Source organism: Sphingopyxis panaciterrae, from assembly GCF_011762125.1.
Lineage (GTDB): Bacteria > Pseudomonadota > Alphaproteobacteria > Sphingomonadales > Sphingomonadaceae > Sphingopyxis > Sphingopyxis panaciterrae.
On the sequence record NZ_JAASQN010000002.1, the window covers coordinates 342,428 to 570,246 of the forward strand.

Consider the following 227,819-nt stretch of genomic DNA (forward strand, 5'->3'; position numbering starts at 1 on the left):
GTGGCACCGGTTTCGAACGCCAACTCACCAACGTCGCCGCTGGCACGCAGGCGACCGATGCGATCAACAAGGCGCAGCTCGATGTTGTCGAAGCCAAGGCCGATGCCGCACAGGTGACCGCCAATTCGGCGCTGACCGCTGCGGGTGCGGCACAGGGCAGTGCCACCGCGGCGCAGGCGACCGCCGATGCTGCGGTTGCCAATGCCGCAGCGGCGCAAACCACCGCCAACACGGCACGCACAGAGGCAGCAGCGGCACAGGGCACGGCCAACACTGCGCGCACCGAAGCAGCTGCGGCGCAGACTACCGCCGACACCGCGCGCACCGAAGCGGCCTCGGCACAGACCACCGCCAACACCGCCATCGTGCGCGTCGATGCACTCGGCGCCAGCACGGCGTCGGCGCTGGGCGGCGGTTCGGCCTATGACAGCAGCACCGGCGCGGTTTCCGCCCCCAGCTATTCGATCGGGGGGCAAAGCTACAACAATGCCGGATCGGCCTTTGCCGCGGTCGACAACAGCCTCAATGCGCTCGACACGCGTATCGACACGCTCAGCGCCTCGTCCGATCGCCGTTTCCGCCAGGCCAATGGCGGGATCGCCACCGCGCTGGCGCTCGGCGGCACGATGATCGTCCCCGACAGCGATGTCTCGGTGAACTTCAACCTCGCGACCTACCGCGGCGAACAGGGCTTTTCGGGCGCGGTCGTCGTCCGCGCCGCCCCCCGCGTCTACCTCTCGGGCGGCTTTGCGGGATCGACGGTCAAGGGCTCGACCGGCGGCCGCGTCGGCGTGGCCTTCGGTTTCTAGGCGGGAGGGCGGAGCGGTCCGGCGTCGCCGGGCCGCTCCGCTTCCGGCTGATCGACGACTTTCGATAATCAAGGAGCAGGAAAATGCGCGTTTTACTCAAGGCTCTCACTTCGACCGCGCCGCTAGCGCTGATCGCAACAACCTCTATCTCGACGTCGGCGTGGGCCGATCCGACACCGGCGTGCAACAGCAACAACAATGCGCCAGCCTCTACCGAATGCGGCGCCAACTCCAGCGCGACGGGCGAGCGAAGCACTGCGATCGGCCAGGTCAGCATCGCCTCGGGCAGCAAAAGCACCGCAACCGGATCATTCAGCTTCGCGCTGGGCGATAACAGCACATCGACCGGGCAAACCAGCATCGCTGACGGGGGCAATAGCACTGCGGTCGGCCAAAACAGCCGAGCGCGGGGCTTCGACAGCACCGCTACCGGCCAGCGCAGCAGCGCGGTTGGCGAATCGAGTAGCGCGTACGGGACAGAGGCTCGGGCAGGCGGGGATGGCGGCTATGACGCGGCCGGCAATTTCACCGATACGACGTTCTTTAACTCCCGGACGACGGCGCTCGGCGCCTTCGCCCGCGCGGGTGCCGGTGCAAGTGGGCAACACAACGCAACCGCTGTTGGCTTCAATGCATGGGCAAACGCTCTCAGCGCCACTGCAATAGGCATGAACAGCAGGGCCGTCGCTGACTTCAGCACCGCCACTGGCGCTGAAAGTGAGGCCACGGGCTTTGCCGCAACGGCAACGGGGACCCGCAGTCGCGCAACGGGCTTTGGCAGCACGGCGACAGGAAATGACAGCCAGGCTACGGGTGACTTCAGCGTTGCGACCGGGGTCGGTAGCCGGGCTACAAATGTACGGAGCACGGCGACGGGGGCATCCAGCCAAGCCCTGGGAGAATATGGTACTGCGACGGGCGACAACAGTATGGCAAACGCCGAACGGAGCACCGCGACGGGCAGTGGCGCCGCCGCCGACGGCATCAACAGCACTGCCACCGGACAATTCGCCATCGCCAACCGGGATAACAGCACGGCAACGGGCGGGCGGAGCCGCGCCTTTGGCGACAACAGCACGGCAACAGGGGCGAACAGCACCGCGCTCGGCACATCGAGCAGCGCGTTCGGCAACCTCGCCCGCGCGGGCGGGCTCGGCGGCTTTGACAACCACGGCAACCAATCCCTCTATTTCTTCAACAACGCGCGCAGTACCGCATTGGGTGCTGCCGCCCAGGCCGGCGCAAGCGCGACCGGGCAAACCGACGCCACCGCCGCGGGCTATGACGCACAGGCCAACGCCCTGAACGCCGCTGCCTTCGGCGCCAACAGCCGCGCGAATTTCGAGAACGCCGTGGCGCTGGGTCAGGGGTCGGTCGCCGATCGCGCGAACTCGGTTTCGGTCGGCACCGCGGCCGCGCAGCGCCAGATCACCAATATCGCGGCGGGGACGCAGGCGACCGATGCGGTCAACAAGGCACAGCTCGACACGGTCGCCGCCACGGCGGGAACGGCTCTGGCCAACGCCGCCACGGCTCAGGCGGCGGCGGTAGCCGCACAGGGTACCGCGGACACCGCACTCGCCAACGCGGCGACTGCGCAGGCTGCGGCCGAAGGCGCGCAGGCGACGGCGGATATTGCGCTCGCCGGCAATGCCACCAATGCCGCAGCCGTGGCCGCGGCGCAGGGAACGGCCGACACCGCGCTGGCAAATGCTGCGGCCGCGCAGGGCACCGCCAATACCGCACTTGCCAACGCGGCTACCGCACAGACGACCGCGAATACGGCCCGGACCGAAGCGGCAGCGGCGCAGGGCACGGCGAACACGGCGCTCGCCAATGCCGCCACAGCGCAAGGCACAGCCGACACCGCGCTCGCCAAGGCGGCCACCGCGCAGACGACCGCGGACCGGGCACTCGCCAACGGGGCCGCCAATACCGCGGCGGTCGCGGCGGCCCAAGCCACGGCGGATACGGCGCGCGGCGAGGCGGCCACTGCGCAGGCGACCGCCAGCACCGCGCTCGCCAACGGTCAGTATTTCCGGGCGAATAGTGACGGTGCGGGGCCGCAAGCAAAGGGAACGGACTCGATTGCGGTCGGGCCGGGCAGCGTCGCCAGCGGCAATCAGTCGGTGGCTATGGGCGCCGGCGCCCGAGCGTCGGATGGCAAGGCGGTTTCGATTGGCGCGGGGAACATCGCCTCGGGCAATGGTGCGGTGGCGATCGGTGATCCCAACACCGCGACCGGCACGGGCGCCGTGGCGCTGGGCGCGGACAACAGCGCTACCGGCACCGGGGCCGTCGCCATCGGCAACGCCAGCATCGCCAGCGGCGACGGCGCGGTCGCGCTCGGCAATGGCGCGAGGGCAACGCGCGCCGGGCAGGTTGTGCTGGGCGGAACGGGCAGTTCGGTGACGGTCGGCGATATTGCCGCAAGCACGGCGGCACAGGCCGGCCCGGCTGATGTCATGACGGTCGATGCATCGGGAACGATCGGACGCGATACGAACATCCGGCCCGCCATTGCAGCATTGCAATCGGCGGGAACATTGATGGCGGCGCAAATCGGCACGCTGCAACAGGGACAGGCGCAATTGTTCGACCTGGTCGAACTCAACCAGCGCGAAGCGCGGCGGGGCATAGCGGCAGCGGTCGCGCTGGCGCCGGCGCCCTTCCCTTCGGCGCCCGGGCGCACGAGCTACACCGCCAACACCGCCGTATACCGCGGCGAGGTCGCGTTCAGCGGTTCGATCGCGCACCGGCTGAATGTCGATACGCCCTTTGCGGTGACCGGCGGTGTGTCGTACAGCGGCGGCCGCAACACGGCGGTCCGGGTCGGCGTGGCCGGAGAGTTTTGAAACCCTCGTCCGGAACCGGGCACCAGCGCGCCCGGTTCCCGCATATTCGAGACGGGAGGGACAAGGATAGCGATCCTCCGGGCAGTTCGCACGTGCGCCGGTACAAACCGGGTCTCGGATCGCGAATCACCAATGACGTTGAATGGCCCATACGAACCCGGCCCGACCGAGCAGCAAGGCCGATCGCCGGGATGACCGGAAAAAGGAGCCTGGCTCCATTCAAGCTCGATTTCGCGTTAGGATGCAGCTGACATGGCCTTGATCCCGTGCTTTCGGCCCGACCGCATGGTCATCGCAAGACAAACAGACGCGAGCAGCGCCAGCGGCACTCCGACGCCGGCCATGGCGCGGCCCAACATGGCGTCGCCCCCCAGAAATGCGCTCAGCGTCGCGATCGCGGGTGCGGACAGGCTGCCGCCTACCGCTGCGGAGATGACGTAAAGGCCGAATGTCCGGCCGCGAAGCTCATTGGGGATGCGAAAATTGATGGCGATCACGGGCACCACGATGGCGATGGCACCCGCCAGCTGAAAGATGATCATTCCGACCGCGAAGAGCGTAACGCTGGGCGCCATGGCCATGGTCGAGGCGGGCGCGCACGCCAGCGCACTGAGCGCCGCCGGTATCATGACCGCGGAATAGCCGCCGCCCCGCCGCGCCCAATCGACCAGCCGCCCCGACGCCGCCACGCCGACGGCGCCGCCGCCGAGGGTCACGGCGGCATACCATCCGGCGAAATCCCCCGGCTGCTGGCCGTAAAGGCGCATCAACGCGGGCGCCGCCCAAGTCGTGAAGCTGGTGGACAGACCGGTCAGGAAGACGACGCCGCCCAGCAGCGGGATGAGGAAATCCCGGTAGACCCAGAGCTCGCGCCATGTCCCGCCCCCCTCTTCGCGCGCCTCCATCCGTTCCGGTTCACGCATGAACAGGATCAGCCCGATGATCGGCAGCGCTGCGATCGCGGCGAGCGCGAAGACGGCACGCCACGGCGCCAGCCCGGCCAGCACCTGCGGATCGGCCGCATGGATTTCGCCGAGCGCGTCGAAACCCAGCCCGCCAATCAGAACGGCGGCAGCTCCGCCGAGGATAGAACCCAGCGGATAGGTCGCGGTCGCAGAGGCGCGCCGTTCGGGCGCAAAATAGTCGCCCAGAAGCGACAGTGCCGACGGGAGCAGCGCGGCCGTGGCGGTGCCCATGATCGCCTTCGCCAGCGCCAGCGTCCAGAAACCCGTCGCCGCTGCCGCCAGCCCGAGGGAGGCACACCAGAGCAACATGGCGAGAAACACCAGCCTGACCCGGTTCGTCCGGTCGACCAGCAGGCCCATCGGCAGGCTCAACAGGCCGTAGGCCGCGGCATAGCTGGTCGAATTCGCGATGCCTGCCTGCATGTCAGTGAGGCCCAGATCATGCTTGATCGGCTCTAGCAGCAAGGCGACGATCCCGGCGTCCATCGCCGAAAGCAGGGCGAGCGTGCCGAGAAGATATTGGGCAAAGCGCGCTCGCCCCGGGCTGGGATATTCCGTCGTCGCATTCATGGATTTCAGCCCTCAAAAACCGGCTTGACCAGACGCTCTGCCGACCGCGGCATCGAAGCGAATTTGCCGGGCGAAGCCGGGACAGGGATAGAAGAATATGGACAACTTCTAGTAGATAGGTAATGATCCCGGAATCAGTGGCGCATGACGCCTGCTTGGGAAGCTCCAACGATGACAGTGGATTATGCGCAAAGGATCGAAGCTCCGGTCCTTGAACTCCGGCTGGGTATCCTGCTGCTTCCCGACTTCACCCTGCTCGCGCTGACCGGCTTTCTGGAGGCGCTTCGCATCGCGGGGGACGAGTTCGATCTCAGTCGCAATCTCTATTGCCGGTGGGATATCATGGCGCCCGACAACCGGCAGATCCGGTCGAGCTGCGGCCTGACCGTCCTGCCGACAGCCAGGCTTCAGCCCCCCGAAAATTTCGATTATATCGTTGTGGTCGGCGGCAAGCTCCAAAGCCATGAGCGCACCGACGACGCGATCATCGACTATATCCGGGCCGCTGCCGCCGGGCCGGTACCGCTGATCGGCGCCTGCACGGGGAGCTTCATGCTGGCACGTGCCGGGGCGATGGAGGGGCGGCGTGCCTGCGTCCATCAGTTTCACGTCGCCGAGTTCCAGTCCGAATTTCCCGACATCATGGTGGAATCCGACCGGCTTTTCACGATCGACGGTCCGCGGCTCACCTGTCCGGGGGGCGCGAGCGCGTTCGATCTCGCCATCCATTTGATCCAGCGGCATTGCGGCCGCGACCGGGCGCTGAAAACGGTGTCACTGTTGTTATTTGACGAAGCAAGGGCGAGCAATCATCCGCAAGCACGCGTGGCGCTCGACCTGAGCGCGCCGGTTCGCGACCCGATGGTGCGACGGGCGCTGCTGATCATGCAGCAGAATATGGGCAACCCGCTGACGATCCACAGCATCGCCGAAACCATCGGTACGAACGTGCGGCAGCTCACGCGTGCTTTCCACGCGCAACTCACCATGTCGCCCGCCCAAACCTATCGGCAAATCCGGCTGGAGCGGGCGCTCTGGCTAATCGAACATACGATCAAGAGCATGTCCGAAATCGCTTATGAATGCGGCTTTGCCGACGCCTCCCATTTCTCCCGAACGTTCCGGGAGGTTTTTGATGCGTCGCCAAGTGACGTCCGCGCCGATTTGCGGTCGCGAACCGCCGAACCGCTCCCCGTCGCCGGTAGCTTCATGTCCCAGCATTCGCCGAATTGAGCTGGCGAACGACATATTCCGCGGCAACGATGTCCTGCGCGACGACGCCTAGGGACTTATAGACGGTAACTTCCCGGTCATGACCGCGCCCGGCAATCCGGCCGAGCAGAACGTCCCCGATTTCGCCGCGCACATGGCCGCGATCGATGGCGCCTTCCGCGATCGGGACGAGGATGTCGCCCCCCTCGGCAAACAGGGATTCCAAAGCATCGGTATAGACGCGCGCCGCCCGGATCAGCGCCGTGTCCGCCTCGCGAGCGGTCGGCGCATGCGCCCCCACCAGGTTGACATGCGTGCCGGGCCCGATCCACGCGCCGGACAATATGGGTTCATGGGCGCCGGTTATCGTGCAGACGATATCACAAGCGGCGGCGGCTTGCGGATCCGCGACCGCGACGACATCGATGCCGGTCCGCCGTCCATGCTTGCGCGCGAATTCCTGCGCCCGCTCCAGCGACCGCCCCCAGACCCGGACCTGCTCGATCGGACGCACGGCCCGAACCGCGTCGAGATGGGCCTCCGCCTGAACGCCATAGCCGAACAAGCCCAGGCTTTTCGCGTCAGGCCGTGCCAGCGTGCGGGTTGCGAGGCCGCTCGCGGCGGCGGTTCGCAGCGTCGTGATCTCCGCCCCGTCGACGATCGCGAACGGCGTCCCGGTATCATGGTCGAATAGCGCCACGAACCCCTGGATGGCGGGCCGGCCCGCTGCCGGATTGGCGGGGTGCAGGCTGACGATCTTCGCACCATATACGCGCGGACTGTCGAGCGAACCGGGCATGACACCGAAATAACCGCTGCCGTCGACCAAAGGCATGATGATGCGGCTTGGCATCGCCAATTCCCTCTGGCTCACGGCTTTCATCGCGGTCGCCATCGCGTCGATGCATTGCGGCATCGACAGATTCGCCCGCACCGTTTCGGCGTCGATAAAGTTCATCTTCCCGTCTTTCTGCTGCTGACTTAGCCTTGCGGCAACGGTGCTTCCAAGCGCACAGCCGCGGCGCGGCGCTTGGAAGCCCAACCGATCATCCCGGCCTAAACCCGCATCGCCAAGCCAGAAAAATGCGAAGCCATCTAGAATATCACAGACATTTTCTGGTGGATCTTGCCATTCCCACCGCGATCGGCGGTTCGCCCGCCAGTCACGACGGCGGCTGCAATCTTCTGATAATAACTACAAATAATTGTCCGTAATATTCTAGGAATTCGCCGCCGCTCTGCCCAGATTGCGCAACCAAGCCACCTTGCCGGACAGACCGCGCCGGACACGACCGCGATTTCCGGACCGAAAACCCTGCAGGCAGCAAGCATGAGAGATAGAGCGGCGTGACAAACCTTATTATCGGCGCGGGACTGATCGGCCTGACCACTGCGCTCGAACTCCTCCATCGCGGGCAGCAAGTCACGTTGATCGACTCCGGCCAAAGCGAGAGTATGGGCGCCAGTTTCGCCAACGGTGGGCTGTTGACGCCTTCCATGTCCGACCCATGGAATACGCCGGGCGTTCATCGCCATCTCGCCGATTATCTCTTCGGTTCCAATTCGGCCCTCAAGGTCAGGTGGGGCGCTATCCCGTCGCTGCTTTCATGGGGACCGCGTTTTCTGTGGAACTCCCGGCCCAGCCGCTACCATGCGGCAACAGTCGCAAATTATGAGCTCGGAATCTATTCGCTCGCCGTCCTTGACGAACTGCGCGACCGACTGGCGCTGTCGTTCGATGCCGCCGGCCAGGGGACGCTCAAATTCTTCCGTACGTCGTCCGCACTCGATGCCGCGATGCGTGTCTCGGGCCATCTGCGCGATTATGGGCTCGAAGCCAACCAACTGAGCCGTGATGAAACGGTTTCTCTCGAGCCATGCCTGACGCCAATCGCCGATCAACTGGTCGGCGCGATCCATTATCCGCAGGATCAGTCGGGGGACGCCCTCCGCTTCTGCCAGTCACTCGCCGACCGGATCAGGAAGCTGGGCGGCACATTTCATTTCGGACGCGACGTGCGCGCCGTGAAAGTGCGTGGTGGCCGGGCCATCGGCGTCGATCTCGGCGGCGATGTCCTGCGCGCGGACAATGTCGTCGTCGCGGCCGGGACGGCCAGCCCGGGGCTCGTCGGCAAGCTTGGTGTGCAGCTCGCGATCAAGCCGGTGAAAGGCTATTCGATAACCTACGCACCGACGCCGGGGCTACGCCTCCCTGCCATCCCGGTGATCGATGACGCTCATCACGCCGCGATCACGCCGCTTGGGACAAGGCTTCGCTCCGTCGGCACGGCCGAATTTGCCGGGCGGAACCTTCATCTCGACCGCGAACGGCTCGACAATCTGACCGCCTTCATCAAGGCGATCTATCCCGAGATCGCGACGCCCGAGACCCTCGCTACCGGCCAGCCCTGGGCGGGCCTGCGGCCAGTGGCGGCCGATGGCCGGCCCTATATCGGTGCGGCGGGAACCCCCGGATTATGGATCAACAGCGGCCATGGCCATCTTGGGTGGACATTGGCGGCGGGGTCGGCGCGATTGCTGGCCGACCTGATGGCCGGACGCCCGCCCGAGATTCCCGCCAAGCCCTACTCGATCGGCCGCTGAGGATCATCACGGTCCGCGACGATTGCCGTTCGCTGCTTGAAGATGTCCACGCTGCAGTCCAGCCCTCTTGCAGAATCGTGCCCATTGCTGCGGCAGCGATGATCCATAGCCTATTGCTCGACAAGGCTGTCCGGATCGATATCGTGCTCAGAAGGATGCCGTAACGCTCGCCACGACTGCGGCATCGGCGATGGAACCGATGCCATCCAGCCCCTTGCTGAAATTGGGCTGCAATGGAGCCGCGTCGGATCTGCTGATGTCGGTATCGACGTATGAAAGGTTGAGGGTCAGGTTGCGCCACACGGCATCCACACCGATCGACCAGTCCCAATAACGGCCGGTCGGCGCAATGCTCGTACCGTTGGGACCGAGACCGGGGTTGCCATCCGAATATCCGATATGCGCCTTGGCCGTCAGCGGGGTTCCACCGATCGCGACCGCGCCATCACCCCAAAGATAGAGATTATCCTCGCTCTGCCCGCGGCTGTTCGGTGCCGCCGATACATTCGCGAGCGCATATTGCTTGGGGGCATATGCAACCCCTGCCGTCAGCGTCGCCGGGCCCGTGGTTCCCGTCAGCTTGACATAGGGCTCGGCAAAGTCGGAGTCGTCGGCTCCGCCCGGATACATGTACCAGACCAACCCGGCATCGAGCGTCGCATTGTCCGCGATCGACGCCTTGTACCCGCCGATCAGATCGAGCTCCATATTGGCGCCGCCGAACGTGCCCCACCCGGCAAGGTTGGAGCCCCAAACGCCCGCATATAGGCCGCTCTCATGAGCCACGGTCATTTCGCCCTGGACCGCCATTTCCTTGTCGGATTGCGAGACGCCGCGGAAGCGATAATCGGAAGCGAGCGTTGCTGACCCCGATATGGTGATAGCCTGTTTTTCTTCTTCCTGGGCCCATGCGGCAACGGGCAAGAATCCTGCCATGAAGGCGATGATCATGACGATGCTTTTCATATCTTCCTCATGAAAGCGCTTCGGCCGCAAATGGCGAAGCTCGCGAGGACGCCCCACTAGATCGAAGCCGCGTTGAAAATCGAGAGCGGCGAACGTCCGATTGCATAGTATTTTCTCTATGCGTTCCGGCGGATTTTTACCCTGCGAACCATGGCTATAAATCGCGGTCGAGGCCGCCCTGCGATACGAAGGAAGACAGTGGCAAACGCCTCCAGCGCTCGGAAACCTCGACGGTTTCCCACAGACCGGGTCCGACGAAAAGAAGCGCGCTTCCGGCACTGCCGCACAGGAAGACAATCGCGCAAAGGAGCATCATGAAAAACGACGCGTCACGAGGGGGTGTGGCAAGCGCCAGCTGATGAAGCCGGACGGCGACCGTCCAGCCCAGAATCAGAAGTGCGATACCGCCGGCGCGCAGGCCCAGGTTGGCAGCAGGCGTTTCATGCCATTTCTTCATATCAGACCTCCAGACGGAGGCCGTTCAATTACGCATGCCCGCGTAGCAAATCGAGATCGAGAAACGCCGTCGGGCGTTGAGATTGCATATGATCCCCGCGGCGCGCGGGCACCGATGGCAAATCAATAGAGATTATGCCGCCATCGGGAGATGGCCGCGACCTTCTCAACCGGTTGCTGCCCCGCCTTCCTCGGCAAGGCTGTCGCCGCCGAGCCGCAGGCGATAGCCGATACCGGGCTCGTTGCAGATGATCTGTGGCTGCTGCGGATCGGCTTCGAGCTTCTGGCGCAAGGTCCGGACGAGGACCCGCAGATATTCGACATGATGCTCATACTCGTTCGGCCACACCTCGGCCATGATCTGGTTGTGCGTGATGACACGGCCGGGAAAGCGCGCAAGCTGGGCGAGCACGGCATATTCCTTGGGCGTAAGGTGCACCTCCTTGCCGCCCTTGATCACCGTCCGCGCGATCAGGTCCATCGTCACATCGCCCACCGAGAGGGTCAGGTTCCCGCCATCGCGCGTCAGCCGGTTGCGCAACGCGACGCGTACGCGCGCCAGCAGTTCGTCGGTGTCGAACGGCTTGGTCAGATAATCGTCGGCCCCCAGATCGAGCGCCGCGACCTTTTCCTCGGTCGCATCACGCGCCGAGACGACGATGAGGGTCGTATCGGACTGCTGCTTGAAGAGCGGGACAAGCTCGAGACCGTCGCGGTCGGGCAGGCCGAGATCGAGCAAGGTGATGTCGGGACGCTCCTCCCGGAGGCGTTCCGTCGCTTCGCGGGCATTTTCGGCTTCGACGATCGCATAGTCGGCGCGCGCCAGCGCCGCGTGGATCAGACGGCGGATGTGAAGCTCGTCGTCGACGACGAGAACCTTGTGACGCACTTTCATGGGATGTCCTTGTCGGTGAGATGCGTGATGATCAGCGTTTCAGGAATACGGATAGTGAAGCAGGCACCGTGGGGCTCGCTATTATTGCCCGCTTCGACGGAGAGGCCCATCGCCTCGGCAAAGCCCTTGACGATCGCGAGCCCGAGGCCGGTGCCGTGCTTCACCCGGTCACTCCCTTCCAATCTGGTGAAGGTTTCGAACACGCGCTTTTCGTTGCCCGGTGCAATGCCGGGTCCCTGATCGATGACCGACAGCAGGATCGCGTCGGCGGTGCGGCTGGCGCGGATCGTGATCGGCGTGTGGGGGTCGGCGTAGCGGCCCGCATTGTCGAGCAGGTTGATCAGGCAATGATGAAGCAGCACGGGATCGACGCGAACGAACGGGATGTTCGGGGCAATATCAATCTTGACTTCGTGCCCCAGGAGCGACGCACGCGTGTCGTGCGCCGCGCTCGCCGCCGCATCGAACAATTCGGTGGCTTCAGCCTTCATCGGCAGTGCGCCCGCCTCGACACGCACCATGTCGAGCAGGTTCGAAACAAAGCGATTGAGGCGCAGCGCTTCGGTCTCGACCGTCTCGGCCAGGGCCCGCGACGGATGGCGACGCATTTCCTGCGCCGCCGAAAGGATGGTGGTGAGCGGGGTCCGAAGGTCGTGACTGACCGAGGAGAGCAAGGCCGAGCGCAAGCGACCGCGTTCGTCGACCTGCCGCGCATGCAGCGATTCTTCCTCCAGCTTCATGCGATCGAGCGCGATCGATGCCTGGTCGAGCAGGCTCATCAAGAGCGGCGCCTGATCGGAACGGACAGGCTCGCGTGCATCGTCGCGGGTCAGCCCAAGCACACCGAGCACGCCGCGGGTCGTGCCTAGCGGATGGAACAGCCAGTCCGATGCCGTGAGCGTCGAAGAACCGCGTCCCGCAGGCTGCTCATTGTCCATCGCCCACTGCGCCGCGGCGCGCTCGATCTGCTCGAGGCGGTCTTCGGGCGGGACAGCGGCACGGAGCATCGGTCCGTCGGCGGAGGGCAAGAGAAGCACGGTGCGCACGTCGAGCAAACGGCCAACCTCGGCGCAGATCGCATGCATCAGCGCATCCTGGTCGGGCGCCGCGGTCAGTTGCCGCGAAAAACTCGCCAGCGCCGCATTCTGGCGCGCGCTCGTTTGTGCCAGATCGGCCTGCGCCCCGACGCGTGCCGCGAATTGGCTCGTAACCACCGCGACGCCCAACAACACCAATATGCTGACGACATTTTCGGGATTGTTGACCGTCAGCGTACCCGTCGGCGGCAGAAAGAAGAAATTATAAGCAAGGCTCGATGCCAGACCCGCGAACAGGCCGGCGCGCAGGCCGAAGGTCGCCGCGGCGAACATGACCGGCACAAGATAGAGCAACGAAATATTGCCGAGATCAATGACTTCGATGAGCAGTCGCCCAAGCACCGTCATCGCGACGACCATCGCCAGCGACCAGATATAATCGCTGGATTTGCCCCACCGCCCGGGAACCTCGATCGCACTCCGTTGCGCTGCCTTCGCATCAGGCTCACCGGGAAGGACATGCACCGCGACGTCGTCGATCGTCCGCACGAGCTGGTCGACCACCGACCCGTGACGCATCTCGAACCACCAGGGGCGAGCCGATTTTCCGATGACGATCTGCGTCGCGCGTGCATCTTGCGCAAAGGCGCGCAGACCGTCGACCACGCTTGCCGCCGGAACAGTCGCGGTCGAAGCGCCGAGCCGCGAGGCCAGCGCAAGCGTATCGGCAAGCTGCCGGCGATCATCGTCCGACATGGCCCGACTGCGCCGCGTTTCGATATAGACCGCTGTCCATGGCGCCTTCAGCGCGTCGGCGAGCCGCTTGCCTGCGCGGACCAGTTCGGCCGCAACCGGCAGTTCGCTGACCGCGACAATGATGCGCTCGCCGACCGCGAAGCTGCCCGCCAATGCCTGCGAACGCACATGCTCGAGCATCTGCGCGTCGACGGCCTGTGCGGCGCGGCGTAAGGCGAGCTCGCGGAGCGCCGTGAGGTTGGATTTCGAGAAAAAATGGGTGAGCGCGCGCGTCGCTTCCTGCGGGATATAGACCTTGCCGTCGCGCAGTCGCTCGATCAGTTCGTCGGGTGGAATATCGACCACCTCGATCTCGGCATTTTCGAGGATCGAGTCGGGGACGGTCTCGCGGACGCGGACGCGCGTGAACGACGCGACAACGTCGTTGAGGCTTTCGACGTGCTGGATATTGATTGTCGAATAGACGTCGATGCCAGCGCCCAGCAGTTCTTCGACATCCTGATACCGTTTGGGATGGCGGCTGCCGGTTGCGTTGCTATGGGCAAGTTCATCGACGAGAACGAGCTGGGGGCGGCGTTCGAGGATCGCGTCGATATCCATTTCGCCGAGACTGTGCCCCTGATGATCCACCTGACGGCGCGGGATGATCTCGTGCCCGTGGACGAGCGCCTCGGTTTCGCGCCGGCCGTGTGTCTCTACCACGCCCACCACGACATCAACCCCGGCCTCGCGCCGTTGCCGTCCGTCGGTGAGCATCTCCCACGTCTTGCCGACGCCGGGTGCGGCGCCGAGAAAGACTTTCAGACGGCCACGGCCTTCCTGCGCTGCCCGGCGCAGGAAGGTCTCGGGTGATGGTCGATCATTTCCTGTCACGTCGCGGGTTTAGCGCCAAACGCATCGAGTCGTCGATTGAGCTTGAACAGATTGACGCGCGGCTCGCCGAGAAAACCGAGGAGCGGCTTGTCGACGCTCTGTTCGACGAGCCCCCGGACGGCGGCGGGATCGAGGCCGCGCGCGCGCGCCACCCGATCGACCTGATAAAGCGCGGCCTCGGGCGTGATATCGGGATCGAGGCCCGAACCCGACGCGGTCACCATGTCGGACGGGATTGCCTTGCCCGGTTCGGGGGTCTTCAGTTTCTCGACATCACCCTTCACCCGGTCGATGAGCGCCTGCGACGTCGGCCCGAGGTTCGACCCGGACGAGGCAAGACCGTCGTAGCCATCGCCCGCCGCCGAGGGGCGCGTGTTGAAATAGCGCTCCGATGTGAAGGCCTGCCCGACGACATTGGAGCCGACGACCTTGCCATTCTCGCGAACGAGGCTGCCGTTAGCCTGCGACGGGAACAGTGCCTGACCGATGCCGGTGAGCGCCAGCGGATAGGCGAGCCCGAGCAGGGTCGCGAAAAGCAGCGTCATGACGAACGCCGGACGCAGCGCGCTGATGAGATCCTTGTCCATAATATTATCCTCAGACCAGACCGAGGCCGCCAACGGCCAGGTCGATGAGTTTGATTCCGATGAAGGGTGCCACAAGGCCGCCGAGACCGTAGACGGCAAGGTTACGCGCCAGCAGCGGCCCCGCCCCCATCGGACGATAGGTCACGCCCTTCAATGCGAGCGGCACGAGCAGCGGAATGATCAGCGCGTTGAAGATGATCGCCGACAGGATCGCGCTCTCTGGGCTGGTCAGCCCCATGATGTTGAGCACGCCCAATCCGGGATACAGCACGATGAACATCGCCGGGATGATCGCGAAATATTTGGCGACATCGTTGGCGACCGAAAAGGTCGTGAGCGCGCCGCGCGTCATGAGCAGTTGCTTGCCGAGTCCGACGACCTCGATCAGCTTCGTCGGGTCGCTGTCGAGGTCAACCATGTTGCCGGCTTCGCGAGCGGCTTGCGTTCCCGTATTCATCGCGACCCCGACGTCGGCCTGCGCCAGCGCCGGGGCGTCGTTGGTACCGTCGCCGCACATCGCGACGAGCCGGCCGCCCTGCTGTTCCTTGCGGATCAGTTCGAGCTTGTCCTCGGGTGTCGCCTGGGCGAGGAAATCGTCGACCCCGGCCTCGGCGGCGATCGCCGCGGCGGTAAGCGGATTGTCGCCGGTTATCATCACGGTGCGGATGCCCATCGCGCGCAGTTCGCCGAAGCGCTCGCGAATTCCCGCCTTGACGATGTCCTTGAGGAAGATCGCACCGAGCAGCTGGCCATCCTTCGCGACCGCGAGCGGGGTTCCGCCCGCCCGCGCGATCTCGTCGGTGATGCGGCGGAGTTCAGTCGCAGCGGCGGTGGTCTGGGCTTCGGGATTGGCCTTCAGGACCGAGTCCACTGCGCCCTTCTGGATCACGCTGCCTGCGATGTTGACCCCCGAGATGCGCGTCTGCGCGGTGAAGGGAATGATCTCGGCCCCGGCGGGCAATTCAGCCGTCGTCCGGGCGAACTTCTCGCGCGCCAGCGCGACGATCGAGCGGCCTTCCGGGGTTTCGTCGGCGAGGCTCGCCAGCAGCGCCGCTTCCGACAGCACCGGCATCGACTGGCCGCCGACCGGACGGAACTCGGTCGCCTGCCGGTCGCCCACCGTGATCGTACCGGTCTTGTCGAGCAGCAGGACGTCGACGTCGCCCGCCGCCTCGACCGCACGCCCCGACTTGGCGAGCACGTTGAAGCGAACAAGGCGGTCCATCCCCGCGATCCCGATGGCGGACAGCAAGGCCGCGATCGTGGTCGGAATGAGCGTGATCAGCAATGCCGCGAGGATTGCGACCGGGATGCCGCCGCCGGCATAGCTTGCAAAAGCCGGGATCGTGCCGACCGCGATCAGGAAGATGATCGTCAGACCGACGAGCAGCAGGGTCAGTGCGATTTCGTTCGGCGTCTTCTGTCGTTCGGCGCCCTCAACGAGTGCGATCATCCGGTCGAGGAAACCCTGCCCCGGGTTGACCGTCACCTGAACACGGATCTCGTCGGAGATGACGCGCGTCCCCGCGGTGACCGCCGAACGGTCGCCGCCCGCCTCGCGGATCACCGGCGCACTTTCACCGGTGATCGCCGCTTCGTTGACCGACGCGACGCCGGCGACAACCTCGCCGTCCGAAGGGATCAGGTCGCCCGTCTCGACGAGAACGACGTCGCCCACCCGAAGCGCGCTGGCGGGTACGGCTTCAAAGGCTTTATCGTCGCCCTTCAGCCGCTTTGCGGTCAGTTCGGCCTTGGTGGCGCGCAGCGAGGCCGCTTGCGCCTTGCCGCGCCCCTCGGCGAGCGCTTCGGCGAACGTGCCGAACAGCACCGTCAGCCAGAGCCAGATCACGAGCTGCAGCTTGAAGCCGGTGGCAAGGCCGTCTTGGCCGACGACAAGCAACATCGTCAGCAAGGTCGCCACGACCGCGGTGGTGAACATCACCGGATTGCGGATCAGTTCCCCGGGGTTGAGTTTGCGGAAAGCGTCACCGATCGCCGGAACGATCAGGTCTGCCGTGAACAATGATTTCTGTACGGACCGAGCCATGTGCAGGGTTCCTTAAAAGAGCTGGCCGTTGATCATCGCGAGATGATCGGCGATGGGACCGAGCGCGAGGCTGGGCAGGAAGGTCAGACCGCCGACAATCAGCACGATGCCGATCAGAAGGCCCGTCCACAACAGCCCAGCGGTCGGGAAGCTGCCCGCTGTCGCCGGTGTATATTTCTTCGCCGCCAGGCCGCCCGCGATCGCCAGCATCGGGACAATGATGAAGAAGCGGCCGATCCACATCGCGACCCCCAGCATCCCATTATAGAAGGGCGTGTTGGCGGTGAGGCCCGCAAAGGCCGAGCCGTTGTTCGCGACCGCACTGGTGAAGGCGTAGAGGATTTCCGAAAAGCCGTGCGGACCCTTGTTGAGCGGCCCGGCCAGCCCCGCCTCGGTCACCGACGCGATGGCGGTGAAGCCGAGGATGACGAGCGGCAGGACCGCGATCGCCAGCACCGCGAGTTTGACCTCGCGCGCCTCGATCTTCTTGCCGACATATTCGGGCGTGCGCCCGACCATCAGCCCCGCGACGAAGATCGCGAGGATGGCAAAGAGCAGGAAGCCGTAGATACCCGCACCGACGCCGCCGATGACGACTTCGCCAAGCTGCATGTTGAACAGCGGGATCAGGCCGCCGAGTGCGGTGAAGCTGTCGTGCATCGCATTGACCGCACCGCACGACGCCGCGGTGGTCACGACCGAGAAGAGCGACGAAGCCGCGATGCCGAAGCGGACTTCCTTGCCCTCCATATTGCCGCCCATGGCGCCAAGCTGGTGGAGGATCGGATTGCCGGCGGCTTCCTGCCAATAGACGATCGCGGTTCCGGCGAGGAACAGGGTCATCATCGCGGCGAGGATCGCCCAGCCCTGACGGGTGTTGCCGACCGCCCTGCCGAAGGTCCACGTCAGCCCGACGCCGATCAGGAAGATCGACAGCATCTGGACAAGGTTGGTGAGCGCGGTCGGATTTTCGAACGGATGCGCGCTGTTGGCGTTGAAGAAGCCGCCACCGTTGGTGCCGAGCATCTTGATCGCTTCCTGCGACGCGACCGGACCGAGTGCGAGCGTCTGCTTCACGCCTTCGAGCGTCGTCACGTCGACCGACCCCGCCAGCGTCTGCGGCACGCCGCTCGCGATATAGAAGATTGCGATGGCAACACAGAGCGGGAGGAGCAGGTAGAGGGTGATGCGCGTCATGTCGGCCCAGAAATTGCCGATCGTCGCCGCACTGCGCCGCGCAAAGCCGCGGAACAGAGCAAAAGCGAGCGCGATGCCCGTCGCCGCCGACAGGAAATTGTGGATGGTCAGCCCGAGCATCTGGCTGAGGTTCGACATCGTCGACTCGCCGCCATAGCTTTGCCAGTTGGTGTTGGCGGTGAAGCTGATCGCCGTGTTGAACGCGAGATGCTCGCTGACCCCGTCAAACCCGCGCGGATTGAGCGGCAGTGCGCCCTGCAAGCGCAGGATCGCATAGGTAAAGAGCAGCAGCGTCGCGTTGAAGATCAGCATGTGGACCGCGTAACGGCGCCATCCCTGCTCTTCCTTGGGGTCGATCCCCGACAGGCGGTAAAAGCCCGTTTCGACCGGCCCGAGCACCAGGTGCAGCGGCGTCCGTCGCCCTTCGTAGAGCGCGAACAGCCATTGACCCACCGGCTTGCAGAGCAAAAGCAGGATCGCGATGAACGCGATGATGAGAAACCATCCCTGAAAGGTCATGGGTTCGCCTCCCTCAGAAGCGTTCGGGCCGTGCGAGCACGGCGACGAGATAGATGAAAAGGCCGAGCGCGGTGGCGCCCGCTAACCAGAGGTCGGGTGTCATTGCATCAATCCTTATGCGTCGTCGCACAGCCGCGCGTAGCCAAGGCTTGCGGCGACCAGACCGAGGATGATGCCGATCCAGAGAAGATCCTGCATGGGGGTTGCTCCGGCATGGCGCTGGCCACGGGAGGTGGCACGAGTCGTCTGCGGACTCCCAAATAGGTGAGGCGCGCGTTTGAATGCGAGACAACGAAAGCTTGGCTCACATAGTATTCTCATATGATTTTGCCGTTTTTGGCACTGCGGCGCGCCGCAGCCTCGGTTCGCCGCGCGACCGGCGGCGCCCGGCGCCCGCCGCGCGCACGGCTTTGGTCCGCGCCTCGGCAGACTTCTGCATTTTTCCAGAGTGTTGTGAAAAGCTGGAGCGGTAGCGTGCGCCACATTGGCGTACAAAATAGCCCATAATCTGCCAGTAAGAATGGTGCCTATCTTTGAAAGGCCCCCAAAATGGCCCCCAAATGTCGCGGATGCAGGTGAATATCGGCGGACGGTTCACTCTATTAGCGGTAAACAGATCAAACCCGCTCTCAACCGACACGAACGGACGCTGGCTATAGCGCCCCCACCCACGGGGGGTGGTTGCGGTGCAGCACGTTATCGCGCAATCCGGTACCATGCAGTCTTGCTGGTGGAGATCAAAATTCCGGTTGGGAAGAAGGGGGGAGGCAGAGCGTGGTAATCGACTGTTCGGATGAATCGGCGTCGGAACGACATTGGCTTCCCGCACACGCGGCCTATAGCTTGGTTTGTACTCATAATGGTTCTGCTGACGCGGCCATTTCTATCGCGAAACGGGCTCACGCAGGGCTCCTGCGTACTCGCGCTGAACGTTATTCATTCGAAGCGCCTACCGGCCAAGGAGACACGGCAGAGCATAAATTTTCGAACGCTGCGCTTCCTAAAGAATTTTGGTGGGCCGAAGGAGGCGTTGGGTTGCAGCAGAATTGGCAAGCTGGCGATTTCAGCACGTTGAATGAAGGTAAATATGAGTGGAAGGCATTCGGCGTTTCTTTCGACTTGGCCGACATTCAATCGATGCTGGCTCCATACCAACCGAACAGCGGTTCGCCGACCACCGTCACCGATACAGCCCCTTCCGACGCCGCTCGGCGATTGCGGCCTCCTGCCGATGACGAGATACGCGATAAAATGCTGGAGTTGCATAGGCAGGGCATAGCGCGGGATCAGGCTGCGAAACTTATTGCCACGCTCCCAGGATTTGAGGGTGTAGGCAACGAACATGCTCGTCGAGTGGTCCAAGGTTACCTTCCACGCGGGCGCCCCAAAAAACAGGCAGGAAAATAGGCATCGAAAAGCGCACACGCTTATTTTGACGCGATTTTCCTGACCCATAATTGGTGACCTCCCATCGCTGGCGTGTGCCGGCGAGCCACACGGGAGGCTTCATTGACTCAGTATACAACTTCAATTTCGCAAGCCGCTAAGGCCCTCAGCCTTGGTCGCACTTCAATTTATGCGCTCATCAATGAGGGACGGCTGGACACGATCAAGATCGGCCGACGCCGCCTCATCAAGGTTGAATCAATCCGTGATCTACTGGAGGCCCGCTAATGGGCACCCGGTCGAACCAAACAGCGCGGATTGCGATCGCGGCCTTGGCCGTTCTCCCCGATCTTATCGCGCAATGGCTGCCAAGCGGCGAGCGGCAAGGCATCAGCTATATTGCGCGCAATCCTTTGCGGATGGACCATAATCTCGGCTCATTCCGTATCAATCTCGACGATGGCTCGTGGCGTGATCATTCTATCGGGCGGGGTGGTCGTGACGTAGTTTCTCTGTACGCATATCTTTTTACAGGCGGCGACTATCGCGAAGCGTGTAAAGCACTTGCCGCCGATGCCCTTATCACAGCCGCGATGGCAACCGGCGTAACGGGGCGCCCCACTAAACCCGCTAATTCCGCTAATTCCAGCCATCTCAAACTGGCATTGGTAAGGAGGCAATACCAGCAGGCGGTTGAATTGCATGGTACGTCGGCCGCGACCTATCTGTCTGGCAGGGGGTTGCAGCCCACCGACGCGTGGGGTCGTCTGAGAGCGTCGGTGCTGTACTACCCTATGCACGGGCCATGTCCGGTGCTTATTGCACCCATAGACGATCCTGAGGGGTCGCTGGTCGGTGTGCACCGAACCTACCTGCAACCTAGCGGCGCCAAATTGGACGTCGCAAACCCCCGGTTGACGCTTGGGTACCTTCGCGGCGGGGCTATCCGCTTGGGGGAAGTTACTGACCAGCTGATCATCTGCGAAGGGCTCGAAGACGGGCTGACGCTCTATCAGTTGATGGGCACGCCTGTTTGGGTCGCCGGTGGCGCTGGGTTCATGCGCCAGATGATCATACCGGAGACAATCCGATCCCTCACCATTGCCGCAGACAATGATGACGCAGGCGAACTCGCCGCCCAGCGCGCCGCCGATACTCACAACATTGGCGGAAGGGATGTCCACATCGTGCGCCCCGACCCCGCCTTCAAAGACTTCAACGACGAGCTTCAAGGGATCCGCAAATGAACAAATCCATCAAAAAGCGTTTCAAAGACGCAGAGAAAATCGAGCGGCCGGAGCCCCTTCCACTCCGCCGGGAAAGTGGGCCGGCCCAACCGTACCCGGTTAAAGCGCTCGGCAAGGTGCTGGCTGGGGCTGTCAATGCTATCGTCGATAAGGTCCAATGTCCCGATGCCATCGCCGCGCAGTCGGTCCTCGCCGTAGCGGCTTTGGCGGCACAGGCCCACGCGGACGTCGTGCATCCCGCGACTGGCGATAGGCGGCCCATCTCGCTGTTCCTTGTGACGGTCGCCGCTTCGGGCGAACGCAAGAGCGCGGCCGACAGGATCGCATTCGATCCCGTTCGGCTTCGGGAGGCGGACCTGCATGAGCAGTATGACCGCGATCTCCGCGTTTTCAACGATCTCCATGAGGTTCGCCAGCGGACGCGGGAAGCAATTTTGCGCAAATGCAAAGGCGACCCGACCGAAGCTCAAAAGCAATTGGCGGCCCTCGGGCCGATGCCGATCGCTCCCCTGACGCCGGTCCTGGCCGCTTCGGATACCACGATCGAGGGGCTCCACAAGCTAATGTCAGGTGGCGAACCATCGATCGGCATTTTCAGCGATGAGGGCGGAACGTTCATTGGTGGCTACAGCATGACCGACGAATCTCGCCTGCGGACCGGCGCGGGCCTTTCCAGCCTCTGGGACGGCACGCCGATCAAACGCGTCCGGGGCGGCGACGGGGTCTCAATGCTGAAGGGGCGGAGGCTTTCGATGCACCTTATGGCTCAACCGGGGATTGCCGAAGGCTTGCTGGCCGACCCCATGTTGCAACATCAGGGTTTGCCTTCCCGGCTTTTGGTGACGGCGCCGGCCAGCCTCGCCGGGAGGAGGATGCAAAAGCCCCTAAAGCCGTCCACGGAAGCCGCCTTGAAGAGGTACAACGGCGTATTGCTCAAACTCCTAAAAATGAAGCAGCGGCGCGCAAGCTCAGCCAATCCGGAATTGAATCCGCGGCCGATGCCGCTGTCCGCGGCGGCGCGGAAACTCTGGCTGGCATTTGCTAATGAATGCGAGAGCGAATTGGCTGCAGAACAGCGGCTTGAGCCCGTCAGGGCCTTTGCTAACAAACTAGCCGAACATGCGTTGCGCATCGCGGTCGTGTTGGAGCTTGTCGATAACCCAAGCGCCACGGAGATCAGCGCGGAAACATTTACGCGCGCAGCCATCCTGTCGCGATACTATGCCGGCGAAGCCCTGCGCCTTTTCGAGCAGGGAGCGTCAAGCATCGAAATTCAACGGGCCGAAAAAGTGCTGCACTGGCTACTTAAGAAGTGGGCCAAACCGATCGTAGGCCTCCAGCATATCTACCAGCTTGGACCTAACTCTGTTCGGGAGGCGAAGCTGGCGCGAGAAGCGATGGCTATCCTTGAGCAACATCATTGGGCGGTCCGAATCGAAGGGGGCACCAGAATCGATGGCAAGCGTCAGCACGAGGTTTGGGAGATAGTGAGCGCGTGACCACCACCTGCCGAACTAGGCTTGCCTCCTAGATTTTCGGGCGCTGGAACCGACGGCTGGCGTTACCTTAGCAACCAGACTAAGGGGCGGTGGCCGTCGACCATTTCACGCGGTCAGAAGCCTGCTGCAGGCTCGATTATGAGATGATATAGCGCTTGACAGTGAGTGCTTCGGAGTAGCTGTAACGTGTTAGAATCTGGGGTGAGACAAGGTGATAAGACGGGTGAAGAAAGCCCAGTCGAATTCACTTGTGGCGCTCTGTTTTCGGGTATCGGAGGATTCTGTCTAGGTTTTGAGCAAGCGCAATTCGCGACCCGGTGGGCTGTGGAGTTCGACGAACATGCTGCCCGCACCTATGGCGCGAACCTCGATCACGTCAGGCTCCTTGAAAAAAGCGTCGAAGCTGTAACGGTTGCTGGCGACGCGTTAGAGCCAGTCGACGTTCTCCACGCCGGATTTCCATGTCAAAGCTTTAGCCAAGCTGGCGAGAAGCGCGGCTTTGATGATCCGCGAGGCCAGCTCTTTTTCGAGATAATTCGGCTGATCGGAGAGTTCGGCAAGAATCGGCCGAAAGTGCTTGTACTCGAAAATGCGCCCTTCCTCCGTTATGGCGAGGGTGGCGCTTGGTTTCTCCAACTCGAACGTGCGATCCGAAAAGCAGGGTATTGGTTCGGTCCAGCCAACTGCGCCGAGTTGACCACCAACGAATTGACCGAGCTTCCGCAACAGCGCACGCGCCTCTACATGGTCGCGCTGTGCATGAGCACTTTTCGGAGCGGACGGTTCGATTTTCCAAGTGAACAAAACGCAACTCCAAAAGATATGCGCCGCTGGGTCGATTTTGACGGATCGGTGGACAAAGAATACTACCTGCCGGCCGAAAATCGGTACTTTGACATGATATCGAAGACAGTGACTGACCGTGAATGTCTTTATCAGCTTCGCAAATATGAAGTGCGCGCCAAGGAGCGCGGCGTTTGCCCGACGTTGACTGCCAATATGGGCCTTGGGGGCCACAATGTGCCGTTCATTATGAATTGCCAAGGCTTGCGCAAACTGACCGAATATGAATGTCTAAATCTGCAGGGTTTCCCCGAAGGCTTTCAATTTCCTCAAGACGTGCCCCGCGCAAAGCGCTACGTTCAAGTTGGCAATGCCGTGAGCGTACCTATGGCAAAGCTAATTGCCGATCGAGTTCGAAGTCGTTTGCTTGAGGAGGTGAAGTGAAAGATATCGGTTTTCAGTTCCCTGTCGATGATTCCGGTCAGTGGGACGGGTTCAATGATCCGGGTATCGAGCATTTCACCGGCAATCGGCTTCAACATCTGGGCCGAGAAGTGCCGCAAAACACCATCGATGCAAAAACGGGCAGTCCCGCACGCATTTCGATTGCATTAATCAAAGTTCCCGCAAAAACATTGCCGGGATATAAGGATCTCGTTGATGCGATCAGTCGCTGTACAACTGCGGCGGCGAAGGACAAGAGTGACAAGGCATCGAAATTCTTCGAAGCGGCTTCCAAACTCCTTTCAGCGAAGGACCTGAGCATCCTTCAGATTCGCGATGCCAATACCACTGGGCTAAGCGGGCCCTGCGAAAACGGCACGCCATTTTTTGCCATGCTGAAAGCCACAGGACAAAGTCAGAAGCCAGGAACATCAACCGGCTCTTATGGCATCGGAAAGTTCGCTCCGTTTGCAGTATCCGAACTTCGAACAGTTTTTGTTAGCACGATCTGGAGCGATGCCTCCGGCAAGCACCATCACTACGTTCAAGGCAAATCGGTGCTGATGTCTCATCTCGACGCAAAGGGGGCCACCCGTCGCGGTACTGGTTTCTGGGGGCGTCGAAAAGGCTGCCTTCCCATCACCGAATTGAATGATGCCGTGCCTGATTGGCTACGTATGAGTGATGCCAACGGCGACCTCACCGGCCAGTGCGGCACAATGCTTTCGATTATTGGCTTCTCGCCCGCCAAGGGCTGGCAGCAGGTGCTGGCGGCCAACATTGTTGAGAATTTTTTCGGTGCGATTTGGCGAGGTGAACTGGAGGTCGAGATAAAGGACGGCCCCAAGATTTCGGCGGAAACGATTGACGATGTGCTCGGTAATGACGCGGTCCGCTCTTCGATTGCCGATCAGCCCGGCGAGCCCGAACTTTTTAGCAATGTCGCCGACTATCTGAATACACTCAAAGGCGGAGCAGAAGTCGAACTAGCCAAAACAGAAAATCTTCACCTAGGGACGTGCGAACTACGTATCCTTGTCGGGGAGAACCTACCTAAAAGGGTTGCGGTTTTGCGCAACGGAATGCTCATTACTGAGGGGTTGCCCGGACTCAAGCGGTTCAGCGATTTTAAAGAATTCGCCGCTGTTCTGGAATGCACGGCGGAAAAGGGGCTGTCGCTTTTGCGCGCGATGGAACCTCCACGTCACGATGCCTTCGAGCCTGACCGCTTGCCACCAGATCGTCGCGCTGTGGGGCGTACGGCGCTCCGCGAGCTCGCGGAGTGGGTTCGCAAGATGCTGATCCGACACGCCAAAGACCCCGTTCAGGAGGAGACCAATCTTGACGAGCTGGCCGACTATTTTGGTGATGAAGAGGAGGAGGGCGAGGGTAGCCGCCGTGAGGAAAATCCGACCGGACGGATAATCCTTCGAGCGCGCGCAATCAAAGCGAAGCCCAACCGGGGTGGCGCGGCCGTGGGTGCTTCCGATCAGAATCCCGAAGACGAAGGAACAACAGGACTCGACGGCGGACCCGATTCCGGCGAGCAGGGTGGAACGTTGGACAATAAGGATGGCACTGCGCACAACGAGGCTGCGAAGGGTGATGACCCTCAAGCTGAGGGCGCGGGTGGCGGTCCGGCTAAAGGTTCAGCGTTGCCGCAACGAACCCTCTTTACTGGGCTCCCCCTTGCTGATGTCCGCGCCGTTCCACTTGCTCCCGCAAAACGGCGCGTAGCGTTTACACCTTCAACCAACGGACAACTGGTCATCGAATTGCAGGACTCAGGTACCGACACCAACTATGCGCTCGCAGCAGTGGGCACCGATGTTGGGCAGGTCGAGCATGGCCGGATTGTGAAAGTCGAAGCGGTGGCGGGAACCCGTATTGTTATGGAGGTCGAGCTTGCCGAACCATTCATCGGGACTTTGAGGGTGGTCGCCAATGCAATTTGATCCGCTTCGCGCTTTTCCCTACCCCGTGCTTCGGCCGGGATCGAGCGACTATATCGATAGCTCCATGCAAACGGTCGCCGAACTGATCCAGTCCGATGATCAGCTTGAAATCACTGCGGAGGCGACCATAGCAATCGCAGTCGAAGAGATCCGCGCACTCGTAGAAGCAGGGAAAGCGCGCTACGCCGCCGTAATCTCCTGCCGCGACACATACTTTCGCAAGGCGATGCTTAGTGAGGAGCCGCAACTCAGCGAACGCTTCCCGACCGGCGCACTTCGCGGCGAAGTCCTCATTTGCCCGTACGTCGTGGCCGTCGAAGATATTGACGGCTTTGTCTGCCCATGGATCAACTCAGAGTTCGGTAGCGGGCCTTTTTCATTTCCGAATGGCGCAGTTTTGGCAGTCGACGAACCTCAAATGATCTACGTCGATCGCGAGACCTTCAAACCCATCAGTTCCTGTTTTTATCTCGCACCGAACGAAAATGTACCTTCGAATGAATGGCAGGTTGATACATCGGAGGATCGCGTCCGGATTTCGGTAAGTCCTGCATTGAAGGAACGGATTGCAGACGCGCGGAATAGCAAAGAGAAGCGTTCTATTTTGCTCAATTCAATTTATTTTGGGGCGGTTGTTCAATGTCTCGCGATTCTCAAAAATACTGAGGAAGCTGAAGATCTTCGCTGGGCACGAATTTTTCGCCAGCGCCTTGCCGACCAGCATCTCGAACTCGATAGACACGCTGAAACTTGGCTTGCGCAACAATTGATGCGTCATCCCTTTTCTATCGTTGATCGATACTTCTTCGGGGAGGCCGTGGAATGAAGGCTCGGCTTCTTAAATCTACCGCTCTTGAGCAATTGCGCGCATCCATTGCAGTCAATCTGGAAACGTATCGCAACGGAAACTTCGAGTATCTCGAAGCGGACCCTTCCTTCTCATTCGACCATCATGTCGAGATCGAGTTAGATGCGCTTGGCTCGTTGAAGGCCCCGAGTGGAAACAGCTTTTACGAGGTTGAAAACTGCGAGATCGTTTATTCGGCCCTTCAGTCGCTCAGTCCCTACGATGCCCGCGACGAGCGGTTCTGGGCGTACCTTAGCCATACTATCCTTCTCGATCATGCCCGGCGACGCTGGCCTATTCCAGACGACACCGGCGCAGCCGTCACGCATATCGCCAAGCATTGGTTCGCTCGGGATAAGCGGCAGGTCGAACGCGACCAAGTCGGCTCGCGCCTATGGTGGATGGGACATTTGTGCGCACGCATAGACAATGTGGATCGTGATCTAGCGCTACGCGCCTTCCTCTTCCGTTCGGACGTTCGCGCCAATCTTGTTGAACGCCCCACGGTCTCACAATCCGTCAACCTTTTTGGCGCCATCATTAAGCGATTGATCAGTTCGTTCAACGGCAAGCAACAGCTTTTCGAGCGCAATGCGTTCCGGCAACTGATGATGGAAATAAACTCCGTTGGTGGTTATCGACTTCTCGATTGCTTAGGGCAACCTGAAATTGATCGCCTACTCGATCGGATTATTGCCGAACGCCTCCAACTCGCAGAACTTTAAGTGTGATCCGAGCGGTAGAGAACTAAGCGGCTGTGTATGAAACTGTAACCTTTGCTTCAACGATTGGCGTCCAGCTATCAGGCTCCAGCGCAAAGGTCTGTTGCATCCAAGAATCAATACCAAAAGATTCGCCCACGCTTTGGTAGGCTGCAAAGTCCAAACCGAGCTTCAAAGATGCGCCGGGACAGCGCGTGAGCTCAGCGTGCAACCATTCCATTTCACGGTGCGGCAACTTTAAGGTCCAGTAGATGGCTTCCTCACCTAGATCGGGATGATTGCTATCGGTAGGTAACGAATGCCACACGCTTCCGCCACCAATCTCGCTCGCGCTGATAGATAAGTGCATTTTTCCATCAAATGGCCGGCACCCACCTTCATCAATTATCTCCAGCGAGCGCGCCGGCTCCATTTGCAACATCGCCGACACCGTGATTTCGGCAGGTCTGCTGAACTGCATGGGCAACAACCACGTATCCTCGGACATTTCATACATGCTTGCCCTTCGGGGCCTGATCAAATCCCACGCGTTATTCTCGGCATAAACCTGCTCATCAGATTTTATCGCTACATGAAGCGTCCAATCGGGCACCTCAAATCTGAGGCAGCGCGGGAGGTCGATATACGTGTATGTCGGCTTGGCCCGCCCCTCCAAATAGAAGCCATCGTCCTTCTTTATAAGAGCGCTCATCCTATCCCTCTCATACGCATGCCCGTTGCCGCCGTGCGGAATGCGAACCGGCTCAGACAAGTCATCCGCATGACCGTGGCCCTCGAACTCTCGTGAATCTGCATCACCATACAAATGACACGTTTAGTATACAGACGTTACCGGAACGTTGCGGCCACATCAGCTTATGGATGTGGTCCAACTCCTTGGCGAAAATGTCCGGCGCTACCGGAAGCTCAAGGGCATGACCCAAGAGCAGCTTGCGCTGGAATCCGAGATGGAGCGCAGCTATGTCAGCGATTTGGAGCGAGGCACCCGCAACCCATCGGTGCGCGCGCTTGGTCGGCTTGCAGAGGCTTTGGAAATCGAGCCTCATTGCCTGCTCTCGCCAAGCCCCAAAGCTAAGTCCTAGCCCCTCGCTACGGCGCATCTTGCCCGAATGCGCGCGCCATCCAAGGCAACCGGCCATCAGCAATAGCCTTAGCAATTTAGCGGGTTTAGCATCGCGGGCCGCGCACAATTAGCGCACCACGCCCGCCTATCATTTACTCCCTATTTTGGACCACTTTTGGAACGCGCCCAATGGGTTATAAGCAATTGTATTTAAGATAATATCCATGCCATCAGCACCACTGCATGGGTGCACCGTAAATGCACTTTTGGCAGGTAAATAGCCTACCCTTGCGCTGGCTTCCTTTGGAAGGGCAGGATTTCGGCGCCGTCGCGAAGCATGTCGAGGTGATCACTCCACCACTGAGCCATATCCACCCGCTCATTCCAATGGGCGCCGCGATGATATGCAGCCCGTACCTTGTTGCTCTCGCCATGTGCCAAAGCCCGCTCGATCGCATCGGGCGACCATTTGCCTGACTCATTCAGGAGCGTGGAAGCCATCGCTCGGAAGCCGTGGGCGGTCATTTCGTCGCTGGCATATCCCAGCCGCCGCAATCCGGCGTTGAGCGTATTTTCGCTCATCGGGCGCAAGCGAGTCCGAAGCGAAGGAAAGACATAGCCTGATGGACCAGTGATAGCGTGTACTTGCTGGAGTAGCTCGACGGCTTGGCGCGACAATGGAACATGATGCACCCTCCGCATTTTCGTCCTGCTTGCTGGGATCGCCCAAACGGTCGCTTCAAAATCGATCTCGGCCCATTCGGCGTGCCGCAACTCGCCGGGACGCACGAACACATGCGGCGCAAGCTGCAAAGCGAATTTTGTGATGCCTTGACCTTCATAGCCATCGATTGCGCGCAACAGATCGCCAACCCCCTTGGGGTCGGTAATAGCGGCATAGTGGGTCACTTTGGGGGCAGTCAGAGCGCCACGCAGGTCACGCGTCGGGTCAGATGCCAGTCGCGCCGTCGCTACCGCGTGGCGAAAGACCGCGCTGGCAAGCTGCTGCATACGGCGCGCGCTCTCAAGGTTGCCCTTAGCTTCGACCTTCCGAATCGCGGCCAGCACGTCCGCAGGTTCTATTTCGCTAATGGGCATATGCCCAATCGACTTATTGAGCAGACCCACAAGATATTCGCTGCGAACGGCAGTTGCCGGCGCCCACGCTTTATGTCCGTCGCGTTTACGCTTCTCGCAATATTCTGCAGCGATCCCGGCGAACGTGTTCTCAGCCTGCAAACGGGCGCGAATCTTGTCTCGTTGTTTTTCGCGTGCCGGATCCTTGCCCATGGCCAGCGATTCGCGAGCTTCGTCGCGCCGTTTGCGGGCCTCGCTCAGGCCGATTTCGGGGTAGCTGCCTATCGCTAGCTTCCTTTCGCGGCCGCTAACTCTGAATTTCAGGCGCCATAGCTTGCCTCCTGGAGGCGTAATCAGGAGATACAGGCCGCCGCTGTCCGCCAATTTGTACTGCTTGTCGCGGGGCTTTGCGTTACGAATTGCGATGTCGGTCAGCGGCATTTTTGGGGGCCTTTTCTAACGACCCGAATCAAAAGGCCCCAATTAGGCCCCCAATCCGAGCTGATTGCCAACGAGCATTCGCGAACGCTGACGGCTACAACCCACTCAAATATGCCTGATTTCTGCGATTTGTAAAGTCTTGGCCGGATGGTGGCGGTCAAGAATTTGGAGCGGGTAGCGGGAATCGAACCCGCCTAGCTAGCTTGGAAGGCTAGAGCATTACCACTATGCTATACCCGCATCACCAAGGTCGGCGGCGATTGCCATTTTGACCGGCCGCCGTCAAGCGCGTCATTGAGAACATCTTGGCAACATGCTAAACATGGACCGTGGAAGACGGCGATGACCAGCCCCCTGACGAACCTGCGGACGTCCCGGTCCGCAAGATCATCCATGTCGACATGGACGCCTTTTACGCGTCGGTGGAGCAGCGCGACGACCCGGCGCTACGCGGCAAGCCTGTCGCGGTCGGCGGTTCTTCACGGCGCGGCGTCGTCGCCGCGGCAAGCTATGAAGCGCGCAAATTTGGCGTCCGCTCGGCGATGCCCAGCATCACCGCAAAGCGCCAGTGCCCCGACCTGATCTTCGTGCCGCCGCGCTTCGAGGTCTATCGTGAGGTTTCGCACCGGATTCGCGCGATCTTCCGCGACTATGCTGACGAGGTCGAGCCGCTCTCGCTCGACGAGGCCTATCTCGACGTCAGCGCCGACAAGGCCGGACTCGGCAGCGCGACCGCCGCCGCGAAGCTGATCCGCCAGCGCATCCGGGCCGAAACCGGCCTCACCGCCTCGGCGGGCGTGTCGTACAACAAATTCATCGCCAAGCTCGCGTCCGACCAGAACAAGCCCGACGGGATCACCATCATTCCGCCGGGCAAAGGCGCCGCCTTCGTCCAGACGCTGTCGATCCGGCGCTTTCATGGCATCGGGCCGGTCACCGCCGCGAAGATGGAAGGGCTCGGCATCTTTTCGGGCGCCGACCTCGCGGGCAAGGAACCGCTATGGCTCACCGAAAATTTCGGCAACAGCGCCGAATGGCTCTATAATCTCGCTCGCGGGATCGACCACCGCCGCGTCAGGTCGAACCGGCCGCTGAAGTCGCTCGGCGGCGAACGCACCTTCTTCAACGACCTGATCACCGACACCGAGATCCGCGAGGCGCTGGCGCATGTCTGCACCGTCGTCTGGGATCGCGCCGCCAAAAAGGGTGCGCGCGGGCGTACGGTGACGCTCAAGCTGCGCTACGCCGATTTCCGGACGATCACGCGCGCGAAGTCGGTCGCCGCGCCGATCCTCGACGGCAATTCGCTGCTCGCCGCTGGCGAGGCGATCCTCGCGCCTTTGCTCCCGACCGAACAGGGCATCCGCCTGCTCGGCGTGACGTTGAGCAAGTTCGAGGGCGAAGAGGATGACGACGACGAAGGCACCGCCGCGCCCGCCGACCTGCTCAGCCTTATTTGACCGGCAGCGCCGGGGCCGCGCGTCTGAGCGCCGTCTGCATCTTCGCCGACAGCACGCCCATGCCGCACCCGACCAGCGTATCGTCCATCACCTGAATGCCTTCGGGGCCCGGCGCACCGGTGCGCAGCATCATGCGGTCGGGGCCGAGCGACTTCACATAAAAATAGCCCACGCCGTCATAGCCGCCGAACTGCATATAGGTGAAACCGCCGGCGACGGGCCGCGTCTGCGTTATCGCTTCCAGTTCGATGGCAGGGCCCATGCTGCCGCCCGGACCATAGAAATAAACGGCCCCCCAGCGCGCGCCGTCAAAGGCGTAGCCGTTGGTCGCCGACGCGCATTGATCGGCTGCATTGATCCAGAACCCCCTGGCGATCGGCAGATCGTTCGCCTGTGCTGCCGCCGGCACGCTGCCCGCTATCGCGGCGAACGCCAAAATCCATCCGCGCATCGATACCCCCGCCTCTGCCGAAAAGTGACGTCATGGTGGCTTAGACGGGCGATGCGATCAACCCGCGTTCGCGAACACCCGCTCTTTGGTCGCCGTAAAGCGGATCGAAGGATTGCGCTGGGTCATATAACCGACCTCCCACGCATCCTTTGCCATGAACACCGGCGCGCCGTCGCGATCGGTCGCCGCCGCGCCGCGGTTATCGGCCTGGAATGATTTGAGCGCCGCCGCATCGTCACTCGCGATCCAGCGCGCCGTATCCCACGGCGACTGCTCCAGCTTCGCCTCGACCTTATATTCGGCATCGAGCCGGCTGATCAGCACGTCGAGCTGCAGTTGGCCGACGACGCCGACGATCATGTTCGACCCGATCTCGGGATAGAAGACCTGGATGATCCCCTCCTCGGCCATGTCGTCGAGCGCCTTGCGAAGCTGCTTGGTCTTGGTCGGATCGACCAGCGCGACGCGGCGCAGCAGTTCGGGTGCGAAGTTCGGCAGGCCGGTGATCGTGATGTCGCTGCGCTCGGACAGCGTATCGCCGACGCGCAGCGTGCCGTGGTTGGGGATGCCGATGATGTCGCCGGGAAACGCCTCTTCGGCCATTTCGCGGTCCTGCGCGAGGAACAGCATCGGGCGGCTGATCGCGATCGCCTTGCCCGTCCCGCCCTGCATCAGGCGCATGCCGCGTTCGAACTTTCCCGAACAGAGGCGCATGAAGGCGATGCGGTCGCGGTGCGCGGGGTTCATATTCGCCTGCACCTTGAACACAAAGCCGGTGACGGCATTGTCATCAGGTTGCACCGGCGCGGGCTCGGCGGGCTGCGGCTGCGGCCCCGGTGCGTGGGTCGCAAGCCCCGCGAGCAGGTCGACAATACCGAATTCCTTGAGCGCCGATCCGAAGAAGACCGGGGTCAGGTCACCACCCCGATAGGCAGCGCCATCGAAGGGCGCATAGCAGGCCGATGCGAGTTCGGTTTCTTCTTCGAGCAGCGCCAGTGCGCGCGGCGAAAGCCGTGCCGCAAGCGCCGGGTCGGCGAGCCCTTCAACCGCGATCCGCTCACCCTCGTACATGCGCGACGCGTCGCCGCCCGGCACCATCAGCGCCGGGTCCATCAGGTCGTAGATGCCCTCGAACTGCCCGCCCATGCCCGCCGGCCAGTTCATCGGACACACGTCGAGCGCCAGCCGGTCGGCGACCTCGTCGAGCAGTTCGAAAGGCGTCTGGCCTTCGCGGTCGACCTTGTTGATGAAGGTGATGATCGGCACCGAGCGCAGGCGGCAGACCTCGAACAGCTTCAACGTCTGCGGCTCGATGCCTTTTGCGGCGTCGATCACCATCACCGCGCTGTCGACCGCGGTCAGGGTGCGATAGGTATCCTCGCTGAAATCCTCGTGCCCCGGGGTGTCGAGCAGGTTGAAGACCAGCCCCTGATGCTCGAAGGTCATCACCGACGAGGTCACCGAAATCCCGCGCTGCTGTTCGATCTTCATCCAGTCGGACCGCGCGCGCCGCGCTTGCCCGCGCGCCTTCACTTCGCCGGCGATATGGATCGCGCCGCCGGCGACGAGCAATTTCTCGGTCAGCGTCGTCTTGCCCGCGTCGGGGTGCGAGATGATGGCGAAGGTGCGGCGATCAGGGTGCTTGGACATGGCGCGGGCGCCTAGCAGGTGGCGCGAGATGTGGAAAGGGCTGGCGCGGGCGCGGCAGCCGACGCATGATCACGACATGCGCATCCTTTTCCTCGCCGCCGCCCTGATCGCCGCCCCTGCCGCAGCGCAGGAAGCACAGGATTCGCCCTTCGTCGGCGAATATAGCCTCTCCGAAGGACCCGACGTCGGCGGCGGCTTGCTGATCCGGAACGACGGCCGCTTCCAGTATATGCTCGCCGCGGGGGCGCTCGACGAACGCGCCGAGGGGCGGTGGGAGATGCGCGGCGACACCATCTGCCTGACCACCGACCCCAAACCGGTGCCGCCCGCCTTCGAAAAGGCCGAACTGGTCGAAGTCGACGGTGCGATTCCGACGCTGTTCGTGAGCTGGCCCAACGGCCGCGGCATCGCGGGCGTCACCTTCACCATCGGGTTCGACAGCGGCGATCCGGTCGAGGATTATACGCAGAATTATGGCTGGAACCTGCCCGAGGACGACAAGCGCATCCCCCGCTGGATCGAGGTGCGCGAACCGATCTACGACGTCACCGCCCCGCGCTACGAACTCGCCGCGGCTGACGACGGCAAACTGCATGTGACGCTGATCCCCAACGACATCGGCGTCGTCGCCTTCGACGGCGCGTGTTTGGCAGCCGGCGAGGATGGACGCACGATCCTCCATCGGGCCGAGGGAGACATGCGCTTTCGGAAGCTGCAGAGCGAATAGCGCGCGTGAGGCTGGTGCTAACATGGCGCGATAAGTAGGCCAGCGTTTTTTTGGCGACCGATGGTGCCGCTATGGGTGGGGAGCGGACGTTGGCGGTTCCAATGTGCACCCCGGCGAAAGCCGGAGCCCTGTGTAAAAAGCGCAATGTTGGCGTTGGAACTCTGGGCCCCGGCTTTCGCCGGGGTACACATCTCTGTCGGCAACTAACGGTCGATATCGTCGCCGCGGAGCGGCTGTCCTGGCCGACAAACGTTGCGGTAACCGATCTTTGATGTGAACCGACTGGAGCGCCGCGCCTGACATGCTAAGGGCATCCTATGCTTCACATGCACGGCTGCGGCGGCACCGTCGAGATCGATGGTCTCAAATATGACTGGGAACTGCTGAGCGGGCCCCAACTGTCCTCTTCCGAAGGCTGGAAGGGCATGACGGTCTCCTTGCGCCAGAGAGATATGCCACGCGAAGCCGTGCTGGAATTTCCGACGCCAAAGCGCCTGTTGAAAGGATTGCCGAAAGGGCGTTCGCACATCAACGACGCGATAGCCTCGCGAGGGGTCCGGGCGGCATTGTCGGCAGGATGGAACCCGGCTTCACGCGGCAAGCCCACGGTCTTCATCGTTGATGCCAGCGGCGACTAAGCGCAATCGCCCAACCAATCGGCCCTGATCTCTCCCCTGTGCCCCTCCGGCGCCAGCGCGGCGCGCAGGGCTTCCAGCAGAGGCGGCAGCGCCTGCATGAAGGCGTAGGGCGGGTTGACGATGAAAAGGCCCGCGCCGTTATAAATGTCGGGCTGATCGCTGTCGTACAGCCAATGCTCGACCGCCAGAAACTTCGGGATTCCGAGTTTCCGCAGCTGCTGCTTCCACCGCACATGCGTGGCGCGGTCCTTCAGCGGATACCAGATCACCGTCACGCCATGCGCCCATTTGCGGTGGACGGCGGCGAGAGTAGCGGTGATACGGGCGCGTTCATCGGTCTGCTCGTAGGGCGGGTCGACCACCACCACGCCGCGTGCGGTGCGGGGCGGCAGCATCGCCAGCCACAGTTCGTAAGCGTCGCGCTGATGGACGGCGGCGGGTGTGTCGCGCATCGCGCCGCGCAGGGCATAGACGTCTTCGGGATGTTTCTCGTTCAGGATCAGAAAATCCTGCGGACGCAGAAGCTGCGCCAGAAATCGCGGCGATCCGGGATAGAGGCGCGGCTCGGCCCCGGCATTCACCGCCTGTACGGCGGCGCGGTAGTCGTCCAGCAAGGGGTTCGGGTTGGCAAAGGCCCGCAGCACGCCCTGTGTGGCCTCGCCGGTGCGCCCGGCCTCATCGCCGCCAAGGTCGTACAGCCCGCAGCCGGCATGGGTGTCGATCAGGGTCAGTGCGCCCGGTTTTTGCTGCAAGGCCCGCACGAGGGCGATCAACAGGCTGTGCTTCACGACATCGGCGCTGTTGCCAGCATGAAAGCTATGGCGATAATTCATCGTAATTCAAAATCCTGGCGATCCGCTTTCATGCGAACGGCTGGGCGCGGAAGCCGTGCGCGAGGCGATGGAAGCAAACAATCCGGTGCCCGTACAGAGTCGGGCGGAAACCTTCAAAGCATTCTGCGCAAGGCCTTAAGGCCGCGTTAGCGCCCGATCGCCCGATGTCGGCCGAACGTTCCTATAACACCGCACTAGCAGAACTGCGGCGCTCCGACGTTCACGTCTGTCAGTAGCAGACCTGCACCCGCTCGATATCGAATGACCTGGATCGGTCGAAACCGGCCCTCCCTCCCATCCCTCTTGCGCTCGTCCGTCAAATCGGTCACAACTTTACGTGAACGTAAAGGTAAAGACCGAAGCAGAGCCGAGAGGATTTCTTCCCCATGACCATCCCGACCTTCGAAACGATCAAGCTCGACATCGCCGACCATGTCGCGACGATCACGCTCAATCGCCCCGAACGCCTGAACTCGATGCCGCCCGCGATGGCCGACGAGATCCGCGACGCGCTCGACCACTTGCCCGGTCTCGGCGCGCGCGCGTTGCTGATCACCGGCGAAGGCCGTGGTTTCTGCTCGGGCGCGGATCTGGGCGGCGACCGCGCCGCGTCGGCGGTCAGCGGCGGCGCCAACAGCCGCAAGGCGCTGCGCAACCATTATAACCCGATGCTGCTCGCGCTCGCCAACCTCGACATCCCCGTCGTCACCGCGGTCAACGGCCCCGCCGCGGGTGTCGGGTGCAGCTTCGCGCTGTCGGGCGACTTCACCCTCGTCGGTAAAAGCGCCTATTTCCTGCAGGCCTTCGTCAACATCGGCCTCGTCCCCGACGGCGGGTCGTCGTGGTTGCTGCCGCGCCTGATCGGTGTGCCGCGCGCGCTGCAAATGATGATGCTGGGCGAGAAGATCGGCGGCGAACAGGCGGCCGACTGGGGCATGGTCTACAAATGCGTTGACGACGCCGACCTGCTGGCCGAAGCCCGCGCGCTTGCGACGCGCCTCGCCACGGGCCCCACGGTGTCGCTCGGCACGATGCGCAAAATCCTGCGCGCCGGCCTGTCGCAAAGCTTTTCGGAAACGCTCGACGCCGAGGCGACGGGCCAGTTCATCGCGGGCAACAGCGAGGACGCGGTCGAAGGCGTGCTGGCCTTCCAGGAAAAGCGCAAGACCGCGTTCAAGGGTAAGTAAAACGCGTCAGTCCCTCAAACCCGCTCGTGCTGAGGCCGTCGAAGCACCGCTTTTCCTTCTTCCGACATCGAAGAAAGAACAGCCCTTGGACGATCTCAGGGCAAGCAGAATTTAGGTAGGCTACTCCGCCGCCTCCTCGACCATCACCTTCTTGTAGATGCTCGCCTTGGGGTAGGAGCAGAGCCGCTTCACCATCGGTTCGAAAAACGCCAGCGGTTCGCTGTCATAGTCGGGGTCGAACGCCGGCGCGTCATATTTTTCGCAGAATTCGGCGCACGCCGCATAATGGGGACTGTCGCGGAACTGGTCGCGCATATCGCGGTCGAGCCCCAGATAATGGAAGAAATAATGGCCCTGGAAAACCCCGTGGTGCTGGACGATCCACAGATTCTCTTCTGACAGGAAGGGTTTCAGGATCGCCGCCGCGACGTCGGGATGATTGAACGCGCCCAGCGTATCGCCGATGTCGTGGAGCAGCGCCATCACGACATATTCCTCGTCGCGGCCGTCCCGGTGCGCGCGCGTCGCCGTCTGCAGGCAATGTTCGAGGCGGTCGACCGGAAAGCCGCCATAGTCGCCGCCGAGCAGCTTCAGATGCTCGAGAATGCGCGCGCCGTTGTTGGGTGCGAACTCCTTCTGCTCACGCGCGATGATGTCCCAATCATCCTTCGTCCCGTCGATCATCGAGCGAAATTTGGCGTGATCGTGCGTCATCTCGGTCATGGCAGCCTCTCCTGTTTTGGCTGCCAGCCTAGGCCATTCGTTGCTGAATGCAACCTTGTCCGCATGCGCCTCATTCGGGCGCGTAGGTCACGCCATATTTGAGCGCCTCGTCGAGAGTCAGGCAGCGGCGGGTCGACTTGTCCTCCTCGGTTGCCACCGCCTGCTGCTGATACATGATGTCGGTCAGCAATTTGCGCGACACGCCCATCTTGATCAGGAAGGCGTTGTCCTCGCTCGCCAGCAACGCCGAATCCTGTTCGATGCCGCCGATCAGTTCGCGCGTCGCTTCGGTTCCCATCGCGACGCTCATGTCGATCGTCGATCGGTCGCCGGTGCGGGTGAACATATGCACCATGAAAACCCCGCCCGGATCGATAACCCGCGGCAGGCCGCCCATGAACACGAAATTGCAGGCGCTGAAACAGGTCCAGCCGGTCGGCACCCGCGTCAATATGCCCGGATTGCCGCGGATGATGCGACCGGCCGCATTACCGGCGCGGGCGTCGCCGCCCGGCGACCGCAGCCAGATTTCCTCGACGTCGGGGTCGGCCTTCAGCGCGGCGGAAAGCCGGTCGGGCAATCCGGCATCGATGCGTCCCTCGGCGAGCATCACCTTCATGCGGCCGCGCTTTTCGACCTTCAGGGTCATGGTCGGGTTGCCCGACCAGTTCGGGGTGAGCGGACAGGTCGGGTTCGCAGGATCCATCCCGCTCGCAGCCGTAAAGCCCATAAGCGCGAAGGCCGACAGCGCCAGCCGGAAGAGTTTAGGCCGCAAGGACATAGCGTGTGTCGCCCGGCCCCTTGCACATCCGTTTGCTGACCTGCGTTTCTTCGCCGTCGACGATGATGAAATCATTGACGTTCATACATTTGCGCCCGCCGCTTTCGCTATTGATCGACGCCACCGTCGACGATCCGCTGACTTCGGGCCGCGTCTCGCTCGTCCAGTTGGCGGTTGCGCCGACCTTCTCGCCGCGCGTCACTTCCTCGGTCGCAGCGGCCGCCTGTACCTGCTCGCCGGGATCGAGCCGGCAGGCGATGGCATCGGTCAGCGTCCCGCTGACCTCGGCAATCGGTACATAGCTATAGACGCCGGCCTTGCTCGCGACGTCGCCGACGGCATCGTTCAGCACATTGCCCAGGATGTTGCGGCCGATGCTGCTGCCCTTCTTGCCCTTCGGGCAGCCGCCATTGCCGTCTTCGCTCGGTTTCGGCGCCGGTGTCGTCACTTTGCGCAGCAGACCGCCGAATTGCGCCTGCGCCGGTGCGGCCGCGAGCATGCATGCCGCCAGCACCGCCGGAACTCCCCATATCTTGCGTGTCATCCGCCTTACCCCAAATCGCCGTCCCGATCGGACATTGCGCGGCCCTGTTAGCGCGCGTTCATGCCACTCGCTGTGATTTTCATCAACTCCTGGCGAAATCTCATCCAGACAGGTTGAATTAAGGCTGAATATGTCACAGGACGTCGTCATGCTCTCGCAGAAGACCCGCTATACGATCCGTGCCTTTCAGCACCTTGCCGATCATTGGGGCAAGGGACAGGTGCAACTCGCGGACATTGCCGATGCGCAGAATATTCCGCCCAAATTCCTGACCGTGATCCTGTCGGAAATGGCGCGCGAAGGGTTGCTGCTGTCGCAGCGCGGGCGCGACGGCGGGTACCAGCTTGCGCTGCCGCCGGTCGACATCAGCTATGGTGACCTGGTCCGGCTGACGCGCGGCTCGCTCGCGCTCGTTCCGTGCGCCAGCCGCAACGCGCACGAACATTGCAAGAATTGCCTGCCGGAAAAGGACTGCCGGATGCGCAGCCTGATGCTGAAGGTGCGCGACGATACCGCCGCGATCCTCGATCGCATCACGCTGGCCGATCCGATCGCGTCCGAACCGATTTTCGAGACGGAAGAGGCGGCGCAATAACCGCCTTCCCGATAGCGGCGCACTCGCGCCGCGCCGCAAAACCCCCGGTGCCGATACAATGAAGGGCCGCCCTCGCGGACGACCCTTCCATTGTCTTGCTTGACGCGGACAGCTTAACCGAGCCGAACCCCCGCAAGGAAGGCCATGCTCAAATTTCCTGCTGCGCGCGGCATATGACAATGAGACATTCGACCACCTCCTTTCGCTTGTTGACGATAGGAACAATGTGGGCAGCAGGCGCGATTTGCGCAAGAGGGAATCGGAAGGCCGCTATATTCCCTGCAAACTAAGACGCCATTGACCGCTTCCGGCCGGGAGTTGCCGTTTCCTTTTTCGTCATCCCGGGCTTGATCCGGGATCCCGCTTTCTTGAGGGTAGCGCAGATTTCGACGTCCAGCGGGACCCCGGATCAAGTCCGGGGTGACGAAGGTGAGTGGAGCTCATGGCAGTTTCCCACCCCAAAGCCGCCATTCACCGCAACCCTTGGTTTTTCCGAACAAATCCCCATGTAAGAGAACCGACCGGCCGCCCGCCACGCCCCGCAAAGGTTCGGCTTAGGTTCATCTCGCCGGATTAGCATGACGGGCGGGGATGGTGTGAGGGAATGACGACGACGATGATCCAGCCTGCCCGCCTCCTGTTTCCCTTGCTCGCGGCCCTCGCCTTCGCCGCACCGGCGCATGCCGATCCGACGCTCGCCCAATCGGCCGAGCCGCCGGAAAAATTCTCCTTTCTCATCACCTATGGCGATGACCAGTGCCCTGAATCGACGGGCGAAGAGATCGTCGTCTGCGCGCAGCAACCCGAGTCCGAACGCTACCGCGTGCCCAAGGAACTCCGCGAGGAACTGAAGGACGACGCCCCCGTCGGCGGCGGCAGCTGGGCCTCGGCGGTCGAGGGTTATGACAATATCGCGCGCACTACCCGCCCCAACAGCTGCTCGCCCGTCGGGAGCTACGGCTTCACCGGCTGCGCGTCGGCGGCGCTCCGCCAATGGTTCGAGGAACGGCGCATGTATGCGGGGCAGAACAAGGACGATTGACGGCGGCGGGCTCGCCAGCATAGCCTGACGTTCCCCGAAACAGGAGTTCGTCATGCGCCTCCCCCTTCTCGCTCTCGCCGCTGCCATCGCGGTTCCCGTCATCGCGCAAAATGCACCGCAGATTCCCGGTCAGCCCGACCGGACGCGCGTCACCGCGGGCACCTATGCCGCCGACCCTGCGCACACGATGGTCGTCTGGGAAGTCGATCATCTGGGCTTCAGCAAATATAGCGGCATCTTCGGCGACGTCACCGGCACGCTCATCCTCGACCCCGCCAATCCCGTCGCGTCGAAGGTCGATGTGACGATTCCCGTCGCCAAGCTCACCACCGCCAACGCCGGCCTGACCGCGCATCTGCTGCGCGCGGGCAAGGATGGCGGCAAGCCCGATTTCTTCGGCGCCGCGCCCGCCGACGCCAAATTCGTCTCGACCGCCGTCGTCCTCGACGATGACGGCGACGAAGCGAAGGTCACCGGCAACCTGACGCTCAACGGCGTGACCAGGCCCGTCACCCTCGACGTCGATTTCCATGGCGCCGGCGCGGGCATGAACAAGAAGGAAACCGTCGGTTTCCAGGCCGAAACGACGATCAAACGCAGCGATTTCGGCATCGCCTACGGCATCCCGATGGTCAGCGACGCGGTCGAACTCGAGATCCATGCGGCGTTCGAGAAACAATAAGGCTTCGTGACGCGACGTAATATTTCATCGTCATCCCGGCGAAGGCCGGGATGACCGGTTATTGTGGAGGAACATCCGCTTCCCACGTCAAAGCCGAAATTCGCTGTCCATAAAATACCGCTGTCCTACATTATCGCGCCGTGCCAGCCTGGTGATCATTCTTTGAAATCGTCGGCTTCCGCACCCCCTCTTAAAGAGGCAAAGGAGACATTTTTCGCGTGCGCATGCGTATCTTTTGTCGGCTTAAGGCCACAAAGGACACAAAATCGATGCCCGCATACGGGGCCTTTGTGGCTTTAGAGCCGGACCGGGAAACGACTCGCGCACGCCTCTCCCCCCTTGCCCTCCCCCGCCCGCCGCGCCACGGTGGCGAGATCAGACAGGGGAGACTTCATGCGTAAATTGGGAATGGTAGCGGTCGCGGTCGCGGTCGCGGCACTCGCGCTTCTCGGCACGACGGCGCACGCGAAAACCACCATCGTCTATGCCGGCCGCATCATCACCGATGCCGACAAGCCGGCGCAAGGTCCCTCGACCATTACCATTACCGACGACCGCATCACGGCGATCACTCCCGGCCGCGCCGCCGCCCCGGCCGGCGCCGAGGTCATCGATCTGGGCGACAAGACATTGCTCCCCGGCCTCATCGACCTGCACGTCCACCTGACCGGCGATCCCGGCGGCGATTATCGCGCCGAGGCGGTCGAACCCGCCGAATGGGGCGTCATCGTCGGCGCAAAGAACGCCGCCATCACGCTGCGCGCGGGCTTCACCACGGTGCGCGAGGCGGGATCGGCCCAATATACCGCCTTTTCGCTGCGTCGCGGCACCGCGAACGGCTTCATCGAAGGACCGCGTATCGTCGCCGCGGGACCGCCGCTGTCGATCATCGGCGGGCATGGCGACGTGACCGGCTTTCGCGAAGATGTGCACGCCGTGCTCGACCAGGGTTACACCTGTACCGGCGCGCTCGAATGCGCCGAAAAGGTTCGCAAGGCCTCACGCGCGGGCGCCGACGTCATCAAGATCACCGCGACCGGCGGCGTGCTGTCGCAGCAGGGCCGCGGCCTCGAAGGACATTTCACCAGCAGCGAACTGCAAAGCATCTCCGACACCGCCCACTCGCTCGGCCTGAAGGTGATGGCGCATGCGCATGGCGCGCGCGGTATCGAATCGGCCGCGGCGGCGGGGATCGACAGCATCGAACATGGCACCTTCGCCGACGATGCGGCGCTCAAGGTCATGAAGGCAAAGGGCAGCTATCTGGTCCCGACGCTGATGGCGTTCGAGGGCGTTCGCGCCGGGCTCGGCAAGGGCATTTATACCCCGACCGTCGAGACGAAGATCCGCATGACGCTGGGCGAAGTCGGCAAGGCCGTCGGCCGCGCCAAGGCGCTGGGCGTCCCCATCGCGTTCGGCACCGATGCCGGTGTCTTCGAACATGGCCGCAACGGCGGCGAGTTTGCGCTGCTCGTGAAAGCCGGGCTCACCCCGCGCGAGGCGTTGGCCAGCGCGACGACCGTCGCGGCGCGGGTGCTATCGATGGAGGGCGAAATCGGCCGGATTGCGCCGGGCATGTCGGCCGACATGATCGCGGTCAGCGGCGACCCGCTGAGCGACGTCACGACGCTCGAAAAAGTCGATTGGGTGATGGTCCGCGGCCGGATCGCCGACTGACGATATCCGCGCGGAATCAGGCGACGCGCTGGATTCGCGGCCGCGTCGCCGATGCTGTGCGCGTCTGCACCGGGCTGATCACCGCTTCGATATCGACGGCTTCGGCGAACTGCACGCCGACGCGGTTTTCGGTCGACCAGCGCGCCTGCGCGTCGAGCCTGAATTCGGAACCGAATTCGAGGATCAGGTCGGTGCCCGCCGGAACATTCCACAATCCTTCGATCAGCGCGCCGCGCGACGACATGTTGCGGACGATCGCTTCATATTGATAGCCGCCGCTTGTGACCTGGATCGTGCGGAAGGTGGTGCGCCGCGGTTCGCGCGCACTTTTATACCCCTTCGCCTCGACGCGCCCGCCACCCGCGCGCAGCAGCGCCAGCACCTCGTCCAATTCCATCGGCTTGCCATAGATATAGCCTTGGACGTGGCTGCAACCGAGGCCGCGGATCAGCGCCAGATCGTCGTGCGTCTCCACCCCCTCGGCAGTGGTTTCCATGTCGAGCGCGGTCGCAAGACCGACGATCGACGAGATGATCGCGGCGTTCATGCTATTCGGGTCGGCGGCGCCGAGCACAAAGCTCTGATCGATCTTGATCTTGTCGAACGGCGCCTTTTTCAGATAGCCGAGCGCGGAATAGCCGGTTCCGAAATCGTCCAGCGCCAGGCGCACCCCGGTCCGCTTCAGCTTTTGGAACATCGCCAGATTTTCGGGGCTTTCGTCGAGGAAGACGCCCTCGGTAATCTCGAGCTCGAGCTGGTCGGGCATGATCGCCGCGGCCGAAACCGCGCTCATGATCGTCGCGGGCAGCTTTTCGTTGGCGAACTGCCGCGGCGAGACATTGACTGCGACGCGGTAACCGGGACCCAATCGCGCGATCGTCGCGCAGGCGGTGCGGATGATCCATTCGCCGATCGGGATGATCAGGTTCGATTCCTCGGCAATCGGAATGAATTTCGACGGGCTGATCACGCCCTCGGCCTCGCGGTGCCAGCGGATGAGTGCTTCGAACCCCGAAATCCGTTCGGTGCCGACGTCGACGATCGGCTGGTAAAGCAGCGTCAACTCATCCTTGGCGAGCGCGTCGCGCAGCGCGTCCTCGATCGCCTTGCGCTCGCTCGCCTGATTGTGCATCGCGTCGGCATAGAAACGATAGACGCCGCGCCCGGCATCCTTCGCGGCGTAGAGCGCCAGGTCGGAGTTGCGAACCAGCGCGGCGGCCGGCACCCCCTGGCCATGCGACACCGCTATGCCGATCGACGAGCCGATCCGCACCTGCTCGCCTTCGATCGCAAAGGGTTTGGCGAGGCTGAGGATGATCGCGTTGGCGATACCCGCGAGCTTTTCGGCCTGCGTGATCTGCGGCAGCACGATCTGGAATTCGTCGCCGCCGAGCCGCCCGACCTGCCCTTTATCGCCGACGATCTGGGTCAGCCGTCCAGCGACTTGTTGCAGCAGCTGGTCACCAACCGGATGTCCCAGCGTATCGTTCACCGCCTTGAAGCGGTCGAGGTCCATCAGCAGCAGCGCGCAGGGCTGCGCCTGCCCCGTGTGGCTGCGCAGCGCCCGGTCGAGCAGGTCGGTGATGTGAAGGCGATTCGCGAGCCCCGTCAGCGTGTCGTAGCGCACAAGCTGGTTGATCTCGCGCTCCGACCTCTTCTGTTCGGTAAGGTCGGTGCCGCTGCCGCGAAATCCCTGGAAATTGCCAAGCTCGTTGCTGATCGGGTTGCCCGAAATCGACCACCAGCGCTCCTCGCCGGGTACCGCCGCCTGAACGGTCAGTTCATTGAACGGGGTTCGCGACGACAGGCTGAAGCCCAGGGTGCGCTCCTCACTCTCGTCATTGCCGATGCGTTTTCGGATGATGTCGGTAAAAGGCCGGCCGAGGATATCCGACAGCGAAAACCCAAGCTTCGCCGCGACGGTCGGCGAGATATAGACGAGCTGGCCATAGCGGTCGGTTTCCCAGAACCAGCCGCGCCCCGCACGCTCGAAATCGCGGACGAGACCGAGCGCGCGCTGCTGATCACTGACCGCGAGCACAAGTGCGCGCGTCGCTCGGCGCTGGTGGCGGATATCCTCGCACATCATCACGATGAGCAGGCCCATGAAGACGAGCCCCGCGACCGCAAAGGGCCATGACGCGACCCCGATCGCGCCGCCAAATGCGGTCGCACCGGCAAAGGCGAAAAACGCCGGGCGCGCGATCGCCACCGCCGATGCCGCGACCAGAATCGACCCGACCTGGATCGCGGTGAAGGCATCGAAAAAGAAGCGCCCGTCGGGGACCGCGATCGCTGCAAACATTGCGGCGGCGTTGAACAATGTACCGAAGGCGATCAGCGCCATGCTCGCCGTGGTGACCCGCTTCAGGAGGTCCGGATGCGAGCCACGCGGTTTGCGCATCGCCTGCCCGATGACGGTGAGCGCCAGGTCGCACAGCAGACCCACCGCCATCACCAGCCATTGCGACGGATTGTGGAGGAACCCGGCGACACCGGGGACAAAGGCGAAGACGAAGAAGCTCAGCGCGCGGCCGATGAGCACATAATGCCACAGCTGCGCCACGCGCATCAGGCGCGTCACGAATTCAGGCGAATCGAACAGCGATTCGTCTGCGGACAGGTCGCTCACGACCGGCCGAACAATCTTGCGCTGAGCCCCCAATTCCATTCTTTCTCGGTCTCCAGAAGTTCGGAAACCTCTGTCGGAAAGGGATTGCCAAATCCTTATCGCAAAAGGCGAAATGCCCCATTATCGTGCCGAAATGGAAGATGTTCCGTTTCGCTTCGCAACTTGATATAGCGGACCCATGCCCGCCGTCCGCCTCCTGCCCCCCGACCGCTTCTTCGATCGCAGCCACTGGTCGGCGATCACAGCCGCATCGCGCTGGCGCGGAATGTGGCTTGTCGCGCATGCGTGGATCATCAGCATTGCGGTGGTCGGACTTGCCGCGTGGACCCAGAATCCCGCGGCATGGCTGCTCTCGATCCTGCTCGTCGGCGGACGCCAGCTGGGGCTGGCGATCCTGATGCACGACGCCGCGCACGGCCTGCTGCATCCGAACCGCAAGACGAACAATTTCCTCGGTCAATGGCTCACCGGCGCGGCGGTCGGATCGGATCTGATCGCCTACCGCACCTATCACCTTCAGCATCACAAATTCACCCAGCAGCCCGAAGACCCCGACCTGTCGCTGTCGAAGCCCTTTCCGACGACGCGCGCGAGCCTGGGGCGCAAGATATTGCGCGACCTGACAGGACAGACCTTTTTCAAGCAGCGCATGGCGCAATTCGGCTTCGCATTCGCCGGGCTGAAGGCGATGCTGCGCGGCGAAAAGGCCGAACAGGGCGCAAAGAGCACCAAGGCCGGAACCCCGTTCAACAAACAGTCCGACGACGGCGTGACGTCGCCGACGGTCGATGTCGCCGGCGCGATGGCGGTCGCCCGCGCGGTCGGGCGGTTCCTGGTCGTGCAGGCGGTGCTGCTCGCGGCGTCGCTGCTGCTCTATGGCTGGACGCCCTATCTGCTTTGGCTCGCGGGGCTGGCGACGACGTTCCAGCTGTACCTGCGTATCCGCAATATCGCCGAGCATGCGTGCACGACGACGGGGAGCCAGAATCCCTTCACCCATGCCCGCACGACGCATGCGGGCTGGATCGCACGCGCGACCGTCGCGCCCTATTGGGTCAATTATCACGCCGAACATCATCTGTTCATGGGCGTGCCCTGTTATCGCCTGCCCGCAGTCCACGCGATGCTCGGCGAACAGGGCAAGCATGAGGCGATGACGATCGCGCCCAATTACCGCGCCGTGCTGCGCCAGGTCATGGCCAAGGGCTGAGCGCCTATTCCTCGACGAAGCGCGCGCCCGCGCGGTCTTTCACGGTCTTTTCGGGGTCGAAGATCATCCCGTTCATCGCGACATAGACGCCGGGCGGCAGCGTCTGCACCGCCGCCAGCGCGAAGCCGACGTTGAATTCGGCATCGCTCGCACGCACCGACGCGGGCTGCATCGCCCCCGTCAGCACGATCGTCTTGCCCGCGATGCCAGCAAGCACGCGCCCGGTGACGACCATCGTGTCGGTGCCGTGGGTAACGAGGATATGCGCCGCCTCGCTCGCCGCCACCGCGACGCGGATCGCCGCGCGGTCGGCGTCGTCCAACTCCAGGCTGTCCTTGCGCATCAACTGAGTGACGCGATGCGGGACATGGACGTTGTTTTCGCGCAGCATGTCGGGGATCGCCGCGGGGCCGATCTGGAACTCCGACAGCGCGTCGAAATAGACTTTATCGATCGTCCCGCCGGTCGTGAAAATGTCGATCATGCCAAGGCCTCGGCAATCAGCCGCCGCGTGTTGTCGATCCCGAACAGCGCAATGAAGCTGCCCATGCGCGGCCCGGCGCTCGATCCAAGCAGGGTCTCGTAGAGTGCCTTGAACCAATCGCGCAGACTTTCAAAGCCATAGGCCTCGTTCTTGCCAATCTCATACACAATATTCTGGATATCGTCGGCAGACGCGTCGGCGGGCAGCGCCGCCAGCTTTTGGTCGAGGTCGCGCAGCGCCGCATCCTCGCCGCCCTGCGGCTTGCGGCGATTGAGCGTCGGCGCGACATAATCGCGGTTATACGCCATCGCATTGTCGATCAGCCGGTCGAGCTCGGGATAGGTTACGGCATTCGCGCCTTCGACATATTGGCCGAGATAGCGCCAGATCTGATCCTTCGACGCATCGGCGCCCATCACCCCGACAAGGTTGAGCAGCAGCCCGAAAGTCACCGGAAGCTCGGTCGCGGGCACCTGTTCGCCGCGCGCGACATGGACGTGATGCGCGGGGTTGCCGAGGCGCTTGTCGGGTTCCTGCGCCGGATAATTGCCGCGCATCTGCAGATATTCGTCGACCGCCTTCGGGATCACTCCGATATGGAGCTGCTTCGCCGCCTTCGGCTCACGATAGGCGAAGAAAGCGAGGCTTTCCTCGCTGCCATAGTCGAGCCATTGTTCGAGGCTGAGGCCATTGCCCTTCGACTTCGAAATCTTTTCGCCCTTTTCGTCGAGGAACATCTCGTAGATCAGCCCTTCGGGCTTTTGCCCGCCGAGCGCGCGGGCGATCTTGCCCGACTGGACGCCACTGTCGGTCAGATCCTTGCCGTACATTTCATAATCGACGCCGAGCGCGACCCAGCGCATCGCCCAGTCGACCTTCCATTGCAGCTTCGCGCCGCCGCCGAGGATCGAGTGGGTGATCGTCTCGCCCTCATCCTCGAACGAAACGAGGCCGGCGTCGGCATCGACAACGGTCACCGGAACCTGCAATACGATACCCGACTTCGGGCTTACCGGCAGGATCGGCGAATAGGTCGCGGCACGCTCGGCGCGCAGCGTCGGCAGCATGATGTCGAGGATGTCCTGATTGTGACGCAGGACATTCTTCAGCGCGTCGTCGAACGCGCCCGCCTGATAGCGTTCGGTCGAGCTGACGAATTCATAGTCGAAGTCAAACCGGTCGAGAAACTCGCGCAGCATCGCGTTGTTATGATGCGCAAAACTTTCATATTTTCCGAACGGATCGGGAATGCCGGTGAGCGGCTTGCCGAGATATTCGCGCAGCATGTCGCCGTTCGGCACATTGTCGGGCACCTTGCGGAGGCCGTCCATATCGTCGCTGAACGCAACGAGCCGCGTCGGCGCGCCGCCGGTCAGCGCCTCATAGGCGCGGCGAACCATCGTCGTGCGTAGCACTTCGTTGAAGGTGCCGATATGCGGCAGCCCCGACGGCCCATAGCCGGTCTCGAACAACACAGGGGACCCGCCGGGCTTGCCCGCGGGATAGCGTTTGACCAGCTTGCGCGCTTCCTCGAACGGCCAGGCCTTGGACGTTTGCGCGGGTTCGCGCAGCGACGGGTGAAGATGCAAGTCAGTCATGGCAGCGCCCATAGCGGGAAGAAGGCACAATGGGAAGAAGCACGGAATTCTGCGCAACTTCACTCGGGAATCGCATATTCGCCCTACTTTGGGAGGCGCTTAAAGCCTCAAAAGACCCGCGTGCGCGCGGTGTTTTTGCGTCCTTTGTGGCTTTAGCAGGATGAGTGAGGTGAAACATCGCACCGTCCAAGCACGGCCGGATAATATAGGAAAGCGCTATCGGGCGCGTGGATGGTGATGGCGGCTTTGGGGTGGGGAGTTGCCTTAGCCTTCCTTCGTCATCCCCGCGAAGGCGGGGATCCCGCTTGACGACGGTGCAGGGAAAAGCGGGATTCCCGCCTTCGCGGGAATGACGTGGTAAAGATGCGCAAACGTCCACTTCCAGCCGCTAACCGCCGCGCCCACTGCCCTGCCAATGACAAAGTCGCTCACCTCCACAACACATCCATCATGGTTACCCGAAATTTACCATCTCGCTCTAGCCTTGCCGCCATGACACATGCTCGCTCGCCCTCGGCCCGGCGCCATATTCGCACCAGCGTCGCCCTCGACGTCACCGTCAACGGTGTGCTCAACCATGTCGAGGGGCGCATCTGCGACCTGTCCGAAGGCGGGGCGCGCATCGATGGAGCGACGCTGCCCGAACGGACGCGCTGCGAAATCCACTATGCCGGGCAGACGGTCTACGCCGTCGTGATGTGGGCCGAATATGACCGCATGGGCGTGCGTTTCCCTTATGAACTGACGAGCGGCCCGCTGCACAAGGCGCTCGAACGCGCGCGCGGCGCCACGGCGATTGCCCCCGGGCAGATGTTCCTCGCCAATCGCCCCACGGGTTTCGGCCGCCGCGGCCTCAGCTGAGCATCAGAAGGGCGCGATGGCGACGCCGTCGCGCTCATTGTCCCAGATCATCGCCATGATCCGCCAGCCGCGATCGGGGTCCCTGAACAGCTGGATCGAATTGATCCCGCGCCGTTCGGGCTTTGCATCGTCCAGCGCGGCGCGCGCCTCATAGGCGCTCCATGCGTGCGCGATATTGCCGAGCACATCGATCCGCCGCGCGATCTCTATCTCGAAAAAATCATTCTCGGCAAAGAAGGGCGTCGTATCGCGGGCATAGTCGGCGAGCCCCATGCTGCGGAAGGTCGCGCGTCCGTCGGGGCCCGCCGACGTCCGGATCTGGCGCGCGTCGGGATGAAAGCAATTTGCCTGCCGCGACCAGTCACGCGGTCCCTTCGGTCCCGAGATCATCGCATACATCTCGTCGATCACCGCGCCGATCGCCGCTTCTTCGCTCATTTAAGTGTCCTTTCGCCCTGGTCCTGCAGAAAATCATCCTGCTTTTCCCATCCATCGCAAGAAGAAAGCGTCGCACTGCGCCCCACCTGCCTTGCCGCGTTCGCCTTTTGTCCCTAGTCTGGCGCGGTGCAGCCCGCTCCAGCTCCCCTCTCCCTTCCCGCCATCCATGCGAGCCATGTCGGCATCTGGATCGCCGATACGGCGGGACGCGTGCAGCGCGTCGGGCGCGGCGAAGCGATCGCGGCGGTCGCGGCAACGCCGCACCTGTTGCTCGGCGCGACGCTGACCGGTGACCGGCTCGGTTATCCCGAGCTTTCGGGGCTCGACCTGCTCGAACTGTTCGCCTTCCTCTATCCGGCACGCTTCGCGGTTCCGACCCCGGCCGGGATCGCCGCAGCGATCGGACTGGCGCCGCCGAAGGCCGAGGAAGACATCGCCGCTTTCCTGCCGCTCGCCACCGCGGCGATGCTGGCAAGCCTCGATAGCGATTGGCCCGAACGCGAAGGCGCGTGGCACGGCCTGCAATCGCTCGCGCGCCAGCGCTGGCCGTGGGCGCCGCTGATCCAGCCGCGCCTCGCGGCACCTGAAAAGGCCGATCGCTGGCTGTTCGCCCGCCTGCCCGAGTGGGAGGAACTGCCGCCGCGCGCGGCACCGCGCCAGGTGCGGATCGCCGAAGCCGACGTCGCCGCGCGGCTCGACCGGTTGACCGGCGACGGTGCCGAGCGGCGGCCGGGGCAGCAGGATTATGCGCGCGCCACCGCCGCGATCTTCGAACCGCGCGAGCGCAAGGATGCGCCGCAGATGCTGGTCGCGGAGGCAGGTACCGGAATCGGCAAGACGTTGGGCTATCTCGCCCCCGCCAAGCAGTGGATCGACCAGTCGGCGGGCAGCGTCTGTATTTCGACCTTCACCAAGGCGCTGCAACGCCAGTTGTCGCGCGAAACCGAACGGCTCTACCCCGACGCCGCGACGCACCGCGAAAAGGTCGTCGTGCGTAAGGGGCGCGAAAATTATCTCTGCCTGCTCAATCTGGAGGATGCGTTGCAGGGCGGTTTTTCGGGGCGCGCCGCAATCCTCGCGCAGCTGGTCGCGCGCTGGGCTGCCTATACGCGCGACGGCGATATGGTCGGCGGCGACCTGCCCGGCTGGCTGCCCGCGCTGTTCCGCCGCAACGGCACGACCGCGCTGACCGACCGCCGCGGCGAGTGCATCTATGCGGGTTGTCCGCATTTCCGCAAATGCTTCATCGAACGCTCGGCGCGCGCCGCGACGCAGGCCGATATCGTCATCGCCAACCATGCGCTGACGATGGTGCAGGCGGCGCGCCCGCGTGATGCCGGCGCGGCGGCGACACGGCTGATCTTCGACGAAGGCCATCATCTGTGGGATGCCGCCGACAGCATGTTCGCGTCGGCGCTGACGGGCCAGGAAGCGGTAGAAATCCGCCGCTGGGTGCTGGGACCCGAGGGCAAGTCGCGCGGGCGGCGGCGCGGGCTCGCGGCGCGGCTCGCCGATGTCGCGAGCTATGACGAAGCGGGTGACCGCGCGATCCAGGCGGCAATCGCCGCGGCGGGCGAACTGCCCGGCGACGGCTGGCTCGGCCGCTTGTCCGAAAATGACCCGTGGGGGGCGATCGAGCGGCTGCTCGTCGCGGTGCGCGGGCAGGTTTACGCGCGCGCTGTCGAGGCGAAAACCGCCGACAGCGGCTATGGCCTCGAAACCGAGCTGGCCGATCCCGATGCCGCGCTCGTTACGGCGGCGGCGAGCGCGAGCGATGCGATCGAGGCGCTGCTCCGCCCGTTGATGACGCTCGGCAAGCGGCTCGACGCGCTGGTCGACGATCCGCCCGACTGGCTCGACGGCCAGGCACGGGCGCGGGTCGATGGCGCGCGCCACAGCCTGGGCACGCGGATCGACACATTGGGCGGCTGGCTGTCGCTGCTCGGCCGCGTCGGCGGGCCTGCCGACCCCGATTTCGTCGATTGGCTGGCGGTCGACCGCTTCGACGGGCGCGAGTATGATTGCGGCCTCCACCGCCATTGGCTGGACCCCGCGCGGCCGGTCGCCGAGGCGGTCTATCGCCCGGCGCAGGGCGTACTCGTCACCTCGGCGACCTTGCGCGGGGGCAGCCATATCTCGGGCGGCTGGGCCGAAGCCGATATCCGCACCGGCGCGCGGCATATGGACGGCCCGGTCCATCATTTCGCGGTGCCGAGCCCGTTTGATTATGCCCGCCAGTCCGAAGTGCTGATCGTCACCGACATCGCGCGCGGCGACCTGCCCGCGCTCGCCGGCGCCTACAGCCGGCTGATCGAGGCGTCGGGCGGCGGCGCCCTGGGTCTGTTCAGCGCGATCCGGCGGCTGCGCATTGTCCACGCGCGCATCGCCGACCGGCTCGCCCGTGCCGGGCTGCCGCTCTATGCGCAACATGTCGACCCCCTCAACACCGGGACGCTCGTCGACATCTTCCGCGCCGACCCGCATGCCTCGCTGCTCGGCACCGATGCGTTGCGCGACGGCGTCGACGTGCCCGGCGATTCGCTGCGCCTCGTCGTGATGGAAGGGGTGCCCTGGCCGCGCCCGACGATCCTCCACGCCGCCCGCCGCGCCGCACAGGGCGGCGGCGTCTATGACGATATGGTGATCCGCGGCCGCATCGCGCAGGCGTTCGGGCGGCTGATCCGCCGCAGCGACGATTTCGGGCAGTTCGTGATGCTGTCGCCCAGCTTCCCCTCGCGGCTGCTCGCCGCCTTTCCCGACGGCACGCCGATCCGCCGCCTGCCGCTCGACGACGTCGTCAATCATGTCGCCGCGGCCAATGTCGAACGGCGAAAAAGCGCATATGCTGCCTTTTCACCGTCATGAGTTTGCGGCACAAGGCGGCGAATTCGAGAGCATGAAATGAAGCGGTGGGGAAGATTTTGAAGAGTTTGACGATATTGCGCCACGCCAAATCGGGCTGGGACGCCGCCGTGGAGCGCGATTTCGACCGTCCGATCAACGCCCGCGGCCAGCGCGGCGCCGAATTGATCGGGCAATGGCTGAAACGCCAGAAGCTGCCCGTCGACCGCATCATTGCCTCGCCTGCGGTGCGCGTGACGCAAACGCTCGACATCTTCCAGCCCGCGGCGGAGCTGGACGGGCTCGAACCGCATTGGGACCGGCGCATCTATCTCGCCTCGGCCGCAACGCTGATCGACACGCTTCGCGAGACCGGCCACGATGCGGAAAACTTGCTGATCTCCGGTCATAATCCGGGGCTTGAGGATCTGATCCTGATGCTCGTTCCCGACACGGCGGACGATGCGCTGCGCGCGCAAGTCGAACAGAAGCTGCCGACCTCGGCGCTCGCCCGGCTCGAACTCGACATCGACGACTGGCAGGCGCTCGATACCGGCATCGCGCGCCTCACCGCCTTCATCCGCCCGCGCGACCTCGATCCGTCGCTGTCGCCGGCGATGGACGACGACTGATCCGGAAACGGCAACGATCCAGATCGGCGCATGGTTCGAGCACCGCGACGAAACGCGCGCAGGATGCGCCCCTAACCCAGCGCCGCGACCAGCCGCTGGCGTAGCACGACGAGTGCCTCGACCGGCACGCCCGCATCGGGGCCGCGCCCACCCGCCGGAACGGATGCGGTCGCCGCCGCTTCGACGGCTACCGCCTTTCCATCGCCTTCCGACAAGGCTTTGCGCGCGCCATCGACGGTGAAGCCTTGCACATGGAGCAGGTGATGAATCCGCTCGGCCAGCGCGGCATCCTCGGCGCGGTAATAGCGGCGGCGGCCCGAACGCTGGAGCGGCTTCAGCTGCGGAAACCGCGTTTCCCAATATCGCAGCACATGCGTCGGCACGCCGATGCGCTCGGCAAGTTCGCCGATCGCGAGCATCGCACCGCTGGCTTTGCCGGTCGCAGCGGAGCCGGTCGCAGTGGGATCGTCAGGAGCAGCCATGGCCGAAGCCGGGCTTATTTGCCGGCGACGCGAGCACGCATCGTCTGGCTGGCCCGAAAGGTCATCACCCGCCGCGGCAGGATCGGCACCTCGATACCGGTCTTGGGATTGCGGCCGATACGCTGCGCCTTGTCGCGCAGGACGAAGGTGCCGAAGCCTGAAATCTTCACATTTTGCCCGTCGGCGAGCGCGTCCGACATATGATCGAGAATCGATTCGACGATGGTCGCCGATTCGTTGCGCGACAGCCCGATTTGCTGGTTGATCCGTGTCGCGATGTCGGCGCGAGTCAGTGTCCCTGCGGTCATGATCTTCCCTTCCCCCTCCTGAAGCGGATGAATTGCTGAATCCCTGACGGCCCCCACCGTCGCGAGTCTCGACCCATGTTGTAACAAAAGCGAATTAATCCGCCAAACTGAAACGGATGGAGCGAGAAGTTGACGCGGTGAGTTTCTTTTACCGCCGTGGGAGCGGCACCGGCCCGCTTCCCATCAAACTATACGCGCAAGACCGCGGCGCCCCAGGTGAAGCCCCCGCCCATTGCTTCGAGCACCACCAGATCGCCGCGCTTGATCCGCCCGTCGCGCATCGCGAGGTCCAGTGCCAATGGCACGGAAGCGGCGGATGTATTGGCATGCTGATCGACGGTCAGCACGACCCGCTCGGCGGGAAGCCCCAGCTTTTTGGCGGTCGCATCGATGATCCGCTTGTTCGCCTGATGCGGCACGATCCAGTCGATCTGGTCGGGCGACAGGCCGATTTCGGTCATCACTTCGCCCAGCACCGACGCGAGATTGGTGACGGCATGGCGGAACACTTCGCGTCCCTGCATGCGGACATGACCGACAGTGCCGGTGGTCGACGGGCCGCCATCGACATAGAGCATGTCGCCATATTTGCCCTCGGCGTGCAGCCGCGTCGCAAGGATACCCTGATCGTCGTCGACATGTTTCGCGGACAGCACGACCGCGCCGGCCCCGTCCCCGAACAGCACGCACGTCGTGCGGTCTTCCCAGTCGAGGATGCGGCTGAACGTCTCGCTGCCGATCACCAGCGCATGCCTGGCGGCGCCGGTGCGCAGCATGGAATCGGCGACCGACACGGCATAAAGGAAACCCGAACAGACCGCGGCAACATCGAACGCGATGCAATCGGGCGCGCCGATCAATGCCTGCACTTTCGTGGCGCTGGCGGGAAAGGTGTTGTCGGGGGTCGCTGTGGCGACGATGATCAGGCCGATATCCGCAGCTTCGAGCCCGGCCGCCGCCAGCGCTTCCTTTGCCGCCGCGGCGCCGAGCGTTGCGGTCGTCTCGTCGGGTTCGGCGATATGGCGGAAACGGATGCCGGTGCGTTCGACGATCCATTCGTCGCTGGTGTCGACGCGGTCAGCCAGTTCGGCGTTCGACACGCGGGTGCGCGGCAGCGCCGAGCCGGTGCCCGTGAGAATCGCGCGAAGCGTCACTTCGCCGACCCGTTTCCGAAATTCGCGAGATCTTCGGTCACCTGACGCGTAATGTCCTTTTCGATCAGCTCGGCGCAAAGATGCACGGCCTTCGCCACACCCTTCGCATCCGCGCTGCCATGGCTCTTGAGCACCACACCGTTGAGGCCGAGGAACACCGCGCCATTGTGGTTGTTGGGGTCGAGATGGTGGCGCAGCAATTCGGTCGCCGGGCGCGAGATCAGAAACCCGATCTTCGAACGCACCGAAGAGGTGAAGGCGCGGCGGAGAAGGTCGGTCACGAACCGTGCCGTCCCCTCGATCGTCTTCAGCGCGATATTGCCTGAAAAACCGTCATGGACGATGACATCGACGTCACCGCGCGACAATTTGTCGCCCTCGATGAAGCCGACGAACTCCATCGGCAGCCCCTGCGCCTCGCGCAGCAGCGCCGCGGCATCGCGAATTTCGTCGGTGCCCTTCAGTTCTTCGGTGCCGATATTGAGCAACGCGACGCGCGGGCGATCAAGCCCCATGGCGGTGCGCGCATAGGCGGCGCCCATCACCGCGAACTGGGTCAGGTTGGTCGCGTCGCACTCGGTGTTCGCGCCGAGGTCGAGCATGACGACGTCATTGTCGCCGAGCGTCGGCAGCAGCGCCGCGAGCGCCGGCCGGTCGATCCCCGGCATCGTGCGCAGCGCGATCTTTGCCATCGCCATCAGGGCGCCGGTATTGCCCGCCGAGACGGCACCGCCGGCGTCGCCGCGCTTCACGGCGTCGATCGCGAGCCCCATCGAGCTGCTTTTCGCCTTGCGGATCGCCTGGCTGGGCTTGTCTTCACCCGTCACCACGCCGTCGGTGTGGATGATATCCGACGCCGCGCGCAGATTGGGGTGGTTTTCGAGCGCCGCCTTGATCCGCACCTCGTCGCCGACGAGGAGGAAGCGGAGGCCGTCGTGCTGATGGCGCGCCATTGCGGCGCCGGCGCACATCACGCGCACGCCGACGTCACCGCCCATCGCATCGATTGCGATTCGCGGTGTCAGTGCCATTCAGCTGCCCTCCGGCTTAATGATTAAGCGCCGACCGACACCACTTCGCGGCCATTGTAATGGCCGCAGGCGTTGCAAAGATTGTGCGGGCGCTTCAATTCGCCGCAGTTCGGGCATTCCTGATAGGCTTCGACCTTCAGGCTGTCGTGGCTACGACGCATGCCGCGCTTCGAGGGCGAGGTTTTACGCTTGGGGACGGCCATGATATTTCCTGCATTATCAAATGTTCATACGAATCGGCGAACCCGGACTTGTCGCTTCCGTTGCCGGAAATGACTGGCCCGCCCGCCGCGCTGAAGGCTGTTTCCGCCCGAAAAAGGCCGAAAAATCTTCCGCCGGAAGGTGCCTCAACGCCAGATGGTGTCGGGTGCCGGATCGGGCGCGGCTATAGCGTTTTTGCTCGCAAAGGCAAGCCCCGAGGCGCGATACATATCATTGTCCTTGCCTCGTCACCCCGGACCTGATCCGGGGGTGACGCCAATCGGCGTCTCAAAAAGCGGGACCCCGGATCAACTCCGGAGTGACGAAGGGGTAGAGGAACGAGAGGGAAGCATTTCTTGCCCTGCCCCGTCGGCGGTGCCACATCTCCATGGACTGCCGGAATACCGGCCGAACAATGGGGGGAGCCGATATGATTTTGTTGCCGATCAGCCTGACCATCGCCGCCGGGGCGACGCTGCTCAACCTGTGGCTGACCGTGCGGGTCGGACGGGTGCGGACGCGCGAGAATATCTTCGTCGGCGACGGCGGCAATGAGGCGGTGATCCGCCGCATGCGCGCGCACAGCAATTTCGTCGAGAATAGCGCCTTCGTGCTGATCCTGCTCGCGCTCGTCGAACTCGGCATCGGTTCTTCATTGTGGCTGTGGGGCGCGGGTGCGCTCTTTCTGGTCGGGCGCATCCTGCACGCGCTGGGCATGGACGGGATGAAGGGCGGCCGCATGGCGGGCACGGTCATCACGATCGTGACGCAGCTCGGCCTCGCGATCACCGCGATGCTTGCCGTCTATCTGACTCCGGTGAGCTTCAGTTCGACCGCGGTGACCGAAACGATCGCGGTGGAAGCCCGGTAAATCTCGCCAGCGTGCGGGAGGATCTAACTTCCCAACGCCATGTCGCTGACATAAGGATTCGTTCGCCGTTCGTGCGCGAAATTGCTGTGCGGGCCGTGCCCGGGCAGAAAGGTGGTGTCGCCGCCCAGCGGCCATAGCTTCCGGGTGATCGAATCGAGCAATTGCTGGTGATTGCCGCGCGGAAAGTCGGTGCGCCCGATCGATCCCTGGAACAATACATCGCCGACGACCGCCAGCTTCGACGGCGCATGATGGAAAACGACGTGCCCCGGCGTATGCCCCGGGCAATGAATGACGTCGATTACCAGATTGCCGACGGTCACGGTATCGCCATCGACGAGCCAGCGGTCGGGTTCGAATACTTCGCCTTCCATGCCGAAGCGCTCACCCGCCGTAGCCAGGCCTTCGATCCAGAAGCGGTCGTCCTCGTGCGGCCCTTCGATCGGCACCCCCAGCTCCTTCGCCAGCACCCCCGCCTGTCCGCAATGGTCCATATGGCCATGGGTGACGAGGATCTTCTCGATCTCCACCCCGGTCTGCCGCACCGCATCCTTCAGCTTGTCGAGGTCGCCGCCGGGATCGATGAAGGCGCCCTTGTTGGTTTCGGTGCACCACATCAGGGTGCAATTCTGCTCGAAGGCGGTGACCGGCACGATCGCGGCGCGCATCGGGGGATTGGGAGCGTTCATGGCGGACGATGTGGGGAAAAGCGTGCCGATTGGCAAGGGCTCGCGGGGGAGACGGGGTTTCCGGTGACGGCCGGGAGTTGCCGTTCCCTTTTTCGTCACCCCGGACTTGATCCGGGGTCCCGCTGGACGTCGAAACCTGCGCTATCCTCAAAAAAGCGGGATCCCGGGTCAAGCCCGGGATGACGAAGGTGAGTGGAACTCATGGCAGCTCACCACCCCACCCCTATCGCAGCGTCATCGTGTCGCCTTCGACATTCACCGCGTCGAGCTTGGCCAGATAGCTCTGCCCGAGCAGCGAGACACCCATGTCGGCATCGACCACCGCCGCTTCGACGCCGCGGACTTCGATGCCGCCGATTTCGACGCTGTCGAGCATGACGGTGCGCATCGGCACATCGCCGCCCGCGGTGCGCGCGGTGCCGCTGACCGGCAGCCGATCGACGTCGATGCCGATCGTTTCGGCATCGCGGCGCGTCAGCGCGACGATCGATGCGCCGCTGTCGACCATCATGCGGATGCTGGTGCCGCCAATGTCGGCGTCGGCATAGAAATGCGAATCGCCCGCGCGATCGATCCGGACCGCGCCCGACGAGCTTTTACCCGCAGCCAATTTGGCTGGCGCGGCCGAGGACCAGCCGCCGCGGTGCTTTCGCTCGGTCGTCCAATTGCTATTGTCGTCGCCGCCCCCGGCGCTGGCGGGCGGCTCGGCGGCGCCGTTCATCGAGCGGCCGGCGATGCCCGCCATGCCGACCGATAGCGCCGCGATGATCGCGGCCAGTCCGAGAAAACGCCCCAACATGGGCGCCCTTTTCGCAGACACTCGTTGGTTATTGGTTAAGCCGGCGCGGGGTCAGCCACGCTCGACGAACGCGCGCCAGCCCGGCACGCCATCGCGCATCGAATAGGCGATCCGCGCGCAGGCATAGGACCGGCCCGCCGCATTGTCGGCCTCGGCCGCGGTCTTTGGCCATGCGCTATCGCCGCCCTGCCCCGCCGACCAGCAGACGAGCGCCTCGGCCTCGGGCCGCGCAGCGATTTCGGCGCGGTCGGCCGCCGAGTAGGACGCGGGCAGGCTCCATCCGAAAATCCGGCGTTCGACGGGGCCCGGCGCGGCCAGCACCGGCGCGAAGGCCGCGCATCGGTCGCGAAGCAGCGCCGCGACGTCCCGGCGGTCGCCTTCGCTGAGCCAGCGCCCGCCGAGCAACGGCTGCCAGCGCGCGGCATCGCCCGAACGCAGCGCCGGCAACAGCGCATCCGCCGCCGCCTCGAAGCGGGCGCGCCAGGGCGAATCCGCCGCGATCGGCGCCAGCGGCGACGGCGTGGCGGCCGCTTCGGGTTCGATCGCGACGAGCGGCACGGCACCGGCGGGCGGAAGCGGTTCGGGGGTGCAATCGCCGGCGGCAAGAGCCGGTGTCGCGGCGAAGGCGGCGACGAGCGCCGACGAGATCAAGAACGCGCGCATGACCGGCAATGTAGCAGCCATGGCTGCACCTGTCATGAACCGGTTGCGGCCAGCCCCTCGCGCATCCACGCCGGTGCCTGCGCGGGATCGATCGCCTCGACGCGCCGGTGCTCGACCGACAGGCCGAGTTCGGGATAACCGATCACCTGCCGCTTTTCGTCGGCGTCGGCGAGCGGCACGACGACCAGCCGCCGGTTGACCTTCTGCCGCCAGTTCATCCGCGCGGTATTTTCCTGTCCGACGTAGCAGCCTTTGGTGAAGCTGACCCCGTGCAGTTCGGCGGCATTGCATTCGAGCCACAGGGTTGTGCCGTCGCCCAATTCGGCGCGGCCTTCGGTCACGCCGAGCGCCAAGCGATGCGCGCGCCATGCGGCGTCGGCGCCCTCACCGTCCCCGGCGGGCGCGAGCCAGCGCTGACCGAGCCCGGACAGGCGCGGATCGACGACGCCGAGGTCGCCTTCAGGCGCCCAATGGACCGCAAGGCCGGTTTCGGGCGCGATGGTGATCGCGCGGCGCAGCCGGTAAAGCGTCAGGCGTTTCTGGAGCGCCTCGGCAGCGTCGCGCTCGCAATCGATCAGCACATCATCCGCGTCGCCCCAGATCATGAAGTCGAATTGCACCTTGCCCTGTGCCGTGAGCAGCGCCGCCCACACCGGCAGATTGCCCGAGGTGTCGTTCGTCACCAGCCCTTGCAGGAAGCCGCGAACGTCCTCCCCCGACAGACGAAGGAGGGCGCGATCGTTGAGGGTGGTATTGGCCATGGCGATAATCTAGGGACGCCCGAGCCAAAACCAAGCCACTTATCGACGAGACTTTCGATGACCGACCGCCTGACCATCCGCCGCCCCGACGACTGGCACGTCCATCTGCGCGACGGCGCGATGCTGGAGCATGTCGCGCAATATACCGCGCGCCAGTTCGCGCGTGCGATCATCATGCCGAACCTGTCGCCGCCGGTGACGACCGCCGAGGAAGGCCGGGCATACCGCGACCGCATCAATGCCGCGGTGCCCGCCGGGCTCGATTTCACCCCGCTGATCGTCGCCTATCTGACCGATCACAGCGATGCCGGTGAAATGGCGCGCGGCCATGCCGAGGGGGTGTTCACCGCCGCCAAGCTTTACCCCGCGCACGCCACGACCGGCAGCGCGCACGGTGTTACCGATGTCGCGAAGATCATGGGCGTGCTCGAGCGGATGCAGGATATCGGCATGCCGCTCTTGATCCACGGCGAGGTCACCGATGCCCATGTCGACATCTTCGACCGCGAGGCGGTGTTCATCGAACGCACGCTGGCGCCGCTGGTGAAGCGGCTGCCCGGCCTGAAGATCGTCTTCGAACATATTACCACCGCCGAGGCGGCGCAGTTCGTCGCCGAGGCGCCGGCCAATGTCGCCGCGACGGTCACCCCGCAGCATCTGCACATCAACCGCAACGCGATGCTGGTCGGCGGCATCCGCCCGCACGCTTATTGCCTGCCCGTCGCCAAGCGCGAGCATCATCGGATTGCGGTGCGAAAAGCGGCGACCTCGGGCTCGCCGAAATTCTTCCTCGGCACCGACAGCGCCCCGCATGCGGTGCACACGAAGGAAGCGTCATGCGGCTGCGCGGGGATCTTCAACGCGCCCTATGCGCTCGAAAGCTATATCAAGGCGTTCGACGAGGATGGCGCGCTCGCCCATTTCGAAGGCTTCGCGAGCGAGCATGGCCCGCGCTTCTACGGCCTGCCGCTCAACGAGGGCACGGTGACGCTGGAGCGCGGCGAGACGGTCGTCCCCGACCGCATCGGCGAGGTCGTGCCGTTCCACGCCGGCGAGACGCTGGGCTGGCGGCTGGTATAACCCGTCAGGCGCCCGCGCCCCCGGCCACCCTGTCGGCGCGCAGCTTGCGCCACATGTCGAAGCTGAACACCGCGATGCTGACCCAGATCAGCAGGAAGCAGAGCAGCTGGACCGGCTTCAGCGGTTCGTGAAACACGAACAGGCTGAGTAGAAACTGGACCGTCGGCGCCAGAAATTGCACAAAGCCGAGCGCGGCGTAGCTCATCCTGCGCGCGGCGGTCGCGAACAGGAGCAGCGGCACAGCGGTGACCACCCCGCCCGCCGCGAGCAGCCAGCTGACCCCGCTATCGCTTCCGAACCCGCGTCCGTCGCCGATCCCGATATAATAAACGGCCGCGGCGAGCGCGACGGGCAGCAACACCGTGGTTTCGATCGCCAGCCCGGGCAGTGCGCCGACCGGCACGACCTTGCGGATCAGCCCGTAGAGGCTGAAGCTGAACGCCAGGGTCAGGCTGATCCACAGCGTGTCGAGCGCGCCGCCGAGCAGGATCGCGACGCCGACCGCGGCGATCGCCACCGCGACCATCTGCAACCGCGAAAGCCGTTCGCCGAGAAAGATCATCCCCAGCATCACATTGACGAGCGGGTTGAGATAATAGCCAAGGCTCGCGGCGAGCACATGGCCGGTGAAGATCGAATGGATATAGACGAGCCAGTTGAGCGCGATCAGCACCGCGCTCGCCACCAGCATGCGCAGCACGCGCCAGTCCTTGAGTGCCGCCGCATAATCACCGATCTGGCGCCGGAACGCCATGATCAGGAAACAGAAGGGCAGCGACCAGATGATGCGCTGCGCCAGCACTTCGACCGCCGGCACGCTTTCGACCAGCTTGAAGAACAGCGGCACGAAGCCCCAAAATCCGTAGGCGGCCAGCGCATAGGGCAAGCCACCCTGGTTGCTCCCCGCGGGGGCGGTTTGCTGAGTCATGTCGAAAAAGCCTTTCGGCCAGAGATCAGATGATGCCGCCGCCGAGCATGAGGCGAATGACGCCGATCACGATAACGACGATGTTGAGATTGCGCCCGCTTGTCTTGTCCGACATTGCCCCAAGTGCAAGGCCGACCACGGCGAAAGGGATGATCACCCAGTTCGCCCAGCCGAGCAGCGGGATGAACGCAAAAACAGCCAGAACCAGCGCGATGGCGCCAATGACGAGCGATCCGATATTGAGCATGGACGATATGTCGCACGCCCTTGGCGATGCAGCAAGACCCTTTCGGTTCATCGATGAAAACATTCGCTTCGTCTTGTTGCCTTGCGTTCATGCAACGGGAATTGGACCCCGCTCGTTTGTCCTTTCGAAGCGCCCGGTGCCTCCCGCAAGGAGGCGAGGCGCAGAACCAGGAAAGGACTTACAGGATGCGTAATTTCAAAGCACTGCTCGGTGCGATCGCGGCAGCCGGTGTCGTCGCCACGACCCCCGTGCACGCCGGCGTTTCGACCGCCGTCCAGGCGCCGGGCTATCACGCCGGCGAACAGACCAACGATTTCTACAAGAAGCGCCGCCATCGCGATCGGGATCGCGACTATTATGCGCGCGACCAGCGGGTCAATTCGAACACCCGCGTCTGGCGCGACAATGACGGCCGCTATCGCTGCAAGAAGGACAATGGCACGACCGGCCTGCTGATCGGCGGCGCCGTCGGCGGTGTCGCCGGCCACGAAATTGCCGGCGGCGGCGACAAGCTGCTCGGCACCGTAATCGGCGCCGCGGGCGGCGCGTTGCTCGGCCGCGAGATCGACAAGAGCAAATATCGCTGCCGTTAAGCGATAGAGCTACCGTTACGGGTGTGGGTCCGAGACCCCTCCGCCTGCACACGTGATGGTGAGGGCGCCGGCCGCGAGGCCGGTGCCCTCAACCATTGCGTGAGCGGGCCGCCGTCCGTTTGGCGGCGCTCTTTCGCGTTCGGACCGTTCATGCAGGTCCGGGGGGCAGGACCAGGGGCTTGCCCCGCACGCCCGCTTCCCGCAGAAGCATCGGCCCAACTGCGGAGATACAAGATGTTGAACGGCCCCCTGCTCGTGACCGATCGTCTGATCCTCCGCCCGCCCGCAACCGAGGATTTCGAGGGTTTCGCCGAAATGTGCGGTGAAGCCGACACGATGCAGTTCCTTGGCGGCACCTGCCCGCGCTCCTCCGCATGGCGGCAATGGTGCACCTTGGCGGGCGCCTGGCACATCCGCGGCTTTTCGATGTTTTCGGTGATCGAGCGCGACAGCGGCGAATGGGTCGGGCGGCTCGGCCCGTGGGAACCCGACGGCTGGCCCGCGCCGGAGATCGGATATGGCGTGCGCGCCAAATTCGCGGGCAAGGGCTATGCCTTTGAAGGCGCGATCGCGGCGTGCGATTTCGCGGTCGAATTCCTGAAATGGCCCGAACTGATGCACAGCATCGATCCGGCGAACATCCGCTCGCAGGCACTCGCGCAGCGCCTCGGCGCCACGAACAGCGGTCCGACCCGCCTTCCTGCCCCCTTCGAAGACGCACCGGTCGACGCGTGGACGCAAAGCGCCGACGCGTGGCGCGAGAAGCGCAAGCAATTCAAATTATGAGCTCCCGTTCCCGGTACCCGATCCGCCATGGGTCAAAAGCGTCCCGGTCCGGCACAGTTTTCAGCTAACAAAGTCTTACCCGTTAACGCATTTTCTTTGCACCTTTTTAACCAGGATCGGGCATTCCCGGAAGGATATTAAGGGAGTGTTAGCTATGATGGTGCGGGCAAAATGGCTGGTTGCAGGAATGCTGATCGCGACCGCTCCGTTGGCGGGTTGCCGCGACAACCCCAATAACAAGGCCGAACTCGCGCCGCTCGACGACGGGCTGACCAATGCCGACCCGACAATCAAGGGCTCGCTCGAAGACAAGATCATGGTCGACCCGAAGCTGGCGGGCCAGTCGAACCAGAATGCCGTTGGTCCGGGCAACCGCCCCGTCGATGGCGGCGTCCCCGGCGTGGCGAGCGGCAAGGCCGCAACCGCCGCCGAAGCCGCCGCCGCCCAAGCGGCCGGCAAGCTGCTTTCCGCACCGAAAGCGCTGCCTTATGAAGCCGATTGCAAGGGCGATTGCGCCGCGGCGGCAAAACGCCCCGCCACGATCGGCGCGCTTGCGCGCGAACAGGCCAAGGGCAGCTGCGATGCCAAGCTGACCTATGGCAACGCCTGGGCCGACCGCCTTCCCGCCGCGTTCAAACTCTATCCGCGCGCCACGCTGCGCGAGGCAGCGGGTGTCGCCGGCGGCAAGTGCAATATCCGCGTCGTCAATTTCCAGACCGCGGCGTCGATGCAGGCGGTGCTCGATTATTATCACACGATGGCGGTCCTTGCGGGCTACACCAGCGATCACCGCGTCAACGGCGACGAACATGTCCTCGGCGGGACGAAGGGCGACCTCGCCTATGTCCTGTTCATGCGCCGCGACGGCGGCATGACCGACGTCGATCTGGTCGCATCGGGCGGGAAATAAGCCTTCGCGCCTGCGAAGCCCGCTTCGAATCCGGGCTGGCGCCGACGCCGGATCATCGGGCGGATGACCGCGCCTGAATGTTCTTGATACGTTCCCGATCGCACCCTACGCTGGCAACCCCGTCAGCGTAGGAAGCGTTTAATGAAGCTCGAACCAGCGTGCATCATCGACAATATGGACCTGTCTGATCGCGTTTTTTCCGACATCGACCTGGCGGGAGCGCGGCTGACCGCGTGCGTGATGCGCGACGTCCAATTTTCGGGAACCTGCCTGCAGGATGCCCGCTTCGACGAATGCCGCTTCGTCCGCTGCCGCTTTGCCAATGTCGACCTGCGCGATGCGGTTTTCGAGAATTGCAGCTTCGGGGACGATAGCGGGCATATTGGCACGCAGTTCGCTTTCTCGCGCATCGATCAAGCGCGGTTCGACCGCTGCGACCTGTCGTTCGCAAAGTTCGACCGCTCGTCGCTGTTCGGGATCGAACTCACAGCCTGCAACTTGCGCGGCGCGGTGTTTCACAAGGCGGACTTCTTCCGCACCTTCAGTCGCAAGCTCGTCAAATCGGCGGTAAAGATGCGCAGTTGCAATCTGGAATTCGCCGACCTCAACGACGCGCGCATGCCCGGCGGCGATCTGACAGGATCGAATTTGCGCGAAGCAATCTTGTTCGATGCCGATCTGGAGGGTGCCGATCTGCGCGGCTGTGATCTGGTTCAGGCACTGATCGCAGGCGCCAAGCTGGCGCGCGCCGACCTGCGCGGCGCCGATGTCGCAGGTCTGAACCTCAAGGAACTTGCCACGATCGAGGCTATGATCGTATCGGCCGACCAGCAATATCCGCTGCTGGCCGCCATGGGGCTGGAAGTCTACGCCGAATGAGCCGCAGACGCGCGGCGCAACCAAAAAAGGCCCCGGTCGCCCGGGGCCTTCTTGTTCGTTGCGTGACGACGGCAAGCCGTCAGATCTTGTCGCCCAGCGCGCCCTTGACCTTGCCCTTCAGATTCTGGGCTTCGCCCTTGCGCTCCTGAACTTCGCCTTCGGCACGGAGGCGCTCGTTATCGGTCGCCTTGCCGACCGCTTGCTTGACGTTACCGGCGGCTTCATTGGCGAGGCCTTTGGCTTTATCGGTCAGTTCACCCACGGAGATTCTCCTTCACTTCGCAGAGGCGGAGGGGTCGCCTCTTGCAGGATAAACGGGTGAGCAGGGCACATGTTCCGCCGCGCGGGATAAAGCGTTCGGAAGCAAGGATAATTAGCCGGACGGCAGCTTAGGGGCGGGGAGCGGATGTTCGGTCTCCCACTTTCGTCATCCCTGACCTGATCCGGAATCCCGCTTTTTGAGGACATCGGCAGGTTTCGACATCAAGCGGGACCCCGGGGCAAGTCCGGGGTGACGATAAAGGAACGGCGGCTCCCGGCCGCCACCAAACCCTAAATCAACCCTGCCAGCGGGCTCGACGGATCGGCATAGCGGCGCACGCCCATCCGCCCCGCAAGATAGGAATCGCGCCCCGCCTCGACCGCCAGCTTCATCGCGCGCGCCATGCGGATGGGGTCCTTTGCCTCGGCGATTGCGGTGTTCATCAACACGCCGTCGCAGCCAAGCTCCATCGCCACCGCGGCATCGCTCGCCGTTCCGACGCCCGCATCGACGAGCACCGGCACCGACGCGCCTTCGACGATCAGGCGGATCGTGACGCGATTCTGGATACCCAGCCCCGATCCGATCGGCGCACCGAGCGGCATCACCGCGACCGCGCCGGCATCCTCAAGCTGCTTCGCCGCAATCGGATCGTCGACGCAATAGACCATCGGCAAAAAGCCTTCCTTGGCCAGCACCTCGGTGGCCTCCAAAGTCTCGCGCATATTCGGGTAGAGGGTCTTCGCCTCGCCCAGCACCTCGAGCTTCACGAGATCCCAGCCCCCCGCCTCGCGCGCGAGGCGCAAGGTACGGATCGCGTCGTCGGCGTTGAAACAGCCCGCGGTGTTCGGCAGGTAGGTGATCTTCTTCGGGTCGATATAGTCGGTCAGCATCGGCGCGGCGGGATCCGAGACATTGACGCGCCGCACCGCGACGGTGACGATCTCTGCCCCCGACGCCGCGACCGCGGCGGCATTCTGTTCAAAATCCCTGTATTTGCCGGTGCCGACGATCAGCCGCGACGTGAACGTCCGTCCGGCCACGGTCCAGGTGTCGCTCTTATCCACTTTCAATCCTTATTCTGTACCACATTCGCGATATCACCGAGCGGATCGCGAACGAAAAAGCGCCGGACGCCCCACGGTTCGTCGCGCAGGGCATAGACGATCTCGTGCCCCGCCTCGATCGCGCGCGCATGCACCGCATCGACGTCATCGACGCCGACCGAATAGGCGGGGCGCAAGCCCGACGGGTCATCGCTGATTATGCTGATCTGCGCCATCGGCTGCGTGGCCGAGCGATAGAGGCTGATGAAATCCATCGCCATCGCCATCGCCGTCTCCAGCCCCAGCACCTGGTTGAAGAAATCTTTGCCCGTTTGCGGATCGCCGGTGTAGCGATTGGGGATTATCCGCGCGACCGCCATCAGCCGCCTCCCACGAAATGGACGATTTCCAGGGCATCGCCTTCTGCCAGCGTCACCTCGGCCAAGGTCGAGCGCGGCACGATCGCGCGGTTGCGTTCGACCGCGACCTTTTTCACGTCGAGCCCCAGCGAGGCCACGAGGTCCGCGATGCTGCCCGCGCGCACCTGCCTGGGATCGCCGTTGAGGATGATCGAGATCACCGCATTCCGCCTTCTTTGCCTTTTGCCGAGCAGCCCATATAGGGGGACCGCGCGTCCCCGCAACCGAAAGACCCAGCCCTTGACCAACGATCGCTCTGATAAGCCGACCGTCTATGTCCTCTCCGGCCCCAATCTCAACCTGCTCGGCACACGCGAGCCCGAGATTTACGGACACGACACGCTGAACGATATTCATGCGCGGCTCGAAGCGCAGGCGGCGGAATTCGGCCTGCGCGTCGAATGCCGCCAGACGAACCATGAAGGCGTGCTGATCGACTGGCTGCACGAGGCCTATGTCGCGGGCGCCAAGGCGGTGCTGCTCAACGCCGGCGGCTATACGCACACATCGATCGCGATTCACGATGCGATCAAGTCGATCAAGGTGCCGGTGATCGAGGTTCATCTGTCGGACCCGATGAAACGCGAAGAATTCCGGCATTTAAGCTATGTCGGCATGGCCGCGGTGGCGCATTTTGCCGGGCATGGCGCGAACAGCTATACGCTGGCGCTGGACGCCGCCGCCCGTCTCTGACAAGAGGGCGCCAGCAAAAACGGGGTCAGGGCGTCGGAACACCGACACCGCAACAACAGGAAAAATTCTCATGGGTGACCATAAAGACAATGGCATCAACATCGATCCGGCGTTCGTTCGCGCGCTGGCCGAACTGCTCGACGACACGCAGCTTTCGGAAATCGAGGTCGAGGACGGCGACCGCAAGGTGCGCGTCGCGCGCACGCTGACCGCCGCCCCCGTCGCTTATGCCGCAGCACCGGTCGCGGCTCCCGCCGCCGCTGCACCGGCCGCTACGGTTGCCGCCGCCGCTCCGGCGCCCGCCGCCGACAATTTCGCCGACGCCGTAAAGTCGCCGATGGTCGGCACCGTCTATCTCGCGCCCGAACCGAGCGCGCCCAATTTCGCCGCCGTCGGCTCGGCGGTGAAGGCCGGCGACACGATTTTGATCATCGAGGCGATGAAGGTGATGAACCCGATCACCGCCCCGGCCGCAGGCACGCTAAAGGCGGTGCATGTCGAGAACAGCCAGCCGGTCGAATTCGACCAGCCGCTGTTCACCATCGGCTGAGGCCCGCATGAGCATCGACAAGCTGCTGATCGCCAACCGCGGCGAGATCGCGCTGCGCATCCACCGCGCGTGCCACGAAATGGGAATCAGGACCGTCGCGGTCCATTCGACCGCCGACGCCGACGCGATGCACGTCCGCCTCGCCGACGAGGCCGTGTGCATCGGCCCGCCGAGCGCCAAGGACAGCTATCTCAACATCCCGGCGATCATTTCGGCGGCCGAAGTCACCAACGCCAACGCGATCCATCCCGGCTACGGCTTCCTGTCGGAAAACGCCCGCTTCGCCGAGATCATCGAGGCGCATGACATCTGTTTCGTCGGGCCGAAGCCCGAACATATCCGCACCATGGGCGACAAGGTCGAGGCAAAGCGTACCGCGGTCGCGCTCGGCCTGCCGGTCGTTCCGGGTTCGCCCGGCGCGGTCACCTACAGCGAAGAGACGAAGCGGCTTGCGCACGAAATCGGCTATCCGGTGCTGATCAAGGCGGCGTCGGGCGGCGGCGGGCGCGGAATGAAGGTCGTTCCCGACGAGGACAGCCTCGAAAGCCTGATGGGCCAGGCGTCGAGCGAAGCGGCGGCGGCGTTCGGCGACCCGACCGTTTACATGGAAAAATATCTCGGCAACCCGCGCCACATCGAATTCCAGGTGTTCGGCGACGGCCAGGGCAATGCCATCCACCTCGGCGAGCGCGACTGCTCGCTGCAGCGCCGCCATCAGAAGGTGCTCGAAGAAGCCCCCTCGCCGATCATCTCCGCCGACGAACGCGCGCGCATGGGCAAGGTGTGCGCCGATGCGATGGCGGCGATGCAGTATCGCGGCGCCGGCACGATCGAATTCCTGTGGGAAAATGGCGAGTTTTTCTTCATCGAGATGAACACGCGCATCCAGGTCGAACATCCGGTGACCGAGATGATCACCGGCTTCGACCTGGTCCGCGAACAGATCCGCATCGCCGACGGCCGCGGGCTGTCGGTCCGGCAGGAAGATCTGGAATTTCGCGGTCACGCGATGGAATGCCGTATCAACGCCGAAGACCCGCGCACCTTCATGCCCTCGCCGGGCAAGGTCACCAATTATCACGCCGCGGGCGGCATGCATGTGCGCGTCGATAGCGGGCTGTACGCCGGCTATTCGATCCCGCCCTATTACGACAGCATGATCGCCAAGCTGATCGTCTATGGCCGGACGCGCGAAAGCTGCATGATGCGGATGCGCCGCGCGCTCGAGGAAATGGTGGTCGGCGGCGTCAAGACCAACATTCCGCTCCACCAGGCGCTGCTTGCGGCGCCCGACGTGATCAACGGCGACTATACGATCAAGTGGCTCGAGGAATGGCTCGCGCGGCAGGATGAAGAAGGCGCGGCATAACGCCGCGCGCCTGTCACCCGCCTTTTTGCCGAGGTTCGTCATGTCCGGAGTGGCGATATGTGCGATGCGCCGAGTTGTGCGCCCGCTCACTTTAACTGTGTGATTTTTTTGGCTATGGCACCGGCATGGTCAAAAAATCTCTCCCTTCGATGCGCCCCGCTGCGGCGCTGATCCTTCCGCTGGCGCTCGCCGCGTCGCCCGTCCTCGCGCAGGAGGTCAAGGAGGATTCGGTGATCCTTCAGCCCGACAAGGTCGCCGACGACGCGCCCGTCGTCGCCGCTGAGGTCGCGCTGCCGAACTGGAGCGAGGCCAATGCGACCGCGCTGCTCAGCGCGATCGAAGGCGCCGGCGACGAAGGGCTGTTCGCCAAGGATTATCATCCCGACGAACTCGCCGCCGCGATCATGGCGAAGGATCAGGACCGGCTCGATCAGGTCGCGACCGACAGCTTCCTGCTGCTCGCGACGCATCTGCGCGACGGCCGGACACCCAATGCCGCGCGCAAACAATGGTTCATGGTCGACAGCGACGGCGATGCCGAACCGCTGTTGCCGCTGCTCACCACCGCGCTGGCGACCGGCTCGATCGCCGAAACGCTCGCGCGCTTCGATCCCGTGCATCCCGATTTCGCAGTGCTCAAGGCATCGCTGAAGAAAGCCAAGACGCCCGCCGAGGCCAATGCGATCCGCGTCAACATGGAACGCTGGCGCTGGATGCCTCGCGACCTCGGCGAACGCTATGTCGTCAGCAACGTCCCCGAATATCTGACCCGCGTCATCCATGGCGGCACCACGATCGCGACGCACAAGGCCGTCGTCGGCAAGGCGTCGACCCCGACGCCGCAGCTCAACCCGCTGGCCACCGGCGTCATCGTCAATCCGACCTGGACGCTGCCGCGCAGCATCATCAACGAAGGTATCGGCGCGACGATCGCCAACAATCCGGCGTCCGCGCGGCGGCAGGGCTATACCTGGACGGGCAGCGGCAAGACGCTGTCGGTGGTGCAGCAACCCGGTGCGAACAATGCATTGGGCGTGATGAAGATGGAAATGCTCAATCCGCACGCCATCTACCTGCATGACACGCCTTCGAAGGGCGCCTTTGGCGCCGCCGCGCGGGCGTTCAGCCACGGCTGTATCCGCACCGAACGTGCGCTGCATTTCTCGGGCCTGATGGCGGTCTATTTCGCGGGCCGGAGCCCCGAGGAATTCGGCGAGGCGATCGCGAGCGGCAAGACGACGAAATTCTCCTTCGCTCAGCCCTTCCCCGTCTATGTCGCTTATTGGACCGTCGTTCCCGACGGCAAGGGCGGCGTGAAGAAGCTTGCCGACATCTATGGCCGCGATGCGCCCGTCGTCGCGAGCTTCGCGAAGGAAGGCCGCCCCGCCGCCGCGCTCATCGCGCCGCCGCCGCCCGAGGTCGTCCCGACCGTCAAGACGACCGCGCGCGTGACGACGCCGGGGACGAGCGGGATATATTGAGGGGCTTTCGCTTTTCAGTCGGCAACCTAGATTTCTTTTCTTCGTCACCCCGGACTTGATCCTGGGTCCCGCTCGACCTGGAGAACTGCCGGTACTTCAAAAACGGGATCCCGGGTCAAGCCCGGGATGACGAAGTGGAAAGAGCAGAAGGCTGGACGACAGGAACGTCCGCTAATCACGCAGACGCTAATCCGCTGTCTTCGGAAACACACCGTTGGTCGCACCGGTGCGGACGATATTCTCCGTCCCAGGGAGCGGATCGGCCGGCATTTCGAACTTCGGCGCCGGCGGCGGCACGCTCAGCTTGTCGGCGAACAGCAGCCGGCCGGGACCAAGCTTGTAGAGGATCATCGGCAATAGCGCCTCGCCGAAGACGAAGCAGCCTTCGCTGCGCCCCAGCTTGCCCTGCGTCGCGATCAGCGCCGGGTCGGCGTACCACGCGCCATGGACGACGATCGCGCGCGCGTCGGCGCTGTAATTATCGGGTTCCAGCCCCGCGAGCCGCATCGACGACCCGTTGCTGCCATAATAATAATCGCTGGTGCGATAGGCGCCGCGCGACGTCGCGAGGCTGCCCATGCGGTTCGAGAAGCTTTTGAGCCAGCCGTCATGCTGCGGATCCGACCCGCGGCCATGGGTCACCGGATACAACTCGATCTTGCCCGCGACCATGTCGACCAGCGCAAATCGCGGACGCGACGACGGCAGCCCGAAATCGACGATGCCGACGCGATCGACCTGCGCGATATTACGGTTCTGAACCGCCAACTGCTGCCGCGCGACCGCCAGATAATCGACCGGCGGCGACGCCGGTGCTATCGGCTGCTGGATCCAGTTCGGCGTCTGCGCGCGCGTGGGAATGGCAGCCATAGCCCCCGCGCCGGCCAGTGCCGCCAACATCGCCCTGCGATTCATTACGTCATTCACTTTGCAACCCAACCCCGCATTGGCCGCCCTTTGGCGGTCCCTCGGCTTTCCATAAGCCCTAAGATGGTGGTCGAAGGCAATATTGTCATGCCCGTCATGCGGGCAGATGTGGCATATTCGCCATGAATAGCGGGTTTACGCTTCCGAACATTTCCTTCACGCCTTGCCCGCGGCGCAGGGCGGCGATAGGAGCGGGGCCCATGAAAGCGACCATCTGGCACAATCCCGCCTGCGGCACCTCGCGCAAGACACTCGCGATTCTCGAAGAGACGCCCGGCGTCGACGTTACGGTCGTCGAATATCTGAAGACGCCGTATAGCGCGGCGAAATTGCGCCAATTGTTCGCCGACGCCGGCCTCACCGCCCGCGACGCGCTGCGCCTGCGCGGTACCGATGCCGAGGAACGCGGGCTGAAAGACGCGAGCGAGGACGACATCGTCGCCGCGATGGCCGAGCATCCCGCCTATGTCGAACGCCCGATCGTCGAGACCGGCAAGGGGGTCCGTCTTTGCCGCCCGCAGGACCGGGTGCACGAAATCCTCTGACCCGCGCCGCTTTGCGGACCCTCAATCGCCGGTGACCGGCTCCGCGGTCAGGAATCCCTGCCGGCATATCGGGGTGGTGTCGCCTGCCAGGCAGTCGGACCAGCGGTACAGCCGCTCGATTTCGACCACCGGCCCGTCGCTGCCACCGCCGCCCATGCCGATATATTGCTTGCCGGTCACCCGGCCGACGATGGTGACATTGGTGAATTCGTGCACGAGATCGCGGTCATAGACGCCGGCGGCGCACGCGACGAAAGTCTGGTAGGTCGGGTCGGGCGTCCAGCGCGGCTCGCCATATTCGCCGCTGCGCGCCAGGATGATCGTCAGGCAAGCGCCGCGGCGCGACCGCTCGATATCATGGACGGCACCCGCCCAGCGCACGCGCGTGCCGATATGCCGCTCTTCCATCACGTCGTCGGGGTTGAGCGCGGTCGCATCGGCAGCTTTCAGTTCCTCCAGTTCGCGGATCATGTTGCGTTCGCGTTCGGAGAGCCCCGCAGCCGCATCGGTTTCCGCCGCCTGCCCGGACACGGCGGCGCCAACTATCGCGCAGAACAGCAGCATAGCGGCCCCGATAGCGCGTGTTCTCGTCAAGCCGGCCTCCATTTTGCGATGATTATCATGACCATGGCGGCCTAACGGCTTTGACGGCCGGTCACAATGGCGCCGCCGCCTACGCCGTCCATTCGGCCGGATTGGCCTCCTCGCCGATCAGCGCCAGCCCATGTGCGATAGAGGTCAGTTCGCCGCCCGTCGCGATCCGCTCCGCCCCGAAACCGCGGTCGAAGAGCGCGCGGATAGCGGGAATCAGCGACGAACCGCCGGTCAGGAAGACGCGGTCGACATCGCCCCCTGCGACACCCGCCTTCGCCAGCGCCGCGTCCATCGCGGCTTCGATGCGGCGCAGGTCGTCGGCGATCCATTGTTCGAAATCGGCGCGGCGCACGTCGGCGGCGATATCGACACCGTCGCCCGAAAAGCGGAACTCGGCCTCCTCGCTGCTCGACAGGCTGCGCTTGAGCCGCCCGACCGCATCATAGAGCGGAAAGCCCTGCTCATGCTCGATCAGCGCGATCATCCGCCCGACCGGTTCGGGATCGACCGCGTCGCGTTGCAGCCGCCGCAGCTCGTCAAGCGTCCGCCGGTTGCGCATCAACGCCAGCCGCGACCAGTCGGCGAAATCGGCGAAATAGCCGCCCGGGATTTCGAGCAATTTGTCGAAAGACCGGTAGCTCCCGCCCTTGCCGAGCAACGGCAGCACGAGCTTGTCGACAATGCGATAGTCGAACCGGTCACCCGCAATCCCGATCCCCGACGAGGCGAGCGGGACGCAGCGGCGCGGCGCCCCCGGTTCGGCGACGCGCACGATCGAAAAGTCGGTGGTACCGCCGCCGAAGTCGGCGACGAGGATCGTCGCGGGCTCGGTCAGCCGCGCGGCATAGCTGTGCGCGGCGCCCAGCGGTTCGTGAACATAATATATTTCGGCTCCGAATGCCGCGAGCATCAGGTCGTAACGCCGCCGCGCCAGCGCCGCATCGGGCCGCGCCCCGGCATATTCGACCGGGCGGCCGACGATGATGCGGCGCGGACGCGTGTCGAGCCGCCCGCCCGCATGGGCGACGAGCCGCTGGAGGAACAGCCGCCCCATGTCCTCGAACCGGTACGGCTTGCCCCAAATCATCGCGCGTTCGAACGACGGGCTCGCCGCGACGCTCTTGAACGACTGGACAAAGCGGCTGTCGAGCGGCGACTGAAGATATTCGGCGATCGCCCACGGCCCCGCCTCGTGCGCGATCCCCTGCCATGCGCGCTCTTCCTCCCAGAAGCAGAGCGCCGAGCGAAACACCGCGCCGGCCGCTTCCTCGCCCGCAAATTCGACGAGTTCGGACCCTCCCTGCCCGTCGGCGAGCGCCACGACGGTGTTGGTGGTGCCGAAATCGAGCCCGAGCGCGCTCGCGGCCGCATTGCTGTCCATGGCTTGGCTCCTGTGGATGACCCGGGGTCCCGCGCGGGGCCGGCGCCTATTGCACAGGCGGTGCCCGCGAGCAAGCCGGGCTCACCCCGCCGCGATCCGCCCGCCCGCGATCCGAAACCGCGTTGCCGGTCCCGGCATATCATCGAACAGCGCCGCTTCGGTCCCCGTCAGCCAGGCCTGCCCGCCCTGCCCTGCCAGCCGCTCATAAAGCGCCGCGCGGCGCATCGGGTCGAGATGCGCCGCGACTTCGTCGAGCAGCAGCAGCGGGCGCGCGCCGCGCCGCCGCGCGACCAGATCGCTGTGCGCGAGGACGAGCGACAGCAGCATCGCCTTCTGCTCGCCGGTCGAGCAGCGCGCCGCCGCGCGGCCGGTCGCGGCATGGACGGCGCCCAAGTCATCACGGTGCGGCCCGGCGGTCGCACGCCCCGCGGCGGCATCGATCCGGCGGCGTGTTCTGAACAGCATTTTCAGCGCATCAACATCATAGGGCGCCGTCCGCGGCGCGCCATCGCCGTCGACGAGCGTCAGCAGCGGGCGCGCGAAAGGTGCGTCGGGCTGTTCCGCCAGTTCGGCGGCGAGCGCCACCAGGGTGTCTTGGCGCGCCGCATCCATCGCCGCGCCATGTTCGGCCAGTTGCACCTCGAGGCTGGTCAGCCATTGCTCGTCGGCGGCCGGAAGATCGGCGAGCAGCTTGCCGCGCGCACGCAGCGCCGCTTCATAGCGGTTGCCATGCTGCGCGTGCCGCGGGTCAAGCGCGAGGACGAGCCGGTCGAGGAAGCGCCGCCGGTTGCCCGCGGTCTCGACGAACAACCGGTCCATCGCCGGGGTCAGCCATAGCACCGCGATCCATTCGCCGAGCGAAGCCGCCGCCGCCGATGCGCCGTTGATCCGCACGATCCGCCGCCCCGGATGCGCGGCTTCGATCCCCGTCCCCAGGGCGACCGGCGACAGCTCCGCCCCCGCCTGCACTTCGGCAAAGATCGCGAAGCCGCCGCCCGCGCCATCGCGCACCATGTCGGACAGCGGCGCCCGGCGCAGCCCGCGCCCCGGCGCGAGCAGCGAGATCGCCTCCAATATATTGGTCTTGCCCGCACCATTGTCGCCATGCAGCGCGACAATTCCCGCCTGTGCGGCCAGATCGGCGCCCGCGTGATTGCGAAAATCGGTCAGCGAAAGGCGGATCAGCGTCATGTCGCGGCCGTACTAGGGGATTTATGAGTTTGAAGGGAGCAGTTTCCCTTCCCATCGGTACGCATAAGACACGTGCATTAAATTTTTCCTATAACCGAAAATTTTACAGATTATCGGCATTTTTCGCCCTGAAATTTTCTTTCAAAGCCCCAAAAATCCCACTTAACCGCCAATGAATGAAATTGGCACGGCTCCTGCACCAGTGCCGGCATCCACCGGATGATCCGGATGGAAGGTTCAAGGAAGGAAAATATCATGGCTCATTTCAACATCGACTCGTTCAAAAGCTACGCGATCGCCGCGGTTGCCTCGCTTTACTGCTCGATGATGTTTCTCGCCGCCATCGGCCCGAATGGTGCGGAACTCGGCCGGCTGGTCATCTGACCAGCCGCGACAACCCACGAAACGCCGGCCCGATGGCCGGGATGGAAAGGAAAGAAATGAAACAGGGTTTTCGCAAGAATCGTCGCGACGGGATGATCTTCGGCGTGTGCGCCGGAATGTCGGACCAGTTCGGCATCGACGTCTTGTGGACGCGCGTCGGCTTTGTCGCCCTGACGCTTCTGGGCTTCGGCCTGCCTCTGCTGCTGTACCTCGCCGTCGCGATCCTCGCGCCTTAGGACAGCCGCCGGCCGCTTTCGAAGCATCGGTACCGGCCCCCACATTCCCAGGACCAAGGGCTCACCGGCTACCCCCGGTGGGCCCTTTTCATTTGGCGGTGATAGCCAGCGCAGGCCCGTAAAGGGAATGACCGCTAACGGCTGTTAGTGGCCATGTCCTTTTTCCTCACCCCGGACTTGATCCGGGGTCCCGCTTGACCTCGAAAACTGCGCTACTTTCAGAAAAAGCGGGATCCCGGGTCAAGCCCGGGATGACGAAGGTGAGTGGAGCTCATGGCAGTTTCCCACCCCGAAACCCCCATCCTTCCTCTGTCTCCGCCCATGGAGAATGCCTTCCTCGAAAAACGCCGACTCCAACCAAGAGCCGGCCATCATCGCGATCCGAAACGCTCTTTCGCGGCGGGGGTAACCGGCGTGAAGAGCCCGACGAGCGTCCCCTCCGGATCGCGAAATTGCACGCTGCGATTGCCCCATGGCATCAGCTTCGGTTCGTGCACCCATTCGACCCGGTCTTTCAGGCGCGCGAAATCGGCATCGACATCGTCCACCATATATTCGACGATCGCCGTCCGATTGGCCGCGGGTTCGGCGCTGCCTGCGCGAAACAGCGCCACCGTTTCGGCGCTCCCGATGGCGAGCGTCGCGCCCGGCGTGACGATCTCGGCAAATTCCGGCGCCAGCCAGTCGGCCTGCCGGCCGGTCACCATTTCGTAAAAGCCGACCAGGCTGTCGATATCGGCCGCGATCAGGCGGGTGGAGGCGAATTTCATCAGGGTTCCTTTGGCAAGTCATTCCGGCACAGCGCCGAAAAGGCCTTGTTGCACAGGCCTGCTGCCATCATCATGTCAGCAGGAGTCAGTATGATGCGCCGCGCCGACCGCCTGTTCCAGATCATCCAGATCCTGCGCCGGTCGGCCCGGCCCGTGACGGGCGCCGCGCTGGCGGCGGAGCTCGAAGTATCGACGCGGACCGTCTATCGCGACATGGCCGACCTGATCGGCCAGCGCGTGCCGGTCACCGGCGAAGCGGGCTTCGGCTATCTGCTCGCCGCAGACTATGACATGCCGCCGCTGATGCTCACCCCCGACGAGATCGAGGCGGTCGTTCTGGGGTCGCAGTGGGTGGCCGAGCGCGGCGACCGGTCGCTTGCGCTGGCGGCGCGAGACGTCATTGCAAAGATCGCCGCGGTGGTGCCCGCTCATCTGCGTCCGTTCGTCGAACAGCCCGGCGTCGCGGCGAAGCCGAGGCTGGGCGGGTTCGATCACCTCGACACGCCGGTCGACATCACCCGCCTTCGAAATGCCATCCGCGACGGCCTGAAGCTGCGGCTTGGCTATCGTTCGGCGAGCGGCGAGACCAGTGAGCGGACGATATGGCCGATCGTCCTTGGCTATGCGGAAACCGAACGCATGCTCATCGCCTGGTGCGAACTGCGTCAGGACTTCCGCCATTTTCGTACCGACCGAATGACCAGGGTCGACATAACCGGCGAAGCGATCGGGGTCCGGACCGGCGACCTGCGCCGCCACTGGCAAAAATGGCGAGCCGGGCAAATCGCCGATCGGGATCCAGCTTCCCCATTCTCGTCACCCTGAACTTGTTTCAGCATGACGAGGTTTAAATGGCAGTTTCCCACCCCGAAACCGCTCCAACGAAAAAGCCCCGCCGGATCGCTCCGGCGGGGCTTGTTTCTATCCGTCCGAAGACCGGGGAGCTTATTCCTCGCCTTCGCCTTCGGGACGATCTTCGACCATCACATCGTCGGTCGTGAAGTCTTCGCCCTGCACCTTGCCGAGCGGATCGTCGCCGATCGCCGCTTCGGGGCCCTGCGCCAGTTCGGCGGCATGCTCCGCGGCGGCAGTCGCCGGTGCGATCAGGTCGGGGCTCGCGGCGCGCATCGCGGCACGCAGCGCCGCATCCTTCGACGACGCGGTGACGCGGACGCGGTTCATGGCAGCGCCGGTGCCCGCCGGGATGAGGCGGCCGACGATGACGTTTTCCTTGAGGCCCTGCAGCGAGTCGATCTTGCCCTGCACCGAAGCCTCGGTGAGAACACGGGTCGTCTCCTGGAAGGATGCCGCCGAAACGAAGCTGCGCGTCTGCAGGCTCGCCTTGGTGATGCCGAGGAGGACCGGACGGCCCTCGGCGGGAACACCATTCTTCGGCAGCTTGGCGTTATATTCCATCATCTCCAGATAATCGAGCTGTTCGCCCGGCAGCAACGTGGTGTCACCGCCAGCAGTGATCTCGACCTTCTGCAGCATCTGGCGAACGATCACCTCGATGTGCTTGTCGTTGATCTTCACGCCCTGCAGTCGATAGACTTCCTGGATTTCCGCGACGAGATATTCGGCCAGCGCTTCCACGCCCATGACGTCGAGGATGTCGTGCGGGTTCGGCGAACCGCTGATCAGCGCGTCGCCGCGCTTGACCTGGTCGCCTTCCTGCACTTCCAGGACCTTCGACTTGGGAATGAGGTACTCGATCGGATCGCCTTCTTCCGGAACGATCGCGATCTTGCGCTTCGCCTTGTAATCCTTGACGAATTCAATGCGGCCGCTGATCTTTGCGATAACGCTGTTGTCCTTCGGAATGCGCGCCTCGAACAGCTCGGCAACACGCGGCAGACCGCCGGTGATGTCACGCGTCTTCGAAGCTTCGCGGCTGACACGCGCCAGAACGTCGCCCGCCTGCACTTCCTGACCGTCCTCGACCGACAGCATCGTGCCGACCGCGAGCAGGTAGCGTGCCGCTTCGCCCGACTGATCGTCGAGCAAGGTCAGGCGCGGCTGAAGGTCTTCCTTCTTGGCGCGGCCCGCCGAGCGATATTCGATCACGACGCGCTGGGCGATGCCCGTCGCTTCGTCGACCTGTTCGATCAGGGTCTTGGTGTCTTCCAGATCCTGATACTTCACGACGCCCTGCTTTTCGGTGATGAGCGGCATGGTGAACGGATCCCATTCGGCAATCCGGTCGCCCTTCTTCACCTTCTCGCCATCCTTGTGCAGGATCTGCGCACCATAAGGCAGCTTGTGCGACGCGCGCTCGCGGCCTTCGCTGTCGATGATCGCGATTTCGCCCGAACGCGACAGCGCCAGACGACGGCCGCGCTGGTCGACGATCGTCGCCATGTCGCGATATTCGATCGTACCGTCCGAAATCGCTTCGGCGTTCGACTGCTCGTTGACCTGCGCCGCACCACCGATGTGGAAGGTACGCATCGTCAGCTGCGTTCCGGGCTCACCGATCGACTGCGCAGCGATAACGCCGACAGCTTCACCGATGTTCACCGGCGTACCGCGCGCAAGGTCACGGCCATAGCATTTGCCGCAGACACCCAGCACCGCTTCGCAAACCAGCGGCGAACGGATCTTGACCGACTGAACTTCGGCATCTTCGATCCGCTGCGTCGTCGGCTCGTCGAGCAAAGTGCCCACGGGAGCGATGACATTGCCGTCCTTGTCGACGACGTCTTCGAGCGTGGTACGGCCGAGGATACGCTCACCCAGCGAGGCGATCGTCGAACCGCCCTGGATGATCGCACGCATTTCCATGCCGCGTTCGGTGCCGCAATCTTCCTCGATCACGACGCAGTCCTGCGACACGTCGACCAGACGGCGGGTCAGATAACCCGAGTTCGCCGTCTTGAGCGCCGTATCGGCCAGGCCCTTACGGGCGCCGTGGGTCGAGTTGAAGTATTCAAGAACGGTCAGGCCTTCCTTGAAGTTCGAGATGATCGGCGTTTCGATGATCTCGCCCGACGGCTTGGCCATCAGGCCGCGCATACCGGCGAGCTGCTTCATCTGGGCCTGCGAACCACGAGCACCCGAGTGCGCCATCATATAGATGGAGTTGATCGGGGCCAGACGACCCGTCTTCGGGTCCTTCGGCTCGGCGCGGATTTCGTCCATCATCGCGTTCGCGACCTTGTCGCCGCACTGCGACCAGGCGTCGATCGCCTTGTTGTACTTTTCCTGCTGCGTGATCAGGCCGTCCTGATACTGCTGCTCGAAATCCTTCACCAACGCGCGGGTTTCGTTGACCATTCCTTCCTTCGACTCCGGGATGATCATGTCATCCTTGCCGAAGGAAATGCCCGCCTTGAACGCGTTGCGGAAGCCCAGCGCCATGATGGCGTCGGCGAACAACACGGTCTCTTTCTGGCCGGTGTGACGATAGACCTGATCGATCACGTCGCCGATTTCCTTCTTGGTCAGAAGGCGGTTGACGACGTCGAAGGGCACCGTGTGCGACTTCGGCAGGCATTCACCGATCAGCATGCGGCCCGGCGTGGTCTCAAAGCGCTTGAGATACTCATTGCCCTGCTCGTCGGTCTGCGGGACGCGGCTGATCACCTTGGTGTGCAGCGTGACCGCGCCGGTGAACAGCGCCTGATGCACTTCGGCCATATCGGCGAGAAGCATGCCCTCGCCCGGCTCGCCTTCGCGCTCCATCGAGAGATAATAGAGACCCAACACCATGTCCTGCGACGGAACGATGATCGGCTTGCCGTTCGCGGGGCTGAGGATGTTGTTCGTCGACATCATCAGCACGCGCGCTTCCAGCTGTGCCTCGAGGCTCAGCGGGACGTGAACGGCCATCTGGTCACCGTCGAAGTCGGCGTTGAACGCGGCGCAGACCAGCGGGTGAAGCTGGATCGCCTTGCCTTCGATCAGCACGGGTTCGAACGCCTGGATGCCGAGGCGGTGAAGCGTCGGGGCGCGGTTCAGCAGGACCGGGTGCTCGCGAATGACTTCGTCGAGGATGTCCCAGACTTCCTTGCGTTCCTTCTCGACCCACTTCTTGGCCTGCTTCAGGGTCATCGACAGACCCTTGGCGTCGAGGCGCGCGTAGATGAACGGCTTGAACAGTTCGAGCGCCATCTTCTTCGGCAGGCCGCACTGGTGCAACTTGAGTTCGGGACCGGTAACGATGACCGAACGACCCGAATAGTCGACGCGCTTGCCGAGCAGGTTCTGACGGAAGCGGCCCTGCTTGCCCTTGAGCATGTCGGACAGCGACTTCAGCGGACGCTTGTTGGCGCCGGTGATCGTGCGACCGCGGCGGCCGTTATCGAACAGGGCGTCGACGGCTTCCTGCAGCATGCGCTTTTCGTTGCGGACGATGATGTCCGGCGCACGCAGCTCCATCAGGCGCTTCAAACGGTTGTTACGGTTGATCACACGGCGATAGAGGTCGTTCAAATCCGACGTCGCGAAGCGGCCGCCGTCGAGCGGCACCAGCGGGCGCAGTTCGGGCGGGATGACCGGCACGACTTCGAGGATCATCCATTCGGGGCGGTTGCCCGAATCGATGAAGCTTTCAACGACCTTCAGCCGCTTGATGATCTTCTTGGGCTTCAGCTCCGACTTGGTCGTCGCCAGATCTTCCATCAGGTCGATGCGTTCCTGCTGCAGATCGAGATTCTCGAGCAGCACGCGGATCGCCTCGGCGCCGATACCGGCAGAGAAGGCGTCTTCGCCATATTCGTCCTGCGCATCGAGCAGTTCGTCTTCGGTGAGAAGCTGGAACTTCTCGAGCGGGGTCAGGCCGGGCTCAAGAACGATATAGGCTTCGAAATAGAGGACGCGTTCGAGCTGCTTCAGCTGCATGTCGAGCAGCAGGCCGATGCGCGACGGCAGCGACTTCAGGAACCAGATGTGCGCGACGGGCGCGGCGAGCTCGATATGGCCCATGCGCTCGCGGCGGACCTTGGTCACCGTGACTTCGACACCGCATTTTTCGCAGACGATGCCCTTGTATTTCATGCGCTTGTACTTGCCGCACAGGCACTCATAATCCTTGATCGGACCGAAGATGCGCGCGCAGAACAGGCCGTCGCGCTCCGGCTTGAACGTACGGTAGTTGATCGTTTCGGGCTTCTTGATCTCGCCGAACGACCACGAGCGAATACGCTCGGGGCTCGCGATACCGATCTTGATCATGTCGAAGGTTTCGGGCTTCGCGACCGGGTTCATGAAGTTGGTAAGCTGGTTCATATTCTAGCTCCACTCTTCCCCCCTCGCATGGGCGAAGGGGGTGAGGAAAAGATCTTATTCGGCGGCTTCGGGAAGAGCTTCCGGACCTTCGTCGGGGTCTTCTTCCGCATAGGAAGACAGTTCGACATTGAGGCCCAGCGAGCGCATTTCCTTGACGAGCACGTTGAAGCTTTCGGGAATGCCGGCCTCGAAGGTGTCGTCGCCCTTGACGATCGCTTCGTAAACCTTGGTGCGGCCGATCACGTCATCGGACTTCACCGTCAGCATTTCCTGAAGCGTGTACGCCGCGCCATAGGCCTGGAGCGCCCACACTTCCATTTCACCGAAGCGCTGGCCGCCGAACTGCGCCTTACCGCCCAGCGGCTGCTGGGTGACAAGCGAGTACGGCCCGATCGAACGCGCGTGGATCTTGTCGTCGACCAGGTGATGCAGCTTCAGGATATACATATATCCCACCGTCACCTTGCGGTCGAAGCGGTCGCCGGTCCGGCCGTCGTACAGGTCGACCTGGCCCGACCGGTCGAGACCGGCGCGTTCCAGCATCGCCGACACGTCGCCTTCGCGCGCGCCGTCGAACACCGGGGTTGCAAAGGGCACACCAACCGACAGGTTTCCGGCGAGTTCGACGACTTCATCGACGCTGCGCGCCTTGATTTCGTCGGCATATTCATCGCCATAGGCCTGAAGCAGCGCTTCGCGCACCGCCTCGGGCGGGGCTCCCGCTTCGGGGTCGGGGTTCGCCATGCGCCAATCCTCGAGCGCCGTGGTGATCTGGCGACCAAAGCCGCGCGATGCCCAGCCAAGGTGCGTTTCGAGAATCTGCCCGACGTTCATGCGCGACGGCACGCCCAGCGGGTTGAGCACGAAATCGACATGCGTGCCATCTTCCAGGAACGGCATGTCCTCGATCGGCAGGATGCGGCTGATGATGCCCTTGTTGCCGTGGCGGCCGGCCATCTTGTCGCCCGATTGCAGCTTGCGCTTCACCGCGACGAACACCTTGACCATCTTGAGCACGCCCGGGGCGAGTTCGTCGCCGCGCTGCAGCTTTTCGACGCGATCTTCGTACTTCGCGCTGATCCGCTTGATCGCGTCGTCATACTGCGCCTTGATCGCTTCGAGGGCGGCCTGGGCATTGTCTTCGACAACGGCCAGCTTCCACCAGTCGCCGCGGTCGAGGTCGATCAGCATCTCTTCGGTGACGACATCGCCCTTCTTCAGGCCCTTCGGCACGGCACTGGTCGCCTGACCGATCAGCAGTTCCTTGAGGCTGGAGAAGGTCGCACGGTTGAGGATCGCGCGCTCGTCGTCGGCGTCCTGCTTCAGACGTTCGATCTCTTCGCGTTCGATCGCGATCGCGCGTTCGTCCTTGTCGATACCGTGACGGTTGAAGACGCGGACTTCGACGACCGTGCCCGACACGCCCGGCGGCAGGCGAAGCGAGGTGTCGCGCACGTCGCTGGCCTTTTCGCCGAAGATCGCGCGCAGCAGCTTTTCTTCCGGCGTCATCGGCGATTCACCCTTGGGGGTGATCTTGCCGGCCAGAATGTCGCCCGGGCCGACTTCGGCGCCGATGTAGACGATGCCCGCTTCGTCGAGGTTGCGCAGCGCTTCCTCGCCGACGTTCGGGATGTCGCGCGTGATGTCTTCCGGCCCAAGGCGCGTGTCGCGGGCGGTGACTTCGAATTCCTCGATGTGGATCGAGGTGAAGACGTCGTCCTTTACGATGCGCTCGCTGATGAGGATCGAGTCCTCATAATTGTAGCCGTTCCACGGCATGAACGCGACGAGCACATTCTTGCCGAGCGCCAGTTCGCCAAGCTCGGTCGACGGACCGTCGGCGATGATGTCGCCCGCGCGGACGATTTCGCCCACCTTCACCAGCGGACGCTGGTTGATGCAGGTGTTCTGATTCGAACGCTGGAACTTCTGCAGGCGATAGATGTCGACGCCCGACTTGCCGGGCTCGACCATATCGGTCGCACGGATAACGATACGCGTCGCATCGACCTGGTCGATCACGCCGCCGCGGCGCGCCGCGATGGCCGCGCCCGAATCGCGCGCAACCGTCTCTTCCATGCCGGTGCCGACGACCGGCGCTTCGGCGCGGATCAGCGGCACAGCCTGACGCTGCATGTTCGAACCCATGAGCGCGCGGTTGGCGTCATCGTTTTCCAGGAACGGGATGAGCGACGCCGCGACCGAAACAAGCTGCTTCGGCGACACGTCCATCAGCGTGATCTGGTCGCGCGGCGCCATCAGGAACTCGCCCGCTTCACGCGCCGAAATCAGTTCGTCGATGAAGCTGCCATCGGCGTTGAGATCGGCGTTCGCCTGCGCGACCGTGTGCTTCTGCTCTTCCATCGCCGACAGATAGACGACGTCGGTCGTCACCTTGCCGTCGATGATCTTGCGGTACGGGGTTTCGATGAAGCCGTATTTGTTCACGCGCGCAAAGGTCGCAAGGCTGTTGATCAGACCGATGTTCGGGCCTTCCGGCGTTTCGATCGGGCAGATGCGGCCATAGTGTGTCGGGTGAACGTCACGGACTTCGAAGCCCGCGCGTTCGCGGGTCAGACCGCCCGGCCCGAGCGCCGACACGCGGCGCTTGTGCGTGACTTCGGACAGCGGGTTGGTCTGGTCCATGAACTGCGAAAGTTGCGACGAACCAAAGAATTCGCGCACCGCGGCAACCGCGGGCTTCGCGTTGATCAGGTCGTTCGGCATCACCGTCGACACGTCGACCGAACTCATGCGCTCCTTCACCGCGCGCTCCATGCGGAGCAGGCCGACGCGATACTGGTTTTCGAGCAGTTCGCCGACCGAGCGGACACGACGGTTACCGAGGTTGTCGATATCGTCGATTTCGCCCTTGCCGTCCTTCAAGTTCACCAGTTCCTTGACGACCGCCAGGATATCCTCGCTGCGCAGCGTGGTGACCGTGTCCTCGGCGTCGAGGCTGAGGCGCATGTTGAGCTTGACGCGGCCAACGGCCGACAGGTCATAGCGCTCGGGGTCGAAGAACAGGCCGCCAAACAGCGCCTCCGCGGTTTCGCGCGTCGGCGGTTCGCCGGGGCGCATGACGCGGTAGATATCCGACAGCGCCTGGTCGCGGTCTTCGGCCTTGTCGGCCTTCAGCGTGTTGCGGATCCAGGGACCGGTGTTGTTGTGGTCGATGTCGAGCAGGACGAGCTTGTCGAGACCGGCGGCGTCGATCTTTTCGAGATTTTCGGCGGACACTTCATCGCCCGCTTCGATGTAGATCTCGCCCGTCGCTTCGTTGATCAGGTCATAGGCGCTGTAGCGGCCGAAGATTTCCTCGGTCGGGATCAGTAGCGTGTCGAGACCGTCCTTCGCCGCCTTATTGGCCAGGCGCGGGCTGATCTTGTGGCCGGCGGCGAAGACGACTTCGCCGGTCTTGGCATCCACCACGTCGAACGCGGGCTTGGAACCGCGCCAGTTTTCGACCTGGAACGGCACGCGCCAGCCGTTTTCGGCGCGCTCGAAGACCAGGCGATCATAGAAATCGTTGAGGATTTCCTCGCCCGTCATGCCCAGCGCGTACAGCAGGCTCGTGACCGGCAGCTTGCGCTTGCGGTCGATGCGGACGTTGACGATGTCCTTGGCATCGAATTCGAAATCGAGCCACGACCCGCGATACGGGATCACGCGCGCGGCGAACAGGAACTTGCCCGACGAGTGGGTCTTGCCGCGGTCGTGATCGAACAGCACACCCGGCGAACGGTGCATCTGCGACACGATAACGCGCTCGGTCCCATTGACGAAGAAGGTGCCGTTCTCGGTCATGAGCGGCATGTCGCCCATGTAGACGTCCTGCTCCTTGATATCGAGCACCGAACGCGTGTCGGTTTCACTGTCGACTTCAAAGACGATCAGGCGCAGCGTGACCTTCATCGGCGCCGCATAGGTGATGCCGCGCTGACGGCATTCGTCGACGTCGTACTTCGGCGCTTCCAGTTCGTAGTGGACGAAGTCGAGCTCGGCGGTGCCGGCGAAATCGCGGATCGGGAACACGCTGCGCAGCGTCTTCTCGAGGCCCGAAACATAACCAACCGAGGGGTCGGACCGCAGGAACTGTTCATAGGATTCGCGCTGAACCTCGATGAGGTTAGGCATTTCCACGGCTTCGTGGATGTTACCGAACAGCTTGCGGATTCGCTTGGTCGCGGTTGCTTCGAGGGCCTTGCCCACCGACTTCGCCTTGGTCGCCATAAGTGATTGTCTCGCCTGTCAAAAATCAAAATCGCGAGCGCTTCGACGCAAAAAAGCCGCAGGCAACCGTTGCCGGTTTACCGCAGCTTTCCACGCCTGTCGAAATCCCCAACGACCTATCCGTACAGCCCGTTGCGCAAAGTCAGGCTCTATCTCGGACGGTGGGGTGTGACGGCGATATAGGATTGGGGGTGCACAGTGTCAACGGGTGGGGGCAAGGTTCGAGCGGGAATGTCGGCTTTGGGGTGGGAAGCCGACATAGGTACCACCCTACTTTCGTCATCCCGGGCTTGACCCGGGATCCCGTTTTTTTGTGGACGCCAACGGTTTTCGAGGTCAAGCGGGACCCCGAATCAAGTCCGGGGTGACGAAGAAGGACATGGCAGCTTCCAGCCGAAACCAGCTGCGCTCCTCGCCCTCTAGAATATCCCTTTCAACAACCCCGCCGGGTTCCGCCGCAACGCCGCCTCTTCCCCCGCCATATAGTGAAAAATGCCTTTCAGCGCCTGCTCGGTCACCGACCGGGTCAGCCCGTCATGCGTCAAGCCGGCCGACGCCATCAACTGGTTGCCCTTCGACAACTGGTCGAGCTGGCGAAAGGCGCCGACATTGTCGAGCGCCGATCCGATGAGCGGCGAGACCTTCGTGAACAACACCCCGCCCGCGCTCGTCTGCAAATAGCGCGTCGCACCATCATTCTTCGTCACCAGCGCCGGCGCGTCGGTCCAGCGCAGATCATCGATCGCGGTACGGAAGATCGGCTTGGCCTCGCCCGCCGCCTTGCCGCCGGCATCGTTCAAGCTCTTGGTCAGATTGGTCGTCAGACCAAGCTTGTCGCCCATGCCGAACAGCTTCGAGGCGAGCTTCCCGCCCGCCCCCGGCAACAAGATGCGCACCGCGGTGTCGCGATAGAAGGCGCCGGGCGCGGCCAGCTTGTCGAGCGCGCCGTCGGAGGCGCCCGCGATCAGCCCCTTCACCCCGCTCTTGGGCAGCTTCGCCATCGCCCACGGCGCATGCATCAATGCAAACACCCCGGCTGCCCCCGCCAGCATCGCCCGGCGCGCGAGCATATCCCTGCTAACTTCCGTGGCGTCATCTTCCATGGCGACTCTCTCCCGCGGCTTCTTAAGCCCGGAGACTATCAGCAAAACACGCTATCGCGAAACGCCTAGGCGCGGCTGGCCAGCCCGTCGATCTTCGCCTCGATCCGCTCGAGCCGCCCGGCAATCTCGCCATTCACCCCGCCCGGCAACGCGAGCACCGGCATGATATAGATCGCAACCCGCTGCCGCACCTCCGCGAAGGCCGCATAATCGTCGGCGCCGAGGACGAGCATCTGATGGAGCAGCCATTCGAGCAGCCGTTCGAGGTCATCGGGCGGCGTCCATTGCCCCGACGCCGCCGCACCTTCGAGCATCGACCGCACGAGCGCCCCGGTGATCGATTTGTGCGCGGCGAGGAAGATCGAGAAATCGTCGTGCAGCAGCCCTTCCTGCGCGACCTTGTGGATCCATGGCGTGTTGCAGATACTCTCGATCCCACCCGCGATCACTTGCTCGAGTCGGTCCTCGATCGGTCCCAGTCCGACCGCGATCTGCCCGCTACGCTCCAGATACGGTCCCGCCAGATGCTGGAGCAAGGCGAGCAGCAGCCCCTCGCGATTGCCGAACCAGCGGTAGAGTGTTGCGCGCGACACGCCGGATTCGCGCACGACATGATCGATCGTGACGTCGCGAAACCCGACGCGGGTGACGACCGCGGCGGTCGCGTCGAGCGCCGCCTCGCGGCCGCCCTGCCCGCTCTGCCCGCCAGAAACCCGCGGATTTGCGTCGATTGTCGCGATCTTCGCCTCCCTTGATAAGGCACGGCGGGTATCATATCCCATTTGATGAGGCAAATGCTTGCGCTTATCTCACTTAGTGTGATAAGTGGCCTTCAACGTCTCATGAATGAGAGACTGGTTTCAGCCGGTCCGGGACGGGAGGAGAGAAATATGACCCGACGCATCCTGCTGCTGCTCGCGAGCGCCAGCATCGCCGCTACCGCCCAGGCCCAGACGACCGCGAGCGACGCCGCGGCGAATACTCCGGCTGATGACAGCGCCCAGCCTTCGGGCATCACCGATATCGTCGTTACCGCGCGCCGCACCAACGAAGCCGCGCAGACGATCCCGCTCGCGATCACCGTGCTCGGCGGCCAGCAGCTCACCGACACCAATGTCCAGGACATCGGCGACATCGCGCAGCAGACGCCGAACTTCTTCGTCCAGACCTCCAGCGCCGATCCGACCGGTGTCCTCCTCACCATCCGCGGCCAGTCGCAGCAGGATTCGATCCTGACCATCGAATCCCCGATCGGCGTCTATGTTGACGGAGTGAATTATATCCGCTCGTCGAACCTCGAAACCGCGCTGACCGACGTCGAACGCGTCGAAGTGTTGCGCGGGCCGCAAGGCACCTTGTTCGGCAAGAATACCACCGGCGGCGCGATCAACATCACGACGCGCCAGCCCGATCTCGATGCGGTCGGCGGCTATGTAAAGCTCAGCGCCGCGACGCACGACCGTTATGGCGCGACCGGCGTCCTCAACCTGCCGCTCATCGACGATGTGCTCGGCGTGCGCATCCTTGCGCAGCGGATCGAGGACGGCTCGCTCGGCGTCAACGGCCTCGGCGACGGGATCGGCGGCAAGAAGCAGACCGCTTTCCGGACCAACTGGCTGTTCAAGCCGAACGACAGCGTTACCTGGGCGATCTCGGCCGACTATACCCGTACCCGCGGCGACGCGCCGGTCAGCAAGCTCGCCTTCGTCAGCCCCTTCCCCAGCCCCGCGCCGGGCACGCCGAACCCCGCCCCGGCGCTGATCGACATCGCGATCAGCCAGGGCATCCTCGATCCGGCGCTCCTCGCCGACCCCGAAGCCAACGCCGCCGCGATCGGCGCGGCGCTGGGACAGGCGCACACGCTTTTCACCGGCCTCGTCGGCCGGCGCGGCTATTACGACAATGATGCAACGGGCGCGCAGGGCAGTTTTGCGCGCACCTATGGCGTCAGCTCGAACCTGGCGGTCGAGCTGACGCCAACCTTGTCGTTCCGCTCGATCTCGGCGGCGCGCTGGCTGAAACGCTGGCTCGATGTCGACCTCGACAGCTCGCCCTTCACCCTGCTCGAGGCCGAACTCGCCAGCCGCGCGAAAAACCTCAGCCAGGAATTCCAGTTCAGCGGCGAAATCGGCGACCGCATCGACTGGATCACCGGCGTCTATTTCAACGAGGAAACCGGCCGCGACTTCTCGCGCGCGACCGCGCTCGGGACGATCAACGCGACCAACCCCAACCTCACCGACGGCTTCGTCAAGAACAGCAGCTGGGCCGCCTTCGGCCAGGTCATCGCCGACCTGACCGACAGCGTCCGCTTTACCGGCGGGCTGCGCTGGACCGAGGAAAGCAAGGAACTGCGCTCGTTCAACCGTTCGTCGGGGGGCGCGGTGTGCAACATCCCGCCCGAACTCCAGCTCGGCGGCACCTGCCAGGCGCGATTCAAGGATAATTTCTCCGACTACAGCTATCTCGCCAGCCTCGACTGGACGATCCGCCCGGGCATGCTCGTCTACGCCCGCACCGCGCGCGGCTTCAAGGGCGGCGGGCAGAATTTGCGCGGCACCGGCAGCGCCGACAGCTTCGCCGCCTTCGCCCCCGAAGTCGTCACCGATTATGAGGTCGGGGCCAAGGCCGATTTCTTCGACCGCCGCCTCCGCCTCAACGTCGCGCTGTTCCAGGCGAACTACAGCGATATCCAGCGCACGATCGTCCAGGCTTCTCCGGGCGGCGCGATCGTCAGCCTCGTCACCAACGCGGCGCGCGCGCGCATTCGCGGCGCCGAGGCCGAAATCACCGCGGTGCCCGTCGACGGGCTGACGCTGTCGGGCGGTTTCGGGGTCAACGATGCCAAATATCTCGACTTCACCGACATCACCGGCGATCGCTCGAACGAGCCGTTTCAATTTCCCAAATACAGCTACCGCCTCGCCGCGACCTACAGCACCCCGACCGGGGCCGGCGACCTGCGGCTGAGTGTCGACTGGAACTGGCGCAGCGCGACCCAGCTCGTCGGCTCGGCGATCTACCGCGATAGCCTGCGCCAGCCCGCCTACGGCCTGCTCGGCGCGCGCATCGCGCTCGATATCGACAGCCTGAACAGCGAGGTCGCAATCTTCGGCACCAATCTCACCAACCGCCATTATGCGGTGTCGGGGGTGCAGTTCGACAACAGCCTGGGGTTCAACACCCTTTATGCCGGCGACCCGCGCGTGATCGGCCTGCAACTGACAACACGGTTTGGCGGCGGGTGAAGGAGCGGCAGGTTAGGGGGGAGCTGTCATAGGCATCACCCACTTTCGTCATCCCGGGCTTGACCCGGGATTCCGCTTTTTTAAGTCATCTGCTATTTTCGAGGGCACTGCTATTTTCAAGAGCAAGCGGGACCCCGGATCAAGTCCGGGTAACGATGATGAAGATGTCCGCAACCGGCCGTTTGCCGCCGTTCTTATTCCCTCTCGCTTGCGGGAGGGGTCGGGGGTGGGCAGCGACGGTGCGAATGCCCACCCCGACCTTTGTTAAATGCCGTCCAGGCCCTTGCTGACCAGGATATTCACCGCAACACGGCGATTTTGCGCCTTGCCTTCGACGGTATCATTGCTCGCCGCCGGGTCCGCTGCCGCCATGCCCGTGGGGGTCAGCATGCGATAGGGCTTCCAGCCGCAGGCCTGCTGAAGATAATTGACGACGCCGCCGGCCCGCTTTTCGCTGAGCTCCTGGTTGATTTCCTGGCTTCCGGTGGAATCGGTGTAACCGACCACGAGCAACAGCGCATTGTCCATTCCTTCGGCCGAGTTGGCGGCCGCGCAAAGATCGGCTTTCGCCTGCTCGGACAGCACCGCCTTGCCCGTGTCGAAATTCACGTTGGTCGTGCCTTTGACATTATATTGATCGATATCGCCCATGCGGCCGCGCAGCCCCTCGGTTGCCGCGGTCTGTTCGGCAAAGCGCTGGTCGGTGCCGTTACGGATCATCGTCGCCGTCTTCAGGTCCTTGTTCTTCAGTTCGACCTGGCTGGCCACCAGGCCGCCGTCCCACTGCAATGTCTCGACCGCGACCGGCAGGCCGTTGAGCAGCGATGCCGCGGCAAGCTTGCTGCTGCTGAGGCCCAAAAATCCGCCTTTCGACTTGATCCGGGTCGTATCGTTGATCGCGATGATCGTATTGGCGCCGTCGGCGGTCGTGACCTGCATCGTGCCGTCGCCGCGCGCTGAAATAATGCCTTCGACCTCGGGCCCCTTGGTCATCGCGGCCGCATCGGGCGTTGTCTGCGAGCCATATACGGTCGTCATGACGTCGCCACTGGTCGCTTCCTGCGGCTGCGCGTCCTGCGGTTGCGCCTCCTGCGGCTCGGCGTCCTGCTGCTGCGCGGCCAGACCCGCCGGCCCGGCCAGCATCGCTGCCATCAACAAAATTTTTGGATATTTGGAAACGCTACTCATCATCCTACTCCTGCAATGAGCCGCCCCCGCGGGTTGATCGCCCTTTCCGGCACAGTCATAATCTCTGCAAGACTGTTGATTCGGCCGTGTGGTCAGTTCGAGCGCATTGTGCGGCGAGCCGTTGAAAATCGCGCCGTGCGCCCGGCATTCGGGGCGTTTGCAACCGCGTCGGAGAGGCGTTTCCTGACGATTGCAGGCGGCTTGCCTGTCCGGAACTGCGGTTGGCGACTGGAAGCTGCCATTCCCTTTTTTCGTCACCCTCGGGCAAGGCAGGTGACTGCGCGACTTGATCCGGGGGCCCGCTTGACCTCAAAAACTGCTCGTGCCCCCAAAAAGGCCGGGTCCCGGGTCAGGCCCGGGATGACGAAGCTGTATGGCGCAACGGCGCTCCCTACCCCAAAGCCCCCTTCAACGCTGGCTTACCCCTCACGCCACGCCACCAAAGGTCAGGCCGACAACATCGGCGACCTTTTGCTCGTCCCATTCGATGCGCCGGTCGAGGATCAGCATCGCCAGGCCGTGGACCAGCGACCAGGCGTGAAGCGCCGCGATATCGGGATCCTTCACTCCGGGCAGTGCCTCGCCCACCCCGGCGCGGAGCAGATTATATGCCGTCTCCCCCCCGTCGCTCGCGGCGGCGCCGCTCTCGCGATAGCGTTCGGGGATCTTGCGCGTGAAGCTCAGGCGGAACAGCGCGGGCTCCTCATGCGCGAAGCGGACATAGGCGATGCCCGTTGCCTTGAACCCGGCGCTCGCGCCGCCCGCCTTCAGCCACGCCTGCGCCTGTAGCGCGCCCAGCCGCCGCAAACCTTCGTCGGCAAGCGCGTCGAGCAGCGCCTCCTTGTCGGGAAAGTGGCGGTAGAGTGCGGTCGCACTGACCCCGACGTCGCGCGCCAGCGCGCGCAGCCCCAGTTCGCTTTCGTCGCCCCCGGCCAGCCGTTTCATCCCCGCAGCAATCACCGCGGCGCGCAGGTCGCCATGGTGGTACGCGCCCTCGGCCTTCGGCCTGCTCTCGTTTCGCGGCTTCGCATCTTTCATGTTGACACTGTTACCTTCATCGTCTTATGTTGTCACTGTAAACATTCCGAGTCGCCTGCGCAACCCCACACTGCGCGGCACCTTCGCCAACTTCCGACTAAGGAGTATCGTCATGGCCAGCAACGTCGAAACCCTGATCCGCGGCGCCATTACCAAAGGCATCGTCAAGGTCGCGGACTTCAACCGCAAGCGTCTCCCCCGCCCCGCCGACGCGCATCCCTATCTCACCGGCATCCACCAACCGATGACCGGGGAACTGACGCTCGAAGCACTTCGCGTCGATGGCACCATCCCGGCGGCGCTGAAGGGCCGCTACCTGCGCAATGGCCCCAACCCCGCGATCGCGCCCGACCCGGCGAGCTATCATTGGTTCACCGGCGCCGGGATGGTCCATGGCATCCGCATCGAAGGCGGCAGGGCCGACTGGTATCGCAACCGCTGGATCCGCGGCAGCGAAGCGTGCGCGGCGCTTGGCGAAGCGCTCCCTCCGGGGCCGCGCGCCGACGGCAACGACGCCCCGAACACCAATGTCGTCGGCTTCGCCGGCCGCACCTTCGCGATCGTCGAAGCGGGCGGCAAACCGGTCGAGCTTTCCGACACGCTCGATACCATCGCGCACAACCCCTTCGACGGCACGCTGAAGGGCTCCTATACCGCGCACCCGCATCACGACCCCTTCACGGACGAGACGCACGCGATCACCTATGCCGGGAACAACCCGAACCAGGTGTGGCATGTCGTACTCGACGCCGATGCGCAGGTGATCCGCGAGGAAGCGGTCTCGGTCAGCGATGGCCCCTCGATCCACGACTGCGCGATCACCGAAAATTACGTGCTCGTCTTTGACCTGCCCGTGACCTTCTCGATGAAGTCGCTGATCGCGGGCTATCGCTTTCCCTATGAATGGAATGACGCCCACCCGGCGCGTGTCGGCCTTCTCCCCAGACAAGGCCGCGGCGACGATATCATCTGGGTGCCGGTCAAACCCTGTTATGTCTTCCACCCGGCCAACGCGCATGAAACCGCCGACGGCAAGGTCATCGTCGACGTCGTGGCGCATGAAACGATGTTCGCGCGCTCGAAGCGCGGCCCCGACAGCGAGCGCTCGCGCATGGAACGCTGGACGATCGACCCGGTCGCCGGAACCACGACGCGTACCGTCATCCACGACCAGGGCCAGGAATTCCCGCGCTACGACGAGCGGCTGACGACGCATCCCTATCGCTATATCTACAGCGTCGCGCTGCCCGAGGGCGAGGCGGTCGAGATGATGATCGCCGACACGCGGCTATTCCGTCACGACCTCGAACGCGGGATGACCGAAGCACGCGACTTCGGCGCCGGCCGCCACCCCGGCGAGTTCGTCTTCGTACCGCGCAGCGCCGCGGGCGCCGAGGACGATGGCTGGCTGATCGGGCTGGTAGTCGACATGAACGACGAGACCACCGACCTCGTCATCCTCAACGCCGACGATTTCAATGGGCCGGCACAAGCCGTCGTTCATCTGCCGCACCGGATACCGCCGGGGTTCCACGGTAACTGGGTCGCGGACTGACCAGCCCGCGGCGCCACATCAGCATTTCGGTGACCGCCAGCGACCGGGCGTTGTCGACATCGATCGCCGTCGCCCCGTCGCTGACCAGTAACGGGGCGATGTCGACCTTCAGATGGCGCGAGATGCGCTGGAAGATGTGGTGGACCGGCCCGAGCCCGAAGCGGAAGCGGAGCAGGTTGATCAGGCCGAACGCCTGCATCACGCGGATCGGTTTCTTGACGAACTGCCCGCCGCCGCGGAACGCCTCCGCCGCGCGCAAGGCGCCGCGGTTGCCGATCCAATAGGCATTGCAGTTCGACACCGCGACGTCGGAAAATTCGTAAAAGCGCCGCTGCCCCTCGGGATGGACAGCCAGGATATCCTCGCGCCGCGCCAGCGCCACTCCGGCTTCGACCCCAAGGCGCGCCGCCTCGTTCCCGATCTCGGCGATCGTCGCGGGGGTGAGCAGGCAATTGTCGGCGGTGGTGATGAGCAGCGGAAAGCTGGCTGCGTCCGCCGCGGCGAGCACCGAGTCCGCCAGATTGTCGGCCGCCGCGACGATGACCAGCCGGTCGCCGAGCCTATCGACCACCGCATCGCCCAGATCATCGCGTAGCGCGCCATGGTGCGTCGAGACGATAATCCGGTCGGCCGCACTGTCCGCCGCGCTTTCGAGCACATGCGCGATCATCGGCCGCCCGGCGACGGGCACCAGGCATTTGTCAGCGACGCCATGCGCCTCGGCGAGCGCATCCACAGCGCCGGGGCGGCGGCCCGCGAGGATCAGGATCGACCCGGTCATGCCGCGTCGCGCCGCGCGCTGGCCGGCATGATCTGCCGCATCATGCTTTCGGCGACGATCGTCTCGATCAGATCGGGCTGGCTGAACCCGGCGGCGGCCGCCGAGCGGCTGAACAGTTTTTCGGACCAGAGGTTGCAGTTGAGATTGACCTCGAGCAGCCGGATCTCGTTCGTCGTGAAATCGACGCGAAATTCGAATCGGCCATAGTCGAAGGGATGGAAAATATCGACCATCTGCTGCGTATAGGCGGTAATCCGCTCGACCAGCGCGGCGTCGTCGAGCGACTTGATGTCGTAACCGATCCGCTCGGTCAGTCCGCGCTTTTCCTGATAGGTGCGCAGGACGGTCGGATCGTCCTGCTCGAAGATCATCATCGGCAGCATCGCCGGTTCGCCGCCGAGCGTGATAACGGGTACCTCGACGTCGCTGCCGTCGATGAAGGGCTCGACGAGCGCATCATGATCGAGCGCATGGATTTCGGCGATCGCCTGCGCCAGGCCGCCGCGGTCATGCGCGTCGCGCACCCCCCATGATGCCGAGCTATTGTTCGGCTTGATCACCCAGCGCCGCGCCGGCGGGCAGCGCGATACATCGACCGCGGCGCCACGGCGGAACAGCGCCCAGGGCGCCGTCGGTACACCGCGCGCCGCCGCTTCCAGCTTGGTCAGATGCTTGTCGTCGGCAAGCCCCCGGACGATCGGAGAGGCGCCAAGATAGGGCAGACCCAGCCGGTTGCAGAGCAGGGGCAGCAGCATTTCGGAGTTGAAGAAGCCGCCGCGGTTGAGCAGCGGAAAGACGAAATCGGCCTCGATGCGATCGGTGAGCACGGCATAATCGTCGGCGACCAAGAGCGGAAAGCCCAGTCCTTCCAATATTTCGCGAATCTCGCGGTGATAGAGGGCGTGATTGCCGTCATCGGGATGCAGCCCGCCGTTCCACAAGGCGTGCTTGGCGATGAACAGCAGCCGCTGTTCGCGGATGGGGTCGGACAGCCGGGTCGGCTCGATATGGGTCGTACGCATGATGCGCTTCCACCATATGGAGGTTGCACCGCCATGACCTTTTGATGACTTGGCCGCAATCAAACCGCCAAATATCTGTCATCTTGTCCCCGAAAACCGCAATTTATCGATGGTTCGGCGAACCGGAAGCCCACGCTCGTCCGGTCGCAAAGCCGGTCACCCGGCGCGACGAATTGTGATGAAATCCTCACCGCGCCGTTCAGCGCACACGCTTCATCGCGAAACCGACGCGTTTTGCGCAGCGCTTTTCGTGCACCGTTCGTTTCTCCTTCACTATGACGCAGAACATCACCCTCTCCCGCCCCGCCATGAGCGCGATTGCCGCGTTCCTGGCCCTGTCCGCACCGGCCGCCTTTGCACAGGAAGCGCCCACCGTTCCGATGACGCCGCCCGTCGCCGCGCCGCCCCCGGTCGCCTCCCCGCCGACCATCGCACCGCCGAGCACCACCGCGCCGGTCGCCGCATCGCAGACGGCACAGCCCCCCGCACCGAAGCCGGTAATCCGCGTGCCGCTTGATCTTCCCGCCGCCGAGCCGGCCGAACCGGCGCCGAAGGTTGCCGAAAAGGCCGCGGCTCCCGCGCCGAAGCTCGCAGAACGTGCCGCCCCTGCCCCGCGCGCCGCCGAGCGCACTGTGGCAGCCGCCCCTGCGGCAACGCCTGAACCGGCGACGCCCGTAACGACAGATATCGCTCCGCTCGCAAGCGAAGCGACCCCGATCACCACGCCTGTCATGGCGCCGACCGAACCCGTGGCCGAGCCCGCGCCGCTGCCTGCGGAAAGGGCCGTCAGCAACGACAGCTTCCCTTGGGAACTTGCTGGCGGGGCCGCCGCGCTGCTGATCGTCGGAGGCGCCGGTCTGACCTTTGCCCGCCGCCGTCGCCGCGCCGATACCGGGGTCGCCGACGAAGGCATGAGCTATGAGGCCATGAAAGCTGCCGAAGCCGTGCCCTACAGCCCGCCGCGCGAAGAGGTGGTCGCCCCCTCGATACGGAACACGCCGTCCTTTGCCGCCGCGCCGAGCGGCAGCATGGGCCGCCACGAAGCGCTGGCGCTCGCCGGCCCGACGCCGGACAATCCTTTTGCGACGCTGAAGAAGCGGCTCGCTCGGGCGCGCTTCCTCGATAGTCAGGAGCGTGCCGAATATGATGCGACGCTCGCGACGCAGAAGGATATGAGCCGCAAGCCGGTCAGCGCCTGGGAAATCGCCCAGCGTCCGGCACCGGCCGCAGCCAAGCAGGAGGTGCGCCGCCCCGAGCCGGGCCGCGGACAGACGGCCTTCCGTCCCGGATATTCGAACAACTGAGTCCGGCTCCTGAACCGCGGCGCGTTCCCTTCGCCGCACGAAAAAAGGGCGGCGCCTTGCGGCACCGCCCTTTTTTGCTGGAACCGGCGGGCGAACCCGCCGGACCATCAAACCGGATTACTTCAGTTCGACGGTGCCGCCAGCGGCGAGAATCTTGGCCTTCAGCTCTTCGGCTTCGGCCTTGTTCACGCCTTCCTTGATCGCCTTCGGCGCGCCTTCGACGAGTGCCTTGGCTTCGCCCAGGCCCAGGCCGGTGATCGCACGGACTTCCTTGATCACGTTGATCTTGTTGCCGCCGTCACCCGTCAGGATGACGTCGAATTCGGTCTGCTCTTCAGCAGCCGGGCCAGCAGCGGCAGCGGCCGGAGCGGCAGCAACAGCAGCGGCAGCCGAAACGCCCCACTTTTCTTCGAGCAGCTTCGACAGGTCAGCCGCTTCGAGGACGGTCAGAGCCGACAGTTCTTCAACGATCTTTGCAAGATCAGCCATGTTCATTCTCCATCAGAACCGGGATGTCCCGGCAGTAAGTTTAAAGGGTTAGTTCGAAATCACGCTGCTTCTTTGGCGGCATATGCGCCAAAAACCCGCGCCAGCTGGCCCGCCGGAGCTGCGGCAATCTGCGCAACCTTGGTGGCCGGAGCCTGCACCAGACCGATGATCTTGGCGCGGAGCTCGTCGAGCGAGGGAAGCGAAGCAAGCGCTTTGACGCCATTCACGTCGAGGACCACGTCGCCCATGCCGCCGCCAACGATTTCAAGCTTGTCGTTGGTCTTGGCAAATTCCACGGCGATCTTCGCAGCCGAGACCGGATCGGTCGAGGTTGCAAGGGCCGTGGGACCGGTCAGCAGTTCGCCGATACCGGTGTAGGACGTGCCATCGAGCGCGATTTTGGCAAGACGGTTCTTCGTGACGCGAAAGTCGGCCCCTGCGTCGCGCATCTGCTGGCGCAGCACCGTCGACTGAGCGACGGTCATGCCGAGGTTGCGGACGACCACAACAGCAGCAGCTGATCCCAGCGTAGCGTTCAGCGAGGATACGGCTTCGGCCTTTTCCGTACGATCCATGCCTATACTCCACTCATCTGCCCGGATTCGCCCGCGCCGAAACGCGTGGCGCCGCCGGGCGGCTAACACACGCAAATACAGACGCGAGCCGAGGCTCGCCTGTCATTGCGCAACGATGTCCGATGGGGTCGGTCAAGACGCGTCGCCTGAAAACAGGCGAGCGACCGAAAAAGACTGTTCCCCGTCTCGGCTGGAAATTAAGAAGGGCATATTCCCTTCACCAACTGTCTCGGACGGAATTGCCACGGCCGAGGCCGGGACAACACGGAGGCGCTCATAGCGTTCGGCGGCGCAAAGTCAAGCCGGACAGGCGGCTTGGCGGGTACGGCCGGTTGGCATATGGCGGCGCGCATGATCCATATCCGCCAATCCACGCCCGCGGACGGCGAACGCGTCGTCCAGATCTGGCGCGACGCCGTCGATGCGACGCATGATTTCCTGACCGCCGCCGACCGGACGGCGATCGAGGAAGAGGTCAAGAGCTTCCTTCCCGCCGCCCCGCTCTGGCTTGCCGTCGATAGTGGCGATCGCGCGATCGGTTTCATGCTGCTCGACGGGACAAGCATGGAAGCGCTTTTCATCGACCCCGCGCATCGCGGCGCCGGGATCGGACGCGCGCTCGTCGAACATGCGCTGACCCAGCATCCGGCACTCACGACCGAGGTGAACGAGCAGAATGCGCAGGCGGCCGGTTTTTACGAACGCCTGGGGTTCGTGCCGACCGGGCGGTCCGATCGCGACGGCCAGGACCGCCCCTATCCGCTGATCCATCTGCGCTACGAGGGGCGCGACTAAACCCCCGCTCATGCTTCAACAGGATTATTCCGCAATCGCCCCTTGCGCATCTTTCTTTAAGATATATCTTAGAGCTATCACGAATCGCTCTAAGGAGACATATCATGCGATTTTACGGACATATGGGCGGCGGCTGCGACAAGCGCCACGCCATGCATCGCGGCGGCCGCGGCCGCGGCTTTGGTCATGGTTTCGGACGTGGCTTCGGCGGACGCCATGGCCATGACGACGAAGGGCGCGGCCCGCGCCGGCGGATGTTCGACAGCGGCGAGCTTCGGCTCGTCCTTTTGAAACTGATCGCCGACGAACCCCGCCACGGCTACGATCTGATCCGCCAGATCGAGGAGCTCACGGGCGGTGCCTATGCGCCGAGCCCGGGCGTCATTTACCCGACGCTCACCCTTCTCGATGACATGGGCCAGATCGCGGCGCAGGAAAGCGACGGCGCGAAGAAGCTGTTTGCGATCACCCTCGACGGCCAGACCGAACTCGATGCGAACGCCGATGCCGTCGCCCGGCTGATCGCCCGCCTCTCTGCGGTCGGCGAGGAACGACAACGCACCGACGCCGCCTCGGTACGCCGTGCGATGGGCAATTTGCGGCAGGTGCTCGTTGACCGGCTGGGCCACCGCGACGTCGATCAGGACACGTTGCACGCCGTCGTCGCGCTGATCGACGAGGCGGCGCAAAAAATCGAACGACTGTAAGGAGCGGAAGAATGACGGTTTCAGCGAATGCCCATGTTCCGACGCAGCATGCGAGCAAATATCTGCAGCAGCTCTGCAAGCATTGGCAACATAATCTGGCGGTCGAATTTACCGCCGACCATGGCACCGTCGCATTCCCCAAGGATGCGCGCGGCGCCGACTGGCCCGGCGACGGGCTGGTGACATTCGATGCGGGGCCCGACCTGCTGGCGGTTCGCATCGATGCCAGTGTCGATGGCCAGCTGGAGGGGTTGAAAGGCGCCGTCGCGCGCCACCTCGATCGCTTCGCATTCCGCGAGGCACCGCTGACGTTCGACTGGCAGGCGGCGTAAACCTGCTGTGCCACCGCGGCATCGGCCGGGGTGGCACAGCAAATTTATCGTTTTTCGATATTATCGATTGACGATAAGATCGTACTCGCATATTGTTATTCGATAAGCCGCCCATCGGAGAATGACATGCCGACCGCCAGCCCTGCCCTTCTTGGCGCAACCCGCGGTCTGCTCTGGCTGTTCCTCGGTCTCGTCACCGTCGCGACGCTGATCGTCGTCGCGATCGGCGGCTCGCTGGCCTTTGCGTGGCCCGATGTCCTCACCCATTTCAAGGACAGCGGCGTCTTCCTCGATGTAACGACGGCGCGCGCGCCGCTCTGCTTCATGATGCTGCTGTTCCTCGCGATCCTCGTTGCCACGGCCTATATGCTACGCCAGCTCCAGGCGCTTGTCGCGAGCGCGGCGAATGGCGATCCGTTCGCTCCCGCCAGCGCGCATCGCCTGCGCCGCGTCGGCTGGGCGCTCGTCGTCACGCAGGCCGCCGCGCTGCCGATCCACTGGATTTCCAGCCGGATCGTTGCCACCGGAAGCGATCTTGGCAGCGCCGGCGGCCTGTCGCTGGGCGGAGTGCTCGCGATCCTCCTCGCCTTCGTCCTCGCTGCGGTGTTCGAACAGGGCAGCGCGATGCGCGACGAACTCGAAGGCACGGTATGATGGCAATCGCCGTGAAACTCGACGATCTGCTCCTCGCGCGGCAAATGACGCTGACCGACCTGTCCGATCGCATCGGCATCACGCTCGCCAATCTCTCGATCCTCAAGACCGGGAAGGCGAAGGCGATGCGCTTCTCGACGCTCGAGGCGATCTGCACCGAACTGAATTGCCAGCCCGGCGACCTGCTGGCTTTCGAACCCGACGGCTGAACACAGCTCGGTATCCCTCCCCCTGACCCGCCCCGGAAACTTGCGCCGGGGCGGGTTTTCTTTTGCTCGTCGCCAGACGTCAGCCGACGACGGCATGCCGGCGCGCGTAGAGGAAGTAGACGCCCAGCCCGCCGAGGTTCCAGATCACGAACCACAGCTGGGTCTGGAACGGCAGGCTGAAGAACAGATAGATGCAGCCGAGCACCGCAATGCCGCCGACCACCCACGGCAGCGGTGTGCGGAAGGTGCGCGGCGCATCGGGCGCGCGAACCCGCATGATCAGCATGCAAACCGATACCGCAGAGAAGGCGGCAAGCGTGCCGGCGTTCGCCAGCGCGGCGAGTTCACCCAGCGGGATGAAGCCCGCAAGGACCGCGACAACGGTGGCGGTGAAGATGGTGATGCGCACCGGCGTCCCGCGCGATGACAGTTTGGCGAGCCCCGCGGGCAATAATCCGTCGCGCGCCATGGTGAAGAAAATGCGGCTCTGCCCATAGAAGAAGGCGAGGATCACGGTGGGCAGCGCGATGATTGCCGAGACCGCGAGATATTGCGCCGCGCGCGGGCTGCCCAGTTCGCGCAGGATCAGCGCGAGCGGCTCGGGGCTGTTGGCAAAGCGCGTATAGGCGATCGCGCCGACAGCCGCGACCGCAACGCCGATATAGATGGCGACGCACACGATCATCGATCCGACGATGCCGATCTTGAGGTCGCGGTCGGGATTCTTCGCTTCCTCGGCCGCGGTCGCAATCGCATCGAAGCCGTAGAAGGCAAAAAAGATGATTGCCGCCGCCGCCATCACCCCGCGCTCGACGCCGTCGGGGCCCATATGCTTGGCAAAGCCATAAGGACTGAACGGCTCCAGGTTCGCGGCGTCGAACGCGGGCAGCGCCACGGCAACGAACACCACCAGCGCGACGATCTTCACGAGCACGAGCACCGCGTTGAGTGTCGCACTTTCGCGTGTGCCGACGAGCAGCAGCCCGGCGACGATGGCAATGATCGCGATCGCCGGCAGGTTGACGATGCCACCGAGCTCGGGGCCTTGCATCAGCGCCATCGGCACGCCCGCCCACGCCTGCAGCAAGGGCGCCGCATAACCCGACCAGCCGACCGCGACCGCGCTCACCACCAGCGAATATTCGAGGATGAGGCTCCACCCGACGATCCATGCCAGCAACTCGCCGATCACCACATAAGTATAGGTATAGGCGCTGCCCGACGCCGGAATCATCGTCGCCATCTCGGCATAGGCAAGCGCCGCGCACGCACAGATCAACCCCGCGATTCCGAACGACAGGATCACTGCCGGCCCCGCCTTGTCGGCGCCGACGCCGATCAGCGTCAGAATGCCCGTGCCGACGATCGCGCCGACGCCGAGCGCGATCAGATGCGGCCAGCCAAGCGTCCGCGCCAGCGCTTGCTCGCCCTCCTGCCGTTCCGGGACGATGGGTTTGCGGCGAAACAGGCTCTCGGTCATTTAGGGTTCCCCATTTTTTGCCGCTTGTGCGGCGCTATCGGCCAGAAGGCAAGGCGGTCAGTCGGCGAGCCGGGGATCGCCCAGGCGCGCAGCATGAGCGCCGCCGACAAAAGCATCGCCAGCGCATAGCCGGCAAGCGGCGACCATAGCACGACCGCCGCGCCGATGATCGCCCCGCCGACCAGCCCGGCCCATAGCCAGAAATGCGGCCACCAGCGACCATCGCCCTCGCGACGCAGCGCATTGGCGATCTTGTGCCCCATGTGGACCAGCGTTCCGGTCATATAGGTCACGCCGACCACGGTCCCATCGCGCCCTTCGAACGAAGCGTTGGCGACCCCCATGGCGAAGGCGAGGCAGGCGATCGAAGGCCAGCCCGCATCGAAAAACCGCAACGCCATGGCCACGCCGAGCAGCAGCGTAACGCACGCCATGACGGCGACCGTGCGCATGCGCCGGAATTTCGCGGCGACCAGCGAGCCGCCGACGATCCCCGCCACGAAGATGGCAATGATCGCCCCCGCCACCATCGCCGCCTTTTGCCACTCCGCCGCTCCCACCGCGAGGCGGGTCGAATTGCCGGTCATGAAGGAAACGAAAAAGCCGCCCGATTCAATGAAGCCGATCGCATCGACGAAACCGGCGAGCATCGCTGTTCCGACCGCGAGCATTTGAACCGGGCGGTCGAAACGGATCATCGCGGGGTCAGACCAACGCCTCGATCGCCTCGGCGAGCTTCGCGTCGCGTTCCGACAAGCCGTCGGCGTCGTGCGTCGTCAGCAGGATATCGACGCGATTATAGACGTTCGACCATTCGGGATGATGGTCCATCTTTTCGGCGATGATCGCGACGCTCGCCATGAAACCGAAGGCCTGCGCAAAATCGCCGAACTGAAAGCGGCGCGTCATCGCGTCGCGCACCGGCTCGTGCGTCCATCCGGGAAAGCGGGCGAACAGCGCGCTACGCGCCGCATCGTCGAGTTTCTGGACCATTTTTCTTCTCCCGCTAGCCATAATGGCGCGCCCGCCATAAGGAAGGGCGCGATGAGCGACAAGACCGACCTTCCCGATTTGTCACCCGGCCTGCCCACCGGCTGGACCGGCGGCGCCCCCGACGCCGACGCGCTGTTCGCGATGGCCGAGACCGCGCTTGCCAATATGCCCGATGTGTTCAAGCCGCATCTCCGCAATGTCGTCATCGCGATCGAAGAGGTCGCCGATGACCGGACGCTGGCATCGCTCGACATCGAGCATCCCTATGACCTCACCGGGCTTTACGAAGGCCTCCCGCTGACCGAACGCAGCATCGACCAGAGCGGCGGCATGCCCGACCGCGTAACGCTGTACCGCGTCCCGATCCTCGTTGAATGGATCGAAGGCGGCGAGCGGCTCGACTGGCTGGTACGCCATGTGATGATCCACGAAATCGGCCATCATTTCGGCTTTTCCGATGACGATATGCACGCGCTGGAAGACATGGCGTGACGCAGTTGCTGCGGCTGACCGGTGTGGCGTGCATCCGCGGTGACCGGCTGTTATTCGAGGATCTGTCGCTGATGCTGAACCGCGGCGATGCGCTGTGGCTGCGCGGTCCCAATGGCGCGGGAAAATCGAGCCTGATCCGGCTCGCGGCCGGACTGCTGCGCCCTGCGGCGGGCATGATCGAACGCCGTGAGCGCCGCGCGCTGATCGACGAGGCGGCGGCGCTCGATCCCGAAATGCCGCTGCGCCGCGCGCTCGATTTCTGGGCGCGGATCGATACCGTCGACGGCCACACCGTCGATCGCGCGATGGAGGAAATGGCGCTTGCGTCCCTCGCCGAAGTCCCCGTCGCGATGCTGTCGACCGGCCAGCGCAAGCGCGCCGCGATGGTGCGGGTCATCGCATCGGGCGCGCCGATCTGGCTGCTCGACGAGCCCGCCAACGGCATGGACGACGCGGCGCAGGCACGGCTGGCCGCGGCGATCGCAAAGCATCGGGCGAATGGCGGGGCGCTGCTGCTGGCGTCGCATTTCGCGCTGGGGATAACGGATCTGGCGGAGCTGGATATGGGGGCACTCGCGTGATCTCCCTACAATTCCGTCATTGCGAGCGAAGCGAAGCAATCCACGGCGGTTTACGCGACTCCGGATTGCTTCGCTTCGCTCGCAATGACGAGGACAACGGACAATGACCGCGCTGATTGCCCTGTTCTGGCGCGATCTGCGGCGCGCGTGGGGCAGCGGAGCGTTGTGGCTTCCGGTACTTTTCTTCCTGCTCGTTGCGACCGCCTTTCCCTTTGCCGTTGGCCCTGACGCACCTTTGCTTGCCCGCACCGGAGGGGGCATGCTCTGGGTCGCGGCGCTGCTCGCGGCGCTGCTGCCGATCGACCGGTTGGTGCGCCCCGACCGCGACGCCGGGGTGCTCGACCAGCTCGCTGTCCGCGGTTTCGCCGACGAGGTGATCGCGGCGGTCAAAATTGCCGCACATGCGATCGGTTTCGGGCTGCCCTTGCTGATCGCATTGCTGCCTGCCGCCGCGCTGCTCGGACAGGATGGCACGCGAATCACGCTCGTCGCGACCGGCCTTGCCATCGCCATCCCCGCCCTCGCGTCGCTCGCGGTGCTCAGCGCCGCGCTGACCGCCGGATTGCGCGGGGGCAGCGCGATCGGCGGGCTGCTCATCCTGCCGCTGGCGATCCCGCTGCTGATCTTCGGCGCCGGGATGCTCGATCCGTCGGGACGCGGCGCCGTCAAGCTGCTCGCCGCGACCAGCTTGCTGCTTAGCATGATCGGGCCGTTCGCCGCCGGCGCGGCGCTCCGCGGGCTGCGCGAGTGACGCAGCAATCGCTCGCCCATGTCGCGCTGGTCGTCCGCGATTATGACGAAGCGATCGACTTTTATGTCGAAACACTGGGCTTTACTCTCGTCGCCGACGACTATCAGCCGGCGCAGGACAAGCGCTGGGTTCTCGTCGCACCGCCGGGCAATCCGCCGGGTGGGGCGACGATCCTGCTCGCCCGCGCCGCGAATGAAGAACAGGCGAAGTTCACCGGCGATCAGGCGGGCGGGCGCGTCTTCCTGTTTCTGCAAACCGACGATTTCGCCCGCGACTATCAGCGCCTGCTCGACAAAGGCGTGCGGATCGAGCGTGAACCGGTCGAGGCCGATTATGGTACGGTAGCGGTGTTTCTCGATCTCTATGGCAATAAATGGGATTTGATCGAATTTCGCCGGCCGGAATGACCGCTGGCGGCCGTTAGCTGCCGTTCCCTTTTTCGTCACCCCGGACTTGATCCGGGGTCCCGCTGGACGTCGAAACCTGCGCTATCCTCAAAAAAGCGGGATCCCGGGTCAAGGCGGAAGGGCCACGGGTCTCCTCCGCGGATGACGAAGGTGAGTGGAGCTCATGGCAGCTCCCCACCCCAAGCCGCCATAAGAAAAGGGCCGGAGTTCCCCCGGCCCTTCCCTAAATCGTGGTGGTGCCGAAATCAGGCGCCGGTGACGTCGGCCGTATCGACCTTCACACCCGGGCCCATCGACGACGACAGCGCGATCTTGCGGACATATTTGCCCTTCGCGCCCGACGGCTTGGCCTTGACGATCGCGTCGACAAAGGCGTCGAAGTTCTGGCGGAGCTTTTCCTCGCCGAACGACAGCTTGCCGAGGCCGGCGTGGATGATGCCGACCTTTTCGACGCGGAATTCGATCTGACCGCCCTTGGCGGCCTTCACGGCTTCGGCGACGTTCGGGGTCACGGTGCCCAGCTTCGGGTTCGGCATCAGGCCCTTCGGACCCAGCGTCTTGCCGAGGCGGCCGACGATGCCCATCATGTCCGGCGTCGCGATGACGCGGCCATAGTCGAGGTTGCCCGCGAGCATGTCTTCCATCAGGTCTTCGGCACCGACCTTGTCGGCACCGGCGGCCAGCGCCTTGTCGGCATTGTCGCCGCGCGCGAAGACCGCGACTTTGACGTCCTTGCCGGTACCGGCGGGCAGCGTCACGACGCCGCGGACCATCTGGTCGGCGTGGCGCGGATCGACACCGAGGTTCATCGCGATTTCGAGCGTTTCGTCGAACTTGGCCGAGGCCAGCTCGCGAACGGTCTTGATCGCTTCGTCGACGGGGTGAAGCTTCAGCGCGTCAACCTTGCCCTCAAGGGCCTTTTGCTTCTTGGTCAGCTTGGCCATGGGTTCAGCCCTCCGTCACTTCGAGGCCCATCGAGCGCGCGCTGCCCTCGATGATCTTCGTCGCCTGTTCGATGTCGTTCGCGTTGAGATCCTTCATCTTGATCTCGGCAATTTCGGCGAGCTTCGAGCGTGCGATCTTGCCGCCGCTGATCTTGCCGGGCTCCTTCGAACCCGATTTCAGGTTCGCGGCCTTCTTGATCAGATAGGTCGCCGGCGGCGTCTTGGTGACGAACGAGAAGCTCTTGTCGGCAAAGACGGTGATGATGGTCGGGGTCGGCGTGCCCTTGTCCATGGAATCGGTCGCGGCGTTGAACGCCTTGCAGAATTCCATGATGTTGACGCCGCGCTGACCGAGCGCCGGCCCGAGCGGCGGCGACGGGTTCGCGGTGCCAGCGGGCACCTGCAGCTTGATGTAGCCGCTGATTTTCTTGGCCATGATGGCCTCCTTTCTTTCTGTCGGCCCGCCGTTTCCGGTGGACCTCAAAATAAGCGGTCGAACAGAAGGGCATCACCCCTTCCTCCCGCGCGGAATCACGTCCGTGTCTGACGCGAAGCGGCGCCGTTAGCTGCAAACCGGCCGCAAGGCAAGCTTTACCCTTGGGGAACGACGCGGATCAGCCCTTCCTGGACCGCCGATGCAATCAATGTGCCGTCTTGCCGATAAACCAGCCCGCGATTGATCCCGCGTCCGCCGCCGGACCAGTCGCTGTCCATCACATAGACGAACCAGTCGTCCACCCGGATATCGTCGTGAAACCACATCGCATGGTCGAGGCTGGTCGAAAACAGCCCCGGCTGCGTCCAGTTCAGCCCGTGCGGCACCATCGCCGACGACAGCAGCCCCATGTCCGATGCATAGGCGAGCAGCGCGCGATGGATCAGTGGATCGTCGCCGACCGGCGCGGCGATGCGAAACCATTCATAATGCATCGTCGACGCCGCCCCGGCGGGCGGACGAAAGCTGCGCACCTCGAACGGATGAAAGCCCGCCATCTGCGCGAGCCGGGCATCGTCGATCAACGGATCGGCGGCGATGACGTCTCCGAAATCGCGGCATTGTTCGGGCGGCAGCAGGTCGGGCATCGGCGCTTGGTGCGCAAGGCCCTGCTCGGGCGCCTGGAACGAAGCGGTCAGGTTGAAGATCACCTTGCCGTCCTGACGCACCACGACGCGGCGATTGGCAAAACTGCGCCCGTCGAAATCGCGGTGGACGCGAAAATGCAGCGGCTTGGTCTCATCGCCGCCGCGCAGGAAATAGGCATGGAGCGAGTGGACATCCTTGCCGGGATCGACGGTCCGCGCAGCGGCAACCATCGCCTGCGCAATCACCTGCCCGCCGAAGATGCGATCGCGGGTCGGCTTCCTGAACGCCGGAAAAGTGAATTCGTCGGGTTCGTCCGCAGCTTCGAGGTCGAACAAGCTTACGACACGGCGCACGACCTTGTCCCGATCGATCGATGCATGGATTGCGCGCGCACGGTCGGCACGCGCCTGAATCTCGGTTGGAGTCAGGCGCATGTGTTCATCCATTCCAGCTGGCGAGCGACGGCAAAGGCCGTCACTTCATGCGTTCGACCTGTTCGAAGTCGAGTTCGACCGGGGTGGCGCGACCGAAGATCGACACCGACACCTTGACGCGCGCCTTTTCGAAATCGAGTTCCTCGACCAGCCCGTTGAAGCTGGCGAAAGGACCGTCGAGCACCTTGACCTGATCGCCGATTTCGTAATCGACGCGGATTTCCTGCTTCGGACGTGCCGCAGCTTCTTCCTTGCTGTTCAGGATGCGCGCGGCCTCGGCTTCACTGATCGCCTGCGGCTTGCCCATCGACCCCAGAAAGCCGGTGACCTTCGGGGTGTTCTTGACGAGGTGATAGACATCGTCGGTCATCGTCAGCTTGGCGAGCACATAGCCGGGGAAGAATTTGCGTTCGGCCTGGACCTTCTTGCCGCGCTTCACCTCGGTGACGGTCTCGACCGGCACTTCGACCGCTTCGACCAGCTGGGTCAGCCCCATGCGCTCGGCTTCGGCAACCACCGAATCGCGTACCTTGTTCTCGAAGCCCGAATAGGCGTGAATGATGTACCAGCGCGCCATAAGTCTGCGTGTCCTGTCCCTGAAATCCGTAAAAGTCGCGCCAATCAGCGCGCGAGCGACGTCAGCCAGCCGACGATCGCGTTGAAAACCGTGTCGACGCCGACAAAGAAGAGCGCGAGGATCGTGGTCATGATCAGCACCATGATCGTCGTCTGCACCGTTTCGCGGCCGGTCGGCCAGACGATCTTCGTGGCTTCCGATTTCACCTGATTGACGAATTCGCCGATGCTGGTCTTGGCCATGTCGATCGTCCTGCCTTAAAAAAACGTTCAATAATATCTAGCCAGATGGGTTGCCGTACCCGGCGCGTCAAGCGCGTTTCGGGCAATAGTCCGCCCACCCTCCCCGAGCATGTCGGCGAAAGGCGGAAGGAAAACGGCGCATCTGTCCGAATGGGCGGCCTTTACTTGCGCCGTGCGGCGATTGCAAGTCAAACGCGGATGGGCGTGCGCGCAAGCGTGCGCTGTATCAGCATGAGCAGCCCGGCCATGACGATCCAGCTCGTCGTCGGCTGCAATGCGAACAACAGGTGCAACTCGCGCGCCGCCGCCGCTCCGTTCCGCGGATCGAAGCCGACGATATCGAGCATGGCGTAACTCACTGCAATCGCGGCGGCGACGCCGAATTTCTGCATCAGGTTCAGCAGTGCGAACAAGAAAGCCGAGCGGTTCCGTCCGCACCGCTCGGCGTCGCGCGGAATCAGGTCGGCGAGCATCGAGTAAGTGAACAACAGTCCGACAAAACCGGTCCCGAGCGCCAGCGAAAAACCTACCGCCTGCCCGATCCCGTCAGGCCGCTGGAACAGGGTCGCGACGAGCAGCCCCGAAATGAGCAGACCCATTGCCATCATCATCGGCGGCTTGCCGAAACGCCGCGCCAGGAACGTCCAGAGCGGCGAAGCCAGCGCACCGCCGATGAAGCTCGCAAAGAGCAGCACCGCGCTCTGCGCATCGAGGTCGAGCACCGCGGCGGCAAAGAAGACGAACAGCGAGGTCAGTGACCCGAAAGCGAAGCTGTTGAGGAACTGAACGCCGAGCAGCAGCATCAGCGGCGGAAACGAGAGTGAGGCGCGAATTTCGTGGCGCCAGCCGATGCCCGGTTCGGCGACGACTGCGCGTGACGGGACGCGGCGACATGCGAACAGCGCGATCGGCACCATGATCAGGAAGATGCTGGCATAAGCCATGATCCGGCCCTGCAGGCTGATTCCCGGAATCAGCAATTGTGCCGCCGCGGGCGCGGCAAAGGCCAGGATCAGCGCGATCTTCGAGAACCAGTCACGCATCCCGTAGAGCAGCGCGCTGTCGGCGGGCGAGCGCACCAGCGCCGCACCCCACGAAAGCTGCGCGACCTCATAAAGACTGTAACTCGAATAGAAGAACACCATCATCACGAAGAGGGCGGCAAAAGGCAGCGCGTCGCCCACGGTCACCAACGCGAGCAGCAGCAGGGATAGCGGCACGATCGCCAGCAGCATCCAGCGCCGGTGCGCCCCGAGCCCGGTGCGCACGCGGTCGACCAGCGTCCCGATCAGCGGGTCGACCACCCCATCCCAGATCGTCGTCAGCGAAAAGAGCAGTCCGACCAGCGCAACCGAAATCACCCCGCCTTCAGCAATATAAGGCGGCAGATAGACGCTGAACGGCAGCCCGAGAATCACGGTCGGCCCCGCCGTCGCGGCATAAGCCGCAACCGTGCGCGGGCGCAGCGCAGAAGATTCCGGGGCGGCGCCGGTCGAGGGCAAGGCGGTCGTTGCCAAGCGATAAGCTCCTGCTGGAGAAAGCAAGGTTCCAGCCGCTGACAATAATGTCAATAGCCGGAGGACGGTCCAACCGCTTCTTCAGATCGGATATCGGTTTTGGGGTGGGGAGCTGCCATGAGTTCCACTCACCTTCGTCATCCGCGGAGGAGACCCTCGGCTCTTCCGCCTTGACCCGGGATCCCGCTTTCTTGAGGGTAGCGCAGGTTTCGACTTCAAGCGGGACCCCGGATCAAGTCCGGGGTGACGATAAAGGGAACGGCAGCTTCCGGCCGGAAGCAGCCATCTCAATTGCGGGTTTGCGACCGACACAGCCGCTTCTCGCCCCGCAGAACCAGCAACCCGGCCCTTATCTCACCCTAATCGTCCAGGACCACCAGCGACGGATAACGCTCAACCCAGCATTTCGACGATATCCGTTCGTCGAAAACGCCACGCTTCTCCAAACGAAAGGCCGCGGTCGGCCGCACACGCAATGCAAAAAGATCGTCAAGGCCGAGCGGCGCGCAGATTTCCACCCGGCGATTTTCGAGACGCGCCGCCACCGCCGTCGCCGTCTCCGGCCAATGCGTCATCGCGTCGGCGACCGAATGATAGGGTGTATCGCCATTGTGCCGATGCATTCGCGCCTGATTTTTGACCGACCAGCGCATGTCCGGCATCGATACGCGAAGCTGCCGCTCGATATCGCGATCAACATCCTTGCCCGAGGCATCGGGCGCGAACCAGAGGACGTCGACATCGCCAAATGGCGGCACTGGCTGGCGGCCGTGGCGATAATCCCAGACGGCGTCGCGAACGAAACCGGCGCCGATCCAGCAATCGGGCAGCCTCAGTGCTGCGACCGCAGCCAGTGCCGCCATTCGCAAGCGATCGCCCGACAGGAGCTTTTCGAGAAGGGCAAGCTGCTCCACGCGCGCGACGCCCCGCCCCGGTCAGTCGCCGTCGAAAGCGATCAGCGTTTCGCAGGCAAGTCCGGCATCGGCCAGCCGCCGCGATCCGCCAAGGTCGGGCAGATCGATCACGAACAGCGCCGCTGCCACCTCCGCCCCCGCATTGCGCATCAGCGCGGCGGTCGCAAGGATGGTGCCGCCGGTCGCCAGCAAGTCGTCGACCAGGACGACACGGTGCCCTGGCGCGATGGCGCCTTCGTGCAGTTCAAGGCGGTCGACGCCATATTCCAGTTCGTAATCGACGCCGATCGTGACTCCTGGCAACTTGCCGGCCTTGCGCACCGGTACGACGCCAAGCCCCATCGCGGTCGCCATTGCGGCCCCGAACAGGAAACCCCGCGCCTCGACCGCGACGATGAAGTCCGGGCGATGAACCGCCGCGATCTCGCTCAGCCGCCGGACGCTTTCAGCGAAGCCTGCGGCGTCGCCGATCAATGTCGTGATATCCCGAAACTGGATGCCCGGCTTGGGAAAGTCCGGAATCGTGCGGACGAGACTAGCGAGGTCGAGGTCCGGCTGAGGCGGGAGGGCGATCATGAAACGGCCGCCCTCCCTAAATCGCTCAATGCTTCTTGTCGGCCCAGATGTTCCGGTACGACAGATAGGTCAGCACGCTGAAGATCAGCAGGAAGAGGAAAGCCGCATAACCAACCTGCACGCGCTTCACCAGCTTGGGCTCGGCGGTCCAGACGAGGAACGCGGTGACGTCCGCCGCCATGCTCTTTACATCGTTCGGCGATCCGTCGGCAAAAGTCACCTGCCCCTTGGTCAGCGGCGGTGCCATCGCGAGGTTGAGGTTCGCGAAATAGGGGTTGTAGTGCAGCCCCGTGCCTGGCTTGAGTTCCGCAGGCAGGTTGGCCGGCGGGTTCTGGAAGCCGGTCAGCAGCGAATAGACATAGTCCTTGCCGCCTTCGCGCGCCTTGGTGATCAGCGACAGGTCGGGCGGCAACGCATTGTTGTTCGCTGCACGCGCCGCGGTTTCGTTCGCATAGGGCGACGGGAAATAATCCGACGAGAGGCCATCGCGCGTCGCCGGCTCACCCGTGTCGGGGTTGATCGACGGAACCTGGAAACCCTTGGCAAAGGCCTTTACCTGGCCTTCGGTATAACCGAGTTCGCCGATGTCGCGGAACGCGACGAGGTGCAGGCTGTGGCAAGCCGAACAGACTTCCTTGTACACCTGCATGCCGCGCTGCAACTGCGCCTTGTCCCAGTGCGGAACCAGGCCATCGCTGGCGAGCTTCAGCTTTTCGGGATGCTTATGAAACTCGTGCGTGGCGTTGTGTTCATTGGCCAGCGGCGTCGTGAGAATCGCGAGCACCAACGCCGTAATGAAACCAAGACCGACGAGAAAACCGAGCGGACGAACCATGGCTTTATCAGCTCCTATTAAAGTCCGGCGCTCAGGCCGTGGCCGCCGACGACGTGTCGGCATGCTTGGCGAGAACCGCCTCGGTGATCGAATTCGGCATCGGCAGCGGACGTTCGATCCGCGACACGATCGGCAGAATGACCAGGAAGTGGGCGAAGTAATAGATCGCGCCGAGCTGGCTCAGGATCACCCACGGCTGCTCCGCCGGCTGCATGCCACACCAACCGAGGAGGAACACGTCGACGACGAGGATCCAGAAGAAGATGCGGTACAGCGGACGATAGGTCGACGACTTCACCGGCGAGCTGTCGAGCCAGGGCAGGAAGAACAGCAGTGCGATCGAACCGAACATCGCGATGACGCCCCACAGCTTCGCGTCGATCCACAGGAAGTTGAAGGTGAAGGCCTTCAGGATCGCGTAGAAGGGCAGGAAGTACCATTCGGGAACGATATGCGCCGGGGTCGAGAGCGAGTTCGCCGGGATATAATTGTCGGCGTGACCGAGCGCATTAGGGCTGAAGAAGGTCAGCGCGACGAAGATCAGCAGGAAGATGCCGAGCCCGAAGCCGTCCTTCGCGGTGTAATAGGGATGGAACGGAACCGTGTCCTGCTCATCCTTCACCTCGATGCCGGTCGGATTGTTCGACCCCGGAATGTGCAGCGCCCAGATGTGCAGGATGACGACACCCAGGATCACGAACGGCAGCAGATAGTGCAGCGAGAAGAAGCGGTTGAGCGTGGCGTTGTCGGGCACGAAGCCGCCGAGCAGCCATTCGCGCACCGGTTCGCCGACGATCGGTATCGCCGAGAAGAAGCCTGTGATCACCTGCGCGCCCCAGAAGCTCATCTGGCCCCACGGCAACACATAGCCCATGAAGGCGGTGGCCATCATGAGGAGGAAGATCACGACGCCGAGCAGCCACACCATTTCGCGCGGCGCCTTGTACGAACCGTAATAAAGGCCGCGAAAAATGTGGAGATAAACGACGATGAAGAACATGCTCGCGCCGTTCATATGCGCATAGCGGATGAACCAGCCGGCGTTCACGTCGCGCATGATATGCTCGACCGAGTTGAACGCGACCGTCGCATTGGCGGCATAATGCATCGCCAGCACGATGCCGGTGATGATCTGGATCGCGAGCGCGGCGCCGGCGAGAACGCCGAAGTTCCAGAAATAGTTGAGGTTGCGCGGCACGGGATAGCCGGCGCCGATTGCATTATAGACGAGGCGCGGCAGCGGCAGCTTCTCGTCCAGCCACTTCATCAGCGGCTGCTGCGGTTCGTAGTTCTTGGCCCAGGGAAAGCTCATCTTATCTCGCTCCTCAGCCGATCGTCACGACGGTGTCGCTGGTGAATTCATAGGGCGGCACAACCAGATTCTTGGGTGCCGGGCCCTTACGGATGCGCGCCGCGGTGTCGTAGTGCGAACCATGGCACGGGCAGAAATAACCGCCGAAATCGCCGCGATTCTCGCCCTCGGCAGCACCCAGCGGAACACAGCCCAAATGGGTGCAGACGCCCAGTGTGATCAGCCAGTTTTCCTTGCCCGGCTTGGTGCGCTCGTCGATCGTCTGCGGATCGCGCAGGTCACCGAGCGGAACCGCCTTGGCTTCGGCGATTTCCTTGGCGACGAGGTTGCGGACGAACACCGGCTGCTTGCGCCAGCTCGTCTTGATCGCCTGCCCCGGCTGGATCGCCGAAATGTCGATTTCGGTCGACGACAGCGCGAGCACGTCGGCCGACGGGTTCATCTGGTTGACTAGCGGCAGGACGACCGCCACCGCACCGACACCCGCGAAACTCACTGCCGCGATATTGATAAAGTCCCGGCGCCGCACGCCATCTTCGATGCCGGCGTTGAGTTCGGATTCACTGGCCATTCGACTGCCCTTGCATGGGTGAAACGACAATATTTCTCGGAAGGTGGCCACCCTGTTGCGCACGCACGAAAGCAGCGCGCCCGGCGGCCCCTCCGGGAATTCCGGGCCTGATAGCCGCACATCCGGGGCTTGCCAACAGGCAATTTCCCCTTCTTTCGCTCTATCCCGGCATCGCGGCCAAGCCCCTCGATTCCCGGCGCGGTCGCGGTTATGGCCTGCCGATGGAAATCGCCCTGTTTCAGCCGGATATCGCGGGTAACGTCGGCACGACGCTGCGCACCGCGGCCTGTTTCGGCGTGCCCGCCCATATCATAGAGCCTTGCGGCTTTCCCTTTTCGGACGGCGCGCTGAGGCGCGCGGGCATGGACTATGCGACGCGCGCCAATGTGACGCGGCACGCCGACTGGCCAGCCTTTCAGAGCTGGAGCGCCGCCGCGGACCGGCGGCTTGTCCTGTTCACGACGGCGGGCGCAACTCCCCTCCCCGTCTTCGCCTTCGCCGCCGGAGACATTCTGCTGCTCGGCGCGGAATCATCGGGGGTGCCGCCGCATGTCCACGCCGCCGCGGCCGAGCGGGTCGCGATTCCGATGCAGCCGGGCTTTCGCTCCTTGAATGTCGCGGTGGCGGCTGGCATCGCGCTCGCCGAAGCACTCAGGCAGACGAAAGGCTTTCCGTCATGATTTCGCTCGATCCCCAGCAACAGGCGGCGCGCGACTGGTTCGAATCGCTGCGCGACCGGATTTGCGCCGAGTTCGAGGCTATCGAAAGCGAAGCGGGCAGCGACGCGCGCTTCGGCTACACGCCGTGGGACCGCGAAGCCGAAGGAGTCGCCCCCGGCGACGGCGGCGGCGGCGTCCGCGGCGTGATGACCGGCAAGATATTCGAAAAGGTCGGGGTCAATGTCTCGACCGTCGGCGGCCAGTTTGCGCCCGACTTTGCGGCATCGATCCACGGCGCGGGTGAGGATCCCAGCTTTTTCGCGACCGGCATCAGTCTCGTCGCGCATATGGCGAACCCGCATGTGCCGGCGGTGCATATGAACACGCGCTTCCTCGTCACGACGAAACGCTGGTTCGGCGGCGGCGCCGATCTCAACCCGCCCATCCCCTATGCCGAGGATACCGACGCCTTTCACGCGCGGTTCCGGGCAGCATGCACGCCCTTTGGCCCCGATGTCTACGAACGCTATGCCAAATGGGCCGAGGATTATTTCTATATCCCGCACCGCGGCGTCCATCGCGGGGTCGGCGGCATTTTCTATGATCATCTCGAATGCGGCGACGATGCCGAATTCGACCGTAATTTCCAGCTGACGCAAGCGGTCGGCGAGGCGTTCCTCGACATCTTCCCGCAGATCGTGCGCCGCCGGATGAACCAGCCCTTCACCGACGCCGAGCGCGACGAGCAGCTCGTCTGGCGCGGCCGCTATGCCGAATTCAACCTTGTCTACGACCGCGGCACGCTGTTCGGGCTCAAGACCGGCGGCAATATCGACGCGATCCTGATGAGCCTGCCGCCGCTCGCCAAATGGAGCTGATGCGAAAAGGACGCCCCGTTTCCGGAGCGCCCCTCTTTACACTTCGCGAGAAGAATCAGGCGAAGACGTCACCCGATGTCCGCTGCCCGATGGCCCGGTAGATGCCGATCGGCATCGCGAACGACAGCAGCAGCTGCGGGACATAGACAAGAAGTGCCAGGACGATCATCGAGATGATCGTACCCACTCCCGACCCACCGCTCGCCGCGGCACCCATGATGCCGCCAAAGATCAGTCCGGCGATAAAGCCATAAACGAGCGAAAGAATGAAAATGAGGACGTAAAAGCCGACGATCGTCCACTGCGACGCGCCGGTGAGTCGCCATGATTCGGTGATGCCGGTGACCGGATTGCGCGTCAACCGGTCGGCCATCACCGGACCTGCGACCGACAGGCGAGCGAAAAGCCAGAGGAAGAAGACGATGATCGCGGCATAAAAGACGATCATCAACGCAATCGCTCCGCCACCGAGCGCGCCCGATTGCAGGGCGGTCGGCGAAAAGCCCCCGGCACCCGCGAACGCCGCGCCGAAAATCAGCGCGAGGACAAACATGATGATCATCAGCACGATATAGACCGCTATGAAAACGACAAACATGCCGAAGGCGAAAGCCGGACCCGCTTGCAACGCCCAGCCGAAATTCGGCGCTTCGCCAGGATGAAGCCCGCCGCGCCAGATCAACATCGAGGCGGCGTAGAGCACCACCGCGGCGACGAGAGCGAACAGGAAGATGCGGCCCATCGCGCCCATCATCGCCGATGGATCGCCGGCCGACATGGCCATCATCTGGAAGGTCGAGCCCAGCATCAGATAGCCCAGCAAAGCCAGCACGACGACCGCGCCGCCCACCCAGAGCAGCATTTGCGTCCAATTGGCCTTCAGGAAATCGAATGTTTCCGAAAAGGCCGCTCCTATACTCATCTTGACCATCTTCTTTCCCCTGCTGTTAAACTCGCTTCTCCTGTGTTCCTTCGCCTGTCCGGCGCAAAATCCTGCCATATGCTCCCATGTTGCGGCCCATTCGCCCGTCCAGCCATCATCGCGATCACTGGAATATGTCGGATGCCCCCCCAACCGATAGCTGGCGATAAGCCGCGGCGCTGATCGCGAGGGTCACGATGCCGCTGATCGCGGCGAAGCCGGCCTCTGCAAGCCCCATCAGCATGCGCCCGGCGCCCTCACCCGTTCCGCCGATCGCGCCCACGATGAGCCCGACGATCAGACCCGCGATGCCGACGACCAAGGTCACCAGGAACAGGAACAGGAAGATCCGCCAGCCATTGCCCCGGGTCAGCGACCAGCTTTCCTGAAGCACCGCTGCCGGGTTATATTGGATGCGGTCGGCGATCAGGGCCGGCGCCACGGCGACCCGCCCCCACAGATAGGCGCAGAGCGCGATGAAGGCGATCAGCCCCACGAAAAGCAGAAGCATGCCCGGCGCCCCACCAAGTGCGGCGCCGGGAACGATCAGCACGACGGCGACCAGGCCGACCGCGAGCCCCATGAGGAACTGCACCGCGATCATCGTCGGGATCATCTTGAACGCGAAAGCCAGCGCGTCGCCGACGCTGACGCTCGATCGCGACAGCCACAGCCGCAATATGCCGACGCCGCCGATCGCGGCGATCACCGCCACCAGCAATTGATAGGGGATCGCCTGCCGCGCGCTTTCCTGAAAGCTCGTCATCATCTGCTGGAAGGTCGCACCCGCGGCGGGTTCGATCGGCGCCGGGCCGAACCAGCTGACCGCCAATGTCGGAAGGAACAGAAAGACGGCGGCGATGGTGCCGGTCAGCGCCGTGTGCGACTTGAGCAGCGTCACGCTGTCTTCCCACGCCGCACCCATGTCGAATTTTACCATTGATACCCCATCGTTTTTTCCGATCCTGATCTGGCGAGACTGGCAATCTTCGCCCCGTCTGTCCAGCCTTGTCACCGATCGTCCGCTCCCCCCTTGCGCGCGGCGCCTTGACGCGCCAGATAGCCGGTGCGATGCACCGCCTCCGCCATCCCGAATGGACGATCACGTCCGGTCTTATCGACTATGCCGAAGCGCTTGCCGACATGGAAGTACGCGCCGCCGCCATCCACGCCGGCGCGGCCGACGAACGCATCTGGCTGCTCGAGCATCCGCCGCTCTACACCGCGGGCACCAGCGCCGATCCGGCCGAACTGCTCGACCCGCGCTTTCCCGTCCATGACGCCGGACGCGGCGGGCGATACACCTATCATGGCCCGGGCCAGCGCATCGGCTATGTCCAGCTCGACCTGTCGCGGCGCGGGCGCGATGTGCGGGCCTATGTTGCGGCGATCGAAGGCTGGGTGATCGACACGCTCGCCTTGCTGGGTGTCGAGGCGCGCCGCGCAGAGGGGCGGATCGGCATCTGGACCGACGATACGCAGGGCCGCGAAGCAAAAATCGGCGCAATCGGCGTGCGCGTGCGGCGCTGGGTTACCTTGCACGGCTTTTCGCTCAACATCGCGCCCGATCTGTCGCATTTCGGCGGCATCGTGCCATGCGGTATTGCCGAATTCCCCGTGACGAGCCTTGCTGCGCTGGGGAAGCCCGCCTCGTTCGGCGATGTCGATGCCGCGCTGGCGGAAAGCCTGCCCGCGTTTCTCGACAAGCTTCGGGCAAGCGATTAGGAACGGCGCATGACCCGTATCCTTCTTCCCTCGCTCTTCCTCCTTTCGCTCGCGGCCTGTGGCGGCGGCGACACCGGCGGCAAATCGACCGCCAAGCTCGACGCGGTCGAGGTTCAGCCCGGAACGATCAGCGATTCGATGATCATCCTCGACGACGCGAGCACCGACGGCACCGCGGTCGACAACAGCGTCCCCGACGATGGCACAAAACCGGCAGCAAAGGCGGAAGAAGCCAAGGATGAAGCCGGCGATGCCGAAGCCGCCAGCGGCGAAGCTGAAAATCCCGAAGCGGTTGCCGCCCCGGCAACGAAAAAGACCGTGGCCGCCGAAACGCCCGCAAAGAAGACCGAATAGCCGGGCGCGTCAGCGCAGCCCCAGACTCTTGTGCGCCTGCAGCGACAGCCGCCAGCGCGGATCACCCATCACCAGATCGATGCATTTCCGCACATTGTCCGCGGCATTCGGATCGTCGAGCGGCTGGATCAGGCGATGCGTGAAATCAAGCGCGGCCAGCCGTTCGACGTCGCTACCGGGTTGCGGCCAGACCAGTTTCAATTCGTCGCCGCTCGTCTGGACCAGCTCGCTGCCTGCCTTGGGGCTGATGCAGATCCAGTCGATGCGGCGCGGGACGGGCAAGGTCCCGTTGCTTTCGATCGCGATCGTGAAACCATGGCCGTGCAGCGCGTCGATCAGCGCGTCATCGACCTGCAGCATCGGCTCGCCGCCGGTCAGCACGACATAACGATCCGCCGAAGCCGCGCCCCAGCTTTCGGCGATGATCGCGGCGAGCGCCGCCGCGTCGGCATATTTCCCGCCCAGCGTCCCGTCGGTGCCGACGAAATCGGTATCGCAAAACTGGCAGGTCGCCCTGGCGCGATCCTTTTCGCGCCCGGTCCACAGATTGCAGCCTGAAAAGCGGCAGAAGACGGCGCGGCGCCCCGCCTGTGCGCCCTCCCCCTGAAGGGTAAGGAAAATCTCTTTGACGGCGTAGGCCATCGGATCAGGCGTAACGCGTCGGGTCGGCAATCCCCGCGTCGGCGAAGCCCTTGCTGCGCAGGCGGCAGCTATCGCACAGGCCGCAATGCAGCCCCCCGGGCGCCGGGTCGTAGCATGACCAGCTCATCCCCGCGTCCATGCCCAGTCGCGCCGCCTCGGCCGCGATATCGGCCTTGGTCATATGCTGGAGCGGCGCATGGATATGAAAATCGACGCCCTTGTCGCCATCGCGCGTCGCGAGCCGGGCGAGATCCTCGAAGCCCGCGATGAATTCCGGACGGCAATCGGGATAGCCCGAATAATCGAGCGCGTTGACGCCGATCACGATATCCTGCGCTTGGCGCGCTTCGGCAAGACCCAGCGTCAGCGACAGGAAAATCAGGTTGCGGGCGGGGACATAGGTCACCGGAACATCGCCCTCTACGCCGTTCTTCGGCACGTCGATATCGGCGGTCAGCGCCGATCCGCCGAAACGGCGCAGGTCGAGCGGCAGGACGATGTGCTCGGCGGCCCCGACATATTCGGCGATGCGCGCCGCGGATTCGAGTTCGACGCGGTGGCGCTGGTTATAATCGATCGTCAGCGCGACGATGCGCGCCCCGGCCTCGCGCGCCATCCCGGCGCAAACCATCGAGTCCAAACCGCCCGACAAAAGGACGATCAACGTTTTTCCGGCAAGATTCTGCATCGGCGCCCGATACGCCTGCGACCCGGCCCATGCAAGCGCCGCGGCAGGAGTGCGACGGGAGGAAGATGGCTTGCTGAAGGGCGGATGGCGGCATTGGGGTGGGGAGCGGACGTCGCTTTCTACAGCTTCGTCATCCCGGGCTTGACCCGGGATCCCGCTTTTTTTGAGGGCGCCGACGGTTTTCGAGGTCAAGCGGGACCCCGGATCAAGTCCGGGGTGACGATGGACGGAACGGCAGCAATCGGCCGGAAACCGGACATTTGCCACGAGCCGAATGTCATAACGCCAAAAGAAACGGGCCGCACGGCTGTCGCTGCACGGCCCAGTTCGGCATGAAGCCGTTAGGGAGAAGACACACATCAGTGCGCCATAACCACCAAATAATCCCCGATGGTTAACATCATGTTACGAAATCGCGGTCAATTTCCCGCGGTGCAGGCGCCGACCCGCCGTGCCTCGATCGCCTGCGAGAACGGCCGGCCATCGGCAATGCCCTGCGTGTCGATCTGGACGAGGCGGTTGGTTTCGGCGCGAATGCTCGTGCGGCCATGCCCTGCCCCGGGGCAGGTATAATGGACCGTCACCGAATTCGGCACATCTTCGATGATGTAGCGCGAACAGCCCGACCTTGGGTGATAGATCTGGATCATCCGCCGCGCGTCGCCGACGCAAATGGTCCGCACGACATCATCCTTGCCGCGTTCGCGCAGCTGCCAGCTTCCCTTTTCGAGCCGGTCGAGCATCGCGAGCGACGGCGCTTGCGCCGGAACCGCGCTCGCGCCGGCAAAGGCGAACGCCACAAAGGACCATCGTACGAAGGGAGACAAGATCGCCATTTTCACCTATCCATTGGCTGCCCGCGATGGGCAAAATTGCGACCCCGTTTGACACAAGCTAACAACGCGCCGCCGGAATTTCAACCGCTCGGCGCTCGCTTGCCCCGCTTCGCCGTCGCAATTTGCGACGAACCGCAGGCCATAAGCTCAATGATGGGTGACGATTTCCTCGAGCGCGATCGGGAAAATGCGCGAGCAAAATGCGCAGTCGACGACGATCTTCCCTTGCTCGTCGGCCATGTCGCGCCGCTCGGTCTCGGGAAACTGCGCGAGCACGCCCGCGAAATAGTCCGGGCTGCACCGGCAGCCGCGCGTCACCGGCACACCGGCCTCGACGCGGACCTCATCTTCATGAAACAATCGCCAGGCCAGCGTCTCGAGCGAGGTCGCCGGATCGGTCAGTTCCGCGTCCTTGAGCGTCGCGCCGATCGTCTTGGCATGTTCCCATTCGGGAAGATCGTGGCGGGTATGAAGCCGATCGCGCCCTACCTCGCCCTCGGGAAGATGCTGCAACAGCATGCCGCCCGCGACGCAGCCGGCCTCGGCATCGTGCCGCGCCGCCAGCTTGATCAGGCTGGAGATCTGCTCCGACTGTTCGAAATAATGTTCGGCCGCCGCGCCGATCGACGCGCCTTCGAGCGGGACGATCCCCTGATAACGCTCGCCCGTCGCTTCCTGGTCGAAAGTGATCGCGAGAAAACCTTCGCCGAACAGCGCGAACAAGGTCGGGTCCGCTCCGGCTTCGGCGAGCCGTTCGGCGTCGAATTTCAGATAGCCGCGCAGTTCGCCGCCGCGATAGTCGCAGACGAGCAGTTCGACCGGCCCGCCGCCGGTCTGCGCCTGCAACGTCATCTGCCCGCCGTCGGTCTTGAGCGTCGAGCCAAGCAACACGGTCAGCACCAGCGCCTCGGCGAGCAGTTTCTCGGCGACCGGCGGATAGCTGTGAGCCGCCATGATCGTATTCAGCACGGGGCCCAGCCGCACGAAGCGCCCGCGCACATGGCGCGCGGCGATGGTGAAGACCAAAGGCTGGTCGAACCAGGTTTCGATGGTGTCGCTCACAGCTTGCCGAGCGCCCACAGCAGGATCGATTTCTGGGCGTGAACGCGATTTTCCGCTTCATCCCAGATCCGCGACTGCGGACCGTCGATCACCGCGTCGACGACCTCTTCGCCGCGATGCGCGGGCAGGCAATGGAGGAAGATCGCATCCCCCTTTGCCGCCGCCATCAGCCGCTCGTCGACCTGATAGGGCGCCATCGCCGCGAGCTTGTTATGCGCATGATCCTGTCCCATCGACACCCAGGTGTCGGTGACGACCAGATCGGCGCCCGCCACCGCTTCGCGCGCGTCGCGGACGATGTCGATCCGCGCACCCTGCGCGCGCGCGGTTTCGACGAACGACGGGTCGGGATCATAACCCTGCGGACAGCCCGCGCGGACGTTGAAGCCGAACAATCCCGCCGCTTCGATGAGCGATCCAAGAACATTGTTCCCGTCGCCGAGCCACGCAAGTTCGAGCCCGGGAAGCGACTTGCCATTCTCGACCACCGTCAGCAGGTCGGCGACGATCTGGCACGGGTGCGACAGGTCGGTAAGGCCGTTGATCACCGGCACGCTCGCATGCGCCGCCAGTTCCTCGACCTTCGCATGGTCGTCGGTGCGGATCATGATCGCATCGGCGTAGCGCGACAGTACGCGCGCCGTGTCGGCGATCGTCTCGCCGCGGCCAAGCTGCGTCACGCCCGCGTCCATGATCATCGCCGCGCCGCCGAGCTGGCGGATCGCGATGTCGAACGAAGCGCGGGTGCGCGTCGAATTCTTCTCGAACACCATGGCGAGCACATGACCGGCCAGCGGCGCGTCGGCGTCGGCCTTGCCTTTGGGCCAGCCCGCACGCGCCGCCTTGCGGTCGATCGCGTCGGCGAGCATCGCCGCTACCGCATCGCCGCCGGCATCGGACAGGTTCAGGAAATGCCGCATCATGCCTCTCCGTTCGACATGAACGGAAACATCAGCTTTCGGGCGGCGTATAATTCGCCGCGCCCGCTGACAATTTCTCGATGAATTCGGCGATATGGCTGTCGTCGATGTTGAGCGGCGGCAGGACACGCACGACGTTTTCGCCCGCCGCGACAGTCAGCAGCCCGTGATTGTCACGCAGATGCGCCACGAAAGCGCGGCTGTCCGAATTGAGTTTGAGGCCCAGCATCAAGCCTACGCCGCGGACGCTGTCGAACAGCTGGTCGTGGTTCGGAATGAGTTGCTCGAGCGCGCCGCGCAGCCGTTCGCCGGTCGCTTTCACCTGATCGAGGAATCCGTCCTCGAGCACGACGTCGAGCACCGCCTGCCCCGCCGCGCAGGCCAGCGGATTGCCGCCATAGGTCGACCCATGCGTGCCGATGACCATGCCGCGCGCCGCCTTCTCGGTCGCGAGACACGCGCCCATCGGAAAGCCGCCGCCGATGCCCTTGGCGCTCGCCATGATATCGGGGGTGACGCCATAATGTTCATAGGCATAGAGATGGCCGGTCCGCGCAACGCCGCATTGCACCTCGTCGAAGACGAGCATTAGGTCGCGCTTGTCGCAAACGTCGCGCAGCGCCTGCAGGAAGGGCTGCGACGCCGGGCGAATGCCGCCCTCGCCCTGGATCGGCTCGACCAGGAAACCCGCCGTATTGTCGTCGACCAGGTCGAGCGCGGCGTTGATGTCGTCGAACGGCGCATAGGCGAAGCCGGGCAGCAGCGGATCGAAACCCTTACGTAGTTTTTCCTGGTTCGTGGCCGAGATCGTCCCTAGCGTGCGGCCGTGGAAGGCGTTGTTGAACGTGATCAGCGTGTGCTTCTGCGGATTGTCGCCGCTCGAATGATAGGCGCGCGCGGTCTTGATCGCGCACTCGACCGCCTCGGCGCCCGAATTGGTCAGAAAGACCGTATCGGCAAAGGTGTTTTCGACCAGCCGCGCCGCATAGGCTTCGCCCTGCGGGCTGCCATAAAGGTTCGACACATGCATCAGCGTCGCGGCCTGATCCTGGATCGCCTTCGTCAGATGCGGATGGCCATGACCCAGCAGGTTGACCGCGATACCGCTCGCGAAGTCCAGATAGCGCTCGCCTCGCTCGCCGATCAGATACGCACCTTCGCCGCGAACCGGACGCACTGCGCACCGGGGATAAACGGGCATCAGCGGCGTGATCGACATGTCAGGCACCTTTCCAAAAAGCGAAACGTAAAAAGGCGACCCCGGTCGGGCCGCCCTTGCTCGGGGCGTCCCTATACCGCTGCGGCCGGAGCCGCGTCAACACGAGGCTTCAGAGCGATTTTGCCGCCTGCATCGCCAGCGCCACCGAATGTTTGCGCGCGCCATGATCATACATCGACGAAGCGATAATCACCTCGTCGACGCGCGTGCGCGCAATGAAGGCCTTCAACCCTGCCGCGACATCATCGACCGTCCCGACCGCCGAACATTGCAGCACATGATCGAGGATCGCGCGCGCATTCGGCGGCAGAGCGTCCTTATAGCCCGCCAGCGGCGGCTTCATCTTGCCGGGATTGCCGGTGCGCAGCGCGACGAACGCCTGTTGCTGCGACGAAGCGAGCAGTTCGGCCTCGTCGCGCGTATCGGCGGCAAAGACGTTGAACGCCGCCGCCGCATAGGGTTGCGACAATTGCGCCGACGGCTTGAACTGGCGGCGATAGATGTCGAGCGCCTCGTCGAGCGCGTCGGGCGCGAAATGGCTGGCAAAGGCGTAGGGCAAGCCGAGCATCGCCGCGAGCTGCGCCCCGAACAGGCTCGACCCCAATATCCACAGCGGAACCTTCGTCCCCTCGCCCGGCACCGCGCGGATGCCGAGCTGCTCGTCGCCGGCAAGAAAGGCCTGAAGCTCGACGACATCCTGCGGAAACTGCCGCTCGTCGCTCGCGAGATTGCGGCGCAGCGCCCGGGCGACGACACCATCGGACCCCGGCGCGCGGCCAAGCCCCAGGTCGACACGCCCGGGAAACAGCGCTTCGAGCGTGCCGAACTGCTCGGCGATTACCATCGGCGCATGATTGGGCAACATGATGCCGCCCGAACCGATCCGGATCGACGCGGTCGCCTGCCCGATATGCGCCAGCACGACCGCCGTCGCCGCGCTGGCGATCCCAGCCATGCCGTGATGCTCGGCGACCCAATAGCGTTCATAGCCGAGCGCCTCGGCGTGACGGGCCAGGTCCGCGGCGTTGGCGAGCGAATGGCCTATCGTGCCGGTATCGGTGACGGGCACGAGGTCGAGGAAGGAGAGTTTCGTCATGAAACCGATATGCGATGGCCGGGGCGGCGGTTCAAGATGCGGCTCCTCCATTCCTCTCGCTCCCCCTGAGCTTGTCGAAGGGTGGATGCCGAAACCGACCCTTCGACAAGCTCAGGGGGAGCGGAAAGAGAGGGACGCGAAGATATCAGGCCCGTTCGTCCTTCGGCGAGCCCATCAACACATAGGTGGTGATCGAATGGACCTGCGGCAGCACCCCGAGCACGTCGGTGTGGAAATGCTTGTATGCGGCCAGATCCTCGGTCTCGACGCGCAGCAGATATTCGATCGTGCCGGTGATATTGTGGCACTCGCGCACTTCGGGCGCAGTCGCCATCGCGGCCTCGAACCCCACCTGCGATTTCTTCGTGTGCGACGACAGGCCGACCGCGACATAGGCGATGAACGCCAGCCCGCGCTTCGCGGGGTCGATCTGCGCCCGGTAACCGGTGATGACCCCGCTTCGTTCGAGTTCCTGCACGCGGCGCAGGCACGCCGACGGCGAAAGCCCCACCCGATCGGCGAGTTCGAGGTTCGAGATTCGCCCGTCACGCGACAGTTCATGCAATATCTTGCGGCCAATGGTGTCCATCTTGGTCATAGATTGCATATCCTATTCGATTGCCGCCAATCTTTGCAATATATCGCATGATGAAACGCATTAAGTTGCGCGGCATGGAACAAACCACCCTCGTCGCGCTCTCCGCCTTCGCGCTCGTCTCGTCGATCACGCCGGGACCGAACAATATGATGCTGATGGCATCGGGCGCCAATTTCGGCCTGCGCCGCACCGTGCCGCACGCGCTGGGCGTCGGCATCGGCTTCACGCTGATGATCGTCCTCGTCGGCGTCGGGCTGATGGGATTGTTCGACCTGTTCCCCATATTGGGCACCGCGCTCAAGGTCGTGAGCGTCGCCTATCTCCTCTGGCTCGCGTGGAAAATCGCCAACGCCGCGGCGCCCGATACGGCAGGCAGCTCCACCGGCAAGCCGATGACCTTTGTCCAGGCGATGCTGTTCCAGTGGGTCAATCCCAAGGCCTGGTCGATGGCGCTGACCGCGATCGCGCTCTATGCGCCCGACCGCAATTTCGTTGCGGTCCTGCTCGTCGCGATCGTGTTCGGGATCGTCAACCTGCCGTCGACCAGCCTGTGGGCGGTGATGGGACAGGCGCTGCGCGGCTGGCTGTCGAGCCCGGCGCGGCTGCGCGCCTTCAACTGGACGATGGCGGCGCTGCTGGTCGGATCGCTGGCGCTGCTCATCTGATCCGATTGCCAGGTTGCGAAGCGCAACCTATGGACGGCGCTCCCCTCTTTTGACCGGAGACCAAGAGCCATGCCAAGCCGCCGCCTCGGCCAAAGCGCCATCCATGTGTCCGACATCTGCATGGGAACGATGACCTTCGGCAGCCAGACCGACGAGGCGGAAGCGTTCCGCGTCCTCGACCGCTGCTTCGATGCGGGGATCAATTTCTACGACACCGCCGAGGGCTATCCGGTCCCGCCCGACGTCAAATGGGTCGGCCGCACCGAGGAAATCGTCGGCCGCTGGCTCAAGACCAAGCCGCGCGACGCGATCATCCTCGCGACCAAGGTGTCGGGGCCGAGCCATGTATGGTTCAAATCGCCGTGCCGCGGCGGGATGACCGCGCTCGACCGCAAGAATATCATGCAGGCTATCGACGACAGCCTGATCCGGCTGCAGACCGACTATATCGATCTCTACCAGACGCACTGGCCCGACCATGATGCGCCTTATGACGAGATGATGGATGCCCTCGACGAGCTCGTCCGCGCCGGCAAGGTCCGCATCCTCGGCTGTTCGAACGAGACGAGCTGGGGGCTGATGAAGTCGCTCGCCGCGTCGGAGAAGCTCGGCGGCGCGCGCTACCACACGATCCAGAATAATTTCAGCCTCAACAACCGCCGCTTCGAGGACGAGCTGAAGCAGGTCTGCCGGCAGGAAGGGGTCAGCCTGATCCCCTATTCGCCGCTCGCCGGCGGGGTGCTGTCGGGCAAATATCAGGACGGTGCGACCCCCGAAGGCGCGCGTTTCTCGCGCTACCTCAAGATGGAGGGGCGGCAGGCCGCCATGGGCCGCCGCTTCGTCAACGAAAAGAGCCTCGCCGCGACCGAACGCTATCTGAAGATCGCCGCCGATGCCGGGCTGCATCCGGTGACGATGGCGACCGCCTGGTCGAAACAGCACGACTTCGTCGCCTCGACGATCGTCGGCGTCAGCGCCGATGATCAGGTCGACCCGATCCTCGATGCGATGGACCTGGTCCTCAGCGACGAGGTGATGTCGGCGCTGCACCAGGTCGGCAAGGATATTCTCTACCCGATGGGGTGAAGATGCGGCCATTCGAGGACGAGCACCTCGCCGGGCCGCAACTGGCGCCAGCGGCGCGAAAGCCGATCGAACGCGTCGAATATCTGCGGCCGCGCCGCATCGATCCGGGCGCGTTCGTCGGGGCTGAGCGCGGCGCACGTCCGTTCGGCCTCGGCAAGCGCCGCGCGCTGTGCCGGACTATCGGGGCGGTGCGTGCGGCGCCAGTCGACGTCGAACAGCAGGACGGCGAGTTCGGACAATTGACCCTCGCGGCCCTGCGCCTTCGCCAGCCTCGCGCCTCTCGCAACCTGCTTGCGCGCCGCGCGCTGACGCTCCTTCGCCGGCAAACCCCCGCCCGCCTCGACATGGAACGAGCCTGCGTCGCCGCCTGCCGCGAGCTGGCCGAACACCCCCGTCTTCAACCCCATTGCCGCCTCGACGACGAAATGAACCATGTCGTGCGGCAGGTCGGGGTCGAACCCCGGTGCCGGGTCCATGACCAGCACGGGACCTTCGCGACGCTCGATACGCATGCCGTAACGCCGCTCGCCCGACCGGATGAAATGGACTTTCATGGGGTCCCTCTATAGGCTGGCAGCCCGACTTGCCGAAAGGATTTGCGATGTCCCCCGCCCGCCGCGCGTTTTTCGCCCTTGCCGCTTTCTCCGCCGTCATCGGCACCGCGCACGCCGCGGGCTCCACGATGTTCCGCGACGCGGGCTGCGGCTGCTGCCTCAAATGGCTCGAACAGGTGAAGAGCGCGCTCGGGCAGAAGGCCGTGATCGTCAATTCGGCCGACATGACGGCGGTGAAGGACAAGCAGGGCGTGCCCGCAGCGCTGCGCAGCTGCCACACCGTGCTCGTCGGCGGCTATGTGATCGAGGGCCATGTGCCCGCGAAGGAAATCGCCCGCCTGCTCCTCGAAAAGCCGAAGGGTGTCAAAGGCCTCGCCGTCGCCGGCATGCCGATGGGATCACCCGGCATGGAACATGGCGATCACCGCGAGGCCTATAAGGTCATGAGCTTCGGCCCCGGCGGCCAGCGCGTCTACGCCAGCTACGCCGCAAGCGGCGGCGCGCACGCGCATTGAGCGCCGCTTGCCTCTGCCATCGTCATCCCGGTGCAGGCCGGGATATTGCCGGTGCGCAGGGATGCGAAGTCGAGATCCCGGCCTATTGATGAAGCAGGCCCGATCAGGCCAACTCCTCCTTGAACAGCGCGAGCATCCGGCTCCACGCCTTTTCGGCCGCCGCTTCATTATAGGCGCGGCCGTCGGGCGGGCACCAGCCGTGCATCGCGCCCTCATACACCTCGACCTCGTGCCAGTGCGGTGACGGAGCGAGGGCTTCCTTCAGCAAGACCTTCTCGTTCGGCGTTTCCTTGTCGTCATTGTCGGCGATCGCGAACAAATAGCCCGCATTGGTATCGCCGATCAGCAGGTGCGGACTGTCGGGCTTGCCGGTTCCGACCCCGCCGCCGTGGAAACTCGCCGCGGCGCCGACACGGCCGGGCTTCAGCGCGGCGGTGTAGATCGTCATCGCGCCGCCCATGCAATAGCCGGTGGTGCCGATCCGCCGCTTCGTATCGACCTCGGCCTGCGCATCGAGGAACGCGAGATGCGCCTTCGCGTCGATCTCCACCGGCGCCCGGGTCAGCTGCTTCAGATAGCCGAACAGCTTTTCGCGGATCGGCGGGTCGTTGAAGTCGTTCGCGGCATCGACGACCGGCGATTTCTGCCAGCGATAGAAGGGATTGACGGTCAGCACCGCATAGCCTTCGCCCGCCAGCCGGTCGGCCATCTGGCGAAAGGCCGGACGCAGGCCGCGGATGTCGGGCCACACCAGCACGCCGGGATGCTTGCCCTCGGCCGGCGCGACGAAATAGGCGTCGCACGTCCCGTCGTCGGTCTGGATCGTCACGTCGCGGCCCTTGACCAGCTTTCCCGCCATCGCGTGCACCGGCAGCATCGTCGCCAGCGCACCGGCACCGGCGAGCGCAGTGAAGCTGCGGCGCGCGACCGGAAGCCCCGCACGGTCGAGATCGGCTTCGGTAAGGTCATTGCACATGGCGGGTCTCCTTGGGGGGAATTGGAAAATGGCAGAAAATTGCCGAACTTCACTCGCAATTCATATTGCCGGCCTCTTGTTCCCCGGCAGAAGCACAGTCCAGGTCGAACCCATGGCGCAGGCCACCTGCCCCCCGGCTTTCGCCCGGGAACACCCGGAATTGACGCATGGAAAACGGCGCAAAACTGCGCAACTTCACACCGGATTGACGGATGCCACGAGGTTTCGGGGCGTTCACCACCTTCGTCACCACGGACTGGATCCGGGGTCCAGCTTTTGACGCTCGACTCCTGATCGAAAAAGAGCGGGACCCCGGATCACGTCCGGGATGACGAGGAGAAGAGGCGATTGTGCGAAGGCGCGGAAAACTGCGCAACTTCACACTGAATTCGCATCCGCGAACAGCCGCTTTCTCGCCCGAACGGCGATCGCGCACGGCTGCGCGAGACATGGAAAGCGGCTGGAAAAAGACCATCGAAGCCAAGCTAGCGCCCCGCCATTTTGTAGGACAGCGATTTTTGCCGGACGCCCCGCTCCCCGTCGCTACGCGACGGGGAGGATCATGATCTCATCGAAACGATGCGCAACCCGGTGCACCCCGACACCACGCAACATTTCGCCATGCGCGGCGCGGTCGACGATATGCCCCGCGCCGCAAAAGCCGATCACGGTCATCCCCGCCGCGACTGCGGCGCGCGCGCCGGTCGGCGAATCCTCGATCGCCAGGCATGAAGCGGGATCGACCCCCAGCCCCTTCGCCGCCGCAAGATAGATGTCGGGATGCGGCTTGCCGCGGTCCCAGCCGTCGGCGCTATAGATATGGTCGCCGAAATGATGCGCGAGCCCGAACAGCCCGAGCGCCCAGCCGATATATTCGGCGCGGCTCGACGACGCGATCGCGCGCGGCAGCGCGCCGAGCGTGTCGAGGAAGGCGGGCGCGCCAGGCACTGCGTCGAAACCCTCCATGAAGCGCGCCCGCGCCCGAACCCGGTGCGTCTCGCGAAAATCGGCGGGCAGCGGCCGGCCAAAGCGCGCCTCGATCCGCCGCTGCGCCTCCTGCCAGTTGTGACCGTAATATTCGGCAAGGCATTCGTCATAGGTGGTTGGCATGCCCGCTGCGGTCAGGCTCTCGGCCAGCGAAAGATTCGCCCGCACCTCGCTGTCGGCGATCACGCCGTCGAAGTCGAAGATGACGGCAGCGAAGCTCACCAAAGCCCCCCATGTTTATCCGAACGCAACATATTGTCCTTAAAGGCTGAAAACTCAGGAGACATTTGCATGAAATTCATCGAACTCAAATCGCGTGGCGGCAATTATCTGGTCGTCGCCGAAAATGTCGCCTGGCTCCGCGACTATGAAAATGGCCAGACGCAGGTCGGAATGGTCGGCAGTGCACCGCTACTGGTCGCCGGCAAGATCGAGGAGGTCGCTGCAAGCATTCTTGCACAGGCGAATGCTGCGGAATGACGGGTCCAATTCAAACTTAGCCGATGATCGCGCTAATCCTATTAGTGAGGCTCATTCGGAGATCTTCGGAGCCATTCCAAACTATGTGTGCAAACTGTCTCGTGTCAAAATGGACATAATTTAGGCAATCGGCTCGTACTGTCCATATGACCGGAATTCCAATACCCTGCGCGAACCCTGCTTCATAATATACGCCACCGCGGGAGTTGGGTTGAAGTTTCCCATCTTCGTCCAAAAGGATCGAACAGGTAAAATCAGCGACGACAAACCGAGACTTGCGTATCTCTGCGATAATTTCATCATCGATCTTGTTTGAATGTTCTTTCTGGTCGATTCTGAATGGCCTAAACCCTGCATTTGAAATGCCCGCGGCAAAGCCGTTTTGATAGGCTTCGGTCATCTCAGTTCCGAACCACATCGCGACAAAGCCTTGCCGGCTGTTCACAACACCGGTTTCGATAGCGTCCAGGCGCTCGAAACCTTGATAAGTGACTTCGATTGACCCGCTACTGTTCCAACTGATTAACCCAGCGCCCTCAAGTAATTTGAGAAAACCTAGAGTTTGATCGTTGGACTGTGATTCAATCCAAGCGCCAATCCAATCTAACGTTGATATGTCGCTATGAGTGAGGTCGAAATCCATCCCAGGCTGTAACCTGACCGAACTCAAATAGAGAAAGAACCTGTCGATTCTCTCGCTGACTCGGAGGGGACGCTGGCTTTCAACATAAGATAAAACATCAGCAGTTACGCTCGGCCACTCTTCTCCGGCGCGGCGTTGGTCGATCAACCAGCTTGTAAGTTTAGCTCTTAGCTGAGTATCATCCGGGCGTAGGCGATTCCACGCTTGGATATCCATTAGATATGGACCGCCTGCTCGGGGGCTGTCATATTGCCAAACGAATGCCATAGATCGGCGGCAGGCGGCCCGAGTGCCCCAAATTGCACAGCAATTTTCGGGTGGCAGATTCATTGGCCTTTGGTCCTCACTCCACCGTAACCGACTTCGCCAGATTGCGCGGCTGATCGACGTCGGTGCCCTTCGCGACCGCGACATGATAGGCCAGCAACTGCACCGGCACCGCGTAGACCAAAGGCGCGATCAGCGGGTGGACCTTGGGCATTTCGATCGTCGCCATGCAGCCGTCACCGGCTTCGGCCAGCCCTTCGGCGTCGCTGATCAGCACCACCTTGCCGCCGCGCGCACGGACTTCCTGCATGTTGCTGACGGTCTTTTCGAACAGCGGGCCCGACGGGGCGAGGACGATCACCGGCACCGCTTCGTCGATCAACGCGATCGGGCCGTGCTTCATCTCGCCCGAGGCATAGCCTTCGGCATGAATATACGAGATTTCCTTGAGCTTCAGCGCACCTTCGAGCGCCAGTGGATAGTCGGGGCCGCGGCCGAGGTAGAGCACGTCGCGCGCCGGGGCGACGAGATGCGCCATCGCCGCGATATCCTCGTCATGCTGGAGCGCGGCATTGAGCGCGGCGGGTGCCTCGATCAGGTGCTTGACGATCTCATGCTCCTCGTCGGCGCTGAGCTTGCCCTTCTTGAGCGCGAGGTGCGCGGCGAGCGCCGCGAGCACCGCGAGCTGGCAGGTGAAGGCCTTGGTCGAGGCGACGCCGATTTCGGGCCCGGCGTGGGTCGGCAGCAACAAATCCGCCTCGCGCGCCATGCTGCTGGTGGGCACGTTGACGACGACCGCGATCGTCTGCCCGTTCGCCTTGCAGTGGCGCAGCGCCGCGAGCGTGTCGGCGGTTTCGCCCGACTGCGAGATGAAGAGTGCGAGCCCGCCCGGCTGTAGCACCGGATCGCGGTAGCGGAATTCGGAGGCGACATCGATGTCGACCGGCACCCGCGCGAAGGTTTCGAACCAATATTTGGCGACCATGCCGGCGTAGAAGCTGGTGCCGCACGCGACGATGGTGATGCGGTCGATCTTCGACAGGTCGAAATCCATCTGCGGCAGCGCGACGGTCTGTTCGAGCGGGCGGATGTAGGAGGAGAGCGTCTGCGCGACGACGGTCGGCTGCTCGAAAATCTCCTTCTGCATGAAATGGCGGTAATTGCCCTTTTCGATCGTCGCGGCCGAAACGCCGCTGGTGGTGATCTCACGCTCGACCGGATTGTTGTCCTCGTCGAAGATCCGCGCGCCGTCGCGCGTGATGACGACCCAGTCGCCTTCTTCGAGATAGGCGATCTTCTGCGTCAGCGGCGCCAGCGCGAGCGCGTCGGACCCCAGATAGGTCTCGCCGTCGCCATAGCCGACGACGAGCGGCGAACCGAGGCGCGCACCGATCAGCATGTCGGGGTGGCTGCGAAACACGATCGCGAGGGCGAAGGCACCGCGAAGCTGCGGCAGCACGGCCTTCACCGCATCCTGCGGCGACTTGCCCGCCTCGATCTCTTCGGACACCAGATGCGCGACGACTTCGGTATCGGTCTCGCTTTCGAACTTCCGGCCGCGCGCGGTCAGCGCTTCGCGCAGCGGCTTGAAATTCTCGATGATCCCGTTGTGGACCAGCGCAACCTCACCCGTCGCATGCGGGTGGGCGTTGTTCGTCGTCGGCGCGCCGTGCGTCGCCCAGCGCGTGTGCGCGATACCGACAAGGCCCGGCGCCGGGTTGCCCGCGAGCTCCTTGACCAGATTGCCGAGCTTGCCCTCGGCGCGGCGGCGGACGAGCTGCCCGCCCTCGACCGTGCACACACCCGCCGAATCATAGCCGCGATATTCCATCCGCTTCAGCCCGTCGACCAGACGGTCCGCGACCTGGTCCTTGCCGATGATTCCGATAATTCCGCACATGTGGGTCTGGCTTTCGTTTGAGGGCGCCCCTGTTTTGGGGTGGGCCCTATAGCGTGTAGGGAACGCGAATACCCGGCATGGCCGCCGGAAACACCTTGATATTGCGCGTAACGAGGATGCGGCCCGATATTTGCGCGGTTGCTAAGACGAAGGCGTCGGCCATCGTCAACCCCTTGCGTTCGGCGCGCAGCGCGGCGGCGCGGCGGGCGACCGCATCGCCGACCTCCTCGATCGCGAAACAGCCAAGGAACGCCTCGACCGCCTTCACCGACACGGGGTCGGCGGCCGACATCACCTCGGTCCAGCTGATCCGGCTGATGCTCTTGCGCCCGGCACGGCGAATTTCGCTGCGCGCCGCCTCGACGCCGTTCAGCGCGTCGATCAGAATATCGCTGTCGAACTGCGCCTCGATCATTCGCGCTTGCCCCGCAGGCGGCGCTGATATTTCAGCCCGTCGCCGATGTCGTCACGCGACCGCCATATACCGAAGCCATTGTCGATCGCGTCGCCCGATACATCGGCGCGATAGGCGCTCACCGCCCGGCGAACCAGTTCGGCGCGCGACACCCCCTGCTCGGCGGCGAGCCCGTCGAGCCATTGCACATCGTCATCGGGAATGTCGGCGAGGAAACGCATGCGATCCCGATATCATATCATGATATCAAATCAAGCCCGTCGACCGGCCCGGGCCATGCTCCAAACCCGGCGGTCGGTGCCGACGTCTATTTCGTCATCGCGGGATTGAACGTCGATAGCTCGGGCCGCGTCGCGTAATAGACGTAGATATCCTTCGCAAGGTCGGCATAGGCATGGCCGTTCGTCGCGTGGCCATCATATCCCGACACCTTGACAAGTTCGCCACCATCGCGCCACGACATCAGGATACCATGTTCCTCTTCCCAGTCGCAATTGCCTTCGAGCACGAGATATTGCTTCCGCGGTTCCTTGGCGCCGACATCCCAGCTTTCCATCGCACTCAAGGTCGTCGGACGAACGAAGCGCCAGATTTCGGCCGCATCGGGCGCCAGGCCTTTCAACGCACGATCAATATATTCCCACCCGACGGCCTCGGCGAAATCGTTAAGATAGGCGTGGATATGCGGCGTGTCGCCGATCCGTTCGGCCTCGCCAAGGTTCAGGAAGCGCCGGATCGTATCGCCGAAGTGGATGATCTGCTGCTCGTCTTCGAAGAAGAGCGCAACCTCCCGGCCCCCAAAATAAGGAAGCGGCAGCGCCCGGTTCTCGCGCCAAAAGCCGATAAGCTGTTCGTCGGTGCAGGTCATTTCCCGGACCCTTTCCTCACCGCCCTCATCAGCCCGTCTTGAAATTGCGGTCGACGAAGATCATCGCGAACTGCACCGGGTCGGCCGCCTCGCCATTGCCCGCTTCGAAGCGCTGCTTGCCATTCTCCCAGATCGTGCGGATCTGCGCCGGCAGTTCGGGGGTGAATTTCATCTGCTGCTCGACGATCGCCTCCCAGCTTTGGCCGATGGTTCCAAAGCTCTGCTGAAGCTGCGGCACCATCGCCTTGCACCAGCTTTCGGTCGCCGTATCGAGATGGCCGATCGCCTGCAGCACCCACGCATCGACAAAGCGCAGGAAGGGCTTTTCCTCATAACGGTCGGTCACATTTCTTCCTTTTCATCGTATCGCCATTCGCCCTTCAGCAAACCGAAGATCAGCGAATCGCGCACCCCGATATGCGTGTCCCACTCACCGCGCAGATGGCCCTCGCGCTGGAACCCCAGATGGTCGAGCAGCGCGATCGAACCGGCGTTTTCGGGGTCGGTATCGGCGAAGATGCGGCGCAGACCGCCATCGGTAAAGCCATATTCGACCACCCGGGCGACCGCCTCGCGCGCGATTCCGCTGCCCCAGCGGTCGCGGCGCAATATATAGCCGATCTCGCCGACCCCGGGCTTGCCGTCCATCAATATCACCCAGCCGAGCGCAAGGTCGTCGCCGTCGGCGGTGATCGCCCAGCACAGCCACCCCTGCCCCTCGGCCGCGTTGCGGGTCACATAGGCCTCGGTCTCGGCCAGCGACTGGTGCGGGCCGCTCGACCACCAGGTCATCAGATCGGCGTCGGACAGCGCCGCGAACAGCGCCTCGGCGTCGCCGGCGCGCAGCTGGCGCAGGATCAGGCGCGCGGTGATCAGCGTCGGTGCCGACATCGCCCTACTTCTTCTTCTCCGCCGCCTTCTTCTTGCGCATCGCATCGTGGAAGCGGTCGGCCCAGCCCGGCTTGACGAGCTGTTCGCCGCGCACCAGCCGCAGTTCGCCATCGGCGACATCGCGGGTTACCGCACTGCCCGCGGCGACGATCGCGTCGCGGCCGATCTTCACCGGCGCGACGAGCGCGCTGTTCGATCCGATGAAGGCATTGTCGCCGATCACCGTCTGATATTTGAAATAACCATCATAGTTGCAGGTGATCGTCCCCGCCCCGATGTTCGCGCCTGCGCCGACGGTGGCGTCGCCCAGATAGGTGAGATGGTTCGCCTTTGCCCCCTTGCCGAGATGCGCCTTCTTGGTCTCGACGAAATTTCCGACCTTCGCATTTTCTTCGAGCACGGTGCCGGGACGAAGCCGCGCGAACGGGCCGATTTCGCAGCCCGCGCCGATGCTCGTCCCCTCGATATGGCTGTTGGCACGGATCCGCACCCCGTCAGCGACGCTCACCCCGGGGCCGAAGAAGACATTGGGCTCGACCAGCACGTCGCGGCCGAGCCTGGTATCCCAGGCGAACCAGACGGTATCGGGCGCAATCAGGCTGGCGCCGTCGGCCATCGCCTGCACCCGGCGGCGGGCCTGCCATTCACCCTCCATCGCGGCGAGTTCGCCGCGGCTGTTGATACCCGCGACGTCGAACGGATCGGTGATCACGACCGCCGAATGGCGCCCGTCGGCATTGGCGATATTGACGATGTCGACGAGATAATATTCCTTCGCCGCATTGTCGTCGGTCACCCGCGCGAGCAGCGCGAACAAATCCTTCGATTTCGCCGCCATCAGCCCCGAATTACAAAGGCGCACCGCGCGCTCGGCCGCGGTCGCATCCTTATGCTCGACCATCTTGGTGACGCGGTCGCCCCCCTGAGAATCCTTGGCGGTAATCACGCGGCCGTACTGCTGGGCATCGGCGGGTTCGAACGCGAGTACGACCACCGCGGGCGCATCGTCGGCGTTCAGCCGGTCGACCATCGCCTGCATCGTCGCCGCCGGGACAAAGGGCACGTCGCCGTAGAGGATCAGCACATCGCCATCAAAACCGGCAAGTGCGGCTTCGGCCTGCTGCACCGCGTGGCCGGTACCAAGCTGCGGGTCCTGCACCGCCAGCTCGGCGCTGCCCGCCAGCGCCGCTTCAAGCTGGTCGGCCTTGTCGCCGACGATCACGACCTTCTTCGCAGGGCTCAGCTCGTCGACGCTGGCCATCAGATGCATCAGCATCGGCCGGCTGGCGATCGGGTGCAGCACCTTGTGCAGGTCGGATTTCATGCGCGTGCCCTTGCCGGCGGCGAGGACGATAGCGGCGATCGGTCGGTTGGTGGTCATGCGCGTCCCCATGCCAGCAAATCATTGCGGTTTCCAGACTGCCCGGCCATGTGCACGCGATGAACGCATTTCCTTTCCCGACCGTCGGTTTCGATCTCGACGGCACGATGATCGATACGGCGGGCGATCTGACCGCCGCGGTCAATCACGCCCTGACGCTCGTCGACCGCGCGCCGCTGTCCGAAGCGGCGGTGCGGCCGATGATCGGCCTCGGCGCGAAGCATATGCTCGAACAGGGCCTCGCGGCGACCGGCGGCGTTGCCGACGGCGACGTCGAGCGGCTCTATCCCGAACTGCTGCGCTATTATGAGGCGCATATCGCGGTCCACAGCACGCCCTTCCCCGGGCTGCTCGAGGCGCTCGACGGGCTCGATGCGCTCGGCGTCCGCACCGCGGTCGTGACCAACAAGATGGAGCGGCTCGCGCGGATCTTGCTCGGTGAACTCGGGCTCGCGGAGCGCCTGGCGACGATCATCGGCGGCGACACGCTCGGCGTCCGCAAGCCGTCGCCCGAACCGGTGCTGGCGATGGTCGAACGATGCGGCGGCGGGCGCGCCGCCTTCGTCGGCGACAGCATCTACGATATGATGGCAGCGCAAGCGGCCAACGTCCCGAGCATCGCCGTCAGCTTCGGCTTCCTCGACCGCCCGGCGTCGGAGCTCGGCGCCGATCATGTCATCGGCCATTATGACGAACTGGTGCCGTTGCTCGGCAGGCTCTAACGCTTGCGCCACTTGGTCCACAAATGGCGCGCCAGCATCGCGGGCGGCATCCGCAGCCAGTGCGAGCGGATGTAAAAAGCCTGCTGCAGGGCAAAACCCGTCGCATGCCCCCATTCGTCGCGCGCGAGCAGGCGGCGGATAAAAAGGTCATCGTCCCACTCGCGCTCGAATTCCAGCCGAAAAGGCCACGAATAGGATCGCAGCGGTGTACCATATATCCGGTTCGCCAGGCGGAGAGCCCGCTTCACCACCTTCGCCAGCCCATGGGTCGATGCCTCTTCGATCAGCGTCAGATAAAAATCGCGATCGTCCTTCAGGAAATCGAGGACCAGGAGATGGAAGTCCCAAAGGTTTCTCAGCCCACCTTGCAGATCACCGTCCGCAAGCAGATGTGCCGCGCAATGGCAGGCCATGGCGGGCGGACTGAGCACGCGAAAGCCGGATGGCGTTTCGATGGCTTCGGCCATCAGGATCAGCGCGTCAGGCGTGATCCGGTGCGTCTGCGGCAGGATCGTGTGGTGAACGTCGATCATCCGGTCGCGCGCCTTGTGGATCAGCGGCGGCAACTCGTGCATATGGTCGCGGTAATAGGCGTCGTCATAGGGATCGGACTTCACCCATTCCCACCCCGCCTCGAGCAGATCATTTTCGGCGCGGCCGATGTCGCTGCGCAGGACGAGGATATCGAGATCGCCGATCTGCCGTCCCGCGGCGCACGAGAGCCCGGCGGCGGCATAGGCGGTGCCTTTGAGCAGAACGAATTCGATCCGCTGCCCTTTCAGCGCGCGCCGCGCCATTTCGGCCTCCCACAGCGCCTGGCGCTGCGCAACCTCGGCGGCGGCGCGCTGATCGGCCAACAGCGCCGCGACCGGCGGCCGCAGCGCGGCCTGCTCAAGCCGGCACGCCAGCGTCGCGAGCATCGCCTCGGCGCGCGCAACCCCGATCACCCCGTCCCAATCGCGCCGGGTCAGCGTCGCCGCATCGCGGCGCCCGGCGAGCAGGTCGACGAACGTCTGCACCGCGCTCACCGCACCGCCTCCGCCCATAATTGCTCGACCAGCGCCATCCCCGTCGCGCTGTCGGGATAGGAAACGCCAAACGCCGGTGTCTCGCGCACCAGCCGGGTCAGCGCGGCGAACCCCGCCTCGCCGAGCGCAACATAGTTGGTCGACGCCTCGGTCAGCCGGACGAACGCCTCGCCCTCGCCCATCGGCTCGATCGCCGCCTCGCCGCCGAAGCGCGGGAAGAGCAACAACGCCGGGCGGGCGGGTTCGTGCATCGCCGCAATCGCGTCGGCGCGCGGGATCAGGTGGCGGATATCGCCCTTCGGCGTGCCCGCGAGCAGCGGCCCAAGCCGCGACGGATCGACCCGTCCAGCGACCTCCGCAATCGCCTGATTCTTCAGGCTCACCGCCCGCGGAAAGGCGAAGGCGTCGCCGCTCGCCGGATCGATCAGCGTGAATTCGTCGCCCATGAGCCGCCAGCCGTCTTCACCGAGCAGCGCCGCGAGGGTCGATTTGCCCGACCCCGATTCGCCCGACATGATGATCGCGCGGCCATGTTTCGCGACCGCGCTGGCGTGGAGCAGCATATGGCGCCGCCAACCGAGCGCCACCTGCAGGTTCATCCCCATCTCGGCGGCGAGCAATCCCATCGACAGCGGCAGCGGCAGCGCGTCGGGAACGATGAAATCGCCGCCGATATGCACCGACGGGCGCAGCCAGCGCCGCCACGGCCGCGCCGCGAACAGCCGCACCGTCGCATCGGCAGGCCGCGCATCGTCCTGCGGATAGGCGGCGTAGAGGCGTTCGAGCCCCGCAATCGGTTCCGCCCAGTCGCTGCCGACGCGGAATTGCACGGGTCCGACGGCGATCCGCGTGCTGTGCCTCACGCGCGCTCCACCAGGCCGATGGCGGCGAGTTCGGCGAGCCGTTCGGCGACGACCACGCGCGCGTCACCTTCCGCATCAAGATCGAACGCCGCCGCAAGCCGCGCCGCGAGCGCCGCCGCATCGCATGGCGCATCGCCCATCAGCGTCAGGATTTCCGGGATCGGCGGCACGACGAGGTGCGTCTGCGTCGAGCGGCGGTCAAAGATCGCGGTCAGGTCGCCAAGCGGCTCGATGCGCAGCGCGTCCGGCGGCGCGGCGCGGTACACGGCGTCAGGCATAGTCTTCGGCGGCGGCCGTCAGCTTGGCGAGGATGGCGAGCAGTGCCGTACGCTCCTTGGCGCTGATCGTCGCTTCAAGCTGTGCTTCGCTGGCCAGCGCCGCGGGCACGATGGCGTCGTACAGCGAACGGCCGGTTCCGGTAAGCTCAAGGTGATGCGACCGCCCGTCGGCCTCATGCGCCTGCCGCGCGATCAGCTGGCGGTCGGCGAGCGCCTTGGCGGCGCGATTGACCGTCACCTTGTCCATCCGCGTTGCCGCGACCAGTTCGCGCTGGGTCAGCGGCTTGCCCTCCCCCAGCACCGCCATCAGCCGCCATTCGGGTATCTTGAGCCCGAAGCGGTTCTGATATTCGGCGGCAATGCGGCTCGACAGGGCATTCGACGCGATCGACAGCCGGTACGGCAGAAAATTATCGAGGTTCAGTTTCTTCGCGGTCATGGCCTATCCATATCGCCTGATCGCTGTGTGTGAAGGGCGATTTGGACCAAAGCAACATTCGTCATTGCGAGCGAAGCGAAGCAATCCAGAGCGGTTTACGGGCGCCCTGGATTGCTTCGCTTCGCTCGCAATGACGAGATGGTTGTTTTAAAACGAAACCCGCGCGCCCACCCACAACGTCCGCGGCGTCGCGCGCTCGACAATGCCCGATGACGAAATCGCCGCGGGAACCAGTTCGTCGAACAGATTTTCACCCCGCGCCTCGATGCTGATCGCGCTCGCCAGCCGCCACGACAGCCCGGCATCGAACGTCAGCGCATCACCAAGCTGGAGCTGCCCGAGGTCGTCTTCATTCTGCTTGCCGACATAGCGCAGTGTCGCGAAACCGCCGACCGGACCGCCTGAATTGCTGCGCAACGACACGCTGCCGCCATGCTTGGCGATCTGCGCCGGACGCCGGTCGTCGAGCGCCCCCGCCGCGCCCGATGCATCGACCCGGGCATCGGTAAAGGCATAGGTCGCGCGCAGCGTCACCACGCCGATCCCCTGCTCGGCGCTGACCTCGACGCCCTTGCTGTCGATCGCGTCGAGATTCTGCCGCTGGTTGAGGTTCGCCGCGAGGGTGACATTGGCGATCGCGTTCGTCAGATGGTTGGCGAACAGCGTCGCCGACAGCTTGGTCGCGCCGCTGGCCCAGTCGACCCCGACCTCGCCGCCCCACAGGCGTTCGGGCTTCAGCGCCTCGTTCGCCGTCGTCACATCGGCGCCGACGCGGAACGGGCGGTAGAGCTCGTTGAGTGTCGGCAGGCGCCAGCCGCGATAACCCGCGGCGCGGAGTGATAACGCATCAGATGTCCAGCGAAGTCCTGCGCGGCCGCTGCCTTCCCATCCTTGCCGCGCGTCGAAACGCAGGTCGGTGATCGTCGTCCCGCCGATATTGCGTTCGAGCCGATAGCCGGTGCCGAGCCACCAGCGGTCGACGCGGCCGCTCAGCGTCCAGAGAAGGCCGCGGTCAGCATCCCCCGATGTCCATTCGGCAAAGGCGCCCAAGGTATCGCTGCTGCCGCCGGCGATGCGGTGGCGGCCGGCTATGCCGCCGGTGAAGAAGAAATCCTCCTCGGTGCGGCCGGTCGTGCGGCGCCAGTCGGCCCCGACGCGGAGCGGATTGGTGCCGTCGAACGCCGGGCGCAGTTCGAAGCGTGCGCCGATCCCGGTCGCGGGCACGCGCTGGAACAGCGCCGGGGCGACGCTGTTCCGCCCCGCCGCAACGCTCGCGAAACCGCTTTCGAAATCGCGGAGCTGGATATAGCCGAGCGCGAGCCATTGCGTCCCGCTGGCAGGGTCGTGAACGACGCGCAGGCTCGCATCGACGCCGTCGAACTTGCTGTCGGTAAAATCGGTGCCGCGGTCGCGCCGGTCGGAAAAGCCGCGCAGGCTCGCCTCGACATGGCTGTTGTCGCCGGCATCGAAACGCAGGCGAAGACCGAGCCCGCCCTGTTCGTAACCTGCGGCGCGATCGACCGCGCCGCGCCGCCCCTTGACGATCGGAATGAAGCCGTCGCCGCGGCTGTAGCGGCCATCGATCGCAATCTGGCCATTGCCGATGCGCGTGCCGACGCTCGCCGACGCGTCCCAGCTATCACGGCTGCCATAGGCCAGGCTCGCTTCGCCGCCATCGGTCATCGTCGAATGGAGGCCGATCGTCCCCGCCAGCGCGCCGGGTCCGTCGACGCCGCTACCACCGCCGCGGGTGATCGAAATACCGCCGAGATGGATCGCATCATAGGCGCTCCATGCGACCCAGCCGCCGAACGGGTCAGCCTGCGGCACGCCGTCGAGCGTCACCAGCGCGCGGCTCGACGCATTGCCGCCGAGCCCGCGCAAGGTGACCCCCTGGCTGGTCGGATGTGCGCTGCGGCCGTCCGAGCGGCGGAACTGGACGATGCCCGCTTCGTCGCGCAGCCGATTTTCAATGCGCGCGCCAAGGCCGGGCGCCAGGTCGCGAAGCAGCGTGCGCTGTTCGACCGAATCAGCCGCAGCCGGCGTCAAGGATCCCGAGCCAACCACGACGATCTCGGTCGGATCGCGGCTGCAACAGACGTACACCGGTTCGTAAACATCTATCGGTTCATAACCATCTGGTGGCTGGTCAATTTCCTGCGCCGCCACCGCCACTGGCATTACCAGCAGCGCCGCCCCCGTCAGAAGCCGGATCACGCCGGTTTCACCGCGTCGGGGTGCGCCTTCTGAAAGGCGTCCAGCTCCATGCACGCCGCATCGATCGCCACGAGCCGCGGATAATCGTCCAGCGGCACCTCGAAACGCCGCGCGTTGTACATTTGCGGGACAAGGCAGCAATCGGCGATTCCCGGCGCGTCACCGCCCAGATAGCGCCCGTCGCCCGCCATCGCTTCGAGCGCGTCAAAGCCTTGTGCGATCCATGTCGCGATCCAGCGGTCCTTCGTCTGTTCGTTGAGGCCGAGGTCGCGCTTCAGATATTTGAGGACGCGAAGATTGTTGAGCGGATGGATGTCGCTCGCGATCACCTGCGCCTGCGCCAGCGCCACCGCGCGCGGCATCGCCGCCTCGGGGATCAGGCGCGGCTCGGGATAGCTGCGGTCGAGCCAGTCGATGATCGCCATGCTCTGGATCATCGGTTCGCCATCGATGACGAGCATCGGCACGAACCCCTGCGCATTCTGCTCGAGATAGGCGTCGCTGCGCTGCTCGCCCGCGATCAGGCTGACCTCGACGCGCTCATAATCGAGCCCTTTCAGGTTCAGCGCGATACGGACGCGAAAGCTGGCCGACGAGCGGAAATAATCATGGAGGAGGAGTTGGGTCATGAATCCTGTCGCACCTATCATCTTCGTCATCCCGGCGAAGGCCGGGATCTCGACGGAGCATTGGGCCGTGACGGTGAGGTCGTGACCGGAGTCACGCGCCTCCGGACACCCTTCGCCGGGATGACGCATATGGGCGGAACCTGTTTCATTCAAGGCCGGGACCGCCTCAGTTATTCTTGCCCTCAGGCATCTGCGCAATCCACTCTCGCAGCAATTTCGCGCCTTCCTTGTGAACCGCGCCGCGCCCGAGTTCGGGCATCGCGATCCCGGGGTCGAGGCTTTCGAGGCGATAGATCAGGAAGCTGTGATCGGGGTCGCCCGGCTTGATCGCAAACGCCATCCCCCCGCTGCCGCGCCCCGCCGCCGTCGGGCGCTTGCCGATCCCGTAATTGACCCCCGCCGGATCGTCGGTCCAGCGCAGGAACAGCCCGCTGTTCGACGCGCTGCCCTTCGGATTGTGACAATGCGCGCAATTGACGTCGAGATAGGCACGGGCGCGCTGTGCGACGCTGCCGCTCTCCGGATCGTCCCAGCGCGGCAGCGGCGCGATGCGATTCGCGGGCCAGCCAAAGCGCCCGCTCTCGAACGCTTTCCACTTCGGGGCGAAGACAAGGTTCCGCGCCTTGGGCCCGATCGGCACGATCGCCCCCGCTTCGGCATGGCATTCCTTGCACTGATTCTTGTTCGGCACCGCATAGCTGATTGCCTGCTTTGTCCCGTCGGGCCCGGTAAAGCTGACCGGCACGCGGCGCCCGCCGATCGCCAGCGTCGCGTCGTGCCCATCGGCGTCCCAGACATAAGGAAGGGCAGCCCAGCCGTCCTTGCGATGGATCAGCAGCCGCGTCTCGACCGGCTTGCCCTGATTCTGCCCGGCCCAGGAAAAGCTCTTGATCAGCACCGTGCCGACCGGAAAGGCAATCCGCCCCTCGCCATCGACGTCGGCCCGGGTCCCCGCGGGCATCCAGATCGCGCGCGCCTTGTCGGCATAATCGCTGAACAGCGGCGTGTGCAGCCCATAGGGCGTGACACCGTCCACAAGCTGCGCGCCGCCCGCACGGAACAGCCCGAACTCGGACAGCTTGCGCGGCATCGTGTCGCCGTCGATCAGCGTCTGGTCGGGCCCCGCCAGCGGCACCGCGGCCCCGCCGCTCGCACACAGCCACGCCGCGGCAAGGGCGGCGGCCAGGCGCTTCACTTGACCTTGGCCTCCATGCTCGCGGGCAGCGTGATCCCGGGCAGCGGCGCGGGCGCACTATCCTTGAGGTCGACCGGCGACGGCTTCGCCTCGCTCTGCGGGGTCTGCACGTCGGGCAGGTTCAGCGACAGCACCCCGGCATCGTCGTTGACGATCGCATTGCCCGAACCGTCCCACAGGACCGGCGGGATCGCCCCGCCCATCGCCGCCGCCATCTCGGCGCCGCCCGGAAAGCCGGGCGCGAAGCCCGCCTTGCCATGCACATTGTCCCACACGACGATCTGGCGCGGCAGCGGCTGATATGTCTCGTCCTTGTACGGATAGCGATAGCCGACGATCATCACATTGGCGGTGCCGTTATCCTCGAAGCTGTTGTCGAAAATCTCGACCCGGCTGTTGGCCATCACCAGCACTCCGGTACCGGTCGGGACGCTCGCGACGATATTGCCCTTCGGCGCGAAATTGGGGGTGCTGTTGTCCTTGACGATATTGTCGAACACCCGGACGTTATGACCGCCCTGCATCGGCAGGCTCGGCAGGTCGAACACCAATATGCCGCCGGTGTTGCGCATCGCGATATTGTCGTGGACGTCGGCGTCGTAGCTGTTCTCGATCTCGATCCCCGCGACATTCTCGATCGCGAAGCTGTCGCGGACCACGATATTCTTCGACTGGCCGACATAGATGCCCGCATCCGACGCGCCGCGGACGAAGACGCTGTCGATCAGCACATCGCTGCTTTCGACCGGATAAATGCCATAGGCGCCGTTGGTTTCCTTCGGCCCCGCGGTCCATTCGACGCGCAGTTCGTGATAGACGATGCGATCGGCGCCCTTCGATTTGATCCCGTCGCCCTTGGTGTTGAGCACCGCGAAATTGGTCAGCAGCACATCATCCGAGGTGACAAGCAGCCCCTCGCCCGCGCCCTGCTGATCCGAAAAATCGAGAATCGAGCCGTTCGCGTCGGTCCCCGCACCGCGAATGGTCACATTGGCGACGTCGAGCGACAGCCCGTCGGTCAGTTTCCACGTCCCCGCGCCCAGCTCGACGACATCGCCCGATACCGCCATGATCAGCGCCTCTTGCAGCTTTTCATTGGCGTCGGGCGTATTGGCACTGACGCTGATCGTTTTTGCCGACGCCGGCGCCGCCGCCAGCAAGCCCGCGGCAAGGGTCAGATAAGCCGTTCGCGACAGGCCATGGAATCGCATAAGTCTCTCCCTGTTTCACAGAAACATGCGGCAAGACTTGACGGAAGCCAAGCCTGTTGCTGACATGCCTGTAACAACAGGGGAGTGGTCGCAATGTTTCACCGATATGCCATGGCGCTTGGCGCCTTCATCGCCGTGCCGACGATGGCCGCGGCGCCGGCGTCGATCGCCGGGCGCTGGAAAACCGACGACGGCAAGGGCATCGTCGCGATGGCGCCGTGCGGCGCGAAGATGTGCGGACGCATCGAACGGCTTCTGATCCAGCAACCGGCGGGCGGCCAGCTCGACGAGCGCAATCCCGACAAGGCGAAGCGCGGCCGCAAGGTGACCGGGCTGCAAATCTATTGGGATCTCGTCCCCGACGGCACGGGCTGGAAGGGACAAGGCTACAGCCCCGAGGACGGCCGCTATTACAAGGCGCACCTGCACGCCAAGGGCAACAAGATGACGATGAAGGGCTGCGTCGCGGTGTTCTGCCGCACGGTAACCTGGACACGGCTGGGGTGATCGTCGCCCCCGCGCAGGCGGGGGCCGCTGTCGGTTTGCACAGCGGCGCAGGACAAGGCCTCCGGCGGCCCCGCCTGCGCGGGGGCGACGAATTAAGCAAGCGCCGCATCCCACCCCAACCCCTCCCGCCTGCGGGAGGGGAGAAAATCAATCCTCGCCCAAGATCCAGTCGACCCCCGCCGCGACATGGATGCGCGTCGTGTCATAGACCGGAAGCAGATTGGCGTCGGGATCGACCAGCATCACCAGTTCGGTGCTCGCCAGCACCAGCGCCTGGATGTCCTGCTTGGCGATATCGGTGATGAAGGTGCGCATCGTGCGGCGCGATTCCTCGACCACCTTGCCCTGCATCAGCTGGTCGTAGATGATATTGTCGATCGCCTCGGCACGCTCCTGGTCATAGGGTGCCAGCGTCAGGCCGTGACGGACAAGGCGCTGGCGGTACCAGGCCTCGGTCATCACGTTGCGCGTGCCGATCACCGCCGCCGCCTTGATCCCGTCGGCCTTCATCTTTTCGCCCGTCTCGTCGACGATGTGGAGGAGCGGGATCGAAATCGCCGCCGCGACCTCTTCGGCGACCTTGTGCATCGAATTGGCCGCGATCATCAGCGCGGTCGCGCCCGCCGCCTCGAGCCGCCGCGCCGATTCGATCAGCACATCCTTCGCATGCGCCCATTGTTCGGGCGTCGTCAGCCGCGACAGCTCGCAATAGTTGAGACTTTCGAGCAGGATCGGCGCCGAACAGGCCGTTCCGAGGCGTTTTTGCACGCCCTTGTTGAGATGGCGGTAATAAAGCTCGGTCGATGCCCAGCTGATTCCCCCGATCAGGCCGATTTTACGCATAAGATCCCTTATTCCCAAAAACACGTTGCCCCCGCGAAGGGCGTTCAGAGGCAAGTGACTCTGGACGCGGCCGCAGGGGCAACGCTTAATAGCGGCCCCTGCCTTCGCAGGGGCGACGGTTCAGGTCAATCTCTGTGCGATCAGTGCCCGCCGCCGTTCAGCGCCTTGACGATGTCGTCGGTCATCTTCTTGGCATCGCCGAGCAGCATCATCGTCTGGTCCATGTAAAAGACGTCGTTGTCGACACCGGCATAACCGACCCCGCCCATCGATCGCTTCACGAACAGCACGGTCTTCGCCTTTTCGACGTCGAGCACGGGCATGCCATAGATCGGCGACGACTTGTCGGTCTTCGCCGACGGGTTGGTCACGTCGTTGGCGCCGATGACGAAGGCGACGTCGCATTGCGCGAACTCGCCGTTGATGTCTTCGAGCTCGAACACCTCGTCATAGGGAACGTTCGCCTCGGCCAGGAGCACGTTCATATGCCCCGGCATGCGCCCCGCGACCGGGTGGATCGCATATTTGACGTTGACGCCTTCCTTCTTGAGCAGGTCGCCCATTTCGCGCAGCGCGTGCTGGGCCTGTGCGACCGCCATGCCGTAACCGGGGACGATGATGACATTTTCGGCCTGGCTCATCAGGAAGGCGGCATCGTCGGCGCTGCCCGGTTTCCATGGCCGCTGTTCCTTCGACCCGCCCGCGCCGCCCGCGGCGGCATCGGCGCCGAAACCGCCCGCGATGACGCTGATGAAGCTGCGGTTCATCGCGCGGCACATGATGTACGACAGGATCGCACCCGACGAGCCGACGAGCGCGCCGGTGATGATCATCGCGGTGTTGCCGAGCGTGAAACCCATCGCCGCCGCGGCCCAGCCCGAATAGCTGTTCAGCATCGACACGACGACCGGCATGTCGGCGCCGCCGATCGGGATGATCAGCAGGAAACCGATGACGAAGCTGAGCGCCGTGACGGTCCAGAACACCCAGGGCGACTGATCGGCCGTGAAATAGGCAACGAGCCCGATGATCGCGGCCAGCGTGCCCAGATTGATGATATGGCGTCCCGGCAGCATGATCGGCGAACCCGACATATTGCCGTTGAGCTTCAGGAAAGCGATCACCGATCCCGAGAAGGTGATCGCACCGATCGCGATACCGAGTCCCATTTCGATCCGGCTGACGGTGTGGATCTGCCCCGCGGCGTCGGCAATGCCGAACGCGAGCGGGTTGAGATAGGCGGCAGCGGCCACCGCGACCGCGGCGAGACCGACGAGGCTGTGGAACGCCGCGACAAGCTGCGGCATCGCGGTCATCGCGATCTTGCGTGCCATCACGATGCCGATGACCGCACCGATACCGATCGCGGCGAGAATCTCGGCCATCGCAACCGGATCGATACCGACATAGCTGTTGGTTGCATCGCCGACCTTCATCGGCATGTGCGTGAGCAACGTCGTGACGACCGCGATCGTCATGCCGATCATGCCAAAGCGGTTGCCGCGCTGCGCCGACGCCGGGCTCGACAGCCCGCGCAGCGAGAGGATGAACAGGACGCCGGCTACCAGATAGGCGACGGCCGCCCAAGGATTGACGGCAAGGCCATGGCCGCCGGTCGCGGCGGCAAGGATCGACTGAAACTCCATCTCAGCGCTCCTTCTTCTTGTACATCGCCAGCATGCGCGCGGTGACCGCGAAACCGCCGAAAATATTGATGCTCGCCATCACGACGGCGGCCAGCCCGAGCCATTTCGACGAAGCCGACCCCGCGGCGGCGCTGGCGATCAGCGCCCCGACGATGATGACCGACGAAATGGCATTGGTGACGCTCATCAGCGGCGTGTGCAGCGCCGGGGTCACCGACCACACGACGAAATAGCCGACGAAACAGGCCAATATGAAAATCGAAAAAATCGCGATGAAATCCACGGCGCGCTCCCCTGCTGATTCCGCTTGGCGCACCTCTTGCCGCGCTGATGCGGGTGTGTCGACTCCAAAGCAGTCAAAAAAGCGCGCGCATAGCCGGGCAAAAGCAGGAAATATCGGCTGATCGCGACATAAAATGTCGCAGTGCAACAAAGTTGCGCGTCAGCGAGCCGAAATCCGCCGCGTGCCGACGACATTGATCACGCCGTTGACAGGCAGGGCATCGAGGTCGGAACGACCCTCGGCCGCGTGGACAAATCTGAAACCTGTCGAAACGGCGGCTTTGGGGTGGATTTGAGACATTCCCTCCCTTTTAGGGAGGGGTTAGGGGTGGGTCGCGAGCGCAGCGAGCAAGAGGAAGAGCGCCGCCTTCGGCGGCTACCCACCCCCAGCCCCTCCCTAAAAGGGAGGGGAGAAGAACGTCCGCTTCCGGCCGAAAGCCGACGCCACCCTGCCCGCACCCTACGCCGGTGAAGACAGCTTCATCAGCACCAGTCCGCTCACGATCAGCACGGCGGCGCCGATCCGCATCGCATTCGCCTGTTCGCCGAGCACCATCACGCCGACGAGGAAAGCGCCGACCGCGCCGATCCCGGTCCAGATCGTATAGGCGGTGCCAAGCGGCAGCGACTTCATCGACAGCGACAGCAAGGCAAAACTTGCAATCATCGCCGCCAGGGTAACCAGCGACGGCGCAAGCTTCGTGAAACCTTCCGATTGCTTCATCGAAAAGGCCCAGACGATTTCGAGCAGACCGGCGATACCAAGATAGACCCAAGCCATGGGCAGCCTCCTTAAAAAGCCGCCGGGCCGTCCCGGACCTGAAACCCGCGCGAAAGTGCGGGCGAGGACGTGGCCTCTGAAGGATGTGCGGCATATGGTAGCAGGGTTGCGATCTTGTTCGCAAGCCGTCCGGAACCGGTCAGTCCATGCCGCCGAAAACCTCCTTGCCGTCGATCCAGGTCCGCAGCACCTGCGCTTGGCCGTCGATCACCGCCAGATTGGCGCGAAGCCCCGGCGCAATGGTGCCCATCGTCCCGTCCAGCCCGACAAATTGCGCCGGATTCCGGGTCGCGAGCCCGATCGCATCGCCAAGCGGGAGGCCGAGGAGCGCGGCGGCATTGCGGACCGCCGACGCCATCTCGAGATCGGCGCCCGCCAGCGTCCCGTCGGCGCGCCGGCATACGCCGCCCGATGCCCATATGGTCTCGCCGTTGAGTTCGAAATCCTTCCGGTCATGGCCGACCGGCGGCATGGCGTCCGAAACCAGCAGGAAGCGGTCGAGCCCGCCTTTCGCCCTGATCGCGAGGCGGAGCGCGACCGGGTCGACGTGAAAGCCGTCGACGATGATCCCGCACCAGCAGTCCGCATTCGCCAGCGCGGCCCCGACCACGCCCGGTTCGCGGGGCGTTATCTGCGACATCGCGTTGAACAAATGGGTCACGCCGCTGACGCCGGCGGTAAAGGCGTTTTCCATCTGGGCAAAGGTCGCGTCGGTATGGCCGGCAGCGACGATGACGCCGCGCTGGCCGAGCTGGCCGATCCGCCTTTCGTCGGTCACCTCGGGCGCCAGCGTCACCAGCGTCTTGCCGGTGCTGAGCCCGGTAATCGCATCGAAGCCTTCGTCGTCGAGTGTCCGGATCGCGTTGGGATCATGCGTTCCCTTGCGTTCGATATTGAGGAACGGCCCCTCGATATGGATGCCGGCGATCCCGGGAACGCCCGCCGCGATGGCGGCATCCACCGCCTGCACGGCTTCCCGAATTTTCGGGGTGCTGTCGCTGATCAGCGTCGGCAGCAAGGCGGTCGTTCCGAAACGATGATGCGCCGCCGCGATCGTGCGCAGCGTTTCGACCGACGGATCGTCGTTGAACAGCGCGCCGCCGCCGCCATTGACCTGGACGTCGATGAACCCCGGCACCAGCGTCGCGCCCGCCAGGTCGACGGTATCGATCGCGGCATCGAGGTCGGCGACCGCGACGATCGCTTCGATCCGCCCGTCGGCGACGACGACGGCGCGCCCGCCCTGCATCCGGCCGTCAACGAATATGGGCCCGTTCGAAATGGCGAAGCGCATCAGACCGTTTCCGTCACTTTGCGCAGCAGTGGCGGCCGGTCGGGATCGTGACCGCGCAAGATAGCGAGCGCGTTGATCGCGCCATAGAAGGACTGGATTTGCAGGATCGGCTGGAGCGAAGCCGGCGCGTCCAGAATGGGCAGGCCGACCGCATCCTCCGCGACCGGCTCCGCGACCGGCCCCGCGACGATCAGCCTTGCGCCGATGGCCCGCAATTCTCCGATCAGGTCGTCCACGCCCGCCGCCGATTCATCGTCCTGCCGGAAAATGAGCATCGGCAGCCCGGTCGCGGCGAGCGCCATCGGGCCGTGGCGAACCTCCGCGGTACTGAACGCCTCGGCATGGATGCCGCAGGTTTCCTTGAATTTCAGCGCCGCTTCCTGTGCGATCGCCAGCCCGGGACCGCGGCCGAGCACGAACAGGCCGCGGCTGTCCCGCAGCGCCGTCGTCAGCGGCGACCAGTCGAGCCGCCAAGCGGCGCGCAGCCATTCGGGCAGTCGCGCGAGAGCGGGCCCGATCGCGCCGTCATTCGCCTCGAGCGCCGCGACGATACGGGCGATCGCCGCCAGCGAGGCGATATAGCTCTTCGTCGCCGCGACGCTGTTTTCTGGCCCGGCGCACAGGGGGAGGGTCCAGTCGGCGGCCTTCGACAACGGTGTGGCGGAAGCATTGACCAGCGCCAGCGTCCGCGCGCCCTGCTGCGACGCGCGCTGCACCGCTTCGATCAGGTCGGGGCTCTTGCCCGATTGCGAGATGGCGAGGAACAGGCTGCCGCCGAGTTTCAACGGCGCCTGATAGATCGAGCTGACCGATGGCGCGGCCGAGGCCGTCACCCAGCCCAATTGCCGTTCGAACGCATATTTGGCGAAGGTCGCCGCATGATCCGAACTGCCGCGCGCGCAGGTGACGACCATCGACGGCGGGTCGGCGGCAAGCGATGACAGGATTTCGGCCATGACCGCCCCGCCGCAGGCGAATTGCCGTTCGACGGCATCGCCCGCGCTCGCGGCTTCCTGAAACATCAAGGTGCGTTCGGCAGCGACCATCGCCATCATGCCTCCACCAGTTCGGCGATGAAGTCGTAGGCGTCGCCGCGATAGAGGCTTTCGGTCGTCTCGACGATCCGGCCGTCGGCCAGAAAGCCGCGGCGCTCGATCATCAGCCCCGGGGCGCCCGGTTCGATGTCCATGATGGCGGCCGCTTCGGCGTCGATCAAAATCGCGCGCAGCTTTTGCAACGCGCGCACCGGACGATGGCCGGTCTTGTCGAGCGCCGCGTAAAGCGAATCGACCACCGCATCGGCATCGGTCAGCGCGTAGCTGGCGATCGTCGACCGTTCGATCGCCATCGAAATACCATCGGCGCAGCGCAGGCGCGCGAACCGGAACACCCGCGAACCGGGACTGAGACCGAGCGACAGCGATTCATCGGGCGTGACGAAGCTTTCGGTCTTGTCCAGCCAGCGGCTCGACGGAACCCGGCCGCGCGAGATCATGTCCTCGGAGAAGGAACTGAGCTTGGCGAACTGCTTCTCGACGCGGTCGACGACAAATGTCCCCGCGCCGTGCCGCCGGACCAGCAGCCCTTCGTTCACCAGTTCGTCGACCGCGCGGCGTACCGTGACGCGCGACACGTCATAGCGTTTGGCGAGCGTCCGTTCGGGCGGAATCGCGCCGCCGGGGGCAAAATCGCGATTGGCGATGCTGGCGCGCAACGCGCCGCTGAGCTGCTGGTAGCGCAGCCCCGTCGACTCGATGCCGCCCGGGGTGGATTCGTTGCCTGCAATGGCCATGGAACACTTACCTCGTCCTGCTTTATATACCAATTCAACACCAATTTTAAATCGAGCGCAAGAATAATTCACGGATATCTGCAAAAAACTTCATAACCTTCGCCAAAATTCAACCTCATGGATTTTTCGGTTGATATTGGTATTTTCTCTATGTTACCAAATTAGGACCAAGGAGAGAAAAGGGGAACCTGCATGTTCGGATCGAAGCCGCTATTGGCCACCGCAAGTGCCATTGCCTATATCGCCAGCCTGTCGCCCGCCGCCGCCCAGGACGCTGCCGTCGGCGAGGAAATCGTCGTCACCGGCTATCGCGGGTCGGTCGCCCAGTCGATCGAGGCCAAGCGCGACCTGTCGGTCATCGCCGACGTCGTCACCGCCGAGGACATCGGCAAATTCCCCGACAAGAATGTCGCCGAAGCGCTGCAGCGCGTCCCCGGCATCGTCGTCAACCGCGAATTCGGCGAGGGCGAACGCGTCTCGCTGCGCGGCACCGCCCCCAATCTCACCAAGACGTTGCTCAACGGCCATAGCGTCGCGACCGCCGACTGGTTCATCCTCGACCAGGTCGCATCGACGCGCAGCTTCAACTACCTCACCCTGCCCGCTGAAATCGTCGGCCGGCTCGAAGTCTATAAAAGCCCGCAGGCCGACGTCGAAGAAGGCGGGGTCGGCGGCACGATCAACGTCATGACGCGCAACCCGCTCGACCTCGACCCGTTCACCGTCTCGGCCTCGCTACAGGGCGCCTATTCGGACCTTTCGGGCAAGCTCGACCCCCAGGTTTCGGGACTGGTAAGCTGGAAGAATGCCGACGAGACCTTCGGCATCCTGGTCGGCGCCATCTATCAGAAGCGCCGGACCCGACGCGACGGGCTGGAGATTTTCGGCTATCGCTCCTTCCCCGTCGGCGGCGGGCAGGACGCGCTCGTCCCGACGCTGATCGGTTCGACGATGTTCAAGCAGGAGCGCGAACGCTATGGCGCCAATATCGGCATCCAGTTCCGTCCGTCGGACCAGCTGGAAATCAATGTCACCGGCCTGTATTCGCGCTTCAACGCCGACAATTTCAACCAGAACTACATCGCCTGGGGCGAACAGGCGCTGGGCGGCGGCGGCACGATCACCAATGCGGTGATCAAGGACGGGGTCGCGGTCTCGGGTGACATCGCGTCGGCGAACGGCGGCACGACGGGTTTCGGCGTCGTCTATGACGCGATCGACCGCCAGGCGGTCGCCAAGACCGTCTCGGCCGATTTCGACCTCACCTATCGCCCCACCGACACGCTGTCGGTGCATTTCAAGGCCGGCTGGACCAAGGCAAACGGCGACACGAGCAACGAGAATTTCATGGAATTCGCGGGACCCGGCTCGTTCAGCTACGACCTCAGCAGCGGGATCCCCGAAGTCAGCTTCGGCAACCCCGACCCGCTCAATCCCGCCGGCATTCGCCCCGACTTCGGGCGCATCCAGTCGGTCACCAACGACGATGAGGAGAAATATTTCTACCTCGACATCGAAAAGCAGGTCGAATGGGGGCCGGTCACGGCGTTGAAATTCGGAGTCAAATATACCGACCACGACCGTGTCGCCGAACGCTATGCCACCAATGGCGGCGTGTTCACCCCCGGGCTGCGCTGCAACGGCGTCCCCTGCACCGCAGCCGATTTCGCGACCGGTGGCGGCATGCCCGGCGACTTTCTCGACAATATCGCCGCGCCCGGCACGCTGACCGACTATTGGCGCGTCGATCCCGCCAAGCTGCGTGCGATTTACGGTGCCCAGACGGCGCCCGGGACCGACCAGTTCCTCGTCCCCGGCGACAGCTATGCGATCAACGAAAAAACCTATGGCGGCTATGGGCTTGCGAAGTTCGGCGGCGAAGGCTGGCGCGGCAATGTCGGCGTCCGGGTCGTCCGCACCGACCAGCGAACCGACGGCTTCATCATCGGCGGCGCCGACCCCGAATTCACCAATCCATTCGGCGGCTTCAGCCCGGTGACGGCGAAGCGATCCTATACCGATGTCCTGCCCAGCGCGAACCTGTCGGTCGACCTGTCGGAGAAAGTCGTGCTGCGCTTCGCCGCTGGCAAGACGGTGGCGCGCCCCGATTTCACCGCCATCAACCCCGGCGTCAATCTCAACGGCACATTGCTGACCGGCAGCGGCGGCGATCCGAACCTTGCCCCCTATCGCGCCAACCAATATGATCTGTCGGTCGAATGGTATCCCGACCGCGAGACGATCGTCGCGCTGGCGCTATTCTACAAGGATATCCAGTCGTACATCGTCAACACGACCTCGACCGAGATCCTGCCCGGCGTGTTCGTGCCCGGATCGGAGCCCGCGGGCTGCGTCCCGGCGGCGGGCAGCAATCCGGACCTGTTCGATTGCCCCTATCAGATCAACCGCCGCAGCAATGGCGCCGGCGGACGCAACCAGGGCTTTGAAATCCAGGCTTCGCGGCCGCTCTGGGGCGGTTTCGGCGCGGTGGTCAACTATACCTATTCGGATGCCCAGGCGAGCAACGGCGATCCGATCCCGGGCAATTCGAAGCACTCGCTCAACCTGACCGGCTATTATGAAAACGACCTCGTCAGCGCGCGGCTGTCGTATAACTACCGGTCGAAATTCTTCATCGACATCGACCGGTCGGCACCGCTCAACCAAGCCGCGCTGTCGTCGCTCGACGCCTCGATCAGCGTCAACCTGACCGACAATATCGCGCTCACCGCCGATGCGGTGAACCTGACCAACGAGTCGATCGAGCAATATTCGGGAACGCGGACCCGCCCGCGGGCCATTTACGACAACGGCCGCCAGTTCTACTTCGGGGTGCGGGCCAAATTCTGACGACCCGGTCCCGGTGACGAAATCGGGCCAGCCCATCCGATCGGTGGGCTGGCCTGACCGTCATCAATGAGAACCGCGGCGTCCAAACACCAAAATAACATTGGGGAGAGCAATGGTAATCGTCCGGTTTCTTTCATGCGCTCTTTCCTGTCTGTTTGTTCTGCCGGGCATCGGCGCGGCCCAAACCGCAGCGGTTGCCGCCCCGGCCGACAACCATCAAGCCCTGGCCATCTTCCCGGCGCCGCAGCAGGTTGAACCGCATAGCGGAAAGCTCGACCTGACAGCGGGTATCGCCATGGTTCAGCCAACCGGCGACGCGGGCGCGGGCGAGGTTGCCCGGATGCTCCGCCAATGGGCGCCCGATCACTTCCTGTTTGCGAGCAAAGCGCCACAGGCAGCAGCTCGCCTGCAATTCCGGCGCGTGCCGGGCATGGCGCCCGAATCCTACCGGTTGGACATTTCGCCCGGCGGGGCACGCATCACCGCCAGCGACGATGCCGGGCTGCGTTATGGCGGCGTCAGCTTTTGGCAACTGGTGACGGCGTCCCCCGGTCGCGTCATCCCCGCGCAGAGCATCAGCGACGGCCCGGCGTTTCGCTGGCGCGGGGCGATGCTCGACAGCGCGCGCCATTTTCAGTCGCCGCAATATATTCGCAGCTTCATCGACTGGATGGCCGCGAACAAGCTGAACCGCTTTCACTGGCATCTCGTCGACGATCAGGGCTGGCGTATCGAGATCAGGGCCTTTCCGAAACTGACCGAAGTCGGCGCCGGACGGCGCCCCGCCACCGCGCCGGGCGCCCCGCCGCTTCCCGAATATCGCGGTTTCTATTCGCAGGCCGAACTGCGCGATATCGTCGCCTATGCCGCCGATCGCGGCATCGAGGTGATCCCCGAAATCGACGTCCCCGGCCATGCGCTCAGCGCCATTCGCGCCTATCCCGAATGGGGGACGGGCGTCGCCATACCCCCCGGGACCGAAGCCCATTGGGGCGTCTTTCCCTGGCTGTACAACAGCGACGAGACGACGCTCGCGGCGCTCGAAACCATCCTTGGCGAAGTCATCGCCATCTTCCCCGCCCGCTATGTCCACATCGGCGGCGACGAAGCGGTGAAGGACCAATGGCAGGCCTCGCCCGCGGCGCAGGCGCGGATCCGGCAGCTTGGGCTGAAGGACGAAACCGCGCTGCAAGGCTGGTTCATGGGGCGGCTGGCGCGTTATCTGGAGGCGCGCGGCCGCACCGCGATCGGCTGGGACGAAATATTGGAAGGTGATGCCCCGCAATCGGTGACCATCATGTCGTGGCGCGGCGTCGGCGGTGCGATCGAGGCGGCGAAAAAGGGGCATGATGCGATATTGAGCCCGGCGCCGCAGCTCTATCTGAACCACGTCCAGGCGCTGAATCGCGGCGATCCGCCGGGGCGCGGCGAGGTGATTTCGCTGGCCTCCGTCCTCGCCTTCGAGCCGCATCCAGCCGAGCTCTCGGCGGCTGAGCGGGAGCATATATTGGGCGTGCAGGCCAATATCTGGACCGAGCATATCCGGATCGAAGAGCGCGCCTCCTTCCTTGCCTATCCGCGGCTGTCGGCGCTGGCCCAGGTCGGCTGGACGGGGCATGGCAGCAAGGATTATACAGGCTTCCTGCGACGGCTGATGCCGCAGCTCGACCGCCTGCACGCGCTGGGGCTCCAGCCATCGGCCAGCGCATGGACGCCCGCAATCGCCGTCGAACCGGCCGCGACCGGGGGCGGCGCCAAAATCACGCTGTCGGTGCAAGGCGGCCTGCCGATGCAATATTCGCTGAGCGGTGCGCCGCCCCTGCCCTATAGCGCGCCTTTCACCGTACCGGGGTCGGCCGAGGTCAAGGCGTGGGCGACGCTCGATGGCGGCAGACTTGGCAGCGGTGCCACGCGCCGCATCATGCCGGGCGCGTTGCAGCGGCGCGACAGCCGGGCGCTGAAAACCTGCCATGCGAAAGTCGATCTGGCGCTCGAGGATGATTTCCCTGCCAGCGGGCCGCGTGCGACTTTCCTGATCGACATCCTCGACCCGTGCTGGATCTATCAGGGCGCCATGCTCGACGGGGTGACGCGGATCGACATGGCCGTCGGGCAAATTCCCTTCAATTTCCAGGTCGGCAAGGATCGCGACACGATCAAATTCCGCCGTCCGAAAACGCCTGCCGGCGAGTTCGAGGTGCGGCTGGACGATTGCGACGGGCCGGTGATCGCCACCCTGCCTCTCGCGCCAGCGGCGCGTAATCCGGGCGTTACGCGGCTGACCGCCCCCATCGTTCCGACAAAGGGACGCCACGACCTCTGCCTGACCTATACCGCCGCCGGACCCGATCCGCTGTGGGCGATCGACGAGGTCAATCTGTTGCCGCAGGAGCAAAAGTGACCATCCTTATCCATGCTCCGCTGGCCGGTATGGCCTTCGCCATCGACCAAGTTCCCGATCCGGTATTTGCGCAGAAAATGATCGGCGACGGCGTGGCGATCGAGCCGTTATCCGACCGGGTGGTCGCCCCGTTCCACGGCAAGGTGCTCGCCGTCGCCCCGACCGGCCATTCGATCACGCTCCAGGCGGAGGACGGGATCGAGTTGCTGATCCATGTCGGCATCGACACCGTCGCGCTGGGCGGCCGTGGCTTTACGCCGCTGGTATCGCCGGGCGACACGATTGCGACGGGAGACGCGTTGATCGCGCTCGACCTCGATCATATCGCTGCGTCGGCGCCCAGCCTGATGACCCCGATCGTCATGACCACATCCGGCGCCACGATCCGCGTCAGGACCGGGAGCGGACCGATTTCGGCCGGCGATCCGCTGTTCGAAGTCGAATATTTGGCAGAGCAAGGCGCCCGGGATGACGCCGCCGCGCCGTCGACCGCCCATGTCCTCGCAATCTTGCCCGAAGGCCATGGCATCCACGCCCGCCCCGCGGCACGGATTTCCGCGCTCGCCCGCGGATTTGACGGACAGGTCCGGATCAGTTGCCGCGATCGCCAGGCGGATGCCAAAAGCGTCACCGCATTGCTGACGCTGGGCGCGGTGGCCGGCGACCAGCTCGACATCCGCGTCGCCGGGACCGATCCGCGCGCCTTTGCGATCAAGCTCGCCGACGTCATTGCCGAACGCGAGGTTGATGACGGCAACCGCCCTGCCGCACCGCTGGCGCAAACCGAGATGGCGAAAACACCGCCAGGACCCGGCCATATCCGCGCGGTCCGCGCCGCGCCCGGCCTTGCCATCGGCCCGGTTTTCCATGCCGGTGAGGCCGATATCGCCATCACCGTCGAAACGGGCGACCCCGGCGAAGAGCGGCAGCGGCTCGCCCAAGCCAAGGACCGGTTGACGCGCCGGCTTGCCGCGCAGGCCGCGGATAGCTCGGCGGGCGATGCCGCCGCCGCCATCGCCGGCGCGCATATCGCGCTGCTCGACGACGTCGCACTCCATGACAAGGTCGCCGGGCTGATCTCCGGCGGCGTCGCCGCACCGCTCGCCTGGCGGCAGATATCACGGCAGGAGGAAGATGCCCTGCGCACGACCGGCGTCGCAAGGCTGGCCGAGCGCGCGATCGATCTTCGCGACATCGAACGCCAACTGGTGGCCGAACTCGTCGGCACTGCGCCGCAAACCGGAGCCGCTGGCTTCCCCAAGGGCGCGATCATCGTCGCGACCGACCTGCCCCCATCCTTTCTGCTCGACCCCGACAATCGCGATATCGGGGGCATCCTCCTCGGCGCGGGAGGGGCGACCTCGCACCTTGCCATTTTGGCGGCCGCCCGCGCGATCCCGATGCTCGTCGCGGCGGGCGCGGAGGCAGTGACGCTGGCGGAGGGTGCGACGATCATCCTCGACGCCGATCGGCATCTGGTCGAGACCGCGCCCGATGCCGCCCGGATCGCCGCGGTCCACGCCGATCTGGCCGAACGCGGCACGCAGAGCGCCACCGCCCTTTCGCGCGCCGGGCAGGACTGCGTGACGGCCGACGGCCGGCGGATCGAAATCTTCGCCAATCTCGCGTCGGCGGATGATGCGCGGCGCGCCGTTGCGATGGGCGCCGAAGGGTGCGGCCTGCTGCGCACCGAGTTCATCTTCGCCGAATGCGACACGCCGCCGACCGAAGATTGGCAAGCCCGGGTCTATGCCGATATCGCGGCGGCGCTGGACGGCCGGCCGCTGATCATCCGCACCCTCGATGCAGGCGGCGACAAGCCGCTGCGCTGCCTGCCCTTCGAGCCAGAGGACAATCCGGCGCTGGGGATGCGCGGCATCCGCTTTGCGATGCAGCGGCCCGATATATTGCGGACGCAGTTGCGTGCGATGGTGCGCGGGGTTCCGGCGGACCGGTTGCGCATCATGCTGCCGATGGTGGTCGAGCCCGGCGAGTTGCGCGACGTCCGCGCCCTGCTCGACGATATCCGGCGCGATCTGGGCATCGACGCACCGGTCCAGCTCGGCGCGATGATCGAAACGCCCGCCGCTGCGATGCTCGCCGACGTCATCGCCGCCGAGGCCGATTTCCTGTCGATCGGCAGCAACGATCTCGCCCAATATGCCCTCGCGATGGATCGCGGCAATCCGGGCCTGTCCGCCCGCGTCGATGCCCTCCATCCTGCCGTGCTGCGCCTGATTGCGGCGGCCGCCAAGGGAGCGCAAAGCCATGGCCGCTGGTTCGGCATTTGCGGCGGCGTCGCGTCCGATCCCGACGCGGCGGCGTTGCTGATCGGCCTCGGCTGCCAGGAATTGTCGAGCGTCGCGGGCCCGATCCCGCATATCAAGGAACGCGTGCGCACGCTCGACATGGCGAGATGCCGGGACCTCGCGCGCCGCGCCTGCGCGCTGGACAGCGCGGCGGCGGTGCGCAGCCTGATCGAGGAGGAAAGACGATGAGCGTGCTGGGGATCATCCAGAACCGCCTTCAGCCGATCGGCCGCGCGCTGATGCTGCCCATCGCGGTGCTGCCGGTGGCGGGCCTGCTGCTGCGCCTCGGCCAGCCCGACCTCCTCGATCTCGCCTTCGTCGCCAGCGCGGGATCGGCGATCTTCGCCAATATCGGCCTGTTGTTCGCGATCGGCGTCGGCGTCGGCCTGTCGAAGGAAAATAACGGATCGGCAGGGCTTGCCGGCGCGGTCGCCTATCTCGTCCTCTCCGAGGGCGCGCGCGCCTTGATGGCGGTGCCGCCCGGTGCCGTGCCCGCGGCGATCACCGATCCGGCTATCCGGGACACGCTGATCGCGGCGTGGAAAAGCAAGGAACTCGCCAAACTCAGTGTCCCCGCAGGCATCGTGTCGGGGCTTGGTGCCGGCTATCTCTACAATCGGTTTCACACGATCCGCCTGCCCGAATATCTCGCTTTCTTTGGCGGCCGGCGGTTCGTGCCGATCGCCGCGGGCTTTTTCGGCCTGCTGGCGGCCCCGCTGTTCGGTTTCGGCTTTCCGATGATCGAGAGCGCGATCGACGGCCTCAGCCAATGGGTGCTCGGCGCCGGCTCCTTCGGGCTGTTCCTCTATGGGCTGCTCAACCGGCTGCTCATCGTCACCGGGCTGCACCATATCCTCAACAATCTCGCCTGGTTCGTGCTCGGCGATTTCCATGGCGCATCGGGCGACCTCAACCGCTTTTTCGCGGGCGATCCGACCGCCGGCACCTTCATGAGCGGCTTTTTCCCGGTCATGATGTTCGGGCTGCCCGCCGCCTGCCTCGCCATGTATCGCGCCGCGCGCCCCGAACGGCGTCCGGCGGTGCTCGGGATGATGTCGTCGATGGCGCTGACCAGCTTCCTGACCGGCGTCACCGAACCGATCGAATTCAGCTTCATGTTCGTGGCCCCGCTGCTCTACGCGCTGCACGCCATATTGACCGGCGTATCGATGGTGGTGATGGACCTGATCGGTGCCAAGCTCGGCTTTGGCTTTTCGGCGGGGCTGTTCGACTATCTGCTGAATTACCGGCTGGCGACGCATCCGCTGTGGCTGCTGCCCGTCGGGGCGGTTTATTTCGGCATTTATTACGCCAGCTTCAGCTTCGTCATCCGGCGTTTCAACATCATGACGCCGGGCCGCGAACCGGTCGATGTCGATGAGAAAGCCCACGCCGACGCCGCGACCGACCGGGCACAAGGCTTTATCGCGGCGCTCGGCGGTCCTGCCAATCTGCTGGCGATCGAGGCGTGCACGACCCGCCTCCGCCTGATCCTCGCCGACCGCACGCTCGCCGACGCAAGCCGCCTGACCGCTTTGGGATCGAAGGGCATGATCGCGGTCGGCGACCAAGGAGTGCAGGTGGTCGTAGGTCCCGAAGCGGACCTGATCGCGAGTGAAATGCGCGCCCGCATCGATGCCCCGTCGCGCGGCGCTGCGCCGATTTCCGAAGCGGCGCCATCCGAAACGCTGCCGCCCGATATCGCGGCGAAATTGGGCGGCATGGCCAATATCGCCTCGGCGCGGCGCGTCGGCCGGCGCTGGATCATCGCGCTCGGCAATTGGCGGGATCAATATGCGGCGCCGCTGGACGACGATTGGCCGCGCCGCTGGACCCGAACCGGTACGGGCGCCATCCACCTCATCCCGGGCTGACCGCGCGCGGTCTCGTCACGGCGGATCGTGCGCTACCGGTCTCCCGCCCAGATCGGCGGGACGTGCCGGTGCCATTCGATCGCGCGCTCGATCTGATAGGCGAGCGCAAGCAGCAGCGCTTCGCCGCCGGGACGGGTCGTGAACTGGATACCGACGGGCAGCCCGTTGTCGCTGAATCCCATGGGCAGGCTGATTGCCGGCGTGCCGGCGAAATTGTCGATCCAGCAATAGCCGGCATAGTCGATCAGCGGATCCTTTTGATCACCCCATGAAACGTCGGGCCCGAACACCCCGATACGCGGAATTTCGGTGCTGAGCGTCGGCGTCATCCAGATGTCGACCTGTTCCAGCCGGTCGAGGTAGGCGGCGACAACGCCTTCCATCGACGCCCAGGCGGCGGCGTAACGCTCTTCGCTGACCGCCTCCCCTGCCGCGACCAACGTCACCGAACGGTGTTCGAGGTCTGCGGCTTTGACTTCGATCCCGATCGCCTGCGACAACATGCCGAGGCGACGGCAGAACATGCCCTCGGTGATCGTGCCGAGCAGATCCATCGCGGCCGGGCCTGCGAACGGAAGGTCGGCATCGGACACGCGGTGACCAAGCCGGTCGAGCAAGGCGACCGCCTCGCCGAAAACGCGCTGGACGCTCGCGTCGGGCAGTTCGCCCGTTCGCATGACACGGCTATAGGCGTGGATGCGCAGGCGATGATCGACGGGCGACGTGACCAGCGCGATCGGCGGCAGGCAGTCCGGGTCGCGCGTCTGGGTTGCTGCGAGCCAGGCCGCGGTATCGCGCACGGTGCGGCTGACGCAGCCGTTGACCGTCAGGTCGGCGATCGAACGAAACGCCTCTTCGCCGGCATTGCGCCCTCGCGAGGGCTTCAGGCCGACGAGACCGCAGGGCGCGGCACCGTGCCGGATCGACCCAAGCCCGTCGCTGGCATGCGCGACCGGGACGACGCCCGCCGCGACCGCCGCCGCGCCGCCGCCCGACGAGCCGCCGGGCGTATAGTCGAGGTTCCAGGGATTGCGGGTCGGGCCGAGCAATGGCGATTCGGTGACCGCATTGAGCCCCAGTTCGGGCATCGACGAGCGCGCGATCGAGATCAGCCCGGCGTCGGCGATGGCGCGTGCATAAGGCGCGTCGGCGGGCGGGATGAAATCGCGGAGCGCGGCCGAACCGAAGCTGGCCGGCACGCCCTTTTCGGGAAGCATATCCTTGATCAGCGTCGGGATACCGGCAAGCGGGCCCGATCGCGGATCGGCAGCTTGCGTCCGTGCGCGTTCGAATGTCTGCCAAGCGATGAAGTTGAGCTGCGGATTGACCGCCTCGGCGCGCCCGATCGCCTCGTCGATCAGCGCGGACGATGTGACGCGCCCCGACGCGAGCGCGTCGCGCATGTCGACCATGTCCAGGGGGGCCGAACCAGCCGGGCGGGTCGTCGTCATGGGAATTCCTTTGCGGGTTGGGGCCGGATCGCCCGGAGCGTAGCGGCATAAGGGCGCGGCGCGAGCGCCATCAGCACCGCCGAGACGATAAGCGACGGCAGGCTGACGATCGTGATCGCCTGCAACATCCCGCGCGGGCTCTCGATCAGGCCCGAGATCGCGCCGACCGCCAGCGGAGAGGCGGCCAGCGCCAGCGCGTTGACGATGCCGAGGAGCGCCAGAACGCGCGAACGCAGATGCGGCGGCGCCAGATTTTGCAGCACGCCCGGCATCAGCGAGGAGGCCGCGATGCCCAGCGCCCCCTGGACCGCTGCGACGCAATAGGTCTGGAATGCCGAGGTCGTGAACGGCAGGAACGCGGCAGGAAGCGGCGTCAATGCGACGAAAATCGCCGCGACCTTGATGGGATCGAAATCGGCATCGGCGCGGCGCAGCCGAAGCGCCAGCGGCGCCAGCACCACCCCGGCGAGCGTCGCAATCGTGATCGCGGTGCCGAGTCCGACGCCGACGGTCGTCGGGTCGATCCCGAACGCGCGCGGCAAGGCCAATGGAAACCACATGACCCCCGACGTCATCGCAACCGCCATCGCGAAAATCGAACCCAGGATGCAGACGAGCGTCCGCCAGTGCGCGCGCGCATAGGGGACGAAATCATTCGATGCGGGATCATCGATGTCGGGCAATGCCCCGGGGGCCGCCGCATGATGGCCAAGCGGCATGGTGAGGACGAGCAGGAAAAAGAGCGGGCCCGGAATGGCGATCGCCATCATCGCAAGGCGCCAGCTCTCATAATCGGCAAGCCAGCCCGGGAAAGTCGCATGCGCGCCCGCGAGCCACTGCAGCATCGCGCCGCCCAGCGCCATGCCGAGCCCCGCACCGAGCAGCGAGCCGCCATAGAAAATGAAGTTCGCGGTGTTCCGCTGCTTCTCGGAAAACAGATCGGGGATCAGCGCAAAGACGATCGGTGCGAGCCCGGCCTCGCCGATCGCGATACCGATCGTCGCCGCGAACAGACCCCAGAAGCCGCTCTGGAAAGCGAAGAGCGCGGTCGCGAGCGACCAGCAGGCGACGCCGAGTGCGAGAATGAGGCGGCGGCCGTACCGGTCCGCAAGCCACCCCATCGGATAGCTTGCCACGCTGGCGAACACCGCCATGCCCAGCCCCTGGAGCATGCCAAGCTGCAGGTCGGTAAAGCCCAGCGACGTCTGCAGCGACGGAGCGATCAGGCTCAACATCTGGCGAACGACGAAGGCAAAGAGCGTCGTCATCAAGAGCACGCCGAGGCCATACCACGCCCAGCGGGCACGGCTCTGCGGCGGTCCCTCTGCCATCGCGGGGTCACCGAAACCCCCGGCGTTGCCTGTGTCGCTGTTCATTGCCGGCTCTCCATATCGGGCCGTGTTTACGGTTCCGTCCGCTTATATTAAACCGGTTGACTTTATTGTAAAGAGGGTAGATGCCGAGGGGCAACAACGAGAGTCGGCCCCTCGATCGACTCAGACCGGAGAAGATCAATGCCATTTTCGGTTCGCGCGTCGCTCGAGCAATTCACCCTTCCCCATCCTTCGGGCGCCGGCCGGTTGACGATCAGCGTTGCGGCGCCGGCGGTCCCCGCGCCCGAGAGCGGCGTTCCCATTCTCTATGTGGTCGACGGCGACCTGCTCTTCGGCATGGCGGCTGAAATCGCCCGCGCCGTATCCAGCGTCGCGGCCTTCCCGCCGCATTATGTCGTCGGCATCGGCTATGACGCCGCTTACGCCGATGTCCTGAAACTGCGCACCGCCGACCTCGCCCCGCCGATCGGCGCCGAGGCGCTCGCCAGTCTCGGCGGGCTCGGTGCGGCGATCGGCGGCGCGCAGAGCGGCGGGGCCGACGCGTTCCTGAGCTTTTTGACCGACGACCTGCGCCGCGAGATCGGGGCGCGCTACCCGCAGACGGCAACCGGCCCGCAGATTTTGTTCGGCCATTCGCTCGGCGGACTGTTCGCGGCGCGCGCGCTGCTGACCCGCCCCGACAGCTTCTCCGCGTTCATTGCGAGCAGCCCTTCGCTCTGGTGGAACAACTTCTCGATCCTGGGCGATTTGCCGGCCTTCAAGGAACGGCTCGCCGCGCTGCCGCGGCAACCGCGGGTGTTCATCGACGTCGGCGCCCGCGAACAGGAACTGCCCGCCAGCGTCCCCGACGGCATCGGCGTGACGGTCGCGGAAGCGCAGGCGCAAATCCGCGCCGCGCGGATGGTCGACGCGGCGCGCGAATTCGCGGCGGCGCTGCACGAAGCCGGCACGGCCGACGTGCGCCATGTGGCGTTCGCCGAGGACGACCATGTTTCGGCCGCGCCCGCGGCCATTCTTCACGGCATGCGCTTCGCGCTCGGCCGCGAACGCTGAAACCGGAAAACATAAAACGGACAAGGGGACTGAAAATGCGACATCTCACCAAGGCCCTTGGCGGCACCGCGCTGGCTCTTGCCCTCGCCGTGCCGGCTATCGCGTCGGCGCAGGATGGCGATACCGGCATCGCCGACGAAATCGTCGTGACCGCGCAAAAACGGTCGCAGACGCTGATCGACGTGCCGCAATCGGTGTCGGTCGTATCGGGCGCCACGCTCGAACGGCAGGGCGCGACCGGTTTCGCCGACTATCTGAAGAATGTCCCGAGCCTGCAACTCGTCCAGGGCACGCCCGGCCAGGGACGGCTCGTGCTGCGCGGTATCAACACCGGCGGGGTCGCATCGACCGTCGCGGTCTATGTCGACGAAACGCCATTCGGTTCGAGCACCGCGCTCGCCAATGCGTCCGAACTCGCCGGTGATTTCGACTCGTTCGACGTCGCGCGGATCGAGGTGCTGCGCGGACCGCAGGGGACGCTCTATGGCGCCAGCTCGCTTGGCGGCCTGTTGAAGTTCGTCACCAACGAGCCTTCGACCGCCGGGTTCGAAGCGAAACTGCTTGGCGGGGTCGAATTCACCGACGGCGGCGACGCCTCCTATCGCGGCGCGGCGATGATCAACGTACCGCTCGGCGAGACATTGGCCTTTCGCGCATCGGGTTCGTACCGCAAGCAAGGCGGCACTATCGATTCGATCGGCACCGCCGGATCGAACGTCCGCAGCAACATCAACGATTTCGAAAATTACGGCGGCCGCGCCTCGCTGCTCTGGAAACCCGGCGCGAATTTGAGCGTGCGGCTGAGCGCGCTGTTCCAGAATCTCTATGTCGATGCGCCCGGCGTCGTCGAGGCGGACCCGGCGACGCTGAAACCGCTTTATGGCGGCCTGACGCAATCGGAATATCTGCCGACCTTCAGCAATGTGAAATACCGCCTCTACAACGGCACGATCGCATATGATTTCGGCCCGGCGACATTGACCTCGGCGACGAGTTACGGCGAGCAGCTCCAGTCGTTCCGCGCCGATTATACGGCCAATCTGAGCCCGGTGCTCGGCACTTATGTCTATTTCGACCAGCTTACCGAAAGCCGCAAATTGACGCAGGAGCTGCGGCTGGCATCGAACGGCGGCGATTTTCTCGAATGGATGATCGGCGGCTATTACACGCACGAGAAGGCGCGCATCTTCCAGAATCTCCAGACCGCGGTGCCCGGGACGCCCGGCGTGCTGACGCCGATCGACCTTCCGTATGACCTCGCGGTGTTCAACCTCGCTTCGCGCTACAAGGAGATCGCGGCTTTCGCCAATGCGACGCTGCATCTCGCGCCCTGGTTCGACATCGATCTGGGCGGCCGCTACAGCCACAACAGCCAGCGCGCCGATCAGGTCACCGACGGCGTCCTGCTGGGTGCCGCGGTGATCGACGACGTCCGCTCGTCCGACAATGTCTTCACCTGGTCGGTCGCCCCGAAGATCAAGTTCGGCGGGCAAGCGTCGCTCTATGCCCGCGTCGCCAAGGGCTATCGTCCCGGCGGCCCCAATGTCATCCCCATCGGCTCGCCCCCCGGCACGCCGCGGACCTTCGAACCCGATACGGTCACCAGCTATGAAATCGGGTTCAAGGGCGACACTGCCGACCGGACCGCGTCGATCGAGGCCGCGCTCTATCATATCGACTGGACGAACATCCAGCTCGCCGCTGTCGTCAATGGTTTCGGGGTCAACGTCAACGGCGCGAGCGCCAGGGTCGACGGCGCCGAAATCGCCGCGACGCTGCGCCCGGCGAAGGGTTTCACGACCTCGATCGGCTTCACCTTCACCGACGCGCGGCTCGGCGGCGATACCGATCCGTTGGCGGTCGGCGCGGTCAAGGGCGATCGCCTGCCCTTCACCCCCAGATACAATGTCAACTTCAACGCCGACTATCAGTGGGAATTGGGATCCGGCGTCACCGCCTCGATCGGCGGTTCGATCCGCTCGCTTTCGCGCCAGAGCGGCGGTTTCGATCCCGCGTACCTCGCCGCCTTTGGGCACTTCCCCCGCGTGAAGGCCTATGAAGTGATCGACCTGCGCGCCGGGATCGACTTCGGGCGCTATATGCTGAGCGCTTATGCCAATAATCTGACGAACAGCGGCGGCGTGACCTCGACGCAGGCGCTGCTCGGTGTTGCGGGGTTGCCGCGCAACGTCAATGGCGCGCTGGGAACGGGCGTCGTCCGGCCGCGGACCATCGGCGTCAACGCGACGGTGGAATTCTGATGCGGCCGGCCTATCCTTCGGGCAAGAGCGACCGCAGATGAGCAAGACATGACGACCGCCACCGCGACCAAACCCCGCCGCACCCAGGCCGACCGCAGCGCCGCGACCCGCGCCAAGGTGCTCGCCGCGGCGCGCGACGTGCTCTGCGCGCAAGGCTATTCGGGCGCGACGATGCACGCGATCCGCGATGCGGCGGGCATGAGCCTCGGCGCCATTCAGCACCAGTTCCCGTCGAAGGCCAAGCTGATGGCCGCGGTCGCCGCCGAATTCGCTGCCTATCGTACGCAGATCTATACCGGCGCCATCCGCCGCGGCACCACGCCCCGCCAGTCGATGGAAAATCTGATCGACGCCAATTATCAGATGGTCAGCCGCCCCGAAATGGCGGCGGTGCTGGAGATTCACCTCGCCCGGCGCAACGACCCCGATCTCGACCAGGAAGTCGGGCCGAGCGCGCGGCGCTTCGACCGGCGGGTTCGTTTGTGGGGCCATATGATCCTGCGCGCGGCGGGCATCGACAATGATCAGGCCTATCAGACGCTGCAATTGCTCAACAACGCCGTCACGCGCGGCCTGACGGTCGAATTTATCCGCAATCCGGACATGGCTTTGATCGAGCGATCCGTCGCGATCTGGAAAGCCCATATGCTCGAACTGGTTTTCGGTCCCTGACGATGGGTTCCCGGGGCCTGAATAAGCGGCACGTCGACCTGGCATCATTCATGCCCGCGCTGACCGGAAAACAGATGTCGCCGCCGCATTCGCCGCAGTGGCCGGCCGCGAATATTCGGATCAGCGGCTGATCGAGGCGGCCAAGAGCGCAAAATGAACAAATTTGCCAGCCTGGCAGGAGCAGTAGGACTCGAATATTTCAAGTATCTATTTTATTAGCTTTAAAACTCAAAAACCGTCCATCTATCAACAAAATCACCACCGGTTACCTGGGCTGTAGCGGGCCTTATCGGGACGATCTGTTCCATTTTCGATCAAACGACCATAGATACGGCGAAACGTTTTCAGATTGCTCCGCCGACAACCTTCCCTCCCCTGAAATCTTCAAGACAATTGGGTCACAGGCGCGCGCCCACCTGACCGGCCACGAGGGCTTCACGTCGGACGAAGAAGGCGCAAGATTGCTGATCGAATATGCGTTGCTCGGCCCCGATGCGGTTTCGGGCCGTTTTGTCGAAGCGGGCGGCGAGACGCCCTGATAATATTTCGCGAACCCGCACGATGCCAGGCGCCGCTATTCGGTGTGCCGGGATGTCGGAGCTTATCCCGGCACAGCCCTGCAGCGCAGTCCTCGTCGATGCGGACATTGGCGCCGGCCTCCGCCGCTACGAAAGCCGCGTCAGGCCTGGCTGCAGACCCTGCAAAAATTTCTACCGCTGCAGCTGCCGGTGGATGCGCCCGTCCACCATCACAAAAACGACCGCTTCGGGCGCTTCCATCACCGCAATGTCCTCAAGGGGGTCGCCGTCAACCGCGATTATGTCGGCGAGGGCCCTTTGGCGATACAGCCAAGCTCACCCGACTTACCGAGAATCGGCGCGTTCACCGATGTGGCAGAACGGAGAACATCGATCGGTGTCTCGAGTCCCTTGCGCAACCCGAACTCGGTAAGTTCGTTGCCATGCGTCTTGCCGAACAAATCGGTGCCGAAACCGATCGGAATTCCGGACCGGCGAAGCAGCCGGACGCTGTCGGCCGCGCAGCTGGCAACTTTTTCAAGCTTCTCCATATTCTCCTCGCCCAGCCCCGCCTGCCGGCCTTTGGCAAGGAAAGCGCCGAGGATCGCAAGCGTCGGCACAGCGTAGGCCCTATTCTCGACCATGGTCGGCGAGCCGGCGCGTGTTGACGATGCGGCATCCCCTATAGCTGTCGCGGTTGCCACGGAGGATTTCGACCGCGCGGGCGGCTTCGTCGGGCTCGACGATGATCGCTTCGCGGTCGCGTCCGAGCAGCGCTTCGGCGGCCTCGCGCCAATCATTTTCGACGATCTCGGCGACTTCGCAGAGCCTGCACGACTTCATCCGGGCTTCGCTGAGCTTACTCATGAGCGCGACCGTGCAAGGATCGAGCGTAATCTGCCCCTGCTCCGCGCGCGTTCGGCGCTCGGTCACCTCGGCGATTTCGGCGCGGAGCTTCCCGGCTTCGGTAATCGCGGTGTCCCGGCGGTCGCGAAGCTTCTGGATATTGCGACGCGAGGCGTCGCGCGCTGCATCGATGAGCCGTTCCATCGCGTCGGGGTCACGCGGTCACGCTACGCGAGCGAGACGCCTTTTTCGACTCAGGTGGCGGCTGGTCGGCGGGGAGCTAGTGGAGCAGCGGCGGGAGAATTGGACGTAAAGTCGGGCTCGATCGCATCAAGAGGATCCCGACGTCCTCATCCAACCAAGCCGCGGATTGCAGCGCCTCAGCTATCAGGGGAACCGAGCGCGATCCTGTGCGTCTAACGTCCCGACAGCGCCACGCCAGGGAGGGCTGGACGCCGCCGGGACTACCGGCCTGCTACTGGGGCATCAGCGGCAGGCGGCTTCAGCGCATATAGCCTCCGCACTGAGGCTCGCAATCTCGACAAAGCAGTCTCGACGGGTAAACTTTTCGTGACCGTTCGTGGATTTTTGCGATGACGGATTACGAGCGATTGTGGGCCGTGCGCTTCTAATATCTCGTCACTCCTGCAAACCCGAGCCACCAACGGTGACGGATTTCCGGCTGACAGCGGCCCGTCCGCTCTTAGGCTCGGTTCCACGGAAAGCAGCGGTGGCGATAGAAAGCTTCAGCTCGCAAGTTCAACGGTCGGCCGGACCCCAAGATGGTGCAAAAGGGCCATCCGAAGTTCGGATATGCGGTGTATGCGAAGCCCGGGCTCGTTCGGCAATTCGGTGGAGACGTCCGCAACGATCACGCCTTCGTCCAGGACGATGACACGGTCTGCGAGTTCGATGGCTTCATCCACATCATGCGTGACCAGCAGCACGGCCGGATTATGGACTGCGGACAGTCGTTTGACCAGTTCGTGCATCTTGATCCGCGTCAGTGCATCGAGCGCCCCGAAGGGTTCGTCCGCGAGCAGCAACGCGGGTTCGCGCACCAGTGATCGCGCGAGCGCCACGCGCTGCTGCTCCCCGCCTGACAGCTCGAAGGGCCACGACAGTTCGCGCCCAGCAAGACCGACTTCCTCCAGCGCCCGGCGCCCGCGCGCCGCGGCCTGTAGGCCATCGAGGCCGAGGATCACATTGTCGAGCACCCCCTTCCAGGGAAGTAGTCGGGCATCCTGAAAGACGACGGACAATCGTTCCGGAACCTCGATTTCCCCGCTCCCGCGCGCTTCATGATCAAGATCGGCGAGCGCACGAAGCAAGGTGCTCTTGCCCGAACCGCTTTTTCCCAAGAGCGCGACGAATTCGCCTTGATGGATATCGAGGTCGATGCCGTTCAGCACGCCCTTCTGCGTAAAGCGCCGAACCAGATTTCGAACACGGACAACAAGAGCGCTCATCACAGGTTCCTCACGGATGGACCTGCACATGCCAGTCCTACAATCTCTACCAATCTGATAGGAAATTATAGAGAGTCAAGCGGAACGCGACCGCGGGAGACAAATTGCTGTTCGTGGGATAACGGAAAATTGCGTGCAGGGCGCCTAGCCCATCACTTCTTCACCAACCGCAGCACCGTCTCGGCGCCGGTCGTCGCGCAGCGCGTCGGCCAGCGTGCGATTGTCTAGGATGCCGGTTACGGCGTCGCGCACCTCCGAAAAAAGGCTTCGAAGCTGACATGCATGTTCGTCGGGGCAATCCTCGCAACGCTGATAGAAATTGCGACTGACGCATGGCAGCAAGGCGATCGGCCCGTCGGTGATGCGCATGACTTCGGCGAAAGTTATGAGGTCGGCGGGGCGGCCGAGCGCATAACCACCCACCGCGCCGCGGGTGCTTCGCACCAGCCCGGCACGACGCAGGTCCGCCATGATCGCTTCCAGAAACTTGCGCGGAATCTGTTCTTCGGTGGATATCGCCGCTACTTGGCGAACGCCGCCATTTCGGGCGATGTTCAGAAGCGCCTTCAGGGCGTAACGGCTGCGTTGCGAAAGCATGCGAAAATCCCAATACGACCGCGCGCGACGCGTCAGTCATACTTAGTCTATAAGCATGATGTGAAATTCTGCAACGCCGGCCGGCAAGGTCACCTTGATGCTGCCCTCACCCGGACATCGCAAAGCCGAAGTTGCTGCCGCTGGCGAGCGGGCTGGGCACCCAGACCTGACCCGCATCGTCTCGCCACCCGTGCAGCCCCCCGCGCACGTTGAACACCCTTGTATAGCCAATATCGAGCAGGCTCGCCGTCGCTAAAGCCCCGCGGTGACCGCCGGCACAATAGACCACGAGCACCTCATCCTTGCTCGATACTGCATCGGTGATCAGATATTCCAGCCGCCCGCGGTTCATATGGATGGCACCGGCGAGCGGCGGGTTGCGTAACAATTCCATATCGTCGCGCACATCGATCAGAAGCGCGCCTTCGGCGATCATGACGCGCGCCTCCGCTGGCGAGATCTCGGTGATGCGCCCACGCGCTAACGCCGAGAGGCGATGAAGGTCACGATAGTCGGGCATGGCGCTACCCCCTGGAAAAATTGGCGGAGCTTGACCGAAACGGACGCGGTCGACCTGCCAGCGCGGGGCTCAGTCATAGACCGCCAGCGAATGGACGCGAGGCGCCATCGCCGATCGATCAAGCGATCTGCAATTTATCTACCATATTAGTCGACAATTGAAATGAGAATAGCTGTTGCGCCCAACAGATAGGGTTTCAGGACGAAGGGAGACCAGCCGCCGCACCCGCGGCCGCCCCCTTCCGTCCGATTCTCGCCGCCGGATCAGTCTTCGAGCGTGAAAAACCGTTCGCCGGCGATTTGGCGCGAGGTAAAACCATCCGGGCCGACCGGTACGCTGGTACCAACCGTGGTCCGGCGGACGATCCGCTCGTCGGTGAAATGTTCGCCGTCGATCGGCCCCCAGTGGCTGGTCGCGCGGTTGTCCCAGACCGCAAGCGCGTTCGGGGTCCAGCGGAAGCGGACCTGAAGGTCAAGACGCGCCGACAATTCCTCGGTCAGGAAAGTCAGCAGCGCATCGCTTTCCCGCTCGCTATAACCCTCGATATATTTGATGAAGCCGGGGCTGAGGAACAGCCCCTTCTTCCCGCTTTCCGGGTGTACGCGAACCAGCGGATGCACCGACAGATAGGGGCCTGTCGACCGACCATCGTCGCGCGGCGGCGGCGGAAAGCCCCGCAGCGCATCGTCGCGCCCATGCACGGCCCGGAGTCCGTCGAGCCGCTCGCGAAAGGCGGGCGAGAAACTCTCGTACAAGGCCTCGAGATTGACCCATGCGGTATCGCCGCCGAATTCCGGCGACTGGTGGTTGCGCAGGAAGGAGATATCACTGGGGTTGGTCACGAACGTGATGTCGGTATGCCAGCCGCGGCCCGGGCGGGGCCGATGAAAGGCGCGGTGATGCTGTTTTTCAACGTCGGAGAAGACGCTTTGGCGCGCGTCGATGCGGCTCTTCACATTCTCCATGATCTGAATGGGCCCGCCAGCGCGGCCGTTGGTGATCGGATGCGCCGGGGTAACTCCGCCGAAATATTGCGAAAAGCGGACATGATCCTCGTCGGTGATCGGCTGGTCACGAAAAAAGAGGACCTTATATTTCACCAGCTTGCGTCGTAGCTTGGCTATTGTTTCGGTGTCCAGCGGGCGCGTCAGATCGATGCCGGTCACCTCGGCGCCGATCACCGGCGTCACGCGATGGAAAGCGAGCCGCGATGCTTCATCGACGGCGGGCGGCTGCTTTGTCAGGACGGAAACGGACATGCATATTCCTTCGGCTGGGGGATGATGGACATGATTCAGGCCACGTTGCCGCGTGGTTCGCTGACCGCGGCGAGCACGGCTCCGTTCGCGGGCCGCGCGAGACCGAGATTTTCGCGCAAGGTCGCGCCTTCATACTCGGTCCGGAACAGGCCGCGTCGCTGTAATATGGGCACCACCTGATCGACGAAATCGCTGAGGCCGGTCGGCAGGATCGGCGGCATGATATTGAAGCCGTCGGCCGCGCCCCGCTCGAACCACCGCTGGATACCGTCGGCGACCTGTTCGGGCGTGCCGACGACGACGCGGTGGCCGCGACCAGTCGACATGGTGCGATAGAGCTGGCGGAGGGTCGGTCGCTCGCGTTCGAGATAATCCGTGACGAGTTTCAGCCGGCTCTGGTTGCCATTCGTGTGGACGGGAAGCGGCGGCGCGATATCGTCGAGTGAGTAGCCCGAGAGATCGACGCCCTCATAGCGGCGCTGCAGGATGTTCCAGGCCGTGGCCGGATGGATCAGCGACTGGAGATATTCATAATTGTCGTCGGCTTCCTTTTCGGTACCGCCCAGCACCGGGAAGATGCCGGGCATGATCAGCAACTGATCGGCCTCCCGTCCAAATTGGAGAAGACGCCGCTTCAGGTCGGCGTAAAAGGTCTGGGCATCCTCGATCGTCAGATTGGCAGTGAAGATGACTTCGGCGGTGCGCGCGGCGAGCGCCCGGCCGGACTCCGACGCGCCCGCCTGGACGATCACCGGATGGCCCTGAGGTGGGCGGCCGATGTTGAGGAGGCCGCGTACGTTGAAGTGAGCGCCGCGATGATCGACGGGATACAGCTTGTCGACGTCGAGGTAGATGCCGGACTCACGGTCACGCACGAAGACATCGTCCGCATGACTATCCCACAGTGCCCTGACGACCTCAAGAAACTCTTCGGCGCGCGCATAGCGGTCGCCATGCTCCATATGCGAATCGCGGCCGAAGTTGGCCGACACGTCGAAACCGGTAGTGACGACATTCCATGCCGCCCGACCACCGGAAATCCAGTCCAGCGAGGCGAATTTTCGCGCTAGGCTATAGGGGTCCTCATAGGTGGTCGATGCCGTCGCGACGAAACCCAGATGCGATGTCACCTGCGAGAGCGCCGCCCAGAGGGTCACGGGTTCGAACTTGGCGCTCTTGCCGTCGCGCGCTGCGGACTCGCGGTCCTCCTCGGCACCGCTGCCCGGGCTGTCGGCGACAAACACCAAGTCGAATTTGCCACGCTCGGCCGTCCGGGCAAGGTCGCGATAATGTCCGATATTGAGGCCGGCGTCCGCCTGCGCATCCGGGTGGCGCCAAGCGGCGATATGGTGACCTGTCGCCTGAATGAAGGCGCCCAGGCGAATCTGGCGAGTGCGGGTCATGATTGGCTCCTGCTACGGCAATGAACCAGAATGTTCATATCATACTAAATTAGTCAAGATTATAATCCTTCATATTCCTGCAAAAATATTGCAATATATCTTGTCGATCCAAATTTTCATATCTAATCGATATGATATGAGCCCCCTCTTCCGACCCTTGTCCGCCACGGACGACCCTGCGCGCGATCTTCTCCGGCGGCTCGACATCGAGCCGCGCGAAGCGCCCGCTGTGCTCTGGCGCGTCGTTCGCCTCGCGTTTCGCTATCGTCGGCGCTTCGCGATCGCCGCCATCACCAGCCTTGGCGCCGCCTTCTTTAACCTGCTGACGCCGGGACTGCTCGGGCGGGCGGTCGATCAGACACATCATCTGCTTGTAAGTCCCGACGCGGGCGGCGGCGCCCTCGGCGCGCTTGGCTGGACCGGCGCGCTGGTATTGGGCGCGTCGGTGCTTCGCGGAGCGCTTCAGATGGCTTCAGGCTATGCCAGCGAACATCTCGGCCAAAGCGTCGGGCGCGATTTGCGCGTCGGCTTCTTCGAGAAGCTGCAACGCCTCGGCTTCGACTATCATGACCGCGTGCATTCAGGCGACCTGATCACGCGCGGCATGCTGGATCTAGAAGGTGTGCGCGGCTTCATCGAAAACGGGCTGCAGCGCCTTATCAGCCTGGTCCTGCTCTTGTCGGTGGGATCGGCGATCCTGTTCGCCGAGGACCCGCTAATGGCTGCGCTGACGCTCAGCTTCGTGCCGTTCGTCGCCTGGCGGGCCGCCAATATGGGCTTGCGGCTCCGCGTGGCATGGACCCGTTTGCAGGAGCGGCTGGCGGTCCTGACGCGCGTGATGGAGGAAAATCTCCAGGCCGCCCGGCTGGTCCGCGCCTTCGCGTCCGCGCAGTTCGAGATGGCGAAGTTCGATGTGACGGGACGCGAGGCATTGGCCCTCGCGAACCAGCGGATCGTCACCCGGTCGCGGTCGATGGCGACGATCCATTCGAGCTATTATCTCGCGATGGCGTTGCTGCTCTGGGTCGGCGGGCAGCGCGTGCAGGCAGGCGTCATCAGCATCGGCCAGCTCACCCAGTTCCTTGCCTTCATGACCATTCTCCAACTCCCGGTCCGCCAGATCGGAATGATCGTCAATTCGTCGGCCCGGGCCATCTCCTCAGGCAAGCGGGTGTTCGAGATACTCGACCTTGAACCGGCGATTCGCGATGCGCCGGACGCGCAGCCGCTGGTCAAGGGCCCGGGCATACTCCGCTTCGATAATGTCTGCTTCTCCTATGCGGGGGGCGACGGGGCCCCGCCGGCGCTCCATGACATCAGCTTCACCGTCGGCCCCGGACAGACGCTCGGCATCGTCGGTCCGTCGGGATCGGGCAAGTCGACGATCGCGCAGTTGATCCCGCGTTTCTATGACGTAACCGGCGGGCGTATCACGCTCGACGGGCAGGATGTGCGCAGCCTGCAACTCGCATCGCTGCGCAAAGCCGTCGGACTGGTTCAGCAGGACATATTCCTCTTCGACGACAGCCTCGCCCGCAATATCGCCTATGCTGCCCCGGAAACCGAAGAGAGCGACCTGCTCGACGCCGCGGCCGCCGCGCAGATACATGATTTCATCACGGCGCTCCCCGGCGGCTACGCCAGTCCCGCCGGCGAACGCGGATCAAGCCTGTCGGGCGGTCAGCGGCAGCGGATCGCGATCGCGCGCGGTCTGGTTCCGCAGCCCGCCGTTCTGATATTCGACGATGTAACCTCCGCCATCGACGCCGGGACCGTGCAGCAGCTCCGCGCCGCGCTGCAGACGGTGACGGACGACCGCGCGACAATCATCATCGCGCATCATCTGGGATCGGTCATCCATGCCGATGAGATCATCGTTCTGGAAAAAGGCTATATCGCCGAGCGCGGCACCCACGCGGCATTGCTCGCGGCGCGTGGCTATTATGCGAGGCTGTTTGCGTTGCAGAAGAGCGGTGCCGTCGATGCGCGTGAGGATGTCGCCGACCGCCGGCAGGAGGTCGCGTGATGGCAAGCATGCCCGCACCGCGGCGCCCCGGCCTCGTCGAAGATCGGGGAGACGATGCTTTTACCTCGACCGGCGAACCCGGCCTTAAGCGGTTAGGCGCTTTCATCCGCCCCTATCGCTGGCAGCTTGCCGGCGCGATTCTCGCCATGCTGGCGTTCGTCGCCACGCAGGTCTCCTTCCCGTTCTTCATTCGCAAAGCGGTGGACAGCGTCGCCGGGCGCCACGACAGCCTCACCCTCGACCAGATACTGATCGGATTTCTCGCGCTGATCGGGATCAATGCGGTCACCAGCTACCTCAATGAAGTCACCGCCGCGCGCCTTGCCCAGCGGGTCATCTTCGACATGCGCCGCGCGATGTTCGAGCATCTGCAGCGGCTGCCGCTGGCTTTCCTAGACCGCACCCATGTCGGGCGCATCATGTCGCGCCTGCAAGGCGATGTGAACGCGCTCCAGGACTTCTTCGAAACCTCGATCACCGCGGTCGGTGATATGGCTCTGCTTTGCGGCATCGTCGTCGTGTTGTTCGCGATGGAGTGGCGGCTGGCGCTGTTGACGCTGGCCGTCATACCCGCCCTGGCCTTTGTCCGGGCCCGGTGGGTGCCCGGAGCGCGCGCGACATTTGCCCGCGCCCGCGACGCCTCCTCGATCGTCAACGGCGCGCTGGCGGAGAATATCGCCGGCGTTCGTGTCGTCCAGGGCGCAAGGCGGGAGGCGATCAACCTCCAGGACTATAAGGCCAAGGTGGACGCCAATTTCGAGGCGCAGATCGCGTCGTCCTGGTCCGCCCAGACGATGGTGCCCATTGTCGATATCCTCACCGGCCTTGCGATGCTGGTGATCGTTCTGGGCGGCGGCGCACTGGCGCTCGATCGCCGTATCGACGTCGGCGTAATGGTCGCCTTCATCTTCTATGTACAACGCTTCTTCGACCCGATCAGGACATTGTCGCAACAATATACGATGCTCCAGCGGGCCACTGCCGCGGGGCGGCGGATCTTCGAAGTGCTCGACGTGCCGGTGACGTTGCAGGACCGGGCGCAGGCGATCGATCTGGGGCGCGCGGACCCGGTGATCGAATTCCGGCGGGTCACCTTCGGCTATCGGCCTGGCCTGCCCGTCATCCGCGCTCTCGATCTGCGGATCGAGGCCAAGGAAGTGGTCGCGCTGGTCGGCCCGACCGGGTCGGGCAAGACGAGCATCGCGGCACTGGCGCATCGCTTCTACGATGTGTGGGAGGGAGAGGTGCGCATCGGCGGTCACGACGTGTGCGACGTGACACTGGAATCGCTCGGCCGCAACATCGCGATCGTCCTGCAGGAGCCATTCCTTTTCACAGGGTCTGTGCTCGACAACATCCGCTACGCCAGCGAGCAAGCCAGCCGCGAGGATGTGATTGCCGCGGCCCGGGCGGTCCGCGCGCATGATTTCATCGTCGCGCTTCCCCAGGGCTATGACACGCCGCTCGACCAGCGCGGGCAAAATCTGTCGCTCGGCCAGCGTCAGCTCCTGAGTTTCGCGCGGGCGCTGGTCGCCGATCCGCAAATCCTGATCCTCGACGAGGCGACCGCCAGCATCGACAGCTTTGTCGAAGCCGACATCCAGGAGGCGCTGCGCGTTCTTCAGCGCGGCCGCACCAGCCTTATCATCGCACACCGGCTCGCGACCGTCCGCGACGCCGACCGCGTCATCGTCCTCGATCGCGGCACTATCGTCGAACAGGGCAGCCCGGCGGCGCTGCTGGCGAAAGACGGCATCTTCGCCGACCTTTATCGCCGCAGTTTCAGCTGAGCCAAAGCAAGACGGGCGCCGGGATGCCCCGGCGCCCGTTCATGAAAACGCGAGCGCCGACAGGGATCAGAAGCTGACCCGGAGCGTGCCGCCGACGGTGCGCGGCGTCCCCAGCTGGCCCGCATAGGCGAAGGCCGTCGCGCCGACAATCTGGGTGGTCGAGAGGTTCTGGTAATAACGCTTATCGAACAGATTGTTCACCCATGCCGAAAGATCATATTTGCCATCGTCGAACTTGATGCCGGCGCGCAGGTTGGCAAGCGCATATCCAGCAATGCGCGTGTAGGGGCCGCCATCGGCCGTGCCGAAGACCTTTGAGCGATAGCTGAGCTGGCCGACAGCATAGCCGGTTACATGCACCGACAGCGGCCTTTCATAGTCGATGATCGCATTTCCGATCCACTTCGGTGCCTGCCATAACGGACGGCCGGTCAGGTCGCAAACGCCGGTTACGCCAACCGGGCACGGCGCATTCCGATAGCTGGTGTAGATCGCTTCATTATAGGATCCGTTCGCGGTCAGCGTCAGTTCGGGCGTGACGCGCCAGCTCGCATCGGCCTCGATGCCGCGCGAACGCACGTCGCCGACATTGGCGAGGTAGGAGCGGTTGCCGTTGGTCGGCACGATATTCGCCTGCAGCCCCGAAAGCTCGGTCCAGAAGGCGCTGAGATTGAGGGTCAGGCGGCGATCGAACAGCTCCGACTTGATACCCGCCTCCCAGTTGCGAACCTTTTCCGGATCGAGCACCAGCGGCGTCCCCGGCGAAACAGCCGAGTTGAGGTTCAGGCCCGATCCTTTGTAGCCGGTCGAGTAGGAACCATACAGCAGGACATCGGGGGTAATCCTGTACGATGCGCTCAGCAGATAGGACACATTGCTGTCCTTCACCGTCACATCATAGTTGAACGGGATCGAGGTCGCCGGATTCGGCGTCCCGCGCGTGGAGGTAACCGACGTGCCATCGCGCTTGTCGCGCGTGTAGCGTATCCCGCCGGTCAGGGTGAGTTGGTCGGTCACCTCGAAATTGGCCTGGCCAAAGGCCGCGATGCTGGTCACCGATGTGTCGACATCGTCCAGATATTGCGATCCCGGCGCAATCACGATCGCCGCCGCGTTCGGGTTCGCCAGCCGCGCATAGGTAGTGTAGAAATTGCTGGCGTCGAAGCCGAACTGGTTGAGGATGAAATGGTCGCGTAGCCGGTTGTGGAAAAAGAAGCCGCCGACCTGCCAGTTGAGCCGGCCCGGCGCCGAGGCAAGGCGGAGTTCCTGCGAATATTGGTTGGTCTTGGTCTGCGCGACATTGACCTGGATGACGTCGAGCGGGGTACCGTCGCTGTCCTGAAGCGGGCTGAAATGCCAGTAGCGCCACGCCGAGATCGAGGTGAGATTCAGACCGCCGCCAATATCCCAGTCGACCTGAAGCGAAGCCCCTTTCTGATCGGTGATCATGTTCTGGATCGAGTTGTTCGAGCTATCGCTGCGATTGCCCGTCGGCACATAGCCGAGCGCAGCGAGCGCCTGCAGCGTCCGTCGCGTCGTCGCGCTCACCGTTTCAGGCAGGACGAGCTTCGTCGCGCTGACGCAGCAGGTGTCGTCTTCCTGGCTATAGTCGGCGATCAGGCGGATAGTCAGATTATCGGTGGGGGTCGCCAGCAACTGCGCGCGCACGCCGGACCGGCCGACGCTGTTGCCGGCAACGCCCGTCTTGGTGTTCGGCAGCACGCCGTTGCGATGCGTGTTGAAACCCGTCAGACGGAATGCCAGCTTGTCGGCGACGATCGGCCCGGTGATGCTCACCCGTTCCTGATTATAACCATAATTGCCCAGCGACAGTTCGGCGGTCCCGCTGAATTCGAACTCCGGTTTACGTGTCGTGATGTTGAGCACCCCCGCCGAATTGTTGCGGCCGAACAACGTACCCTGCGGGCCGCGCAGAACTTCGACCCGCTCGACGTCGATCAAGTCGGCGAGCGCCATGCCCGGGCGGCCAAGATAAACATTGTCGATATAGACGCCGACCGACGTGTCGAGGCCGTCCGAGGCCGACGAGACGCCGATCCCGCGGATACCCACCGACGAGTTGCGCGGATTCGAATTATAGGCGGTCAGACTTGGCGTCCGCGCCTGGATGTCGGGCAATGTGTAGCCGCCCGTCCGTTCGAGCGACGATCCCGACACGACCGAGAAGGTCACGGGAACATCCTGGGCATTTTCTTCCTGCCGCCGCGCGGTGACCGTGATTTCGGCACCATAGCTGGCGCCGGTGTCGTCCACGGCGGCTTCGGCTGACGTCTCCGCCGCAAAGGCTGGCGCCGCTGGCCATGCGGCAGAAGACAGCAACAAAATGGCGCAACCAAGCTTTCTCATCAATTCGCCCCGATCTTCTTTTTGAAGGGAAAGCGCGCAGGCCATCCTGGCGCCTGCGACACGACTCAAGCTTCATTCCTACTAAGTCAATATGAATTAAGCCGGCGCTTCGGTCGCGCCGGGCTTTTAGCTCCAGATCATGCTGAAACTGGCCAACCCAGCGATGGCGTATGACGCCCCACCATACACATAAATTGCTGAAAATGCGTAGAAGTCCAACGGAACACCCTTGACCGCGCAGCAATTTCCTACTTAAACGATAGAAATTATAGAAGAGGTCGAAGCTTTTCTACGTTTACCCGTCGCGCGCAGCCGACCAGCCTTAGGGGCATCGGGGCGCTCGCCCCCCCCCTTTTCGACGAAGCGTCATTCAAGGAGAGAGACATGCCGCAGCTGGGAAAACTGACCGTCAGCCGCCAGGGCTTCGGATCAATGGGCCTGTCCCACAACTATGGCCGCGCCGACGATGCGAACTCGCTGAAGACGCTGCATCGTGCCCTCGACCTTGGCATCACCTTCTTCGATACCGCCACAGGCTATGGCAAGGGCCACAATGAGAGTCTTCTGGGCAAGGCCTTTGCCGACAGGCGCGACGCGGTGACGATCGCGAGCAAATTCATCCATCGCGCCGATGGCGCTGTCGTCACACCGCGTGAGGCGGTCGAAGCCAGCCTCGCTCGCCTGGGGGTCGATCATATCGATCTTTATTACCTTCACCGTGTCGATGCCGACATCCCGATCGAGGAATCGATCGGTGGCCTTGGCGAACTGGTGAAGGAAGGCAAGATCGGCGCCGTAGGCGTATCCGAAGCGAGCGCCGAGCAGGTCCGCCGCGGCCACGCAGCCTTTCCGCTGACCGCGCTGCAGAGCGAATATTCGCTGTGGACACGCGATGTCGAGGTCGAAATCCTGCCGACGGTTCGCGAACTTGGCATCGGCTTTGTTGCCTATAGCCCGCTTGGCCGCGGCTTCCTCGCTGGCGCCGAGGTCGTCGAGGCCGACGACGTTCGCAATCAGCATCCGCGCTTCCAGGCCGATGCCATCGCCGCCAACACTAAGCGCCGCGAGGCGATCGAGCGGATTGCCGCGCGCCTCGGCGTCAGCAAGGCGCAGGTCGCGCTCGCCTGGGTATTGTCGAAAGACGTCGTGCCCATTCCGGGCACGCGCCATATCGAACATCTCGAGGCGAACTGGGCGGCGAACGACCTGCTGCTCGACCAAGCGACAATCGCAGAGCTTGAGACCGCCTATACCCGCGGCTCGACCTTCGGCACCCGCTATCCCGCCAACCGCCTCTCCCAGGTGCCGCCCGAGCCCGCCGCCGAAGCCGCGCTCGCCTGACCCCGCAGCCTGGAGCCTCCATTATGAACGCACCCCTGGCCTTGCCCATCGACCGCCTCCGCGATCGCTTTGCCTATGATTATATCCATGTGACGCCGGTGACGCCGACGATCGGCGCCGAGATCAGCGGCATCGACCTTCGCTCTCCTGTAAGCCCGGAGGCCGCAGCCGATATCCGAAAGGCCCTGCACGACTGGCGCGTCATCTTCTTTCGCGACCAGCAGATCGACAATGACCAGCTGAAGGCGTTCGGCCGCGCTTTCGGTCCGCTGACCCCGGCGCATCCAATCGCCGAGGGGCTGGAGGATCATCCCGAGATATGGGAGCGATCGGTCGAGGAATATCGCGCCCGCCGCCAGCGCACCGATACGCTGCCGCCAAGCCGCGAGCCGCCGCCCGACTATAAGGGCTGGCACATCGACATCACGTTCGTTGCCAACCCCAACCGCTATTCCTTCCTGCATGGGGTCGAGATCCCGCCCTATGGCGGCGACACGCTGTTCACCAATCTGATCGAAGCATATCGCGGGCTGTCCCCAGCGATCCAGCAACTCATCGACGGCTTGCAGGCGGTGCATCGCACCAGCGCCTATGACAGTGGCGGCGAGCGCAAGCCGCGCCGCGACGGGCGCGCGACCGGGCCTTTTGTGTCGCTGCATCCGCTGGTGCGTATCCATCCGGAAACCGGCGAGAAGCTGATCTTCCTCAATCCCGGCACCACCAGCCATATCGTCGGACTGAAGGAACGCGAAAGCCAGGCGCTGCTTGATCTCCTTTTCTATGAGATCACCCGCCCCGAATATCAGGTCCGCTTCCATTGGCAGCCGAAGTCGCTGGTCGTGTGGGACAATCAGGCCGTCGCCCACGCAGGGCCGATCGATTATGCGCAGTTCGACCTGCCGCGCGCCGTCCGCCGGATAACCGTCGCCGGCGAACTGCCGCAGGGTCCCGATGGCTTTCGCAGCCGCGCGCTCGAGGGCGATCTTTTCAACGTGCTAGGCTGACATGCCCCAGCCGCGCCGCAAACCCTCTATCGCCTATGTCGTACTGGCCGCCGTCGTGGCGGCCAGTATCGCGGCGCTGTTCGCCTCCGCACCGCAAAAACGGACAGAGAGACAGGTCGCCGCCAGCGGCGGTTTGAACCTCACCGACCCGCTACCGGCCAAGGTCGGCAAGGACACCATCCTCACCGTCGGCGATCCGGTGACGCAATGGATATTCGAGCATGAGGGCTGGAACAAGCAATTGCCCTTCACGATCCGCTGGGCGCAGATCACCGGCGGCCCCGACGTCACCGAAGCTTTTCATGCAAAGGCGCTCGACGTCGGCGTCGGCGCCAATATCCCCCCCATCCACGCGACCTGGGTTGGTCTGCCGGTCCGCATCATCGCCGTCCGCCAGCGCCGCGACCCATTGCAGCATCCCTCCTTCGTCTGGGGCATCGCGCCGGGAGCCGGCATCGACGCGCTGCGCGATCTCAAGGGCAAGCGGATCGCGTTCAGCCCCAGCCAGGTCCAAAGCCAGGTCGTCGCTGAGACGCTGAGGGCAATCGGGCTCACCGCCAAGGATGTGACGCTGGTCGAACTGCCGTCGTCGATCGGCGGCGATGTCTATACCAGCGCCCTCGGCAGCAACGCCGTCGATGCGGCACCGATCGGCGGCGGCATCGTTGCCGAGCGATATTTGCGCAAGTTCGGCGCCGATGGCGGCAAGGTCCTGCAGCACCCGCCGTTCCGCGACGACCTCACGATCAACTACGTCCCCGTCAGCACGCTCGAAAATCCCGGCAAGGCCGCCGCACTCGCCATCTACGTCCGCTATTGGGTGAAGGCGCAGCAGTGGCAGCAGGACAATCGCGCCGAACTCGCCCGCGGCTATTATGTCAAGCATCAGGGTCTGCCCCCCGCCGATGCCGAAATCATCATCAAGGCGGCAGGCGATATCGAACTGCCCGCAAACTGGGACGACGCCCACCGCTACCAGCAGGCGGCGATCGACCTGATGGCCGCCGAGACCGGCCGTCCGCGCTTCGATGCGACAACCCTTTTCGACCCTCGCTTCGAATCCCTCGCCACCGCCCGGCCCTAATCCGGCGAACAGGAGCTGTCCCACGTGAATGCTCAAATTCTTGCCAAACATCCCGGCCTGCACGAGCCGGTCACACGGCCTTTCCTGATGGTGACCGAAGAGCCGCAGGTCGAATCACCCGCCCGCCCCGTCGCCAGGACGCGCGTCCGGCTCAGCCTCGCAAAGCCAGCCCGCTGGGGGTGGACCCTGGGGCCGTTGCTGCTGCTCCTCTACTGGTCGGTGCTCTCCTACACCGGCTTTCTCGCCGAGCGGACACTCCCCCCACCCTGGGTCGCGGTCCACACCGCGATCGACCTCATCCAGACCGGCCGCCTCCAGGAAAACCTCGCCATCTCCTTCTGGCGCGCGGCGCAGGGCCTGACGCTCGGGACGCTCGTAGGCGTATCGCTTGCATTGCTCTCAGGCCTAAGCCTGCTGGGGGGCTATGTGATCGACGGACTCGTACAGTTGAAGCGCGGCGTGCCCGTGCTGGCGCTCATCCCGTTCATGGTGCTGTGGTTTGGGATTGGCGAGGGGATGAAGGTCGGGGTCATCGCGTTCAGCGTCTTCGTCCCCATCTATATCCATACGCATAATGCGCTCCGTGCGATCGACCTCAAGCAGGTCGAACTGGCCGAGACCCTCGATCTCAACCGCTTCGAATTTATCCGTCACGTCGTCCTGCCCGGTGCTTTGCCCGGCCTGCTGCTCGGCCTTCGCTTTGGGGTGACTGCATCGTGGCTGGCGCTCGTCGTGGTCGAACAGCTCAACGCCACCAGCGGTATCGGCTATATGGTGACGCTCGCGCGCAACTATGCCCAGGCCGATGTCATGCTGGTCGGGCTCGTCGTCTATGCGATCCTCGGTCTTGGTTCCGACGCCCTCGTCCGCCTCGTCCAGGCGCGCGCGATCCGCTGGCGCAAGACGCTGGCCAGTTGACGCCCTCGACGAACCCCTCCCTTTCCTCCTTTCACGGGTGCGACATGTCCGAATTTCTTTGGTATATTCCCAATCAGATCAGCGAGGGCCATCGCGGCGACGCCGCCGATCCCGAGCATAACAGCCTCGACACGCTGACCTCGCACGCGCTGGCGCTGGAGCAGCATGGCTGGAGCGGCGCGCTGATCGGCAGCGGCTGGGGGCGTCCCGACACCTTCACGCTCGCGGCGGCGCTGAGCGCGCGCACCACCCGCTTTGAACCCCTGATCGCGATCCGGCCCGGCTATTGGCGCCCGGCGAACTTTGCATCCGCGGCGGCGACACTCGACCAGCTGAGCGGCGGGCGGGTACGGATCAACATCGTCTCGGGCCAGGACAATCTCGCCGCTTATGGCGACAGCGAGGGCGACCAGGCGCATCGCTATGCGCGCACCAAGGAGTTCATGCACCTCGTCCGCCGGCTGTGGACCGAGGAGGATGTGACCTATGCGGGCGAGCATTTCCAGGTCGCGGGCTCGACCGCCGTCCCGCGCATCACGCCGCATGGCGCCAGACTCCATCCCAAACTCTATTTCGGCGGGGCCTCCGAGGCCGCAGAGCGCGTCTCGGCGACCGAAGCCGACGTTCAGCTCTTCTGGGGCGAGCCGCTCGCGGAAATCGCCGAGCGGATCGATCGTCTGAAAACGCTGGGCCGCGCACTCGACCGCGACCTGGCGCCTCTCGAGTTCGGGTTACGCATCACGACCTTCATTCGCGACACGCGCGAACAGGCCTGGGCCGAAGCCGAGGCGAAGGTCGAGGCGATGGCGAACCGCAAGGGGGGCGAGCCCGATCAGCACCGCCGGAAGATCGCGGTCGGCCAGCAGCGGCTGCTCGACCTCCATAGCCGCGGCGAAGTGCTCGACGACAATCTCTATACCACACCCGGCAAGTTCGGCGGCGGCGGGGCGGGGACGACATGGCTCGTCGGAACCGCCGAGGACGTCGCGAGCGCGCTGCGCAAATATGAGGCGCTCGGCATCACCTACTTCATCCTGTCGGACACTCCGTATCTCCCCGAGATCAAGCGGCAGGGTGAACAGCTGCTGCCACTGTTGCGCGAACCCGGGACCGCTGCCGCGCCCCCTATCCATTCCCGGCCTCTCGAAACCGGCCTCGTCTGACCCCTCCTGTCCCCGAAAGGCACATCATGGCCACTCTTGCCGCCGCAAACGACCCTGCCGAACAAAATGATCGCGCTCGTACCCGTCTCCATGAACGCTACCGCGAAGCGATCGATACGCCGCTTTCCTGGAACGACACGCTCGACACCATCCTGTCGCACCGGTCGGTTCGCGCCTATCTGCCCGATGCCGTCCCCGAGGGTACGATCGAGTTACTCGTGGCAGCCGCGCAGTCGGCGGCGACTTCGTCGAACCTGCAGCCCTGGAGCGTGCTCGCGGTCGAGGATGCCGAACGCAAGCGGCGCCTCGCCGTACTGGCGGGCAATCAGAAGCATGTTGTCGATGCGCCGCTGTTCCTGCTCTGGCTCGTCGATCTGAACCGGCCGCGTGACGTGGCAAAAACCGGCGGCAGCGAAGGAACGGCGCTCGACTATCTGGAAAGCTTTCTCCTCGGCGCCGTGGATACCTCGCTCGCCGCGCAAAGCGCCGTGCTGGCGCTGGAATCGCTCGGTCTCGGCTCGGTCTATATCGGCGGCATCCGCAATCGCCCGGCCGAGGTAGCGGCGGAGCTCGGCCTGCCGCCGGGGGTCTTCGCGCTGTTCGGGCTGGTCGTCGGCTATCCCGATCCCGCCGCGCCCGCATCGGTCAAGCCACGGCTCGCGCAGAAAGCGGTGCTGTTTCGCGAACAATATGATGCATCAGGCCGCCAGGCTCCGCTCGGCCACTACAATGCCCGACTACGCACCTTTCAACAGGAACAGGGCTTGCCCGAGCAGGATTGGACGACCATCGTCGCCAACCGGCTGAAAGGTCCCGAGATCCTGCACGGTCGCGACCGGTTGCGCGAAATCCTGAACGGGCTCGGCTTCGCACTCAAATAGGCTTAACCGCAAAGTTGCCGTTCTTCGGGCTTTCAAAAGGTTCAAATGGCGACTTCCAACGAGTTATAACATCGGTGTCCCCGCGAAGCGGGAACCCAGGACTAGGCCAGCCGACGATCGCTCTGGGTCCCCGCTTTCGCGGGGATGACAAAAATGGGACTGGCCGCTCACCACCCCAATTCTGATATTCGAACCGCGAGCGCTCGATCTGGGAGATATCTGCCAAGACGATTTTCGTCATGCTTTATGCGGGAGCGATCGAGGGCGCTGATGCGCCCTTCACGCATATCCTGAAGCCCGCGGGCAATCACGGCGACGAGAGCCTGCCCATTGTCGAGTGGATCATCCGCAGCAACGGGCAGCCGTGCTGCTGGGACATTGTGCGCGGCGCGTCGTCAGCGCGCTTCCAGACCTTCAACTGCCGGCGCTCTTTGCCGAGCGCGGTGAACCCATGCTGCGGCGGATCGAGGCGATCGTCGAGGAGCGAGCCCAGCCCTTCGTCTAGCTCGCCGGATCATGCTCGCAAGGGCGGGTCCCGGCGGTCAGGCGGGACTGGCCACGTCGGGAAGACTGGTGACGCTGTCCGCCATCGCGCGCGAACGAACGTGGAGTTTCGGTATAGGCCGCGAAGCGCTTCTTATCCAACTTGATGGGAACGCCATTCTTGCGCGCGATAGTGCGTCCCGCGGCCTGCGTTATGCGATTGACCGCATTCTGATTGAACACGGGGATCCCATGTGCACACAGGTTGCGAACTGTCACGGCCCCGACCACGGCGCGCTTTCCGCCCTTGAAATGCGGACCAGTCGCAGCCGTCCGTCTTCACCAGCTTGTGTGCTCGTGCCTGCGCCGGCGCATCTATCCGTCCAAACGCATCGAAAAGCTCCTATCATGAAACCAGCTCCAAACCGCCTCAGCGAGTTGCCTTGCCGCTGGCACCTGCCATCCTCGTCATGCTCGACGGCAATCGCCGCTCGGCGCCAAGGCGATCTTCCAGAAAGGCGAAGATGTCGGCAAACTCCTGTACCTCCAGGTCGCGCGCCGAACCGATGCCATGGCCGCCTTCGCTTTCGGCGCGAATAAGGATCAGACGTTTGTTCCCGAAGATGGATTGCGCACGCGCAGCGAATTTGGCGCTCATCCACGGCGCGACGCGGCGGTCGTTAAGGCCGATGGTGAGCAAGGTGTCAGGCAGGTCGTTGGCGGTCAGTAGGCCCAGATAGGCGTCCTGGGCAGCAAGGGCCTTCCAGCCACTCTCAGTTCGCGGATCGCCCATCTCGATGAAGTTGTTCGCCCCGTTTTCCGCCACTTCGATGCGCGTGGCGTTCAAAATGGCAACTCGCGACACGAGCGCCGCGAACAGATCTGGGCGTTTTTCCGCTGCCATCGGCACCAGTAGCCCGCCGGCACTGGTGCCCGTGATCGCAAGCTTGCGAGGCGCCGTCAGCCCCAGGCCAACCGCCTTTTCACCGCAGGCGATCAAGTCGGCGTGCGCATTCGCCTTGTTCTGGAGCCGCCCCCCATCGTGCCATTCCCGGCCGCGTTCGCCGCCGCCGCGCGTCCCGCAATAAATCATGTTGTGTCCGCGCGCGCTCCAGGCGAGGGCGAACGGATCGTAATACGGCCGCGTGGTGGATGCGCCGTAGCTGCCATAGGCTTCGATCAGCGTTGGCTGCGGTCCGATCGTCCCGGCCTGACCGATGATTACCATGGGAACCATAGTGCCGTCCGCGCTCCGGGCCAATTCCTGCCGAACGCTGAGCTTGGCGGCCTCGGACCAGGTCGCGCTGTCGACGTCCGCCGGCGATAGCTTGCCCGCCCGGGCGACGAAGCCGCGCGAGGCGGTGGTCCAGCCCGTGAGCATGAATGTCGCCGCGGAACCATCCGCGGTCGCGGCCAGACCGCGGATCGCCGCTTCGAACGGGAGACGAATCTCGCTTGCCCTCCCCTTGGCGTCGGAAAGCCAGAAGAGGTGGGAGGCGCCGTCACGCTGGCCCAGCACGTAAAGCCCGTCGCGCGTCGCAGCGAGCGCGGACAGCACATAGCCGTCCGGCATCGGAATGACCTGCTGCGGGCCGCCGCTCCCGGGAATCCGGACGAGCTGACCATTGGACACCTCACGCCGCGTGATCAGATAGAGGCTGTCCTCGCGCGTCGCGAAATCGACGACGCGGTCGGTGGAGGGCGCGACCTCGCGCCACGCCGGCTTGCCCGCCACCAGGTCGCCGCGGCGCGCCAGAAACACGGCGGGATCGATAACATTGTCCGCCAGGCCGATGATCCAGTCGCTGAGGCCCGTCGCCCTGATCAGCGGGAATGCGCTGGGCGAGAATGCCGGGCCGCCGGCGATGCCAGGCCCCAGGATCGGCTTGAACGCGCCCCCGGGCGTGCCGACGACCGCCACCATGTCCGTCATGGGATCGTCCCCGGCCGCCTTGGGCGGGATGCGCGTGAAGGTGACGACCTCGTCAGTCAGCCACTGGACGGTGAACTCGCCCCAGACCGGCCTCAGTCGGCCGAGCGTCTCGCGACCCGTATCGCTCTCGACAAAGCGGATTGCGCCGACTTCTCCGCCGCCGAACGACACATGTACGGCGACCGTCCTGCCGTCCGGTGATACATTGTAGTTGTTGATCGCCGCAGGACCTGCCGAGGTACCGCTTTCGCTTGCGGGGTCGTAGAGAATCCGCGTGCCTGTCTTGTCGCGCACCATGAGCTTGGGCACACGGTCCTTCGTATCGAGCTGTTGCCAAAAGGTGCGATCGCCGGCGAGGCGAAGCGCCGACATCTGCGTGCCGGCGCGTGACGCGGCGTCGATCAGATCGACGAGGACGGCGCGCTGCGGCAGATTGGAAAGCCGCTCCACGGTCATGTTCGATTGCGCGTGGACATAGCGTGCCAACTCATCCTTCCGCTTGGGATCCTCCATCCAGCGATAAGGATCCTCGATCGTTCGGTCATGACGCGTTTCCGTGAATGGCACTTTCGGCGCTTCGACCGAAGCCTTGGGCACCTCCTGAGCGATCGCCGCGCAGGCGGTGATCAAAGCGGCGGTAGAAACCAAAACTCGCATCATGGGACTCCCTTGTCCATTCGGCTGCGCAATTCTCCGGCGCAGGCATCACGCCGATCATGGCGCTGCGGCCAGCAGGCAGCTGGCCTCTACTGCCGGCGAGTGCCTGAAGCGAATCGCGGCCGTACGAGGACGAGCCGCGATTCTGTCGGGCCTCAGCCGTTGCGAAAAGTGTAGCTATATCCGTTGATTGCCGGGACCCCGCCGAGATGGACGTAAAGCACCTTAGAGCCCTTGGGGAAATATCCCTTGCGAACCAAATCGATCATTCCCTGCATCGATTTGCCCTCGTACACTGGGTCGGTAATCATCCCTTCCAGCCGGGCGGACAGCCGGATCGCCTCCAGCGTTTCCTGCGATGGCACCCCGTAGGCCGGATAAGCATAGTCCTCTTCGATGATCACATCCGCGTCGACGATCTCGCCGCCGCTGATCAGGGCCGATGTGTTCCTGGCGATCTCGAACACTTGCGCGCGCGTTTGGGCCGGGGTGAATGACGCGTCGATGCCGATCACGCTGCGCTGACGCCCCTGGAGCGCGAAGCCGGCGATCATACCGGCGTGGGTCGATCCGGTCACGGTGCAGACGACGACATAGTCGAACGAATAGCCCAGTTCAGCTTCCTGCTCGCGAACCTCTTCGGCGAACCGCGCAAAGCCGAGCCCGCCATATTTGTGGACCGAGGCCCCGGCCGGAATGGCGTAAGGGACGCCGCCCGCAGCCTTCACATCTTCCAGTGCCTTGAGCCAGCTGTCGCGAATGCCGATGTCGAAACCCTCGTCGACAAGGCTGATGTCTGCGCCCATGATCCGTGACATCAGGATGTTGCCGACCCGGTCATAGACTGCGTCCTCGTGCGGCACCCAGCTTTCCTGGATGAGATGGCACTTCATGCCGATCTTGGCCGCGACCGCGGCGACGAGGCGGGTGTGATTCGACTGCACCCCGCCGATCGTCACCAGCGTATCCGCCCCGGATGCGATGGCGTCAGGCACGATGTACTCCAGCTTGCGCAGCTTGTTGCCGCCCAGCGCCAGGCCGGAATTGCAGTCCTCGCGCTTGGCATAGAGCTCAACGTCACCCCCCAGATGGTCTGTGAGGCGGGACAGTTTCTCAATCGGGGTCGGTCCGAAGGTCAGGGGGTAACGCTCGAAATTCGACAGCATAGGCTTGTGCTCCAGGAGGTGGTTCGTTCGCCTGCTTGTAGCCGAAACGATATGCAGTGTCCTTCCGTTCTTTGGCTTATTTCTGACCCATTAATTCTGTATTTAGATAAATATAAACCACTTTGCATCAAATATTTACATATAATGGAATATTCATTCATTCGTAATTCCATGCGCGGACGCCGATCTTTCCCGCTTCGGCGGCGTTGCGCGCAATCTCGCAACTCGAGAAGGCTGGCGCTTCGCGCGAGCAGCCGAGCGATGGAAAGCTTCTTTGAAAGATAGTTCACCGATGAGCGTTGAATTCAAACGAATGTGATGCTTTCTTGACCATCGACCGATCAAGCAGAGGCTAACATCACATGGACTTGAAACAAACCGCCAAGGAGCTTTCGCTCACCTCATCCGAGCTCAAGCTGCTGCGAAAGTTGCAAGCCGACGGCCGCATCTCCAATGCCGACCTCGCGCGTGAAGCCAATATGAGTCCGGCAACCTGCTTCCGGCGGACGCAGCGATTGTTCGAAGACGGGTTCATCAAATCGGTGCGTGCCGAGATCGATCCGGAAAAGGTCGGCCGGGGTTCACTGATCTTCGTCGGCGTGGTGCTCGATCGTTCGACGCCCGAATCCTTCGAGGCTTTCGAAGTCGCGGTGCGGAAAATCCCGTTGATCCTCGATTGTCACCTCGTCGCGGGCGACTTCGACTATTTCCTCAAAATCCGCGTCGACAACATGCCCGAATTCAACAAGCTTCACGCCAACAAGCTGATCGCCCTGCCGGCGGTGCGGCAGACGCGCACCTTCTTCGTCATGAAAGAGGTTATCGACAACGCCCCGCTTTCGATTTGAGCAGCCGGCGCCTGTTTCGGACGCTCCCCCGGCCTGGATTCGCGCCGGAGAACGTTTGGACGATTATTCCAAAATCTAGATATTAATTGCATTTTTTAATCACATTTTTCTATTCTATGTGTAATTTCACTCATAACTTAGATAAGTTAGGAAGGACATTTCATCGGTGCTTCGGTATTTCAAGAAGGCATAAAGGTTAATCCAAGCCTGCAAATACCGGGGAGTATAAAATGCGACAGCTCACTCGATCTTTTCGAATTATGGCCATTACTTCGGTCGCTTCCATAGCGCTCGTAAGTCCAGCCATTGCGCAAGAGACCAACATTACCCAAGATGCTCCCGCAACCTCCGAAGTTTCGAACGAGATCATTGTCACTGCGACTCGGCGCGAACAAAGCGTTCTTGATGTTCCCATCAGCATTGCAGTCGTAACGGCCGACGAGATCAGCAAGCGCGGCATGGTCAGCGCCGAAGATTATTTGCGCGGCATTCCTGGCGTGAACCAGACCAGCGACCCGGTCGGCTCGTCGATCATCATCCGGGGCCTCGAAACGTCACCGTCATTTCAGAACTTCTCGTCGGGCACCACGGTTGCAACCTATTTCGGTGAGACCCCCATCACCAATTCGGGCGGATTGGCGGCGAACACCAATGTCGACATCAAGCTGGTCGATATTGAGCGGATCGAGGTGCTGCGCGGTCCGCAAGGCACGTCGTTCGGGGACTCGTCCTTGGGCGGCGCCGTGCGTGTCATCCCCGCACGGCCGAAGACTGACAAAGTCGAAGGACATGTGGGCGCCGGCTATTCCCACACCGGCGGCTATGGCGGCGACAACTATATGCTGCAGGGCACCGTCAACGTGCCTGTGATTGCAGACGTGCTGGCGATCCGTGCGACGGGCTACCGGTTCTCCGACAGCGGCTATTATCGCGATAACGCGAACGTCGATCCGACGCTGCAGCAGGCCGCTGTCTTTTATGGTGCCGAGCCCTATGCCAATGCCTATTCGAACATCGGCAGCTCCAAATTCACCGGCGCGCGCATCTCGGCATTGGTCCAGCCGACGGAGAATCTGACGCTCCAGCTCTCGTACCTATCGCAGAAGACCGAACTGAACGGCAACGCGCTGGCCAATAGCGGAACCTATGATCAGGCGCTGTTCGACGTCGCGCCCCAGCATGTCATCCGCGGCCAGAAGAGCGGCGCGTCCGACATGGACATCGACCTGTTCAATGCCACCCTCGAGTATGACCTTGATTGGGGCAGCCTGCTGGCGACCTATTCGCACATCGACAGTTCGGCATTGAATTCCAGTTCGTACAGCCAGTCGAACCCGATCTGGCCTTTTTCCTACATCCAGGATGGCAAGCACAAGGAAGACACCGGCGAAATCCGGTTCGTGTCCGACCTCTCGGGTCGCTTCAACTTCCTGGTCGGCGCCTTCGTGCAGAAGCTGACGGATGACGCAATCTTCAATTATCGCTGGTTGGGGACCGATGTTGCGAACGCCGTGACCCCTCCCGGGCCGAACGACTTTCTCGACAATCGCTCGCTGAAGCAAAAGTCGGCCTATGGCGAAGCCTCCTACGAAATCATTGATGGACTGACCGCGACTGGCGGTATCCGATACTATGAGTATGAACGCACGGTCGCTACGCAGACCAGCGGAGCATTCTTCGGTGACAGCAACGAGGTAATCGCGTCCAAGTCCAGTGGGACCACGTTCCGCGGCAATCTCAGCTACAAGCTGAACCCGACGGCCATGGTCTATGCCACCTTCTCGCAGGGATTCCGCCTGGGCAAACCGCAGCCAGGGCTTCCCGCCGGCGTGTGCGATCTCAACAATGACGGTATTGTCGACGGTTCGAGCGTGACGCTTGCTTCGACCAAGCTCACCCGGTCGGACGAGACCAACAATTACGAGATCGGCAGCAAGTTCGGGCTATTCCAGAATCGGCTGACCGGCTCCGTCGCGGCCTTCCTGATGGACTGGGACGGCGTGCCGTTCCGCACCTCTGCGCCGCAGGCCCCGACCGGATGCGGGCTCACCTACAACGCCAATGCCGGCTCCGCGCGCACCAAGGGCGTCGAGTTGCAGGCAAGCTTGGCGGTGACCGACTCGCTGCGGGCGGATTTTGGCGGCTCGTACATCGACGCGAAACTAACCGAAGATGCGCCAGAACTCGGCGCCTTCAGCGGTGATCGGCTGCCGGGGTCGCCGAAATTCAATGCCAATCTGTCGCTACAATATGACTTCGACGCTGCCGGGCATCCGACCTTCATTCGCGTGGATTCGATCTATGTCGGCGAATTCTACGGTGACATCTACCAGTCGCCGGCGACAAAGGCCGGCGACTATGTGAAGATCGATCTGACCAGCCGGATCAAATTCGGTCAGCTCGGCGTGGATTTGTATGTTCAGAATCTCACCAATGAAGATGTCTACACCTTCCGCGGGACATCCGACACAGGCCGCGATTTCTTCGGCTATCGGATGCGCCCACGTACGATCGGCGCGCGCATCAACTATAGCTTCTGATCAATGACGCGGGCGGTTCCGCTCTCGATCGGCGAGACCACGCGGGACGTCGCGGCCGGTTTGCGCCACATCAAAGCGTTCATCATGTGTTGCGCCATCGCATGCTCGGCCCTTGTGGGGACCGTCCATGCTGCGGTCGCACCGTCTGCGGCCGGCGATCGGGCCAAGGCGCCGGAACGGTTGGAACCCGGCCGGCGATTGCTCGACCGCGCTGATGTCGAACCTTGGCTGGATGGGTTCATGGCTTCGTCGCTTCCGCGCAGCGACATTGCCGGCGCGACCGTCGCCATCGTCAAGGACGGCAAGATCCTGCTCACCAAGGGCTATGGCTATGCCGACGCTCAAAAGCGCGTACCCGTCGATGCCGACCGGCATCTCTTTCGGGTTGCGTCGATCTCGAAGCTGTTCACCTGGACCGCAGTCATGCAGCAGGTCGAGCGGGGCAGGATCGATCTCGATGCCGACATCAATCGCTACCTGGATTTCAAAATCCCGCCGTTCCACGGCAAGCCGCTCACGATGCGGCATCTGATGACGCATACGGCGGGCTTCGAACTCGTCATGCGCAATCTGTTCAGGGCGTCTCCGGACGGGGTCAAACTCGGTGACCGATTGAAACAATGGGTACCGGACAGGCTGTATGCGCCGGGCACGACACCGACCTATTCGAACTACGCCACGGCACTCGGCGCTTATGTCGTCGAGCGCGTGTCAGGCGAGCGGTTCGAGGATTATAGCGAGCGGCATATCTTGGGGCCCCTCGGCATGGCTCGCTCCAGCTTTCGCCAGCCGCTTCCGGCGCCGCTCGCGCGCGACCTGTCCAATGGCTACCTGCTCGGCTCCGGCGCGCCGTTTCCGTTCGAATATACGGCGCACATTCCCGCGGGGGGTCTAACGTCGACCGCACCGGATATTGCGCGGTTCATGATCGCGCACCTCAACGGGGGTGTGCTTGGCGAGCATCGCATCCTTCAGGAAGCATCGGCCAGGACGATGCATGCCTCACCCTATGCGATGCTGCCGCCGCTGCACGGTATGGGGCTCGGCTTCGCCCAGCACGACATCAACGGACATCGGGTGATCGTGCATGATGGCGACACCCGCTTCTTCCACAGCCAGCTCAATCTCTTCCCTGACGACAATGTCGGTCTTTTCCTTTCGCTCAACAGCACCGGCCGCGACGGCGCGATGGACATGGTTCGCTCCGCGTTCTTCAAGCAGTTCGCCGACCGTTATTTTCCGGCGGCCGATGCACGCGCGGTCACCGCCCCGGGAGTCGATCCCAAAATGGCGGCCAAACATGCGCGCGCGATGATCGGCCACTATATCGCCAGCGATCGCTCCGCCTCGAACTTTCTGGCGATCAACTCCTTCCGGTTCCCGACGGTGGTGGAAATCGATGACGAGGGCCAGCTGCTGATCTCGTCTCTGACCGGCGCCGATGGCGCGCCCAAACGCTGGCGGGAAGTCGCGCCCTTTCTGTGGCACGAAGTCGGTGGACATGACCGCCTCGCCGCGCAGCTGGTCGATGGCAAGCCGGTGCGGTTCGCCAACGACGAATATGCCCCGCTGGTCGTATGGGATCGGCAGCCCTGGTGGCGCTCCACTGCCTGGCTCACCCCGCTGTCGCAGATTGCCTTTGCCACCCTGCTCCTGACCCTCGTCACCATACCCGTGCAGGCTGCGGTGCGGTGGCGCGACGGCAAATCGGTATTGATGCCGCCGTTCCATCGAGGCATGCACGTCCTGCTATGGCTCGCCGCGCTCGCGGGAGCCGTTGTGCCATCGCGCTGGGTCGCGCTGATCCAGCCGATCATGACGTTCACCGCCGATGACCGAACGATCGAAGCGCAAATCCTCGGCACCTCCCTGCTCACCTTCTTTGCCTATGTCGGCGGACTGCTGGCGGCATTGACCGTGTGTTGGTTGGCGTGGACGAAATCCGGTTGGTTCAATCGATCGTGGAACGTCGCAGTTGCGACCTCATTCGGCGTTTGTGCGTATATCGCCTGGACCTATAATCTGCTCAGCTTCAACACCGGCTTTTAGAGCGCCGTGCCAGACCATGGCGCCATTCAGCCGGCGCCAGCGGCCCGGCGGAACTCCGGCTCGCCGAGCGAAGGCGCGACTGAAGTGGCTTTGATCGTAGAAGCCACAATCGATTGCGATCCTCACCAGTGGAAGATCTGTCGACAGCAGCATTTCCTGGGCTTGGTGGACCCGGGCGCATAGCAGCCACTGGCGCGGTGTGATCCCGGCGGAGGCACAAAAGGCGCTGATAAAATAGCCTCGAGACACGCCGCAGCTATGAGCGAGCTCCCCAACGTCGATCGGTCGGGAGAGGTGATCCGCCATCATCTTCTTGGCTTTACGCTCCTGCCAAACGGACAACCACGGCGCGAGGCGCCCAGAGGTCCGGGTTCCAGTCCGCCCCCCGCTCCTCCGATGCTTCAGTCGATAAGGGTGGCGTCCCGCACGCGTCTCCTGCCCCGACCTCCGGCCATCTTGAGGCATTCGTCATGCCGGGCCCCCGACTTGTAGCTTGGCGAGAGTTGCCAGAACCATGCAGGGTCGGCGCCGTAGCGCCGGATTCGCTGCCTGTGGCGCCAGGTTCCTACCGCGAGAATGAGCAACATGGCATAGGCCCACCCCGCCACGACCATGCCATAGGCCCAGGGCATGATCTCGAGACGAAGGCCCGCGAGGTGGGAGAGCGCCACGCAGCCCTGGATCGCCGCTATCCAGGCGGGCCAGAAGCGCGTCGAGAGAATGGAGAGGATATAGAGTGCCCGAAAAGCGGCGGGGTCGACCGCGACCATTGGCTATTCGACGCCGCTGAAGCGCGTGCTCATCGGCGCGACCACCCAAGCGCTGAGCTGGAAGTCGGCGATCAGGATGGCTGCGCCGATCCTCTCCGGTGCCCCTCAGCGGACGATCGCGAAGAGCGTGGAGACGACATAAAGGCTGTTGAATATCAGTATCCTGACCATGACTGCCCGCAGTCGGCATTGTCGCGCGCCCGGTCAACCGGCAATCGCATCCGGATCTTCCGAACGTGCCGACGGCTTGCTCTCCCAAGAGGGCAAAGGGATCTTGTCGCCCCCCTGCGTCTCGGGAATTTTTCAGGTCGCGCCGCATCCCGTCGAGGCTCTGGTGCCCGCTGGTGGCTTTGCCCATTGCTTCGTTGATCAAGGCGATGGAGGCGACAAAATCGCTGATCACCTCGTTGCCGACGGCGCCGGACAGGCGTGCCCGCGCCCGGGCCTCGGGGAGCAAGCCCAGCACCGCCGACCCGCTCGAGAGCGCACGCCCGAGAGCGGTCTCGAAGGCTGCGAGGTGGGACAGGATTTCGCCGGCAACCTCGTGACGCTGTATCTGGATCTGACGCTTTTCGACAAATGACATGATCTTCACTCCCCACGGCGCCGCGGCCGTCGCTAGACAAGAGCCGATGTCAGCGTGTGAGAGCGATGGTAAGCTGAGAGAGCTCCGATACGACCGCCATGATCGCCCCTGCTCCGACGGCGATCGCGCCAAAGAGCATGAAGGGCCAAATCAGGCGCCATCCAAGTTCAAGGTCGTTCCAAGGCCTGTCTTTCGTCGCGAAAGGCAGGAGGCGCGACCGCTCCACCACCGCCGCCTGCTCCAATGCTGACGTCTCGGTGGGTCGGTTTTGACCGGCGGATGGCGGCTGGGGCGATCCTGATTTATTGGTATCCGAACTATTGGTGGGGTCCTCAAGCGTCCGCAAAATCTCGCCGCGCTCCAGCTGTCGCTGGTTCCAAGCTTCCGGCGGGCGGACTTGAGATGTTCATTGACCATATTGACGGAAAGACCTGTCGCTTGTGCAACCTCCTTCGCACGCATCGGCGCGAGAATCAGTCTGAGGTATTGCTTCTCCCGCGCGGTGAGACGCTCGATCGTCATGCAACGAACCGAAGCCTAAACCCGGAAGCTCCCCTGTAACCCGCGGATCGCGCGCCAGGATGCCCGGAATGCAAGGCATAAAACATCGTGATTCGACTCCTTTCAATCCGGCCAATCGCGGTATAATGTCGACCCGCTCTTCCGGCGTCGATCCGGTCACGCTGCGCGGATATCGAGCCGACGCGTTGAAAAGTTCGATCCGCAGCCTAGTCAAACAGGCTGCGCCCATCCGCACTATGATAATGAATCGGGACAGCGGCGCCTCAAGAAATCGCGCACAATAGAGCGATCCTTCATTCCCGCTCCAGCGGCACCGGCTTGGGCAGGATCCCGACGATCATCGGCTTTTCCCGCCGGAGCCACAGTGCTATCTGCGCATCTCGATCTGACCTCGCCCAGGTTCGCGGATTATATTCTTCACGGCGCCTGTCCGCCTTCCCGCCGGTCCTCCCGCGATTGCAAGATGATAGCATTGCGCGCCGATGATCGCCACGGACTTATCGGTCGAATAGCTCGAACGATGGACGCCAGCGACAGCTATGCTTGCGCGCAGGCGCGTCGGGTGCGCCGGACCGCGGCACCGTCCTCAGCATGACGAAATGGAACGACGCGGTGCGCAGACTTATCGGCAGGCGAGAGTTCGTGAGTTTAGGGGCCGGCTTGGCCATGACACATCTCCGTGACAGGCCGCCGCGAGACTCTCTCCTGGCCTTGACCCGTCGCGAAGCGGGGCCCCTCTCTTCCTCTTGTCCGGCCATCGGCCGGACTGCGCGCAGCGGCGCGCCGGGACACGGCGTCACTGACCGGCGTCAGCCTGCGACAAGAGCCGGGGCGCGAGTTATCGACCGATGTCGGTTCGGCCGCTCTCGACGCCCCGGTTCGATGTCTTCAACATATCTGAGACGTCATCGCTCGGCCAGCGCTGCTGGATCCATGTTCCGCAGATCGTCGAGCAACGCCGGTCCATTCGGATGCCAGCCCAGTTGCGCGCGCGTCTGGGTGCTCGCGGCCGGCATGTCGAGACTCGCGAACATGGCGAACCATCCGAAATAGTCCGCCGCCTCGCCGGGAGACAAAGAGATAACCGGCAAGCCGAGGCGGGCGGCTACCACCTCGGCGATCGCGCGCGCGGTAATGCCTTCTTCCGCAACGGCATGGTATCGCGCCCCTGCTTCACAATGATCGAGAGCAAGAGCGTAGAGCCTAGCGACGTCGAGGACATGCGCTGCGGGCCAGCGGTTGCTCCCTTCTGCGACATAGGCCACCGATCCTTTCTCGCGCGAAATATCGATATAGGGGGAGATGAGGCCCTGTTTCGCCCTGTCGTGAACCTGCGGGAGGCGGACGACCGATATGTTGACGCCATCTTCCAGGAGCGCCTGTGCCGCGACTTCGGAAAGCACGCGCGGATTGGGTTGGTGAGGATTGTACACATCCTCGGAGGCTGGATGACCATCTCCCGCATCGCCCATCCCGGTGCCCGACGTGATCAGCAGCGGCCGGTCCGAGCCTTTGAGCACCGAACCCAACGCCGCGATGACACGCTGGTCCTTTTCGCAGTTCGCCGCGAAGTTCTCGAAGTCATGATCGAAAGCGGTGTGGATCACCGCGTCGGCATCCGCAGCCCCCGCCCGAATGCTGCCCAGATCCTCGAGCGCGCCGCGATGCACCTCGGCACCCGCCTCGGCAAGAAACTTCGCCCCGCCATCTGACCGGGTCAGGCCGAGCACCCGGTGCCCTGCTGCGAGAAGTTCGGGAACGATCCGCGATCCGATGAAACCGGTCGCACCTGTAAGGAAAACACGCATGAAGACATCTCCGATATTGTTCAGAGAGGCGTTTATGGCTAGCATCTATTCCTGTTAAAGTAGTGATCTTATCATAGTATAAAAGTCAACAGGCTGACGATGTCCGATTCCGGGAATTTTCTTGGCACATTTCTGCGCGATCGCCGCATGCGGCTTGATCCGGCAAAGTTCGGCTTTTCGGCAAAACGCCGGCGCACGCCCGGGCTCCGCCGGGAGGAGGTGGCCCAACGCGCCAATATCAGCCCGACCTGGTACACCTGGCTCGAGCAGGGGCGCGGCGGGGCGCCATCCACCGATGTTCTCGAACGTATTGCGACGGGACTGATGCTGACCGAACCCGAGCGCGAGCATCTTCACATCCTGGCCTTTGGCCATCCTCCCGAAGCGCGCTACCGCGAGCCGGACGGCATCACGCCGCGGTTGCAACGGGTGCTCGACGCGTTGCCCTTCACCCCCGCGGTCATCCGGACCGCCACCTGGGACGTGATCGCCTGGAACGCGGCCGCGGCTTTAGTGCTGACCGATTATTCCCGGCTCCCCCGGCATCAACGCAATGTCCTGCGCCTGATGTTCTCCAACGCTCACGCGCGCGCCGTCCAGGACGATTGGCTCGGCGTCGCGCGCTTCGTGGTCGGCGCGTTCCGAGCGGATGCGGCGCGCGCCGGCGCTGGCGCGGAGATCGGCCAGCTGGTCGAGGAACTCTCGCGAATGAGCCCGGAGTTCGAAGCATTGTGGCGTGAAAATGAGGTTCAGGGTCACGGAGACGGCGTGAAACGCCTGCACCATCCCCGGATCGGACCGATCGAGCTTGAGATTTCAACCTTTGCCGTCGAAGGTAGGTCGGATCTCAACATGATGGTCTATCACCCGGCAACGCCAGAGGTGGCGGAACGCGTGCACATGCTTATTCTCGATTGCGATGCGGACGCGCAAGTCTAGCCTGAGCTGTCGCCGCTACCCGCGCCGAGGATGCCTCCGACAAGGCGGCAGCTCAATCGAAAACAAAGCCGTCCATCAGTTTGCGCGCGCTGCGAAGCAAGGCCACGCTGATCACTTGGCCCTGCGTATCGAGATCGAGCTGACAGCTCAATTCGCCGGTGGGATGTTCGATAGGCAAAGTCTTGCGCTGCCCCGACGGTATGTTGGCAATCTCGGCTGCCGTCGAGCCTTCAATCAGACAAGCGGTCGCCACGCTGACCGCTCCCAGCACCCCGACGCTCGCATGCGCGACATGCGGAATGAAGCTGCGAACCGTAACGGCGCCGCCATCGCGCGGAGGCGCGACGAGCATCATTTTGGGCACCGATTTCTTGCGCACTTCGCCCAGATTCATCCGCTCCCCGACGGCCAGCCTGATGGATTCCAAACGCTCCTTGAGCGCCGTGTCCGCGTTGAGAGTATCGCGATCCTCATAGCCGGTGATGCCCACGTCTGCCGCCCGCATGATGACGCACGGCATACCGTTGTCGATCAGCGTGACCCGGACACCTTCAACCATGTCGGAGGCATTGCCGGTGGGCAGCAACGCCCCGCAAGACGAGCCTGCGGTATCGCGAAATTCGAGGAAGATGGGAGCGGCTTTTCCGGGAACCCCGTCGATCCGCGCATCCCCGGCGTAGCAGGGCGAACCGCCAGGCGTCTGGACTGTCGCGACGGCGACCTGGTCGGTGTTCTCCATGAAGATTCTCACGGTTGTTTCATCGCCGGTGGCAGAGACGAGGCCGCGTTCGATGGCGAACGGCCCCACTCCCGCGAGAATGTTTCCGCAGTTCTGGGCGTCGCTGACCAAGGCCTGATCGACGAATATCTGCAGAAACAGATAGTCGACATCGATGCCGTCGCGGCTCGACTTGCTGATGACAGCGACCTTGCTGGTCAGCGGGTCTGCACCGCCCATGCCGTCAATCTGGCGCGCGTCGGGAGAACCCATGATCCGCAGGAGAAAGGCATCGCGCGCCGCGCGGTCCGCGGGCAAATCCTCGCCGAGAAAATATCCGCCTTTCGATGTTCCCCCGCGCATCCACATGCAGCGGACAGACTCAGACATAGCGCAATCCAGCCGCCTCCAGCTTGGAGCGCATGTCATAAATGTCGAGGCCGAGTTCACCCACCGCGAGCCGTCGGCGTTTTTGCTCTTCCGCGGCTTCGCGCCTCCGCGCGCTTTCCAGAACCTCTTCCGCGCGGTCTCTTGTCACGACGCAGACGCCGTCATCGTCGGCGACGATGACATCGCCCGGGTGAACTAAACCGCCAGCGCAGACGATCGGTATGTTCACGGATCCGACCGTCGCCTTGACGGTTCCCTGCGCATGGATGGCGCGCGACCAGACGGGGAAACCCATTTGGATAAGGTCGCTCACGTCGCGGACGCCCGCCTCAATGACCAAGCCGCGGCATCCCCGCGCTGCTGCCGAGGTCGCAAGCAAGTCGCCAAAATAGCCGTCGGTGCAGGGGCTGGTCGGCGCCAGCACCAAAATATCGCCCGCCTGCAACTGCTCTATCGCCACATGCACCATCCAATTGTCGCCGGGCGGTGCGGAAATCGTAACGGCGCTACCGGCAACGCGCGTGCCGGGGAATATCGGTCGCATATAGGGCGCCATGAGACCCGTCCGTCCTTGGGCCTCGTGCACCGTCGCCACGCCGCACCGGCCAAGCCCGTCGACGATTTCAGGTATCGCGCGTTCGATGGATCGGACAACGACTCCGCTCATGCGATTGCTCCTTCTTGCCCGCCCGCAGAAAGCTTATCCCGCCAAGGCCCGCAAATGGCTTCGCTGCACGAGGCATAAATTTATGCTAATGAAATGCGATGCGGACCCATGACCTGAATCTTCGCCATCTTGCCGCACTCGCGGCGGTCCGGTCTTCGGGATCGATCAGTGCGGCGGCACGCATGGTGCATCTGACACAGCCAGCCATCACGCAAGGCGTCGCGAAGCTGGAGCGGCAGCTCGGCATGCCGCTGTTTACCCGGCAGCCCGAGGGAATGGAGCCCACGGCAGCCGGCATTCTCATGTCTGATCGCATCGAGGCGGCCTTGCGGCTCGTCGGCTCGCGCCGCGCCACGATGGCCCAGATCAGGGCCTTCCTCGGCTTTGTGGACCATGGAACCTACGCCGCAGCCGCAAAGGCTATGGGGATCTCGGAGGCATCGCTGCATCGCGCGGTCGGCGATTTCCAGATAGCGCTTGGCCCCCGCCTGCTGAACAGGCGCGGGCGCAGTCTCGTCCTGACCACGCAAGGACAGGAAACCGCACGCAATCTCCGCCTCGCCATCGTCGAAATCGAAGCTGGACTTGTCGAGCTCGCGGCGTTGGCCGGGCGTGAGATCGGCTCGATCAGAATCGGGGCGATGCCGCTGGCCCGCGCCCGTCTGTTGCCCGAAGCGATCTCGGCATTTCACGCCGAGCATCCGGGAACTGACATTTCCGTGGTTGAAGGTTCCTATGCGGAGCTCGTCGTGCTGTTGCGCGACGGCCGGATCGACCTGATGGTCGGCGCGCTGCGCGCGCCCGAAGGCGTCGACCTTCGTTCGGAACCGCTGTTTCCCGACATACCGCTGATCGTCGGACGCAAGGGCCATCCGCTGGAAGCGGTTCGTGGCGATATCGAGGCCGTCCATCTCGGTGCTTATCCGTGGATCATGCCCGCGGTCGGCACGCCGCTCCGCACGCTCTGGAGCGAAATGTTCGAAAAGCTCGGGGGGCGGCCGCCCCATGTGGCGATCGAGTGCGGATCCGCGATGATGATCCGCCAGATGCTGCATGGCAGCGATCGCCTGGCTTTGCTTTCTTCGGACCAGATTGCGCTTGAGCTCGAAACCGGGTGGCTCGCCGCCTATGGTCCTGCACCCGGCAGCCTGGGGCGGACCATCGGGGTCACCTATCGCGGCGACTGGCGGCCCACCGCAAGGCAAGCACTGCTTCTCGGTCTCCTCAGGGTAATTTCCGAATCTTTGTCCACAAAAATTTATAGCCCGGCGACCGTTTCGATTGGCCGCACGTCGCCGGCAGCGAATAGGCCGCTTTCTTGAACCGGACCATGGCTTAATCGGTGAGAGCGAGAAGGGCCACCGGATAAGGAACAGGCCACATGTCGCTGATTATCGATTGCCACGGACATTATACCGTCGTGCCTGCGGCGCATGACGCTTGGCGCGAGTCGCAAAAGAGGGCGTTCGAGGCGGGTGTTCCGGCTCCGCTCTACCCGGATATCTCCGACGCCGAGATTCGCGAGACGATCGAAAGGAATCAGCTGCGCTTGATTCGCGAGCGCGGCGCCAACATGACGGTCTTCTCACCGCGCGCCTCGGCGATGGCACCGCATATCGGCGACGAGAACGTTGCCAGGGAGTGGGCGCAGCGTTGCAACGATCTGATCGCGCGAGTGGTCGATCTCTTTCCCGACAGCTTCGCCGGTGTGTGCATGCTGCCGCAATCGCCAAAGACCGATTTGGCCACCAGCATCGCCGAACTGGAGCGATGCGTCGTCGAACTTGGATTCGTGGGCTGCAACCTCAATCCCGACCCGGGGGGTGGTCATTTCACGCACCCCCCCCTGACGGACCCTTATTGGTTCCCCCTTTACGAGAAAATGGTCGAACTCGACGTGCCGGCAATGATCCATGTTTCCGGCAGCTGCAATCCGGCGATGCACGCGACCGGAGGCTATTATATCGCGGCCGACACGATCGCCTTCATGCAATTGCTCGAAGGAAATCTCTTCGCTGAATTCCCGACGCTCCGGTTCATCATTCCGCACGGCGGCGGCGCGGTCCCCTATCATTGGGGGCGCTATCGGGGCCTTGCCGACATGCTCGACAAGCCGTCACTCGACGAACATCTGATGAACAATATCTTTTTCGACACCTGCGTCTATCACCAGCCGGGAATCGATCTCCTCGCCCGTGTGATCGATACCAGCAACATCCTGTTCGGCAGCGAGATGGTTGGCGCGGTTCGAGGGGTCGATCCGACGACCGGCGAATATTTCGACGACACGAAACGCTATATCGAGGCATTGAACATCAGCGACACGGAACGTCACGCGATTTTCGAGGACAACGCTCGCCGCGTCTATCCCCGGCTGGACGCCAGGCTGAAAAGAGCGGGTCTGTGACCTGCTCCTGTTCAAACCATTCTTCGCCGGGAGCGCCGCATGTCGGCTATAGCTCGGCGATGATTGAAAGGACCTGCGTGCCTGAGCTCAGGATCAAGACCTGTTCGCCGGGCTACCACCGGATCAAAGGAAATCATTGATATGGCGCGCATCTCTGCCGGTGTCGGATCGAGCCACGTCCCGCTCCTTGGCGTCGCCGTTGACCAAGGCAAAACGGGCGACGCCTATTTCGGTCCGATCTTCAAGGGCTATGAGTGGACGAGGCATTGGGAAGCGGAGATGGCAAAGCCCGACGTAGTCATTCTTGTTTACAATGATCATGCGTCGGCTTTCGATATGAAGATCGTCCCCACCTTTGCGATCGGATGCGCAGAACGCTTCGTATCGGCCGACGAAGGCTGGGGACCCCGGCCCGTCCCCGATGTCGATGGCCACCCCGACCTCGCCTGGCACATCACGCAGAGCCTGATACTCGACGAGTTCGACATGACGATCATCAACGAGATGGCTGTCGATCACGGCCTGACCGTGCCGTTGTCGATGATGTTCGGAACCCCGGACGTGTGGCCCGTCAAGGTCATTCCTTTCGCGGTGAATGTCGTCACCTATCCCGTCCCGTCGGGAAATCGGTGCTGGGCGATTGGCGAGGCGATCGCGCGCGCCGTGAACAGCTTTCCCGAGGATCTCAATGTCCAGATCTGGGGTACGGGCGGCATGAGTCACCAGTTACAGGGTCCCCGCGCGGGGCTGCTCAACCGCGAGTGGGACAACAGGTTTCTCGATGCCCTGGCAGGCGACAGCGACGCGGCGCGCTGGATCCCGCATATCGAATATTTGCGCGAGACGGGGTCCGAAGGCATTGAAATGGTGATGTGGTTGATCATGCGCGGCGCGCTGGGCAAGGAAACGCGCTGCCTTCACCGACACTACCACATTCCGTGCAGCAACACGGCGATCGGCCATATCGTGCTGGAACCGGTCGATGGAAGCGTGCCGCCTGGACCGATTCCGGCGCGAATCCATAGTCTGACGACGATATCCGGTTAGGTCGCGCCGCGCTGACAGGCCCAATTCTCACATTCTCGGGGTGTAAATTGCGCCTGCCGTCAGCGGATATTTTCGGGAGAGGATTGTCCGAATGCCGCCGCGTCAGCGATGCTTTCCATCCGTCATTCCTGTCCCTGTTCTGCGCGTGCCTCTTCGATAAAAGCCTCGATCCAACCTACCGCGTCCGCCGCGGTGTGACTTCGGGAATTGTCGCCGATCACCACCTCGGCAATTGCATGACCGGCCAGCGGAGCAGTCACGACGGTGTTGAACAGCCAGACCCCCTTCTCTGCCGCAAAGCGCCGGTTGAGGGTCGTCAGCCCTTCCGGCTTGCCCGGCAAAATCAGTTGGAAAGCATTGGCGTGCGGCATCATCGGATTGACGAGAAAGCGTTCGGATAGTTTCGCCGCCATTTCCCGGGCCCGCGCAACATAGTCTGGCATGGCCGGAAGGTGGTGGTCGAGACCCGAAAGCGCGGAGAGAGCATAGGGAAAAGCCGTGAACAGATTGCCGCCGAAACGGGCCTTCCAGGTTCCGAGCGATGCAATGAAATCCCCCGAGCCGGCGACGACGGCGCCCCCCAAGCCGCCCATTCCCTTGTAGAAGGAAACATAGATGCTGTCGGCCAGATCCGCGAGTTCGCGAAGCGCGATCCCATAACCCGCAGCAGCTTCCCACAGGCGGGCACCATCGAAATGCAGAGGAATATCGCGCGACCGACACCAAGCCGAAATCGCCTTGAGTTCGTCGAGGGGTGGAAGGAGATAGCCCGCGCGGCGCAGCGGCAATTCGACGACGATCGCCGCCAGAGGGTCGCTGATCCGTTCGACGTCGCGCAGCAAAAAGGGGCCGGAACTTCCCAAACGCACCGGGGCAAGTCCGGCAACCCGCTCGAGGCCGTTCAGTTCGTCGACATCGATATGGCTGAGGGGATGGATCGCGACATTGTCGGTTCCCGCCTGCTCGGCATAGCGCCGCAAGACCGAGAATTGCGCTGTGACGCCCTTTATGACGAACAGGCCGCGTTCCTTGCCAAGCAACGCCGCGGTCCGCTCCTCCAGCTCCGATACCGCGCCGCCCGAACCGTAGAAATCCGGCTGTCGCTGCGCCGCTGGATGCGCTGCCAGGGCCTGGAGAAGCCCCGGCACAGGAACCGTCTTATGTCCCGGCAGGATATGGGCGCATCCCAGCCGGAGTGCCTGCTCATCTTCGGTCAAACTGTACCGCCCTTCTTTAGCCGTTCATGATGTCGAGGGCATCGCGCGCCCCGCGCCGACCCTGCAGCATTGCGTTCGCCATGCTCTGCCGGCCTTCATATTCGGAATGGCAGAAAACGACCCGGCCGTGCGGTTTCTGCAGCAGGTCGATGGGCCCTGGGCCGCCGTCCTTGTCATAGAAAAATCCGGGGCGCGGAGCCGAATAGGCGTGTCCCCAGCGGTTCACGACGATCCCCGCGATGTCACGCTTCGCGTCGAAGCCCGATGGGCCGAAGATATCGTTCATCTGCGTCCGAAGGCGACGTTCGATATCGGCATAGGACCATTCCATGATCTGTGTTCGCGCGAGCGCGCCCTGAATGTCGGGGTCCTGCCCTCGCGTGAGCACGGGAATATAGAATGTCAGCATCATCGGATCGTCGGGCGTCATGGTGCGTTTGTCGCTGCCCAGCGCGAAATTTTGCCGCGCGGTGACATGCCAGAAGATACCGCCCGAGAATGTCCGGACCCCCGGAAGTCCGAGCTTTGCAAGCCAGCGCCAGTTGCGAACCGCGACATTGACCACGAGCACAGGACCGTATCGGAGACCCGAGAACGCCTGCGTGAACTCCGGCGAAAGGTCACGCACCATCCGCCGCGCGACCCAGCCGCCCGCCGCGACGACGACCGATTTCGCACGCGCGCGATGCGGCTTGCCGTCCTTTATATAGGTGACGATCACATGGCCGGCGGTCCTCGGATCGCCTTCATGCTCAACGCGCACGACCGTGCTCGAACAGCGGACGCGAACCTGGTTTCCGGGCATGTCGAGAGCCGCGAGCTTCGCCGGACCGGTGACGAGCAGTTGGTCGGTGGTGGTCTGGGGGGCGAAGCTCCCGGGTGCGACCTTGCGGAGCATCGCGCGGTAGATGGCGGCATTGCCGCCGGGAAAGGACATGGCGTGAATGCCGCCGCGCTTGGGCGGCGCATCGGCTGGCTTGGTTCCCGACAGGCCGACGATGCTGACCGCTTTCGCCGAGATCGCCTCGCTGCTGACCCCGAACAAGCCCACCGCCAGATAGGGATCAACGAAGTCGATCACCCGATCGCCATAGCCGAGCTTCTTGAGCAGTTCGGCATAGGTCATGCTGTCGAGCCAGCGGTCGGGGTCGGCTTCCTTCGAAATCAGATCACGGCGATTGTGCACGAAGTCAGCCAGGTCGCGTTGCTCATTTGCGGGCCAGGGCGTGTTGGCGAAATCCTGCCGGGCGGGATTCTTGGCCCATTTCCCCGGGCCGAAATAATAGTTGAGCGGCGCAAGCGAAGTCGGGAACATCGAATCAAAATGCTCGTTAGGAAGCTCCAGCTTCTCGGCACCGCCGCCGAGCTGCTGGAGATCATAGGTCAGCGGAATATCCAGCTCGCGGAAATAGTTACCGTACACTTCGTAGGGCGTGCCCTGCAACGCCGGCACGATTTCCGCGGCGCCGTTCGACCCCTGCGGGCCGACGACACGGATGCCGTCTACATCGAGTTCATTCTGCTTGGCTTCGCCGCCCGGGAAGGGATGGTTTTCGAGCAGCAACGCCTTTTGGCCGGGCTTCGCGCCTTTGGTGAATTCATAGACGGCGGTAAGCCCCGTAAAGCCTCCTCCGACGACGATCAGGTCGAATTCCTCATCGACGGCGCCGGCACTCGCCGTGTCGTAGAGCCCGTCGCGGATGCCATGCGCGGCATGGACGACGGCCTCCGTATTGCCGTTCGACCATTGATAGTCGCCGACCCCGCCAAAGCCGGTCCACGCCGATCCAGACGGTCCGTTTACGCTCCCGCCCGTCCCGCCGGAGGAACCGCATCCGGCCAAGGCGAAGACACCGCTTGCCGCGAGCGCGCCGTTGACGAAGTCGCGCCGAGTAATCGGGCAGGTAATGCCGAGGCTTTCGTCGCCCTTGTTACCGCCCATCGCCGGCAAGTCTGATCCGTTGCCCATATCGCTGATCCTTGTCTTCATCCATTTGACGCGCCAGCATCGTCAATCGTCCGAAAAGGACGCCTTTTTTTGCGCGCGATCTCATCCGCCGTTGCAAGGAGGCGGGGCGTCGGGAAACCACGCGCCCACGTCGGCCTGCTCCAGCGCAAAACACGAAGGAAGATTCTGAAGGCGAGATGAAAGTCTAGAGGCGCGCCGCGCCGACGACGGTTCAAACCTGATCGGTCATCGCCGCGATCAAGGCTTGATTTCCTACCCTAGCCACCGCCTGCGAAGCGCAAAAGATCTGGCGGCGGGCCATGTCCCGGTCCGGGCGTTAAAGCAGAGCGCACAGCGATGTTGGCGGTAATTTACAGCCCGGCCTGAACCGCATGCGGCTTGATGCCAGCGCATTGTCGCCGCTAACTGAACGATCCGCTATTCCTGCCGCCCGTCGTTCAGCGGGCTCGCACGATGAACTCGACTTCGACGAGCGCGCCGAGCGGCAGGCTCGCAACGCCGATCGTTGTCCGCGCGGGATAAGGTTCCGCGAAATTTTCGGCGTAGATCGCGTTGAAAGCCGCAAAGTTCGACACGTCGGTCAAGAAATTATTCGCCTTGATGACGTCGCTGAAGCCTAGACCCGCAGCATCGAGAAGCGACTTCAGATTTCGGAACACCTGCCGCGTCTGCGCCTCGAACCCTCCCTCCACCAGTGCGCCCGTGGCGGCATCGAGGCCGATTTGCCCCGAGGTGAATAGCATGTCCCCGAGCTGGCTGGCGAGCGAATAGGGCCCCGCACGCAGGCAGCCCTCCGCTTCGACGATGACGCTGTGCCCGGAGCGGCCTTCGACATTTGTCATGACAAGTCTTTCCTCTAATGATTTGATATTGAACAGGTTTTTATATACTCTCAGATGATCTCAGTGCCGGATGCCTTCGCGTGAGCGCCGCACCGGATCGCACGACAGGACCCCGGACCGGTGGGTACACCGAACAGCGCAGCCGCGGCGCCCTCGGCAACCAGAGGCCGCATGCAGGCGGGCGCCGCCGCGCATCGTCTCGCAGATATTTTCCGCAGCATCGATGCGCCGCGTCGCGGGCATCGCCCAATCACTCTCTGCCATTGCGGCAGCCCGTCGGCGGGGTGCGGCGGGTTGGCAGCCCCGGTCACCGCGCCCCGTTCGGCGCCGCTTGAGTCTTGCCGCCGATTTGTCCTGGCGCCGGATTGGGGAAAGGACGCTGGGCAAGTGGCCGCCCGCTGACGAAGGCGCGCACATCCGCCAGGAACGCCCGGCGGCCTTCATCTTCCGAATAGAGCATATGCCCGCCCGGATAATAGGCAAAGCTCGTGCGATCGCTAGGCGCCCCGATCTGACTGAACTGATAATCGGTCTCACCCATCGTCGTCGTCGTGTCGAAAATACCCTGTGTCACCATCAGACGCATCTTCGGCATTGCCGCCATCTGCTCGCGCAGGATGATCTCGGACCCGGAATGGGGCGCCTTGATATAGCTCCAGCTCTCATCGAACGCGAAAGGGTCTTCGACGACCGAACGATAGTTGGGCAATCCCTCGGCGTGGAAAATGTCCGTCCGCAGCTTGCCCGTTGCAGCAGTCAACCCCGCCATCATCGCCGTGAAATCGCGCTTCGCATCATCGGGCACGGTCTCGATAGGCTCGACCTCGCGCCCGTCGAACTGACCGAGCGCCAGCTTGCGCTCGGCCAGCAACTGGCGCCGAATATTGGACAGGCGCAGGTTCCCCGCGAGCCATGTCGTTGCTGGCACGCCGGTGAGCTCGGCCAGCCGGTTCGCGACCCGCAACCGCTCGGCTTCAGGGGCGCGATTGCCCGCCACCAGCGCCGAGCCATAATCCTTGAGCGCAAACGCCTCGGCGGCGCGCACCGCCTCCTCGAGGGTCTGCCGCTTGTTGTCGATCAGCCCATGATGCCAGGCGAGGGCCGCTATATCGGGAAGACTGTTGATCGCGCGCACCGGGTCGGGAAGCTTCACCATGTCGGTCGCCAGGCCATTGTACCAAAATGCCTGCGAGACGAGAATCAACCCGGCCGGCTCCAGGCTTGGCGTCGCCACGCGAAGGTCGCGCGCCAGCAGCACGGCGCGAATTGAGCCATAGCTTTCTCCCAGGATATACACGGGCGACGACAGGCGTCCATTGTCGGTCAGCCAACGCAGGATCACTTGTGCGAACGCGCTCGAATCGCCGTCGGTTGAACGAAAGGTCTTGGGATCGCTCCCCGGAAGCGGGCGACCATAGCCGGTTTCCGGCGCATCGATGAAAACGAGGTCCGCGATATCGAGGACGGCATCCTCGTTGGGAACAACCGGCGTCGCCGGGTTTCCCATCGCCGCGACGTCGAATTCCCGGAGCCGATCCGGGCCCATCGCGCCGAACAACAAGGTGTTCGACGATCCGCCAGGGCCGCCGTTGAAAATGAAGATTACGGGGCGTGCGGCTGCTCTAGACCGTTCCCCCTTCGCCACGAAGGTGGTGGCGAACAGGCTGGAGGCCGGTTTTCCGTCACGGTCCTTCACCAGAAACTCAGACAGTCTGGCCTCGTAGCGGATTTTCATCCCACCGAAGGTTCCGCTGCGCTCCGCCGAAAATTGTCGCGGGCCCATGTCGGCGAACACGGCCACCGCCGGCCAAGTCGAGGCCGACGGCATTATCGCGGGGACCTCGTCGGCGAAAGCGGGTGATAACCAGGACAAGGCGATTGCGGTCCAAAGCATCTTTACCGGCTTCGATCTGAACATGCTCTAATTCTTCCCATGAAATTGCTGGATTAGGTCGCTGAATTTAGAAAAAACACACCCGCCCGACGTCAGAAGGACCGGTCCAGATAGAGACCGATCATGCGCGGAGGGATGAAGTGGGTGCCAAAAGGGCTTGAGACCAGGGCACGCGCGGTTTCGGCGGTAGACGCCAATGCCCCCCGCCTGTCGGTCATGTTCCGGCCGAACAAGCCGAAAGTCCACTTGTCGTTTCGAACGCCGGCGCGAAAATCGAGCCTGGCAAAACCAGGCAATTCTGTCCGAATACTACCGGGCCGCTGCGCAAAACGCTCCTCGCGCTCGCCGATATAGGAAAGCGTTGCGCCGAGCGAAGCCGTCCATTGATCGTCGAGCGCCCTGTCATAATCGGCCGATATCGAACCGCTGAACTTCGAACTGAAAGGCAAGCGGTCGCCTTTGAAGGCGCCAACGCCTGCGGGTGGATTTTCCGAGTAGCGGGCCAGATTGTAGCTTCCGGCCAACGACAGGCGCAGCCCCTGCGCGCCGCGATACTGGAACGCCACTTCGACGCCCCGGCTGTCGGCCTTGCCGCCGTTCGTGAAATAGGAAAAGAGCTGGGCGTCGGGATCGAGAATGCGAACCTGTACGCGCCGCCAGTCGATAAAATAAGCCGCCATATCGAACGTAAGGCGCCCATCAAGAGCGTCGCCCTTGAATCCGAGTTCGTAGTTCAGCGTGGTATCGGCGTCGAATGTTCGCGGCAGCGCGAAACGCGCTGCCGATCCGTTGGGTCCCCCGGGACGATAACCTGAGGCAAAGCGGAAATAGGTCATCAGGTGCCGGTTGACCCTGTATTGGGGGACAACGAGGAAGGTGACGGCATCATCCTCGGACTTCGCCGAGGCGGTGAAGGGAACGCCCGGAGAAACCTCGCCGAGCGGGCCAAGATCAATCTCGCGGTAGCTTTGCCAATTGCGGCTGTATCGCAAACCGAGTTGCAGGCTGAACCGGGACGTGGCGTGGTAGGTCGCATCGCCGAACACGGCCATTTCCTCATAGGTCGTAGGAAAATCGGCTGCGAGCAGGTTGGCGACAAATGCTCCGCTCGCCGGATCGACGGCATCTATCACCTGGATGCTCCGGCTATCTTCCCTGGTATAAAAGCCGCCGATCAGCCATTCGAAAGACCGTGCGGCCGGCGAGGAGAGGCGGAGTTCCTGGGTGAACTTTCCCGTCCGCATATTGCTGGTCAGGTAACTGCCGGGCGCGACCGAAGCGAAAAGACCGGAGCTGTCGGACGTTTCCTTGTTGCGGTTGCGGCCATAGCCCGTCACCGATTTCAGTTCGATGTCTTCAAGGTCGAGATCGATATTGGCAGTGAACAGCGTGCTGCGCGTGCGATACGCACCGCTGCCCTGCAGCAGCGACTGATTGAGATCGCCGAGAATCTGCCGTTGGAGATAATCGGTCGTCACCCGTGAACTGCCGTCGCCATGCGAATATTGATGCATCGCGCCCAGCCGGACGGTCAGCGTCTCGGTCGGCCGGATCAACAGGCCGACACGTCCGCCCACGACATCGATCCGGTTGATATCGGTGCCGCCAGTCAGGATATTGTCGACATAGCCTGGTGTGCGCCGGGAATAGGCGCTCGCGCGGATCGCCGTCCGCTCGCCAAGCGGCAAGTTGACCGACCCGCGCACGCCATAGCCGACCTCTCCCTTGTGGACGGCACTCACGTCCGACTGAATACGGCCCGATGCGCGCTCGACCGAAGGATCCTTCGTCACATATTTGACGAGCCCGCCAAGGCTGGCGGCACCGTACAGCGTGCCCTGTGGCCCTCGCAGCACTTCGATGCGCTCGAGATCGGCAGGATCGAGGTCGGGCTGCACCAGCTGGCCGTCGGCCAGCGCGGTGCTGCTCCCATACGGGACATCGTCGATCGACACCGCCACCGTCGGATTGCCGAAGACACCGGTGGAAATGCCGCGAATGATGATATTTGCCTTACCATTGCCCTGTGCGTTGAGGCCGACGCCCGGTATTTGCTCGAAATAATCCTGCAGCCGGGTCTGGTTGCGCGCGGCGAGTTGACGCGGATCGATGACCGTGACGGGCACCGGCGTATCCTGCACCAGCTCCGATCGCTTCTGCGCCGTCACGATGATTTCCGGCACACGCGCCGCTGCGATGGGCTGCGCGGGCCGGGCCGACGAAGAGGGCCTTATTTTTTCCTGCGGCCGCCCGGCCGCCGCGGATCGCCCCCGCAAGATACGCTCGACCCGAAAGCCGCCTTTCGAATTGGCGACTGCGCGCAAACCCGAGCCGCGTAAAAGCTCGGCAATAGCGACATTCACGTGCATGGACCCGCGAACGGGTCGCGACTTTTTGCCAGCCGCGATGTCCGGAGAGAATATGATCAGCACGTCGGATTGACGCGAGAATTCAAGGAGTGCGGCTCCCAGCGGCTGAGCCGGAATGTCGAACTGCCGTGCTTGGCTTTGGGCGATCGCGAACGGCGCGGCAACCATGGTTCCCCCGCCAACCGCGGCGAGCAGAGCTGCCCGCAACAAGCCCGTTCTGAATGCACCGACCATAGGCCCCCTTGCTACGCGATGCGGCCTTGACGTTGCCATCCCGGCCGATCGCCTCTCAAACAATTGACGCGCGACACGGGCCAATCGTCAGTTGCGTGGGTCAAGAAACCGCAGGTGCCTGCCCGCACCTCATTTGTCGGCCGATTCCAGGCGATAACTTCCGCCGCCGGTTGCAGTGGCGCTGACGGGAAGAACGGTGCCGACCGACGCCAGGAATGCCGGTATCTCGCTCGCCTTGAACGATGCTGTCACCCGCAGATCGAGGATCGCCTTGTCATTCACCGTGACACCGGGCGCGTAATAACGATTCACATCCGAGACAAGGTCGGCCAAGCGGCTATTCTCATAGACCAGCCGCCCTTCGCGCCATGCGCCGGGCGTGGGCGCCGGACGGCGGCTAATCGCCGTCGCGGCCGTCATGCGGGCATCAAGGCTGATTTCCGCCCGCTGCCCCGCCCGCAACATGGCGACGGCCGATCGCTCGGCGGGGTCCGGATCGGGCCTGCTCACCTGAACGAGCCCCTCGAGCACGGCGACACGCACCGAGTCAGCCGCATAATTCACGTCGAACTTGGTGCCAACCACGCGCGTCACCGACTGCCCAGCCTCGACAAAAAATGGTCGCTTTTTATTGTGGGCCACTTCAAAAAATGCCTCACCGCCACCGAGAACGACGCGCCGGTCGCGCTCCCCAAACTTCACGGTCAGCTTCGATTTGGGACCTAGCGTGACTTGGCTGCCGTCGTCCAGCGTCAGCAGCTGCGTCTGCGCCACGTCGGTCTGATAGACCAGCGGCCGAGATAACAAGGATGGAGAAAGCGCGAAAATCAGAAACGCGGCGGCGATCGCACCAAAGCCGCCAAGCGCGATCTTCGGCGTGCGCATCCGGCTCCACCGACTTGCCGGCGCGGGCGGCGGCACCGCAGGCGCACCCTGCCCGACGTCAAGCACCGGGAGCGTCGCCCATGTGCGAGACAATTCGGTCCAAGTGTCGCGATGCCTCGGATCGGCCGCAAGCCAAATTTCGAATTCGTTCTGCTCGAAAGCCGTGAGCTCGCGTTCGTCGAACAGCACGATCCATTCGCTCGCTTGCTCGTCGATCCGTTCCTGATCCGCGTCATATAGATACGCGTCGTTACTCACATTCCACCTCTCTGAGCGCGCGCTGACATAGCACGAGCGCCTGAGCCAATAGCATTTTCACCAACGTCGCCGAACAGTTCATCTGCCTTGCGATTTCCGCGCTGCTCAGTCCGTGGATCCGATTCATTACCAAAATATCCCTTCGGCGCGGATCCATGTCCTGAATGGTCAGCTCCAGCAGCCGCCATTGCTCTTTCGCCACTAAGACGCGCTCGGGATCAAAATCGTCAGTCTCTTCGCCGGTCGCCCTGACATCGGAAGCGTAGTCGCCGCGGACCTTCAGCCTGCGGCGCTGATCGAGCACATGGTTGCGCGCGCTGGCGATCAGGAACGCCCGAGGATTTTCGATGCCCTCCCGCCCGTCGATCGCCAGAAATTTCTCGAAGGCGACCTGTGCCACGTCGGACGGATCGGGCGGCCCCGATCCGAAGGCCCGCTGAATGTAACGAACAATGGTGTCGCGATGGTCACGATAAAGGGTGTCGAGCTCCCTGCCGTTTCCAGCATCAGCCATAGGATTTTGCGATTTTGCTTTCGAGCCCAGCAAATTCCACCGCCTCCCAGTCCAGATCATAGGCGGATTAGCAAAGCGAGTCATCGTTCAAACCGGGTGATTCTGGTCCGTTCCATCTTCATCGTTCGCCGCCCCCACACGCATTCTCTCATTTCACTTCGATAATTCCGACATCGCCGACGATCTTTATCCTCGTGCCGAATGGCGCCGACAAGCTTTGCAATTGTTTCAAGATGACTTGCGCGCGTGCACCGCGCGCGAGGCTCGGCGAGCCGCTCCGTGCGCCTGCACCTGGTTCGATTGCCACCGGATGAAGCGTGATGGTTTTCGCTTTCCCGCCGCTGTAGGTCACCACCGGGACGAAGCTGTCGAACCATCTGTCCGGCACATGGATTTTTTCTCCGCTCGGCGTATCGAGCACCCGTTCGCCGCCGAAATCGAGGAAGAGGCTTCCAAGTCCGTAAAAGATCGGCGTGCCTTTGTAGATTTCAATGCCGCCGATGATGTGCGGGCCGTGCCGCGCAACCGCGCTTGCCCCGCGGTCGATGACCGCGTGAAACAGTTCGATTTGAAAGCTCGCCGGGCGGGGGTCGTTGGGACTTGCCGCCTCGTTCGCGTGCTGAAGAAATACGGGGTGATAGGCGATGGCAGGCCCCTCCTCCTCACCCGCGGTTTCATGCGCGTGGATCGAAAAGAGGACGACGTCCGCACGCTTTCTCGCTTCAACAACGGAATTAAGCAACGCGTCCTTATCGGACGGCTTCATCTCCCAAATCGATTCCAGTGTCTCGCCCTGGCGAAACAACTGGTCGCCCACGCGGATGTCGGGTCCTTCGCGAAGCGCTGTCGGCCCGGCCGCTTCCAATACCGCCGTGTACAGTTCGGGAGGCACGACGCGGACCTTGCGGACGTGAAGCGGGCTGATCCCCGGCCGCGGCTTCGACGTCGTTGCATGCCGTTCTAGCGCCGGGCCGGCGACCGCTGTTGGCGGAAAAGTCGATGCGGTCGCAACCAGCGCGATCGCACCCTTGGGCGTGATCTGGAACACCGGTGCGCGTGCCGACGCGTCGCTGAGTCCAGCCCCGCCGGCCACGACGCCTGCATCGGCGAGATTGCGAAGCGTCGAAACCAGACCTTCCGCACCCCAATCGGTCGGATGGTTGTTCGCCACCGAGACGAGGCTCGCACCCATATCCTTGAGTTCGGCGGCATGGCTCGCGTAGCGTAGCGGATAACCGCCACCATTCTCGGCCGAAGGATAACCGGAGAAGCGGTTCAAATCGAAGACCGCATTTTCCTGATTCACGAAGCCGACGTCGGCTTTGCGGAACAGTTCGGCGACCTCGGCAAAGGCCGGATCGGTCGCGCGGTTCATGGGATGGACGGGGCCGATCATGTCACCGCCGAATGCAACAGTCACGACCGGAGCTTCGTCCTTTTTCCCCTCTTTTGCGAGCAGCGGCGGGGCGAGAAGCGCTGCCAAACAGAGCAGCGACGCCATCCGGCGCTTGAGGCTCCCCGATCTCTTCATCTCCACTCTCCCTCAATGCTTCCTGAGCCTCGTCCGCTTTACGGCGAACACCAGTCGATGTGCCGCCCGGGTTCGGGCATGGCGGCGTCCTTAGATCGGGTAATGGCCGGGCTGGGTTTCGATGGTGACCCAGCGCAGCTCGGTAAAGCTATCGATGCCCGCCTTGCCGCCGAAGCGGCCGTAGCCAGAGGCTTTGACCCCGCCGAACGGCATTTGCGCCTCGTCGTGGACGGTCGGGCCATTGATATGGCAAATGCCCGATTTGATCTGGCGCGCTACCCGCAGACCACGTGCCGTGTCCCGCGTAAAGACCGAGGCCGACAGGCCATAGTCGGTGTCGTTGGCAAGCTCGATAGCATGTGCTTCGTCGCGCGCGCGGATGACGCCGACGACCGGCCCGAAGCTTTCGTCGCGAAACAGCTTCATCGTCGGAGTCACATAATCGATGACATGCGCCGGCATGAGAACGCCGACAGCCTCGCCGCCCGCGATCTGTACCGCGCCGGTCCCGACCGCGTCCACGACCAGCGCCTTGACATGATCGACCGTCTGCCGGTCGATCACTGCGCCGAGCGGCGTTTTGCCAGCGCGCGGATCGCCGACCGCCAGCGTCGCAACCTTCGCGGCGAATGCCTCCACGAAGGCGTCGGCGACCGCTTCGACGACGATGATCCGCTCGGTCGACATACAGATCTGGCCCTGGTTCATGAAAGCACCGAACGCCGCTGCCTTCACCACCTCGTCGAGATCTGCATCATCGAGGACGATCAGCGGCGCCTTGCCGCCAAGCTCCAGCAGCACCGGCTTCAGATGCTCGGCCGCGCGTCTGGCGATGATCTTGCCGACATCGGTCGATCCGGTGAAATTGATCCGCTGGATATCCGGCGCGTCGATCAGCGCGCCGACGATTTCGGCGGCATCCTCGGGGCGATGCGTCACGATCGACACCGCGCCCGCCGGCAGCCCGGCGTCGGCAAATGCCTCGGCAATCAGACCATGCGTGCGCGGGCATTTCTCGCTCGCCTTGAACACGACCGTGTTGCCGCAGGCGAGCGGCACCGCGATCGCGCGCACGCCGAGGATGATCGGCGCGTTCCATGGCGCGATACCGAGCAGCACGCCTACCGGCTCGCGCAGCGCCATCGCGATACAGCCGGGCTTGTCCGACGGGATGACCTCGCCCCCGATCTGGGTCGTCAATGCCGCCGCCTCGCGGACCATCCCAGCGGCGAGCGTCAGATTGAACCGCGCCCAGCCTTCGGTTGCGCCGATCTCGCCCATCATCGCGTCGATGAAGGCATCGGCCTTCGCTTCCAGCGCGTCGGCCGCCTTGGCCAGCAGTGCACGGCGGGCATTGGGCCCGAGCGCCGACCAGGCGGGGAACGCGGCAGCGGCGGCCGAAACGGCATTCTTGGCATCCACAACAGTCATTGCGGGAGCGGTTGTCGCAATATCGCCCGTCACCGGATTGATCCGGTCGAAAGTCGGCCGCGTCATGATGTCTCTCCCGCGAGCTGCCGCTCAAGCTGGTCGAGAACGCGGTAGCATGGCAGGACCTGCGCGATGCTGCTGTTCGGCTCGCGGCCCTCCCGTATAGCATTGACGAATTCGCGATCTTGTAGCTCGATGCCATTGTTTGACACGGCGACGCCGGTCAGATCGACGGCCTCTTCCGTGCCGGTGACCAGATCGTCGTAGCGCGCAATCCAGGTGCCATTGTCGCAGATGTAGCGAAAGAAAGTACCGAGCGGCCCGTCATTATTGAACGACAGGCTGAGCGTACAAATCGCACCGCTTTGCGCCTTCAGCTGGATCGACATGTCCATCGCAATGCCGAGGTCGGGATGCCGCGGCCCTTCGATTGCATGGGCCTGCACGATCGGTCCCGCCTGCCAGGCGAACAGATCAACGCTATGGGCCGCGTGGTGCCACAACAGATGATCGGTCCAACTGCGCGCCTCGCCTCTCGCGTTGATATTCTTGCGGCGAAAGAAATAGGTCTGCACGTCCATCTGCTGGACCGCGGCTTCCCCGCTCGTGAATTTGCGATGCAGATATTGGTGACTGGGATTGAAGCGACGGGTGTGGCCGACCATGCAGACAAGGCCGGTCGCTTGCTGCTTCGCCAGCACTGCCTCGGCGTCGGCAAGGCTGTCGGCGAGCGGGATTTCGACCTGGACGTGCTTGCCCGCATCCATGCATTGAATCGCCTGGGCCGCGTGCATCTGGGTCGGCGTGCAGAGGATGACCGCATCGACTTCCGGTATCGAGAGGCTCTCGCCAAGTTCGATCGTGGCATGAGCAATGCCATATCTGGCGGCGACTGCCTGTGTCTGCTCGAGAGTTCTGCCGATCAGGCTCACGACTTCGACGCCGTCGATATTCCTGAGGCCGTCAAGATGCTTTTCTCCGAAAGCCCCGGCGCCGGCGAGCGCGATCTTCATTGTCCATTCTCCAGTTTCGAGCGCTGTCCCTCCGGGCTACGCCCGCCGGCCAGCATCATCGCCTGATAGTCGGCAAGCTCCATGCCGGTCATCGTGCTGACCGCCTGGACGAAGCTCTGCCCGTCGGTCGAGAAGAGCTTGGCGAGGAAGTAGATGTTCCCTCCAAGGTCGAGACAGCGATTATAGTCGCGCTCGAGAACCGCCTGCCGCTGGTCCGCACTGAGCGGCCATTCGTCCAGATAGGCCCGCTCGTCGGCCTTGAATCGCGCGCGATTTTCTGCCGTCATCAGGCTCATCGCGAACTGGTTCAGATGATATCCCTGCCGCGCCCTCGCCGCCGTGAAAATGCGCGTGCCGGGAATATCCTCGAGCGAGGCGAGATAGACCTGGATATCGCGCGGCGCACTCATGGCGCGGCCTCGGGCCAATAGAGTCGCATCGGATTATCGACGAGAAGTTTGCGCTGCAGTTCGGCGGTGGTTGCAATCCGCGGGATCATATCGACCAGCCAGCCGTCGTCCGGCATATGTCCCACCATGGCCATGTTGGGGTGGGGCCAGTCGGTCCCCCACAGCACGCGATCGGGAAAGCGTCCGACCACCTCGCGTGCGAAGGGGACAAAGTCGTCGTAGCCTGGTGGACCTGACCGCGACAAGCGCTCGGGGCAGGTCACTTTTGCCCAGATATTGCCGCGCTCCATAAGCCTCAGAAATCTTGCGAAGTCGGGGTCGCCGAGCGATTTCGTGACGTCGGGGCGACCCATATGGTCGACAACGACGATTGTCGGCAGCGAGGTGAAGAAGTCCCATTTCTCGGCAAGGTCGGCCGCCTCGAAATAGATGACCACGTGCCAGCCGAACTCTGCGACAAGATCGATGATGCGCCGATAAAGTAGATCGGGCTTCGGATCGACGAGGCGCTTCACATAGTTGAACCGCACGCCCCTTACGCCCGCCTCGTGCATCGCCGCAATCTCGGAGCGTGTTACGCCCGCCGCGACGGCCGCAACGCCCCGCGCCTTGCCGCCCGAATGAATGAGCGCATCGACCATCGCGCTATTATCCGTGCCATGGCACGTCGCCTGGACGACGACATTCCGCTCGAAGCCGAGGAAATCGCGCAGCGCGAAGAGCCGGTCGCGTCCCGCGTCACACGGCGTATATTTACGCTCGGGCGCATAGGGGAAATGATCGCCCGGGCCGAACACATGACAATGGGCATCGACCGCGCCGGCCGGCGGTCCGAAATCCGGACGCGCCGGGTTCGGATGGAAGGCCAGCCAGTCGGCATCCATGGTAAAGCCGTCCGTCATGCCGCCTGTCCACTTCGCAGAGCGGAACGCAGCATGGCGAGCTTGGCGTCGAGGCCTTTGGGCGGCGCTATGCCGAGCCGCCCGAGCCTTTCCTGACCGGCTACGGTGCCGCGGCTCATCGCCGAGCCGGTACCAAGGGCGTCGAGCGTCGCGACAACCTCGGTCATCTCGGCGGCACGCCGACGGCCATGGACCATCATTCGTTCAAGATTATAATCGAACCGGTTCGCCCAGTCCGCGCCAGGCCAGCCCGCATCGAGCGAAGCGATCACCTCGCTTCTCAAACCGGCCGCATCGGCGGCGAGCGCGCACTCGGCGGATAGCGCTTCCATGCCTTTCACCATCACCGAACGGATCATCTTGACCGCGGACGCCGCTCCGACCGGTCCTTCGATCGCGCGCACGCCGGTAAAGCCGATTTCGCGCAGACAGACTGTCGCATCCTCAGCGTGGGGGCCGGAGACGAGCAGCGGGACGTCCGTGCCGCCGGGATGGACTGGCGCCATCACGGCGACGTCGACATATCGTCCGCCATAGGTTTCGATCGTCACCGCAGCGGCGCGTTTCGTTTCAGGCGCGACGCTGTTCATGTCGAACCAGAAGGCGCCGACAGCCAGTCCGCCCGCAGCTTCGGCAGCGGCATAGGCCTGGTCGGCAGTGACCAACGACAAGGCCGCGAACGCGCCGGCGAGCGCCTCGCCAGCTGCGGCACATCCATCGACCCCCAGCCGGCCATAGTCGGCCAGCTTGCCATCGCGGGTGGGCGCGGCGTCGGTCAGGCGGTCGTATGCGGCTAGCGCAGGAGACAATCCACGCGCGAACGCCTGCGCCGCTTCGCCGAATCCAATCAGGGCGAGCCTTTGCTTCATGCGAAGTCCTATCGACCCCAGCTTGGCCGGCGGCCAATCGGATCGCGGTGAGAGATATAGGTTTTTACGAATTGTCCTGGACGATGCCTCGCAATATCTCGACCAGATGGCGCTGGAGAAAAGTCGGCTGCCAACCCAATCTGGTGGCGATGCCGATCGTTCGCGCGAGGCCTTCGATGGGTAAGTCAATCAGCGCCAGCAAGCCGGCCTCCACCTCCATCGCGACCTGGTCCGGCGAGAGCAGCGTGAGGCAATCGCTGTCGACCAAAATGCCGCGAATCGTCATCGCCGAGCCGCATTCCACCGGGGCATGTGGCGCGTCCCGTCCCTCGAACATTGCTTGCCAATGCGCGCGGAGCGGCGTGTCGAAGCGGCCGACGATCCATGGAAAGGCAGCCAGGGCATCAAGGCTCGGCGTCGTACCGGCGAGCGGATGGCTCGCGCGGGCCACCACCGCCAGCCGGTCGACAAGCAAAGCTTCCTGCGCGATGTCCAGAGGCGCTGGATCCTCGCGCAAGGCGCCGATCATCATGTCGATCCGGCCATCGCGCAAAGGCTCGACCAACTCGCGCCACGAGCCGTCGATGATATCGACCGTCGCGCGCGGTACCGCGCGGTTCAGCGCGGCAATCGCGGCGGGTAGAAGTCGCGCACGACATAAAGGCATCGCACCTATGACGAGCCGGCCGCGCTCGCCGGCGTCGGGCGACATATCCTCGAAGGCGGCTGCCAGCTCGCTCCGCATCAACCGCGCCGCACGCGCAAGTCGGCGCCCATCCTGCGTCAGGACCACCCCGCGTCCGCGTCGCTCGGCCAAAGGCAGGCCGCCGATTTGTTCAAGATCGCGCACGGCGCGGTGAATCGCAGGCTGCGACCAGGCCGCGAGCCGGGCCGCCTCGGCAAAGCTTCCCGCGTCTGCGAGCGCCAGAAATGCGCGAAGCTGCGTCGCGGTCATCAATCGGTCGGGACGCGCAAAACCGCGCCCGCCAGCGCGCGCGCTGGCGGCAAGATGGCTGAAGGCGGCATCCGCGCGGCGCGCGAAGGCCGCGCCTTGCAGGGTGGCGGTCATCCCGTTGGAGCGCCGGTCGAAAAGGGGAACGCCAAGCTGCCGCTCCAGCTTCGCGATACCTTGCGTGAGCGCCGGCTGCGACAGACTCGCCGCCGCGGCCGCGGCGCTCATATTTCCGTGACGAACGATCAACGGAAGCGCACGCAAATGGCGCAAGTTCAGATCGAAGGGCGAGATCACCGACCCAACCTGTCGCACCGGCTGATCGGATCGGAAGGTTCGCACCATCGTTTCCCCGCCGGTGCGCGTCGCGAAAAGGACCCCGCAGGATCCTCAACCATATCGTCATTCGAAAATGCGGTCCTGCGTTCGACCTTCACACCTGCCTCCGTCCGAATAGCGCCCTCTTGCTATAGACGTTTGGGATATCCGTTTCGTCAGGGGGCCCCGCATCTCGGAGCAGGGACACTCGATCCGAGTATCCGGCGGCTTCGCTGCGGCCCCGCGCTTCGCCCCTCCCCTCAACGCCGTTCGCTGCGCTCGTTCGTCGTGCGTGGCGAGCGCGCCAACCGCCGCGAATGATAGAGGAGCAGTTGAACGTCGAGGCCGGACCGATTGTAGCCGAGGATCGAGGGGGCCCGGCCTGTGCCGTTTGGCGCGAGTCAATCGAGCGCAGCCCCGTGAAATAGCCGCCCGA

220 protein-coding genes and 1 tRNA gene (1 of these 221 cut by a window edge) are annotated in these 227,819 nt (G+C 63.9%); 86 read left to right on the forward strand and 135 right to left on the reverse strand.

Annotation, left to right across the window (positions count from 1 at the left end):
* Positions 1-809, forward strand: the 3' portion of a protein-coding gene (locus FHR22_RS09245; protein WP_166941388.1) for a YadA family autotransporter adhesin. Its footprint begins 1,249 nt before the window's first position; only the last 809 of its 2,058 coding nucleotides appear in the window; its start codon lies off the left edge, out of view; its stop codon occupies positions 807-809.
* An 83-nt stretch (positions 810-892) separates the two neighbouring features.
* Positions 893-3,664, forward strand: coding sequence for a hypothetical protein (locus FHR22_RS09250; protein ID WP_481883014.1), 2,772 nt, complete (start codon positions 893-895; stop codon positions 3,662-3,664).
* A gap of 236 nt (positions 3,665-3,900) precedes the next feature.
* Here FHR22_RS09250 and FHR22_RS09255 read toward each other — a convergent pair whose 3' ends face one another.
* Complete coding sequence (locus tag FHR22_RS09255) at positions 3,901-5,199, reverse strand: MFS transporter (RefSeq protein ID WP_166941393.1); 1,299 nt, start codon at positions 5,197-5,199, stop codon at positions 3,901-3,903.
* 171 nt (positions 5,200-5,370) lie between these two features.
* Here FHR22_RS09255 and FHR22_RS09260 point away from each other — a divergent pair, with 171 nt between their 5' ends.
* Complete coding sequence (locus tag FHR22_RS09260) at positions 5,371-6,432, forward strand: GlxA family transcriptional regulator (protein ID WP_166941395.1); 1,062 nt, start codon at positions 5,371-5,373, stop codon at positions 6,430-6,432.
* Here the strand turns inward: FHR22_RS09260 and FHR22_RS09265 are convergent.
* Entirely contained in the window at positions 6,407-7,369 is a 963-nt protein-coding gene (locus FHR22_RS09265; protein WP_166941397.1) for an ornithine cyclodeaminase family protein, read from the reverse strand. The genes FHR22_RS09260 and FHR22_RS09265 overlap by 26 nt on opposite strands.
* A 389-nt stretch (positions 7,370-7,758) precedes the next feature.
* Between FHR22_RS09265 and FHR22_RS09270 the strand changes: the two genes are divergently transcribed.
* Entirely contained in the window at positions 7,759-9,015 is a 1,257-nt protein-coding gene (locus FHR22_RS09270) for an FAD-dependent oxidoreductase (protein ID WP_166941399.1), read from the forward strand.
* A gap of 147 nt (positions 9,016-9,162) precedes the next feature.
* Here the strand turns inward: FHR22_RS09270 and FHR22_RS09275 are convergent, their stop codons facing one another.
* From FHR22_RS09275 to kdpF, 8 genes are all read right to left on the reverse strand, one after another.
* Entirely contained in the window at positions 9,163-9,981 is an 819-nt protein-coding gene (locus tag FHR22_RS09275; RefSeq protein ID WP_166941401.1) for a TorF family putative porin, read from the reverse strand.
* Positions 9,982-10,135: 154 nt separating this feature from the next.
* On the reverse strand, positions 10,136-10,438 hold the full coding sequence (locus FHR22_RS09280) for a hypothetical protein (RefSeq protein ID WP_166941402.1): 303 nt from the start codon (positions 10,436-10,438) through the stop codon (positions 10,136-10,138).
* A gap of 165 nt (positions 10,439-10,603) precedes the next feature.
* A complete protein-coding gene (locus FHR22_RS09285) occupies positions 10,604-11,332 on the reverse strand; it encodes a response regulator (RefSeq protein WP_166941404.1) in 729 nt (242 codons plus the stop codon).
* Positions 11,329-13,998, reverse strand: a complete 2,670-nt coding sequence (locus tag FHR22_RS09290) for a DUF4118 domain-containing protein (RefSeq protein WP_166941406.1) — start codon at positions 13,996-13,998, stop codon at positions 11,329-11,331. Before FHR22_RS09290 ends, FHR22_RS09285 begins: the two co-directional genes overlap by 4 nt.
* Entirely contained in the window at positions 13,995-14,585 is a 591-nt protein-coding gene (gene kdpC / locus FHR22_RS09295; RefSeq protein ID WP_166941408.1) for a potassium-transporting ATPase subunit KdpC, read from the reverse strand. The genes FHR22_RS09290 and kdpC overlap by 4 nt, the downstream gene beginning before the upstream one ends.
* 10 nt (positions 14,586-14,595) lie before the next feature.
* Positions 14,596-16,632, reverse strand: a complete 2,037-nt coding sequence (kdpB, locus tag FHR22_RS09300) for a potassium-transporting ATPase subunit KdpB (protein WP_166941410.1) — start codon at positions 16,630-16,632, stop codon at positions 14,596-14,598.
* 12 nt (positions 16,633-16,644) lie between these two features.
* Positions 16,645-18,348 (reverse strand): potassium-transporting ATPase subunit KdpA, encoded by a 1,704-nt coding sequence (gene kdpA, locus FHR22_RS09305; RefSeq protein WP_166941412.1) that lies wholly within the window; start codon positions 18,346-18,348, stop codon positions 16,645-16,647.
* 13 nt (positions 18,349-18,361) lie between these two features.
* Positions 18,362-18,451 (reverse strand): K(+)-transporting ATPase subunit F, encoded by a 90-nt coding sequence (gene kdpF, locus FHR22_RS09310; RefSeq protein ID WP_166941414.1) that lies wholly within the window; start codon positions 18,449-18,451, stop codon positions 18,362-18,364.
* A gap of 932 nt (positions 18,452-19,383) precedes the next feature.
* Here kdpF and FHR22_RS09315 point away from each other — a divergent pair.
* The 8 genes from FHR22_RS09315 to FHR22_RS09350 all read left to right on the forward strand — a co-directional run bounded on the left by FHR22_RS09315 (position 19,384) and on the right by FHR22_RS09350 (position 27,234).
* Positions 19,384-19,755 carry a hypothetical protein gene (locus FHR22_RS09315; protein WP_166941416.1) on the forward strand — a complete coding sequence of 124 codons (372 nt, stop codon included), beginning with the start codon at positions 19,384-19,386 and terminating at the stop codon, positions 19,753-19,755.
* Positions 19,756-19,827: 72 nt separating this feature from the next.
* A complete protein-coding gene (locus FHR22_RS09320) occupies positions 19,828-20,022 on the forward strand; it encodes a helix-turn-helix domain-containing protein (protein ID WP_341786591.1) in 195 nt (64 codons plus the stop codon).
* Positions 20,022-20,981, forward strand: a complete 960-nt coding sequence (locus tag FHR22_RS09325; RefSeq protein WP_166941418.1) for a DUF7146 domain-containing protein — start codon at positions 20,022-20,024, stop codon at positions 20,979-20,981. Before FHR22_RS09320 ends, FHR22_RS09325 begins: the two co-directional genes overlap by 1 nt.
* Entirely contained in the window at positions 20,978-22,480 is a 1,503-nt protein-coding gene (locus tag FHR22_RS09330) for a YfjI family protein (protein WP_166941420.1), read from the forward strand. The genes FHR22_RS09325 and FHR22_RS09330 overlap by 4 nt, the downstream gene beginning before the upstream one ends.
* Positions 22,481-22,681: 201 nt before the next feature.
* Positions 22,682-23,707, forward strand: a complete 1,026-nt coding sequence (locus FHR22_RS09335) for a DNA (cytosine-5-)-methyltransferase (RefSeq protein ID WP_166941422.1) — start codon at positions 22,682-22,684, stop codon at positions 23,705-23,707.
* Positions 23,704-25,662, forward strand: coding sequence for a hypothetical protein (locus FHR22_RS09340; protein WP_166941424.1), 1,959 nt, complete (start codon positions 23,704-23,706; stop codon positions 25,660-25,662). Before FHR22_RS09335 ends, FHR22_RS09340 begins: the two co-directional genes overlap by 4 nt.
* The gene (locus FHR22_RS09345) at positions 25,652-26,488 is read left to right on the forward strand and encodes a hypothetical protein (RefSeq protein WP_166941426.1); all 837 of its coding nucleotides are present in this window, start codon (positions 25,652-25,654) and stop codon (positions 26,486-26,488) included. The genes FHR22_RS09340 and FHR22_RS09345 overlap by 11 nt, the downstream gene beginning before the upstream one ends.
* The gene (locus FHR22_RS09350; protein ID WP_166941428.1) at positions 26,485-27,234 is read left to right on the forward strand and encodes a DUF6339 family protein; all 750 of its coding nucleotides are present in this window, start codon (positions 26,485-26,487) and stop codon (positions 27,232-27,234) included. Before FHR22_RS09345 ends, FHR22_RS09350 begins: the two co-directional genes overlap by 4 nt.
* Positions 27,235-27,256: 22 nt before the next feature.
* Here the strand turns inward: FHR22_RS09350 and FHR22_RS09355 are convergent, their stop codons facing one another.
* A complete protein-coding gene (locus FHR22_RS09355) occupies positions 27,257-27,922 on the reverse strand; it encodes a hypothetical protein (RefSeq protein ID WP_166941430.1) in 666 nt (221 codons plus the stop codon).
* A 166-nt stretch (positions 27,923-28,088) separates the two neighbouring features.
* On the opposite strand from FHR22_RS09355, the gene FHR22_RS09360 reads away from it, so the two are divergent.
* Complete coding sequence (locus tag FHR22_RS09360) at positions 28,089-28,313, forward strand: helix-turn-helix domain-containing protein (RefSeq protein ID WP_166941432.1); 225 nt, start codon at positions 28,089-28,091, stop codon at positions 28,311-28,313.
* Positions 28,314-28,576: 263 nt separating this feature from the next.
* On the opposite strand, the gene FHR22_RS09365 is transcribed toward FHR22_RS09360, so the two are convergent.
* Both FHR22_RS09365 and FHR22_RS09370 read right to left on the reverse strand, forming a co-directional pair.
* Positions 28,577-29,812 carry a tyrosine-type recombinase/integrase gene (locus tag FHR22_RS09365; protein ID WP_166941434.1) on the reverse strand — a complete coding sequence of 412 codons (1,236 nt, stop codon included), beginning with the start codon at positions 29,810-29,812 and terminating at the stop codon, positions 28,577-28,579.
* A gap of 166 nt (positions 29,813-29,978) precedes the next feature.
* Positions 29,979-30,052, reverse strand: a tRNA-Gly gene (locus tag FHR22_RS09370).
* 89 nt (positions 30,053-30,141) lie between these two features.
* Between FHR22_RS09370 and dinB the strand changes: the two genes are divergently transcribed.
* Positions 30,142-31,272, forward strand: a complete 1,131-nt coding sequence (dinB, locus tag FHR22_RS09375) for a DNA polymerase IV (RefSeq protein WP_166941443.1) — start codon at positions 30,142-30,144, stop codon at positions 31,270-31,272.
* Here the strand turns inward: dinB and FHR22_RS09380 are convergent.
* Together FHR22_RS09380 and FHR22_RS09385 are read right to left on the reverse strand one after the other, a co-directional pair.
* Complete coding sequence (locus tag FHR22_RS09380; RefSeq protein WP_166941445.1) at positions 31,265-31,723, reverse strand: hypothetical protein; 459 nt, start codon at positions 31,721-31,723, stop codon at positions 31,265-31,267. The two genes, dinB and FHR22_RS09380, sit on opposite strands and share 8 nt — an antisense overlap.
* 57 nt (positions 31,724-31,780) lie before the next feature.
* Positions 31,781-33,373: a peptide chain release factor 3 gene (locus FHR22_RS09385; RefSeq protein ID WP_166941447.1), complete on the reverse strand. Its 1,593-nt coding sequence runs from the start codon at positions 33,371-33,373 to the stop codon at positions 31,781-31,783.
* On the opposite strand from FHR22_RS09385, the gene FHR22_RS09390 reads away from it, so the two are divergent.
* The gene (locus FHR22_RS09390; RefSeq protein ID WP_166941449.1) at positions 33,372-34,100 is read left to right on the forward strand and encodes a hypothetical protein; all 729 of its coding nucleotides are present in this window, start codon (positions 33,372-33,374) and stop codon (positions 34,098-34,100) included. The genes FHR22_RS09385 and FHR22_RS09390 overlap by 2 nt on opposite strands.
* A 317-nt stretch (positions 34,101-34,417) precedes the next feature.
* Positions 34,418-34,738 (forward strand): hypothetical protein, encoded by a 321-nt coding sequence (locus FHR22_RS09395; protein ID WP_166941451.1) that lies wholly within the window; start codon positions 34,418-34,420, stop codon positions 34,736-34,738.
* Here the strand turns inward: FHR22_RS09395 and FHR22_RS09400 are convergent.
* A complete protein-coding gene (locus FHR22_RS09400; protein ID WP_166941453.1) occupies positions 34,735-35,571 on the reverse strand; it encodes a 23S rRNA (adenine(2030)-N(6))-methyltransferase RlmJ in 837 nt (278 codons plus the stop codon). The genes FHR22_RS09395 and FHR22_RS09400 overlap by 4 nt on opposite strands.
* Before the next feature lie 386 nt (positions 35,572-35,957).
* Between FHR22_RS09400 and FHR22_RS09405 the strand changes: the two genes are divergently transcribed.
* On the forward strand, positions 35,958-36,758 hold the full coding sequence (locus tag FHR22_RS09405; protein ID WP_166941455.1) for an enoyl-CoA hydratase-related protein: 801 nt from the start codon (positions 35,958-35,960) through the stop codon (positions 36,756-36,758).
* A gap of 120 nt (positions 36,759-36,878) precedes the next feature.
* Here the strand turns inward: FHR22_RS09405 and FHR22_RS09410 are convergent, their stop codons facing one another.
* From FHR22_RS09410 to FHR22_RS09420, 3 genes are all read right to left on the reverse strand, one after another.
* Entirely contained in the window at positions 36,879-37,481 is a 603-nt protein-coding gene (locus tag FHR22_RS09410; protein ID WP_166941457.1) for an HD domain-containing protein, read from the reverse strand.
* Positions 37,482-37,551: 70 nt separating this feature from the next.
* Positions 37,552-38,262 (reverse strand): COG3904 family protein, encoded by a 711-nt coding sequence (locus tag FHR22_RS09415; RefSeq protein ID WP_243853629.1) that lies wholly within the window; start codon positions 38,260-38,262, stop codon positions 37,552-37,554.
* Entirely contained in the window at positions 38,246-38,806 is a 561-nt protein-coding gene (locus FHR22_RS09420) for a hypothetical protein (protein ID WP_166941459.1), read from the reverse strand. The genes FHR22_RS09415 and FHR22_RS09420 overlap by 17 nt, the downstream gene beginning before the upstream one ends.
* Before the next feature lie 148 nt (positions 38,807-38,954).
* Here FHR22_RS09420 and FHR22_RS09425 point away from each other — a divergent pair, with 148 nt between their 5' ends.
* The 4 genes from FHR22_RS09425 (at position 38,955) to FHR22_RS09440 (ending at position 42,802) form a co-directional block, all read left to right on the forward strand.
* Positions 38,955-39,401 (forward strand): RrF2 family transcriptional regulator, encoded by a 447-nt coding sequence (locus FHR22_RS09425; RefSeq protein ID WP_166941461.1) that lies wholly within the window; start codon positions 38,955-38,957, stop codon positions 39,399-39,401.
* A gap of 604 nt (positions 39,402-40,005) precedes the next feature.
* Complete coding sequence (locus tag FHR22_RS09430; RefSeq protein WP_166941463.1) at positions 40,006-40,443, forward strand: hypothetical protein; 438 nt, start codon at positions 40,006-40,008, stop codon at positions 40,441-40,443.
* A gap of 52 nt (positions 40,444-40,495) precedes the next feature.
* Complete coding sequence (locus tag FHR22_RS09435; protein WP_166941465.1) at positions 40,496-41,125, forward strand: YceI family protein; 630 nt, start codon at positions 40,496-40,498, stop codon at positions 41,123-41,125.
* A gap of 393 nt (positions 41,126-41,518) precedes the next feature.
* A complete protein-coding gene (locus FHR22_RS09440; protein ID WP_166941466.1) occupies positions 41,519-42,802 on the forward strand; it encodes a metal-dependent hydrolase family protein in 1,284 nt (427 codons plus the stop codon).
* 16 nt (positions 42,803-42,818) lie between these two features.
* On the opposite strand, the gene FHR22_RS09445 is transcribed toward FHR22_RS09440, so the two are convergent.
* Positions 42,819-45,473 (reverse strand): EAL domain-containing protein, encoded by a 2,655-nt coding sequence (locus tag FHR22_RS09445; protein WP_243853630.1) that lies wholly within the window; start codon positions 45,471-45,473, stop codon positions 42,819-42,821.
* A gap of 139 nt (positions 45,474-45,612) precedes the next feature.
* Between FHR22_RS09445 and FHR22_RS09450 the strand changes: the two genes are divergently transcribed.
* A complete protein-coding gene (locus tag FHR22_RS09450; RefSeq protein ID WP_166941468.1) occupies positions 45,613-46,644 on the forward strand; it encodes a fatty acid desaturase family protein in 1,032 nt (343 codons plus the stop codon).
* 4 nt (positions 46,645-46,648) lie between these two features.
* Here FHR22_RS09450 and FHR22_RS09455 read toward each other — a convergent pair whose 3' ends face one another.
* Positions 46,649-47,128, reverse strand: a complete 480-nt coding sequence (locus FHR22_RS09455) for an asparaginase domain-containing protein (protein WP_166941470.1) — start codon at positions 47,126-47,128, stop codon at positions 46,649-46,651.
* Entirely contained in the window at positions 47,125-48,726 is a 1,602-nt protein-coding gene (locus tag FHR22_RS09460; RefSeq protein WP_166941472.1) for a lysine--tRNA ligase, read from the reverse strand. Before FHR22_RS09460 ends, FHR22_RS09455 begins: the two co-directional genes overlap by 4 nt.
* Positions 48,727-49,218: 492 nt before the next feature.
* Between FHR22_RS09460 and FHR22_RS09465 the strand changes: the two genes are divergently transcribed.
* Positions 49,219-49,587, forward strand: a complete 369-nt coding sequence (locus tag FHR22_RS09465) for a PilZ domain-containing protein (protein ID WP_166941474.1) — start codon at positions 49,219-49,221, stop codon at positions 49,585-49,587.
* 3 nt (positions 49,588-49,590) lie between these two features.
* On the opposite strand, the gene FHR22_RS09470 is transcribed toward FHR22_RS09465, so the two are convergent.
* Positions 49,591-50,025: a DUF4440 domain-containing protein gene (locus FHR22_RS09470; RefSeq protein ID WP_166941476.1), complete on the reverse strand. Its 435-nt coding sequence runs from the start codon at positions 50,023-50,025 to the stop codon at positions 49,591-49,593.
* A 126-nt stretch (positions 50,026-50,151) separates the two neighbouring features.
* Between FHR22_RS09470 and FHR22_RS09475 the strand changes: the two genes are divergently transcribed.
* Complete coding sequence (locus FHR22_RS09475; protein ID WP_166941479.1) at positions 50,152-52,890, forward strand: helicase C-terminal domain-containing protein; 2,739 nt, start codon at positions 50,152-50,154, stop codon at positions 52,888-52,890.
* Positions 52,891-52,946: 56 nt separating this feature from the next.
* Complete coding sequence (locus FHR22_RS09480) at positions 52,947-53,498, forward strand: SixA phosphatase family protein (RefSeq protein ID WP_166941481.1); 552 nt, start codon at positions 52,947-52,949, stop codon at positions 53,496-53,498.
* A gap of 71 nt (positions 53,499-53,569) precedes the next feature.
* Here the strand turns inward: FHR22_RS09480 and FHR22_RS09485 are convergent, their stop codons facing one another.
* The 5 genes from FHR22_RS09485 to rpmF all read right to left on the reverse strand — a co-directional run bounded on the left by FHR22_RS09485 (position 53,570) and on the right by rpmF (position 56,676).
* The gene (locus tag FHR22_RS09485; protein WP_166941483.1) at positions 53,570-53,980 is read right to left on the reverse strand and encodes a MerR family transcriptional regulator; all 411 of its coding nucleotides are present in this window, start codon (positions 53,978-53,980) and stop codon (positions 53,570-53,572) included.
* 14 nt (positions 53,981-53,994) lie between these two features.
* Complete coding sequence (locus tag FHR22_RS09490; protein ID WP_054733622.1) at positions 53,995-54,288, reverse strand: integration host factor subunit alpha; 294 nt, start codon at positions 54,286-54,288, stop codon at positions 53,995-53,997.
* A gap of 188 nt (positions 54,289-54,476) precedes the next feature.
* Positions 54,477-55,442 carry a beta-ketoacyl-ACP synthase 3 gene (locus tag FHR22_RS09495; RefSeq protein WP_166941485.1) on the reverse strand — a complete coding sequence of 322 codons (966 nt, stop codon included), beginning with the start codon at positions 55,440-55,442 and terminating at the stop codon, positions 54,477-54,479.
* Positions 55,439-56,473, reverse strand: a complete 1,035-nt coding sequence (gene plsX, locus FHR22_RS09500; protein WP_166941487.1) for a phosphate acyltransferase PlsX — start codon at positions 56,471-56,473, stop codon at positions 55,439-55,441. The genes FHR22_RS09495 and plsX overlap by 4 nt, the downstream gene beginning before the upstream one ends.
* Before the next feature lie 23 nt (positions 56,474-56,496).
* On the reverse strand, positions 56,497-56,676 hold the full coding sequence (gene rpmF, locus FHR22_RS09505) for a 50S ribosomal protein L32 (protein WP_056348227.1): 180 nt from the start codon (positions 56,674-56,676) through the stop codon (positions 56,497-56,499).
* A gap of 428 nt (positions 56,677-57,104) precedes the next feature.
* On the opposite strand from rpmF, the gene FHR22_RS09510 reads away from it, so the two are divergent.
* Positions 57,105-57,545 carry an MAPEG family protein gene (locus tag FHR22_RS09510; protein ID WP_208417600.1) on the forward strand — a complete coding sequence of 147 codons (441 nt, stop codon included), beginning with the start codon at positions 57,105-57,107 and terminating at the stop codon, positions 57,543-57,545.
* A 23-nt stretch (positions 57,546-57,568) separates the two neighbouring features.
* Here the strand turns inward: FHR22_RS09510 and FHR22_RS09515 are convergent, their stop codons facing one another.
* The 4 genes from FHR22_RS09515 to ygfZ form a co-directional block, all read right to left on the reverse strand.
* The gene (locus tag FHR22_RS09515; RefSeq protein WP_166941489.1) at positions 57,569-58,234 is read right to left on the reverse strand and encodes an MBL fold metallo-hydrolase; all 666 of its coding nucleotides are present in this window, start codon (positions 58,232-58,234) and stop codon (positions 57,569-57,571) included.
* Between the two features lie 223 nt (positions 58,235-58,457).
* Positions 58,458-59,033 (reverse strand): retropepsin-like aspartic protease family protein, encoded by a 576-nt coding sequence (locus tag FHR22_RS09520; protein ID WP_166941491.1) that lies wholly within the window; start codon positions 59,031-59,033, stop codon positions 58,458-58,460.
* Between the two features lie 51 nt (positions 59,034-59,084).
* A complete protein-coding gene (locus FHR22_RS09525) occupies positions 59,085-59,717 on the reverse strand; it encodes a hypothetical protein (RefSeq protein WP_166941493.1) in 633 nt (210 codons plus the stop codon).
* 11 nt (positions 59,718-59,728) lie between these two features.
* Positions 59,729-60,457 (reverse strand): CAF17-like 4Fe-4S cluster assembly/insertion protein YgfZ, encoded by a 729-nt coding sequence (gene ygfZ, locus FHR22_RS09530; protein WP_166941501.1) that lies wholly within the window; start codon positions 60,455-60,457, stop codon positions 59,729-59,731.
* Between the two features lie 57 nt (positions 60,458-60,514).
* On the opposite strand from ygfZ, the gene pyrC reads away from it, so the two are divergent.
* A complete protein-coding gene (gene pyrC / locus FHR22_RS09535; protein WP_166941503.1) occupies positions 60,515-61,537 on the forward strand; it encodes a dihydroorotase in 1,023 nt (340 codons plus the stop codon).
* A 4-nt stretch (positions 61,538-61,541) separates the two neighbouring features.
* Here the strand turns inward: pyrC and rarD are convergent, their stop codons facing one another.
* Complete coding sequence (gene rarD / locus FHR22_RS09540; RefSeq protein ID WP_166941505.1) at positions 61,542-62,465, reverse strand: EamA family transporter RarD; 924 nt, start codon at positions 62,463-62,465, stop codon at positions 61,542-61,544.
* A gap of 25 nt (positions 62,466-62,490) precedes the next feature.
* Positions 62,491-62,712, reverse strand: a complete 222-nt coding sequence (locus FHR22_RS09545; RefSeq protein ID WP_037516131.1) for a membrane protein — start codon at positions 62,710-62,712, stop codon at positions 62,491-62,493.
* A 185-nt stretch (positions 62,713-62,897) separates the two neighbouring features.
* On the opposite strand from FHR22_RS09545, the gene FHR22_RS09550 reads away from it, so the two are divergent.
* The 4 genes from FHR22_RS09550 to FHR22_RS09565 all read left to right on the forward strand — a co-directional run bounded on the left by FHR22_RS09550 (position 62,898) and on the right by FHR22_RS09565 (position 65,880).
* The gene (locus FHR22_RS09550; protein WP_166941507.1) at positions 62,898-63,305 is read left to right on the forward strand and encodes a glycine zipper 2TM domain-containing protein; all 408 of its coding nucleotides are present in this window, start codon (positions 62,898-62,900) and stop codon (positions 63,303-63,305) included.
* Between the two features lie 234 nt (positions 63,306-63,539).
* Positions 63,540-64,091, forward strand: a complete 552-nt coding sequence (locus tag FHR22_RS09555) for a GNAT family N-acetyltransferase (RefSeq protein WP_166941509.1) — start codon at positions 63,540-63,542, stop codon at positions 64,089-64,091.
* 154 nt (positions 64,092-64,245) lie between these two features.
* Positions 64,246-65,001, forward strand: a complete 756-nt coding sequence (locus FHR22_RS09560; protein ID WP_166941511.1) for a hypothetical protein — start codon at positions 64,246-64,248, stop codon at positions 64,999-65,001.
* 141 nt (positions 65,002-65,142) lie between these two features.
* On the forward strand, positions 65,143-65,880 hold the full coding sequence (locus FHR22_RS09565; RefSeq protein ID WP_166941513.1) for a pentapeptide repeat-containing protein: 738 nt from the start codon (positions 65,143-65,145) through the stop codon (positions 65,878-65,880).
* Between the two features lie 79 nt (positions 65,881-65,959).
* Here the strand turns inward: FHR22_RS09565 and FHR22_RS09570 are convergent, their stop codons facing one another.
* The 4 genes from FHR22_RS09570 to thiS form a co-directional block, all read right to left on the reverse strand.
* Positions 65,960-66,142 (reverse strand): CsbD family protein, encoded by a 183-nt coding sequence (locus FHR22_RS09570; protein ID WP_166941515.1) that lies wholly within the window; start codon positions 66,140-66,142, stop codon positions 65,960-65,962.
* Between the two features lie 290 nt (positions 66,143-66,432).
* Entirely contained in the window at positions 66,433-67,215 is a 783-nt protein-coding gene (locus FHR22_RS09575; RefSeq protein WP_166941517.1) for a thiazole synthase, read from the reverse strand.
* Positions 67,212-67,568, reverse strand: coding sequence for a VOC family protein (locus tag FHR22_RS09580; protein WP_166941519.1), 357 nt, complete (start codon positions 67,566-67,568; stop codon positions 67,212-67,214). Before FHR22_RS09580 ends, FHR22_RS09575 begins: the two co-directional genes overlap by 4 nt.
* Entirely contained in the window at positions 67,568-67,768 is a 201-nt protein-coding gene (gene thiS / locus FHR22_RS09585; protein WP_341786592.1) for a sulfur carrier protein ThiS, read from the reverse strand. Before thiS ends, FHR22_RS09580 begins: the two co-directional genes overlap by 1 nt.
* Positions 67,769-67,847: 79 nt before the next feature.
* On the opposite strand from thiS, the gene FHR22_RS09590 reads away from it, so the two are divergent.
* The 4 genes from FHR22_RS09590 (at position 67,848) to FHR22_RS09605 (ending at position 71,700) form a co-directional block, all read left to right on the forward strand.
* Positions 67,848-68,300 carry a type II 3-dehydroquinate dehydratase gene (locus FHR22_RS09590; RefSeq protein ID WP_166941521.1) on the forward strand — a complete coding sequence of 151 codons (453 nt, stop codon included), beginning with the start codon at positions 67,848-67,850 and terminating at the stop codon, positions 68,298-68,300.
* Between the two features lie 70 nt (positions 68,301-68,370).
* On the forward strand, positions 68,371-68,850 hold the full coding sequence (gene accB, locus FHR22_RS09595) for an acetyl-CoA carboxylase biotin carboxyl carrier protein (protein ID WP_166941523.1): 480 nt from the start codon (positions 68,371-68,373) through the stop codon (positions 68,848-68,850).
* A gap of 7 nt (positions 68,851-68,857) precedes the next feature.
* The gene (gene accC, locus FHR22_RS09600) at positions 68,858-70,219 is read left to right on the forward strand and encodes an acetyl-CoA carboxylase biotin carboxylase subunit (RefSeq protein ID WP_166941525.1); all 1,362 of its coding nucleotides are present in this window, start codon (positions 68,858-68,860) and stop codon (positions 70,217-70,219) included.
* A gap of 125 nt (positions 70,220-70,344) precedes the next feature.
* Entirely contained in the window at positions 70,345-71,700 is a 1,356-nt protein-coding gene (locus FHR22_RS09605; protein ID WP_166941527.1) for a L,D-transpeptidase family protein, read from the forward strand.
* Between the two features lie 186 nt (positions 71,701-71,886).
* On the opposite strand, the gene FHR22_RS09610 is transcribed toward FHR22_RS09605, so the two are convergent.
* Positions 71,887-72,570, reverse strand: a complete 684-nt coding sequence (locus tag FHR22_RS09610) for a murein L,D-transpeptidase catalytic domain family protein (RefSeq protein WP_243853631.1) — start codon at positions 72,568-72,570, stop codon at positions 71,887-71,889.
* 257 nt (positions 72,571-72,827) lie between these two features.
* Between FHR22_RS09610 and arsC the strand changes: the two genes are divergently transcribed.
* Positions 72,828-73,172, forward strand: coding sequence for an arsenate reductase (glutaredoxin) (gene arsC, locus FHR22_RS09615; protein WP_166941531.1), 345 nt, complete (start codon positions 72,828-72,830; stop codon positions 73,170-73,172).
* Positions 73,173-73,193: 21 nt separating this feature from the next.
* Here the strand turns inward: arsC and FHR22_RS09620 are convergent, their stop codons facing one another.
* The 3 genes from FHR22_RS09620 to recF all read right to left on the reverse strand — a co-directional run bounded on the left by FHR22_RS09620 (position 73,194) and on the right by recF (position 76,338).
* Positions 73,194-73,766: a Slp family lipoprotein gene (locus FHR22_RS09620; protein ID WP_166941533.1), complete on the reverse strand. Its 573-nt coding sequence runs from the start codon at positions 73,764-73,766 to the stop codon at positions 73,194-73,196.
* A gap of 79 nt (positions 73,767-73,845) precedes the next feature.
* On the reverse strand, positions 73,846-75,147 hold the full coding sequence (locus FHR22_RS09625; RefSeq protein WP_166941535.1) for an Hsp70 family protein: 1,302 nt from the start codon (positions 75,145-75,147) through the stop codon (positions 73,846-73,848).
* Positions 75,148-75,228: 81 nt separating this feature from the next.
* Positions 75,229-76,338: a DNA replication/repair protein RecF gene (gene recF / locus FHR22_RS09630; RefSeq protein ID WP_166941537.1), complete on the reverse strand. Its 1,110-nt coding sequence runs from the start codon at positions 76,336-76,338 to the stop codon at positions 75,229-75,231.
* A gap of 255 nt (positions 76,339-76,593) precedes the next feature.
* Here recF and FHR22_RS22530 point away from each other — a divergent pair, with 255 nt between their 5' ends.
* Together FHR22_RS22530 and FHR22_RS09635 are read left to right on the forward strand one after the other, a co-directional pair.
* The gene (locus FHR22_RS22530) at positions 76,594-76,722 is read left to right on the forward strand and encodes a hypothetical protein (RefSeq protein ID WP_279588411.1); all 129 of its coding nucleotides are present in this window, start codon (positions 76,594-76,596) and stop codon (positions 76,720-76,722) included.
* 56 nt (positions 76,723-76,778) lie between these two features.
* On the forward strand, positions 76,779-76,958 hold the full coding sequence (locus FHR22_RS09635) for a PspC domain-containing protein (protein WP_039580111.1): 180 nt from the start codon (positions 76,779-76,781) through the stop codon (positions 76,956-76,958).
* A gap of 371 nt (positions 76,959-77,329) precedes the next feature.
* Here the strand turns inward: FHR22_RS09635 and FHR22_RS09640 are convergent, their stop codons facing one another.
* Entirely contained in the window at positions 77,330-77,728 is a 399-nt protein-coding gene (locus tag FHR22_RS09640; protein WP_166941539.1) for a VOC family protein, read from the reverse strand.
* A 90-nt stretch (positions 77,729-77,818) separates the two neighbouring features.
* On the opposite strand from FHR22_RS09640, the gene FHR22_RS09645 reads away from it, so the two are divergent.
* Positions 77,819-78,553, forward strand: coding sequence for a helix-turn-helix transcriptional regulator (locus FHR22_RS09645; protein ID WP_243853632.1), 735 nt, complete (start codon positions 77,819-77,821; stop codon positions 78,551-78,553).
* A gap of 120 nt (positions 78,554-78,673) precedes the next feature.
* Here FHR22_RS09645 and rpoC read toward each other — a convergent pair whose 3' ends face one another.
* From rpoC to FHR22_RS09665, 4 genes are all read right to left on the reverse strand, one after another.
* A complete protein-coding gene (gene rpoC, locus FHR22_RS09650) occupies positions 78,674-82,957 on the reverse strand; it encodes a DNA-directed RNA polymerase subunit beta' (protein WP_166941541.1) in 4,284 nt (1,427 codons plus the stop codon).
* Positions 82,958-83,011: 54 nt separating this feature from the next.
* On the reverse strand, positions 83,012-87,190 hold the full coding sequence (gene rpoB, locus FHR22_RS09655; protein WP_166941543.1) for a DNA-directed RNA polymerase subunit beta: 4,179 nt from the start codon (positions 87,188-87,190) through the stop codon (positions 83,012-83,014).
* A gap of 419 nt (positions 87,191-87,609) precedes the next feature.
* Entirely contained in the window at positions 87,610-88,293 is a 684-nt protein-coding gene (locus FHR22_RS09660; RefSeq protein WP_243853633.1) for a DUF4197 domain-containing protein, read from the reverse strand.
* A gap of 65 nt (positions 88,294-88,358) precedes the next feature.
* Entirely contained in the window at positions 88,359-89,075 is a 717-nt protein-coding gene (locus tag FHR22_RS09665) for a TetR/AcrR family transcriptional regulator (RefSeq protein ID WP_166941545.1), read from the reverse strand.
* A gap of 108 nt (positions 89,076-89,183) precedes the next feature.
* On the opposite strand from FHR22_RS09665, the gene FHR22_RS09670 reads away from it, so the two are divergent.
* Entirely contained in the window at positions 89,184-91,541 is a 2,358-nt protein-coding gene (locus FHR22_RS09670; protein WP_166941547.1) for a TonB-dependent receptor, read from the forward strand.
* Positions 91,542-91,805: 264 nt separating this feature from the next.
* Here FHR22_RS09670 and FHR22_RS09675 read toward each other — a convergent pair whose 3' ends face one another.
* Complete coding sequence (locus tag FHR22_RS09675; protein WP_166941549.1) at positions 91,806-92,729, reverse strand: OmpA family protein; 924 nt, start codon at positions 92,727-92,729, stop codon at positions 91,806-91,808.
* A gap of 426 nt (positions 92,730-93,155) precedes the next feature.
* Positions 93,156-93,767 carry a TetR/AcrR family transcriptional regulator gene (locus tag FHR22_RS09680; RefSeq protein ID WP_166941551.1) on the reverse strand — a complete coding sequence of 204 codons (612 nt, stop codon included), beginning with the start codon at positions 93,765-93,767 and terminating at the stop codon, positions 93,156-93,158.
* Positions 93,768-93,879: 112 nt separating this feature from the next.
* Here FHR22_RS09680 and FHR22_RS09685 point away from each other — a divergent pair, with 112 nt between their 5' ends.
* A complete protein-coding gene (locus FHR22_RS09685; protein ID WP_166941553.1) occupies positions 93,880-95,322 on the forward strand; it encodes an 8'-apo-carotenoid 13,14-cleaving dioxygenase in 1,443 nt (480 codons plus the stop codon).
* On the opposite strand, the gene FHR22_RS09690 is transcribed toward FHR22_RS09685, so the two are convergent.
* Complete coding sequence (locus FHR22_RS09690) at positions 95,243-96,103, reverse strand: NTP transferase domain-containing protein (RefSeq protein ID WP_166941555.1); 861 nt, start codon at positions 96,101-96,103, stop codon at positions 95,243-95,245. The two genes, FHR22_RS09685 and FHR22_RS09690, sit on opposite strands and share 80 nt — an antisense overlap.
* A complete protein-coding gene (locus FHR22_RS09695) occupies positions 96,100-97,125 on the reverse strand; it encodes a D-alanine--D-alanine ligase family protein (protein ID WP_166941557.1) in 1,026 nt (341 codons plus the stop codon). Before FHR22_RS09695 ends, FHR22_RS09690 begins: the two co-directional genes overlap by 4 nt.
* Before the next feature lie 308 nt (positions 97,126-97,433).
* On the opposite strand from FHR22_RS09695, the gene FHR22_RS09700 reads away from it, so the two are divergent.
* Positions 97,434-98,429 (forward strand): hypothetical protein, encoded by a 996-nt coding sequence (locus tag FHR22_RS09700; RefSeq protein WP_166941559.1) that lies wholly within the window; start codon positions 97,434-97,436, stop codon positions 98,427-98,429.
* A 117-nt stretch (positions 98,430-98,546) separates the two neighbouring features.
* Here the strand turns inward: FHR22_RS09700 and rplL are convergent, their stop codons facing one another.
* Together rplL and rplJ are read right to left on the reverse strand one after the other, a co-directional pair.
* Positions 98,547-98,918 (reverse strand): 50S ribosomal protein L7/L12, encoded by a 372-nt coding sequence (gene rplL, locus FHR22_RS09705; RefSeq protein WP_037516187.1) that lies wholly within the window; start codon positions 98,916-98,918, stop codon positions 98,547-98,549.
* Positions 98,919-98,977: 59 nt separating this feature from the next.
* A complete protein-coding gene (gene rplJ, locus FHR22_RS09710; protein WP_166941561.1) occupies positions 98,978-99,493 on the reverse strand; it encodes a 50S ribosomal protein L10 in 516 nt (171 codons plus the stop codon).
* A 351-nt stretch (positions 99,494-99,844) separates the two neighbouring features.
* On the opposite strand from rplJ, the gene FHR22_RS09715 reads away from it, so the two are divergent.
* The 5 genes from FHR22_RS09715 (at position 99,845) to FHR22_RS09735 (ending at position 102,190) form a co-directional block, all read left to right on the forward strand.
* Entirely contained in the window at positions 99,845-100,288 is a 444-nt protein-coding gene (locus FHR22_RS09715; RefSeq protein WP_166941563.1) for an acetyltransferase, read from the forward strand.
* 104 nt (positions 100,289-100,392) lie between these two features.
* A complete protein-coding gene (locus FHR22_RS09720; RefSeq protein WP_425057434.1) occupies positions 100,393-100,995 on the forward strand; it encodes a PadR family transcriptional regulator in 603 nt (200 codons plus the stop codon).
* 11 nt (positions 100,996-101,006) lie between these two features.
* Positions 101,007-101,327 carry a DUF2218 domain-containing protein gene (locus tag FHR22_RS09725; RefSeq protein WP_166941565.1) on the forward strand — a complete coding sequence of 107 codons (321 nt, stop codon included), beginning with the start codon at positions 101,007-101,009 and terminating at the stop codon, positions 101,325-101,327.
* Between the two features lie 126 nt (positions 101,328-101,453).
* Positions 101,454-101,981, forward strand: a complete 528-nt coding sequence (locus tag FHR22_RS09730; protein ID WP_166941567.1) for a DUF2975 domain-containing protein — start codon at positions 101,454-101,456, stop codon at positions 101,979-101,981.
* The gene (locus FHR22_RS09735; RefSeq protein WP_166942619.1) at positions 101,981-102,190 is read left to right on the forward strand and encodes a helix-turn-helix domain-containing protein; all 210 of its coding nucleotides are present in this window, start codon (positions 101,981-101,983) and stop codon (positions 102,188-102,190) included. Before FHR22_RS09730 ends, FHR22_RS09735 begins: the two co-directional genes overlap by 1 nt.
* Before the next feature lie 79 nt (positions 102,191-102,269).
* Here the strand turns inward: FHR22_RS09735 and FHR22_RS09740 are convergent, their stop codons facing one another.
* Genes FHR22_RS09740 through FHR22_RS09750 form a run of 3 tightly spaced genes read right to left on the reverse strand, consistent with a single transcriptional unit; the run spans position 102,270 to position 104,663 of the window.
* Complete coding sequence (locus FHR22_RS09740) at positions 102,270-103,670, reverse strand: amino acid permease (RefSeq protein WP_166941569.1); 1,401 nt, start codon at positions 103,668-103,670, stop codon at positions 102,270-102,272.
* Positions 103,667-104,368 (reverse strand): YoaK family protein, encoded by a 702-nt coding sequence (locus FHR22_RS09745; protein ID WP_166941571.1) that lies wholly within the window; start codon positions 104,366-104,368, stop codon positions 103,667-103,669. The genes FHR22_RS09740 and FHR22_RS09745 overlap by 4 nt, the downstream gene beginning before the upstream one ends.
* A 7-nt stretch (positions 104,369-104,375) precedes the next feature.
* Positions 104,376-104,663, reverse strand: coding sequence for a 4a-hydroxytetrahydrobiopterin dehydratase (locus FHR22_RS09750; protein ID WP_166941573.1), 288 nt, complete (start codon positions 104,661-104,663; stop codon positions 104,376-104,378).
* 51 nt (positions 104,664-104,714) lie between these two features.
* Here FHR22_RS09750 and FHR22_RS09755 point away from each other — a divergent pair, with 51 nt between their 5' ends.
* The 4 genes from FHR22_RS09755 (at position 104,715) to FHR22_RS09770 (ending at position 106,894) form a co-directional block, all read left to right on the forward strand.
* Positions 104,715-105,155, forward strand: coding sequence for a metallopeptidase family protein (locus FHR22_RS09755; RefSeq protein ID WP_166941575.1), 441 nt, complete (start codon positions 104,715-104,717; stop codon positions 105,153-105,155).
* Positions 105,152-105,736: a heme ABC exporter ATP-binding protein CcmA gene (ccmA, locus tag FHR22_RS09760; protein WP_166941577.1), complete on the forward strand. Its 585-nt coding sequence runs from the start codon at positions 105,152-105,154 to the stop codon at positions 105,734-105,736. The genes FHR22_RS09755 and ccmA overlap by 4 nt, the downstream gene beginning before the upstream one ends.
* Positions 105,737-105,839: 103 nt before the next feature.
* Entirely contained in the window at positions 105,840-106,487 is a 648-nt protein-coding gene (locus FHR22_RS09765; protein WP_166941579.1) for a heme exporter protein CcmB, read from the forward strand.
* Positions 106,484-106,894: a VOC family protein gene (locus FHR22_RS09770; protein ID WP_166941581.1), complete on the forward strand. Its 411-nt coding sequence runs from the start codon at positions 106,484-106,486 to the stop codon at positions 106,892-106,894. Before FHR22_RS09765 ends, FHR22_RS09770 begins: the two co-directional genes overlap by 4 nt.
* 245 nt (positions 106,895-107,139) lie before the next feature.
* Here the strand turns inward: FHR22_RS09770 and rplA are convergent, their stop codons facing one another.
* From rplA to petA, 11 genes are all read right to left on the reverse strand, one after another.
* A complete protein-coding gene (gene rplA / locus FHR22_RS09775) occupies positions 107,140-107,838 on the reverse strand; it encodes a 50S ribosomal protein L1 (protein WP_166941583.1) in 699 nt (232 codons plus the stop codon).
* Between the two features lie 4 nt (positions 107,839-107,842).
* Positions 107,843-108,274, reverse strand: coding sequence for a 50S ribosomal protein L11 (rplK, locus tag FHR22_RS09780; RefSeq protein ID WP_166941585.1), 432 nt, complete (start codon positions 108,272-108,274; stop codon positions 107,843-107,845).
* Positions 108,275-108,429: 155 nt separating this feature from the next.
* Entirely contained in the window at positions 108,430-109,356 is a 927-nt protein-coding gene (locus FHR22_RS09785) for an acyl-CoA thioesterase (protein WP_243853634.1), read from the reverse strand.
* Between the two features lie 40 nt (positions 109,357-109,396).
* Positions 109,397-109,933, reverse strand: coding sequence for a transcription termination/antitermination protein NusG (nusG, locus tag FHR22_RS09790; RefSeq protein ID WP_166941589.1), 537 nt, complete (start codon positions 109,931-109,933; stop codon positions 109,397-109,399).
* 44 nt (positions 109,934-109,977) lie between these two features.
* Positions 109,978-110,175 carry a preprotein translocase subunit SecE gene (gene secE, locus FHR22_RS09795; protein WP_054730026.1) on the reverse strand — a complete coding sequence of 66 codons (198 nt, stop codon included), beginning with the start codon at positions 110,173-110,175 and terminating at the stop codon, positions 109,978-109,980.
* Between the two features lie 188 nt (positions 110,176-110,363).
* Complete coding sequence (locus tag FHR22_RS09800; RefSeq protein ID WP_166941591.1) at positions 110,364-111,692, reverse strand: MFS transporter; 1,329 nt, start codon at positions 111,690-111,692, stop codon at positions 110,364-110,366.
* A gap of 359 nt (positions 111,693-112,051) precedes the next feature.
* On the reverse strand, positions 112,052-112,606 hold the full coding sequence (locus tag FHR22_RS09805) for a nucleotidyltransferase family protein (RefSeq protein WP_341786594.1): 555 nt from the start codon (positions 112,604-112,606) through the stop codon (positions 112,052-112,054).
* 21 nt (positions 112,607-112,627) lie between these two features.
* A complete protein-coding gene (locus FHR22_RS09810) occupies positions 112,628-113,182 on the reverse strand; it encodes an adenine phosphoribosyltransferase (protein WP_166941593.1) in 555 nt (184 codons plus the stop codon).
* Positions 113,183-113,207: 25 nt separating this feature from the next.
* The gene (locus tag FHR22_RS09815) at positions 113,208-114,017 is read right to left on the reverse strand and encodes a cytochrome c1 (protein WP_166941595.1); all 810 of its coding nucleotides are present in this window, start codon (positions 114,015-114,017) and stop codon (positions 113,208-113,210) included.
* 31 nt (positions 114,018-114,048) lie between these two features.
* Positions 114,049-115,329 (reverse strand): cytochrome b, encoded by a 1,281-nt coding sequence (locus tag FHR22_RS09820; RefSeq protein ID WP_166941597.1) that lies wholly within the window; start codon positions 115,327-115,329, stop codon positions 114,049-114,051.
* 13 nt (positions 115,330-115,342) lie between these two features.
* Positions 115,343-115,900 carry a ubiquinol-cytochrome c reductase iron-sulfur subunit gene (gene petA / locus FHR22_RS09825; protein WP_166941599.1) on the reverse strand — a complete coding sequence of 186 codons (558 nt, stop codon included), beginning with the start codon at positions 115,898-115,900 and terminating at the stop codon, positions 115,343-115,345.
* Positions 115,901-116,121: 221 nt separating this feature from the next.
* Between petA and FHR22_RS09830 the strand changes: the two genes are divergently transcribed.
* Entirely contained in the window at positions 116,122-116,580 is a 459-nt protein-coding gene (locus FHR22_RS09830) for a tRNA (cytidine(34)-2'-O)-methyltransferase (protein WP_166941601.1), read from the forward strand.
* The gene (gene hemF / locus FHR22_RS09835; RefSeq protein ID WP_166941603.1) at positions 116,577-117,437 is read left to right on the forward strand and encodes an oxygen-dependent coproporphyrinogen oxidase; all 861 of its coding nucleotides are present in this window, start codon (positions 116,577-116,579) and stop codon (positions 117,435-117,437) included. The genes FHR22_RS09830 and hemF overlap by 4 nt, the downstream gene beginning before the upstream one ends.
* Positions 117,438-117,492: 55 nt before the next feature.
* On the opposite strand, the gene FHR22_RS09840 is transcribed toward hemF, so the two are convergent.
* On the reverse strand, positions 117,493-118,359 hold the full coding sequence (locus tag FHR22_RS09840; RefSeq protein ID WP_166941605.1) for a hypothetical protein: 867 nt from the start codon (positions 118,357-118,359) through the stop codon (positions 117,493-117,495).
* A 124-nt stretch (positions 118,360-118,483) separates the two neighbouring features.
* Positions 118,484-119,299 (reverse strand): hypothetical protein, encoded by an 816-nt coding sequence (locus tag FHR22_RS09845; protein ID WP_166941607.1) that lies wholly within the window; start codon positions 119,297-119,299, stop codon positions 118,484-118,486.
* 131 nt (positions 119,300-119,430) lie between these two features.
* On the opposite strand from FHR22_RS09845, the gene lipB reads away from it, so the two are divergent.
* Positions 119,431-120,084: a lipoyl(octanoyl) transferase LipB gene (lipB, locus tag FHR22_RS09850; protein WP_166941609.1), complete on the forward strand. Its 654-nt coding sequence runs from the start codon at positions 119,431-119,433 to the stop codon at positions 120,082-120,084.
* A gap of 9 nt (positions 120,085-120,093) precedes the next feature.
* Positions 120,094-120,438, forward strand: coding sequence for a hypothetical protein (locus FHR22_RS09855; RefSeq protein WP_166941611.1), 345 nt, complete (start codon positions 120,094-120,096; stop codon positions 120,436-120,438).
* 9 nt (positions 120,439-120,447) lie between these two features.
* Here FHR22_RS09855 and queE read toward each other — a convergent pair whose 3' ends face one another.
* The 8 genes from queE to FHR22_RS09895 all read right to left on the reverse strand — a co-directional run bounded on the left by queE (position 120,448) and on the right by FHR22_RS09895 (position 127,499).
* A complete protein-coding gene (queE, locus tag FHR22_RS09860) occupies positions 120,448-121,080 on the reverse strand; it encodes a 7-carboxy-7-deazaguanine synthase (RefSeq protein WP_166941613.1) in 633 nt (210 codons plus the stop codon).
* 4 nt (positions 121,081-121,084) lie between these two features.
* Positions 121,085-121,768 carry a 7-cyano-7-deazaguanine synthase QueC gene (gene queC / locus FHR22_RS09865; protein WP_166941615.1) on the reverse strand — a complete coding sequence of 228 codons (684 nt, stop codon included), beginning with the start codon at positions 121,766-121,768 and terminating at the stop codon, positions 121,085-121,087.
* Positions 121,769-122,187: 419 nt separating this feature from the next.
* Positions 122,188-122,604 (reverse strand): DUF3617 domain-containing protein, encoded by a 417-nt coding sequence (locus FHR22_RS09870; protein WP_166941617.1) that lies wholly within the window; start codon positions 122,602-122,604, stop codon positions 122,188-122,190.
* Positions 122,605-122,751: 147 nt separating this feature from the next.
* Positions 122,752-123,666: an Hsp33 family molecular chaperone HslO gene (hslO, locus tag FHR22_RS09875; RefSeq protein ID WP_341786595.1), complete on the reverse strand. Its 915-nt coding sequence runs from the start codon at positions 123,664-123,666 to the stop codon at positions 122,752-122,754.
* On the reverse strand, positions 123,663-124,589 hold the full coding sequence (argF, locus tag FHR22_RS09880) for an ornithine carbamoyltransferase (RefSeq protein ID WP_166941619.1): 927 nt from the start codon (positions 124,587-124,589) through the stop codon (positions 123,663-123,665). The genes hslO and argF overlap by 4 nt, the downstream gene beginning before the upstream one ends.
* Positions 124,590-124,617: 28 nt before the next feature.
* Positions 124,618-125,805, reverse strand: coding sequence for an aspartate aminotransferase family protein (locus FHR22_RS09885; protein ID WP_166941621.1), 1,188 nt, complete (start codon positions 125,803-125,805; stop codon positions 124,618-124,620).
* Between the two features lie 109 nt (positions 125,806-125,914).
* Complete coding sequence (locus FHR22_RS09890; protein ID WP_208417602.1) at positions 125,915-126,901, reverse strand: LLM class flavin-dependent oxidoreductase; 987 nt, start codon at positions 126,899-126,901, stop codon at positions 125,915-125,917.
* 145 nt (positions 126,902-127,046) lie between these two features.
* Entirely contained in the window at positions 127,047-127,499 is a 453-nt protein-coding gene (locus FHR22_RS09895; RefSeq protein WP_166941623.1) for an Lrp/AsnC family transcriptional regulator, read from the reverse strand.
* Between the two features lie 74 nt (positions 127,500-127,573).
* Here FHR22_RS09895 and FHR22_RS09900 point away from each other — a divergent pair, with 74 nt between their 5' ends.
* Both FHR22_RS09900 and FHR22_RS09905 read left to right on the forward strand, forming a co-directional pair.
* A complete protein-coding gene (locus tag FHR22_RS09900; protein WP_166942634.1) occupies positions 127,574-128,164 on the forward strand; it encodes a LysE family translocator in 591 nt (196 codons plus the stop codon).
* Positions 128,165-128,233: 69 nt separating this feature from the next.
* Complete coding sequence (locus FHR22_RS09905) at positions 128,234-129,250, forward strand: aldo/keto reductase (protein ID WP_166941625.1); 1,017 nt, start codon at positions 128,234-128,236, stop codon at positions 129,248-129,250.
* Here FHR22_RS09905 and FHR22_RS09910 read toward each other — a convergent pair.
* Positions 129,235-129,804 (reverse strand): hypothetical protein, encoded by a 570-nt coding sequence (locus FHR22_RS09910; protein WP_166941627.1) that lies wholly within the window; start codon positions 129,802-129,804, stop codon positions 129,235-129,237. The two genes, FHR22_RS09905 and FHR22_RS09910, sit on opposite strands and share 16 nt — an antisense overlap.
* Positions 129,805-129,851: 47 nt before the next feature.
* Here FHR22_RS09910 and FHR22_RS09915 point away from each other — a divergent pair, with 47 nt between their 5' ends.
* Positions 129,852-130,319: a DUF411 domain-containing protein gene (locus tag FHR22_RS09915; protein WP_166941629.1), complete on the forward strand. Its 468-nt coding sequence runs from the start codon at positions 129,852-129,854 to the stop codon at positions 130,317-130,319.
* Between the two features lie 103 nt (positions 130,320-130,422).
* Here FHR22_RS09915 and FHR22_RS09920 read toward each other — a convergent pair whose 3' ends face one another.
* Both FHR22_RS09920 and FHR22_RS09925 read right to left on the reverse strand, forming a co-directional pair.
* Complete coding sequence (locus FHR22_RS09920) at positions 130,423-131,295, reverse strand: dienelactone hydrolase family protein (protein ID WP_166941631.1); 873 nt, start codon at positions 131,293-131,295, stop codon at positions 130,423-130,425.
* A gap of 543 nt (positions 131,296-131,838) precedes the next feature.
* Positions 131,839-132,504 (reverse strand): HAD-IA family hydrolase, encoded by a 666-nt coding sequence (locus FHR22_RS09925; protein ID WP_166941633.1) that lies wholly within the window; start codon positions 132,502-132,504, stop codon positions 131,839-131,841.
* A 69-nt stretch (positions 132,505-132,573) separates the two neighbouring features.
* Between FHR22_RS09925 and FHR22_RS09930 the strand changes: the two genes are divergently transcribed.
* A complete protein-coding gene (locus tag FHR22_RS09930) occupies positions 132,574-132,762 on the forward strand; it encodes a hypothetical protein (RefSeq protein ID WP_166941635.1) in 189 nt (62 codons plus the stop codon).
* A 16-nt stretch (positions 132,763-132,778) separates the two neighbouring features.
* On the opposite strand, the gene FHR22_RS09935 is transcribed toward FHR22_RS09930, so the two are convergent.
* The 8 genes from FHR22_RS09935 to glmU form a co-directional block, all read right to left on the reverse strand.
* A complete protein-coding gene (locus FHR22_RS09935; RefSeq protein ID WP_166941637.1) occupies positions 132,779-133,621 on the reverse strand; it encodes a hypothetical protein in 843 nt (280 codons plus the stop codon).
* A gap of 127 nt (positions 133,622-133,748) precedes the next feature.
* Positions 133,749-135,572: a glutamine--fructose-6-phosphate transaminase (isomerizing) gene (gene glmS, locus FHR22_RS09940; protein WP_166941639.1), complete on the reverse strand. Its 1,824-nt coding sequence runs from the start codon at positions 135,570-135,572 to the stop codon at positions 133,749-133,751.
* Between the two features lie 46 nt (positions 135,573-135,618).
* Complete coding sequence (locus FHR22_RS09945) at positions 135,619-135,987, reverse strand: PIN domain-containing protein (protein WP_166941641.1); 369 nt, start codon at positions 135,985-135,987, stop codon at positions 135,619-135,621.
* Positions 135,984-136,208 carry a ribbon-helix-helix protein, CopG family gene (locus FHR22_RS09950; RefSeq protein ID WP_166941645.1) on the reverse strand — a complete coding sequence of 75 codons (225 nt, stop codon included), beginning with the start codon at positions 136,206-136,208 and terminating at the stop codon, positions 135,984-135,986. Before FHR22_RS09950 ends, FHR22_RS09945 begins: the two co-directional genes overlap by 4 nt.
* An 86-nt stretch (positions 136,209-136,294) precedes the next feature.
* Positions 136,295-136,855, reverse strand: coding sequence for a DUF6985 domain-containing protein (locus tag FHR22_RS09955; RefSeq protein ID WP_166941647.1), 561 nt, complete (start codon positions 136,853-136,855; stop codon positions 136,295-136,297).
* A gap of 28 nt (positions 136,856-136,883) precedes the next feature.
* Complete coding sequence (locus FHR22_RS09960) at positions 136,884-137,201, reverse strand: hypothetical protein (RefSeq protein WP_166941649.1); 318 nt, start codon at positions 137,199-137,201, stop codon at positions 136,884-136,886.
* Positions 137,198-137,746 carry a GNAT family N-acetyltransferase gene (locus tag FHR22_RS09965; protein ID WP_166941651.1) on the reverse strand — a complete coding sequence of 183 codons (549 nt, stop codon included), beginning with the start codon at positions 137,744-137,746 and terminating at the stop codon, positions 137,198-137,200. Before FHR22_RS09965 ends, FHR22_RS09960 begins: the two co-directional genes overlap by 4 nt.
* A gap of 4 nt (positions 137,747-137,750) precedes the next feature.
* Positions 137,751-139,127: a bifunctional UDP-N-acetylglucosamine diphosphorylase/glucosamine-1-phosphate N-acetyltransferase GlmU gene (gene glmU / locus FHR22_RS09970; RefSeq protein ID WP_243853636.1), complete on the reverse strand. Its 1,377-nt coding sequence runs from the start codon at positions 139,125-139,127 to the stop codon at positions 137,751-137,753.
* Positions 139,128-139,186: 59 nt separating this feature from the next.
* Here glmU and FHR22_RS09975 point away from each other — a divergent pair, with 59 nt between their 5' ends.
* The gene (locus FHR22_RS09975; protein ID WP_166941656.1) at positions 139,187-139,849 is read left to right on the forward strand and encodes an HAD-IA family hydrolase; all 663 of its coding nucleotides are present in this window, start codon (positions 139,187-139,189) and stop codon (positions 139,847-139,849) included.
* Here FHR22_RS09975 and FHR22_RS09980 read toward each other — a convergent pair.
* The 8 genes from FHR22_RS09980 to FHR22_RS10015 all read right to left on the reverse strand — a co-directional run bounded on the left by FHR22_RS09980 (position 139,846) and on the right by FHR22_RS10015 (position 147,709).
* Complete coding sequence (locus tag FHR22_RS09980) at positions 139,846-140,877, reverse strand: nucleotidyltransferase family protein (protein ID WP_166941665.1); 1,032 nt, start codon at positions 140,875-140,877, stop codon at positions 139,846-139,848. The two genes, FHR22_RS09975 and FHR22_RS09980, sit on opposite strands and share 4 nt — an antisense overlap.
* Complete coding sequence (locus FHR22_RS09985) at positions 140,874-141,740, reverse strand: HprK-related kinase A (protein ID WP_166941667.1); 867 nt, start codon at positions 141,738-141,740, stop codon at positions 140,874-140,876. The genes FHR22_RS09980 and FHR22_RS09985 overlap by 4 nt, the downstream gene beginning before the upstream one ends.
* The gene (locus FHR22_RS09990) at positions 141,737-142,018 is read right to left on the reverse strand and encodes an HPr-rel-A system PqqD family peptide chaperone (RefSeq protein ID WP_166941668.1); all 282 of its coding nucleotides are present in this window, start codon (positions 142,016-142,018) and stop codon (positions 141,737-141,739) included. The genes FHR22_RS09985 and FHR22_RS09990 overlap by 4 nt, the downstream gene beginning before the upstream one ends.
* On the reverse strand, positions 142,011-142,457 hold the full coding sequence (locus FHR22_RS09995; RefSeq protein ID WP_166941669.1) for a MarR family winged helix-turn-helix transcriptional regulator: 447 nt from the start codon (positions 142,455-142,457) through the stop codon (positions 142,011-142,013). Before FHR22_RS09995 ends, FHR22_RS09990 begins: the two co-directional genes overlap by 8 nt.
* A gap of 147 nt (positions 142,458-142,604) precedes the next feature.
* A complete protein-coding gene (locus FHR22_RS10000; RefSeq protein WP_166941670.1) occupies positions 142,605-144,674 on the reverse strand; it encodes a TonB-dependent receptor domain-containing protein in 2,070 nt (689 codons plus the stop codon).
* A complete protein-coding gene (gene maiA, locus FHR22_RS10005; RefSeq protein WP_166941671.1) occupies positions 144,671-145,303 on the reverse strand; it encodes a maleylacetoacetate isomerase in 633 nt (210 codons plus the stop codon). The genes FHR22_RS10000 and maiA overlap by 4 nt, the downstream gene beginning before the upstream one ends.
* Positions 145,304-145,469: 166 nt before the next feature.
* Positions 145,470-146,498, reverse strand: coding sequence for an SO2930 family diheme c-type cytochrome (locus FHR22_RS10010; protein ID WP_166941672.1), 1,029 nt, complete (start codon positions 146,496-146,498; stop codon positions 145,470-145,472).
* Entirely contained in the window at positions 146,495-147,709 is a 1,215-nt protein-coding gene (locus FHR22_RS10015; protein ID WP_166941673.1) for a parallel beta-helix domain-containing protein, read from the reverse strand. Before FHR22_RS10015 ends, FHR22_RS10010 begins: the two co-directional genes overlap by 4 nt.
* A 93-nt stretch (positions 147,710-147,802) precedes the next feature.
* On the opposite strand from FHR22_RS10015, the gene FHR22_RS10020 reads away from it, so the two are divergent.
* Entirely contained in the window at positions 147,803-148,216 is a 414-nt protein-coding gene (locus FHR22_RS10020; protein ID WP_166941675.1) for a DUF2147 domain-containing protein, read from the forward strand.
* Positions 148,217-148,363: 147 nt separating this feature from the next.
* Here FHR22_RS10020 and FHR22_RS10025 read toward each other — a convergent pair whose 3' ends face one another.
* The 7 genes from FHR22_RS10025 to FHR22_RS10055 all read right to left on the reverse strand — a co-directional run bounded on the left by FHR22_RS10025 (position 148,364) and on the right by FHR22_RS10055 (position 154,854).
* A complete protein-coding gene (locus FHR22_RS10025; protein WP_166941677.1) occupies positions 148,364-149,059 on the reverse strand; it encodes an aspartate/glutamate racemase family protein in 696 nt (231 codons plus the stop codon).
* A 140-nt stretch (positions 149,060-149,199) separates the two neighbouring features.
* Complete coding sequence (locus tag FHR22_RS10030; protein ID WP_166941679.1) at positions 149,200-150,705, reverse strand: NAD(P)(+) transhydrogenase (Re/Si-specific) subunit beta; 1,506 nt, start codon at positions 150,703-150,705, stop codon at positions 149,200-149,202.
* Position 150,706: 1 nt separating this feature from the next.
* Positions 150,707-150,988 (reverse strand): proton-translocating transhydrogenase family protein, encoded by a 282-nt coding sequence (locus tag FHR22_RS10035; RefSeq protein ID WP_088441687.1) that lies wholly within the window; start codon positions 150,986-150,988, stop codon positions 150,707-150,709.
* Between the two features lie 459 nt (positions 150,989-151,447).
* Entirely contained in the window at positions 151,448-151,768 is a 321-nt protein-coding gene (locus tag FHR22_RS10040) for a DMT family transporter (protein WP_166941681.1), read from the reverse strand.
* Between the two features lie 139 nt (positions 151,769-151,907).
* Positions 151,908-153,062, reverse strand: coding sequence for an N-acetylglucosamine-6-phosphate deacetylase (nagA, locus tag FHR22_RS10045; RefSeq protein WP_166941683.1), 1,155 nt, complete (start codon positions 153,060-153,062; stop codon positions 151,908-151,910).
* Positions 153,062-154,114 (reverse strand): SIS domain-containing protein, encoded by a 1,053-nt coding sequence (locus tag FHR22_RS10050; protein WP_166942637.1) that lies wholly within the window; start codon positions 154,112-154,114, stop codon positions 153,062-153,064. The genes nagA and FHR22_RS10050 overlap by 1 nt, the downstream gene beginning before the upstream one ends.
* The gene (locus tag FHR22_RS10055; protein WP_166941685.1) at positions 154,114-154,854 is read right to left on the reverse strand and encodes a GntR family transcriptional regulator; all 741 of its coding nucleotides are present in this window, start codon (positions 154,852-154,854) and stop codon (positions 154,114-154,116) included. The genes FHR22_RS10050 and FHR22_RS10055 overlap by 1 nt, the downstream gene beginning before the upstream one ends.
* Positions 154,855-155,046: 192 nt before the next feature.
* Here FHR22_RS10055 and FHR22_RS10060 point away from each other — a divergent pair, with 192 nt between their 5' ends.
* The 4 genes from FHR22_RS10060 (at position 155,047) to nagE (ending at position 164,288) form a co-directional block, all read left to right on the forward strand.
* Positions 155,047-157,704 (forward strand): TonB-dependent receptor, encoded by a 2,658-nt coding sequence (locus tag FHR22_RS10060; protein WP_166941687.1) that lies wholly within the window; start codon positions 155,047-155,049, stop codon positions 157,702-157,704.
* 112 nt (positions 157,705-157,816) lie between these two features.
* Positions 157,817-160,105, forward strand: coding sequence for a family 20 glycosylhydrolase (locus FHR22_RS10065; RefSeq protein ID WP_166941689.1), 2,289 nt, complete (start codon positions 157,817-157,819; stop codon positions 160,103-160,105).
* A complete protein-coding gene (gene ptsP / locus FHR22_RS10070; protein ID WP_341786596.1) occupies positions 160,102-162,603 on the forward strand; it encodes a phosphoenolpyruvate--protein phosphotransferase in 2,502 nt (833 codons plus the stop codon). Before FHR22_RS10065 ends, ptsP begins: the two co-directional genes overlap by 4 nt.
* Positions 162,600-164,288, forward strand: a complete 1,689-nt coding sequence (gene nagE / locus FHR22_RS10075; RefSeq protein WP_166941691.1) for an N-acetylglucosamine-specific PTS transporter subunit IIBC — start codon at positions 162,600-162,602, stop codon at positions 164,286-164,288. Before ptsP ends, nagE begins: the two co-directional genes overlap by 4 nt.
* A 32-nt stretch (positions 164,289-164,320) precedes the next feature.
* Here the strand turns inward: nagE and FHR22_RS10080 are convergent, their stop codons facing one another.
* Entirely contained in the window at positions 164,321-165,739 is a 1,419-nt protein-coding gene (locus tag FHR22_RS10080) for an amidase family protein (RefSeq protein WP_166941693.1), read from the reverse strand.
* Positions 165,736-167,115 carry an MFS transporter gene (locus tag FHR22_RS10085; RefSeq protein WP_166941695.1) on the reverse strand — a complete coding sequence of 460 codons (1,380 nt, stop codon included), beginning with the start codon at positions 167,113-167,115 and terminating at the stop codon, positions 165,736-165,738. The genes FHR22_RS10080 and FHR22_RS10085 overlap by 4 nt, the downstream gene beginning before the upstream one ends.
* A 138-nt stretch (positions 167,116-167,253) precedes the next feature.
* Between FHR22_RS10085 and FHR22_RS10090 the strand changes: the two genes are divergently transcribed.
* From FHR22_RS10090 to FHR22_RS10100, 3 genes are read left to right on the forward strand one after another with little or no spacing between them, the layout of a single operon-like run.
* Positions 167,254-168,126, forward strand: coding sequence for an alpha/beta hydrolase (locus FHR22_RS10090; RefSeq protein ID WP_166941697.1), 873 nt, complete (start codon positions 167,254-167,256; stop codon positions 168,124-168,126).
* 35 nt (positions 168,127-168,161) lie between these two features.
* On the forward strand, positions 168,162-170,387 hold the full coding sequence (locus FHR22_RS10095) for a TonB-dependent receptor (protein ID WP_166941699.1): 2,226 nt from the start codon (positions 168,162-168,164) through the stop codon (positions 170,385-170,387).
* A 48-nt stretch (positions 170,388-170,435) separates the two neighbouring features.
* A complete protein-coding gene (locus FHR22_RS10100) occupies positions 170,436-171,059 on the forward strand; it encodes a TetR/AcrR family transcriptional regulator (protein ID WP_166941702.1) in 624 nt (207 codons plus the stop codon).
* Between the two features lie 817 nt (positions 171,060-171,876).
* Here FHR22_RS10100 and FHR22_RS10105 read toward each other — a convergent pair.
* From FHR22_RS10105 to FHR22_RS10135, 7 genes are all read right to left on the reverse strand, one after another.
* Positions 171,877-172,197, reverse strand: coding sequence for an amidohydrolase family protein (locus tag FHR22_RS10105; RefSeq protein ID WP_166941704.1), 321 nt, complete (start codon positions 172,195-172,197; stop codon positions 171,877-171,879).
* 10 nt (positions 172,198-172,207) lie between these two features.
* The gene (locus FHR22_RS10110; RefSeq protein ID WP_166941705.1) at positions 172,208-172,627 is read right to left on the reverse strand and encodes a hypothetical protein; all 420 of its coding nucleotides are present in this window, start codon (positions 172,625-172,627) and stop codon (positions 172,208-172,210) included.
* A gap of 542 nt (positions 172,628-173,169) precedes the next feature.
* Complete coding sequence (locus tag FHR22_RS10115) at positions 173,170-173,892, reverse strand: ABC transporter ATP-binding protein (protein WP_166941708.1); 723 nt, start codon at positions 173,890-173,892, stop codon at positions 173,170-173,172.
* Between the two features lie 144 nt (positions 173,893-174,036).
* On the reverse strand, positions 174,037-174,489 hold the full coding sequence (locus FHR22_RS10120) for an RrF2 family transcriptional regulator (RefSeq protein ID WP_166941710.1): 453 nt from the start codon (positions 174,487-174,489) through the stop codon (positions 174,037-174,039).
* Positions 174,490-174,595: 106 nt separating this feature from the next.
* Positions 174,596-175,009 carry a rhodanese-like domain-containing protein gene (locus tag FHR22_RS10125; protein ID WP_166941712.1) on the reverse strand — a complete coding sequence of 138 codons (414 nt, stop codon included), beginning with the start codon at positions 175,007-175,009 and terminating at the stop codon, positions 174,596-174,598.
* Between the two features lie 263 nt (positions 175,010-175,272).
* A complete protein-coding gene (locus tag FHR22_RS10130; protein WP_166941714.1) occupies positions 175,273-176,268 on the reverse strand; it encodes a TauD/TfdA dioxygenase family protein in 996 nt (331 codons plus the stop codon).
* Between the two features lie 35 nt (positions 176,269-176,303).
* Entirely contained in the window at positions 176,304-177,671 is a 1,368-nt protein-coding gene (locus tag FHR22_RS10135) for an LLM class flavin-dependent oxidoreductase (protein WP_208417604.1), read from the reverse strand.
* A 136-nt stretch (positions 177,672-177,807) separates the two neighbouring features.
* On the opposite strand from FHR22_RS10135, the gene FHR22_RS10140 reads away from it, so the two are divergent.
* Positions 177,808-179,697 carry an ABC transporter ATP-binding protein gene (locus FHR22_RS10140; protein WP_166941716.1) on the forward strand — a complete coding sequence of 630 codons (1,890 nt, stop codon included), beginning with the start codon at positions 177,808-177,810 and terminating at the stop codon, positions 179,695-179,697.
* Entirely contained in the window at positions 179,697-181,487 is a 1,791-nt protein-coding gene (locus tag FHR22_RS10145) for an ABC transporter ATP-binding protein (protein WP_166941718.1), read from the forward strand. Before FHR22_RS10140 ends, FHR22_RS10145 begins: the two co-directional genes overlap by 1 nt.
* Before the next feature lie 66 nt (positions 181,488-181,553).
* On the opposite strand, the gene FHR22_RS10150 is transcribed toward FHR22_RS10145, so the two are convergent.
* Complete coding sequence (locus FHR22_RS10150) at positions 181,554-183,761, reverse strand: TonB-dependent receptor domain-containing protein (protein ID WP_166941720.1); 2,208 nt, start codon at positions 183,759-183,761, stop codon at positions 181,554-181,556.
* 477 nt (positions 183,762-184,238) lie between these two features.
* On the opposite strand from FHR22_RS10150, the gene FHR22_RS10155 reads away from it, so the two are divergent.
* The 7 genes from FHR22_RS10155 (at position 184,239) to FHR22_RS10185 (ending at position 190,750) form a co-directional block, all read left to right on the forward strand.
* Positions 184,239-185,195 (forward strand): aldo/keto reductase, encoded by a 957-nt coding sequence (locus FHR22_RS10155; protein WP_166941722.1) that lies wholly within the window; start codon positions 184,239-184,241, stop codon positions 185,193-185,195.
* 23 nt (positions 185,196-185,218) lie between these two features.
* A complete protein-coding gene (locus tag FHR22_RS10160) occupies positions 185,219-186,199 on the forward strand; it encodes a TauD/TfdA dioxygenase family protein (RefSeq protein ID WP_166941724.1) in 981 nt (326 codons plus the stop codon).
* A gap of 1 nt (position 186,200) precedes the next feature.
* Positions 186,201-187,283, forward strand: coding sequence for an ABC transporter substrate-binding protein (locus FHR22_RS10165; RefSeq protein WP_166941726.1), 1,083 nt, complete (start codon positions 186,201-186,203; stop codon positions 187,281-187,283).
* Between the two features lie 24 nt (positions 187,284-187,307).
* On the forward strand, positions 187,308-188,201 hold the full coding sequence (locus tag FHR22_RS10170) for an ABC transporter permease (protein WP_341786597.1): 894 nt from the start codon (positions 187,308-187,310) through the stop codon (positions 188,199-188,201).
* A gap of 44 nt (positions 188,202-188,245) precedes the next feature.
* The gene (locus FHR22_RS10175) at positions 188,246-189,364 is read left to right on the forward strand and encodes an LLM class flavin-dependent oxidoreductase (protein WP_166941728.1); all 1,119 of its coding nucleotides are present in this window, start codon (positions 188,246-188,248) and stop codon (positions 189,362-189,364) included.
* 26 nt (positions 189,365-189,390) lie between these two features.
* Positions 189,391-190,245, forward strand: coding sequence for an NADPH-dependent oxidoreductase (locus FHR22_RS10180; protein WP_166941730.1), 855 nt, complete (start codon positions 189,391-189,393; stop codon positions 190,243-190,245).
* Positions 190,246-190,609: 364 nt separating this feature from the next.
* Positions 190,610-190,750 (forward strand): hypothetical protein, encoded by a 141-nt coding sequence (locus tag FHR22_RS10185; RefSeq protein WP_166941732.1) that lies wholly within the window; start codon positions 190,610-190,612, stop codon positions 190,748-190,750.
* A gap of 408 nt (positions 190,751-191,158) precedes the next feature.
* On the opposite strand, the gene FHR22_RS10190 is transcribed toward FHR22_RS10185, so the two are convergent.
* Positions 191,159-193,318: a prolyl oligopeptidase family serine peptidase gene (locus FHR22_RS10190; RefSeq protein ID WP_208417605.1), complete on the reverse strand. Its 2,160-nt coding sequence runs from the start codon at positions 193,316-193,318 to the stop codon at positions 191,159-191,161.
* A gap of 155 nt (positions 193,319-193,473) precedes the next feature.
* Positions 193,474-194,484 (reverse strand): 1-aminocyclopropane-1-carboxylate deaminase, encoded by a 1,011-nt coding sequence (locus FHR22_RS10195; RefSeq protein ID WP_166941736.1) that lies wholly within the window; start codon positions 194,482-194,484, stop codon positions 193,474-193,476.
* Between the two features lie 362 nt (positions 194,485-194,846).
* On the opposite strand from FHR22_RS10195, the gene FHR22_RS10200 reads away from it, so the two are divergent.
* The 3 genes from FHR22_RS10200 to FHR22_RS10210 all read left to right on the forward strand — a co-directional run bounded on the left by FHR22_RS10200 (position 194,847) and on the right by FHR22_RS10210 (position 199,921).
* Complete coding sequence (locus tag FHR22_RS10200; RefSeq protein WP_166941738.1) at positions 194,847-195,332, forward strand: Lrp/AsnC family transcriptional regulator; 486 nt, start codon at positions 194,847-194,849, stop codon at positions 195,330-195,332.
* A gap of 230 nt (positions 195,333-195,562) precedes the next feature.
* Positions 195,563-197,872 carry a TonB-dependent receptor gene (locus tag FHR22_RS10205; RefSeq protein ID WP_166941740.1) on the forward strand — a complete coding sequence of 770 codons (2,310 nt, stop codon included), beginning with the start codon at positions 195,563-195,565 and terminating at the stop codon, positions 197,870-197,872.
* A 240-nt stretch (positions 197,873-198,112) separates the two neighbouring features.
* Positions 198,113-199,921: a serine hydrolase domain-containing protein gene (locus tag FHR22_RS10210; protein WP_166941742.1), complete on the forward strand. Its 1,809-nt coding sequence runs from the start codon at positions 198,113-198,115 to the stop codon at positions 199,919-199,921.
* Here FHR22_RS10210 and FHR22_RS22755 read toward each other — a convergent pair.
* Together FHR22_RS22755 and FHR22_RS10220 are read right to left on the reverse strand one after the other, a co-directional pair.
* Complete coding sequence (locus FHR22_RS22755; RefSeq protein ID WP_425057435.1) at positions 199,856-200,386, reverse strand: helix-turn-helix domain-containing protein; 531 nt, start codon at positions 200,384-200,386, stop codon at positions 199,856-199,858. The genes FHR22_RS10210 and FHR22_RS22755 overlap by 66 nt on opposite strands.
* A complete protein-coding gene (locus FHR22_RS10220; RefSeq protein WP_166941746.1) occupies positions 200,323-200,691 on the reverse strand; it encodes a hypothetical protein in 369 nt (122 codons plus the stop codon). The genes FHR22_RS22755 and FHR22_RS10220 overlap by 64 nt, the downstream gene beginning before the upstream one ends.
* A gap of 148 nt (positions 200,692-200,839) precedes the next feature.
* Between FHR22_RS10220 and FHR22_RS10225 the strand changes: the two genes are divergently transcribed.
* The gene (locus tag FHR22_RS10225) at positions 200,840-201,274 is read left to right on the forward strand and encodes a hypothetical protein (RefSeq protein ID WP_166941748.1); all 435 of its coding nucleotides are present in this window, start codon (positions 200,840-200,842) and stop codon (positions 201,272-201,274) included.
* Positions 201,275-201,427: 153 nt separating this feature from the next.
* Here the strand turns inward: FHR22_RS10225 and FHR22_RS22760 are convergent, their stop codons facing one another.
* Positions 201,428-201,799, reverse strand: coding sequence for a helix-turn-helix domain-containing protein (locus tag FHR22_RS22760; RefSeq protein WP_166941750.1), 372 nt, complete (start codon positions 201,797-201,799; stop codon positions 201,428-201,430).
* A gap of 905 nt (positions 201,800-202,704) precedes the next feature.
* Positions 202,705-203,607 carry an SDR family oxidoreductase gene (locus FHR22_RS10235; protein ID WP_166941752.1) on the reverse strand — a complete coding sequence of 301 codons (903 nt, stop codon included), beginning with the start codon at positions 203,605-203,607 and terminating at the stop codon, positions 202,705-202,707.
* A 99-nt stretch (positions 203,608-203,706) separates the two neighbouring features.
* Between FHR22_RS10235 and FHR22_RS10240 the strand changes: the two genes are divergently transcribed.
* Positions 203,707-204,546, forward strand: coding sequence for a helix-turn-helix transcriptional regulator (locus FHR22_RS10240; protein ID WP_166941754.1), 840 nt, complete (start codon positions 203,707-203,709; stop codon positions 204,544-204,546).
* Positions 204,547-204,598: 52 nt separating this feature from the next.
* Here the strand turns inward: FHR22_RS10240 and FHR22_RS10245 are convergent, their stop codons facing one another.
* A complete protein-coding gene (locus FHR22_RS10245; RefSeq protein ID WP_166941756.1) occupies positions 204,599-205,654 on the reverse strand; it encodes a 4-oxalomesaconate tautomerase in 1,056 nt (351 codons plus the stop codon).
* Positions 205,647-206,321, reverse strand: coding sequence for a 4-carboxy-4-hydroxy-2-oxoadipate aldolase/oxaloacetate decarboxylase (gene ligK, locus FHR22_RS10250; protein WP_166941758.1), 675 nt, complete (start codon positions 206,319-206,321; stop codon positions 205,647-205,649). Before ligK ends, FHR22_RS10245 begins: the two co-directional genes overlap by 8 nt.
* Before the next feature lie 98 nt (positions 206,322-206,419).
* Between ligK and FHR22_RS10255 the strand changes: the two genes are divergently transcribed.
* From FHR22_RS10255 to FHR22_RS10265, 3 genes are all read left to right on the forward strand, one after another.
* The gene (locus tag FHR22_RS10255; RefSeq protein WP_166941760.1) at positions 206,420-207,643 is read left to right on the forward strand and encodes a LysR family transcriptional regulator; all 1,224 of its coding nucleotides are present in this window, start codon (positions 206,420-206,422) and stop codon (positions 207,641-207,643) included.
* Between the two features lie 59 nt (positions 207,644-207,702).
* Positions 207,703-208,728 (forward strand): amidohydrolase family protein, encoded by a 1,026-nt coding sequence (locus tag FHR22_RS10260; protein WP_166941762.1) that lies wholly within the window; start codon positions 207,703-207,705, stop codon positions 208,726-208,728.
* 141 nt (positions 208,729-208,869) lie between these two features.
* Positions 208,870-209,775: a class III extradiol dioxygenase subunit beta gene (locus FHR22_RS10265; protein ID WP_166941764.1), complete on the forward strand. Its 906-nt coding sequence runs from the start codon at positions 208,870-208,872 to the stop codon at positions 209,773-209,775.
* 122 nt (positions 209,776-209,897) lie between these two features.
* Here FHR22_RS10265 and FHR22_RS10270 read toward each other — a convergent pair whose 3' ends face one another.
* The 4 genes from FHR22_RS10270 to FHR22_RS10285 all read right to left on the reverse strand — a co-directional run bounded on the left by FHR22_RS10270 (position 209,898) and on the right by FHR22_RS10285 (position 215,538).
* The gene (locus FHR22_RS10270; RefSeq protein WP_166941766.1) at positions 209,898-210,992 is read right to left on the reverse strand and encodes a threonine aldolase family protein; all 1,095 of its coding nucleotides are present in this window, start codon (positions 210,990-210,992) and stop codon (positions 209,898-209,900) included.
* A 16-nt stretch (positions 210,993-211,008) separates the two neighbouring features.
* Positions 211,009-212,961: an FAD-dependent oxidoreductase gene (locus FHR22_RS10275; RefSeq protein ID WP_166941768.1), complete on the reverse strand. Its 1,953-nt coding sequence runs from the start codon at positions 212,959-212,961 to the stop codon at positions 211,009-211,011.
* A 437-nt stretch (positions 212,962-213,398) separates the two neighbouring features.
* Entirely contained in the window at positions 213,399-213,803 is a 405-nt protein-coding gene (locus FHR22_RS10280) for a Rid family detoxifying hydrolase (protein ID WP_166941770.1), read from the reverse strand.
* Positions 213,804-214,110: 307 nt separating this feature from the next.
* Positions 214,111-215,538, reverse strand: a complete 1,428-nt coding sequence (locus FHR22_RS10285; protein ID WP_166941772.1) for a S10 family serine carboxypeptidase-like protein — start codon at positions 215,536-215,538, stop codon at positions 214,111-214,113.
* Positions 215,539-215,584: 46 nt separating this feature from the next.
* Between FHR22_RS10285 and FHR22_RS10290 the strand changes: the two genes are divergently transcribed.
* Positions 215,585-215,728, forward strand: a complete 144-nt coding sequence (locus tag FHR22_RS10290) for a hypothetical protein (RefSeq protein WP_166941774.1) — start codon at positions 215,585-215,587, stop codon at positions 215,726-215,728.
* Positions 215,729-215,789: 61 nt separating this feature from the next.
* Here FHR22_RS10290 and FHR22_RS10295 read toward each other — a convergent pair whose 3' ends face one another.
* The 10 genes from FHR22_RS10295 to FHR22_RS10340 all read right to left on the reverse strand — a co-directional run bounded on the left by FHR22_RS10295 (position 215,790) and on the right by FHR22_RS10340 (position 227,410).
* Positions 215,790-218,384 carry a TonB-dependent receptor gene (locus FHR22_RS10295; protein WP_243853638.1) on the reverse strand — a complete coding sequence of 865 codons (2,595 nt, stop codon included), beginning with the start codon at positions 218,382-218,384 and terminating at the stop codon, positions 215,790-215,792.
* Positions 218,385-218,429: 45 nt separating this feature from the next.
* The gene (locus FHR22_RS10300; RefSeq protein WP_166941775.1) at positions 218,430-219,443 is read right to left on the reverse strand and encodes a FecR domain-containing protein; all 1,014 of its coding nucleotides are present in this window, start codon (positions 219,441-219,443) and stop codon (positions 218,430-218,432) included.
* Complete coding sequence (locus tag FHR22_RS10305) at positions 219,436-219,990, reverse strand: RNA polymerase sigma factor (RefSeq protein ID WP_166941776.1); 555 nt, start codon at positions 219,988-219,990, stop codon at positions 219,436-219,438. The genes FHR22_RS10300 and FHR22_RS10305 overlap by 8 nt, the downstream gene beginning before the upstream one ends.
* 115 nt (positions 219,991-220,105) lie before the next feature.
* Positions 220,106-221,488 (reverse strand): CapA family protein, encoded by a 1,383-nt coding sequence (locus FHR22_RS10310; protein WP_166941777.1) that lies wholly within the window; start codon positions 221,486-221,488, stop codon positions 220,106-220,108.
* Positions 221,489-221,578: 90 nt separating this feature from the next.
* Positions 221,579-222,985 carry an aldehyde dehydrogenase gene (locus FHR22_RS10315; protein WP_166941778.1) on the reverse strand — a complete coding sequence of 469 codons (1,407 nt, stop codon included), beginning with the start codon at positions 222,983-222,985 and terminating at the stop codon, positions 221,579-221,581.
* Positions 222,982-223,932: a Gfo/Idh/MocA family oxidoreductase gene (locus FHR22_RS10320; protein ID WP_166941779.1), complete on the reverse strand. Its 951-nt coding sequence runs from the start codon at positions 223,930-223,932 to the stop codon at positions 222,982-222,984. Before FHR22_RS10320 ends, FHR22_RS10315 begins: the two co-directional genes overlap by 4 nt.
* Entirely contained in the window at positions 223,929-224,342 is a 414-nt protein-coding gene (ligA, locus tag FHR22_RS10325) for a protocatechuate 4,5-dioxygenase subunit alpha (RefSeq protein WP_166941780.1), read from the reverse strand. The genes FHR22_RS10320 and ligA overlap by 4 nt, the downstream gene beginning before the upstream one ends.
* Complete coding sequence (locus FHR22_RS10330; protein ID WP_243853639.1) at positions 224,339-225,244, reverse strand: amidohydrolase family protein; 906 nt, start codon at positions 225,242-225,244, stop codon at positions 224,339-224,341. Before FHR22_RS10330 ends, ligA begins: the two co-directional genes overlap by 4 nt.
* Positions 225,241-226,113 carry a DUF1932 domain-containing protein gene (locus FHR22_RS10335; RefSeq protein WP_166941782.1) on the reverse strand — a complete coding sequence of 291 codons (873 nt, stop codon included), beginning with the start codon at positions 226,111-226,113 and terminating at the stop codon, positions 225,241-225,243. Before FHR22_RS10335 ends, FHR22_RS10330 begins: the two co-directional genes overlap by 4 nt.
* Before the next feature lie 64 nt (positions 226,114-226,177).
* Positions 226,178-227,410: a LysR family transcriptional regulator gene (locus tag FHR22_RS10340; protein ID WP_208417606.1), complete on the reverse strand. Its 1,233-nt coding sequence runs from the start codon at positions 227,408-227,410 to the stop codon at positions 226,178-226,180.
* Positions 227,411-227,819 lie beyond the last annotated feature (409 nt).

Bases quoted from the DNA above. Each gene is read 5' to 3' on its own strand.
- FHR22_RS10110 (WP_166941705.1), bottom strand. From the start codon at position 172,627: ATGGAACGGCTCATCGATGCAGCGCGCGACGCCTCGCGTCGCAATATC.
- FHR22_RS10275 (WP_166941768.1), bottom strand. From the start codon at position 212,961: ATGGGCAACGGATCAGACTTGCCGGCGATGGGCGGTAACAAGGGCGAC.
- FHR22_RS09450 (WP_166941468.1), top strand. From the start codon at position 45,613: ATGCCCGCCGTCCGCCTCCTGCCCCCCGACCGCTTCTTCGATCGCAGC.
- FHR22_RS09380 (WP_166941445.1), bottom strand. From the start codon at position 31,723: ATGCGCGGATGGATTTTGGCGTTCGCCGCGATAGCGGGCAGCGTGCCG.
- FHR22_RS10330 (WP_243853639.1), bottom strand. From the start codon at position 225,244: ATGACGGACGGCTTTACCATGGATGCCGACTGGCTGGCCTTCCATCCG.
- kdpF (WP_166941414.1), bottom strand. From the start codon at position 18,451: ATGACACCCGACCTCTGGTTAGCGGGCGCCACCGCGCTCGGCCTTTTC.
- FHR22_RS09915 (WP_166941629.1), top strand. From the start codon at position 129,852: ATGTCCCCCGCCCGCCGCGCGTTTTTCGCCCTTGCCGCTTTCTCCGCC.
- FHR22_RS22755 (WP_425057435.1), bottom strand. From the start codon at position 200,386: ATGCCTCAAGATGGCCGGAGGTCGGGGCAGGAGACGCGTGCGGGACGC.
- FHR22_RS10310 (WP_166941777.1), bottom strand. From the start codon at position 221,488: ATGAAGAGATCGGGGAGCCTCAAGCGCCGGATGGCGTCGCTGCTCTGT.
- FHR22_RS09470 (WP_166941476.1), bottom strand. From the start codon at position 50,025: ATGAGCGAAGAAGCGGCGATCGGCGCGGTGATCGACGAGATGTATGCG.
- queE (WP_166941613.1), bottom strand. From the start codon at position 121,080: ATGGCCTACGCCGTCAAAGAGATTTTCCTTACCCTTCAGGGGGAGGGC.
- FHR22_RS10175 (WP_166941728.1), top strand. From the start codon at position 188,246: ATGTCCGAATTTCTTTGGTATATTCCCAATCAGATCAGCGAGGGCCAT.
- ligK (WP_166941758.1), bottom strand. From the start codon at position 206,321: ATGAGCGGAGTCGTTGTCCGATCCATCGAACGCGCGATACCTGAAATC.
- FHR22_RS09690 (WP_166941555.1), bottom strand. From the start codon at position 96,103: ATGACCGGGTCGATCCTGATCCTCGCGGGCCGCCGCCCCGGCGCTGTG.
- FHR22_RS09435 (WP_166941465.1), top strand. From the start codon at position 40,496: ATGCGCCTCCCCCTTCTCGCTCTCGCCGCTGCCATCGCGGTTCCCGTC.
- FHR22_RS10080 (WP_166941693.1), bottom strand. From the start codon at position 165,739: ATGACGACGACCCGCCCGGCTGGTTCGGCCCCCCTGGACATGGTCGAC.
- FHR22_RS09955 (WP_166941647.1), bottom strand. From the start codon at position 136,855: ATGACCTGCACCGACGAACAGCTTATCGGCTTTTGGCGCGAGAACCGG.
- FHR22_RS09905 (WP_166941625.1), top strand. From the start codon at position 128,234: ATGCCAAGCCGCCGCCTCGGCCAAAGCGCCATCCATGTGTCCGACATC.
- FHR22_RS09750 (WP_166941573.1), bottom strand. From the start codon at position 104,663: ATGGTCCAGAAACTCGACGATGCGGCGCGTAGCGCGCTGTTCGCCCGC.
- rplJ (WP_166941561.1), bottom strand. From the start codon at position 99,493: ATGGATCGTACGGAAAAGGCCGAAGCCGTATCCTCGCTGAACGCTACG.
- nusG (WP_166941589.1), bottom strand. From the start codon at position 109,933: ATGGCGCGCTGGTACATCATTCACGCCTATTCGGGCTTCGAGAACAAG.
- FHR22_RS09510 (WP_208417600.1), top strand. From the start codon at position 57,105: ATGATTTTGTTGCCGATCAGCCTGACCATCGCCGCCGGGGCGACGCTG.
- kdpB (WP_166941410.1), bottom strand. From the start codon at position 16,632: ATGGCTCGGTCCGTACAGAAATCATTGTTCACGGCAGACCTGATCGTT.
- FHR22_RS09845 (WP_166941607.1), bottom strand. From the start codon at position 119,299: ATGGTAAAATTCGACATGGGTGCGGCGTGGGAAGACAGCGTGACGCTG.
- rplA (WP_166941583.1), bottom strand. From the start codon at position 107,838: ATGGCCAAGCTGACCAAGAAGCAAAAGGCCCTTGAGGGCAAGGTTGAC.
- FHR22_RS09465 (WP_166941474.1), top strand. From the start codon at position 49,219: ATGACACATGCTCGCTCGCCCTCGGCCCGGCGCCATATTCGCACCAGC.
- FHR22_RS10095 (WP_166941699.1), top strand. From the start codon at position 168,162: ATGCGACATCTCACCAAGGCCCTTGGCGGCACCGCGCTGGCTCTTGCC.
- FHR22_RS10280 (WP_166941770.1), bottom strand. From the start codon at position 213,803: ATGACAAATGTCGAAGGCCGCTCCGGGCACAGCGTCATCGTCGAAGCG.
- FHR22_RS22760 (WP_166941750.1), bottom strand. From the start codon at position 201,799: ATGACGATCGAGCGTCTCACCGCGCGGGAGAAGCAATACCTCAGACTG.
- FHR22_RS10190 (WP_208417605.1), bottom strand. From the start codon at position 193,318: ATGCGAGTTTTGGTTTCTACCGCCGCTTTGATCACCGCCTGCGCGGCG.
- queC (WP_166941615.1), bottom strand. From the start codon at position 121,768: ATGCAGAATCTTGCCGGAAAAACGTTGATCGTCCTTTTGTCGGGCGGT.
- FHR22_RS09390 (WP_166941449.1), top strand. From the start codon at position 33,372: ATGGCGCGGGCGCCTAGCAGGTGGCGCGAGATGTGGAAAGGGCTGGCG.
- FHR22_RS09280 (WP_166941402.1), bottom strand. From the start codon at position 10,438: ATGAAGAAATGGCATGAAACGCCTGCTGCCAACCTGGGCCTGCGCGCC.
- FHR22_RS09490 (WP_054733622.1), bottom strand. From the start codon at position 54,288: ATGACCGCAGGGACACTGACTCGCGCCGACATCGCGACACGGATCAAC.
- FHR22_RS09745 (WP_166941571.1), bottom strand. From the start codon at position 104,368: ATGATCCGTTTCGACCGCCCGGTTCAAATGCTCGCGGTCGGAACAGCG.
- FHR22_RS09735 (WP_166942619.1), top strand. From the start codon at position 101,981: ATGGCAATCGCCGTGAAACTCGACGATCTGCTCCTCGCGCGGCAAATG.
- FHR22_RS09445 (WP_243853630.1), bottom strand. From the start codon at position 45,473: ATGGAATTGGGGGCTCAGCGCAAGATTGTTCGGCCGGTCGTGAGCGAC.
- FHR22_RS09360 (WP_166941432.1), top strand. From the start codon at position 28,089: ATGGATGTGGTCCAACTCCTTGGCGAAAATGTCCGGCGCTACCGGAAG.
- FHR22_RS10115 (WP_166941708.1), bottom strand. From the start codon at position 173,892: ATGAGCGCTCTTGTTGTCCGTGTTCGAAATCTGGTTCGGCGCTTTACG.
- FHR22_RS09910 (WP_166941627.1), bottom strand. From the start codon at position 129,804: ATGAAAGTCCATTTCATCCGGTCGGGCGAGCGGCGTTACGGCATGCGT.
- FHR22_RS10210 (WP_166941742.1), top strand. From the start codon at position 198,113: ATGGCTTCGTCGCTTCCGCGCAGCGACATTGCCGGCGCGACCGTCGCC.
- FHR22_RS10020 (WP_166941675.1), top strand. From the start codon at position 147,803: ATGTTTCACCGATATGCCATGGCGCTTGGCGCCTTCATCGCCGTGCCG.
- FHR22_RS10120 (WP_166941710.1), bottom strand. From the start codon at position 174,489: ATGCTTTCGCAACGCAGCCGTTACGCCCTGAAGGCGCTTCTGAACATC.
- FHR22_RS09930 (WP_166941635.1), top strand. From the start codon at position 132,574: ATGAAATTCATCGAACTCAAATCGCGTGGCGGCAATTATCTGGTCGTC.
- FHR22_RS09285 (WP_166941404.1), bottom strand. From the start codon at position 11,332: ATGAAAGTGCGTCACAAGGTTCTCGTCGTCGACGACGAGCTTCACATC.
- FHR22_RS09660 (WP_243853633.1), bottom strand. From the start codon at position 88,293: ATGGAAGATGACGCCACGGAAGTTAGCAGGGATATGCTCGCGCGCCGG.
- FHR22_RS09355 (WP_166941430.1), bottom strand. From the start codon at position 27,922: ATGAGCGCTCTTATAAAGAAGGACGATGGCTTCTATTTGGAGGGGCGG.
- FHR22_RS10235 (WP_166941752.1), bottom strand. From the start codon at position 203,607: ATGCGTGTTTTCCTTACAGGTGCGACCGGTTTCATCGGATCGCGGATC.
- FHR22_RS10025 (WP_166941677.1), bottom strand. From the start codon at position 149,059: ATGCGTAAAATCGGCCTGATCGGGGGAATCAGCTGGGCATCGACCGAG.
- FHR22_RS09520 (WP_166941491.1), bottom strand. From the start codon at position 59,033: ATGTTGGGGCGTTTTCTCGGACTGGCCGCGATCATCGCGGCGCTATCG.
- FHR22_RS10335 (WP_166941782.1), bottom strand. From the start codon at position 226,113: ATGAAGCAAAGGCTCGCCCTGATTGGATTCGGCGAAGCGGCGCAGGCG.
- FHR22_RS09685 (WP_166941553.1), top strand. From the start codon at position 93,880: ATGGCCAGCAACGTCGAAACCCTGATCCGCGGCGCCATTACCAAAGGC.
- FHR22_RS10040 (WP_166941681.1), bottom strand. From the start codon at position 151,768: ATGGCTTGGGTCTATCTTGGTATCGCCGGTCTGCTCGAAATCGTCTGG.
- FHR22_RS09665 (WP_166941545.1), bottom strand. From the start codon at position 89,075: ATGGGATATGATACCCGCCGTGCCTTATCAAGGGAGGCGAAGATCGCG.
- FHR22_RS10320 (WP_166941779.1), bottom strand. From the start codon at position 223,932: ATGAAGATCGCGCTCGCCGGCGCCGGGGCTTTCGGAGAAAAGCATCTT.
- rpmF (WP_056348227.1), bottom strand. From the start codon at position 56,676: ATGGCCGTCCCCAAGCGTAAAACCTCGCCCTCGAAGCGCGGCATGCGT.
- kdpC (WP_166941408.1), bottom strand. From the start codon at position 14,585: ATGGACAAGGATCTCATCAGCGCGCTGCGTCCGGCGTTCGTCATGACG.
- FHR22_RS09485 (WP_166941483.1), bottom strand. From the start codon at position 53,980: ATGGCTGCTCCTGACGATCCCACTGCGACCGGCTCCGCTGCGACCGGC.
- FHR22_RS09605 (WP_166941527.1), top strand. From the start codon at position 70,345: ATGGTCAAAAAATCTCTCCCTTCGATGCGCCCCGCTGCGGCGCTGATC.
- FHR22_RS10130 (WP_166941714.1), bottom strand. From the start codon at position 176,268: ATGTCCGTTTCCGTCCTGACAAAGCAGCCGCCCGCCGTCGATGAAGCA.
- FHR22_RS09945 (WP_166941641.1), bottom strand. From the start codon at position 135,987: ATGATCGAGGCGCAGTTCGACAGCGATATTCTGATCGACGCGCTGAAC.
- FHR22_RS09415 (WP_243853629.1), bottom strand. From the start codon at position 38,262: ATGTCCTTGCGGCCTAAACTCTTCCGGCTGGCGCTGTCGGCCTTCGCG.
- FHR22_RS09840 (WP_166941605.1), bottom strand. From the start codon at position 118,359: ATGAGTATAGGAGCGGCCTTTTCGGAAACATTCGATTTCCTGAAGGCC.
- FHR22_RS09580 (WP_166941519.1), bottom strand. From the start codon at position 67,568: ATGGCGGTCGCGCGGATAATCCCCAATCGCTACACCGGCGATCCGCAA.
- FHR22_RS10055 (WP_166941685.1), bottom strand. From the start codon at position 154,854: ATGGCCATTGCAGGCAACGAATCCACCCCGGGCGGCATCGAGTCGACG.
- FHR22_RS10090 (WP_166941697.1), top strand. From the start codon at position 167,254: ATGCCATTTTCGGTTCGCGCGTCGCTCGAGCAATTCACCCTTCCCCAT.
- glmS (WP_166941639.1), bottom strand. From the start codon at position 135,572: ATGTGCGGAATTATCGGAATCATCGGCAAGGACCAGGTCGCGGACCGT.
- FHR22_RS10065 (WP_166941689.1), top strand. From the start codon at position 157,817: ATGGTAATCGTCCGGTTTCTTTCATGCGCTCTTTCCTGTCTGTTTGTT.
- FHR22_RS09385 (WP_166941447.1), bottom strand. From the start codon at position 33,373: ATGTCCAAGCACCCTGATCGCCGCACCTTCGCCATCATCTCGCACCCC.
- FHR22_RS09700 (WP_166941559.1), top strand. From the start codon at position 97,434: ATGAGCGCGATTGCCGCGTTCCTGGCCCTGTCCGCACCGGCCGCCTTT.
- FHR22_RS10340 (WP_208417606.1), bottom strand. From the start codon at position 227,410: ATGGTGCGAACCTTCCGATCCGATCAGCCGGTGCGACAGGTTGGGTCG.
- plsX (WP_166941487.1), bottom strand. From the start codon at position 56,473: ATGGCACTGACACCGCGAATCGCAATCGATGCGATGGGCGGTGACGTC.
- FHR22_RS09555 (WP_166941509.1), top strand. From the start codon at position 63,540: ATGTTGAACGGCCCCCTGCTCGTGACCGATCGTCTGATCCTCCGCCCG.
- FHR22_RS10015 (WP_166941673.1), bottom strand. From the start codon at position 147,709: ATGCGATTCCATGGCCTGTCGCGAACGGCTTATCTGACCCTTGCCGCG.
- FHR22_RS09965 (WP_166941651.1), bottom strand. From the start codon at position 137,746: ATGTCGGCACCGACGCTGATCACCGCGCGCCTGATCCTGCGCCAGCTG.
- FHR22_RS09995 (WP_166941669.1), bottom strand. From the start codon at position 142,457: ATGACCGCGAAGAAACTGAACCTCGATAATTTTCTGCCGTACCGGCTG.
- FHR22_RS09265 (WP_166941397.1), bottom strand. From the start codon at position 7,369: ATGAACTTTATCGACGCCGAAACGGTGCGGGCGAATCTGTCGATGCCG.
- FHR22_RS09275 (WP_166941401.1), bottom strand. From the start codon at position 9,981: ATGAAAAGCATCGTCATGATCATCGCCTTCATGGCAGGATTCTTGCCC.
- FHR22_RS09560 (WP_166941511.1), top strand. From the start codon at position 64,246: ATGATGGTGCGGGCAAAATGGCTGGTTGCAGGAATGCTGATCGCGACC.
- FHR22_RS09430 (WP_166941463.1), top strand. From the start codon at position 40,006: ATGACGACGACGATGATCCAGCCTGCCCGCCTCCTGTTTCCCTTGCTC.
- FHR22_RS10155 (WP_166941722.1), top strand. From the start codon at position 184,239: ATGCCGCAGCTGGGAAAACTGACCGTCAGCCGCCAGGGCTTCGGATCA.
- FHR22_RS09885 (WP_166941621.1), bottom strand. From the start codon at position 125,805: ATGTCGATCACGCCGCTGATGCCCGTTTATCCCCGGTGCGCAGTGCGT.
- FHR22_RS09950 (WP_166941645.1), bottom strand. From the start codon at position 136,208: ATGCGTTTCCTCGCCGACATTCCCGATGACGATGTGCAATGGCTCGAC.
- FHR22_RS09400 (WP_166941453.1), bottom strand. From the start codon at position 35,571: ATGAATTATCGCCATAGCTTTCATGCTGGCAACAGCGCCGATGTCGTG.
- FHR22_RS09395 (WP_166941451.1), top strand. From the start codon at position 34,418: ATGCTTCACATGCACGGCTGCGGCGGCACCGTCGAGATCGATGGTCTC.
- FHR22_RS09365 (WP_166941434.1), bottom strand. From the start codon at position 29,812: ATGCCGCTGACCGACATCGCAATTCGTAACGCAAAGCCCCGCGACAAG.
- FHR22_RS10125 (WP_166941712.1), bottom strand. From the start codon at position 175,009: ATGCCCGACTATCGTGACCTTCATCGCCTCTCGGCGTTAGCGCGTGGG.
- FHR22_RS10200 (WP_166941738.1), top strand. From the start codon at position 194,847: ATGGACTTGAAACAAACCGCCAAGGAGCTTTCGCTCACCTCATCCGAG.
- FHR22_RS10195 (WP_166941736.1), bottom strand. From the start codon at position 194,484: ATGCTGTCGAATTTCGAGCGTTACCCCCTGACCTTCGGACCGACCCCG.
- FHR22_RS09900 (WP_166942634.1), top strand. From the start codon at position 127,574: ATGGAACAAACCACCCTCGTCGCGCTCTCCGCCTTCGCGCTCGTCTCG.
- FHR22_RS09625 (WP_166941535.1), bottom strand. From the start codon at position 75,147: ATGGACAGCAATGCGGCCGCGAGCGCGCTCGGGCTCGATTTCGGCACC.
- FHR22_RS09810 (WP_166941593.1), bottom strand. From the start codon at position 113,182: ATGATCGCCCTCCCGCCTCAGCCGGACCTCGACCTCGCTAGTCTCGTC.
- FHR22_RS09870 (WP_166941617.1), bottom strand. From the start codon at position 122,604: ATGGCGATCTTGTCTCCCTTCGTACGATGGTCCTTTGTGGCGTTCGCC.
- FHR22_RS09260 (WP_166941395.1), top strand. From the start codon at position 5,371: ATGACAGTGGATTATGCGCAAAGGATCGAAGCTCCGGTCCTTGAACTC.
- FHR22_RS09975 (WP_166941656.1), top strand. From the start codon at position 139,187: ATGAACGCATTTCCTTTCCCGACCGTCGGTTTCGATCTCGACGGCACG.
- FHR22_RS10145 (WP_166941718.1), top strand. From the start codon at position 179,697: ATGGCAAGCATGCCCGCACCGCGGCGCCCCGGCCTCGTCGAAGATCGG.
- nagE (WP_166941691.1), top strand. From the start codon at position 162,600: ATGAGCGTGCTGGGGATCATCCAGAACCGCCTTCAGCCGATCGGCCGC.
- FHR22_RS09695 (WP_166941557.1), bottom strand. From the start codon at position 97,125: ATGCGTACGACCCATATCGAGCCGACCCGGCTGTCCGACCCCATCCGC.
- hemF (WP_166941603.1), top strand. From the start codon at position 116,577: ATGATTTCGCTCGATCCCCAGCAACAGGCGGCGCGCGACTGGTTCGAA.
- FHR22_RS09550 (WP_166941507.1), top strand. From the start codon at position 62,898: ATGCGTAATTTCAAAGCACTGCTCGGTGCGATCGCGGCAGCCGGTGTC.
- FHR22_RS10085 (WP_166941695.1), bottom strand. From the start codon at position 167,115: ATGAACAGCGACACAGGCAACGCCGGGGGTTTCGGTGACCCCGCGATG.
- ligA (WP_166941780.1), bottom strand. From the start codon at position 224,342: ATGAGTGCGCCGCGCGATATCCAGGTCTATCTCGCCTCGCTCGAGGAT.
- FHR22_RS10135 (WP_208417604.1), bottom strand. From the start codon at position 177,671: ATGACCCGCACTCGCCAGATTCGCCTGGGCGCCTTCATTCAGGCGACA.
- FHR22_RS09565 (WP_166941513.1), top strand. From the start codon at position 65,143: ATGAAGCTCGAACCAGCGTGCATCATCGACAATATGGACCTGTCTGAT.
- FHR22_RS10265 (WP_166941764.1), top strand. From the start codon at position 208,870: ATGGCGCGCATCTCTGCCGGTGTCGGATCGAGCCACGTCCCGCTCCTT.
- accC (WP_166941525.1), top strand. From the start codon at position 68,858: ATGAGCATCGACAAGCTGCTGATCGCCAACCGCGGCGAGATCGCGCTG.
- kdpA (WP_166941412.1), bottom strand. From the start codon at position 18,348: ATGACCTTTCAGGGATGGTTTCTCATCATCGCGTTCATCGCGATCCTG.
- FHR22_RS10030 (WP_166941679.1), bottom strand. From the start codon at position 150,705: ATGGAGTTTCAGTCGATCCTTGCCGCCGCGACCGGCGGCCATGGCCTT.
- FHR22_RS09855 (WP_166941611.1), top strand. From the start codon at position 120,094: ATGACCCGTATCCTTCTTCCCTCGCTCTTCCTCCTTTCGCTCGCGGCC.
- FHR22_RS09895 (WP_166941623.1), bottom strand. From the start codon at position 127,499: ATGACCAAGATGGACACCATTGGCCGCAAGATATTGCATGAACTGTCG.
- FHR22_RS10165 (WP_166941726.1), top strand. From the start codon at position 186,201: ATGCCCCAGCCGCGCCGCAAACCCTCTATCGCCTATGTCGTACTGGCC.
- FHR22_RS09730 (WP_166941567.1), top strand. From the start codon at position 101,454: ATGCCGACCGCCAGCCCTGCCCTTCTTGGCGCAACCCGCGGTCTGCTC.
- FHR22_RS09420 (WP_166941459.1), bottom strand. From the start codon at position 38,806: ATGACACGCAAGATATGGGGAGTTCCGGCGGTGCTGGCGGCATGCATG.
- FHR22_RS09635 (WP_039580111.1), top strand. From the start codon at position 76,779: ATGAAACAGGGTTTTCGCAAGAATCGTCGCGACGGGATGATCTTCGGC.
- FHR22_RS09460 (WP_166941472.1), bottom strand. From the start codon at position 48,726: ATGACTGACTTGCATCTTCACCCGTCGCTGCGCGAACCCGCGCAAACG.
- FHR22_RS09325 (WP_166941418.1), top strand. From the start codon at position 20,022: ATGGGCACCCGGTCGAACCAAACAGCGCGGATTGCGATCGCGGCCTTG.
- argF (WP_166941619.1), bottom strand. From the start codon at position 124,589: ATGATGCGGCATTTCCTGAACCTGTCCGATGCCGGCGGCGATGCGGTA.
- FHR22_RS09515 (WP_166941489.1), bottom strand. From the start codon at position 58,234: ATGAACGCTCCCAATCCCCCGATGCGCGCCGCGATCGTGCCGGTCACC.
- petA (WP_166941599.1), bottom strand. From the start codon at position 115,900: ATGGCCAGTGAATCCGAACTCAACGCCGGCATCGAAGATGGCGTGCGG.
- FHR22_RS09935 (WP_166941637.1), bottom strand. From the start codon at position 133,621: ATGGATATCCAAGCGTGGAATCGCCTACGCCCGGATGATACTCAGCTA.
- FHR22_RS10160 (WP_166941724.1), top strand. From the start codon at position 185,219: ATGAACGCACCCCTGGCCTTGCCCATCGACCGCCTCCGCGATCGCTTT.
- FHR22_RS09525 (WP_166941493.1), bottom strand. From the start codon at position 59,717: ATGGCTGCTACATTGCCGGTCATGCGCGCGTTCTTGATCTCGTCGGCG.
- FHR22_RS09330 (WP_166941420.1), top strand. From the start codon at position 20,978: ATGAACAAATCCATCAAAAAGCGTTTCAAAGACGCAGAGAAAATCGAG.
- FHR22_RS09680 (WP_166941551.1), bottom strand. From the start codon at position 93,767: ATGAAAGATGCGAAGCCGCGAAACGAGAGCAGGCCGAAGGCCGAGGGC.
- FHR22_RS09820 (WP_166941597.1), bottom strand. From the start codon at position 115,329: ATGAGCTTTCCCTGGGCCAAGAACTACGAACCGCAGCAGCCGCTGATG.
- FHR22_RS09350 (WP_166941428.1), top strand. From the start codon at position 26,485: ATGAAGGCTCGGCTTCTTAAATCTACCGCTCTTGAGCAATTGCGCGCA.
- nagA (WP_166941683.1), bottom strand. From the start codon at position 153,062: ATGCGCTTCGCCATTTCGAACGGGCCCATATTCGTTGACGGCCGGATG.
- FHR22_RS09545 (WP_037516131.1), bottom strand. From the start codon at position 62,712: ATGCTCAATATCGGATCGCTCGTCATTGGCGCCATCGCGCTGGTTCTG.
- FHR22_RS10290 (WP_166941774.1), top strand. From the start codon at position 215,585: ATGTCGGCGAACACGGCCACCGCCGGCCAAGTCGAGGCCGACGGCATT.
- recF (WP_166941537.1), bottom strand. From the start codon at position 76,338: ATGACGCTGATCCGCCTTTCGCTGACCGATTTTCGCAATCACGCGGGC.
- rpoB (WP_166941543.1), bottom strand. From the start codon at position 87,190: ATGGCGACCAAGGCGAAGTCGGTGGGCAAGGCCCTCGAAGCAACCGCG.
- FHR22_RS09250 (WP_481883014.1), top strand. From the start codon at position 893: ATGCGCGTTTTACTCAAGGCTCTCACTTCGACCGCGCCGCTAGCGCTG.
- maiA (WP_166941671.1), bottom strand. From the start codon at position 145,303: ATGACCCAACTCCTCCTCCATGATTATTTCCGCTCGTCGGCCAGCTTT.
- FHR22_RS10245 (WP_166941756.1), bottom strand. From the start codon at position 205,654: ATGTCTGAGTCTGTCCGCTGCATGTGGATGCGCGGGGGAACATCGAAA.
- FHR22_RS09255 (WP_166941393.1), bottom strand. From the start codon at position 5,199: ATGAATGCGACGACGGAATATCCCAGCCCGGGGCGAGCGCGCTTTGCC.
- FHR22_RS22530 (WP_279588411.1), top strand. From the start codon at position 76,594: ATGGCTCATTTCAACATCGACTCGTTCAAAAGCTACGCGATCGCCGCG.
- FHR22_RS09405 (WP_166941455.1), top strand. From the start codon at position 35,958: ATGACCATCCCGACCTTCGAAACGATCAAGCTCGACATCGCCGACCAT.
- FHR22_RS09610 (WP_243853631.1), bottom strand. From the start codon at position 72,570: ATGGCTGCCATTCCCACGCGCGCGCAGACGCCGAACTGGATCCAGCAG.
- FHR22_RS10140 (WP_166941716.1), top strand. From the start codon at position 177,808: ATGAGCCCCCTCTTCCGACCCTTGTCCGCCACGGACGACCCTGCGCGC.
- FHR22_RS09755 (WP_166941575.1), top strand. From the start codon at position 104,715: ATGAGCGACAAGACCGACCTTCCCGATTTGTCACCCGGCCTGCCCACC.
- glmU (WP_243853636.1), bottom strand. From the start codon at position 139,127: ATGACCACCAACCGACCGATCGCCGCTATCGTCCTCGCCGCCGGCAAG.
- FHR22_RS09640 (WP_166941539.1), bottom strand. From the start codon at position 77,728: ATGAAATTCGCCTCCACCCGCCTGATCGCGGCCGATATCGACAGCCTG.
- FHR22_RS10060 (WP_166941687.1), top strand. From the start codon at position 155,047: ATGTTCGGATCGAAGCCGCTATTGGCCACCGCAAGTGCCATTGCCTAT.
- FHR22_RS09740 (WP_166941569.1), bottom strand. From the start codon at position 103,670: ATGACCGAGAGCCTGTTTCGCCGCAAACCCATCGTCCCGGAACGGCAG.
- FHR22_RS10240 (WP_166941754.1), top strand. From the start codon at position 203,707: ATGTCCGATTCCGGGAATTTTCTTGGCACATTTCTGCGCGATCGCCGC.
- FHR22_RS10315 (WP_166941778.1), bottom strand. From the start codon at position 222,985: ATGACGCGGCCGACTTTCGACCGGATCAATCCGGTGACGGGCGATATT.
- accB (WP_166941523.1), top strand. From the start codon at position 68,371: ATGGGTGACCATAAAGACAATGGCATCAACATCGATCCGGCGTTCGTT.
- ygfZ (WP_166941501.1), bottom strand. From the start codon at position 60,457: ATGGCCAATACCACCCTCAACGATCGCGCCCTCCTTCGTCTGTCGGGG.
- FHR22_RS09645 (WP_243853632.1), top strand. From the start codon at position 77,819: ATGATGCGCCGCGCCGACCGCCTGTTCCAGATCATCCAGATCCTGCGC.
- FHR22_RS09440 (WP_166941466.1), top strand. From the start codon at position 41,519: ATGCGTAAATTGGGAATGGTAGCGGTCGCGGTCGCGGTCGCGGCACTC.
- FHR22_RS09455 (WP_166941470.1), bottom strand. From the start codon at position 47,128: ATGATCGACATTTTCACGACCGGCGGGACGATCGATAAAGTCTATTTC.
- rplK (WP_166941585.1), bottom strand. From the start codon at position 108,274: ATGGCCAAGAAAATCAGCGGCTACATCAAGCTGCAGGTGCCCGCTGGC.
- rarD (WP_166941505.1), bottom strand. From the start codon at position 62,465: ATGACTCAGCAAACCGCCCCCGCGGGGAGCAACCAGGGTGGCTTGCCC.
- lipB (WP_166941609.1), top strand. From the start codon at position 119,431: ATGCACCGCCTCCGCCATCCCGAATGGACGATCACGTCCGGTCTTATC.
- FHR22_RS09785 (WP_243853634.1), bottom strand. From the start codon at position 109,356: ATGCGCCTGACTCCAACCGAGATTCAGGCGCGTGCCGACCGTGCGCGC.
- FHR22_RS09410 (WP_166941457.1), bottom strand. From the start codon at position 37,481: ATGACCGAGATGACGCACGATCACGCCAAATTTCGCTCGATGATCGAC.
- rplL (WP_037516187.1), bottom strand. From the start codon at position 98,918: ATGGCTGATCTTGCAAAGATCGTTGAAGAACTGTCGGCTCTGACCGTC.
- secE (WP_054730026.1), bottom strand. From the start codon at position 110,175: ATGGCCAAGACCAGCATCGGCGAATTCGTCAATCAGGTGAAATCGGAA.
- FHR22_RS09815 (WP_166941595.1), bottom strand. From the start codon at position 114,017: ATGGTTCGTCCGCTCGGTTTTCTCGTCGGTCTTGGTTTCATTACGGCG.
- FHR22_RS09345 (WP_166941426.1), top strand. From the start codon at position 25,652: ATGCAATTTGATCCGCTTCGCGCTTTTCCCTACCCCGTGCTTCGGCCG.
- FHR22_RS09920 (WP_166941631.1), bottom strand. From the start codon at position 131,295: ATGTGCAATGACCTTACCGAAGCCGATCTCGACCGTGCGGGGCTTCCG.
- pyrC (WP_166941503.1), top strand. From the start codon at position 60,515: ATGACCGACCGCCTGACCATCCGCCGCCCCGACGACTGGCACGTCCAT.
- FHR22_RS10050 (WP_166942637.1), bottom strand. From the start codon at position 154,114: ATGGCGATGGTCGCTGCCGAACGCACCTTGATGTTTCAGGAAGCCGCG.
- FHR22_RS10180 (WP_166941730.1), top strand. From the start codon at position 189,391: ATGGCCACTCTTGCCGCCGCAAACGACCCTGCCGAACAAAATGATCGC.
- FHR22_RS10285 (WP_166941772.1), bottom strand. From the start codon at position 215,538: ATGAAAATCCGCTACGAGGCCAGACTGTCTGAGTTTCTGGTGAAGGAC.
- FHR22_RS09765 (WP_166941579.1), top strand. From the start codon at position 105,840: ATGACCGCGCTGATTGCCCTGTTCTGGCGCGATCTGCGGCGCGCGTGG.
- rpoC (WP_166941541.1), bottom strand. From the start codon at position 82,957: ATGAACCAGCTTACCAACTTCATGAACCCGGTCGCGAAGCCCGAAACC.
- FHR22_RS09670 (WP_166941547.1), top strand. From the start codon at position 89,184: ATGACCCGACGCATCCTGCTGCTGCTCGCGAGCGCCAGCATCGCCGCT.
- FHR22_RS10100 (WP_166941702.1), top strand. From the start codon at position 170,436: ATGACGACCGCCACCGCGACCAAACCCCGCCGCACCCAGGCCGACCGC.
- FHR22_RS10205 (WP_166941740.1), top strand. From the start codon at position 195,563: ATGCGACAGCTCACTCGATCTTTTCGAATTATGGCCATTACTTCGGTC.
- FHR22_RS09720 (WP_425057434.1), top strand. From the start codon at position 100,393: ATGCGATTTTACGGACATATGGGCGGCGGCTGCGACAAGCGCCACGCC.
- FHR22_RS10260 (WP_166941762.1), top strand. From the start codon at position 207,703: ATGTCGCTGATTATCGATTGCCACGGACATTATACCGTCGTGCCTGCG.
- arsC (WP_166941531.1), top strand. From the start codon at position 72,828: ATGAAAGCGACCATCTGGCACAATCCCGCCTGCGGCACCTCGCGCAAG.
- FHR22_RS09725 (WP_166941565.1), top strand. From the start codon at position 101,007: ATGACGGTTTCAGCGAATGCCCATGTTCCGACGCAGCATGCGAGCAAA.
- FHR22_RS09675 (WP_166941549.1), bottom strand. From the start codon at position 92,729: ATGAGTAGCGTTTCCAAATATCCAAAAATTTTGTTGATGGCAGCGATG.
- FHR22_RS09715 (WP_166941563.1), top strand. From the start codon at position 99,845: ATGATCCATATCCGCCAATCCACGCCCGCGGACGGCGAACGCGTCGTC.
- FHR22_RS09830 (WP_166941601.1), top strand. From the start codon at position 116,122: ATGGAAATCGCCCTGTTTCAGCCGGATATCGCGGGTAACGTCGGCACG.
- FHR22_RS09425 (WP_166941461.1), top strand. From the start codon at position 38,955: ATGCTCTCGCAGAAGACCCGCTATACGATCCGTGCCTTTCAGCACCTT.
- FHR22_RS09890 (WP_208417602.1), bottom strand. From the start codon at position 126,901: ATGACGAAACTCTCCTTCCTCGACCTCGTGCCCGTCACCGATACCGGC.
- FHR22_RS10220 (WP_166941746.1), bottom strand. From the start codon at position 200,691: ATGGTCGCGGTCGACCCCGCCGCTTTTCGGGCACTCTATATCCTCTCC.
- FHR22_RS10255 (WP_166941760.1), top strand. From the start codon at position 206,420: ATGCGGACCCATGACCTGAATCTTCGCCATCTTGCCGCACTCGCGGCG.
- FHR22_RS09990 (WP_166941668.1), bottom strand. From the start codon at position 142,018: ATGCCTGACGCCGTGTACCGCGCCGCGCCGCCGGACGCGCTGCGCATC.